The organism is Pampinifervens navoyensis (assembly GCF_046159715.1).
Lineage (GTDB): Bacteria > Aquificota > Aquificia > Aquificales > Aquificaceae > Pampinifervens.
This window is the reverse complement of the sequence record NZ_JBJXCT010000002.1, coordinates 1-209048: the sequence shown is the minus strand read 5'-3', so window position 1 is coordinate 209048 and position 209048 is coordinate 1. Positions and strand designations below refer to the sequence as shown.

Here is a 209048-nt window from a genome sequence, read left to right as displayed (position 1 = left end):
ATCTACATGGCGGTAATTTCTTACAATCTCCATAGGCTCTGGAGTGCAGGGATGCTATAACTTGCAACTTGCGTTATAATAGATAATACAATCATTGTGGCAAGGTATGGGGAATACCTTTACTTTTTTGACCAGCACCTCCTTTCAGAAAGGTGCAATTACGAGGTTCTCAAGATGGATTCTCATGAAGCCTGCAGGGCTTCTGTAAAGGCCGGAGACAGGCTTGATGAGGAAAAGGCAAGAGAACTCTTGAGGTTCTGGCTCTCCTTTGAAAACATGGAAGCATGCCCCCACGGCAGGCCCATATACTACAGAATTTATCTTGGAGAAATATACAAGAAGTTGCAGAGAGGTTGACATGCTTGCAAAGAGGATAATACCGTGTCTTGATGTGAATAAAGGAAGGGTGGTGAAGGGTGTAAGGTTCGTGGACCTTGTGGATGCGGGAGACCCGGTGGAGGTGGCTCTTGCCTACGAGGAACAGGGTGCAGATGAGCTGGTGTTCTTAGACATAACTGCATCTGCCGAAGATAGAAAGATAACCCTTGAAGTGGTAAGGGGAGTGGCAGAAAACGTTTTTATGCCTTTTACCGTTGGGGGGGGCATCTCAAGCCTTGAGGACATGAGAAAACTTTTAGAAGCGGGTGCAGACAAGGTTTCCATAAACACATCTGCGGTGAAAAATCCCCAGCTTGTCTATGAAGGCGCCAAAAGGTTTGGCTCCCAGTGCATAGTGGTGGCCATAGATGCGAAGAGAAAGGGAAATAGCTGGGAAGTTTATATACATGGAGGCAGAACCCCCACAGGGCTTGATGCAGTCCAGTGGGCAAAGAGGGTAGAAAGCCTGGGTGCAGGTGAGATACTACTTACCTCCATGGATAGAGACGGCACAAAGTCTGGCTACGATATAGAATTGACCAGGGCGGTATCTTCTGCAGTAAACATTCCGGTCATAGCCTCAGGTGGAGCTGGTTCAATGGAACACTTTTACGAAGGCTTTGTGGCTGGTGGGGCAGATGCATGCCTTGCGGCATCCCTCTTCCATTTTAAAGAGATAGCCATACCTGAGCTAAAAGCCTATCTGGCTTCAAGGGATGTGCCTGTAAGACCCTCGGCGTAGTGATTCTTCTCAAGACAGGCAAGGCTTCTGTTGGTAAGAAGACTCACCAGACCTCTTGCCCTTTCTTTTGCTATTCTCTCGTTTATATGAATGTTGCCCACAGAGTCTGCATAGCCCTTTACTCTTACCCTGTATTCTTCACCAGAAGGTAATAGACTTAAATCAGCCATCAGCCTCTCAACAACCAGACCATCCAGTCTCACCTTACCGATGGGGAAAGTAAAAGCTATACCTCCTGACAATCTTCTCACGAACTTCTTCACTTCTGACTACCGGGGAGATAAGGGATGGTCTGTATATAACTGAGGCTCTTACGCTGTATTCAAGCTGAAGCTGCTCACCGGCATGTATGGCCGGAACCCCTATGTAAAGGTTATCACCTTCCACCCTGTAAGGGGCGGTAATAAAGTCCTCCACTATCAGAGGATGTCTGGATAGTATGCGTCTTGCCCTTACAAGGCCTTCAAAGCTACCCTCAAGCTTCTGAGATATTACCACATCCTTTATGGTTTCAGCGCTTTTGTTATACACTTCCACTTTTACAGAGCCATCCGGACTAACAGATGCTTTGTAGGACAGTCTTTTGTCTGACAGCACAGTGCTCACCTTTTCTATTTTTACTACTTCCACATCCACCCTCCTGTACTCTTTACCCCTTTTGGATGAAACCTCATAGCTCCAGGAGATTCTGGGCAAACCCTCAGGACATGAAAAAGAAGGTGTAGCCACCATTAAGGAACCTAGAAAAAACCCTCCTAAGGACCTTCCTGCCCACCCCATGTTTAAATTTTACACCTCAGTCACCGCTATGTCAAGTTTTTAAATGGGGGGGCAATGCCCCCTCTTTTAAACTGCCACCTTTCTTGGTGGAGGCGGCAAGAAGGGTTCAAGCCCCTGTTCCTGAGCCCATTTCTGAGCAAGCTCGTAGGCTGCCTTTGCTGTGTTGAGGTTCTTCTCTATTAGCTCCAGCTTTTTCTTGAACTTTCTCTCAAGGGCGGAGTCAAGGGATGCAGTTCCTCCTGAAGCTACAAACTTCTTAAGAAACCTTGACTTTATACCCTCTTCTATGGCTTCAGTTCCAACAGCACCTATTGCACCAAATAGGGCACCTATCATGGCCATGTTGGTAGAGAGCTCTGTTCCCGCTATGTCTATGGCAAACTTGGTGGCAGGGAAGTTGAAGACCTTTACATCAAGAGACTCAAGCCTCTCTTTATCTTCTTCCGTAAGCAGGTCTTCCTCGGTGTTTATTATGATTAGTCCCCTTCTCTTTATGCCAGAGTAAAAGGGCATGGTGTAGGACTTACCCATGGTTATAACCTGTGGGTGGAAGACCATTATGACGTCTGGATAGACCACCTCTCCTCTGTCGTATATAGGTTCCATGCCTATGCGTGCATAGCTCTCAGCAGGTGCCATCCTCTTTTCTGCACCAAAGAAGGGATTGGAAACTGCATAGTAGCCCTCGTAGTCTGCCGCGGTGGCTATTATGTGTGCGGCAGTAACTGCACCTTGTCCACCGAGGGCTGGCATACGAATATTCACCCTTCTCCTTATCATAGCAGACCCTCCTCTTTCTTGCGTTCAATGACCTCTTTGGCAGGTTCAGACACATACTCAAAGAAGGCAAACCTTTCCTTGTCCCTCTGCCTCATCTCATCAAGGCCATCGTCAGAGTTAAGACCTATCTCAAGTATACAGGGGGTATACAGGTGCACATAGGTTGGTCCCACTTCCCTTGCCACATATATGGCCTTCTTTATGACCGTCTCCACCCTCTTGGGGGAAGAAACTGTAAGCCTTGCCACATAGTGGCATCCGGAGTCTATGGCAATCTGCCAGAAGGGCACCTTGTCCCACTGTTTGCCCTTGGGTGCCATCTTGAAAACATGACCTTTGACTGTAAGACCGCTCTCCTGACCACCTGTGTTGGCATACACCTCGTTGTCAAAGCATATGGTGGTTATCTTCTCCTGTCTGAAGAAGGACTGAAGGGTGCAGTCAAGCCCTATGTCAACGGTGGCACCATCGCCTGCAAGCACCACCACATCTTTTACCTTGTCGGGGAATCTCCATTCAAGAACCCTCTTTATGCCCGATGCAACCGCGTTCTGATTTCCAAAGAGGGAGTGAACCGTATGCAGGGCTATGTGGGGGAAGACAAGAGATGTGCATCCTGTAGAGTTTATTATTATGGTGTCCTCAGGGTTTGGAAGTGAAGCAAGTATGTATCTGAGAGCCATAGATTCTGGACATCCTGCGCAGAGGGAGTGCTCTTCTATAAGCTCCTTTGAGTAGGGGAGGTCCATAACGCCCCTCTTGGGGTTGCCCCAGGTGGCTCTAAACTGAAGGTCTCTTATCTCCTGAGGCATAACATCCAGAAGGTCTTCGTTTATCTCGTAAATCTTATATGACATGTTTGACCTCCTTTCCTGTTAGTTTGAGAACTTCTTTAACTATAACTTCTGCGGGCATGGTCATTCCTCCTGCCACCCTTGGTGCACCTATAACCTCAGCTTCTGAATGCCCATACAGGTATCTCCTTACCTCTCTTTCAAGCCAGCCCACCACGTTAAACTCTGGCACGAATATATACTTTGCACCCTTCACTGCCTGCTTTAGCTCCTCTATGGGGAACGGTCTTATGGTTTTTAGTTTGACAACTCTTGCCCTTATACCCTCTTCCTCGAGAAGCCTCACTGCCTCCTTTGCCTGGGCAGCTGCAGTTCCGCACGCAACGAACACCAGTTCGGCGGATGGGTCCCCAAACTCTTCTATAAGCCCTCTCAAATAGTGCTTTGCATAAGGTCTTGACCTTTCAATGGCAGACCTCACTTCCCACTGCCAGCTGGCATGGGTCGCATAAGATATGTAGTTGGACTTCATCACAAAGGGGTCTCTTAAAAACCTTCCGGGCGGAACCTCGGCATCAATTACAGGCATGGGTGCCTTGTAGGGGTTGTAGGGTGGAAGAGCTATGTCATCTGGGGGAAGCATTACCGCTTCTCTTGTGTGAGAGACAAAGAAGCCATCCACCACGGTTATAACAGGAACATGCACATCTGGCTGTTCTGCCACGGTAAAGCCTGCAAGAATCATATCAAAGAGGTCCTGTGCGTTCTCTGCATACCATATCATACAACCGGTGTCAAGCAGGAAGCCTACTTCAAGGTTATCGGGCTGTATAGAAAGCGGTGAATTGACACCTCTTGCCATAAGCACAAGCTGCACGGGTATCCTTGTTCCTGCCCACATGGGAAAGTTCTCAAAGGCCCTGAGCGTTCCTGGTCCTGAGGTTGTGGTAATTGTTCTTGCACCAGCCATGGCACATCCGGCTATCTCAGACATAACGCCAAACTCTGACTCACCCCTGAAGTATACGCCCACATATCCCTCAACCCACAGCTCACCTATAAGATGTGCAGCCTCAGACTGTGGTGTTATGGGATAGGAAACAGAGGCATCCACAGAGGCTCTTTTTACCGCTTCCTTTACCGCCTCTGAACCTGTCATGAAGTGTTTGGTTCTTGGTGCTTCAAAAAGCAGGTAGTCGGGTGAAACAATCCTCTGCCCCGCCTTGTTGTATATAACAGCCTCGGTAGCTGTTTGCATGACCTTACCTCCTGCAAAAGTTTGTTTTAAATTTATAAAAAACGCCTGCAAGGGAGCTGATTTTTATCACCGGAAGAGCTCCTCCAGCTCAATGCATAAGTCTTCAAGGAGCCTTGAGCATACCTTGCCACTTTCGCAGGCAAAAGAGTGAACCTCATACTTGCCGGACCTTAGCGTAAGCACTTCTATAATTTTCAGCTCAGGTATAACCAACCAGTATTCCTTTACTCCAGACTTAGCATACAGTTCTCTCTTTTCTTCTGTGTCTTTCTTGAAAGTTGAAGGTGAAATAACCTCCACCACAAGGTCTGGAGCACCAAATATGCCCCTATCCTGAATTATGGAGTAGTTTTCCTTTAGCACCACCACAAGGTCTGGCTGAAAAACATCCTTTTCAGAAAGCACGAGGTCAATAGGTGAGAAATAATAAAGACCTATACCTCTTTTTTCAACAGTCTCAAAGTGTCTGGCAAGCCTCTTTAAGATTTCCTGATGTCTCACACCTGGTGCCGGCATTTCCACAAGCTCTCCATCAATTATCTCATACCTCTTTTCACCTTCCAGCTTCAGATAATCCTCGTAATTCCAGAGCTTTTCTGCAGCTTTCATCTACAGAGCTCCCTTTTTACCTCTTCGGCTATTTTTATAAACTTCTCCATCTCTTCCACATGCTGGTCCCTGAGGGTTATCATGGCATCTTCGTGTCCTGCCATACCGCACATAGCTATGGTAAAGCAATCCGTCTCCGCCCTTATTATCTTCAGGGCCACATTGGCATAATGGCAGTGGACACCCACAAATATACAGGCTTTTATCTTGTTGTGCCATATGGTGAGGTTTGGATGGTTTGGGTTTATTTCAACCGCCGGGTTTATCTTGGGGTATTTTGGTCTGTAGTCATACATGGGAATTATCTTTGCACCAAGCACCTCTGCCATTCTTTTAACAAGCCTTGCTTTTTCCTTCGCCTCCTCATTCCATGCGTAGAGAACCTGCGGACCGGGGAATATGGTGGGGTTGGGTCTTGTAAGCATGGCTATGGCAGCCTCTCTCATGGCAAGCTCTTCATCCACCACCTCATTGAACATGAGAGCCTTACCCGGCGGTGGGTTCAGAACCTCTTCGTAAACGGCCACCGGATAAGGTGAAAAACCGCTCGGTCCAAGTGTTGCCATAATTTACCTCCTTAAAAGATTTCTTCTAAATCTAAGCAAAGGCCTTCCAGAATTTTTGAACACACCACGCCCTTCTCAGAAGACAGGGAATGAACCCTGTAGTCCCCTCCTTCCAGTGTAAGCACTTCAACTAGCTTTAGTTCTGGTAGAATCAACCAGTATTCCCTTACACCATGCTTTGCATAGAGATTTTTCTTTTCATGTGTGTCTTTTGTATATGATGCAGGTGAAACTATTTCCACAACCATATCTGGAACCCCTTCCACTGCCCTCTCCTTTACAATAGACAACCTATCTTCTGAAATATATATAAGGTCTGGCTGAACAACTTCCGTCTCAGACAGAACCACATCAACTGGAGCGAAGAGAAAAAGACCGCTTTTGGTTTTTGTATGATAGTCTCTAAAAAGACCAGTCAGATTCCACAGGACTTTTTGATGCCTTATACTGGGTGCTGGCATTTCCAGAAGCTCTCCCTCAATTATCTCATACCTCTTTTCATCCCCAAGCTGAAGATAGTCCTGATAGGTCCAGGGTTTTTCTTTTATAGCCATACCTTACTTCTCCGCATGCACCTCTGGCATCACCATGTGAATGGCGTTTCTCTTCAAAAGGTTTATACAAACATACACACACAGGGCACAGCCCTTGCATCTGTCCTGAATTACATAAGCATGATGTTCCTCATCTGTATACATGAGGGTATTGGGCTCTGGGCAGAAAAGGGTGCATTGCTTGCAGTTGTATTTGGTGCACTCTTCGTTGATCACCTCTGCCACATAGTACATGCCTTGCCTCCTAAGAAAATTAATCAGGTGTTTATAAGTTATAACACTTGAAGTTTTTGTCAACTGAATTATATTTCCTTAACTGAACTCATATGGGTGCACCCATCTTTTTGGTGCTTTTGCTCCTTCATATCTCCTTTGCAGGTGAAGACTGTCCAAAAGATGAGCTATTAAAAAGGATTGGCGTGCTCATGGAAAGGCACTATCTATGGTGGGACAGGATAAAGGATACTCAGTGGAAGAATGAACAGGAGCTAATAGAACAGATAAGAAAAATAGGAGACAGATGGACATCCATAACAAGGCAGGAAGAAGACAGGCTCTGGTATTCAAGCTCAAAGATGGTGGGTCTGGGTGTGCGGTGGGACGACAGGGGCTATGTGGTAAAGGTTTTTCCCGGATCTCCCGCTGAAAAGTATGGGGTCAGAGAAGGCGACCTGATAGTATCCATAAACGGTGTGAGCGATAAAAACCAGTGGAGAAGGGTTATAAGAGAGGCGGAGAAAGGTGAAGTTATAAGCCTTGAAATAATAAGGGATGGGCTTTTTATGGACATAAGAGCGGTAAAGGGTGAATTTTCAGTGCCCGTGATAGAAGAGATGGCCTTAGGGAGACATGGCGATAAGAATATAGGATACATTAAGCTCACCAATTTTACACAGCCCGCGGTAGAACAGTTCAGGGAGGCGATGGAAAAATTCAATGCCGGCAACATAGATATACTTATTCTTGACCTAAGGGATAATGGCGGTGGGCTAATATCTGTGGCAAAAGGCATAGTGGATATGCTGATAGGAGGGGAGGGCGTCATGTTCTATCTTGAAGGCAGGGGAAGAAACCTGGGAATTTATCAGTTTACAAACAGGGAGGGTTTTAATAAGCCCATTGTGGTGCTTGTTAACAGACAAACGGCATCCGCAGCAGAGCTGGTTGCCACTCTTCTCAAAAGGTATAAGGGGGCAGTCATAGTGGGAGAAAACACTGTGGGTAAGTATGTGGGGAGCAACATGTATCTTCTTGATTCCTGTGGTAATGTTCTCAGGCTAATCACCTTTGAGATGAAACTTCCAAGCGGTGAACCCGTGACCACTGAAAAGGGTATTAGTCCTGACTGCAAGCTGGAAGGGGGAAATCCTATAGAGCGTTCTCTTGAGTGTCTTTCCACTCACTCTGCAGGAGCATCTCCCGTAGGACAGCCCTGAGCTCTTCCCTGCTTCTTTCTGTGTTTATGGGTATGGCATAATGGGGTGGAACAAAGCTTTCTTTCTGCTTGAGGTATACCTCTATGTCTGCATCTGACACATCTTGCCTTTCTCTTAGCCTTTTTATTATTTCCTCCTCCTCAGCATAAGCAAGCAAAAATATGGCATCTGGAAAGTTCTCCTTTACCATTTGCCTCTGCCACTCCTGGAGAAAGGTGGCATCAAGAACCACATTTTTGCCCCTACTTGCCTCTTCCCCTGCCCTTTTTATCATTTCTTCGTAAACCCTTTGCGTCCATTTCTCCGAGTAAATCCCCTCGCCAAAACCCTCCTTTACCCTCTGGCGCGGGTCAATGCCTGCCAGCTCTTTTCTAATCAGGTCGCTTCTGAGCCATTCAAAGCCAAAATCCTCATGAAGTATGCTGGCGAGAAAGGATTTTCCAGAGCCGGAGAGCCCCATGACAACCACTATCATCTTATGCCAAGTTCCTGGAGCAGAGCCGGGCTATAGCCCTCTATGACCTTATAACTTCCCAATATTATGTTGTAAGGCGTTCCCTGAACGTTTAGCTTTTCTGCCACTTTTATGTGTTCATACACGAGGGGGCACTCTTTAACCCTTGGAGGTCTGCCGTCAAACTTCCCGGAGAGCACCTCATCAAGAGCCCTGACTCTATCCTTTGAACAGGCTATGTAGTAGGATTTGGCATGGCTCTCTGGAAAGCTTCTGAAAGGTAGCAGGAACACGTAGAGCTTGACCCTGTCCAGATGTGGCTTTAGAGCCTGCCACTCCTTTCTGCAGTGCCCACAGTCCGGGTTTATGAAGGTTATGAGCTCCCTCTTTCCCTTCCCCACGACTATGGCTTTGCTGAGGGGTATCTCTTTTACCTGAGACCTTATAAACTCTGTATACAGGTCCTGAGAAAAGCCATGACTTAACAGGATAAAGAGCAGAAAGAGCAGTTTCATATTCAAGATTATACAACCATGCTCCTTATGCTGTCCACCACCTGCCCTATTATCCAGTCGGGCGTTGAAGCTCCTGCAGTAATGCCCACCTTTTTTGCCCCTTCAAACCATTCTTCTTTGAGTTCTTCCGGTGTTTCTATGTGGTAGCTTTTGGGGTTCAGAGATTTCGCTATTTCGTAGAGCCTTCTTGTATTGCCGCTGTTCTTGCCACCCACTATCACCATAACATCCACATGAGGTGCCAGCGTGTAGACATCCTCCTGACGCTCTGAGGTGGCGTTGCATATGGTGTTTATCACTTTCACCTCTCTTGCCCAGAGGGCAATTTCTCCCACCACCTCTTTGAAAAACTGTTCGTTCTGAGTTGTCTGAGCCACTATACCGACCCTGTCTTTTCCAAGAACCTCCCTGAGGTCATCCCTGCTCTCCACCACCATGCCCCTTCCACCACACTCCCTGAGATACCCCAGCGTTCCCACCACTTCTGGATGGTCCTTTTCACCTACCAATACCACAAAGTAGCCTTCCTTACTGAGCTTTACAACAGCCTCATGAACAGCCTTCACAAAAGGACATGTGGCATCCACTATTTTCACACCTTTTGATATGAGCTCTTTCTCCTTCTGAGGCGGTATTCCGTGAGAACGAACTATTACGGTGCTTTTCTCATCCAGCTCCTCCTCGTGTTCTAAGAGCCTCAGACCCTTATCCTCAAGCCTTTTAACCTCCTGAGGGTTGTGTATGAGAGGACCCATGCTGAGCACCTTTCTTCCTGTTGCTGTATCCTTTACTGCCTCCTCTGCAAGGTTTATAGCTCTCCTGACTCCAAAGCAAAAGCCTGCGTGCTGAGCAACTATTATCTCTGCCATAGGTGGAATTATAACCTCTGTCCTTCTAAGTATCTGTGAGCTATCTCATGCAAAGCAGTGCATCCTCTGACAAGAAGCCATCAAACACCTTACATACACCCCCTTCAAGGAAAACCTCTCTGAAATCGTCGCTGAAGTCTATTCTCAGGAGCTCTCCACCGCTCGTAAGCACTTCAACTGGCTTTGCACTTACAAGCCCCTTCATGTAGGCAACAAGGGCAGAGGCAGTAGCCCCAGTTCCGCAGGCAAGGGTCTCGGACTCAACTCCTCTTTCATATGTCCTTATCTTCACTGCCCTTTCCGAAAGGGGTTTTATAAAGTTCACATTGGTTCCCCTTGGCTGGAATTCTGGATGAAACCTTATGGACCTGCCAACCTTCACCACATCCAGCCTTTCAAGCTCTACAACAACCGCCACAAAGTGAGGAACGCCCGTGTTTATAAAACTTCCTTCTATCCTTTCTCCATTAATGTCAAGCTTCACTTCCCTGTAATCTTTAGGCTCAGTAAGCTGAACCTTTACCCTTCTTCCACCTTCAATAACCCAGGCTTTTATAACTCCCGCAAGCGTCTCAAACCTTACCTCTTCTCCCACTATCCCCCTCTCGTATGCAAACCTTACCGCACATCTTGAACCATTACCGCACATCTCCGCCACAGAGCCATCAGCGTTGAAAAACTGCCACCTGAAGTGGTTGTCTGGGTTCTGTGGGTGCTCTATCAGAATAAGACCGTCAGCACCTATGCCAGTGTGTGGTTTGCAGAGGGATACCACAAAATCCTTCATATTCAGACCAAGCCTCTCTGTGAGCCTGTTTACCTTGCCATCCCTGTTGTCCATGAGGATAAAATCGTTTCCAGACCCTTGCAATTTCGTGAATTCCATGCTATATTATTATACCCAATCCCCCAGCAACCCCATGGCTCACCTCCTCCCTCACCCCCCATCCCGGGGGGTGAAAAATATGCTAAGATATTAAATCATGCTTCTTCTGAAAAGTCTCAGAGGTGAAAAAATCCCGCGCTTTCCTGTCTGGCTAATGCGTCAGGCGGGCCGGTATATGCCCCAGTATAGAGAACTCAGGGAAAGGGAAAGAGACTTTCTCAGCTTCTGCAAAAAGGTGGAGCTGGCGAGCAGAGCGAGCCTTCTACCGTTGGAGCTTCTTGGGGTAGATGCAGTCATAATCTTTTCGGACATACTTGTGCCTCTTGAGCCCATGGGCGTAAAGGTGGAGTTTCTTGAAGGTGAGGGTCCAAGGCTTGAGTGGGATGGAAGGGTGGAAGGCCTGAAGAGAATAAGTTTTTCTCATGTGGAGTTTGTGGGGGAGATAATAAAAGCTGTCAAGGCTCAGGTAAGGGATGTGCCGGTCATAGGCTTCAGTGGTGCCCCCTTCACACTCATGGCATACATGGTGGAGGGTGGTTCAAACAGAGACTTCAGAAGGGCAAAGCTCTTTATGTGGCGTTCAGAGGAGTATAAGAAGCTAATGCCCTTACTGGTTGAAAACCTCCTTGAATACTTGCTGGGTCAGGTCAGGGCTGGTGCAGATATTCTGCAGGTCTTTGACAGCTGGGCTATGCACCTTGCCTTTGAGGACTTTGAGGATTATGCACAGAACTATCTGAAGCCCCTTTTTGAGGGCCTGAAAAAGCAGACGGATGCACCTGTCATATACTTTTTCAGAGGCTCTGGCTCCTTTCTAAAAGCCCTTGAAAGCCTGCCTGTGGATGCCCTTTCCGTGGACTGGACGGTGGACATGCCCTCTGCCATGAAAAACAGCTCAAAAGCCTTTCAGGGAAACCTTGACCCCGCAGTGCTTTACTGCCATGAGGAAACCATAGAAAAAAGAGCCCTTGAGCTTCTGAGGTGCATTCCGAGAAAGACACGCTATGTTTTTAACCTGGGTCATGGGCTCATGCCCGACATGGAACTTGGTAAGGTAAAGCTTCTGGTGGATACCGTAAAGAGCTACAGCCTTTCATGATAAGAGAGGGAAGGGTATTCTTAGACCTTGAGCTTCCAGAGGTCATATCCTCAGAGATGGGCGTTTTCTACAACCCCCACATGAGGGAAAACAGGGACATAAGCCTTCTTATGCTTCTTTGCCTTCCACAGGAAGAACTCCTTGTCTGCGACCCCATGGGTGCAAGCGGTGTCAGGCTCATGAGATTTCTGCTGGAAACTGACAGAGTAAAGAAAGCCGTATACAACGACATAAGCCAGGAAGCGGTTAACTTCTTCAAAGGGATGCTCCAGAGGCACGCCATACCAGAAGAGCAGGTGGAGGTCCATCAGGAAGATGCCTGTCTTCTTCTGAGAAGGCTCAGGAACTGCCATTATGTGGATATTGACCCCTTTGGTTCCCCAGTGCCCTTTCTGGAAAGTGGTATACTTCCCGTTGCAAGGCATGGGATGCTTGCGGTGACTGCCACGGACACCTCCGTGCTTTCTGGAACCTATCCTGAGACATGTATGAGAAGATACGGTTCAAGACCGCTTCTTTCCGCAGAGTTCTACCACGAGGTGGGCGTGCGTATCCTGATAAAGAAGGTGCTGGAAGAGGGGGCAAAGATGGACTACGCCCTGAGACCTGTATTTTCTTATTCCTACAGGCACTACTTCAGGATATTCTTTATCAAGGACATAGGACCAAGAAGGACAGACAGTCTTTTCAGGAAAATAGGCTTTCTTCTATACTGCCCGAAGTGCCTCTACAGGGATGGGGCTGGGCTGGATAGTATAGGGCACCAGTGTCCCCACTGTGGGGGTTCGCTTCTCCTTGCCGGGCCACTGTGGCTTGGAGAGCTTTGGGACAGGGAGCTGGTGCACAGGCTATGGGAGATAAGGGGCAGGGTTGACATATCAGACAGCACAAACAGACTTTTAGACAGAATCAGAAGGGAGTGTGAGTGTGATACTCTTGGCTTTTACACCATATCCTCTCTCTGCAGAGCCTTTCGCATAGGTCAGTCTCCATCCATAGAGAGGTTTCTGGAAGTCTTTAAAGGAGTAAGGACTCATTTTACTCCAGAGGGCTTTAGAACAAGACTGAGCCACAGGGAGGTCCTTGAAAGAGTAAATGAGCTACTACAGAGAGCTTAAGGATTTCATACTCCAGCTGAAAGGAGGTGGGCACTTCCTGTCGCCCAGGGACGTCTGGTTTCTTAAGTTTCTTGAGGAGGAGGGCTATCCGCTTGAAGTGATAAGGGAAGGGATAAAGAAATTTTTTCTTTTCCATCCTCCAGAAAAAAGGTCAAAGTTGCCCCTTTTCATGAGCTTTAGAGAGATACAGAAGCTCAGAAGGCTTCATATGGGGAAAGCCTCGGGGAATGAAGACTGGAGGGAAAGGTTTCTGAGAAAGGTCAGGCTTGCAGAGGAGATTCTTAAGAGAGAGTTAAATGTGCATGTGCCTGAGGACTTGAAGGAGGCTGAAGACACACTGCAGAGACTTGAGGGTGAGATGGCGAAGAAAATCTGGGAAGGTCTCAGCAGGGAGGAGAAGGCAAGTATCCTGAGAAGGTTTTCTTCCTTCAAGGGGGACGAGGAGCTCTTCAAGTCCATGGTTAAAAGGGAACTTTTTAGAAGGAAAGGTTTAAAGGGTTTATCTCTCTTTGTGGACTGATTCTGCCATAGCAACCGCCTTCATGAGAGCCTTTGCCTTGTTAACCGTTTCCCACCATTCCTTCTCAGGGTCAGAGTCTGCCACTATTCCGGCACCTGCCTGAAGAAAGAGCTCATCTTCCAACAATAGGGCTGTTCTTATGGCTATAGCCATGTCCATGTTGCCCTCAAAGGATATATAACCCACCGCACCTGCGTATATGCCCCTCCTTTCCTTTTCAAGCTCCTCTATTATCTGCATGGCTCTTACCTTTGGAGCTCCGGAAACCGTGCCCGCAGGGAATAGAGCCTTCAGCACGTCCACTGCAGAAAGCCCCTCCTTCAGTTCACCCACCACATCACTCACTATATGCATCACATGCGAATACCTTTCAACCCTCATAAAACCCTCCACTCTCACGCTTCCGGGTTTGCTCACGCGCCCCACATCATTTCTGGCAAGGTCAACAAGCATGAGGTGCTCAGCCCTTTCCTTCTCATCATTTAGCAGGTCCCTCTCCAGAGCCATATCCTCCTCAGGGGTATTCCCTCTCTTCCTTGTGCCTGCTATGGGTCTTGTTTCTATCCTTTTCCCTTCAAGTCTGACCAGCACTTCTGGAGAAGAGCCTATGACCTTCAGGTCTCCAAGGTCCATGTAATACATGTAGGGCGATGGGTTTAGGTATCTCAGGGACCTGTATATGCTCTCAGCCTCACCATAGAAACTTTTTCTGAACCTCTGAGAGAGCACTACCTGAACCACATCCCCCTGAGATATATACTCCTTCGCCCTTTCCACCATTGTCATAAACTCTTCCTTGCTGTATGCTGAACGCCACTCTTCGAGCCTCACATCCTCCTGTGAGAAGTGCAAAGGATAGACACAGCTTTCAAATATCCTGCCCCTCAGGTCTTCTACGAGACTTCTGGCTCTCTCATACTCTCTTTGTATGCCTCTTTCTGTGAGCATGGGCACGATTATTTTTATGCTCCCGCTCAGGTTGTCATGGACCACCAGCGCATCGCTCAGCACAAAGAGGAGGTCAAAGACCTCAAGGGGGTCTGGTTTTTTATCTTCCACAGGCTCATAACGCTTTACCACATCATAGCCCACATAGCCCACATAACCACCCCAGAACCTGGGAAGGGAAGGGTCATGGTAAGGTCTGAGCGCTTTCAGCATTTCATCCAGTGGTCTGAGAGGGTCCCCTTCCTGAAGAAGGCTTACCTTTCCACCCCTGTAAAGGTAGGCTATGCCCCTCTTCCATGCATACTGAAAGCTTGAGGCAAGAATTACAAAGGAGTATCTTCCCCACTTTATCCCTCCCTCAGCGCTTTCAAGAAGCAGGCTGTATTTCCAGCCTTCCCTCAGTTTAAGATAGAGAGAAAGAGGCGTTTCAGTATCCGCCATAAACTCCGCGAAGAGAGGAATTACATTGTAATCCTTAGACAGCTCTTCTACCTGCTCCCGGCTGAGGTTCAGATACATGCCTATATATGGTAGCATAATAATTAGAGGAGGTGGCACATGGTTACAAAGACCTATCAGGAAGGCAAGGACATATGCGTGGTTAGCTTTTATGTGAAGAGGGATGATGCTCAGAGGGTGGAGCTGGTTGGTGAATGGAACAACTGGAAGCCTGAACCAATGAAGAGGAAAAAGGACGGCACCTTCTGGATAAGCAAGAGGCTGAAAACTGGAAGGAGCTACAGGTTCAAATACCTTATTGATGGACAGCACTGGGAGAATGAGCTGTCTGCAGACCAGCAGGTGCCCAACCCCTTTGGCACCACAGACAGCCTCCTAATTATCTGAGAATGTCTTTCTGCACCTCTTCTGGGGTCGGGAGGGTTTCCATCCTCTTGACCCTGCTGGCGTAATACATTACAGGTATCAGGACAAGGGTGAGAGTTGTGGAGCCTATGGTTCCAAATATAAGGGATATGGCAAGGCCGTTGAAGATAGGGTCAAAGATTATGACAAAGGCGCCCACTATGACTGCCACCGCAGTGAGCAGTATAGGTCTTGTCCTTATGACGCCCGCTTCCACCACGGCAAGATGGGGAGGAACTCCATCCTTGATTCTTTCCTCTGCAAAGTCTACAAGCAGTATAGAGTTTCTCACTATTATGCCCGCAAGGGCAATAAAGCCTATCATGGAAGTAGCGGTAAAGAAGGCGTTCATTATAAGATGTCCTGGTATTATACCCACGAGGGTAAGAGGTATGGGTGCCATTATTATGCCTGGGATTCTGAAGTCCTTAAACCAACCAAGGATAAGCACATACATTACAAAGAGGGCAACTCCAAAGGCAAGCCCCAGGTCTCTGAAGACCTCAAGGGTAATGTGCATCTCACCGTCCCACTTCACATAAAGGCCATCCTCCAGAAGGGGCAGGGACATCCAGAGCTCTTTAACACCTCCATAAGGGTTGGGCAGGCTATTTATCTGCGACCTCACATCAAGAATACCGTAGAAGGGCGCTTCCTCTCTTCCTGCTACATCGCCTATTACATACACCACGCGCCTGAGGTTTTTGCGGTAGATGGTAGGCGGTGCGGTGTCCTCTTTTAGCTCAACGAGCTCTGAAAGGGGCACTCTTTTACCATCCCTTGTGGTTACCTGAAGCATATGGAGCATGTCAAGGGTTCTGTATTTTTCGTCAAACCTCACTATTATGGGTGTGTGCTCTGTGTCCGTATTCTGCATTATGCCTGCCTGATAACCCCCAAGCAATGCCTGGACTGTGTGGACAATCTCCTGCTTTGAAAAACCTGCCAGCTTTGCCTTGTCTTCCTTTACTGCCAGTCTCAAGAGAGGTGCAGGGTCCTCCAGGTATATACCCTCATCTGTTATGCTCTTACTCTCCCTGAAAACTTTTAGCACCTCTCTGGCAAACTCCTGCTGAAGCCTGAGGTCTGGACCATACACCTCCGCCACTATAGGTGACAGGACTGGTGGCCCCGGTGGAACTTCCACTACTGCCACATACTTTGCTCCGTATTTCCTCCCTATCTCGTGAACCGCAGGTCTTATCCTCTTGGCAAAGTCATGAGATTGCTCCTGGCGCTTGTCCTTGTTTATAAGGTTTACCTGAATGTCTGCAAGGTTTGAGCCCTGACGCAGGTAGTAGTGTCTTACCAATCCATTGAAGTTAAAGGGTGAAGATGTTCCCACGTATATCTGATAATCGGTTACTATGGACTGCCTTGATATGTAGTCGCCTATGGCTCTTGTGGCCTCAAGGGTTTTCTCAAGAGGGGTTCCCTCGGGCATGTCTATAACTACCTGAAGCTCGCTCTTGTTATCGTAGGGTAGCATCTTGACAACCACTACCTTTGTGAGAAGAAGCCCCACAGACAGACCCATCAGGGCAAGAGTGAAGCCATAAAAGGCGTATCTTTTTGCTCTGCTTGTCAGGAGTGGGACCATAAGACGGGAATATATTTTCCAGAAGGCTGTTTCTCTTATGTTCACTTCATGCTTTTCATGCTCCTGGTCAAACTTTTTCCTCAGGAGCAGATAGCTCGCCCAGGGGGTTATGATAAAGGCAACCAGCAGTGAGAAAAACATGGCAACAGAAGCATTTATGGGTATGGGCCTCATGTAGGGACCCATAAGACCTGTCACAAAAGCCATGGGCATGAGGGCTGCTATGACGGTGAAGGTGGCAAGGATTGTGGGATTTCCCACCTCGTCTGTTGCCCTGACTATTGCCTCCCTGGGCGTCTTTGCCAGCTTGAGCTCAAACCACCTGTGCACATTCTCCACCACCACTATGGCGTCGTCCACGAGAATTCCTATGGCAAATATGAGGGCAAAGAGGGTAACCCTGTTCAGAGTAAAGCCAAAAACCTGACTGAGAAAGAGAGCTATGGCAAGGGTGACGGGCACCGCAATGCCTACTACTATGGCCTCTTTAAAGCCAAGGGCTACTGCAATCAGGAGTATGACGGAAAAAGTGGCTATTATTAGCTTCTTTATGAGGGTGTCTGCCTTTTCCTTCGCCGTCTCTCCGTAGTTTCTTGTTATGGTAACCTCAAGGTCTTTTGGTATTATCTTCCCTTTGAGATGGTCAACCAGCTCAAGAACCTCCTGAGCTACTTCCACCGCATTTGTTCCCACCCTCTTGGAAACAGCTATGGTAACGGCGGGGTAAAGTTCTCCAGGTTTTACACCCTGTATGCCCTTTTCCTCATGCCTTGGTCCAAAACCCATCAGGGTATAATCCCTCACCTCAGAGGGACCATCCACCACAGTGGCCACATCTTTCATATAAACTGGTTTTCCGTTGAAGACACCAACCACTATGTTTTCCACATCCTCCTTCGACCTTAGAAATTCCCCCGTTCTCACAAGATATTCCCTGCCACCCTGAACCACCTTACCGCTCAGAGACTGGGCGTTTGCAGCCTGAAGGAGGTGGGCTATATGAAGAGGGGATATACCATAGCCAGCCATTCTCTGCGGGTCAAGGATTATGCGCACCTGCCTTGGTCTTCCACCCACAAGAAAAACATCAGCCACATTCTGAACCTTCTTTATCTCGTTTTCAAGGGCTTCGGATATGCGTCTCAGGTCGTAGGGGTCGTAGTTTTTGCCCCAGAGTGTAAGGGTAAGTATGGGCACATCGTCTATGGATTTTGGCTTTACGAGGGGTGGCAGCATCACTCCCGGGGGTGCAAGGTCCATGGCAGACATCATCTTGGTGTTGAGGTCCACCAAGGCTTTTACCGGGTTCGTTCCCACATAAAATCTGGCGGTGACCACCGCCATGCCTTCCATACTTGCAGAGTAAATGTATTCAATGTCTTTGAGCTCCCAGAGCTTCTTTTCAAGGGGTGCCACAACCCTCCTTTCCACCTCCTCTGGGGTTGCACCTGGGTAGGAAATCATTATGTCTATCATGGGAACCACTATCTGTGGCTCCTCATCCTTTGGAGTGGTAATAACGGCAAAAAGACCAAGGGCAAGGGAAACCAGTATAATAACTGGAGTGAGCTTTGAGTCTATAAAGTAGTTGGCAAGCCTTCCAGCAAAGCCATACATGCTCAGCCTCCTACCCTGCAACCCTCACAGGCCTTCTCTATGCCCTGGATGACTATCCTCTCACCCTCCCTTAGACCTGACAGCACCTCCACCTTGTCTCCCCTCTTCTCACCCAGCCTGACAAACCTGAGCTCAAGGGTGTTGTCAGGCTTTACAACCCACACACCTGTAAAGTCAAAGCGTTTCACGATGGCAGCCTCTGGCACAAGAAACACTTCCACCCTTTCCGGTATAAGTATGCTGGCATACATACCGCTTCTTATACCCTGGGTATCCTCAAGCTTTACCTTAACCCTGAAGGTTCTGGTGATTGGGTCAAGGGCAGGAGATACCTCCACCACTCTGCCTCTGACTTTTTTGTTCAACCCCGATATGCTTACCTCATACTCCTGACCTGCCATGACCCTGCCTGCGAACCTTTCTGGCAGGAAGACTTCAAATAGATAGGGTGGTGATTCCAAGACAAGAAGTGGATGACCCGGCACTGCAAGGTCTCCAGCGTCAACTCCCTTCTGCACCACATAGCCGTTCACCGGCGAGGTTATACCCGCATACTTGAGATTGCTGACCACTGCCTGTTTCTGGCTCTGTGTTGCTTTTACACCCGCCCTTGCCTGTGCCACCTGAGCCTCTGCTGACTCAAACTGTGCCTTTATCTGGTCAAACTCCTGCTGCGTTATGGCACCCTCCTTTAGAAGGGCTGAATACCTTTCAAAGGTCTTTTTTACGGCCTCATAGTTTGCGGATGCTGACCTGAGTGCCTGCTCCGCCTGAGCTATCTGATGTTGCACTGCCTCCGCCTGAGCCCTTATGTCCTCCGCATCTATGCTCACAAGGAGCTGACCCATCCTTACACTGTCACCCTCCTTCACCAGAACATGCTTCACCCTTCCCATAATCCTTGTGGAAACTTCCACCCTTTTGTCCGCCACTATCTGACCTGTGTAGGGGCTAAGAACTTCAGAAAGCCTTTCCACATTGCCTGTGGTGATACCATGAACAACCTTTGCCTCCTGAGATACCTCGCCAGGTTTTTCTTTTTTTGTGAGAAACCCCCCGAGCCAGACCACCATGGCAAGGATTATAAGGACAAATACTGCATACTTTATCCAGCCCTTCATTTTTTCACCTCCTCTACGGAGCCTGCGTTATAGAGGATATCCATGTAAGCCTTGTGGCAGGCGTTTATTGCCTGAACCTTCTCCAGTCTTGCCCTGTCAAGCTCTGTCTGGGCATCAAGTATATCCACCATCCTGGCAAGTCCATTTCTGTATCGGACCTCCATGACCCTGAGAACCTCCTGACTTGCCCTTATCCTGTCTTCAGCGGACCTGAGCATATCCAGAGCGTTCTCATACTCGGCGTAAGACTTCTCAAGGTCAAAAACCGCAGAATCCCTCAGGAGCTTTAACTTCTCCTGAAGGCTTGCCTTTCTTTCAAGGTTTGCCTGAGCCTTTCTGAATGTGGTCAGTCCAGTGTCAAAGGTCCAGGAGATGCCTATTCCCGCAAGGTAGCCTTTTCCGTCAGCACCAAAAGGATATTCCTTAGAGTTTAGAAAATACTGGGCAAAGGCGTAAACCTGAGGAAGGTTGTCTGAAAGAGTGAGCCTGTAGGCTTCTTCCAGTGCCTTTAGCCTCTCCTCAAGGGCTCTTATATCCTTCCTGCCCAGAACTCTTTCTTTTAGAGCCTGGAGGTTTACCGCAGGGCAAGCGCTTTCATCCTGAACATCAAAGTCTCCAAGCTTTAAACCTATTGCTACTTCAAGCCCCTTCTTTGCAACCTGATAGCCCCTTATGGCCTTATCTAAGTTTTCCTCCGCCTTGGAGAGATACACCTTTGCCCTGAGCACATCAGAAAGCAGAGCTATGCCAACGCTGTGCATCTGCTCTGCAAGTCTGAGATGCTCTCTTGCATCCTCAACTGCCTGTCTGGCCACTTTTATAGCTTCCTTTGCAAGAACTGCCTCCATGTATGCATGGTATACCTGCCTTATAACCTCCTCCTCCCTTCTTCCAGCTTCAAAACCCACCGCTCTGTATTCATACTCCGCCATTTTCTGTGCAGACTGAATTTTACCACCCAGCCATATGGGCACCTCAAGGGTAAGCTTTGTCTCAAAGTTGTCTATGGATGAGGGGTTGTTTAACCTCCCTGGGTCAAAGTCTTGCTGTGTTATTCTTTCCTGATTGAGCCGGCTCATGAAGGCGTAGGCGGGCATGTCTGTTCTTGTGAAGGTTTCTTCCAGTTTAACCCTGGGGAAGAGGGCACCTCTTGCAGCCTTGAGTTCAAGCTCCTGAGCTCTCAAATCCCTCTGAGCAGACTTTATCAGAGGGCTGTTCTTGAGTGCCAGGTCCACCACCTCTTTCAGGGTAATATCCCTGGCAAAAGCCAGAGTTAGCAGTGTGAGCAATAAAATCAACACTCCCATGATTATCGCAATATAATTATATCATTATATTCTAATATGTCAAGCACCACTCAACAACCTCTTTATGGTGTTTATAACATATAGCCTTATCTTAGTGGAGCTGGCATCATCAATATCAACCTCAAAAGCAAGCTTTGAACTGTAGGGTCTTTCTTCCACTATACCCACAAGCCTTGCAGTGCCAGAGACTCCAGAAAGCTCTTCTCTGCCCGTAATCTTAAAATCCAGGCTCTTGTTCATCATTTCAGGCACGAGGGAAGAATCTGTTATCACAAGGGAGAAACCACCCTCCGATATGTCAACTGGCTCGAAGGTTCGGAAGATGCCACCAATCTTGAGGAGAACCATAAAGGCATGTTCCTTCTGAACCGGAACCCTAGGCTTGCTTCTGTCTCCGAGCCTTCCCTCGCCTGCATAAAAGATGTTTACTATAATATTTTCGTTTTTACCTACAACCCTTCCTGGAAGCACAAAGTTCATGTATCCCAGATTTATCACATCTCCAGTCAGTATCAGCCTTCTGGCGAGGGGGGTAGGGTTCAGGTATACCTTTCCCTCCTGATACTTGAGCTTTTCAAGCTTCGTATGAAACAGTATGCCCCCCTCAAGGTTCTTATAAACATCAATCAGCTCTGCCATTCAAAAAGCCCTCCACCAGCCTTTCCATGTTCATGCCTCTTGAACCTTTAAAAAGTATAACAGCTTTCCCACTGACATTCCTGAGAAGCCAGTCAAGAAGTTCCTCTGGTGCTTTAAAATGGTAGCACCTTCCTCCCAGCTCTTTGCATAACTCATAGGCATGCTTCATGTGCTCTCCCAGGAACAGGCATACATCTATGCCAAGCTCCGCACATAGCCTCCCTGTTTCTCTGTGGTAGTGCTCAGAGTCCTTTCCAAGCTCCAGCATGTCGCCAAGAACTGCGATTCTTCGAGTCCTGAACAGGCTGAGACTTTTCAGAGCCATCCTGACAGAAGGTGGATTGGCGTTGTAAGTATCATCTACCAGAACTACCTTTCCTTTTCTCAGTATACGAAAGCGTCCTTCCACGGGGTGAAAATCTGCAAGATAGTGGACGAGGTCTTTCCAGTCAATGTCCAGAGTCCTGAGTATGGCGAAGGCACAAAGGGAGTTTTCTATCAGAGCCAGGCTTGGCACTGGAATAAACACATCCACTCCATAGACCCTGAAGCTAATACCTTCCTCGGAAAGGTTTATATTCTCTGCCCTGAACTCCCCCTCTCCGAATACAAGCTTTTTATGTATGGAATAACAGTGGGATACGCTGGAAGGGCATACGCCCCAGTCTTCTTCCTCCATCTGGTGGAAAACCTCCCCGTTTCCCAGCACCACGTCATCAAGACACCCAAAGGTCTCAAGATGCTCCTCCCCTATGGCGGTTATTGCCCTTATGTGGGGTCTTACCAGCTCAACAAGCCTTCTCACATCACCTTTCTGACTTGCCCCTATCTCCACAACCCAGAAATGGCAACCTTCCCCAAAGTTTGCCACCGAAAGTGGAACCCCAACCTGAGAATTGTAGTTTCTGGGAGTCCTGCAGACCTTTCCCACTTTTGAGAGCAGATAGGCGGTAAGCTCCTTTGTGGTAGTCTTGCCTGCAGACCCGGCTATGGCAATGACCTTACCTCTGAAGTTTTCCCTTCTCCAGCGAGCAAAGCTTCTGAGGGCTTCCAGCGAATTCTCCACCAGTATCTGGGGAGCTCCAGTGGGTAGCTCAAGCCTTCTTTCACAGATTACACCCACTGCGCCCCTTTTCAGCGCATCCAGAGCAAAATCATGCCCGTCGTGGGTTTTGCCCCTTATGGCTACAAAAACTTGTCCTTTCTGCACGCTTCTGCTATCTATTGAAAAGCCACTGAAGGGTAAGGGTTTTCCAGAATGTTGAGCCCTGAGAAGCTCCGCCAGCTCCAGGGTTGTCATGAGGTTATATTATAGAGCCCAAGCAGCTTCCTTTTTGTAAAGTTAAATATCCTGTCAAGGGCCTCATCATAGCTGGAGAAAGTTGAAGGATAGGACATCTGTAAATAGTCTATATCAACTCCTATTTCCTTCATGCTCCTTACCACACCAAGAACCTTCTCCTGCGGAGGTATATATGGTGCAATAACTGCAAACTCGTCACCTCCTATGCGGAATATAACAGGGCTCATTATATCTATAACATCTTCCTTCATGAGCTTGAGTATAACATCCTTTATATCATGCATTGAGCAGCACTGAAGGTTTATAGCCCAGACGAGCCTCTTCAGGGCCTCGTTTCCTGCTTCCCAGCCTCTCTGGAGATTTATATGCGTGAGGTTCTTTATATCAAACACTGTAAGGCAGAAGCTGTCCTTCTGTTCCATAAAGGCCTTCAGAGCCGGAAGAAAAAGGTCACCCCTTATGGCACCTGTCGGGTCCATGTAATGGAAGCTCCATCTTATCTTTTCTATTTCCTGATTAACATGGGAGGGGTTTATGCTCACATACCTCAGACTATACAGGGTCTTTACTGCGTAAGACACAACATCTGGGTCAAAGTGTATTGAGGCGAGTTCTTCCATCTCCTGCATAGCCTGCTCCCAGCTTTTTGCTTTCTTGTATATTCTTCTTGAGGTCATGGCTTCAAAGGAATCCGCCACCGTGTATATCCTCGCGAGCAAGGGTATCTGTTCACCTCTGAAACCAAAGGGATAGCCACTTCCGTCATACTTTTCCTGATGATAGAGTAGCACATTGAGAGCTTCCCCGGGTATTTCTGAATCTTTTACCATCTCATAACCCAGGCTCACGTGCAATTTCATTATTTCAAACTCCTCTTTTGTCAGTCTCCCTGGCTTGAGGAGTATCACGTCGGGTATTGCTATTTTACCCACGTCGTGCACCATACCGCCAATCCGAATATACTCCAGCTCTTCACCAGAAAGCCCCATACTCTCCCCTATCTTCAGAGCGTAGAACACTCCCCTGTCTGTATGCCCTCTTGTATACACATCTCTGTATTCAAGCACTGTAAGGAGTATATTTGTGATGTTTTCTTTCATTGCGAGTAAATTTAACCAGCGCTTATTCCTTAGCAACTCCAAGCCTTGAATGAATTTTCAAACCGTTGAACCAGAGAAGGCCAGACACAAACCATATCAGCACAGCCAGAATTGCTATCACTGTCATATAGCTATATCCATGCTTTAGCACATAACCCCCCCACAGACCGCCCGCAAAGGCTCCGAGAAACTGGGTTGTGTTGAAAAAGCCAAGGGAAAGTCCCCTCAGGTCTCTGTGAGTCAATTTTGTCAGCAGTGAGGGGACAAGGGCCTCAAGCAGGTTAAAGCCCATAAAGAAGAAAAGAACCATAAGCACAATGCCCAGGAAGTTTCCAAGAAGCGCAAAAGATATAAAGGAAAGCCCAAGAAGTAGCACCCCGAGCATGAACACCTCCCTGAACCTGCCTCTCTTTTCTGCCAGAATCACCATCGGCACCATGAAGGCAAGGGCAAGAAGAATGGTGGGCAGGTAAATCTCCCAGTGTCTGAGCTTGGGAAAGTGGTAGAGGTAGACCAGTTCGTAGGGCACCACGGTAAATATGACCACCATGAAGGCATGGGTCAGGGCTATGGAGAGATTGAGGAAAAGCTGGTTTTTATCGGTAAGAAGCATGGTTATATTTTTCAGCGACGGATTTATCTCCCTCTCCTTTGACCTCTGGGAAGGCTCGGGAACCCTCAGCATAAGCACCGCTGTGGCAAGAAGGCTTAGAAATGCGGTGAGAAAAAAGAGAAATGGAACTCCAAACTTTCCTGCAAGAACCGGGGCTATTGTAAGACTGAGAGCAAAAGTAAGCCCTATGGAGGCACCTATATGGGCAAAAGCTCTTGTTCTGACCTCTTCTCTGGTAAGGTCCGCAGAAAGAGCTATCATGGCAGAAGAGACTGCACCAAAGCCCTGAAGGAAACGAGCAAACACCATACTCCATATGTTTGAAACAAGACCAGCCATTAGACTGCCAAGGGCGTAGGTGAGCATACCAACCAATATTACAGGCTTTCTTCCATGTCTGTCAGAGAGATAACCAAAGGGTATCTGAAGAATAGCCTGCGCAAGACCGTATATGCCTATGGCAAGACCTATAAGCTGTGGAGTTGCTCCTTCAAGGGTCTTCAGATAGGGTGATAGAACGGGAAGGAGCAAAAACAGACCAAGCATGCGCACCATAACTGCAAAAGTTATGCTGAGAACTACCTTCCTCTCCTGGGGCGTAAAGTCTTTCAGCATGGTTAAAATTGCTTGAGAAACCTTATATCGTTCTCAAAGAACAGCTTTATGTTGTCTACACCAAAATAGAGCATGGCAAGCCTTTCAACACCCATTCCAAAGGCAAAACCCTGATATTCTTCAGGGTCAATACCACAGTTCTGAAGGACCACAGGATGAACCATACCACAGCCCATAACCTCCAGCCAGCCGCTTTCTTTACAGACTCTGCAGCCCTCACCACCGCATATGACACAGCCTATATCCACTTCTGCAGAGGGCTCTGTGAAGGGAAAGTAAGAGGCTCTGAACCTGACGGGCATGTCTATCTTGAAGAACCCCCTGAGAAAGGTCTCAATGGTGTATTTCATATGTCCAAAGTTTATGTCCCTGTCTACAGCGAGACCCTCCACCTGATGAAACATGGGCGAATGGGTAGGGTCATCATCCCTTCTGTAAACTCTCCCCGGGGCCACTATGTATATGGGAGGTTTCTGTGATAGCATGGTTCTTATCTGAACAGGAGAGGTGTGGGTGCGCAGGAGATAACCTTCCCTGTTTACATAGAAGGTGTCTTGCATCTCTCTGGCTGGATGTTCCTTTGGTATGTTGAGCATATCAAAGTTATACTCTTCAAGTTCAAGCTCTGGACCTTCCATTACAGAAAAGCCCATACTCACGAATATGTCCTTTATCCTTCTCAGAGTCTGAGTAAGTGGGTGAAGGGTGCCGATGGCAGGCTCAAGGGGCACGGAAAGGTCAAGCCATTCTTTTGAGAGCTTTCTTTCAATCTCAAAAGCCCTTAGCTCCTCCTCCTTTTTCCTGAAAAGCTCTTCTGCAAACTCCTTTAGACTGTTTACCCTCGAGCCGTATTCCTTCCTCTCTTCCGGAGACACTTCCCTTATGTGTGCTATTGCCTGAGTTATGAACCCTTTTTTTCCAAGGTATCTTGCTTTGAGCTGTGAGAGCTCATTAAGGTCTTTTACTCTGTGTATTTCCTCCTCGAGCTCTCCCTGAAGCCTCTGAAAATCTATCATGCAGTCTGTGCCAGAGCTTCTTTCGCCCTGCTTACCACTTTAGAAAAACCTTCAGGGTCTCTAACTGCCATCTCTGCAAGCATTTTCCTGTTGAGGTTTATGCCAGCCCTTGAAAGTCCGTTCATAAACTTGCCGTAGGAAAGTCCATGGGCTCTGACCGCAGCATTAATACGGGCAATCCAGAGCCTTCTGAACTGCCTCTTTCTCTGCCTTCTGTCTCTATACTGATACTGTAAAGCCCTGAAAACATACTCCTTCGCCCTTCTGTATACATTCTTACGCTGACCTCTAAAACCCTTTGCCAGCTTCAGTATCTTCTTCTTGAACTTCCTTGAAGAAGGACCCTTTGCACGCATTTCAGCCTCCTAAGGTTTCCTAACAATCTTTTAATTATAGCATAATCCTGAGCGTGGCGGTAAAAATCCCCACCTTCCTGAGGACAGGAAAGAAAAAATGCACTACCGCCACTTGGAGAAAATTTGCTTGCTTTTGATGGCACCCCTATGCTATTATAGTAATTGTTGCTGAAGAGTTTTCGGCGAAATGCCACGACGGGTTTTAGCCGCCAAATGTGGGATTGAAAGATTTAGAGTGCAAGCTCTTCTGCGTGATAAGAAGACCTCGCTAGAGGCTTTGAAAGAACCTTTTCAAAGCCCATTTCCAGTGCTATCTCCTCAAGTTTTTTGAACTCCTCGTCAGAGTAGAATTTTTTGACGGGGTAGTGTTTTGGGCTTGGTCTTAGATACTGCCCAATCACAAGAGAGGACACACCAGCGCTTTTAAGGTCCCCCATGGTTTTTATTATCTCCTCCCACCTTTCACCAAGACCAAGCATTATGCCAGACTTTACAGGAGCGACTCCGCTCTCGGAATAGAACCTGAGAACCCTGAGGCTCCTCCTGTAATCACCCTGAGGTCTCACCTCTCTAAAGATTCTCTCCACCGTTTCTATGTTATGGGAAAGTATGTGGGGCTTTGCCTTTATGATTTCCTCAAGGACTTTCTCAGAACCCTGAAAGTCTGGAGTTAGCACCTCAACCCTTAGACTGCTGTCTCTTGACTTTAGAAACTCCACGCATCTCCTGAAGTGCCCCGCACCAAAGTCTGGAAGGTCGTCCCTGTCCACGGAGGTTATCACCACGTGCCTGAGCCCAAGCTCTTTAACTGCATGGTATAACCTGACTGGTTCTGAGGGGTCTGGTGGCTGTGGTCTTCCGCTGGATACATGACAGTATTTGCAGGCTCTTGTGCATACCATGCCCATTATCAGGAAGGTAGCTGTCCCTTTGGAAAAGCACTCTCCAATGTTTGGACAGAGGGATTCCTCACAGACGGTGTTGAGAGAATACTTTTTCAGTATACACAGGGTTTTTCCAACCAGTTCCATCTGAGGTGCCTTAGCTGAGAACATATTTAAGAAGCTCCTTCTTGCCCATACCCTCTTTTGCAGAAGTGGGCACTACCTCTGCGTGGGAAAATTCCCTTATCTTTTTGAGCGTTGAACTGAGTTCTCTCTGGCTCGCTCTATCACATTTTGTCAGGGCTATTATGTGGGGAAGATTCAGGCTCTGAAGCCAGTTAAGGCTCTCAATGTCCAGCTCTGTAGGACCCACAAGGCTGTCAATGAGCAAAAGGACAAGCTTTATGTCTTCCCAGCAGGCATGAAAGTATCCCTCTATCATTCTTTTCCACTCTTCCCTTACCTTTTTTGAAACTTTTGCGAAGCCATAGCCCGGAAGGTCAGCAAGATAAAGACCGTGGTCTTCAAGGAGAAAAAGGTTTATGGCTCTTGTTCTGCCGGGCTCTTTGCTTACCCGTGCTACATCTTTCCCCACCAGCATGTTTATGAGGGATGACTTTCCCACGTTTGACCTGCCCACAAATACCACATGCATGAGGTCGTCCATGGGAAAGCCTTTCACAAAACTACCCACAAACCTAACCTTCATACTACCTTTTCCCTCTCCAGTATCTCCCTTATCTCCCCTACAAGATATAAGGACCCAAGCACCAGCAGGTCCTCTTTGAGTTCAAGAAGCTGTTCTGAGCCATCAAGAACAATGACTTCTCTAAAGCCCACTTCTCTCGCCTTCTGATAGAGGGTCAGCATTTCTTCTCCTCTGTGATGCTTTACAGGAACAAGGTAAATTCTGTCTGAAAGCTCCCTCAGATGAAAAAGCGAAAGCTCCCACTCCTTGTCCTTCAGGGCTGTAAATACAGGGGTAAGCTTTCCCATATGCCTTTTCAACTCTTTCACAACCCTTGCCACCCCGTCAGGATTATGGGCTCCGTCCAGTATTAACAGGGGGCTTTTCCTGAGGATTTCCATCCTGCCCTCCCATCTGGTAGTTTTCAGAGCGTTCCTGAGTGCATCCTCTTTCAGGTCTATCAAAAGCCCAGTAGCCCTTATGGCAAGGCTTGCGTTGTCAACCTGATACCTGCCCCAGAGACCAAGCTCTGCTTTTTCAAGCCTGATATTTCCATCCTCGTAAAAATCCATAACCGTCTTTGCACCCTCAACCCTGCCAGAGCAGAAAAAGTCAATGCCGGCCACATAAAGGTCCCTTTCATCACACAGCTCCAGAGCCTTTGTGTATAGCGGAAACCTCATACTCCCGAGCACCAGAGGCTTTCCCCTTCTGTAGATGCCCAGCTTCTCCACCGCCCTGCTTTCGCAGTCCCTTCCAAGCCACCTGGTATGGTCTCTCTGTATGTTGGTTATTACGCAGACCTCTGGCTGGCAAACTTTTGTTGCATCCCACCTGCCGCCCATGCCTACCTCAAAAACCGCAAAGTCCACCTTCTCTTCCTCAAAGTATAGGAGTGCTATAAGTGTGCAGGCTTCAAAGTAGGTGAGTTCAAACCTCTCAAAAACAGGTCTCAGCTCCCCCACATGCTCTGAGAGTCTTTCCTCGGGTATCTTCTCACCGTTTATCCTCCACCTTTCCCTCTCATCAGAGAGATGGGGAGAAACAAACCAGCCAACTTTATAGCCATGATGTCTGAGGATGCTCTGAGCAAAGGCACAGGTAGAACCTTTTCCGTTGGTCCCACCTACCTGAAGTGAAATGTAAGAGGGTTTGAAGGATAGATAGCTTACGGCCTTTTCTATCCTTTCCAAGGTTGGAACAATGTGATAATCCCTGCCACGATACAGGTCGTAGAGTTGCATAAGGATTAATTATAGCCCCCCGGAGGGGGAAGGGGTCATGACAGGACTTTTACGTTCTTTGCTCTCAAACCCTTTGTATCCTGTTCTACTTCAAACTCAACCCTCTGACCTTGCTCAAGGGTTTTGAAGCCCCTCTGCTGTATGGCGGAGAAGTGAACGAACACATCCCCCTGATTGTCATCTCGGGTTATAAAGCCATAACCCTTTTCCTTGCTGAACCATTTGACTGTGCCTGTGAGTGACATGGAACAAAAACCTCCTTAAAAATTATTACTGAGTAAGTCCAGAAAGGTAGGCGCCCTCCCTTTCTTTACCCACTCCAGGATAATCATAAACTGTCCCCTTGTCTTTGTCAAGGGGCGGGCATATAATTATTAAGGACAAGGAGGTGAAAAGATGCATTTTCCATTGCCCTGGCAGATAGTCCTTATACTTCTCGTAATACTTGTCATATTTGGTGCCTCAAAGCTGCCCGAGTTTGGCAAGGGGCTGGGTGAAGGCATAAGGAACTTCAAAAAGGCTCTTGCCGGTGAGACAGAAGAGGAGAAAAAGCCCGAAAAGAAGGAACAGGCATGATACCACAGCTATCCTTTACGGAGATTCTTCTAATACTTCTTATAGTCCTGCTCATCTTTGGAGCGGGTAGACTCCCCGAAGTTGGCAGGTCCCTGGGCGAGGGCATAAGAAACTTCAAGAAGGCTTTTTCAGGTGAGGAGGAAAAGGTGAAGGAGGTAAAGGGCGAGGAGGTCAAGGAAGGGGAAAAGTCTTAGCCTTCACCCAACTTCTCCTTTACCACCCTTCCCAGTATACCGTTTATAAACTGTGCAGATTTTTTGCCTGCATACTTCTGTGCCAGCTTCACATAGTCATAGATGGTTAGTTTTGGATTTTTCACTCCCACATGAAGAAACTCAGCAAGAGCTATCCTGAGTATGTTCCTCTCTATATAACCCACCCTGTCAATGTCCCATCTTTCTGAAAGCTCAGCTATTAGCTTGTCAATGCTTGTGGAGTTTTCCATGTATGTCTTTACAAGTTTTCTCAAGTATCTTCTCTGGTCCTGCAGGCTTATACGGTTTGCTGTTATGTATTCTTCTACAAGTCCTTCAACTGGTTCGCCCTTCATATCCCATTGATAGAGGACTAAAAAGGCATCCCTTCTTGCCTGAGGTTTGTATATCATTCAAAACTTCTCAGAAGGTTGACCATCTCTATAACAGACAGCGCTGCCTCCCAGCCCTTGTTGCCCTGCTTGGTCCCTGCCCTCTCCACTGCCTGCTCCAAGGTATCCGCAGTTATAACTCCAAAGCCCACAGGTTTTCCAGTCTCAAGGCTTACCACGGCAAGACCCTTAGCCACTTCACTGGCTATGTATTCAAAGTGTGGTGTCTGTCCCCTTATAAGAACACCCAGGGCAACAACTCCATCCAGCCCCTTTCTGTTTATGAGCTCCTTTACTGCAAGGGGAATCTCCCATGAGCCAGGAACCCTTACAAGATGTATGTTTTCCTCAGCGCCTCCGTGCCTGATTATACAATCTGTAGCACCCTCTATCAGTCTGTCCACCAAAAGATGATTAAACCTGCTGGCCACTATACCAATGCTTATACCTTCTGCCTTCAGAAGACCCTCATACTTCTGCATCGCCTATCCTCCAGTTGTCTATGAGCCTCGTGTTTCCTACCCACACTGCAAGAAGTATTCTATCACCTACGCTTGCCTCCTGCACCGGCCTTAGGTCCTGGTCAGTTATCTCTACATAATCTATACCCTTTACATGGGGATGCCTCAGTATAAACTCCCTTATGGCCTCCTTGAGCAGCTCTGCCTGCCTGTTGCCGTTTTTAAAGAGTTTTTCTGCAAGAAGGAAGGACCTGTAGAGGGAAAGGGCTGATTCTCTCTCCTGAGGGGAGAGATATGAGTTTCTTGAACTCAGAGCTAGCCCATCCTCATCCCTGACTGTTGGAACCGGAACTATCTCCACGGGCAGGCTCAGGTCTTTGACTAGCCTCTGCACAATCTTAAGCTGCTGATAGTCCTTTTCTCCAAAGTAAGCCCTGTCAGGTTGTATTATGTTAAAGAGCTTGAGGACAACGGTGCATACACCACCGAAATGACCAGGTCTGAACTTACCTTCAAGCAAGTCTGTGAGACCCTTTATCTCTATGCTTACAAGGGGTTTTTCTGGATACATGTCTTCATCAGAGGGAGCAAAGACCACATCCACGCCCTCTTCCTCACATATACTCATGTCCCTCTCTATGTCCCTGGGATATTTTTCGTAGTCCTCTCCTACACCAAACTGCAGTGGGTTCACATAGATGCTTACCACAGTAATGTCGTTATGCAATTTTGATTCTCTTATAAGCCTTCTGTGTCCATCGTGAAGATAGCCCATTGTGGGAACAAAGCCGATACTCTGCCTGCTATCACACCTGACAGACTTCAGGTAATTCCTTATTTCTCTTGGCTTTTTAAAAAGCGTTGGCATGGCTCATCATTCAGAGGGCTATAATTATAGCACATGTCCGCAAAGGGTAGTTTCCTGATTCTCAGAAGGTTCAGGGCGGGTGACGAGGACATAATGCTGAAAGCCTACGGAACCTGCGGACCTGTAAAGGTCTTTGTGCCAGGTGGACTGAAAGTAGACAGGGGGCTATTGGGCTATTTAGAAGCTTTCAACCTAATAAGCTTCGTATACAGACAATCTGGGAGTCTGATAATCTTTGATGACCTCATTGAAGTGGAGTTTATATCCTATCTATGTCTTGGGAGCTATCAGAGGTTTGTGTGGATGAACTCTATTGCCCTCTTTGTAGAAAGATGGTTTCTGCAGTATGACCCTGAACTTTTTAACATGGCACTTTTCTACATCACTCTCAATCCACAGAACCATGGCTTATTCCTTTCAAAGTTCAAGCTAGATTTTCTCAGGCGCCTTGGACTTTACAAGGAGGAGGTTTTTGAAGAAAGACTCAGGGGGCTCGTAAGAAGACTAATGGAGGAAGAAGCTTTAAAGAGACTTGAAAGATTGAAAGTGAGCCAGGAACTTCTCTCAAGACTTGAAGATGCCATAGAGGCTCATCTTTCTTCCTCTCTGTAAAGCTCAACTATCCGGCGTATGATATCAGAGGTGGATATGTGAAACTCAAATTCTACCCTCTCCACCCTCCCACCGTAGGAAAGCACAAAGTCTGCCCCTACTATATCCTTTATATCCCAGTCTGCACCCTTTACAAGCACATGGGGCCTTATGGCTTTTATGAGCTCCAGAGGCGTGTCTTCTTCAAATATGACCACGAAATCCACGGATTTGAGGCTGTCAAGGAGGTAAGCCCTCATGTGCTGTGGAATTACAGGTCTTTTTGGACCCTTGATTCTCCTTACAGAGGAGTCGGAGTTTAGCCCCACCACAAGTATATCACCCAGGCTCTTTGCCTTTGCAAGGTAATTGGCATGCCCTGCATGAAGCAGGTCAAAACAGCCATTTGTAAAAACTATACTTTTTCTGTCTCTTACAGGTTCAAGAAGTTTTATGAGTTCCTCAAGACTAAGAACCATATCTTCTGAGCATTATAGCTGTGGAGTATATTCTCTCGTATTCTCTGGCGCTTTTTTCCCAGGAGAAATCCTTCTTCATACACCTTTTTATTATTTCATGCCATTCCTTTGAGTGGTCGCACATGTGCATGTCGTAGTATACCCTTGCCTTGAGAAGGGCATGCATGAGTTCTCTACTTGAGAATTCTTCAAAGGAAAAGCCGTTGCCCTCATGTGGGTTGTCCACAAAGTCTATCACCGTATCTCTGAGGCCGCCCGTTGACCTCACTACAGGGACTGTGCCATACCTCATGGCTATCATCTGGGATATGCCGCAGGGCTCAAAGAGAGAGGGCATGAGGAACATGTCCGCTCCGGCGAATATCTTGTGGGCAAGTTCCTCGTTGTATTCGATTCTGACCCTGACGCTATCCGGATGTTTCTTCATGAACTCTATGAGCATATCCTGATACTTTTCCTCCCCCGAGCCAAGGAAAACAAAGTCAAAACCCTCTCGGACTGCCTCGCAGAGTATTCCCTGAACAAGGTCAAGACCCTTCTGTGCTGTGAGCCTTGAAACCATTCCCACAAGGGGTCTTTCGTTTGGCGTCTTGAGCCCAAAGGTTTCCTTCAGATGTTTTTTGTTGCCAGCCTTGCCCCTGGGAAAGTTTTTTACGCCGTAATGGTGTTTTATCAGCCTGTCAGATTCAGGGTTCCACACATCGTAGTCTATGCCGTTCAATATACCAAAAAAGTATTTTTTTTCCCTTATAAGACCCTCAAGACCGTAGGCGTGGTGTCTTAGCTCCTCAGCATAGGAGGGGCTCACGGTGGTCAGAACATCACAAAAAGCTATCCCCGCCTTGAGGAAGTTTATTTTTCCATAAAACTCTATACCGTTAAAGGGATGGTAAACATCCCATGGGAGGTTGAGAAGTGGGATAAAGTGGTGGTCGTATATGCCCTGATGAAGGGCGTTGTGTATGGTGAATATGGTGGGAACATGATGAAGCTCTGAATAGTGTATCTTTTTGTAGAGGGGTAGAAGCCCCGTATGCCAGTCGTGCAGGTGAATCACATCGGGTTTAATCTGCAGGCTCTTTATCACCTCAAGGCTGGCCAGAGACAGAAAGCCGAACCTGAGGGGATTGTCTTCGTATTCTCCCTTAGGGGTCGCGTATATATAATCCCTCTGATAATACTGAGGAGAATCCAGAAAGTAATATTTCACATGTTCCTTTATATCCTCAAAGACCTTAAATTCTTGCCACTGGTTGCCGAAGAAGACTTTTCCGCCAGATACAGCCCTCATGTCTCCCCTTATCTTTGAGTATCTGGGCATTATCACATAAAGGGAGTGTCCAAGTCTTATAAGGGCTTTTGCAAGAGAATGAACCACATCCCCAAGCCCACCCGCCTTTATGTAGGCGGCGCTTTCTGAGGCAACGAACACTATTTTCATAGCTCCCCTTTAAAATTATAGCCTATGGTAGACAGCCTTTTGTTAAGATTTATTGAAGAGGACCTGGGAAGGGGGGATATAACAACAGAGGGCATGTTCAGAGGTGAAAGGGCGAGGGGAGTTATAAGGGCTAAGGAGGGAGGAGTCCTTGCCGGTGTAGAGTTTGCCCTGAGGGTATTCCGGCTTCTTGGAGAGGTAAAGCTCATAGGGAGTTTGAGGGATGGAGAAGAGTTTTTTGAGGGTGATGAGCTACTTTTAATTGAGGGTCCTGCGGATGTGCTGCTGATGGGTGAAAGGGTAGCTCTCAACCTTCTTCAGAGGCTCAGCGGAATTGCCACGCTCACGAGAAAATTTGTCAGGGCCCTTGAAGGAACTGATGTGAGGCTTCTTGACACAAGGAAAACAACCCCCGGCCTGAGATACTTTGAAAAGTATGCGGTTAGAGTGGGTGGAGGCGTAAACCACAGGTATGCCCTCTACGATATGGTGCTCATAAAGGACAACCACAAGGTGGTGGCTGGTAGCATTAAGGAAGCGGTAAAAAGGGTAAAGGAGAGGATAAGTCCAGTTTACAGAATTGAGGTGGAGGTGGAGAGCCTTCAGGAGCTCCAAGAAGCCCTTGAGTGTGGCGTTGACATGGTCCTTCTTGACAACTTCAGCACTGAAGGGGTGAGGGAGGCGGTGAAGCTCACAAAGGGGAAGGTCATGGTGGAAGTGTCGGGCAACATAACACTTCAGAACATAAGGGGTTATGCAATAGAAGGAGTTGATTTCATCTCAAGCGGTGCCATAACCCACTCAGCAAGGTGGCTTGACCTGAGCATGAGACTCTTTAGAATATAATTATCAGTTTAAGGAGGTAAGCATGTTTCAGGTGCCAGAGGTAGGACCGCAGGAAGCAAAGGAAATGCTTCAGAAGGACAATGTTGTTCTTCTTGATGTGAGAACACCGCAGGAACACGTGCAGCTAAGAATTCCCAACTCAACGCTCATACCCCTTGATGAGCTCAGATACGCCTTCAAAGACCTGCCAAAGGATAAAACATACATAGTCTACTGCAGAAGTGGTGAACGCAGTGCCTTTGCAACCTATTTTCTGAGGCACATGGGCTACGAGGCCTACAATCTGGCAGGTGGCATACTCATATGGCCCTACGAAAAGGAGTCTGGACCGCCTAAATGAAAAGATTCCTGCCGCTAGCTCTTTTACTGGCAGGCTGTGGCATAAAGGCAAATCCCCAAGTGCTCAAACCTCCGGAGGTTGAGATAAGAAGAATAGGGCAGAAGGTATACGTGAAGAGTCTTTCTGGAGACATAAAGGTAAAGGGATTCGAAAAACACGATGACTACTGGGTAAGGGAGGAAGGAAAAGCCTTCTGCCTTGTGGTAGAGAGACTGGGGGAAGGCTCCAGAAAGTTCTGCGTCCCTCAGGCTCTGGAGGAGAGGCCATCTGTCAGACTTCTGGAAGAAGACACCTCCGTAAAGGTCCTTCCTTCTGGTTTTGAAGCTTATAGACTCTATGTTCTCAGAGATGGCCTTATCCACCCTGAGACAGCAAAAACTTTCATGAGGGAAATACAGCTGGAGAAGGACTACTGGGAAAGATGCTACGCCCTTACTGGACTTAAAGGAGATGTGGAGAGCCAGCCCGTGGAATTCTGCGTAAAGCCCAAGCCTCCACCCCCAGTCCCGGAGGTTGAAGGGCTTGAGCTAAGAGCAAGCAAAAATAGTCTCTACCTTGTCTGGTTTTACCCGCACCCTTACAGGGAGTTTGTAGTCTACAGGGACGGGAAGGAGATAGAAAGGACCATGGGCTTTGCCCTTGAGGTAGAACCGCCGAAGACAAAGGCCACCTACACGGTGAAAGTGGTCGGCCCCCTTGGCTTTGAGAGCAGTGGGGTGTCCGTAGATTACAGTCCGTAGTAGGCCGCTATGGCAGCAGATATGGCAAGGGCCAGGGTTTCGGGGTCTTCCTCACCCTCTATCTCAAAATCGTAGTGGGGAAGTTTTTCCTCCAGGAACCTTATGCCAAAGTTGCCCGATATAAAGTCTGGGTCTCTTATTATCTCTCTATGAAGGGGTATGTTGGTGGGGACACCTCTGATTATAAACTCATCTATTGCCCTTCTTGCCCTCGCCAGCACCCTGTCCCATGTTAGAGCCCAGACGCTCATCTTGGCTATCATGGAGTCATAGTAGGGCGGAATCACGTAGTCCTTGTAAACACCCGCATCCATCCTTATGCCTGGACCGCCGGGAGAATAGTAGGCGGTTATTTTGCCAGGAGCTGGTGCAAAGCCCCTTCTGGGGTCTTCTGCGTTTATCCTGAACTCAATGGCATAGCCTCTGAAGGTCACATCACTCTGGGTGAAGGGGAGAGGCTCACCCGCAGCAACCCTTATCATTGTCTCCACTATGTCTATACCTGTCACCATCTCCGTAATGGTGTGCTCCACCTGAAGTCGCGTGTTCATCTCTATGAAGTAAAACTCTTTGCTTTTGAGGTCCACAAGAAACTCAAGAGTGCCTGCGCTGTAGTATCCCACCTGCATCATTGCCTTTACGCTCAGCCCGAGCATCTTCTGTCTGAGCTCCGTGGGAAGCACGGGGCACGGGGTAAGCTCTATGATTTTCTGATGTTTTCTCTGCACTGAGCAGTCCCTTTCACCCAGATGAACCACGTTGCCATACATGTCCCCGAGAACCTGAACCTCTATATGCTTGGGATTGTCTAAATACTTCTCCACAAAGAGGTCACCCCTTCCAAAGAAGGTCTCCGCCTCCCTGTAGCCAGACTCAAAAAGCCTTGGCAGTTCCTCAAGGCTTCGGACAACCCTCATCCCCCTCCCACCACCGCCATAGGCAGACTTTAGGATCACGGGGAGCCCTATTTCCCTCGCGTAGTGCAGGGCGTCCTCTGGATTTTTGAGAGGGTCTGGGGAACCGGGTATGGTGGGAATGCCCAGCTTCTGCATTGCCTGCTTTGCCTTTACCTTGTCCCCGAAGAGTTCAATATGCTCTGGGGAGGGTCCTATAAAGGTTATACGGTTGCTCTGACAGTAGCGGGCAAAGTCTGCGTTCTCCGCAAGAAAGCCATAACCTGGATGTATGGCATCAGCCCCTACTGATTTGGCAAGGTCTACGATTTTCACATAGTCAAGATAAGCCCGCACGGGGTCTCCGGGAATGAGATATGCCTCATCTGCCTTTTTCACATAGAGGGACCTTGTGTCTGCCTCTGAGTATATGGCCGCCGTCCTTATACCAAGCTCCTCGCAGGCCCTTATTATCCTGAGAGCAACCTCTCCTCTGTTTGCCACAAGAACTTTTCTAAACATGACAAAAATTTTAGCCTACTCCAGCTTCTCTATAAGAAAGCTCTGGTTTGTGTATATGCATATCTCACCTGCAATTTTCAGAGATTCTCTCACTATCTCCTCTGCAGACATGTCTGTGTTTCTGTAGAGGGCTAGAGCTGAAGACCTCGCGTAATCTCCTCCCGAGCCTATGGCAAGCACTGGCTCGTCGGGTTCTATCACATCACCGTTGCCAGAGAGAAGTAGCATGCGCTCTCTGTCCGCCACAAGCAGAAGTGCCTCAAGCCTTCTCAGGCTCCTGTCCATCCTCCAGTCCTTGGCAAGTTCCACGCATGCTCTGAGAAGGTTACCCCTGAACTCTTCCAGTTTTGCCTCAAGCCTTTCCATAAGGGCAAGCCCATCGGCCGCTGAACCGGCAAAGCCAACAAGCACACTGTCCCTGTATAGCTTTCTTATTTTCTTTGCAGAATGCTTTATCACGGAAGAGCCAAGAGTAACCTGACCATCGCCACCCATTACGGTGGTGCCCTTTCTCCTCACTGCAATTATGGTGGTTGATTTTATTACTACCATTGTTATAATATTTTACAGTCTGTGGTTAGGAAAAATCTTAGCTGTCTGGAACTCTATCGGCAAACGCTTGCGTCAAACATAGGTTGCCTTCTTGAATACGTGCAGAAATTAATCTACCTTTATGAAAGGAGGGGAGAAAGTCTTTCTGTAGTCCTTCTGGATGTGGACAACATGAAACAGATAAACAGAAAGGGTGGCTATGGATATGGTAACCATATTCTTTTGAAAATTGCCGAAATAATTTCTTCCAGCATAAGGAAAAGTGATATAGCTGGGAAATACAAAGGCAGTTCCTTTCTCATATTACTTCCAAACTCTGATACAAAGGGTGCAGAGAAAGTGGCAAGGAGGATAAGGAACAGGATAGAGGGTCTTGAACTGGAGTCAAGAATAAGTGTTACCATTGGTATTTACAGCTTCGTGCCGAAGGGAAACAGTGCAGAGGCTGTGCTTGAGCTTGTAGAAACCCGTGTAGCAGAGGCAAAGAGCAGAGGCGGAGATGATATTGTGCTTATCCAGGAAGAGCTTCCCAGAAAGTCCCTTGACCACCAGACCCTTCTGCAGGTTTTAAACAAAAGGTCTTTAGAACCTGCCTTTCAGCCCATATACAACCTTGAGAAGGGGCAGGTTGAGGGTTACGAGGTGCTCATGAGGCTGCTGATGGAGGATGGGAGGGTTGTGCCTGCAGGGTGTTTCATAGAGGACCTCTTAAAGACATCTTTCATAAGCCTGTTTGAAGAGATAGTGCTTCAGAAGGCCTTTTTAAGGTTCAAAGCAATTGGGTTAGAAGGAAGGATGTACATAAACTTCCCCTACAACTTTGTCAACTTTATAGCCAAGGGTAGGCTCAAGGTCTCCGACTTTCACAAGGAAGTAATCTCCTATGGACTTGAACCCTCCAGAGTGGTGCTAGAGCTTTCTGAGGGTAAGATGACAGGCAGCACTGAAGACCTGGTGGAGCTGGTAAAGGAAGTCAGAAGCTACGGTTTTGGGGTTGCAGTGGACGACTTTGGAGTTGAATATTCCTCGGTGGAAAGGCTGATAAAAACGAAACCGGATGTGGTAAAGCTTGATGGCTTTTTCCTGAGAGAAGCTCGTTCCATGCTTAAGTGGGTTGTTGTTGGTCTGAAGAGGCTGGGATTCAGTGTTCTTGCGGAGCAGGTAGAGAGGGAGGATGAGCTTCAGCTCGTGAAGAGCCTGAGAGTGGACATGGCACAGGGCTTTTATCTGGGTAAACCACAGATACTATGAGAGACTTTGTAATTCCTGCCATAGACATCAAAGGTGGTAAGCTGGTAAGGCTCCTGAGGGGAGACTTTGAGAAGGCAAAGGTATATTCAAACTCGCCGGAGGATATGGCAAGACTTTTTGAGGAGCTTGGTTTTAAGAGGCTTCACGTGGTGGACCTTGACGGAAGCCTCAAAGGTATCCCGGTAAACCTGCCCACCATAAAGCTCATAAGAAGGTCTTTCTCCGGCATAGTTCAGGTGGGTGGGGGTATAAGGAACCCGGAGAGCTGTAGGGTTTTGCTGGAGGAAGGTGTGGACCTTTTTGTTGTAGGCACTCTGGCTGTTAGGGAGCCCGAGACCTTTGAGCGCATACTGGAGCTTTTCCCCCAGAGGGTCATACTGGCGGTAGATTCAAAGGGAGGAAAGGTAGCGGTGGGTGGATGGAAAGAAGAAAGTTCTATAAGCCCGCAGGAGCTTGCCCTTGTCTATGAAGAAAAGCCCATATGGGGATACCTATACACCAACATAGACAGGGACGGCACTCTTGAGGGCGTGGACGCAGAGCCCTACAGAGAGTTCAGAAAATTTGTGAAAAAGCCCTTGCTTGCCTCTGGCGGAGTTGCCAGCCTTGAGGACATAAAAAGGCTCATGGGTGTAGTGGAAGGGGTTGTGGTTGGAAAGGCAATTTATGAGGGCAGAATAAACCTGAGAGAGCTGGTATGATTTTTCCATGACGGGAGTGGTTCTCTTTAACATGGGCGGTCCGGACAGCCTGTCTGCAATACAGCCCTTTCTGTATAACCTCTTTTCTGACCACGACATAATAAGAATTCCCAGACCCATACAGAAGCCAGTGGCATGGCTCATCTCAAGGCTGAGGGCAAAGAAGACAAGGCACTACTACGAGATAATGGGTGGCAGGTCTCCTCAGAGGGAGCAGACTCAGGCTCAGGCTCAGGCACTGCAGGAAGCTCTGGGAGAGGGCTTTAAGGTGGTGGTTGCCCTCAGATACTGGCACCCCTTCACAGAAGAAGCCCTGAGAGAGCTTCTAAAGCACCCCGTGGAAAGGCTTGTTCTTCTGCCTCTGTATCCCCAGTATAGCAGGACAACCACTGGCTCTTCCTTTAACGAGTTTGACAGAGTCTTTAGAAGACTTACAGGAAGGGGCAGGCATTTTGCACTGACCACGCTCAGGGGGCAGGAAAACCCCTACTTTTACCCCTCCTCAGTGCCTATACTCAGGATAAACTGCTATCACAACCACCCCACCTACATAAGGGCGATGGTGGAAAACATAAGAGAAAACCTGCCCAGATGGCAGGAATACTTTTTCCTCTTTACCGCCCACAGCCTCCCTGTGAACATCATAAAAGAGGGGGACCCCTACCAGAAACAGACTGAGGAGACAGTAAGGCTGATAATGGAGCACTTTCCTGGTGTAAGGCATGCTCTGGGCTATCAGAGCAAGGTGGGACCCACCAAGTGGCTTGAGCCTTTTACCGACAGGCTTTTAGAAGAGTTCATAAACTCAGGAGTGAAAAAGATAGCGGTTATCCCCGTGTCCTTTACCTGCGAGCACTCAGAGACCCTTTACGAGCTTGATTACCTTTACGGAAACATGGCAAGGGAGAGGGGTGTGGACTTTGTGAGAATACCCACGCTGAAAACACACCCCACCTACATACAGGCTCTTAAAGAGCTCGTGCTTCAGACTATCTCAAGCTGTGAGAATATAAAAGGTATCTCGTAGTCCGCAGACTCCCTTGAGTCTGAAGCGTGCACTGCATTCTTGCCCTTGTCGGTGCCAAAGAGAGCCCTTATGGAGTTGGGTGCTACTTTTCTTGCCTCGTTGCTGTCTGTTGGACCTATGATTTCCCTTACCCTCCTTATGGCATCCTCGCCCTCCAACACCATGGCAACCACCGGACCTGAGGTCATGAATTCCACAAGCTCACCGAAGAAAGGTCTTTCTCTGTGAACAGCGTAAAAACCCTCTGCCTGCTCTCTTGTAAATCTGAAGAGCTTGAGGGCTCTTATTTTAAAGCCCTCGGATATAAACCTGTCAATTATCCTGCCTGTGGCTCCCTTTTCAAAGGCGTCGGGCTTTACAATAACCAGCGTCCTCTCCATCTGTTACCTCCTCTATTCTCCTTCAAAGGATTGTAGCTCTTCCATAAGGGATTTGACCTGATGCATCACCGCACCCAGCAGGTTTTCCACAGAAGAGCTCCAGTAGGCTTCGTTGAAAACCAGCTCCTTCTGAGGACCTTCCTCATCACCCTCAAGGTAGGTTATGACCACCGTTGGATATTCCACATCGTCCCTTTCGGGCATGAGAAGCTCCACGTCCACCTCTGGAGGAATTGCCATAGACTTTAATCTTTTTGAAAGTTGTTCAAACTTTTCTCTGGGGTATTCCATGTCAGCCTCTCAGGATTCCTTCAAGCCCTCTCTTAACGGAGGCATCCAGCACAAAGCTTGATGTCTTGAGAAGAAAGCCCCCAATTAGCTCAGGGTCTTCTACCACCTCAAACTCGTAATCCCTTCCTGTGAACTCTCTTATGACTTCCTTTATCCTTTCCAGCTCCTGCTCGTTTACCCTCCTTGCCAGAACCAGCAAAGCCTTACTGAGCCTGAGGAGCTTTTCCACCTCGTAATCATAGACTCTTCTGACTTCCCCCAGTATGGGGACAGCGTTGACCTCAAGCAAATAGTCAAGAACTTCATCCACCCTCTGGTCTATACCCAGTCTTTCTCTGAGACTTCTCAGAAATTCAAGCTTTTTCTCCTTGGGTATAGTGGGGTTGAGCACAAAGCCCCTGAAGTCCTTTTCTGACCTGTATAGCCTGTAAAGAAGCTCCAGAAGCTGGGATAACTTCAGAAGCTCCTGCCTTTCCTTTGGAGACTTTTCCAGGAGCAGCTTGGCGATTTTTCTCACTATCTCCGGTCTTGCGGTCATCTTTCCGCCTCCAGTTTTTTGAGGGATTTCTCTATGTATGCCCTCTGGAGCTTTTCATCTTTAAACCTTTCCTTAAGAGCATCCACCGCAAGCTGGTATGCCCTCCCCGCACCGTAGCGAAGAAGCTCCTCCTTTGCCTTCTTTAGCTCTATGTCTATGACCTCCTTTGTCTTCTCCCTTATCCTGCCAGCTATTTCCTGCGCCTTTTTCTCCTCCTCCTCTCTAATGGTCTGTGCAGTCTGCTGGGATATCCTGAGTTGCTCCTGATACCTTCTCTGAGCGTCCTGAAGGCTATCCTTTGCTCTTCTTAGCTCTTCCTGAGCCTCCGTAAGCTCCCTTTCAGAGCCTATCAGCTTTTCAGTAAGGCTATGAAAGTATCTGTTAAAGGCTTCTGAGATGGGCTTTCTTCCAAAGTAGTAGACTATACCCAGAAAAGCCAGTATGTTGAGACCTTTCCACAGGAGCTCAAGGGTGTGGTTTCCTTCACTCATGCCGCCTCCTCCAGAACCTTGCTGGTGATGAGCTCTGCAATTTCCCTGACTCTTTCATCAAGCTTTCTTTTCTCCTCCTCAAGGCTCTTCCTTATATCTTCAACAGCCCTTGATATCTCTTCCTGAGTTTCCTGCTCCACCTTTGCAAGAATTTCAGCCCTGAGCCTTTCTGCCTCCCTTCTTGCCTGCTCCAGTATCTGGTTGGACTCCCTTCTTCCCTTTTCCAGTATGCTCTGGGCTTCCTGAAAATGCCTCTGAGCCTCTTCTCTGAGCCTTATGGCTTCCTCCGTGTTTTTCTGCGTGAGCCTCTCCCTCTCCTCTATAACCTGAGAGTAGGGCTTTACAAGGATGCTTCTCACTATGGCGGTGAAGACCAGAAAAAGTATCGCCTGAATAAAGAGGGTTATGTTGGGATACATGGCTTGCTGTATATCCATGACAGCCTCCTGTAGGTATTATAGCATATCCTCTATCTCTTTTATGAGCTTCACCCTTCTTTCGTGCCTGCCACCTTCAAAGTCTGCGGAAAGCCATGCCTCCACTATGGCAAGGGCAAGGTCATCTCCCAATATCCTGTCTCCGAGGCACAGCACATTTGCGTCGTTGTGCTTTCTGCTCATACGAGCCATGTATTCATTAAGACACAGAGCAGCCCTTATGCCCCTGAACTTGTTGGCTGTTATGGACATGCCTATACCAGTCCCGCAGACCAGAATCCCTCTCTGAGCCTCATCCCTCTGAACCGCAAGACATACATCCCTTGCAAAGAGAGGATAATCGGTGGAGTCTGTGGACTCCGTCCCAAAGTCAATTACCTTATAACCCTTTGAAAGGAGAAACTCCTTAATCTTCTCCTTGAGGGGAAATCCTGCATGGTCTGAGCCGATGGCTATGCTGAGCATGTTTTAATTATAAGCTATAATTTAATCGGTGAAAGCTCAAAAAAGCCTGATATTTAGAATTACCTTCTTATACCTACTGATAATCCTTCCGGTTTACGCTGTTATTTACATAATTGCCTCCCGTTATGTAAAATCCTTCACCCAGAACATGGCACATCAAACAGCCCATGGGATTTCAAATCAGGTTTTCAGCTCCATATATCAGGTTATGAAAAGGGGGTGGGAAAGAAAAGACCTTCTTGAATTTATGAAGGCTATTGAGGTCTCTTATCAGGGAACCCCGGTAAGCATAAACTTATACAGGTCGGATATTGTAAAGGAGATTTATGGAACTGTTCCTGAACCTGCAAAGACAGCCATGCATCTTATAGCCATGAGGGGCGAAGCTCAGAGCAAGTTTGAAAAAGGCGTTTATTTTTACATAAAACCCATCAAGGCAGAAAGTGAATGCCTCAGGTGCCACTGGAATGCAAAGGAGGGCAGTGTCCTCGGACTTGTGGAGACAAGCATAAATCTGAAAGCCTTTATTTCTGGCATTGAGAGCACTTTTAAATTCCTTACACTTACGCCTCTTTTGTTCTTTTCTGTGCTGTTTACATTTCTTATGTTCACATTCAGAAGTCTTATAAAATCCTTAAGTAATAGCATAAGTGAAAGTATTGAAAGCATAAAATCCGTTGAGGATGTGGAAAGTCTCCTCAGAAGAACTGAAATATCTTACAAAGAACTTAAGCCTATTTACGAATCACTCCAGCATCTTGGCACCAGAATAAAATTAATAGCCATAGATAGGGACATTTTAGATACGGAAGCCAAGCTTTTAGAAAGGTTCATAATAACTTCAAAGACCATAAAAAACTGGCACGATTATGTAAAAAACCTTATAAAGGAGATGAATTCCATAATCCCCATAGACATAGTCTTCTCACTCTTCCTTGAGCCGGATGTGCTCAAGATTGAAATATTCTGGTATAAAAGGGCAGATGAGGAGACAAAAAACTACATAGAATCCTTCATAAAATCAAAAGTAAGCCTTGAGCTTCCACTGTCTCTGCTCATGGGAAGACAGCTATACCTTTTTCACCATACGGTAAACGGTTCTGAAAGCTATAGCGAAGAGGACAGAGAAAAAATAAGACTGAGAACAAAAGCTGTTTTCTTTGATAAGCCGCAGGTTGGGGGAATCGTTGGCGTTGGAGTGGAATCTTGTGTGATGGAGGACCCTGCAAAGCAAGCGGTTATCAACAGCCTGCTTTCAACCCTCGTGAACGCCATAGGCTCTTCAAAGGCTATAAGTGATTACATAGAGCAGGTAGAGTTTTATGCCATGAGGGACCCGCTCACCACACTCTATAACCAGAGGACCTTCTGGGAGCTTTTGAACTATGAGATGGAAAGAGCAAAGCGGTTTGACAGGAAGCTTTCCCTGATAATCCTTGACCTCGATAATTTCAAATTCATAAACGACACCTATGGTCACCATGTGGGTGATACGCTTCTAAAAGAAGTTGCAAGGGCCATAGGTGAAAGAAAGAGAAAGGCAGACATAGCTGCAAGGTATGGAGGGGATGAATTTGCCATTATAGCTGTTGGGGCTGACCCACTTAACGCCTACAGCCTTGCATCATCTCTTAAAGAACACATAGAAAGCATCACACTGACCCTGCCTGACCAGAGCTCCGTATCACCGAGAGTTTCCGCTGGGATAGCAGTATATCCAGACCATGCGAACACACCAAAGGACCTTTTTCTCATAGCAGACAGCATGCTCAGAAACGCCAAAGAAGAGGGCAAGGACAGGATAAGGCTTCCAAGTCAAGAAGACCTTGTGCAATCATACAGAGAATACAGTAGTAAAGCTATAAGGGTTCTAACTTCTCTTGACAGAGGGGAGATTTATCCATTCTTTCAACCAATACAGGACCTAAGAACAGGAGAAGTGTTTGGTTATGAGGTTCTTATGAGAATAGGCGAGGGTCTCTTACCTGCGGGTGAGTTTATAGAGATGGCTGAGAGGCTCGGTGTTGTTTTAAGGATGGATGCCATGGTCTATGAAAAGGCTATCAGGAAAGCCGGCGAGGTCAACTACCGGGGTAAGCTTTTCCTCAATCTATCCCCAAGGGCTATGCTTATGAATGACTTTATTAAGAACATGAAAAGGCTTATACAATCCTATGACATAGAGCCTTCACAGCTTGTTTTTGAGCTTACTGAGAGGGAAAGTATAAGGAACATAAGCCTTCTTGAAAGGTTTATAAGATTGCTCAAGGCTGAAGGTTTTCTCTTTGCCATTGACGACTTCGGTTCTGGGTATTCCTCTTTCCATTACATAAAGAAACTGCCCGTTGATTTTGTAAAACTGGAAGGGGAGTTTGTAAAGGACCTGAAGGAGGACTGGAGAGACAGGATATTCATAGAGTCCGTGGTAACCCTCGCAAGGGGAATGGGTATGAAAACCATTGCGGAACACGTGGAAAGCGAAGAGGTCCTCAGAATACTGAAAGACATCGGAGTTGACTATGCTCAGGGTTATTACATTGGTAAGCCTTCAGAAAGGCTGGTTTGAAGCTCTATTCTTTAACCAAAGAAGACCATAAAAGACAAGAAAGAAGACAACAAAAAGGTAGGTAAGAAGTCTCAGAAGCTCAGGCTCTATTCTTATGTATATGAGCTTTTCAAGGTAATGGATTATGAAGGAGCTGTCGTATGCCTGTGCACCCGCCTTCTTTCTGAGCCATATCTCAAGGTATGTAAGGGGGCAGTGAAGTTTTGTGATGTTGAGGAAAAGGGCAAAGAGGACTCCGCCCATGTGGAGCCATCTTATTGCTCTGAATCTAAGGGAAAAGACCCAGCCCGTTAGCAGAAAGACTATCCAGAGAAAGTGGACAAAGACCACCACATGGGCAAGAAAGAGGTAGAGCTCCTTCATCCACCGGTCAGCATCTCTCTGAGGAGCCTGTTTACCACCTGTGGGTTTGCTTTGCCCTTTGCCTTTTTCATCACCTGACCCACAAGAAAGCCAAAGACCTTCTCTTCACCAGCCCTGAAACGTTCCACCTCTCTGCTGTTTTCTTTCACCACCTCTTCAATCATTGCCCTTATGGTGTCTTCATCACTTACCTGCCTGAGTCCCTTTTCCTCTACTATTTTTGAGGGCTCCTTGCCCGTGGAGACCATCTCTTTTAACACCTCTTTTGCCAGTCTGGAAGAAAGAACGCCTTCCCTTATGAGCTTTACGAGCTCCGCAAGGCTCTGGGGGCTTACCGTGGAGTTTTCTATATCTTTTCCAGCCTCAGAGAGGTTTCCAAGAAGGTCGTTTAGCAGCCAGTTGGCGGTCAGTTTAGGGTCTTCTGGATAAAACTTCAGAGACTCCTCAAAGAAGTCTCCCAGATCCTTGTTGTCGGTCAGAACCCTTGCGGAATACTCGTCAAGGGCATAATCTCTGATGAACCTCTCAAGCCTCTGCTCTGGAAGCTCTGGCATGCTCCTTCTTATACTTTCTATCCAGTCTGCAGGAATCACGAGGGGGAGAAGGTCCGGGTCTGGGAAGTATCGGTAGTCTTCTGCCTCTTCCTTTGTTCTCATGGGATGGGTGAGCCCCGTGGAGGGGTCAAAGGTCCGTGTTTCCTGAATCACCTTCTCACCGGACAGCACCAGCTTTATCTGACGCTCCATCTCCGCCTCTATGGCTTTCTGCACAAACCTGAAGGAGTTTACGTTCTTTATCTCCACCCTTGTGCCGAGCTCCTTTGAGCCCTTTGGTCTTATGGAGAGGTTTATATCACAGCGAAGCTGTCCCTTTTCCATGTCTGCACGGGACACGCCCGCATATCTCATTATGTTCCTGAGCCTTTCAAGAAACTCCCTCGCCATCTGGGGAGAGTCTATGTCCGGCTCTGTGACTATTTCCATGAGGGGCGTGCCCGCCCTGTTGAGGTCCACATAGGTCTTTGAGCCTTCGTGGATGTTTTTACCCGCATCCTCCTCCATATGAAGCCTTCTTATCCTTACCCTCTTGCCACCAACCTCAAGCCATCCGTTGACCGCAAGAGGCTCCTCATATTGAGAAATCTGATAGCCCTTTGGAAGGTCTGGATAGAAGTAGTTCTTTCTTGCAAAGACTGAGCGGGTGTTTATCTGACAGTTCAGGGCAAGCCCTGCCCTTATGGCAAACTCCACTGCCCTCCTGTTTATAACCGGCAAGCTGCCGGGAAGCCCAAGGCATACAGGACACACGTTGCTGTTGGGCTCTGCACCGAACTCCACCGGACAGGAGCAGAAGAGCTTTGTTCTTGTGTCCATCTGCACGTGTATCTCAAGACCTATAACTGGCTCAAATTCCATGCTCATGCTTATATTATAAACTTCTGAGCCTTTTGCTCCACATCCCCTTTTCCTTTCTCTCTTTAAAGGTGAGCTCCACACTGTGGAGGGAAAGCTCCTGCAAGACTTTTGCGTATTCCTTCTCCGCCCTTTCAAGCCTTTTCAGGGCATACTCAACGTAGTCCTGCGATATGTCTATACCTATGTAATCCTTTCCCAGTAGCTTGGCAGATACCAAGGTAGTTCCAGTCCCGCAGAAGGGGTCTATAACTATGCCTTTTCTGTCCTCAAAAATGGAATGAATGATTCTGGTGGGCAGTTCTATGGGGAAGACCGCAGGGTGACCTTTGTGTCCCTGTTCAGGTCTTATATCCCATACAGATGTGAGTTTTGCGTGTCTGGGATTTAGCTCTCTTGGCTTTCCTTTTACAAGCCAGTATATTCTCTCTTCAACCTGCCAGAACCTCCACCCTCTTATGTTGCCCGCTATCCTTCTGTTCCAGATTATCTCCTGCCACAAGGTCCACCTGCTTTTACCCAGCCATTCAAGGGGATGTATCATCCTGCCGTTTTCATACCTCACCTTGTGGTTATAAAAGAAACTGCCACCTTCCTTTACAACCCTGTATAGCTCGTCAAGCACATCCACCTGCCATATTTGATAGTCCTCTTCAGACATAACATCTTTGTATCCTCTGTAGACTACCTTCGAAACGAGCCAGCCTCCATGCTTCTCCTTTTTGTTATAGGGAGGTGAAGTTATGCCAAGGTCAACACTGTCTGAAGGCATTTCCCTCAGAACCTCTAGAGCATCACCACATATAACCCTGTTTATAAATTCTTCAATCCTGCGCATTTTTCCTTCTAAAGTCCTCTATGGCCTCTATAAGGTCTCTTGAGAGGAAGTCATAAAACCTTTCTATGTCCTTTCGTAAAAATACCGCTTTCAGGCTACTACAGTCCCTGTAATCCCTTATAGAGAAGCTGGCGGAACGCAGATACTCTCCCGGTCTACGAACTTTATCTGGAAAGCGTCTTTTTATCAGGTTGTAAAGCCTGTCCTTCAAGCACAAAAAGTCAAACTCAAAAAGGTATATCAGTTTGCCGTGCACGAACCCACAGGTCAAAACTTTAGGGTTTTCTTTCATATCCCTTTCAAATCTTTCTGGAGTATAATCATTAAAACTTCCGCCACCATTGAGTTTTTTGTCTCTGCTATCTGTATTCTTCGGTTTTACCTCGCAGTAAGTCACTATGCCTTTATCCACATGTTGCATATAGCCGTTGTATCCAAGCTTTTCTTCGGTGGGTTTATACCCGGCTATATATATTGCAGATAGCTCCCTAAGCCTTGAGGAATTTTTGTCATTGTAATACATGGTCATAAGGTCTATAAGGAGGGATTCCAATGTAGGTCTTGACAAACTTCTAAGAAATCTCTCAAGCTGTTCACTTTCATCGGTGGCGTAAAGAACTATGCTTTTTCTGAGGTTTTCGTTCATGCGATATAATTTTAGCATGCTCAGAAGGCTCCTCATTGCCACCACCAATCAGGGAAAAGTGAGAGAGATAAAAAGTCTCTTTGAAGGTTCAGATATTGAGCTTCTCATGCCAGACACAAGCCTGGAAGTGGAAGAGAGGGGCTGTAGCTTTCTGGAAAACGCCTACATCAAAGCCAGAGCATACTACGAGGTCTACAGAATTCCCGCCCTCGCTGAGGACTCGGGGCTTGTGATTCCTGCCCTTGAGGGCTATCCAGGTGTGTATTCCAGCAGGTTTTACCAGATTGATTGGGGTGGAAAAGAGCCGGTAAAGGAGAGCAAAGACAGAGCCAACATAGAAAAGGTGCTCAGGCTCATGAAGCATATGGAGGACAGAAGAGCCTACTACACTGCCTTTGTGGTAGTTTATGCAGAGGGGGGAGGTCTGTGGGCTGAAGGAAGATGCTACGGCACCATACTTACAGAGCCAAGGGGAGCTGGAGGCTTCGGATACGACCCCATATTCCAGCCGGAGGGCTTCCTCAAGAGCATGGCAGAGCTAAGCATGGGGGAGAAAAACCTCATATCCCACAGGGGCAAAGCCGCCAGAAAACTGATACAGATGCTAAAATAGCAATTCCATGAGGATAGCCTTCATATCCACAAGAAATGCAGTAAGGAGCATAATGGCTGAGGCTGTGGCAAGAAAACTTTCAAGGCTTGCACTTCTAACTCCGGATATATACTCTGCAGGTGTGGAGCCAGCAGGTAGTGTGCCGGAGGAAGTCATAAACCTCCTGAAAGAGAAGGGCTATGCCACAGACAACCTTCATCCAAAGGGAATGGAGAGCATACCCTATGACCAGATAGACCTGCTCATAACTCTTTCCCCGGAGGCAAGAGACATGTGTCCCTATTCGGAAAGACACATGAGAAGGGAGCACTGGGTGCTTGAGGAGCCAAAGACTCTGAAAAGAGAGGACCTATCAAGGCTTCTGGAACAGTTAGAGAATCTCATAAGGGCTCTCTTTAAGATAAGTTAGACTTATCCTTGCCATAAGAAGGATTTATATTAAAATTTTAAACTGTAATGATAGACATCAGCAAGCTCAAGACCTTTGTGGCGGTTGCAGACCTGGGAAGCTTTTCAAAGGCTTCTGAAATACTGTATATAACTCAGCCCGCCGTAACCCAGCAGATAAAAGCCCTTGAGAGGATAATAGGTGCAAAGCTTTTCCAGAGACAGGGTGGAAGGATAGTGCTTACCGACGAGGGCAAGAGGATATACCAGATAGCCAAGAGTCTCCTGGCAAGTTATGAGAACCTCATGGAGGAGATGGCAAAGATAAAAAAGGACTTTAAGGACACACTGCTTCTGGGCATAAGCACAACCCTGAGCGAATACAAGGTTCCCGAGCTTCTGGTGGAGTTCCACCAACAGCTTCCCAACATCTCCATAAGGGTCCTTGTGGACAATTCACAGCACATAGAAGAGGGTCTCTCCTCAGGCGTCCTCAACATAGGAGTGATAGAGAGAGAGCCCTCTGAAAGGTTCAGCTCCATCAAGTGGTTCATGGATGAGGTGGTCTTCTTTACACACCCTTCCCATCCCTTTGCCAAAAAGGGGGAAATAGAGCCTGAAGAGCTCTACGGAGCGGACCTCATATTCAGAGAGGTGAGTTCAGGCACAAGGAAGGTGGTCAAGGAGGAGCTGGAGAGGCTTGGCATAATCTTTGAAAGGCTGAACATAAGGATAGAGATAAACTGTGGAAGGTCTATCCTGAGCATGGTAAAGAAGGGCTACGGCTGTAGTTTTCTTTCTAAGGGCATCGTGGAAAAGGCAATAGAGGAAGGTAGTGTGGTTCCTGTAAAAATAAGGGGCTTCAATGCAGTCAGGTGGTATTACATAATCTATCCCGAGCACGAAAAGCTCACCTTCCTGGCAAGCAGGTTCATGAAGTTTCTCCTTTCAAAGGCAAGCTCCGAGCTGGTGGCGGGATGAAGAAGGGTGTTATCTTTGATGTGGACGGGGTCATAGTGGACGTAAGCCAGTCCTATCACTACGCCATAAAGCACACGGCAGAACACTTTCTCGGAAGGGAGGTTCCTATAGAAGATGTAAGAAGAATAAAGTTTTCCAGAGGCATTAACAACGACTGGCTTGCAACCCTTGAGGTCATAAGGGAATACGGGGGTGATGCAGACTTTGAAGAGATAAAGAGTTTATTCAACCGGCTTTATAGGACACTGAGAGAAAAGGAAAGGCTCATACTGGGAGGTGACTTTTTCGGGGAGCTGAAAGCCATGGGCTACCCACTTGGCATAGTCACAGGAAGACCCAGAGAAGACCTGCAGCATCTCTTTGAGAGGTCCGGGCTTTCACACTTCTTTGACTTCGTGGTGGATGAGGATACAATACAGGAAGAAGAACTGAGAAAGCCCCACCCTTACGCCCTGCATCTGTGTGTTGAAGGTCTTGGGATTGACGCTGGCGTTTATGTAGGCGACAGCCTTGCAGACTGGCGGATGCTGAGAGATTACAGAAAAATATACGCAAAGCCCCTTGAATACATTCATGTGGGAGAGAGGGTGGTGCCAGATAAAGTCAGGAATTCTCAGCCTGAGACTCTACTTCAAGCTCTTCAAGAGGTCTTGCAGAGTCTGTAAGGAGTATGGGAATGTCTTCTTCTACGGGGTAGTAAACCCTGCAGTTGGTGCATATGAGCACATTTCTCCTTTCGTCGTAAGTGAGGTCGCCCTTGCACCTTGGGCATGCGAGTATTTCAAGAAGTTCTCTGCTCAGCATCCTATTCCTCCTTTACGTATTCCCACAACTCTAACATGAACCTTTTGAACTCCTCTTTCTGAGCCTGTCCCAGCCTGTCAAGAAGGTTCTCCTCATCAAAAAGCAAATCACCGGATAGGGGAGAAAAGTCAAGATACTCAAGGTGTGCTATCTCAAGACCAAAGATACACATATACTGCTGTGCTTCTTCCTTAAACCTTACAAATTCCTCCTCGTAGGGCTGGGACTCTCTTGTGGTCCAGTGGTAAGCACCACCGAAGGGATTGAGCCAATATTGCTCATCAGACTCAAGACAGAAGCGTGCTCTCCTTACAGATACAAGGTCCGTCAGAAGCTCTCCATCGGGCATGCTCACCGCCCATACCCTGTTCTTAACAGGGTTTATCAGGAATTCCACCTGCCTGTGCTCTATCATACTCAACCCCCCACCTTGAACATCTCAAATCTCTTCGGGACTATCCCACTTCTGAGGAGCTCAAGCCTATGCTCTGAATACCTGTCAGACCTTCTGGTCCAGATACTTCTTACAAACTCCCTTATCTCCTCATCCTCCGCACCGCCTCTTATAAGGCTCTTTACATCATGACCATCATGAGCAAAGAGGCATGTGAGAAGTCTTCCATCTGCGGTAAGTCTTAGCCTGTTGCAATCTCCACAGAAGGGCTGGGTTACTGAGGATATGAAGCCCACCTCCAGACCGTCGTCCCTGTATCTGTATCTCTCCGCCACTTCTCCCCTGTAAGCCTTTTCCACCGGCTCAAGCTCAAAGTGTTTCTGAAGAAGTTCAAGCATCTCCCTTGTGGAATACACCCTTTCCAGAGACCAGCCATTTATATTTCCCACGTCCATAAACTCTATGAACCTGACCACTACGCCCATCCCTTTGAAAAAGCTGGCTATATCTATTATCTCATCATGGTTAACGCCCCTTATGACGCATACGTTCACCTTTACGGGGCTCAGTCCCACCCTTAGAGCCTCTTCTATACCCTCAAGTATTTTGGAAACCTTCACGTCTCTCCCTACAAGCTTTGAGAAAACCTCGTCCTTCAAAGAATGAAGGCTCACCGTCACCCTTTTGAGCCCTGCCTCTTTCAGAATTCTTGCCTTTTCTTTTAGCAGAAATCCGTTTGTGGTAAGGCTCATGTCCTCAAGGGGGAGTTCTGAAAGGTATTTAATAAGGTTTTCAAGACGCCTTCTGAGGAGGGGTTCTCCCCCCGTAAGTCTTACCTTCTTCACACCAAGCGGAATTACGGCCTTTACAAACCTTGCTATCTCCTCAAAGGAAAGTATCTCCTCACGTCTGAAGAACTCGTATTCCTCTCCCTCTGGCATACAGAAGGTGCATCTGAAGTTGCACCTGTCCGTTACCGATATCCTCAGGTCATGAAGCTCCCTTCCAAGGGCGTCCCTAATCATGCTCCGAGCACCCACTCACCCTTACCATCGCTGAAAACCTCCTTCTTCCATATGGGCACTCTCTTTTTCACCTCATCCACTGCATACCTGCATGCTCTGAAGGTTTCATCTCTGTGCCCACCGAAGACCACCACCATAAAGGAGGGCTCTCCCACCTTTACCACGCCCAGCCTGTGATGTATAAAGACCTCCCTTACCGGGAAATTCCTGAGCGTCTCTTCCCTTATCTCCTCCATAACCTTTATAGCCATCTCAGGAAAAGCTTCATAGTGAAGCTCCATCACATCCCCATCTTCAGGTGCAGACCTTGCTATGCCGAGGAACAGGAGACCTGCACCGCAATCCTCTGGTGGTTGATACTCCGAGAGAACACTCTCTGCACCTATCCACTCCACTCCAAGATAGACTTTGGGAACCATGTCTATAATTATAGGTTTTGTCCTGAACCCTTTGATGACTTATCTCAAAAAGTCTTAAACTATTATACATGCCGGAAGTCAGGAGTAAACTGAGCAAGGCTCAGAAGGCGGCCATACTGCTCATGGCCATGCCACCACAGGTGGCGGTGGAGGTAATGAAAGAACTCTCCGACGATGAGATTCAGGAAGTTCTACTTCATGCCACAAACATTGAAGGTATAACCCTGAAGGACATAGAAGAGGTGGCAAAGGAGTTTATAGAAGAATACAGGGCAACCTCCTTTATAACTCCAGACATAGATGCACTGCTTGAGTTTGCAAGAAAGGCTCTTCCACCAGACAAGTTTGCCAAGATATACGAGTTTCTGAGCAGTTCAAACCTCATAAAAAGCTTTCAGGAACTTGAGAGGGTTGACAGCAAAATACTTGCAAACATACTGATGGGTGAGCATCCCCAAACTATAGCGGTGGTTCTTTCTCAGCTAAACCCCAACAAATCTGCAGAGATACTAAAGCTGCTTCCGGACACTGTTGGAATAGAAGTGGTAAAGAGGCTTGCAACCCTTGAAAACATATCTCCCGAGTTCTTCGGTGAACTGATAGAGGTTCTTGCAGAAGAGATAAGAAGTATGGGGGTTAGCGGAATAATGCAGAAGATGGAGGGAATTACTCTAACCGCGGAGCTTCTCAATATGCTTGACAGAGATACCACCAACAGAATACTGGCAAAGCTGGACGAAGAGGACCCATACCTTTCAGAGAAGATAAAGGAAAAGATGTTCACCTTTGAAGACATCCGAAAGCTGGACAACAGGGCAATAGTGGAAATACTCAAGGCTGTAGAAAAAAGCACTCTCATAATAGCTCTTAAAGGGGCACCCGAGGACATAAGGGAAAAGTTCTTCTCCAACATGTCCAAAAAGGCTGCTGACATTATGAGGGAGGACATGGAGGCTCTTGGACCCTTAAGGGCTTCAGAGGTAGAAAAGGCGCAGAAACAGGTAATACAGGTTATAAAGAACCTGGCAGACCAGGGAGTAATAGACATAACAGGCGGGGAGACCTATGTCTAAGGGGGAGTTCAGACCACTTCACCATCTACATAACCTGGAGCACAAAGAAGAGATACAAACTCCGCAAGTCAAGGAAGATGCTGGAAAGCTTCAGCCTCCATGTGAAGAGTTGGAACTCCGATGGCAAGCGGAAAGGGAAAAGCTGAAGGAAGAAATCGGAACTCTCAAGTTCCAGCTGGAAAACCTTGAAAGGGAAAGGGCAAAGGTCCTTGAAGAGAGGGACATGGCTCTCAAAGAGTTAGAGGAGAAAAGGGCGGTTGAGAAGATTCTTGAGAATCTATCGGAAAGGCTCATAGAAGCCTTTAAGAACATAAGGGTAAACATGAAGGAAGAAGTAATTGAGCTTGTTTCCAAGCTTTTGAGAGAGCTTCTTGTCACTGACCTTATACCAAAGGAAGATGTTATCCTGAGAGCTCTTTCAAAAGTTCTTGAGTCGGGGGTTGAGCTCAAGGGCCAGGTGGTTCTCTACCTTAACCCCAAGGACTTTCACAGAATTTCCCACCATCTGGAAAGTCTGAAAGAAAGACTGGGAGATGGAGTGCAGATTAGCCCAGTAGTAAAGGGAGAACTGAAGGAAGGGGAGTTCCTCATAGAAACACCAAAGCTTTGGATAGAGAGGCGATACGATGAGGTGCTGCAGGACCTTCTTGAGGATATGAGAAATGAGGGGAGTGTCTAGAATATACCATAAGGTTTACAGGGCGAGCGGTGTTTACCTTGAAGCCTACAATACAGACGGGGCAGTAGGAGACCATGTGATAATATTCCCACACAGAAACAGGCCTGTTGAAGGGGAGATAATCGGCTTTAACGAGGACAGATGCATAATAATGCCCTTCAGCTATCCATCTGGAGTAAAGGCAGGTGATAAAGTATGGATAAAAAAAGAGCACATTTCCACCCTTGTGGGAAAAAATCTTCTCGGTGAACTGCTTGACCCCTTTGGAAGAAGGCTTTCAGATGGTTCACTCCCCGCTGGTGAAAGAAAGCCCATTCTCCTTGAAGACATAAACCCCCTGGAGAGGGAAAGGATAAGGGAAACCTTTGACTGCGGCATAAGGTCAATAAACGCACTCCTGACGCTGGGGAAGGGTCAGAAGGTGGGAATATTTGCGGGTGCTGGGGTGGGCAAGAGCACGCTTTTGGGTATGATAGTGAAAAACAGCAAAGTGGACGCGGTGGTTCTTGCTCTGATAGGTGAGAGGGGGAGGGAAGTGAGAGAGTTTGTGGAGGATGTGCTCGGGGAAGAAGGAAGGAAGAAAAGTGTAATAGTGGTAACCACCTCAGACCAGACCCCCATACTTAAAGTAAAGGGAGCACTGAGTGCTCTTGTCCACGCAAGATATCTTGCAGACATGGGGCTGCATGTGCTCCTCCTTATGGACTCCATCACGAGGCTTGCCATGGCTCAGAGGGAGGTAGGGCTGTCTGCGGGAGAGCCACCCACCATGAAAGGCTATACACCTTCGGTTTTCTATTTGCTTTCAAAGGTTGTGGAAAACTGCGGGAATTTTAAAAAGGGTAGTATAACAGGCATATTCAGCGTCCTTGTGGAGGGGGATGATATAAGCCTTGACCCTGTTGCAGACTCCCTCATGGGCGTTCTTGATGGGCATATAATCCTCTCAAGGAAGAGGGCAAACGCAGGCATACACCCTGCCATAGACCCTGTAAGGAGCCTCAGCAGGCTCATGCCTCAGGTGGTAAGTAAGGAGCACATGCACATGGCCATGTATATAAGAGAAGTGCTGAGCGCCTACGAGTCTATGGAAGATATGGTAAACCTCGGTCTTTACAATCCCGGGAGCAATCCTCTTGTGGACAGGGCAGTAAAGAACTATGAAGAAATCAGAGAGTTTTTCAAACAGGGTGTGGATGAGAAGGTAAGTTATGAAGAAAGTCTGGAAGCCCTGAAGAGGCTTTACGACAAACTGGTATAATTTTAATACCATGGTGGAAATCAAAAGTTATGCCGAGGAAAAGGTAGAGCTTGCCCGCTCTACGCTGAGAAGGCTTATGTCTGTTACAACGCACATAAAGAACAGAGCCCTCCTAAGGGCCGCAGAGCTACTGCAGGAGAAAAGAGATTTTATAAAAGGAGAGAACCAGAAGGATATAGATTATGCAAAATCTCAGGGACTTCCTCCAGCCCTCATAGACAGACTGCTCCTCAACGACAAACGCATAGAGGGTATGGTAAAGGTTCTCAGAGATGTGGCAGGGCTTCCAGACCCTGTGGGAGAGATAACGCGCATGTGGACTCTGCCCAACGGTCTTCAGGTGGGCAGGATGAGGGTTCCCCTCGGGGTAATCTTCATAGTATACGAAGCAAGACCCAACGTGACCATAGAGGCCGCCTCTCTGTGCATGAAGTCTTCAAATGCGGTTATACTGAGGGGTGGAAAAGAGGCTATAAACTCCAACAGAGCCCTTGTGGAGATACTCCGTCAGGCATGCAGAGAAACAGGCTTTCCGGAGGAGGCAGTGCAGTTCATAGACAGACCTGAGAGGGAAATAGTATGGGAAATCCTTGGAATGGAGGGCAAGGTAGATGTGGCGATTCCAAGGGGCGGTGAAAGTCTCATAAGGGCCGTGGCGGAGAAGGCAAAGGTGCCTGTAATAAAGCACTACAAGGGGGTCTGCAACATATACGTGGACGAGGAGGCAGACCTCATAAAGGCCTATCACATAGTATACAACGCCAAGGTTCAGAGGCCATCTGTCTGCAACGCCGTGGAGAACCTCATAATCCACAGAAGCCTTTTAAACAGCTTCTGGCCAAGGATGGCTGATATACTGGGAAGGGCTGGCGTAGAGCTAAGGTGCGACCAGGAAAGCCTTCAGGCAATAAGGTCAAGACCGGAGCTGTCCCATGTGAAGGCAGTGCCTGCAACGGAGGAGGACTACTATGAGGAGTTCCTTGACCTTATACTGGCGGTAAAGACTGTGGGTAGCCTTGAGGAGGCAATGGACTTCATAGAAAAATACGGCTCAAAGCACTCAGACGCCATCATAACGGAAAACTACACAAAAGCCATGAAGTTCATAAAAGAAGTGGACTCAGCAGCCGTATATGTGAACGCCTCCACACGATTTACAGATGGGAACGAGTTTGGTCTTGGTGCGGAGATGGGTATTTCTACAGATAAGATACATGCAAGGGGTCCAATGGCTCTTGAAGAGCTCACAATCCAGAAGTTTGTAATACTGGGTAATGGACATTTGAGAGACAACGTAGGGGTTCCGCCTGAATGGATGCCATAGATACGCAGGACCTTATAGATTTTCTGACAAAGGGAGAGAGGTCAGAAAGGCTGGAAAACTACTTTAGAGAGGTTGAAAGAAAGAAGGGCAAAGTCTTTCTCTCCAACTACACGCTCCTTGAGCTGGCATACCTTCTTGAGTTTAACTTTGGAATCAGCAAAGACCTGATAGCAAGGAGTCTGAGAACAATGATTGAAGACAGGCTATTTAGAGTGGAGGGCAAAAGGGACCTTGAAGAAGCTCTGAAGCTTTATTCAGAGGGTATGGACTTGCTTGAAGCCCTGAAAGAAGTTCAGCTAAAAAGATTCAATGCAGAGAGGATAAGGCTATGAAGATAAACATAACCCTTGACCTTGCACCCTTTATGCCCTGGCTGAAGAGCTACGATAGGGATAAATTCACAAGGGACCTGATAGCTGGCCTTACAGTGGCTGCGGTGCTGGTTCCCCAGTCCATGGCTTACGCACTTCTTGCAGGCATGCCCCCCATATACGGGCTATACGCCTCCTTCCTGCCGGTTATGGTGGCTGCATTATTTGGAAGTTCAAGGTTTCTGGCAACGGGACCAGTGGCCATGACTGCACTGCTTACCGGGTCTGCCCTTTATGGGCTGGCGGAGCCCGGCAGTGAAAGGTGGGTCATGCTTGCAGCAGTGCTGGCACTCATGGTGGGCTTTATAAGGCTAACTGTGGGTATTTTTAAGCTCGCCTTTGTGGTAGAGCTCATATCTAACAGTGTGATAGTTGGTTTTACCAGCGCCGGTGCACTGGTTATAGCCCTCAGTCAGGCCGGGCATCTTCTTGGCTTTAAGATAACTCAGAGCACCCACATATACGAGGTTCTTGCGGACATAATAAGCAAGCTTTCCCAGACAAATCCATACACGCTTATTGTGGGTGTTGTCGCCTACGCCATAATATGGTTCTCAAAGAGGATAAGCCCTCTCCTTCCTGGTGCGCTCCTTGCGGTTTTCATAACCTCTATAGCCTCATATTTTCTGGGCCTCCAGAATTTTGGTGTCTCCCTGGTGGGAAATGTGCCAAGTGGTCTACCTCCCCTTGAGATTCCGTCGGTGGACTACAGAACCTTTTCCCAGCTCTGGGTGGGTGCAATCGTAATATCTGCCTTTGGTCTTATGGAGGCTGTGGCCATAGCCAAGCAGCTTGCCATAAGAGCGGGGGACAGATGGGACCCAAATCAGGAGCTTGTAGGTCAGGGGCTTGCCAATGTGGTGGCAGGTCTTTTCAAAGGCTTTCCAGTGGGTGGCTCCTTTTCGAGGTCAGCCCTCAACTTTCAGCTTGGTGCAAAGACGCCCATCGCCAGCGTTATAACAGGTGCCGTTATCGGTCTTACCCTGCTCTTTCTTGCGCCCTTTTTCTACTACCTTCCGAAGGCAACGCTTTCCGCCATAGTGCTCTCTGCGGTTATAAGTCTTATAAGACCTCAGGAAATACTCAGGCTCTACAGGATAAACCCAGTAGATGGCATTGTGGCGGGAGTGACCTTTGCCACCGTCTTTTTCATGGACCTGTGGGTTGCCATAACTCTTGGAACTCTCATAGCCTTTGGAAGCTTTGTATACAAGACCATGTATCCCAGGATTGTGGTGCTCACGAGGAACCCGGGGTCTTCCACCTTTGTGAACGCAGAGAGGGAAAAACTCCCTGAGTGTCCCCAGATACTGTACATAAGACCCAACATGTCCATATACTTCGGCAACGCCGAATATGTGTATGAGTATGTGCTTCAGAGGGTGGAGGAGAGGAAAAAGGCCCTCAAGTTTGTGCTTCTTGACCTGGAGGCGGTTAACTACATGGATGCATCGGGGAGCCTGATGCTGGTAAGGCTTCTTGACAGAATAAGGGCTATGGGTGCGGAGCCTGCTCTTGCCAACATAGGATGCACCGTATACCCACTTCTTGAAAATGTGGAGCTTGACAAACATATGGACATAGACTACGTGTTTGACTCAAAGGGTCAGTCCATAGTGGAGCTTTTCAAAAAACTTGACCACGAATACTGCAGAAAGAGATGTCCCTACGCTGTCTTCAAAGAATGCTGGAGTGTAAAGGAGCAGGGCTTCAAGCCTGTGGAAAAGGTGGCGTGAGCCTCTTTCAGCCATGAACAGGCGGTTGGTTGGCTCTATTACCGCAAAGGGTGGTTTTGCCAGTGAGCGAGCCATAGCTCAGAAGTTTAACAACTACAGGAAAGATAGCGAGGCGCAGGCATGGTTAAGGTATATGGGATACGAACCAGATAAGATAAGTGAGCTACACGCCGAAGTCGTGCCAGTGAAAATATCTAAGGAAATGGCTGTAAAATACGGGCTTGATATCAATAAACTTAAGCATGATATTCTATATAAGAAGAGCGATGTGCAAGTAAGAATATATTTGATTTACGATAATACACTTTTTGTTGAAAATGTATCAGTTAAAAAAGCGAACAGTGATGCAGACTATAATCAGGTTGATAAGCGAAGAGTGGATAACTACAGAGAAATGTGGGGCTTTGATGAAGAGATTGCTCTGTGGCTTAAATACTTTACGGGTGAGGTAAAACCACCAGAAGGCTACGCTCGCAGAGACCATAGAAGGCTTTTCTTTGACGAGATGCCCGAAATGATAAGGGAAAAGATAGTTGATTTTTTCAGAAAAAACAAAATGTTGGTGGTTTGCGATGTTCTAAAAGGTAGAGGTGCCCTATCGGCAGACTGGCTTATAGTTGCGAGATATGTAAAGGAAAAGGATATTACAGATTTTGCAATATCAGATATAAACATTGCAATAAACTTTTTCGGAAGAGGAGATGTCCGCATATCTCCGATGGGCAACCTTTACATAGGCAGGATAACAATGCAGAGAAAAGGTGGAACACCAGACCCTACAAAGCTACAGTTTAAAATAAAACCCTGCCAGATATTTGAACTTAGAGGGTAGTTATGGAGCTAAACAAGGTATACTTGGGAGATTGCATAGAGATAATGAGAGAGTTCCCTAATGAATGCATAGACCTGATTTTTGCAGACCCACCCTTTAATATAGGCATAAGGTATGACAAATGGAAGGATAGTCTGGAGTATGAGGAGTATCTGCAATGGTCAGAAGATTGGTTGAGGGAAGCCTATAGAGTTCTAAAAAAAACCGGCTCAATATATGTAGCTATAGGTGATGAGTTTGCTGCGGAACTTGTGATAATCATGAAAAGGCTTGGTCTATACATGAGAAACTGGATAATATGGTATTATACCTTTGGACAACACCAAAAAAAGAAGTTTACACGCTCGCACACACACATTCTGTATTTCACGAAGGATAAGGAAAGATTTACCTTTAACTCAGATGAGATAAGGGTTCCCTCTGCAAGACAGCTTGTATATCGGGATAGAAGAGCAAACCCAAAGGGTAGAATTCCCGATGACGTGTGGACCTTCCCGAGGGTATGTGGCACTTTTAAAGAGAGAGTTGGAAGACACCCCTGTCAGATGCCGGAAGCTCTCCTTGAGAGGGTTATTCTCGCCAGCTCAAATCCAGGGGATATTGTGCTTGACCCTTTTGGAGGAACTGGCACAACTGCAGTTGTAGCCAAAAGACTTGGAAGAAATTTCATAACCATTGAGCTCTCTGAAACATACTACAGTGTAATTATAGAAAGATTGCGAAAGGAGGAGATTCAGGGTAAACTGTTTGAAGTATATAAACCCCTTGCCAGTATGTAATCCTCAACCTTCTCCGGCACCATCCACCTTATACTCCTTCCGTTTTTCAACCTTTCCCTTATCTCCGTGGAAGATATGTCTATGCGCCTTACGGATAAAAGGTAAAAATCCTCTCCCTCTCTGAGCTTTGGGAAGTTTTCTTTTATGTATCTTTTCAACCTCTCCCATTTGCCTTCCCTGTCCACCACCACAAAGCGTGCAAGAGATATGAGCTCATGGGGCTCTCTCCAGAGGTGAAGGCTCAGAAAGCTGTCTGCACCCACAAGGAAAAAGGGTCTTTCTCTCTGACCTGCATAGAGCTCTCTTGCGGTGTCCACCGTGTAGGATATGCCACCCCTTTCTACCTCCATACTGCTCACCTCAAAGCCTTCAAGACCTTCAACAGAGAGTTTAAGCATTTCAAGCCTGTCCTCCGGACTTGCCATGTGGGGCTCCTTCAGGGGTGCCTGATGGGCAGGCACAAAGACCACACTTTCAAAGTCCATAGCTTCTCTCACATCCCTTGCCACGAGGAGATGACCAAGATGAACAGGGTCAAAGCTGCCGCCAAAGAAGAGCTTCATGCTGTGTTAAAATCTTAGCATGTTCTGCGTAGATTTATCGGGTAAAAGAGCCCTTGTAACAGGGTCCACAAGGGGCATTGGAAGGTCAATAGCTGAGTTTCTTGCAAGGGCGGGTGCAAAGGTAGTTATAACTGGAAGGGATGAGCTGAGGGCTGAAGAAGTGGCAAGGCAGATAGGAGAAAGCAACGGTGTTGAGGCTTTTGGAATTGCCATGAACATGGCAGATGAAACTTCAGTAAGAGAAGCTTATGCAAGAGTTGAGGAAAGGTGGGGAGGTGTGGACATACTGGTGAACAACGCAGGCATAACCAGGGATAAGCTTTTTCTGAGAATGTCCCTCAAGGACTGGGAAGAGGTAATAAGGACAAACCTTACCGGCACTTTTCTGATAACATCCCTCGCCACAAAGGCTATGTTAAAAAACCGCTGGGGAAGGGTCATAAACATATCCTCCGTTGTGGGCTTTACGGGCAATCCAGGACAGGTAAACTACGCCTCTACAAAATCTGCCCTACTTGGCTTTACCAAAAGCCTTGCCAAAGAGCTGGCAAGTAGAAACATTACAGTTAACGCAGTGGCACCGGGCTTTATTGAAACAGACATGACCGCCGTGCTCTCAGAAGATATAAGGAAGAACTATTTAAAAAACATACCTCTGGGAAGGTTTGGAAAGCCAGAGGATGTGGCGGGTGTGGTCCTATTCCTGTGCTCGGAGCATGCCGGCTACATAACGGGTGAAGTGCTCCATGTAAACGGTGGAATGTATTAACCTTTTTCCATGCCCGTGTGCTACATAGCCTTTGGCAGCAATGTGGAGGACAGGCTCTCTTACATCCTGAAAGCCCTTGAGCTTTTGAAGGACTATGGCTCTATCCTGAAAGTCTCCACCCTATACATAAGCAAACCCTGGGGCAAGACAGACCAGCCTGAGTTTATAAACGGCGTCCTTGAGTTTGAAACTAAGCTGGAACCTATAGGCCTCCTTAAAGTTTTGAAGGAAATTGAGCAGAAGACTGGCAGGAAGCCAAGGGAAAGATGGGGACCGAGGGAGATAGACCTTGACATACTGCTGTATGAAAACCACATCCTGATGCTCAGCTTTCTGAGAGTTCCGCATCTTTACCTGACAGAGAGGGATTTTTTCCTTTTCCCACTTCTTGAGCTGAACCCAAACCTACTTCACCCTCTCAGGAGAGATAGGCTTCAGACTTATGCAGAAAAGCTCGAAAACAATCTGAAGCCCTTTGCCTGTCTTCTACCACTTTAGTTCGCTTCTTTTGGCATAGGTCTGTGGCTTTGCCTGGAAGAAGTCGGTTTTTGTGTCGTTTATCGTTCTGAACTGGTCTATCCATTTCATTGGGTTGTCTGTAACCTCCGGATAGAGTGGTTTGTAGCCAAGCTGCGTGAGCCTGAGGTTGGAAAGATACTTTATATACCTGTCTATCAGGTAATCGTTCAGCCCAAGTATCTGGTTCTGGGTCACGTATTTGCCCCACTCTATCTCCTTTTCCGTGGCAAACCTGAAAAATTCATAGACCCATTTTTCAAGCTCTGGCGTAAAAAGTTCTGGCTGTTCTTCCCTGAGGGTAAGGATGATGTTTCTAAAGAGGGTCACATGCGTAAGTTCATCCCTGTTGATATACTTTATCTGCTGAACCGTATTCCTCATCTTCCCCTGCCTTCCCAGGGTATAGAAGAAGGCAAAGCCAGAGTAAAAATACAGACTCTCGAGCACATAGTTCCCGAAGACTGCCTTTATGAAGTTTTCTTCTGTTGGTTTTCTTATGAACTCGTTGTATAGCTCTGCGATGACCCTGTTGCGTTCCATAAGAACCTGGTCCTGCCTCCAGTAGTTGTATATCTCGTCCGCAATCCTGGGGTCCACAACGCTCTCAAGCACAAACTGGTAAGAATAGCTGTGAAGTGCTTCCTGAAACTCCTGGGAAGTGAGAGCCATAACAAGCTCAGGTGCTGTAATGTAGCGTGCAAACTCTTTAAGCATGTTCACCTGATAGGAGTCAAGGGCTATAAGGAAGGAGAGAACCATCTCATAGGCTCTTTTCTCATACTGGGATAGCTCCTTCTCATACTGTTTTCTGTCCTCATTCATAGGTATCTCTTCGGGAATCCAGAAGTTGGTAAAGCCCATTGTCTTGTAGAGGTCAAAAGCCCACTGATACTTGACGCTGTTCAGCTCCATTATGTTGGTGGGATTGCCAAAGGCTATCCTTCGCTTTGAGGGTTCTCTGTCGCCTCCTGGATTGAAGATTATAGTCCTTTCCATCTTCTACCTCCTCATGTGGAGCAGCTTTCACATTCTTCAATGTCTGTCATGGACTTGCTCCTTGTATAGTAAACTGTTTTGAGTCCAAGTTCCCAGGCAAGTTCGTAAAGTCTTGAAAGCCTTGGACCATCTATCTGCTCGGGGTCTATGAAGAGGTTAAGGGACTGCGCCTGGTCTATCCACTTCTGCCTTGCAGCCGCCGCTCTTATGACCCATTCCTGGTCTATACTGTAGGCGCTCTTGTAGTGCCAGAAGTATCTATCAATCTCTGGAGGCACCTGAGGCAGGATGCCAGACATGTTTTCCTCTTTGTAAAACTTGGCAAAAATTGGGTCTATGGAAGGTGTGGCACCCACTATGAGGGAGGTGGAGCCCGTGGGCATAACTGCCAGCAGATAGGCGTTTCTCATGCCGTTCTTTTTGACCTCTTCCGCAAGGGATACCCAGTCAAAACCGTTCTTTGAAATCCTCCTGTTTTCCTCCGCAGACCTTCCAAAGAATACACCCCTGCTCCAGTCTGAACCTTCAAAGAGGGGATATGCTCCCCTTTCCTTTGCCAGCTCCATGGAACCCTTTATAGCGTAGAAGGCTATTCTTTCAAAAAGCTCCTTTGTAAACTCAAGGTGCTCCTCTGACTCCCACTGGATACCCTTTTTTACAAGGCAGTAGTGGTAGTTGCTCACGCCTATACCTATGGACCTGTATCTGCGATTTGTCCACTCTGCCTCCTTTATTGCATAGAAGTTTATGCTTATCACATTGTCCAGCATCCTTACAAGAAGCGGCACCACCCTTTCCATATCCTCCTTTGAGTAGACTTTTCCAAGGTTTATAGACCCCAGATTGCAGACCACTACATCACCGGCTCTTTTCCTGTGGACTATGGTGCCATCCTCCTGCAGGGTATCCTCTATGTGCGTGGTTGCAGACATGTTCTGCACTATTTCATGGCATAAATTAGAGCTGTATACCATTCCGCAGTGTTTGTTGGGGTTAAGTCTGTTTGCGGTATCCCTGAAAAAGATATAGGGCTCCCCCGTTTCAAAGACAACGGTCAGAAGCCTCTTCCAGAGCTCAAAGGCGTCCACTTCCTTCTTTGCGTTGGATGGAACCTCCCTTTCCAGCCTCTCGTATAGCTCCTCAAACTCTTCTCCGTAGAGGTCCTCAAGGTTTTTGCCATCCTTTACATTCTTGCAGTAGTAGGGGTCAATAAGGGTCCACTTCTGCCTTGCCTTAAGCCTTTTCATAAATAGGTCGGGTATGGCTATAGCCGGATGTATGTCGTGAGCCTTTTTCCTCTCATCGCCCACGTTGGTCTTTACTTCAAGAAATTCCAGTATGTCCTTGTGCCATATGTCAAGGGTTATACTTGCAGAACCCTTTCTCATCCCGAGCTGGTCCACATATATCATCACATCGTTGAGAATTTTGACCACCGGAAGGACGCCAGAGCTTGCCCCCTTGAACTTCCTTATGGGAGCGCCCGTTGCCCTTATCTTTCCAAGGTATATGCCAAGACCACCTGCAAACTTGGAAATCTGACCAGCCTTCTGCACGTTGTCAAAAATGTCATACAAGTCGTCATCCACCGTAAGCACAAAGCAGGAGCTCAGCTGTGTGTGGGTTCTTCTGGCGTTCATCAGAGTAGGGGTGGCAAGAGATACTTCATGTCTGCTCATAAGGTCATAGAAGAGTTTTGCATAGCCGAGTCTATCTTCCCTTTTCTCGGGAAGAGCGAGGGTCATGGCTATTAGCATATACATCTCCTGAGGAAGCTCTATTATGTTTCCATCCTCATCCCTCACCAGATACCTGTCTGCAAGCACCTTTATTCCTGTGTAGGTAAAAAGCAGGTCCCTGTCTGGGTCTATATATCTGGCGAGCTGGTTAAAGTCCTCTTCTGTGTATTCCCTGATAAGATAATCTCCATATATTCCCCTTTCCGCGTAGGTTTTTACAAGCCTGTAGAAACTCTCCGGGTTGTAAGGTTTGTATTTACCGTTTATCTTGTCCTTTACCTTATAACCCCTGAGATGCCCCACATCCTTGTAAAGGTCGTAAAGAAGGAGCCTTGCCGCCACATACTGCCACTGAGGAGTCTGAGGTGAAACCTTTTCTGCTGCTGTCCTTATAAGGAGCTGCTGTATCTCCTTTGTGCTTATGCCGTCCCTGAACTGTATCTGAGCATCCAGCTCCAGCTCCATAGGGTCCACGTCTATACCTGCACACGCAAAATCTATGACTATACGAATCTTGGAAATGTCCAGAGACTCCTTCTTTCCGCTCCTTTTGAGGACGTGCATGGGTTTACCTCCTTTTTTTATACTCTTCTGATAGTAAGAATTTTAGTTTATGACCATACACAGCAGGTGGCAAGTTCAGAGATACTTGAAAAATCCAGACTTCTGTCAAGTATCCTTAGTACGGGTTCTTCCATGAAAACCCTTCTGAGGTGCATTACTCCAGCCTCAGATGAGCTATTGCTTCAATATGATAGGTATTGGGAAAGTTATCAACCATCCTCAGGCTCGTCAGTCTGTATCCACCCTTTACCAGAACCTTCAGGTCTCTAGCGAGGGTTGTGGGCTCACATGAGACATATACAATTTCTCGGGGACTGTTCTTAAGAATAAGCTTTGTCTCGCCATCGGAAAGTCCTGACCGCGGTGGGTCAAGGAAAAGAAGGTCTATGGCTTCTCCTGCATGTCTTTTGAGGGCTTCCATACTGCTTTCCTGCTGAAAGCTCACATTGCTAACAGAGTTGATTCTGGCGTTATACTCTGCATCTCTTATGGCAGACCTGCTTGTGTCGTAGGAGAGGACAAAGTCGGACCTGCCAGCAAGGAAAAGGCTAAAAAAGCCTATTCCACAGTGTAGCTCAAGCACCCTGTCGAACCTCTCTCCGGGAAGGGCAGAATTCACAAAGGCTTCCCAGAGAAGATGGTTCACCTGAAGGAAGGAGTCCATACTTACCCTGTATCTGTAGGGACCAATCCTTACAAAGGTAAAATCTCTGCCGATGGTATGCAACCTGTGTTCTCTGTAAAGACAAACGCCAACAACTTTCTTGGGAAGCGTGGTTTCTGTAAGCTTTTTAAGCCTTTCTCTTGGAAAGCTTTTCTCTGAAAGGAGCTTGAGGAGGGCCTCTCCCTCCTGCGGGGAGTAAAGCACATGTATTTCCTTAAGACCATCAAGCCTGACCGCAAGCTCCTTCAGGGACGGAATAAGCTCGTTGATAGCAGGATGCGCCACAAGGCACTTCTCTATCTCCACAAGTCTGTAGCTCCTTCTCTCAAAGAATCCCAGCTTTCCACCGGAAACTTTGAACTGGACCCTGACCCTGTATGCAAACTCTTCAGAAAAGAGGGAAGGTTCAAGCTTACTTACCTTCAGCTTTCCAATCCTACTCAGTGTTTCAAGAAGTATCTCTTCCTTTGACTTTATCTGAGCTGAATATTCCATATGCTGGAGCTGACAGCCTCCGCAGGTCCCAAAATAAGGGCATGGTGGTTCTCTCCTGGCAGAGGAGGGCATTATCACCTTCTTCACCCTTGCAAGAGAATAGTCCTTCTTTTCCTGAAGGCTCTGAACATCCACTATCTCTCCAGGAAGGGCATAGTCCACGAGAACATTTTTGCCCTCCTTCTGTGCAAGACCATAACCACCGTAGACGAGCTTTTTTATGTATAGACCTTCCTGAGAGTTCATGTAAGTTTCATCAGGGCTTCAAAGTCTTCCTCAGACATCACATCTATATGCCAGCCCGTAAGTCTGTTTGCCAGTTTGACATTTACACCATACTTACCTATGGCAAGGGACAGCTTTTCTTTAGGCACCGCTACCTCCGCCCTTTTGTTCTTTCTGTCAAGCCTTATCCTTGACACAGGAGCGGGGGATATGCTTCTCTTTATAAGTTCCTCCTCATCGGAGGTCCATCTTATTATGTCTATCTTTTCACCAGAAAGCTCCTCAGATATGGGGGCTATTCTTGAACCTCTTATACCCACTATAACACCCACGGGGTCAATCTTGGGGTCTTCGGAGTGCACGAGCACCTTTGCCCTCTCTCCCGGCTCTCTAACTATGGCTTTTATGACCACATCACCTCTGGCAACCTCCGGCACCTCATGTTCTATGAGCTTTTTGAGAAATCTGGGATGCGTCCTTGACAGTATAATTTCGTACCTTCCCTTTTTTTCTCTCACGCTGAGAAGCAGGGCTTTGAGTCTGCTCCCCTGCTTGTATTCCTCTTTCCTTATCTGTTCCCTTGGTGGAAGTATCCCCACCACCTTACCCAGGTCCACTATAACCTCTCCTTCATCCGTTACCCTCCTCACTATGCCAAACACTATCTCTCCCTCTCTTTCAAGGTATTCAAGGTATCCCCTCTCCTCCTCCGCCTTTTCCAGCTCTTTCAGAAACTCCTCTTTTGCTGCGTGGGCGGCAATTCTGTTCACATCCTCTGTTGATATGTCCAGAGGAAACTTTGCCAGCTCACCGTTTTTCCTTCTCACTATGCATACCTTTATCTGGTCATCCTCAAGGTGCACTTCAAGCTCTTCCTTTATCCTCCTGTCCCTTTTTATGGCGAGTGCTATGGCGTTCTTAAGAGACTTCTCTACAACCCATTCAGGAAGGTTCTTATCCTTTGCCACCTGTTCTATGAGCTTCTTGAGGTTTTTTACCATCTTTCAAGCTCCAGGTTGGCTCTGGCGATGATGGAGAGGGGAATGTGGTATTCTTTACCCGTATCCTTTTCCTTGAGCCGAAGGATGCCTTCTCTAATCTCCTCTATGTATCCCCTGAACTCTCTCTTTCCTTCCACAGGTTCTCTGAGAACCACCCTTATGAGCCTTCCCTGAAAGAACTCAAAGTGTGAAGGTTTTGTTAGCTCTCTTGTCAGCCCGGGTGAGGATACCTCAAGCACATAGGAAACAGGTATTATATCCTCCACATCCAGCAGGGCGCTTATTCTTTTGCTTACCTCCTCGCAGTCCCCAAGGGTTATGCCTCCTTCCTTATCAAGTATTATTCTGAGCACCCATCCCCTCTCAGACCTGAACTCCACATCGAAAAGTCTGTAACCCATGTTTCTCACTATTGGCTCCACAAGCTCCTTCACTCTTTCCGCTATCAACTTTTCCTGCAAATGCATGGTTTTACAATTATAGCACTGTATAATGTTCTGAGTATGGAACTTGAAACAGTTGTATCAGAAATAAAGAGGGTGCTGAAGGGGAAGGACGAGGTAGTGAACTACTCCCTCATATGCCTCCTTTCTGGAGGGCATCTTCTTTTGGAGGATGTGCCAGGTGTGGGGAAAACAACCCTTGCCCTTTCAATGGCAAGAGTTCTGGGTCTTTCCTTTGCAAGGATTCAGTTCACAAGCGACCTTCTTCCTTCAGACATACTTGGAGTGAGTCTCTACGATCAGTCAAAAAAGTCCTTTGTTTTCAAGAAAGGGCCCATATTCAACAACCTCATACTTGCAGATGAGATAAACAGGGCTACACCCAAAACCCAGAGTGCCCTTTTGGAAGCCATGGCAGAGGGGAAGGTCTCCGTGGATGGCGTAACCCACGAGCTTCCACAGCCCTTCTTCGTTATAGCAACCCAGAACCCTGTGGAACAGCACGGCACTTATCCTCTTCCAGAATCCCAGCTTGACAGGTTCAGCATGAGGCTGAGCCTCGGATACCCAGACATGGAAACGGAGGCCCAGATATTGAGGGGAGAAAATCCCCTTGAAAAAGTTGAAAGGTTAAAACCGGTGGTAAAGCTTCAGGACCTAGCCTCTGTCATGGAAAGTATAAGAAAGTTCTACGTTTCTCCAGAAGTTGCCCACCTTGCGGTGGAAATAGCCCATGCCACCAGGCAGCACCCTGGGATACTGCTCGGTGTATCCACGAGGGGTCTCATGCACCTCATAAACTGCGCCAAGGCGATGGCCTTCACAAGGGACAGAGATTTCGTTGTTCCAGAGGACATTCTTGAACTTGCCCCACTATGCCTTTCTCACAGGATAATAACACGAGAGGGGGAGCAGGCGGACGAAATCATGAGGAGTATAGTTGAAAAACTCAGAGCTTCCTTTAAAACTTAACAATTTTTTCATAAAGAGCGATGTATAATATATACAAGTCAAGGAAAGGAGGTGGAAACATGAGAAAGGCAGTTCTTGCTGTAGCTCTTTTCTCCGGAGTTGTATTTGCCCAACAGAAGCCCATGGACCCCTGCGGAAGTCCTCAAGAGGTTTTCTCTAAATACATGTTGGACAAGTGCTACAAGGGATATTTTGATGCAATAGTTGAGAGCAAGAAGCTGGCAGAAGAGGCAAACAAAAAGGCAGAAGAGGCAAACAGGAAGGTTGGAGACCTTGAAGGAAGGGTTAAGAAGCTGGAGGGTGTGGCTGAAGACCACGAAAAAAGGATAAGGGCTCTTGAACAGAGGCCAGCACCTGCACCCAAAAGAGAAGATGGAGTTGGTCCCTACAGATGGCAGCTGGAGGAAGTAGGAGTGGTTTTCTTTGATTTTGACAGGTTCAACATAAAGAAGTCTGAAGCCAAAAAACTTGACGATATGGTGGAAAAGCTAAGAGGCGATAGCAGAGAGGTGCTTATAGTAGGTTTTGCAGACACAAGGGGAAGCAGCAGGTATAACTTCAACCTATCCATGTGGAGGGCGCAGATGGTTGCCAGCTATCTTGCAAAGAAGGGAGTAGACATTGGAAGAATGAGAATAGCCTCTTACGGTAAGGAGGTGGCAGACCTTCTGGGTCCAAAACATGCGCAGCAGAGGGCTGTGAGAATCTATCTCATAAAGTAATCCCTTATCCTTCTGGCACCCTCTCTGAGGGTGCCTCCATCCTTTGCAAAGGATATCCTTATGTATCTATCTGTGTTGTTGGTTCCAAAATCTATACCCGGCGTAACTGCAACCCTTGCCTTTCTCAAAAGCTCCTGCGACAGGCTGTAGCCATCAAGTCCATACTTTTCTACGCTCGCCCAGATGTAGAAGGCACCATCGGGATATGCATCAATATCAAGTAAATCCCTTAAATCCGCGTAAAGAAAATCCCTTCTCTCCCTGTAAACATCCCTGACCCTTCTCAGATAGTCATAGTCAAAAGCTTCCAGGGCAGCATACTGGCTCAGAACTGGGGCAGATATGTAGAGGTTCTGTATAACCAGCTCTGCCCTTCTTACCATATCTTCATCAGGGAGTATCATCCAGCCAAGCCTGAAGCCAGGCATGCAGAAAGCCTTTGAAAACCCATTTATAACTATAGCCTTCTGGCTGAATTCAAGGGCGGTTTTTTCCTTTCTATCATAAACAAGACCATGGTATATCTCATCCGATATGAAGTATTTACCCCTCTCCTCACAGTATTCTACAAGTGCCTTCAGATTATCCTCCTCATAGAGTGTGCCAGTGGGGTTTGCAGGAGAGGATATATGGACAGCAGTAAAGTCCTGGAGGTCTTTTAACTGGTCGGGGACTATCTGATACCTTGTGCTTCTGTCTACCCTTACAAAAAGGGGCTCTATGTCCAGCACATGAGCAAAGTTCTTGTAGCAGGGGTAGGAAGGGTCAGAAAGCACAACCTTTTCTCCTGCGTTCATAAGTATGGCATAGGCCACAAGAAAGGCTCCTGATGTGCCCGTTGTTATGATAACTCTTGATGGGGATACGTCAACATGATAGTATTCGTAATAGTGCCGGGCTACGCGTTCCCTGAGTTCCCATAGGCCGAGGCTTGGTGTGTAGAAGTATCTCTTTTCCCTCACAGCCCTCTCAAGAGCCTCTACTGCACCGGGTGGAGGTTCAAGGTCTGGCTCGCCTATTTCCATATGGACTACATCCCCTATGTTCTGAGCCTCCTTTTCCAGAATCCCAGCTTGACAGGTTCAGCATGAGGCTGAGCCTCGGATACCCAGACATGGAAACGGAGGCCCAGATATTGAGGGGAGAAAATCCCCTTGAAAAAGTTGAAAGGTTAAAACCGGTGGTAAAGCTTCAGGACCTAGCCTCTGTCATGGAAAGTATAAGAAAGTTCTACGTTTCTCCAGAAGTTGCCCACCTTGCGGTGGAAATAGCCCATGCCACCAGGCAGCACCCTGGGATACTGCTCGGTGTATCCACGAGGGGTCTCATGCACCTCATAAACTGCGCCAAGGCGATGGCCTTCACAAGGGACAGAGATTTCGTTGTTCCAGAGGACATTCTTGAACTTGCCCCACTATGCCTTTCTCACAGGATAATAACACGAGAGGGGGAGCAGGCGGACGAAATCATGAGGAGTATAGTTGAAAAACTCAGAGCTTCCTTTAAAACTTAACAATTTTTTCATAAAGAGCGATGTATAATATATACAAGTCAAGGAAAGGAGGTGGAAACATGAGAAAGGCAGTTCTTGCTGTAGCTCTTTTCTCCGGAGTTGTATTTGCCCAACAGAAGCCCATGGACCCCTGCGGAAGTCCTCAAGAGGTTTTCTCTAAATACATGTTGGACAAGTGCTACAAGGGATATTTTGATGCAATAGTTGAGAGCAAGAAGCTGGCAGAAGAGGCAAACAAAAAGGCAGAAGAGGCAAACAGGAAGGTTGGAGACCTTGAAGGAAGGGTTAAGAAGCTGGAGGGTGTGGCTGAAGACCACGAAAAAAGGATAAGGGCTCTTGAACAGAGGCCAGCACCTGCACCCAAAAGAGAAGATGGAGTTGGTCCCTACAGATGGCAGCTGGAGGAAGTAGGAGTGGTTTTCTTTGATTTTGACAGGTTCAACATAAAGAAGTCTGAAGCCAAAAAACTTGACGATATGGTGGAAAAGCTAAGAGGCGATAGCAGAGAGGTGCTTATAGTAGGTTTTGCAGACACAAGGGGAAGCAGCAGGTATAACTTCAACCTATCCATGTGGAGGGCGCAGATGGTTGCCAGCTATCTTGCAAAGAAGGGAGTAGACATTGGAAGAATGAGAATAGCCTCTTACGGTAAGGAGGTGGCAGACCTTCTGGGTCCAAAACATGCGCAGCAGAGGGCTGTGAGAATCTATCTCATAAAGTAATCCCTTATCCTTCTGGCACCCTCTCTGAGGGTGCCTCCATCCTTTGCAAAGGATATCCTTATGTATCTATCTGTGTTGTTGGTTCCAAAATCTATACCCGGCGTAACTGCAACCCTTGCCTTTCTCAAAAGCTCCTGCGACAGGCTGTAGCCATCAAGTCCATACTTTTCTACGCTCGCCCAGATGTAGAAGGCACCATCGGGATATGCATCAATATCAAGTAAATCCCTTAAATCCGCGTAAAGAAAATCCCTTCTCTCCCTGTAAACATCCCTGACCCTTCTCAGATAGTCATAGTCAAAAGCTTCCAGGGCAGCATACTGGCTCAGAACTGGGGCAGATATGTAGAGGTTCTGTATAACCAGCTCTGCCCTTCTTACCATATCTTCATCAGGGAGTATCATCCAGCCAAGCCTGAAGCCAGGCATGCAGAAAGCCTTTGAAAACCCATTTATAACTATAGCCTTCTGGCTGAATTCAAGGGCGGTTTTTTCCTTTCTATCATAAACAAGACCATGGTATATCTCATCCGATATGAAGTATTTACCCCTCTCCTCACAGTATTCTACAAGTGCCTTCAGATTATCCTCCTCATAGAGTGTGCCAGTGGGGTTTGCAGGAGAGGATATATGGACAGCAGTAAAGTCCTGGAGGTCTTTTAACTGGTCGGGGACTATCTGATACCTTGTGCTTCTGTCTACCCTTACAAAAAGGGGCTCTATGTCCAGCACATGAGCAAAGTTCTTGTAGCAGGGGTAGGAAGGGTCAGAAAGCACAACCTTTTCTCCTGCGTTCATAAGTATGGCATAGGCCACAAGAAAGGCTCCTGATGTGCCCGTTGTTATGATAACTCTTGATGGGGATACGTCAACATGATAGTATTCGTAATAGTGCCGGGCTACGCGTTCCCTGAGTTCCCATAGGCCGAGGCTTGGTGTGTAGAAGTATCTCTTTTCCCTCACAGCCCTCTCAAGAGCCTCTACTGCACCGGGTGGAGGTTCAAGGTCTGGCTCGCCTATTTCCATATGGACTACATCCCCTATGTTCTGAGCCTCCTTGAGGATGTCCATAACTATAAAAGGACTTACCCTGTCAAGTCTTCCCATCTTTAATGTTCTCTAGTATGAACCTTGCTATACCAATTCCTCCCGCCTCCGCCAGCTTTTTACTGAGATTTTCAAGGAAGGTATCGTAGTATAGCCTGGTGTCAAAAGACTTACTCTCAAGAATTGGCTTGAAGGCTGCCTTCAGAATCTCCTTGAGAAGTATGGATTCAAACTCAATAGCAACTTCTTTCTCGTCCTTTTTCTGAATATCCGCATAACCCAGGCCGGGGTTTGAAAAGAGCACCTTTCTGCTGAGGTCCATTGCTAAAATTATAATATGCTCCCTTTTCTTCTTCTCCTCCTTTTTCCCATGAGCCTCTTTGCTCAGGTTTTTATCATATCCAATTACCCACTCAGGAAAAGCAATCTGGAGAGGACTGTAAACCAGCAGAATTACAGGGAAATGATTGATATTATCAGGAAAATAGAGGATGTGAAGGATGTTTACCTCATGGAGGATGGAGAAAGTATATACATATATGTGGAGAGGTTTCCAATAATTAGGTCTATACATATAAGGGGAAACGTGGCACTTCTGAGGGAGGAGATACTTTCATACCTTGGCTTTTATGAGGGTATGCCTGTGCGGGGTCCTGAGTTCAGAGAGGGAGATGTAGAAGAAAGGATAAAAAGGCTTTACATGGACAGAGGTTTTCTTGACACCTCAGTAGGCGTGACGCTGATAAAAGACGAAGAAGGTTACATAGACCTCTACATAGGAATAGATGAGGGACCAGTATATTTTACAGAGGGAGGAGTATACAGAGGTTCAAGCTACCCACCCTCCATCCTGGACCAGGCAATAGGGCTTGTAAGAGGTAGAGTGGTAAAGGAAAGCCTTTTCAGAGATAGCGTGTTTCAGCTCCAGGACTTTTACATAGGGGAAGGGTTCTGGGATAGCTTTGTCTACTACGAGGGTCTGGAAAAGCTAAGACTAAAAAGACCCTTCTACGAGGTTCTTATGCCAAGAGAAATGGAGGTGAAAAGGAAACCCTTAAGAATACTCGGCTCAATATCTGAAGGCATATCAAACCTTTTCAGCCATCCCCTTGCCACCCTGGGTGCCATAACAGGAAGAGGCTTCGTTGCCAGACCCATCTTTCAGATAATTGAAGGAAAAAGATACAGAGTGCACGCAGAAGGTGCTTCCTTTTTCACAGAAAAGGAGCTCGCAGTAATAAGCGGTCTGGAAAGAAAGGGGGTTGACCCCTTCTCTCTTGAGGAGGCAAAGGAAAACATCATAAGGGCTTACCACAGAAAGGGTTTTTTTGATGTGAGGGTTGACTACGAAGTAAAAGGAGAGAGCATAAACTTCAGAGTCCAAGAGGGGGAAAGATACAGGATGGTTGGAGAAGGCTTTGAGGGACAGCTCTACGACGAGGACACACTGGAAGCGCTCCTGAATTCTCAACTTGAAAAGCTCCGCAAGGATGGTTACACTCTTGCGACTGGCAGGTTAGACAAGGATATTCTCAGAGATGAAAAGAGCGTGAAAGTGCGCATAGAAATTATTCAGGGTAAAAAACAGGTTTTGAAAGACTTGAAATACGAAGGAGAAAATAAAAAAATAGAAAACCTATTCAAAAAACACAGAGAAAAACTTCCAGCCATATTCAACACAGACTTTATTGAAGCTCTGAACCTTGACCTTCAAAACTATTTCCTCAAAAAGGGACTTATGGAGGGTGAATATGATATAGATGTAAAGATTGAAGAGGATGAAAAAACAACCTTTTACATATACATATACAGAGTGAAGGAAGGACCAGTATACAAAACAGGCGAAACAGTTTATTACGGCTATAATAAAACTTCACTCCGTGAACTCTCCTACATGACGGAGAAGTCAGAAGATTACTCGGAAATGTTAAACGACATGACCTTGCACAACATGCTGAGCAGTGGAATTTTCAGCGGTGTGTCCATAGATACTTTTGTTGACCGAGAGAAAAAGCTTGTGCACCGTCTGATTCAGGTATCTGAAGACAAAAGAGGAATCTTTGACCTTTCCCTTGGATACAACACGGAAGAAAATATCTCCCTTGAGAGCTTTCTTGGTTTGAAAAACCTCTTTGGACTGGGCATTTCCTCTGGATTTAGATACAGAAGGACTGGCAAGAGAGAGCTGTATGACCTGAGCATTTCAGACAATTTTTTCTTTTCAAGCAGATACTGGTTTAAATCAAACATGTTTAAAAGCTATGAGGAGCACAAAAGCTACACGCTTGACTCTTATGGTTCTAACCTTCAGCTGGGATACAGGATAACAAGGGACACATCCATAGGTCCTGTTTTCAGCATTTTGAAAAATAAGGTGGACGGACAGGTATTTCATATCAGAAAATATGGGACCTTTCTCATAAGAGAGTTCAAGGACGACATTTTCTCACCCAGCAGGATACACTACGATAGCATAAGTTTCAGCCTTGTAGAGGGAGATGCGCGTTACGCCAGATTTGACCTCTCCACCTTTTATCTGATACCCATGCAAAGAGGTCTTAAACTCAGCTTTAAGGTAGCAAGTGGCGCGGTGTGGGGGGATGCACCCATATTTGACAGGTTTTTCCTGGGAGGTCTTAGGGACCTGAGGGGCTACTCCTTTGAGGAGGTAGGTCAGCCTGATGGCGGCAAGTATTACACCTTTGGAAGGCTTGAATTCATACTTCCACTGAGAGAGCCCTTTGTGGGAGTTGTTTTTGGAGATGCCGGAAGCGTTGCCAACAAGCCCAGAGACCTTTTCAGGGATGTTAAAGCAGACGCAGGTGGAGCATTGGGTGTGAACACACCAATAGGACCCATAAGGCTGGACATAGCCTTCCCCTTTGAAAAGGAATGGTTCAGAAAGTTTAAAGTGTATCTATCTGTGGGCTACTACTACTGAGGCCTTCGCTTTTCTATCTTGTTTTTGTATTCCTGTATTTTCTCCCTTCTGTGCTCAGGGTTTGCAAAGTAAAGAACACTTAGAAAGAAAGAAAGAGCAACAAGTAACAGAAGTATTATGAGTGCAAGCTTCTTTCTCATATTTAAAGGGGGCGCGCAGGCCCCGTCAGCTTATTGCTTCCTGTGCTGTTTTTCAAGCCACTCGTAGTTGTATGGGTCCCAGTCCTCTGGCATATGAGGTGTCTTATCGAAGTTATGAGGTGGTGGTGGAGAGGGTATGAGCCACTCAAGGGATGGAGACTGCCAGGGGTTGTCTTCCGCCTTTTTGCCAAGCTTTGTGGAGAGAAGAAGGTTTAAAATGGCTATGAGCACGCCAAAACCGAGTATCATTGCACCCACGGTCTGAAGTTCATGGAGCCTTATCCAGCTCTCTATAGCCGGGTAGTCTGCATACCTTCTGGGCATTCCCTCAAGACCTACTATGAACTGGAGGAAATAGAAAAGGTTGGAGCCTATCATAATTACCACAAGTCCTATCTTAGCCCACAGCTCGCTATACATCCTGCCTGTGAATTTTGGATACCAGTAGTGGAAGCCACCAAAGGCTGCAAGGGTCAGAGCCATGCCCAGCACGTAGTGGAAGTGAGCAACCACGAAGTGGGAGTCGTGAACCGCGATGTCAAAGGCCGGAAGTCCTAGGGGTATACCCGTAAGACCACCTATAAGGAACATGAATATGGAGCTCAGTGTGTAAAGCATGGGCGCAGTAAACCTCACAGAGCCCTTGTAGAGGGTAAATATCCAGTTGAATATCTTTATACCCGTGGGAACACCTATGAGGACTGTTGTGTAGGAGAAAAGTATCCTTATCCAGTCTGGCACACCGCTGGTAAACATGTGGTGTATCCAGACCATAAAGCCAAGTATGGCTATACCCCATATGGCTATTATCATTGAGGTCCTGCCAAAAATCTCCCTCCTTGAGAAGGTGGCTATCATCTCAGATATTAGACCAAAGGCTGGAAGTATCATAACGTAAACAACGGGGTGAGAGTAGAACCAGAAGAGGTTCTGATAGAGAAGTGGGTCTCCACCCCTCGTAGGGTCAAAGAAGGCGGTATGGAAATACCTGTCCATAAGGAGCATAGTCACTGCACCCGCAAGGGCAGGAACACCAAGAATCTGAATAACGTTCATGGCAAGGAAAGAGTGCAGAAAGAGGTTCATCTTCTTGAGGGTTATGCCAGGTGCCCTCATGGTGAGGTTTGTTACTACCAGATTTATTGCACTTGCAAGAGATGAAGCACCCAGCATATGTATTATAAGGGCGTAAAAGGCTACGGGTCCTGCGTTTTCGTTAAGAGAAAAGGGAGGGTAACCCGTCCACATCATCCTTATGTGGTTGCCCGGGAGAAGGGTTATGAGGGCAAGCACGCTCGCGGCGAAGAAAAACCAGTAGCTCAGGGCGTTGAGCCTTGGGAATGCAACATCTCTTGCTCCTATCATCAGGGGCAGAAGATAGTTACCAAAAGAGCTCCATATGGCAACAGCCCACCAGAACTGCATGAGAACTCCATGCACCGTGAGAGCCTGATTGTAAGTATCCTCCCCCATATACTGCAGACCAGGTTGATAGAGCTCCATCCTTATGGCAAGGGCAGATAGACCAGCTATGAGAAAGAAAACAAGGCTGGTTACCCCGTACATGATACCTATCTTCTTGTGGTCCGTGGTAAATATCCACTCTTTAAGACCCGCACTGAAATAGGGCCTGTAGCTCACTGCAGCCATGGTGATGCACCTCCTTTAAAGGTTTTGTTTATCTGAAGCATTGCTTGTTTGCATACCTTCGTTCAGCCATCTATTAAACTCTTCCTTAGGAACAACCTTGAGCACAGCTGCCATCTTTGAATGCTGGGTTCCGCAGTATTCCCTGCAAAAGACCCAGTATTCCCCAGGTTTGTTTATCTGAAACCACATGTGGGTTATCCTTCCAGGTACAGCATCCTCCGTCACCTTGGCAGGATGAACATAGAAGGAGTGAATCACGTCCCTTGAAGTGAGAAGCACTTTTACAGGGGTTTCTGCGGGTATGTATGCCTTGAACATATCGTTAACCTCTTCTGGCTTAAGGTAGGTGTTTGTTTCAGGGTTTACCACGCTGTTGAAAAAGGAAAAGACCTTCTTACCATTAGGATAATCAAACTCCCAGCCCCACATGAAGGCAGTAACCTTAATTTCCATGGCACCTTCTGGAGCATTTCTCTGAACCCTGTAGAAGGCAAAGCTATGCGTTGCCAGGTATATGACCACTATGGTGGGGATTATGGTCCAGAGTATTTCAAGGGCCTTGCTCTCATGCACATGCTGAGCTTTTTCATTTACACCCTTCCTATAACGATACTTGATGAGGAAATAGGCTCCGGGGATGAATACGACGAGATAAATCACCACCGCTATAAAGAGCCATATCTCGTACATGGTCTGCCAGTAATTGGCAGGATAGGCAAGAATCTCCTTCATGGGTGCACCTCCTTTCTATTTCTGCTGTAAAGGTATGCAAGGGAAAAGGTTCCAAAGAGTCCCAGCAGGCCAAGACCTGCAAATATAAGAGTAGGGTCTATCACATACCTGCTCCTTGCGTGGTCATACCTGTAACAGGCGAGTATGGCAAGGTCAACGATGTTGTTTACCGAGGGTTTCTCCCTCTGAGCATCAACAAAGGCAAGGCTTATGTCCCTGTCTCTCAGGAATGCACCGTATAGATACCTCATTATCCTTCCCTCTGGAGACAGGAATATGGTTACGTTGGGATGTATAAATATCCTGTCCCTGTCTATGAAGTAGAACTTGTAGCCCAAAGACTGGGTCAGCTTCCTTATGTCCTCTTTTGAAAGAAGCCCCACGAGCCAGTTATCTGGCAGGTCTGTGGTGCCAAAGTTTCTGAGCATAAACTGTTTCATAGTTTCAATGTTATCCCTCTCGTCAAAGGATAGGACCAGGTATCTGTAGTCTCTGGGAAGATTTTTTGAGACTTTGTAGAGGTTTTCTGCAGTAATCGGGCAGACTGTATCACAGGTGTAGTAGGCAAAGAGAAGGGCTGTAGGCTTTCCGGATATGAACTCTCTCAAACTTACCTCTCCCTTTATGGTCTTTACGCTCACGTCTGGGACCTGTTTGCCTATGAAGAGGTCCTCCTGTATCTTTACAACGCTCACATCCTGCTCTCCATAGTAGCTTGTGTATCTGCCATATTCGTATGGCTCTCTGGCAAAGGTGAGGGATAAGAGCATGGCTAACAGAAGCAGAGGTTTCATGCCAGGCTACCTATCAGGTAGGCACTGCTTGCCACGAGAAGCCACATAATGTCCACAAAGTGCCAGTACATGGTTATTGCCTTGATGTAGGTGTGTCCCTTGTGCTCACCTGCCTTTCCCGTCAAAAGAAGGAACATGGCAACCAGCATGGTAAGAAGACCAACCACTATGTGAGAGGTGTGTATACCTGTGAGCATGTAAAAGCCAGTGCCATACATGTTGGAGCTGAGGGTAAAGCCTTCGTGCCAGAGATGAAGCCACTCCATAACGTGAATAACCATGAAGGCAGAGCCAAGGGCTATAGTAAGAAGAACAAAGAAGGCAGAAAGCCCATTCCTGCCTCTTTCAAAGAGCTTCTCCGCTATGGCTATGGTGGCACTTGATGCCCACAGGATAAAGGTAAGTATGACAGGTATGGTCAGGTTCATGCCCTTTGGGACCCACTGAGCCCACACATCTGCATGCGTTGCCCTTGCCATGTAAAAGCCGGCAAACATGGTTCCGAATATTACCACCTCAGACACTATAAAGAACATCATAGCGGGCATACCAAGCCCCTCTTCATGCCCCTTTGAGAAGAACTCGTTTATCCAACCCACTATACCCAGAACAAAGAGGACGAGACTCACGCCCCCAAAGATGAGAGCAAGCATGGGCTTCTGCCACACCATAAGGGCTATGAAGGTGAGCGGGATTAAGAGAACTGCAAGACCTACGGGCAGGGGCCAGTAGCTGTACTCGTGCTCTCCAAGGTGGTGGTGCACCTCGTGCTGTGCCATATTTTACCTCCTCTTAGCCTTGTAGGAGTAAAAATATTAATAAGTCCTGTCGCATACAATCAATCCACATTTGCTTATAGCATTATAAGAAAAACTTATACTACCTGACTTTGACCTCCTTTATCTTCTCCCTCTCTTCCTTCCAGCTCAGCTTCCTCTGCACGCTGACACTCAGGCTCTCCACCTCCTGCCATGGAAGGTCAATGTAGGTGGGGACACCATACACAAGGGCGTTTTTTGCCTGATAGGAAAGGACTCTTACCACCCTTGCAGACTCTCCTGTGGGAAGGGTTGCGTTCACTATTATGTAGAGCTTTGGGTCCCCCTGGTCTGCGGTGGGCAGGTTGTGGGGAACACCCAGGTTGGTTACCTTAAGCCTCAGAGTTTCTCCCCTTTCCAGCTCAAGGAGCACATCCTCTGGCTTTGCCTTACCAGCAGGAAAGCTGTGGTCATGTCTTGGCTTTTTGCTGTGGAAGTATTCAAAGGGAAACTTCTGAACGAGCCTTTTTTCTCCCATGGAGGGCATGTGGCAGTCTTGACAGGACTTCTGAACCTTTGTTAAATGCCATTCCCTGTATGTTTCCTGATGGCATCCTGCACAGAAGAAGGACTTTGTGTAGTTAAGGTCCTGCCGTGATGGATGAGGTGGAGACCATACTTTGTGGGGTCCGTGCATAGCCTTTGTCTGCTCTTTGAAATGGCAGGCAACGCAGGAAACCCCATCCTCTTTGAACTCAACCCTCAGGACGGGTTTTATCTCCGGGTCAACCTGATGGGGTGCGTGGCAGGAAAGACACTTGGTCTTTGTGTAATCCTCGCTTTCAAGCCTGAACTTTTCGCTCTTCCATGCCATGGCATGCCTGCTCTTTTCCCACTCTCTGAATATCTCCGCATGACAGTCAGAACATCTCTTTGACTGAGGTCTCTGAAGGAGGTCCTTCTCCACAAAAACATCACCGCAGGAGGTGAGAAGAAAAAAGAGCACAAAAAGGGCTGTCATTTTTCCCTCCTTGGATATATAATATTAACTTCACAGGCCCGGTAGCTCAGTTGGTAGAGCACCCGGCTGAAAACCGGGGTGTCGGCGGTTCAAGTCCGCCCTGGGCCATTTTCAGAAGTTCCACCCTTATCCTGTAGTCAAGGAGTATATCCAGAGGCTCACTTTTCATTTCGGGGTCAAGGAAGGGTATGGCATAAGGGGAAAGACAGAGCTTTCTTTTCTCATCCTTTTTGAGCCTTTCTTCACAGCCAAAACACGCTCCCGTTCCTCCCCTCTTCCTGCCCACGCCCTCCGTAGAAAAGAGGCTAAAGCCCAGCTCCTTCAGGGCCTTTCTCACAGGCAGGGAAGAGGTGTAAGAAACCCACACACCATCAGCAACCATAAGTCTCCTTACCTGAGCGAGAAACTGAAGGCTCCACAGCTCTGGATTTCTGTAAGGTGAAAAGCCATCATGAAAAACCGCATGGGCTTCAAAGTCTTTTATCTTCTTTATACTTTCCCTTGCATCCCCAAGGTAAAGCTTAAAACTTACACCATCTTCCTCAAAGCTGGGAAGCTTTTCCAAAATATTTTTGTGGATGCTTCTAAACTCTTTTGGCATTGGTGGAACTTGAGCAGGCACTTCCTTCTCAAGGGATATTATTTCAATCTCTATAAGTGGGTTTATCTCTTTTAACTTTTTGATGGCTACAGCCACATTATAGCCAAGTCCAAAGCCAATATCTAAGATGTTTATCCTTTTGAGGCTTTGTACCTTCTCCAAAAGTCCAGAAGGGTTAAAAAACTTTTCAAGACATTCCCTTATGGCACCGGCAGATAGGCTATGGTACGGTTCTCCGTAATGGGAATGCATAAGAGTAAAATCACCTTCCTGTGTTTTTATAATGCCAGACCCTTCAAGGGAAGGCTTTAACCAAGATTTTAGTTCTAAAACTATACTGCTTAATCTCTCTTCGGGTATATCTATGCCTTCTCTTGTTAAATAGACTTTTATAACCCTTTCAACCTTCATAATTCAATTATTTTAGACCTTGTAATATTTCCTTCTTAGTTCATCTATTACATTTTTATCAACAATGCCTTCTGCTACGATCTTTCCATTTATAACAAGGGTTGGCACGCATCTAATTCCATAGTTTTCAGCCAATTTACAGCAACTCCCATCTATACATTCACTTGCCCTATGAACCTCTAAATTCACCAAGGGGAAGCTCTCTCTTATCATGTTTTCCATCTTGTCGCAGAGTTTGCAATCCGCCCTAAAAAGCTCCCATTTCATAGCTTTATCATCTCTCTGTTTATGTAATATAGCAACCTTAGAATTTTGTCAAGGGAATTGCCCTGCGGGGGCTGTTTATAAACTGACCTTGTGAAAACAAATATAATTAAAATTTAACTAAGGCATGAAAAATTTTGAGTGGACGCCACATAGAATATTGCTGACTTCCTACTTAGTAGTAATACTCATAGGCTCCGTCCTTATATATCTTTCCACCACAAGACCTATAAGCTACTTGGACGCCCTTTTTACCGCCACCTCTGCCACAACGGTAACAGGCCTTGTGGTGCTTGACACGGAAAAAGACCTAAACTTCTTTGGAAAGGTTGTGGTATTGGCCCTTATTCAAATAGGTGGCCTTGGATATATGACCCTTACCACTTACTTTTTTATATCCCTTAGGAAGAGGCTAGGTTTGAGAGATAGGCTTATGCTGGCAGAGTCTTTTAACTATCCCGGTATGCATGGGCTTGTAAGGTTTATAAAAAGGATTATACCCATTGTTTTCTTTATTGAGTTCCTTGGCATGCTTGCCCTCTTTCCGCCTTTTCTGTTTAAACTAAGGGACCCAGCAAATGCCTTTTTTGCCAGCCTATTTCATTCTGTTTCCGCCTTCAACAACGCCGGCTTTTCCACCTTTTCTGATAACCTTATGGGTTTTAGGGGAAATGTATGGGTAAACTTGGTTATAAGCCTTTTGATAATCCTTGGTGGGTTGGGCTTTTATGTTATATACGAGCTAATACTCTACAAAAGGGGTGAGATAAGGAGGATTTCTACACATACAAAGCTTGTCTTTTTGTCTTCTTCCTTTCTTATTCTTATAGGCTTTATTTTCCTTCTTTTTGACCTGTGGCGCTTCAAAGATATGTCTTTGGGAGAAAAGGTGCTTGCAAGCTTCTTTCATAGCGTTTCTGCCAGAACGGCCGGCTTTAACACCATAGATATTGCAAAGCTTTCTGAGGCATCCCAGTTTTTGATAATAAACCTTATGTTTGTGGGAGCTTCTCCCGGTGGCACTGGTGGGGGCATAAAAACCATAACGGCTGTGGTGGTCTTTTTGGCTGTGCTTTCTTATATAAAGGGTAGGCAAGATGTGGTAGTCTTTGGAAGGAGGCTCATAGAAGTTCAAGTGCATAGGGCTATGGTTATACTTAGCTTGGCCTTTGCCTACAACACTATTGTGGCCATGCTTCTGGCAGAGATTGAAAACATAAAACTATTGCCCGCTCTCTTTGAGACGGTATCGGCCTTTGCTACTGTGGGGCTTTCTTTGGGCAATCCTAAGGGCCTTAGCCTCTCTGCAGACTTTTCTCCCTTGGGTAAAGGCCTTATAATTCTAAGCATGCTCATAGGAAGGGTGGGCCTGCTTGGCTTTATGCTTGCCCTTGTGGGTAAAGAAAAACCAACTCATGTAAAACTTCCTGAGGCGAGGCTTTTGATATGAAGAAGGTTTTTGGAGTTATTGGACTTGGAAGGTTCGGTTTTAACGTGGCAAAGACCTTGGCCGAAGGCGGTGCGGAGGTTATAGCCTGTGATGTGGATGAGGAGAAGGTAAAGGCCATAGCGGAGCTTGTATCTCAAGCCTTCATACTTGATGCCACCAATGAAAAGGCCCTAAAGGAGTCTGGCATAGCCAATGCGGATGTGGTGATAGTGAGCATAGGGGAAAACATTGAGGCAAGCATACTCGTGGTGGTTCAGCTCATGGAGCTTGGAGTGAAAGAGATAATAGCCAAGGCGGTCAACCCACTTCATGGAAGAATTCTTGAAAGGCTTGGGGTGAGCAGGGTAATACATCCTGAAAGGGATATGGCCATAAGGCTTGCCCATTCTCTTCTCATGGGTGGCTTTATAGAGGAGATACCCATAGCGGAAAACTACAGCATATTTGAAATGAAGCCACCGCAGAGACTTCACAACAGAACCCTCAGGGAGCTTGACCTCAGAAGAAAATACGATGTGACAGTGCTTGCCATAAAGAGGGGCGAAAGGTTCATAGTTAACCCATCAGCTGAGGAGGTAATACTTCCAGATGACATTCTGGTGGTATTAGGTAACAGGGAAAGGATAGGGGTTCTGTGATAATATAACAGAGATGCGCAGGCTCCTCCTGGCTCTTCCCTTAATCTTTATTGCGCTCCTTGTGCTTTTGCTCGCAGTAAGAGGAAACAGGGAAAACTACGCAGTGGCAAAGGAGGAAGAGGTAAAGATACTGGTTTACGGCTCCGGTTTTGCAAAGGCGAGCCAGTATGTGGTGGTAAGGGCTGAAGTTTCCGGACATGTGAAGGAAGTTTATGTGAAGGAGGGGGACTTTGTAAGAAAGGGGCAGGTGCTTGCCCTGATGGATGCAGGACCCCTGGAGGCGGGCATAAGGGAGGCATCAGAGAGGCTCAATCTTGTGCGTGAGAGGCTGAAGGAAGGCTCACCCTATCTGAGAAGCCTTGAAAATGCCGTTGAATCTTCACGCGTAAGTATGGAAAACAGCAGGAGGCTTTTTGAGAGAAGGGAAAGGCTCTTTTCACAGGGTCTTATACCGAGAGAAACCTATGAGCAGAGCAGAACTCAGTATGAACTGGCCTCAAAAGAGCATGAAAGGGCAAAAAGTAGCTACGAGGATGCCATAAACTCTCTCAGGTCTGAGGAAAGGGTGCTTCTGGCGGAGAGGGAAAGGCTCATAAGAGAAAAGGAAAAATACACCATAAAAAGCCCCATAGAGGGGTATGTGCTGAAAAAGTTTGTAAACCCCGGTGATTACATAAACCACATAAGTCAGGAAAACAGACTCTTTTCAGTGGGTTCAGGAGGATGGGAGGTATGGCTTGAAGTGGATGAGGAGTATGCCAGTATGCTGAAGGAGGGACAGAGGGTTCTTCTAAGGGTGGATGCATACCCTGAAAGAAGTTTTGAGGGAAGGGTCTTTCAGGTAGTAAGGGAAGTGGACAGAAGCAGAAAGCTCATAACGGTAAAGGTAAGTGCAGAACTGCCAGAAGACCTTCCCAACGGCTCAACGGTGGACGGTCAGATAGAGGTGGAGAGGAAGAGAGCTCTTCTCATACCGGCGGTGGCTTACAGAGAAGGGCATGTGCTTCTTTACGACGGGGTGAGAAGGGTAAAGACTCCCGTAAAGGTTGGGAGGAGATACGGAGAGTATTTTGAGGTATTAGAGGGACTCAGGCCGGGTGACAGAGTAATACTGCCATGAGACATGTGCTCTTTGTTGCCTTCAAACTTCTCCTTGAAAGGAAAAGACAGACGCTTGTTTCTGTGGTTGGCGTTTCCATAGGAGTTTCCGCCTTCATAGTGATGAGCTCCCTTATGCTTGGTTTTCAGAACTACTTTATACAGCAGGTCATAGACCTAGAGCCACATATAAGGATAAAGCCGAGGGAAGAGCATCAGCAGGTGGAGGCTACAGCCCTTCTTCTTGGTGAAAAACCCAGGGAAAAGGACAGAATACTGGGATGGCAGGATTTGGTGCAGAGGCTTGAGGACAACTCGGAAGTTCTGGGTGTGGCACCCAGGCTCGTAAGCAGAGGAATCCTCAAGTATGGAGTAAAAGACAAGCCAGTAACTCTTCTGGGTATAGACCCACAGAGAGAGCCAAAGGCCTCCGTAATAGAAAGATTTCTGGTTCACAAAAACCTGCGAAGGCTTGAGACAAACAGAACCGGTGTCATAGTTGGTGCATTGGTGGCGAAGAGTCTGGGCATTGAAGAGCTGGGTAAAAAACTCCTTCTTGTGGCACCTAACGGGCAGACTATTCTTGTGACTGTAGAGGACTTTTTTGAATCTGGCATTACAAACATTGACGATACCAGGGTTTACATAAACATAAAGACCCTTCAGGGACTACTCGAGAAGGAAGGTGAGGTAAACGAGATTGTGCTGAAAATAAGGGACGTTAACCTGGCTGAGAGGCTGTCAAGGAAACTTCAGAGCTCTATAACTTACGAGGTAGAAAGCTGGCAGAAGGCATACAGAAACTTTCTTGGTATCTTCAGAATCCAGAATATCATAACCTACATGATTGTCTTTGCCATACTCACCGTGTCCGCCTTTGGAATCTTCAACATAATAATGATGACAGTCCTTGAGAAAAAGAAAGACATAGCCATACTCATGGCTATGGGCTTTACAAGAAAGGATGTTCTGCTCATCTTTATGCTTGAAGGTTTCGTAGTGGGAGTGCTTGGAGCCCTTCTGGGCTCGGTGCTTGGCTTTGGACTTCAGGAATACTTGGAATCTGTAAGGCTTGACGTGGAAGGGCTTATAAGAACAAGGGGCTTTGTGCTTGACAGAAGTCCTATCTTCTACTTCTACGCACTTATTTTTTCCCTCTTCTTCTCCCTTCTTGCCAGCCTTTATCCCTCCTACAGGGCAAGCAGACTCAACCCGGTGGATATATTCAGAAGCCAATGAAGGTGTTGGAGCTCAAAGGTGTAAAAAAATCCATAGGTCAGGAGCAGATTCTAAAGGGTATAGACCTGAGCATTCTGAAAGGGGAGTTTGTTGCCATAATTGGAGCCAGCGGTTCTGGGAAGAGCTCCATGCTCTACATCATGGGTTTGCTTGACAGACCAACAGAGGGCCATGTTTTTTTTGAAGAAGAAAAGATTGACTTTTCAAATGAGAAAAGGCTCTCAGAGATAAGAAACAGGAAGATAGGCTTTGTATTTCAGTTTCATTACTTAATACCTGAGTTCACCCTTCTTGAGAACGTGATGCTTCCGGCGGTGAAGATGGGTATGCATAGGAAAGAGGCAGGGGAAAGGGCTTACGAGCTCCTGAAGAGGCTTGGTCTTGAAGGAAAGGAGAGAAGAAAGATTTATCAGATATCTGGAGGGGAAATGCAAAGGGTCGCCATAGCAAGGGCACTCATAAACAGGCCCTCTGTAATACTTGCTGACGAGCCAACTGGAAATCTTGACAGCAAAAACACCCAGAAGGTGATGGAGATATTCAGAGAGATAAACTCGGAAGGGACTACCATAGTCATGGTAACCCACGAGCTGGAGCTTGCCGAGCTCTCCCAGAGGATAGTGGAGATGAAAGATGGTGCAATTTTAAGATAAAAATATAAGAATATTAATACTTGACATATGATATGGAATGGCTTATGATTATAAGTATGATTTTAATCAACAGGAGGTGAAGCCATGGGAGACCTCACTCGTAGAGACCTTATAAAGGCTGGTGCTCTGAGCCTGAGCGCTCTTTCCAGCCCTGCCTTCTCTGCCATAAGGGTCTTTGAACCGGTTGTAAAGGTGGAAAATCCACTCTCCTACTATCCAAACAGAGACTGGGAGAGATTTTACAGGGACATATACCGTTCTGAATCATCTTTTGTCTTTCTCTGTGCCCCCAACGACACACACAACTGTCTGCTGACAGCCCATGTGAAGAACGGAGTAATAACAAGGATAGAGCCCACTTATAAGTTTGGTGAGGCAACGGACATATACGGGCTTAGAGCTTCCCACCGGTGGGATCCGAGGTGCTGTAACAAGGGCATAGCCCTTATGAGAAGGTTTTACGGGGACAGAAGGGTAAAGGGTGCAATGGTGAGAAAGGGTTTCTACGAGTGGTATAAGGCTGGTTTTCCAAGAGACCCCAAGACAGGAAAGCCCCCAGAGAAATACTTCCAGAGAGGAAAGGATAAGTTCATAAAAGTCACATGGGATGAAGTGGCAGACATAATCGCAAAGACGCTCATAAACATAGCAACCACCTACTCTGGGGAGGAGGGAAGAAGAAAACTTGAAGCACAGGGACATTATCCTAAGCCGATGATTGACGCAATGGAGGGTGCGGGCACCAGAGTTCTCAAGTTCAGGGGTTCAATGCCCTTCCTCGCAGTTGTAAGGTATACATCTCCTTACAGGATGGCAAACATGTTGGCTCTTCTTGACAGTCACATAAGGGGTGTCGGACCAGATAAAGCTCTTGGTGGAAGGGGGTGGGACAACTACGCCTTCCATACAGACCTCGCACCCGGGCATCCCATGGTTTCTGGGCAGCAGAACGTAGAGTTTGACCTATGCATGTTTGAACATTCAAAGCTCCTCATACTATGGGGCATGAACCCCTTTACCACAAAGATGCCTGACTGTCACTGGCTAACAGAGGCAAGGATAAAAGGTTCCAAGGTTATAGTCATATCCAACGACTATTCACCCACGGCAAGGTCTGCAGATGAGCTTATTGTGGTTAGGACTGGAACGGACACAGCGCTTGCCCTGTCAATAGCCTACGTGATAATGAAGGAAAAACTCTATCAGGAAAGGTATGTGAAAAGCTTTACCGATATGCCCCTACTCGTCAGGATGGATAATGGAAAGGTTTTGAGGGCAATGGACATTATACCCAACTATCAACCCAAACCACTTAAAAAGGCTGTTACCTTTAAGCCCGGTGAACCCCTCCCGCCCTTCTACAAGCAGGACAAGCAGTACATACCAGAGTCAATAAGGCATAATGATATGAACGACTTTGTGGTCTGGGACACAAAGACAAATTCTCCAAAGGTTATAACAAGGGATGATGTGGGTGAGGACTTCTGGAAACTTGGTATAGACCCTGCCCTGACCGGAAGCTATAAGGTTAAGACAGTTGATGGTAAAGAAATTGAAGTAAAGCCCCTCTTTCAGGTTTACCTTGAGTTCTTTGAAAGCAATTACACGCCCAGGCAAGCTGAAATGATAACTGGCGTTCCAGCAAAGAAGATAGAGTCCCTTGCAAGGGAGATAGCAAAGCATCCAAGAAACATGAAGCTGGCTCAGGGTATGGGTGTAAACCAGTATCAGCATGCAGACCTGAAGGACAGGGCTATGTATATGATATGTGCCCTGACCGACAACATCGGTCATGAAACTGGAAACATAGGTTCATATGCAGGAAACTTCAGGCTCGCTCTGTTTAACGGGGCACCACAATATCTTGCAGAGGACCCATTCAATGTAGAACTTGACCCCAAAAAGCCTGCAAGGGTTAAGTTTTACTGGAAGCCAGAATCCGCCCACTACTACTCCCACGATGACCACCCCCAGTATATGGGTGAACATCTCATCACCGGTAAAACACACATGCCAACGCCCACAAAATTCATATGGTTTGTTGATGCTAACTCAGCCCTTGGAAACGCCAAGTGGAAATACAACATAATAATGAACACTCTTCCAAAGATTGAGTGCATAGTTACCAACGAATGGTGGTGGTCTCTTACCTGTGAATACTCGGACATAGTCCTTGGTGTGGATGCATGGAATGAGAACAAATACTGGGATATAGCAGGCTCTGTTACAAATCCCTTTGTGTACGTATGGCCTAAGACAGGGCACAGGAGGTTCTTTGACACAAAGAACGATGCAGAAACCTTTGCCCTCGTTGCCAACAGGCTGACAGAACTTACAGGTGATGAAAGGTTCAGAAACTACTGGAAGTTTGTCTTAGAAGGAAAGCAGGATGTGGTTTATGTTCAGAGAGTTATAGACGCTTCATCAAACTTGAGGGGATACAGGCTTGAGGATATAGCCAAGAAAGCCCATGAAGGCATACCATCCCTGATAATGACGAGAAGTTATCCCAAGTATGTGGGTGAAGACCAGACAAAAGAAAATATGCCATGGTATACCAAGAGCGGAAGGCTTGAGTTTTACAGAGAAGAAGATGAGTTTATAAATGCTGGAGAGAACCTTCCAGTATACAGAGAACCCATTGATTCAACCCATCACGAACCCAACGTAATCGTGGCAAAACCATATCCACTTTTGAAACCCAAGAAACCAGAAGATTATGGAGTAAGCAGCAAGGATGCCCTACTGAGCACAGAGTGGAGGCAGGCGAGAAATGTGCTTGTAGAACCGGAAAAGCTACCTGGAACAAAGCATCCTCTCATAGTAACTGTAGGAGCAACCCACATAGTTCACACGCCCAAATACAGGCATGCAGCACATACAACAACGGGGGACACGGATGTAACCACTCTTCTTTTTGGACCCTTCGGAGACATTTACAGACACGATAAGAGAATGCCCTTTATCTCCGAAGCATACATAGATATAAACCCTAAGGACCTTCAGAAAATGGGCATACAGGATGGCGACTATGTTTACGTGGATGCAGACCCTCAGGATAGACCCTTTGAAGGCTGGCAAAAGAGAAAAGAGGATTATGAGGTTGGTAGACTTCTTTTAAGGGCACGGGCTTCCAACAACACACCGCCAGGCTGTGCCAAGATATGGTTCAACATGTATGGCTCTTCCCATGGAACTGTAAGAGGAACAAGGGTAAGAAGGGACGGTATGGCAAAGAACCCGGATACAAACTACCAGTCACTATACAGGTGTGGAAGCCATCAGTCCGTTACAAGGGGATGGTTTAAGCCCACATACCAGACCGATACTCTTATAAGAAAGAATCTTATGGGTCAGATAATAGGAAAGGGCTTTGAGCTTGATGTGCACGGACTTATAGGAGCTCCAAGAGAGGGCTTCTGCAGGATAAGCAAGGCGGAGGACGGTGGCATAGGTGGAAAGGGTATGTGGAGACCTGTAAAACTTGGCTTTAGACCTACAACAGCTTCAGAAGCCCTCAAGAAATACCTGCAAGGTAAGTTTGTTTGAAAGGAGGTGAGCCATGGCGCACAAAGCCTACAACTGGCAACTTAACAGGGAAGTTAACTATCCCTACGAGCCCAAGAGACCAAAGAAACAGTTCGCGATGGTTATGGACCTCAACAAATGCATAGCCTGTCAGACATGCACAGTAGCCTGCAAGACCACATGGACACCCGGAAGAGGTCAGGAGTATATGCTCTGGAACAATGTGGAGACAAAACCTTGGGGCTTTTATCCTCTCGGCTGGGATATAAAGCTTCTTGAACTTCTTGACGGTAGCAAGAAAACTGTCTTTGATGCACCAGAAGGAGAAATAGTTCTCGGATGGAAGCCTGATGAGCTTGACTGGATGTATCCAAACGTGGGTGAGGACGAGGTCAACGAGCCAGTAGATGTGGGGACTGTCCTTGAAAACCTACCCCATCCAATATGGATGTTCTACCTTCCAAGAATATGCAATCACTGCACCTATCCTGCATGCCTCGCCGCCTGTCCAAGACAGGCAATATACAAGAGGGAAGAGGATGGAATAGTACTCATAGACCCAGAAAGGTGTGAGGGTTATCAAGAATGCATAAAGGCCTGTCCTTACAAGAAAACACATTTCAATTTTGTGGCAAGAATCTCTCAGAAGTGTATCGGATGCTTCCCAAGGGTTGAAGATGGCTACCAGCCTCAGTGCGTCATAACCTGTATAGGTAAAATAAGGCTCATGGGCTTTATAAGCCCACCTGAAAAGGCAAGACCTGAAAACCCTATAGACTTTCTGGTTCATGTAAAAAAAGTTGCACTGCCAATATATCCTCAAAGTGGGCTTGAGCCTAATGTTTATTACATACCGCCCATAAATGTTCCTGTTAGCTTTCTAAAACAGATGTTTGGGCCTGGTGCAGAACATGCAGTGAAGACATACATGGCTATGAGAGAAGGTAAAGAGCCGGAACTTCAAGCACTTCTGCACCTCTTTGGCTCAACCCCCAGAATACCTCATACCTTCAAGGTAGATAAGAAAGAGGTCGTGGCATACGATGAAGCAGGAAAGGAGATAGTCAGAGTTCCAATGGTTGAGCCTGTTCAATTCAGACCTCACAAAGATGAAAAGCTTGATGTGGTGAGACAGGATATACCTTAAGGAGGTGAGCCATGAGATACACGAAAGCCTTAATCTTAGGGCTTATTTTTTCGGGTGTTACCTTTTCTCAGGAGATGGTATGTAAAAGGGTAAAAAGCCTACCCCTGGACCCATTTGATAAGGTTTGGGCAAGCGTCAAGCCTTTAGATGTTTCTCTCAGTGGTCAGGCTGTAACTGTTCCGATGGAACTTAAACCTTCAGTAACAAGCATTGCTGTAAGATGTCTCAACGATGGGAAAAGTATAGCCTTTCATATGACCTGGTCTGATAAAACTGAAGACAGGTTTCACCTCATCGGTAAATTCTCTGATGCTGTGGCGGTTCAGATTCCTTATAAGCCTTCTGCAGATGTTCCGGTAACCATGGGAGACAAAAGTCAGAGAGTTCTAATACTACACTGGAGTGCCTTCAGACAAGAGAATATAGAAAAAGGTTATTCCGACACTGCGAAGATATATCCTAATTATGCCTATGACTGGTACCCACACGCAGATCCACCTTATAGGTATCCTGAGAATTGGGCAAACCAGTATGCTTTGAATTACATAGGCGGTGAGAAGGTCTTCAGAAAGAACACCTTTAACACACCAGTAAGGGAAGTGATTGCAGAGGGGTATGGTTCTTCCACATGGAAAGATATACAGGGGGCAGAGGGCAAAGGTGTTTACAGGAATGGAAAATGGCATGTGGTTATAAAGAGGGTTTTTGTAGAAGAGAGCACTTCAAACCCTGAATGGGGACCTGGCAAGGAAACCTTCGCCAGCTTTGCAGTGTGGGATGGAGCCAACGGAGAAGTGGGGGCAAGGAAGTCTCTAAGCTATTCATGGATAAGGCTAAAGGTGGAGTGAGATGGAACTTTATAAAGCCTTCCTTTACAAGTTTATATCGCTGGCTTTTGAATATCCAGGGGAGGACTCCCTGAAGGCTTTAAAAGAAAGTCTTGAGGACCTCTCCCTGAGCCTTAGAAACCTTGGCATTGATTTTGATGTAGAAGCTCTGAAAGCATGTCTGCAGGAGTACGAGGGAGAAGAAAGGCTTTTGGACCTCCAGTGCGACTGGAATTCCCTTTTTGCCACATCTCTGAAGGCGCCCAGCTGGGAGACTGCTTACGAGCTTGAAAAGGCAGGAAGGAAAGCTCAAGAGCTTGCGGACATAGAAGGTTTTTACAGAGCCTTTGGTCTTGAAGTAAGGCAGGGATACGAGCCGGATGGATTAATTCCTCAGCTGGAATTTTTGAGCCTTTTGCTCCTGAAAAAGGTCCATGCGGACGAGGCAGAAAAGGCGGAGATAGCCAGCAAGGGCTACGAGTATTTCTTTAGAGACCACCTCGGAAGGTGGTACAGACTCTTCTGCCAGCTAGTTGAAGAGGAAACTCAGGAGGAGTACTACAGGCTCATGTCAAAGCTGATGCGTTCTTTCCTTGACAGAGAAAGGCAAGAGATAGGAGTTGTGCTTGACCTTATAGAGTACAGAAAGGAAATGCTTGAGGGTTCCACATGGGAGTGCGGTATAGAAGGCAAGACACCGCAGATGTTTATCAATCAAAAAGCTCCACCGCCCTCCTGAGAACTTCCTCGAGCTCATCCTTGCTGGGCATCTCTGCGTAAACTCTTATGAGGGGCTCAGTGCCGGAGGCTCTGAATAGCACCCACCCGTCGTTTTCAAAGACCAGCTTGAGACCATCAAGGGTTATGACCTTTGAGACCTTCATGTTCCCGAGCCTCTCCGGTGGGTTCTTTATGAGTTCCCTGAGCTTCTGCTTTTTGTCCTCCTCCGCATGAAAGTCAACTCTTTTGAAGTGTGCTTCCCCGTAGTTTTTGAATATCTCCTCTATCACTTCAGAGAGAGGTTTGTCCTTGAGCATAAGGAGCTCAAGTATGTTAAGTCCAGTGAAAAGCCCATCCCTCTCTGGAAGAAAGTCCACAATGCCGTAACCACCGCTTTCTTCTCCCCCGAATATGACCCTTTCTTTCAGGATTACCTCGTTTATGTTTTTAAAGCCCACAGCCACTTCTTTCAGCTCCACACCTTCAGTCCTGCATATTCTGTCCGCAAGGTATGTGGTGGAGACGGTCTTTACTACAACACCATTCCTCATACCCTTGTTTCTGAGAAGATGATAAAGAAGCAGAACGTATATCAGCTGGGCGTTCACAAAGCTTCCCTTATCATCCACAAGGGCTATCCTGTCCCCATCCCCGTCGTTGGCTATGCCAAGGTGAGCTTTCAGAGCCTTCACTTTGAGCATAAGAGGTTCAAGGTGCTTCTCCACCGGCTCTGGCGCATGCCCTCCAAAGAGGGGGTCCCTGTAGCTCCTTATCTGATGCACCCCTATCCTCGTGCCGGAAAGCACATGGGAGTATGTTCCCAGAGCAGAGCCATACATGGCGTCGTGCACAAGAAGCATGTCCTTCTGTGAGAAAAGTTCCATGTTTACCCTGCTCTTTACCTCCCTTGTGTATTCGCCCCAGACGTTTACATACTCGGGCTGGAACTTTTCAGGCTTTACAACTTCTGCAAACTTCAGCTCTTCCTCCACCTGCGCTATAAACTCCGGCGTGGCGGAGCCACCAAAGGAGTCCTTTATCTTGTATCCGTTATACTCTGGAGGGTTATGGGAGGCAGTTATCACAACCCCATTGTCAAAGCCCATATACTTGACAGCAAAAGAGACCATGGGCGTGGTGCAGGCTTTGTTGGTAAGAAAGCACTCAAAGCCAAGCGCTCTGAAAACCCTGTAGACCTCGAGGGCGAAGTGCTCGGACATAAAGCGGTTGTCATAGCCCACTACCACCTTCTTCTTTCCCTGTTTCTGAAGAACTCTTGCATGGGCATGGGCAACTTTCCTTACATTTTCAAAGGTAAAGGAATCACCTATTATGGCTCTCCAGCCGTCGGTGCCGAATTTAATCATTTTTGACCTCCCTGCGGTATGTTTATAATGGGTGTCATTCTGGTATCGTAGGGCAGAAGTATTATGGTGTTATTCTGACTTCTGGCATACTCTTGGATGTTCTCTATGAACTTCCACATAAGGTATTCCCTCGTAAGAGAACCTGCTATTATTCTGTTCGCCTCTGCTATACCCTGTGCTTCCACTTTTTTCCTTTCGGCCTCAAGTTTTTCTTTCTCTAAGAGAAACTGCATCCTCTGAGCTTCTTCGTAGGCCTTCCTTTTTTCTTCTATAGCTTTGACCACACTCTCTGGAAGTCTTATATCTCTTATGAGCACATCCTCAAGAAGCAAATATCTTCTCGCAAGCTGTCCGGCCACTTCTCTCTTTATTCTCTCCTGCAGTTTCTGTCTTTCCTGATAGACTATAGAACTTTCCATTTCAGCTATGGCGTCTCTTACTGCTGTTCTCACTATCTGTTTTATTACCTTTTCTTCATAGTCTGGTCCGTATTCTCTTATAAGCTCCGGAGCTTTTTGGGCATCAACCCTGTAAAGCACCGCTACATCCATGTTTACAGGCAACCCATCCCTTGAGAGAGTGCTTATAGGGTTCTGTTTTTCTCGGGTGAACTCTACAGCCCTTGTTCTTATCTCAACCTTTTCAACTGTCTGCAGAAGTGGAATCCTCAAGTGCAGTCCTTCCACTAATGGGGTCGGGTCAATCTTACCAAGTGTTCTCTTAACCCCTACAAAGCCAGACTGAACTATTACAAGAGGGTTACCCGCAAGGACAAGAAAAAGTATTAGTAATATAAAGACTACAAAGTATCCCACAGACTTAAAGCCATCAAAAGCAGAGCCTTTCACGCTTAACTTCTCCTCAAAAGAAATTATAATTTAGACCTGTATATGATAGCGCAGGATACATTGAAGGAAGCTCTCAAAAGGAACAGGCTGAAAAGCGAGTCCTTTGGAGATTTTGAATACCTCCGTTTTACCGATGACTTTAAAGACATTCCAAGGGGGACAGTCCTTTTCAAAGACACCGTCATTTGGGGCTATCCCCACATAGGGAGGATATTCCAGCTCTCCACGGGCATTCCCGAGCAGTTTGAAGCCCCCTTCTGGGTGGAGGAGAAGGTGGATGGCTACAACGTGAGGGTTTTTATGCACGATGGTGAGGTCTATGCCCTTACGAGGGGTGGGTATGTGTGTGCCTTCAGCACCGACAGGGTTCTTGACTTTGTGGACAGGAGGTTCTTCGAAGATAATCCTGACCTTGTGCTCTGTATGGAGGTGGCAGGTCCTGAAAATCCCTACGTGGAGGAAAGCCCACCTTACATAAAGGAGGACATCAGATTTTTCCTCTTTGACATCATGCGTAAGAATTCTCAGGGGTTTCTGCCCTACAGAGAAAAGCTAAGGCTCATCGAAAAATACGGTCTTCCCAGCGTGGAAAGGTATGGTCTGTACACCCCCGAGCAGGTTGAAGACCTTAAGGAGCTTCTCAGAAGGCTAAACGAAGAAGGGAGGGAAGGCGTTGTTATGAAAGAGGACTCAGAGAGGGATAAGAGGGTCAAATACATAACAAGCTACGCAAACCTGAACGATATAAGGATAACCTCGCTCAACATGCTCGGTCTTCCTGCGGATTACTACACCAACAGGCTTCTCAGGCTTGCCCTCTTCATAGAAGAGGAGGGGCTTAAGAAGGATGAGGAGCTGTATAGAGAACTGGGGGAGGCTTTTCTCACAGGTCTCTTTGAGGCATGCAAGATGGCAAGAGAAGAGGGAAAGGTGCGCAGGGTTTTCAGATGCAGGTTTAGAAAAAGGGAGAATGCGCTCGTATTTCTGGAGCAGATAAAACATGCATCCGTTCACATACAGGTAAACCAGTTAGCCCTGAGACAGGAAGGAGAATTCTGGCTTCTTGAGTTTGAAAAGGTCTTTCTTAACATGACTGGGCTTCTGGGGCATTTACTGAAGGGCGGCTCCCTGATAGATTAAGTTCTTACGGTCTGGCTTTCAAGTATAAACCTGAAGCCTCTGGGGTCTATGAGCTTTATTCCCACCTTGTCCGCCCAGCTTCTGAGCCCCTCATCACCGGAGACTAATATACCATCAAGTTCGTAGGCAAGCAGCAACACATCAAGGTCCTCCTTACTGTCTATTATGCCTGTCCTCAGAGCCTCTCTGTATTTGTCTCTCAGCTTGTTTATTAACTTTCCCACATCTTCCTGTGAGAGCTTTCCTGCCTCCTTTGTGTGCTCTTCCGCTATGCGTAGCCCCTTGTTTATCCTGTATCTTACCTCTTCTATAAACTCGTAGAGAAACTCTGCGGGCACCATCAGGTTGAATCTGCGGGGGGAACGAATCCTGACTGCCAGTTCAAACTTTGGCTTCAGGCTCCCGAGTTCCACCATCTTGTTGAACTCCTCATACACGGAGGTGGGCATGTAGAACTGTGCCCTGCTGTGAGAAGCAAGCGTAATAAAGTTTTCTATGGCTCCAAGCTGGTCTTTTTCGAACTGAGAGTAGACATCTGGATTGGTAAAGACGCTGGTGTCAAGCACAAAGATGTCCATTGTTTTTAATTATATTACCCTCTGTATTCCTCAACAGCTTTTCTGACCACCTCGTAGGGCACTTCCAGCCCGGTCCATATTTTAAAGCTTTCCATGCCCTGATAGAGAAGCATGTCAAGTCCGTCCTGAAAGGGACAGCCCTTTTCCATGGCAGCCTTCAGAAGGGGCGTCTGACTGTATATTATGTCCATCACTCTGTGCTCCGGTCTGAGAAGACCGTAATCAAAGATGGGAGGGTCGTCGCCTCTGAGACCAGAGGAGGTGGTATTTACAATAAGCTCTACTTCCTCAAGCACCCTTTCCACGCTCTCTACAACCCTGCATCCAAAGTGCTCGCAGAGACTTTCTGCTCTCTCCCTTGTCCTGTTCCACAGGAAAACCTCCGCCCCTTCAGCCCTGAGAGCATAAACTATTGCCCTCGCAGAACCCCCAGCACCCAGCACGAGGGCTTTTATTCCAGAGAGCTCGGGAGTCAATTTTCTGACAGACTTCAGAAATCCTATCCAGTCGGTGTTGTAGGCGTATATTCCCTCCTCTGTAACCTTCAAAGTGTTGGCAGAGCCTATGGCTTCAGCATGCCTGTCTTTGAAGTCTGCAAGCTCAAGGGCTCTTTCCTTGTGGGGGAGTGTGATGTTGACACCTCTTATGCCAAGGGCTTTTAGACCACTCAGGGCAGGCTCAAAGTCTTCAGGTTTTACCTCAAAGGGGACATAAACAGCATTGATTGAAAAGTGCTCAAAGGCTCTGTTCTGAAAGACTGGAGAAAGGGAGTGCTTTACGGGGTAGCCCAGTATACCATGTACCTGCGTCCTTCCATCAAGGGTCATCCAATCTGATACTTGGGTTGAAGAATTTCCACCTTTTTGACCCAGCTGAGATTACCCTTTATTGCCATGTCCACCACGTTTTTCACGCTTACGTCCGCTATTGGACAGTCGGTGCAGCCGCCCTCAAACTGAAGGTAAACCTCACCTTCCCTTATGTCTACCACCTTTAGGTCTCCGTGGTGCTCCTTAAGGGCTGGTCTTATTCTTTCCAGTATCTCTTCCACCTCTCTTAGCTCATTCTCCTTCATGATTAATCCTCCAGCTGTCTGTATAAATCTTGTATCTCCTGCCAGAGATTTCCCTGAGCTTCATCATCCAGGTCCATCAATCTGCAAAAACCCTTAAGGGTCAGCTTATCAGCCACCACATCCTCAATATCCTCCTCCTCAAGGGTGCGATAGCCATACCTCATGAGGATTTCCCTTGCCTGGGGAAAGTTTTTGAGAAGCTCCATAAGGTTGGTGTCCAACGTGATTCTTTCCTTCATGTTTCCTTTACCTTTTTCACAAAGAGATGATACTCGCCATCTTCCTCATAAAGCCCGAGAAACTCCTGACCTGTAGCCTTGCACCATGCAGGTATGTCTTCCACCACACCCGGGTCATCTGCCACAAGCTCAAGCACCTGACCAACCTGCATGGTCTTTATGACCTTTGCAGTCTCCGCAACGGGGACTGGACAGAAGGTCCCCACCACATCATGAACCACGTCCGGTTCTATGTTTTCAATTCCCATGCTTTGCTCCCTGTCTGTTATATATTTTAAGAGATTCCACAATTTCTTCCTGGGCTGGTTTTCCCCGGAGGGTTTCCTCCTTAGAATTGAAGTTTATAACCACTTCACAAGGTTCATTTTTTGAATATCTTGCCACAATATCTGCCACCAGCTTTTTCTCCTCATCCCTGAGCTCCCCCTTTATGAGGGCAAAGGTGCCCTTCAGGTCCTTTCTGTAGGCGTGGCTGTAGCGGTTTCTGAAGCCCATGAGAAACCTGACTTCCCCCTCGTTCCTTGCAGTTATAAGCCTTGCACCCGAGGGTAGCCTGAAGTGCCTCCCCACAGAAAAAAGCACAAGGTCATCTCTGGTAATGGTGCCTTCCATCTCAAAGGCTTCGCGAAACCTGTAGGCGTAGTTTTCATCTGTAAGATAACAACAGCCTCCAGCTGGCTGCTGGTATTCAAGACTGTATTTCTTGGCAAGGGCTATCTGTTTTTTTCTTCCTCTTCCGCTGATGCCGAGCAGTCTTTCCCTGTCAACCCAGCCTAACCTTTCGGGTATGGTCTCAGGAAGGAGCTTTGCAGAGAGGGGTCTGAGGATGTAGCCCTCAAGCCCGGCTTCCTTCTCTATGAGCATGAGCCTTTCAAAGGTCTGGCTCATGGGCCTCTGTCCCAGCACCTCGCCGGTGACCACAAAGTGGTAGTCCTCTTTCTCCATTATTTCTTTTGTCTTCCTGAGCATGAATATGCGGCAGTCCACGCAGGGGTTTACATTTTTTCCGTAGCCATACTTTGGGTTGAGAATCACATCAAAGTATTCCTGCGACACATCCACCATTTCAATGGGAACATGAAGCTGGGCTGCTGCCCTGAGTGCAGGGTTGACATACTGCGACCCGTCTTCTCTCTTCAGGCCAAGGCGTCTCTTGTGCTCTGTGATGCAAAAGCCAGTGTAGAAGTGAAGGGCCTTAACCTCAATGCCTTGGTCCTGAAGGAGGCGGACCGCTAAACTGCTGTCCAGCCCTCCAGAAAAAAGAGCAACAGCCCTTACTTTCATGTGGAAAGAAATTCAAACTCTCTGCTTTCTTCCTCTTCCTCCTCGTAGCAGTCAGGTATCCTCATGGCTTCTTCAATTCTGCCCTGCTTGAGGAGGTAGTCCTTTATGGCAACGTGCAGTGTCTCAAGCCCCAGGTTTGTGCAGTGTATCTTTTGTGGAGGGAGGCCACCAAGCTCGTCAAATATGTCCTTGTAGGTCAGGTTAAGGGCGTAGGTGAGTGGCTTGCCCTTTATCATCTCTGTCAGCTGTGAGGAGACCGCTATGGCTGAGCCGCAGCCAAAGGTCTTGAACCTCACGTCCTCTATAACATCGTTCTCAGGGTTTACCTTGAGGGTGAAAAGCATGGCATCACCACAGGCTGGATTGCCACACTGACCTATGGCATTGGCATCCTCAAGCACACCCACATTCCGTGGGTTTAGAAAATGGTCAAGCACCTTCTCGCTGTATTCAAACATCTTAACACCTCCTTAACATTGTTCAATTAGAATATGATAGTTTTGTCCAGACTTGCTATGACCTTTATCAAAGATATGGCTTACATAAATTTCTTCACCAGAGACCCGAAAGTGCTACTTAGCCTGTGGTCATCCTCAAGCTCAAGAAACTCCTTGACTTTAACCTTTCTGGTAAATAGCCTTGAGTGTTCCACCGGAACCATACTGTCCTGTCTGCCATGAAAGACATAAATCTCGTAGGGAAGTTCTGAAGGAAAATCCACCTCACCATCCCTGATTATCTCATAGCCCTTCTGAATTATGTCTACAGCAAACTCCCTGTTTATGGTTATTTCAAGTCCCGTTTCACATTCCTCAAAACTTAAATCCTCCTTGCCTTCAAGCCAGCTTCTGCACTTTTCCTCCCCTACTTCCCTTACGGTAAGCCCGAGGGTTGAGTAAGAGGGGGCAAAGAGAAAGACCTTGCTCACCTTTTCTGGTCTGTAGAACCTGAGATAGTTGAGGGACACATAACCACCGTGTGAACTTCCCGAGAGCCATACAGTGGAAAATTTCCGGGAAAAGCCCTGCACAAGGACATCAAGCACCTCAAGGACTCTGCTGGTGGTAGTGGTCTGGTAGTCCATATCCATGGCAAATAGGGAAAATCTACCCTGAAGGCTCCTTTCTCTCAGGACCTCCAGCTTGCTACCCTTTACGTTGCTGGCAAAGCCGTGAAGGTGTATTAAAATAACCTCAGGGTTTGTGAGCTCGTAGATGAACATAGGGGAAATTATAGAGGATTTGGAAACAAGAAGAAAGGTTTTTCACCTTTTTGCCCTGCTTTTATGGTTGGTTCCGCTGGGCTTTTTTCCCGCATGGCTAAGCTTTTTGCTGTTCCTTGGCGTATTGGGGGTCAACCTTCTTACTGTGATGAAGGCCTGGAAAGACAGGTTCAGGCTATACTACCAGCTTGTTTACAGGCTTGAAAGGGAGAAAAACCTATCAAAGCCAGGCATTCAGGCTCTGTGGGCAAACCTGGGCATATTCCTGGTTTTCATCCTCTTTGGAAGAGAGCCTGCCATAGTCTCTGTGGTGGTTCTTGCAGTGGGGGATGCTTTTGCCAGCATAGTGGGGATTAGGTATGGAAGAAGGAGGATTGGAGAGAGAAGCCTTGAGGGGACGCTTGCCTTTTTCCTTTCAAGTTTTCTGGTGCTTCTGCCCTTTGTGGAGATGTGGAAGGCTCTCGTAGTCTCTTTTCTTTCTGCAGTTGTTGAGGCTCTGCCTGTAGGGATTGACGACAACTTCACAGTGCCCTTGACTGCAGGCTTTGTATACTGGATAATGCTTTAAGCATGTTGATAAGAGAAAGGGTTGGGCTTTCATCCTATACTACCATAGGAGTTGGCGGTAAGGCAAAATACTTCGCCCAGCCAGACAGAGAAGAGGATTTAAGATACTTACTTTTTTTTGCACAGGATAAAGGTCTTGAAGTCTTTATCCTCGGCAGGGGTGCTAACACCATATTTGGAGATTTTGATGGTCTCGTTATAGGCATGAGGAGTTTCAAGGCTCTGAGGGTAAAAGGGGAAGGCGATAGCCTTTACATAGAAGCTCAGGCGGGGGTGCCTCTTTCGGAGCTTGTAAACCTTTCCCTGAGGGAAAATCTTGAGGGTTTTTACAGGCTTGGGGGCTTTCCTGCGACGGTTGGGGGCGCGGTAGCTATGAACGCGGGAGCCTTTGGTTATGATATAAGCGCGCACCTTGTGGAGGTGAGCTTTATGGACTGGGAGGGGAGGGTTCACAGGGCAAAGAAGGAGGAGCTAAATTTTACTTACAGAGGCTCTCCCTTTCCGGAGCTTGGTATGGTGTTTCTTGCCAGCTTCAGGGTGCCACTCAGCAGGGCAGATGTGAGAAAAGAGTATGAGCTTATAAGAGAGAGAAGAAAACGGACACAGCCCATAAACATGCTAACGAGCGGGTCCACCTTCAAAAATCCTCCGGGCGATTATGCGGGAAGGCTTTTAGAAAAGGTAGGTATGAAGGGCTTCAGGGTTGGAAGCATTGCCTTCTCAGAGCTTCACGCCAACTTTCTTGTAAACTTGGGCGGAGGGAACTACGAGGAGGTGGTTAGAATAATAGAAGAGGCCAAAAGAAGGGTCTTTGAAGAGTTTGGTATAAACCTTGAGGAGGAGGTAAGGCTCGTTGAAAGTGGTAGTGCTTATGGGAGGAAGGTCTGCAGAGCGTGAGATTTCTCTAAAAAGCGGTCAGGCGGTGCTCAGAGCCCTTCAGGAGCTGGGGCACGAGGCTATACCCCTGGACCTGACTGACGACCTCTGCGAGAGACTGAAGAATATAAAGCCTGACAAGGTTTTTATTGCCCTTCACGGTCCCTACGGGGAGGATGGTAGGGTTCAGGGGCTTCTTGACATACTTGGAATTCCCTACGTGGGCTCTGGAGTTCTCGGAAGCAGTATAGCCATGGACAAGGATATTACAAAAAAGGTGCTCTCCTTTCATGGTATCAGAGTGCCACGCTGGGTCTGCATAAGGTCCGAAGAGGAAGAGCTCAGATGGCATATATACCCTGCAATCGTAAAGCCTGCTGACCAGGGCTCAAGCTTTGGACTTTTCCTCGTGAGGGATGAAGTTGAGGCGAGAGAGGCTATAAAAAAGTGTCTTGAACTTTCAAAAAAGGTCATGGTGGAAGAGTATATAGAGGGCAGAGATGTAACCGTGGGGATTCTGAAAGAAAAAGCACTGCCGCCGGTGGAAATAAGGCCAAAGAGGGGAATATACGACTATGAAAGTAAGTATACTAAAGGCATGACAGAATACCTTTTCGTGGAGGATAGAGACCTTGCTGAAAGACTTCAGGAAACTGCACTTCTTGCCCACAGATTACTTGAACTCAAAGACCTTTCAAGGGTCGATTTCAGGATAAGCGAAGACAACAGGCTCTACCTTCTGGAGGTAAACACCCTACCGGGTCTGACAGAACTGAGTCTTTTCCCCATGGCTTGCAAAAAGGCAGGACTTGATTTTAGAGAGTTGATAGATATGTTATTATTTTAATCATGAAAAAGGATGGGAGACGGGGAAGATGGCTGGGTTATATTCTTTCAGCGCTCTGGCTCTTCTCAATGGGTCTTTCTGGATTCTTTGTTCCCTACTTTACGGATAACATAGACTTTTTCAAGATTAAAGCTCTTTACGTAGAAGGTATTGAAACCATACCTCCTGAGGTTGTTGCCGATGAGGTAAAAAAATTCAAAAATAACTGGTTATTCATAAACAGTGCCGCTCTTTTAAACAATCTAAACGCCAGAACCAGGAACTCTGTTAACAGCGTCAAGATAGATAGAGTCTTTAGTAGTAAGGGTGTAGAATTAAAGATATTTATTGAAGAGAAAAAGCCAGTAATCGCCGTAATTAAGAATGATGTTGTATATTTCTTTGACAAAAATGGAACAGTATTTCAATCACAATACATAAAAATCGTCAGGCCAGTGGCATATACCCATGATGTTGAATTTATAAAAAGGAACTTTAATAATTTAAAAACACTTGTTGATTTAATGGGAAATAAGCTGGGAGAAATCTATGTTACAAATCTGAATACTGTAGCCTATACCTGGGACGGGTTGAAGATAACCATGCCCCCACTCTTTCTCCTGGATAGAGGGGTTGTGGAGAATGTGGTGAATGTCTTTAAAGTTTATAATATTGATATGAACACAAAGGAGTTAGATGTAAACATGGAGGGTTTAGCGATAATAAGAGGTGAAAAGGTAAAATGAAGCTAATAACAGCCCTTGACATAGGCACCAGTAAGGTGGTAGCCCTTGTGGGTGAGATAGATAGCTACGGTGATGTTCATGTCATAGGCATAGGGGAGAGCCCCTCAAAGGGTATAGACAGGGGTTATGTTACGCGTCTTGACCTTGCAGTAAACTCAGTCCTTAGTGCTATGAAAGAGGCTCAGGAAATGTCTGGTGTAAAGCTCTCAACGGTTGTGCTTGGCATCTCCGGTCCAACTCTAAAAAGTCAGAATGAGAGGGATACGGTAAGCATATCCTCCCAGCCAGTAGAGATAGACTACACTCACATAGAAAGGCTGATAGACAGAGCCATCATGCGCTCAAGGGAAGAGGGTTATGAAATACTGAGCGCCATACCCAGAAGGTTCGTGCTGGACGAGCAGGAGGGTGTAATAGACCCCGTTGGACTTCTTGGGTCAAAGATGTCTGCAGAGGTGCATGTGGTAAAGATAGGAGCAAGCCTTCTCAAGAACACGGAGAAGGTGGTCATGAACGCAGGCATGGACATAGCCGGGAAGTTTCTTTCTCCTCTTGCCTCTGCAGAGGCAGTGCTTACCTACGAGGAGAAGGAAGAGGGGGTGCTTATGATGGACATGGGTGCCGGACTTACAAACTTTGTGGTTTTCTCTGAAGGTTCCATACTGGTCACGGGATGTGTTCCCATGGGAGGGATTAACATAACTAAGGATATAGCCCATTTTATGAAAATAAACGTGGAACAGGCAGAGAGGATAAAGATAGAGAATGGTTACGCACTGGCGGATGCGGTAAACGAGACAGAGAGGATAAAGATAAAACCCAGGGGTGAAGAGAAGGAAGTGACCGTTGGCAGAAAACAGCTCGCTGAAGTTATACAGATAAGGCTTGAGGAAATCATGGAAAAGGTGGCGGACTACCTGAACGCTCAGGGGGTGAACCTGGACTCGCTCCATGCAGGTGTGGTTATAACGGGCGGGTCTGCAAAGCTGGCCGGTATGAGGGAATTTCTTGAGAGATACTTTGACCTTCCAGTAAGGATGGGCTACCCCATGGGTGTAATAGGGCTCAAAGAAAAGGTTCAGGACCCAGCCTATGCTACAGCTGTGGGGCTTGTTAAACTGGCCTACAGAGAGCTAACCCTGGAAAAAAGGGGAGTATCACAGAAGGGAAAAGAAAAAGTTTCAGAAAATACCTTTAACCTTTCAAGTCTTATAACGAGGTTCAAGTCTTTTTTTAAGGATATAATGTGAACTAAGGAGGAAGGATATGGAAGGTCTGAACCCCACGAGGATAAAGGTATTTGGAGTCGGAGGTGGTGGCTCCAACGCAGTAAACAGGATGTATCTTGAGGGTATTGAGGGTGTAGAGCTTTTTGTGATAAACACCGATGTCCAGCATCTTGCGTCCCTCTCAGTTCCCAACAAGATACAGATAGGAGAGAAGGTCACGAAAGGTCTGGGAGCGGGTGCAAAGCCTGAGGTGGGAGAGCAGGCAGCCCTTGAGGATGCGGACAAGATAAGGGAGGTTTTGAGAAACACCGACATGCTCTTCATAGCCAGTGGACTTGGCGGAGGAACCGGAACCGGTGCAGCACCCATAATAGCGGAGATAGCAAAGGATATGGGCATACTCACCGTATCTGTGGTTACTAAGCCTTTCAACTTTGAAGGACCAAAAAGAATGCAGGTAGCAAGCGAGGGGCTGGAAAAACTCAGAGATGTGGTGGACACTTACATAGTGGTCAACAACCAGAAGCTGGTGGAGATGGCAGACAGAAACTTCAGCATAAAGGATGCCTTCAAGATGGTGGACGATGTGCTTGCAAAGGCGGTTATGGGAATTACCAGCATAGTGGTCACTCCAGCCCTTATAAACGTGGACTTTGCGGACGTAAAGACGGTGATGGAAAAGGGAGGGCTTGCCCTTATAGGAATAGGTGAGGGCAAGGGAGACGGAAGAAGGGACTATGCCATTGAACAGGCAATTAGCAGCCCACTCCTTGAGGGCAACAGCATACAGGGAGCAAGGAGATTGCTTGTGACCCTCTGGGTGAGCGAGGATGTGCCCTTCAGAGAAGTTGAGGAAACTATAGGCAGGATAAGGGAGACTGCCCACGAAGATGCCCTGATAATCTTTGGTGCCATGCTTGAAAACAGCAGGGAGAACTTCATGAGAGTGGCTGTGGTTGCCACGGACTTTGAAAATGCCCAGAGTCTTGGGCAGCTGAAGGTGGTCAAAAAGCCAGAATTCAAGGAGCCTCTGAAAAAGGCAGTTCCGGAAACAACCATAGAACCAGTCCAGCCGGAGATTGAGGATATACCTGCCTACCTCAGGAGGAAGAAGAAGATATAAGAATGCAGAGGATAGAAACAAGAAGTGATAAGTCCATAGCCTTCATCCTGGGGCTCGTTTACGGATACAGGAACGCACAGTTTGAGCTTAAGGTCCTGAGCCTTGAAGAGTTTCGTGAGGAAAACCACCTTGAGGACAGGGTCTATTACATAAACAGACAAAAGGGGGAGGTTTATGAGTGCTACAGGGAAGGCACCAGCCATATATGTGTCATAAGAGAGGATAAAATTAACGGTAAAGTTTGGCTTTTTGTATACAAAAATAAAGTGAAATAAAAGCCTTGAAATAAAAAGCTCTGAAGCCTATAATAGTCACATGCACTTAATGATACTCATTCTCTTTATCTTTTCCTTTTCAGGCGCAGGGGAGCTTGAAGTGCTCATAAAATACGCCCTTGACAATTCACCGGCTCTCAAAACCTACCAGCATATGAAAAAATCTGCTGAATACAGAGAAAGATATTCAAAAAGCCTTCCAAATCCCTCAGCATACCTTGGTCTCAACAACCTTCCTCTCAACAGACCATACCCAAGCAAGTATGAGAGTATGAGCAGTCTTTCTGTAGGCTTTAGCCAGATGTATGTGCTTCCGACAAAAAGAGAAAGGGAAGCCCTTACTGCAAGGGTAGAGGGTGAGATTTTCCGGCTTCAGGAGGAGGTGGCAAAAAGGGAACTTATAAGAGAGATAAAGCTAAGATACCTTGAGTGGCTTTACACCTACAAAAGAGAAGAGCTCTATAGAAACATACTCTCCGAGATAAGGTCTCTTGAAAAGCTCACAGAGGAAAACTACAGGCTCGGTAGAGCAAACCTTTCTGAACTTCTTTCCCTGAAGGCTGAGGCTCTGAAGGTTGAGAGGGACATGAGAAACCTTCTTGAAGACCGAAGAATTCTAAAGGTTGAATTGGACAGCCTTGTGGGAAAGAGCTTTGAACTGAGAGGGGAAGAGCCAGCAATTCAGGAAGTTGACCTGGAGGCTTTAAATGCGGAAAAAAGCCCTTACTTAAAGGTGGTGTCCGAAGAGATAGAAAAGCTCAAGGCTGAGGTGGAAAGACGAAGGGTGGAGTATCTGCCGGATGCAGAGTTTATGGCGGAGTATATGATAAGACCCGGGCTTGAAAACATGTTTAGCCTCAGAGTAAGCGTCAGCCTTCCACTCAGAAGGTCTGTAAGGGAAGAACTCATGGTGCTTGAAAAACTGGAGGAGCTCAGGGCTAAGGAATTGGAGCGTGAAAGGCTAAGGCTTCAGCTAAGAAAGGAAATTCAGGCTCTCAAAGTGGAGGAAGTGAGGGTAGAAGGTTTAAGAAATCTCACCCAAAGGCTGGTGGAGGAAAAGGAAAATGAGCTCAAGGCTCTCCAGATTGCATACACCTTTGGAAAGGCAGACTTCAGGGACATACTGAGGCTCTACAGGGAGCTGTGGGAACTCAGGATGAACCTTCTTGAGCTTGAGCTTGAGAGGAAAAGAATAAAAGTAAGGGCGGAGGTGTATCTATGAAGAGATGGCTCTTTTTGGGCATTTCTGTCCTGATTGCAAGTCTTACGGCTTTCTTTCTCTATCTTTCCTGGAAGTCTAAGAAGGCAGAAGATATAGCGCCTAAGGGATACCTCCTGACTTTAAGCCTTGAAGGAGAGGGTGTAGTGCTGAAGCTTTATACGAGGGATGGAAGCCTGAGGGTGGGGAAGAATACTGTCTTTGTGGAGATAAAGCCAGAAAAGAGGCTTCAGAGCCTCTACTTTTACATGCCTCCCATGCCCGGGATGGGGGAGATGAGGGAGGATGCAGGGCTTAAAGAGTTGAAAAGTGGAAGATACGAGGGCACTGTGGACATAAGCATGGCGGGCTCGTGGCAGGTAATCGCACAGGTTGAAGGGAAGATTCTCAAAAGGGACATATCCATTCCCTTTACCCCAGGGCAGGGCGAGCAGAAGAGAGAAGAGGGAATCAGCGTAAGCCCGGAAAAGCTCCAGCTTCTTGGAGTGCAGACGGAGGAGGTAAAAAGGGTTGAGCTCCTGCAGAGCTTTAGCACCGTTGGATACGTTTCCTATGACCTTTCAAGAACCTACGAGATTACTGTGAGGTCTGATGGATGGGTGCTTGATACCTTTGGCAGGTTTGAGGGAGAGCTGATAAACAAGGGCACCCCACTTATGAGGATAATGAGCCCGGAAGGGGAAATAGCACAGGCGGAGCTCAGGCTCGCAAGGGATATGGGAAGAAAAGAGCTTGAGAAGCTGGTGCTTGAAAGGCTCTCTTACCTCAAAGCCGGTGATGTGGTCACTTCCCCATACTCGGGGGTTGTGCTTGAGAGAAGGGTTTCTCCCGGAGGTTTTCTGAAGGCTGGAGATGTTGCTTACAGGATTGCGGACATATCAAGGGTGTGGGTAATCGCAGAAGTGCCACAGGAGTATGCAGGAAGTGTGAAAAGGGGGATGAAGGTTTTGGTGAGCCCGGTGGGAGGAGAGTCGGTCTCGGGCAGAGTTGACTACATATTCCCGGAGGCTAACAGGGATGCAAGGACTGTAAGAGTTAGAATAGACCTGCCGGGGAAAGGTCTGAAGATAAACCAGCTCGTGGAGGTTTACTTTGAAAGACCTCTGGGGGAGGCTCTTGCAGTGCCGGAGTCAGCGGTGGTGGATACAGGAAAAAGGCAGATAGTCTTTGTGGAAAAAGAGCCAGGGCTATACGAGCCAAGAAGGGTAAGGGTTGGAAGAAGAGCAGAAGGATACTATGAGGTGCTTGAGGGTCTCAGAGAAGGGGAGAGGGTAGTGGTCAGGGGAACATTCCTTCTGGACTCAGAGGCACAGCTCAGAGGCGTCTATGGACAGGAGGTGAAGGGTCATGAACATCATCATTGAGCTACCTTCTGCTCATAAATCTACCATAGAGGTGAAGAAGGTAGAGCAGAGCAAGGCTGAAGACAATAAGCCCAAGAAAGTAGAGAAGAAGGTCCATGAAAAAAATTATAGGAGACGCTGAGCATGGAAAGAGAAGAGTTTTCAGAGCTCCTTAAGTTTACATTAACTGGATACATACTCGGGCTTTCTCTCGGAGTCTTTCTTGATGGTCTTGACATAAAACAGAATCCTTTTGGGGAATGGGCTGTAAGAACGCTCTCTGGGGAAGGTGAAAGCCTCTTTGAAGGCATCTACGCCCTTAAGAGCAGACTGGTTGGGGCGGAAGTTTCTATGGCGGAAGCCTATGGATGGGGAAAGCTTATGGGTATGGTCTTCCCGTGGGTCGTTGACCTTTTCTCACGCCTGCTCGGAGTTAACGTATACGGTGTGGAAGGCTTTTATATTCCTTATTTCTATGCCCTTAGCGACCAGATAGGGGCGAACATATCAGGCTTTCTATTTCTCCTCAGAAGGAGTAAAAGCCTTAAGGTTGCCCTTAGGGACTACATAAAAAACCCTGTGATGCTGACAAGCCTCGGGGTTGTGCTCTTTGTTCCTCTCGGGCTCTTAGTGGTGAGGTTCGTAAGCTTCAGCCCCACTACTAACCTCTATGTGGCACTTGAAACTATAGCAGCAAATCTTTGCTGGCTACCACCCTTGGTCGGATGGCTTTATGAAAGAAAGGAGGTGAAAGGATGAAAACTCTTGCCTTTTTACTAAGCCTGCTTGCCTTTCAGGCACTCGCTGGTGAGCTAACTGCTTATTACAGCCCCAGCTGTGGGTGTTGTAGTAAGTATTTCTCAAGGCTGGAAAGGGATGGGTTTAATGTAAAGAGGGTTGAAGTGAGCCCAGAAAGGCTTATGGAGATAAAGAGCCAGCTTGGCGTACCTCCACAGCTCAGGTCGTGCCATACCATGGTCTACGAAGGAAGGTTCATAGAAGGGCATGTGCTTCCAGAAGGTGTAAGAAGGGTTATAAAGGACAGGAGTATAAGGGGTGTGGCTTCAAGCCACGGAAAGAAGAGCGCCTATGGAAGCTACGAGGAAAGCTATCAAATAGTTGAAAGGAGGTAGTATCATGAGAAAACTTGTTATGTCATCGATTCTTCTGGTCATGTCCGTTCCAAGCCCTTACACCCGAGAGGCTCATACGCAAGGCTCAGGTGATTACAGGAGCTCACAGGGTATGATGATGCATATGATGGATGACCCTGAGATGCAGAGGATGATGATGGAACACATGCATAGATGCAGTGAGCAGATGATGGAAATGATGATGAAAAGCCCAAGCTCTATGGAAAGGATGATGAAGATGATGCTCCAGCACAGGGAAACCATGAGAAAGGTCTTCGAGAATAACCCTGATATGAAGAGACGCATGGAAGAGTTTCTAAAGTAGGAGGTGGAACTATGAAAGCCCTTATTCTTATCCTTTCAACATTATTCATAGTCCTGTTTGCCTTTTCACAGCCAAAGGAGCCACCAAGGGGTGAAAGGTGCGTTGTTTGCGGTATGGATGTGAACATGGAACCAAGGCTCACAGCTCAGGTAAAACTAAAGGATGGCTCATACAAATATGCAGAGTCTCCAAAGCACATTCTCAAGTATTACCTTGAGAACAGAGAAAAGGTGGCTGAGCTATGGGTGAAGGATTTTAAAAGCGGTAGGTGGATAGACGGCACAAAAGCCTTCTATGTTTCCATAAAAGAAGGACCCATGGGCTACGACCTTGTTCCTTTCAGAAGCAGGCTTGACGCTCAGGAGTTTGCAAAAAGCCCAAAGTCCGCAAAGGACAGGGTATATCAGCTTAAGGAAATAGACAAGGTCTTTCTTGAGCACCTTGATATGGGGCATGTTCATTAAAAGGAGGTGATTGATATGATGTGGATGTGGGATATGCATGGAATGGGCTGGGGTATGGGGCTTATTTATATCCTTGTGCTCCTCTTTCTTATCCTCGGCATAATGGCTTTCATAAAGTATCTGATTAAAGGGTGAGATGGGGGGTGTTTAAGTGAAGGCATTGACCGAATTTCTTCTGAGATACAGGTTTATAACCCTTATCCTCATGGCTTTTCTTGTGCTTTATGGTCTTGAATCTTTGAGAAAAACTCCCATAGACGCTCTCCCAGACCTCACAGACACACAGGTTATCCTATACTCTGAGTGGATGGGGCAGGCTCCTCAGGTTATAGAAAACCAGCTCACATACCCCCTCAGCTCTGCCATGCTGGGACTTCCCAGAGTAAAGGCGGTAAGGGGCTACTCCATGCCCAACTATTCTCTGGTGTATGTGATATTTGAGGATGGGACTGACCTCTACTGGGCACGCTCAAGGGTTCTGGAAAAGCTCTCCTCCATAAGAAGCCAACTGCCCCAGCAGGCAAGGGTGGAGATAGGTCCCGACGCCACGGGACTTGGCTGGGTCTATCAGTATGCCCTCTATTCGGAGAGGAGAAGCCTTGATGAGCTCTGGAGCTTTCAGAACTTTTACATAAGGTATGCCCTGCTGTCTGTGCCTGATGTGGCGGAAGTGGCAAGTGTGGGGGGCTTTGAAAAAGAATACAGGGTGGTGTTAAAGCCTGAGCTTCTCTCCCTTTACGGGGTCTCCCTTGAGGAGGTCGCCAGAGCAGTAAAAGGCTCAAACATAGAAGCGGGTGGAAAGTATGTGGAGTTTGGTGGCAGAGAGTTTACGGTAAGGCTAAGAGGTTATGTGGGGAGCAAAGAGGATATAGAAAAGGCGGTTGTAAAAGATGTGAGAGGAATACCCATAAGGGTGGGTGACATAGGTAAGGTGGTGGAAACTCCAGCTCTGAGGATGGGCACCGCAGACCTTAACGGTCTTGGAAACACGGTGGGGGGAATAGTGGTGATGCGATACGGTGCGGACGCCTACAAGACCATAAGGGAGGTAAAGAGGAAGCTGGAAGAGGTCAGGGCAGGACTGCCTGAGGATGTGAAAATTGTGCCCGTATACGACAGGTCTGACCTTATAGAGAGGGCAATAAGGCACCTGTGGAGGGTATTGCTGGAAGAGTCTGTGGTGGTTGTGGTGGTTGTGGGCATATTCTTGCTCAGCCTGACTCTTAGCCTTTCTATCGTTGTATTTCTCCTGCTTTCTCTGTTTGGCACCTTTATTCTCATGAACCACCTTGGCATAAACTCCAACATCATGTCCCTTGGTGGCATAGCCATAGCCATAGGAACTATGGTGGATGCGGGCATTGTGCTGGTGGAAGCCTTTTCAAGGAAAAGGGAGGAGGGAAAGGATATAGAGACTGCCATAGTGGAGTCTGTCTCCGAGGTGGGAAAGCCCATATTCTTTGCCCTTCTTGTGGTGGCAGTGTCCTTCGTTCCCATGCTTGCCCTCAAGGGACAGGCAGGAAGACTTTTTGAACCCCTTGTGCTTACCAAAACCTTCGCCATGCTGGTGGCGTCCCTTCTCAGTATCCTTCTCTTTCCCTCCCTTCTCTACTACCTTGGAAGGGGAAGACAACTTCCCGAGGAGAAAAACCCCATCGTAAAGGGACTTATAAGCCTCTACTCCCCCCTCTTTTACCTTTCTCTGAGGCTCAGATATCTTTTCCTCGCGTTTGCCCTTCTTTCCATACCCCTCACATACCTTCTCTACAGAAACCTTGGAAGGGAGTTTATGCCAGACCTGAGGGAAGGCACGCTCCTTTACATGCCCATCACAGCCCCGGGTATTTCCATTCAGGAAGCCCAGAGGCTCATAACCCTTCAGGACAGAATCATAAAGAGCTTTCCTGAGGTAGAAAGCGTCTTTGGAAAGGCAGGAAGGGCAAACACCCCCACAGACCCCGCACCCCTCTCCATGATAGAAACTACCATAGTGCTAAAGCCTGAGAGCCAGTGGAGGGAAGGTATGACCTACGAAAGGCTAATCGCAGAGCTGGACAGAGCCCTTCAGCTTCCGGGGCTTGTAAACAGCTGGACTATGCCCATAAAGGGAAGGATAGACATGATTACCACTGGCATAAGGACTCCCCTTGGCATAAAGGTTTACGGCAGAGATGTAGAAGAGCTCTCAAGGCTTGTGCTTGAGTTTGAAAGGGTCCTTCAGGGTATAGAGGGTGTGATGAGCCTTTACGCAGAGAGAGTAGGGGGTGCCACATACCTTGAGATAAAGCCAGACAGGGACAGGCTGTTGCTCTACGGACTGAACCTTGAGGACATAGCCTCTGCGGTGGAAACCCTTCTTGCCAACAGTCCAGTCTCCGTTTACCTAAGCGACAGAGAAAGGTATTCCATAACCTTAGGAATTCCAAGAGATTACAGAGAAGACCTTGAGAGGCTCATGCTGCCCCTTGGAGACAGGCTGGTCCCCCTCAGTGCGGTAGCAGAGATAAAGAGGTTAGAAAGCCCTGCCGAGATAAAGTCAGAGAACGGTATGCTGGTTGCCTATGTTTACATAACCCCTGAGCCGGGCGCCGACCTAGGAAGGATATTGGAAGAGGGAGAAAAAAGGATAAAGGAGGGTATAAACTTGCCATCGGGCTATTTTTATGAGTGGAGCGGTCAGTTTGAATACTGGAAGAGAGCTATGGAAGACCTGAGGGTTATAGTTCCCCTCGTGCTCCTTACCATAGTCCTTCTCGTGTATCTGAGCCTTGGGAGGCTCTTTGAAACTCTGCTTGTCCTATTTACTCTGCCCTCTTCCCTTTTTGGAGGCTTCTTCCTTATGTGGCTCTTTGACTACAAACTTTCCATAGCGTCAATAGCAGGCTTTCTTGCCCTTCTTGGTATCGCCGCAGAGATGGGTATAGTGATGGTTGTTTACATAATGAAAGCCCTCGAACGGCGTGGGGAGAAGAGTTTTGAAGAGGCCGTATACGAGGGTGCCGTCAAGAGGATAAGACCCAAGAGCATGACCATGCTTACGGTGGTAGCCGGGCTTGTGCCAGCGGTTTACCTTCAGGGAACGGGCGCGGAGGTCATATCCCGCATAGCTCTGCCCATGCTGGGGGGAGTTGTCTCCTCCTTTCTTACAGCCCTGTTTGTTTTGCCTGCACTGTATACTTTTAAGAGATGAAGGGTAAAGACTTTCTTGCCCTGACGGTAGGCTTTAACCTGCTGGGTGGCATAATAGCAGGGCTGTTGGTGGGATATGCCTTTGACCGGTGGCTGATGGAAGGGCTTTTTGGGCTCAGAATCTTTCCCTTTGGAATGCTCTTTTTCTTTTTTATAGGCATCATCTCTGGTTTTCTGAATGCCTACAGAGACCTGAAAAAGATTGGATAAGTCTCTCCTTTACCTCCGATGGTATGGACACTATTCTGCCTTCTTTTACGACGCAGTGCTTCGTGTTTCCTCTGGCTCTCAGAAGCTCTGAAGACCTGAGAAGATACTGGAAGGAAAAGGTAAAGCGGTCTATGTGAGAAAGGCTCAACTCAATCGTAAACTCCTCATCATAATAAAGTGGCTTTAAAAACTCACAGCTGGCAGATATGAGCACTACCTCAAAGCCATCTTTTCTGAGTTGTGAGTATGGGTATCCTAAGGAGCGGAGGAGCTCCCCCCTTGCCTCCTCAAAGTATCTGAAGTAGTTAGAGTGATGCACTATACCCTGAGCATCAGTCTCGTAGAACTGCACACGCCTGCGGTAGTGGAACACAGAGATATTTTATCCAAACCTTCCTGTGATGTAGTCTTCTGTGAGCTTCTTCTCGGGCTTTGTGAATATCTTCTCCGTGGGTCCAAACTCTACAAGCTCTCCAAGATACATGAAGGCGGTGTAATCCGATATCCTTGCCGCCTGTTGCATGTTATGGGTAACGATTACTATGGTAATCCTGTGCTTTAGCTCCACTATGAGGTCCTCTATCTTGGCGGTAGATATGGGGTCAAGGGCAGAGGTAGGCTCGTCAAAGAGAAGCACCTCAGGCTCTACAGCTATTGCCCTTGCAATGCACAGCCTCTGCTGCTGACCACCGGAAAGGGAGTAGGCGTTCACATGGAGCCTATCCTTTACCTCGTCCCAGAGGGCTGCACCCACAAGGGCCTTTTCTACTGCCTCGTCCAGAAGCTTTTTGTTCTTTATACCCCTTATTTTCAGCCCATATGCCACATTTTCGTATATGCTTTTTGGGAAGGGGTTGGGTTTCTGGAAGACCATGCCTATGCGCATGCGCACCCTGAGGGGGTCTGTTTTTCCATCTATAAGGTTTATACCGTCTGGATACATAACTATCTCCCCCTGGTAGCGGGCACCGGGATAGAGGTCGTGCATGCGGTTGAAGGCTCTCAGAAGAGTGGTCTTTCCACAGCCAGAGGGGCCTATTATGGCGGTTACCCTTTTCTCGTGAATGGGAAAGTTTATGTTCTTCAGGGCGTGAAAGTTCCCATAATGGAAGTTAAAATTCCTTACTTCAAGTTTTACATTGATTGGACCAGTGCTCTGCACCACTTTCCTCTCTTCTAACATTTTAGCAGGGTTTACCATTGGTATTTCCTCCTTACTTTAAACCTCAGATAGAAGGCGATGGAGTTCATAAGAAGGGCTATAACTAGAAGTATAAAGCCAGCCGCTGCCGCGTTTGTATGAAAGGCCTCCTGAGGCCTTGAAACCCAGTTGTACATCTGTATGGGAAGAACTGTAAAGGGGGACTTGAGCATACCCAAAAAGTCCTCCCAAGGCGCTGGAGGTAGGAAGGCTATAAAGGTGAGAGCTCCTATGGTTATAAGAGGTGCGGTTTCCCCGATTGCCCTTGAAGCTGCGATTATGAGACCGGTGAATATTCCTCCAAGCGAGTAGGGTAGTATGTGATGGAAAAGGGTTTCCCACCTTGTGGCTCCAAGGGCATAGGCGGCCTCCCTAATGGACCTGGGTATCCTCCTTATGGATTCTCTTGTAGCAACCACAACAACCGGAAGCATCAGAAGCCCAAGGGTAAGCCCTGCTGTCAGGACACTCTCACCAAACTCAAACCTGTAAACAAACACGCCAAGAGCTAAAAGACCGTACACTATAGATGGAACAGCAGCAAGATTAGAAATGTTTGCCTCTATTATTCTTGCTATCTTCCCCTTACCACCATACTCTTCAAGGTATATGCCTGCAGGAATTCCAAGCACCACAGCCCAGAATATGGCTCCGAGCATCACATAGACCGTTCCTACCCAGGAGGAAAGTATGCCTGCCTGCTCGGGAAACCTTGAGGGGTAAGAGGTGTAGAAACCTGGGTCCTTTATCCTCACCCATCCATCAATTAGGAGGTCTACGGCTATTGCAAACAGAAAAAGAAGCACAAGAAAAGTGGCTATCATACCCACAGCTTCAAAAATTCTGTCTCTTTTCCTTACACCCTTTATGTAGGCTTCTATATCAAAATCCTTCAGCCTCGTTTCCAGCTCTCCTTTGACTTCAATACTCTGTTCCATCTTAATACCCCACTGCTTTAGATTTCAGATAAACCGCTATGGAATTTAGAAGGAGCGTAATAGCAAAGAGTGTAAAACCCGCAGCAAATATGGAAAGATACTCAAAGGAGCCAAAGGGCAGGTCTCCAAGGGCCACTTGAACGATGTATCCAGTTATGGTCTGTATGGGCTGGAGGGGATTGGCAGTAATCTGGGGATACATGCCAGCGGCCACAGCCACCACCATAGTTTCACCTATTGCCCTTGAAAAGCCAAGAAGATATGCTGAAAGCACCCCTGACTTTGCAGCGGGAAGGACTACAAGAAGGGCAGTCCTGAGCTTCGAAGCCCCAAGTGAATAAGATGCCTCCCTGAGATACTGGGGGACTCCTTTGAAAGAATCCTCTATCATGGAGGCGGTGTAGGGAAGTATCATTATTCCTATGACTACTCCAGGAGACAGGGCGTTCATACCTTCCATGGCTATACCAAAGAGGGAAAAGAATTTCTGAAGAACAGGTGTAACCAGCAGGAGGGCAAAGTAGCCATAAACAACTGTAGGAACAGCCTCAAGAAAATCAAGCCAAGGCTTTACTGTTTCTCTCACCTTCCAGCTTGCATACTCACTCAAATAAACTGCAACCGCTATTCCAAGGGGAACAGCCACTATCATGGATATAAGAGCTATCAAAAAGGTGCCATTGACAAGCGGCCATATGCCTATCTGTTTGTTGTAAAAGGTGGGCGTCCACTGTGTTTCCGTAAAAAACCTTATAAGGGAGGTGGGGAAGCCACCCCCTTCGGGGTGGGTGAAGAACTTTATCGTGTCTCCAACGAGAACCCATACTATGGCAAAGGTTACAAAGACCGACACCGCCCCCATCACCATAAGGAAGGCATACAGGGCGATGTCTATTGCCTTTTTTGCACCAAGAGAAAGGGTCATTGCTTGGCTTCCCTCTTGAGGAGCTCATCTATTGTCAAACCCACCTCGGGCTCACCGCCAAAGACGGTGCCAAGCACTCTCTTGTTGAACCTTTCCTCGGCAAGTTTATAAGCTCTGTCGGGTAGTGCTATGTAGCCCACTTGCTTGGATATCTTTCCAGCATTTTTAAGATAGAACTCCACAAACTCTCTGACTTCAGGTCTTTCCTGAACTGCCTTTGCGTTCACGTATATGAAGAGAGGCCTAGAAAGGGGCTGATAGGTACCCTTCTGAACTGTATCATAAGTGGGTGCCACACACTGACCCGTCTTGGGGTTCTTAATCTGAATTGCCTTCACCTTACCCTTGTTCTCTTCCACATAGGCAAGTCCAAAGTAGCATATGGCTCCCCTTTCCCTCTGGGCAAACTGCACCAGCACATTGTCATCTTCGGAGGCAAGGTAATCACCCCTTGAAGCCTTTGCTTTACCCACTATTGCCTCCGTAAAGTAGTCAAAGGTTCCAGAGTCAGAGCCAGGACCGCAGAGCTTTATCTCTTCTCTGGGCCATTTGGGGTCAAGGTCTGACCACATGAACTTTTTGCCCTGAGACTCGGGCTTCCAGATTTCCTTCAGCTGTTCCACCGTCATGCATGTTGCCCAGTTGTTTCTGGGGTTTACCACCACGGCAAGACCGTCGTAGGCCACTGGGAGCTCAATATACTGAACGCCGTTCTTCCTGCACTCCTCCATCTCCTTTGCAAGGATGGGCCTTGAGGCGTTGGATATGTCTGTTTCAGCTCTGCAGAACTTCTTGAAGCCACCACCTGTTCCGGAGATACCCACAGTGACCTTTACCGCACCCTTCTTAGCCTTCTGGAACTCCTCTGCCACGCCCTCCGTTATGGGATAGACGGTGGAAGAGCCGTCAATCTTGATTACCTGCTGTGCCTTGGCAGGCACTGACATGAGAGCTATAGCTCCCATTGAAAGGACAGCCGTCTTGAGCATCCTCTTTCTCATTTTAGCACCTCCTTAAGGATTTTGCTATAAGTTTACAGGTCAATTGTTAAGATTTCGTTAAGACCCTCCACCACAAGCACACTGCCTCTTACAGACTTTGCTTTCTTCTTGAGCTGAGCAGACCTTCTGGATATGTCCAGTGGGTCAGGAGAGCCCTTCACGAGCACCATGGAAACATCCGCCAGGGGAAACTCTCTTATTTCCTCCTCCCTGCTCCTTGCCATAAAGTAGCCTCTCTGTATGTCTTCAGGACTGTAAAACTCAAGGAGGTTCGCCTTCAGGTTCTTTAATAGCTCAAATAGTTTGCCTTTTACATCCTCCAGGGCAGTATCCCAGAGTATAAGGACAAAGTCATCTCCTCCTACATGCCCTACAAAGACCCTGCCAACGTTCTCGCTCTCAAAGTTTTTGAGCAGAAAGCCCACCTTTTTTATCATCTGGTCCCCCGCATAAAAACCGTAGGCGTCGTTAAAGGCTTTAAAGTTGTCTATGTCAAGATAACAGACATAGAAGTCATAGCCAGAATTTCCCAGTCTTTTTATGGTCTCCTCTATAGACCTGTTTCCTGGCAGTTGGGTTAGGGGGTTGCTCTCAAGAAGTTCCTTTGTGAGCTTCATGTGAAGGTAGTCTATAAGGTTATGCTTTTCAATCACCCTCAGAGCACCATTCCCCTTTCCAAGGACAAAAACCTCCCAGTCTGAGGAGGTAACCAGGTCAAAGAGGTTCCTTAAGTTAGAATTGCTCGTGTCTACCTCTGGTAGGTTTTCAACGCTCACAAAGACCTCCTTCATAAGACCTGTAGCTTCTCTGATGTTCCTGTAGTAATAAAGGTTCCTTTTTATGTGGTTAAGCTGGCTTTTTAACTTCCACAGGTCAAGAAGGTATAAGTTTCCATCCATATCCAGAAGAGTATACCTGTCCTGAAACTCTTCTACTCTTTCCAGAAATGAGCCAAACTTCTCCTCACCTTTAACATGGAGGATACGCAAGTCTACGCCGTGCAGACCCTTATCCTGAGAACACAGACACAGTCTCGCCTCCAGCTTGAAGTTTCTCAAATCTTCTGGAGAAAGGGGTAATGAGAAGTAGAAACCCTGAAAGAGGTGGGCGTCAAAGTCCTGACAGAGCACAAGAAGGTCTTCTTGCTTTTCGAGCCCCTCGTATATGGGCCTTGCACCTATACTGAGGGACACCTCCGTAAGAACCTTTATAAGACTATGTCTTATTTTGCTTCTTGAAACGCCATTTATAAGCTCCCTCGGAAGCTTTACGTAGTCTAGTAGCCCCTCAAGGTTTAAGAGGTGTTCAAGGGAGTTAAAGCCCGTGCCTATGTCGTCTATGCCAACATGAAAGCCCATATCCTTGTAGTGGCTTAGGGCACCCTTTAAAAGCCTCATATCCTGCACCTTTTCTGCTTCTGTGAGTTCTAGGACTACGCTGCGGGGATTAAAGCCAGACTCAAGCACATAGCTCATGGTGTGCCCCTTCCCCATGTATTCAGACACAAGATAGGATGGGTATACATTCAGGAAGAGTTTGCCCTTCAGGTCCCTTGGAAAGTTTTCAAGGGCAACTTTCCTGCACATAAGGTCAAGCTCCGATGCTGCGTCAATATCCTTAGCCATGCTGAAGATTTTCAATGGACTAAAGTTCTTCCCATCCAGCTCAAACCTGCTCAGTGCCTCGTAGCCGTGTATGTCTCCCGAACTCAAGTCTACTATGGGCTGATAATGGGGCTTTATCTTTATTCTTTCAAGAAACTCCCTTTTTACAAGGGATTTTAACCCAGTGTTATACATCGCTGATTCTCTTCTGAAGGTGCATGATAGCCCTTGAACGCACCACAGGGTAGCGGTGCTGCGCCAGTTTTCTCAGGAGGTTTGTGGCTTCTGGCGAGCTCATCCTCGAAAGAGCGTCCGCAATCTCCATAAGTATTATGGGGTCTGTTTCCCTGTTTACCATCAGCTCAAAGTGAGGCAGGGCAAGCTCTAAGTCTTTTCTTCCCACTGTGTATATAACGTTCTTTTTCATGTCCTTCACTGGATGTTCAAGGGCCATTATGAGCTTGTATTCGTATGGAAGCTGATGGAACTCTGTAAGGTCATATCCGCAGTTAGGACACACTTTATCGTCCTTTGAAACGGTGCTCCAGCAGGCTGGGCAGAAGTAGAGTATGGGATGTTCTGGGTCATACTTTACTATCCTTAAACTTCTGTCATCGGGAATAAATTCAAGAGGGTTCATGGGTTCCACGGATGCCACAACTCCTGAAGGTAGCAAAAGCTCATAAAAGGGTGCGTCTTCTTCAAAGCCTTCGCTGAAAACCTCCTCACCCTGAGAGAAAATAAGGTATCCATACTTTTCAGGCGATACGCTTACCACAATAGCAGTTCCAGAAAGGCTTTTGAAAGGCACGTCTTCAAAGCTCTGATACAGACCGGCAAGTTCACAGTCAAGTAAGAGAAAGGAAAGTAGCTCCTCGGGTATCTCATACACCTTCATGGAGCACATGTCTTTGCCGAGGTCCTCAATAATCTTTACGAGAGCGTTCCTGCCACTTTCTTCTGCGTAATGGGCTCCCACCACCAAGCCTTTCTGCAAAAGCAGTGTTCCCCTTATGAGCTTTACCCTGTTGTCCACCAGCATAAAGCCTGTGACCTCAAAATCTTGAAGTTTTTTAAAAAACTCCCTTATGTTGAAGTTTATGCTCTCTAAGTTCACCCAGAGGGGTCTGTCGCTGTAAAGTGGAAGACGATACTTCTCGTAAAGTTCAAAAGCATGCACAACGAAGTTTTCAAGTGTGGAGTAAAAGCTAATAAGCTCAAATTCTTCTGACAGAGCACCTTTTAACCTTCCTTCAAGCACTGGAACGAACTCAAGTCCTTCCAGACTCTGAAGCATAAAGTAGCCTGACCTGAGAGAACTGCTAACCGTTTCCGTGAGCCATGAGACGTTCACCATGTCCCTGTGAAAGGGTCCATAAAGAGGCCTGAGCTTGAGGCTTAGCTCAGCCAGCATGAGCCTTTGCATGGAGAACCTCCCTGATAATTGCCCTGAAAGTCTCTGCAACACCCAGCCCATCCTTCGCAATCGCTTCCAGCACTTTAAGGCCGTCAAAGGCCCTTGATATTTCTTCCATAGGAATGGGGTTGTCTGCATCCCGCTTGTTCGCCTGAACCACTACCGGCAGGGAAGTAAGTCCGTATTCTTCCAGCTCCTGGTAAGCCTTGAGATTCTCCTCAAGACTTCTGGAGGAATCTAACACCATCACAAGCCCATCCACATGTCCAAATATCCACTTTCTGAGAATTTTGAACCTTTCCTGTCCTGGAGTGGTGAAAAGGCTCACCTCTACCTCTTCATTACCTGTCTTTGTTTTGAGGTTAAGAGCGAGTATGTCAAGGTAAACGGTCCTGCCTTCGGTGGTCTGCTGATGAAGCCTGTCATTTACAAAGGAGGCATATATTTCCCTGAGCTTTTCAAGGTTTGTGGTTTTGCCCGCCATACCAAGTCCGTGGTAAAGTATGCGCAGGTTCATATAGCAAGGTCCTCAAACCTTACCACCTTTTTCTGGTTTCTGCTTCTCGCCCTTTTAAGTATTTCCCCTATCTCTCTTGACAGTCTTTCTTTCATGAGCTTGACGCTTCCGAGAGGAACCTTATGATTAAAGACCGATGCAAGCAGAAACTTTTGGTCTATCACGTGCACATACATGTTCTTGTCTACTCCAGAGAAATACATGTTTCTCTTGGAAGATATCACATGCTCAAGCTGGTCCACCGCACCCACAACCGCCGCACCTACGATGGCGACCCGCTGAACCATGGGTTTTAGAGTATCCACGTAGGGTGCATAGCTCACAAGCCTCCCCCCATCGTCCATAAGCACCACAAGCTCAAGAAAAAGGGAGTTTTTAAAATCCTGAAGCCTATTAGTTATTTCCTCCAGCTCTTGCTGGCTCAGGCTGTAGTCCAGCAGGTCCATTTTCTTCACCTCCAAAGAAAAACTGGCATACGCCCTCCCTGTGAACTACCTCCCTGAGATTGCCAAGGTTTATCCTTTCTGCAGTCCCCTGCATGTAACCTTTGCAGAGAGAGCACAGCATTCCTCTCGTGGGCTCTATACCATTGTTTTTCAAAGTGTCAATTATGGGATATTTCAGTTCCATGCTGAGCCTGTAGTCATTGGTAGGAAGCCCGAAGAAGTTGTGAAGAGCCTGAGATTCAAGGGCAACCCTCCTGCCTATATGTCCCATAAGCACGCTTCCAGCCCGGTCAAAGATGTATGAGATGCTTCTCTCTATGGCTACGAGCGGGTCTGTCCCATTGAGCTCTTCCACAAGCCTGCGGAAGGTTTTTCCGGCCATCTCCCCACCGATAAGACCCACCTGCTCCGTCACAATTTCCAGAAGTCCCTGAGGATTTTTGAAAAGCTCCATGGCTTTCCTCCTTTGTCTATGAGTTTACCCCCAGAGTGTTAAGTTTTCGTTAAGAAGAAGACTGCATATATTTAAGTCCCATGGATGTCCTCTTTGAGAAGGGCATAAAACACACAGCCCACGGGCTCAACTTTTACATGACTTACTTTGACGATATTGCAAGGGTTCTTCCAAGGGAAGCACTCTGTTTTATAGTGGGTGGGTGGGTTAGAGACAGGCTTCTGGGAGAGTCTGTGGGATACCATATAGATGTGGACCTTCTTGTGACCTGCGACCCCAGAGAGACCGCAAAAAGGCTGGCGGAGAGAATAGGCGGTTCTTACTTTGAGTTTGAGAAGAAGGGGCTCTTCATAAAGAGACCCACCATAGCGACTGTGGTTCTCAGGCTTGGTCCCTACAAATACAGGTTTGACTTTGCCCAGATAAAGGGTAGAGATGTGGAGAAGGCTCTGGTGGAAGACCTGCTCTCGAGGGACTTTACCGCCAACGCCATGGCAGTGAGTATTGACGATGTGCTCAGCATTGGAGCAAAGCAAACTCTGATTTACGACCCCGCCCATGGCGTGGAGGACCTGGAGCGAGGGCTTTTGAGACCCGTATTTCTGAAAAACCTCGAAGAAGACCCGGTCAGGATCCTCAGGGGCTTTCGCCTTGCGGTAGAAAAAGGGCTGGAGCTCACGGAGGATTTTTACCGCTTTGTGAGGGAAAAGGGGCATCTGCTCAGGAGGGCTCCGGCGGAGAGGATTACCCTTGAGCTCTTTAAGGTTCTGAGAGCTTCCGGCAGCTACAGAGTTCTCAGGGAGCTATACGCGCACGGCGTCCTGCAGACGCTTTTTCCAGACACAGCCCGCTGGAAGGAGGTAAAGGACCAGGGTGAGCATCATGTTTATCCCCTTGAGGAGCATGTCTTTAAGGTGCTGGAGTTCTTGGAGAGGGTTATAGAAGAACGGGACAGGTATCTGCCTGCAGAGCTTCTTGAGGACTTTGGAAGGATGGAGGTGCTCGGTGAGTTTTCTGACCTTGAGCTTCTCAAGCTTTCAGCCCTCTTTCATGACCTTGCAAAGCCCCATACCTTTGAGGTGAGAGAGGGCAAGGTCACCTTCTACAACCACGATAAGCTGGGTGCGGACATGGTAAGAGAATACGGGAAAACCTACAGGTGGGGGGAACATGCCACAGAGTTTGTAGCAAAGCTTGTAAGGGAACACCTCAGACCCTTCTACCTAAGAGAGTCTCTCTTTAAGGGTCAGCTCACCGATAGAGGAAGGGCAAACTTCTGGAGAGAGTGTGGAGATATAGCACCCCACCTTTTCCTTCACGCCATTGCGGACGCCCTCGGGAGCGGTGATGAGGAGGTGGAAATAAAGAGACTTCTTGAGACAATCCATGACCTTGTAAGCTTCAGAAGAGTCAGACTCTCAAGGATGCCAGTAAAAGCTCTCCTTGACGGCAGGGAGATAATGGAGCTTCTGGGCATTGAGCCGGGACCACAGGTCGGGAGGATAAAGAAGGCTCTCGAGGAGGCACAGCTGGATGGGAGGGTAAGGACAAAGGAGGAGGCTATAGAGTTTGTAAAGGGCTATAGAGAAGAAGCATAGCCCTGTGAATGAGAAGGGGGTCGTAAACGCCCACTTCCTCAAAAAGCCAGCCATCGCCACCCGTTATCACCAGCCTGAGGCTTCTGCCATAAAGCTCCTGCCATTCGCTGAGGCATCCCCTCAAAAAGTGCATGCTCTGCTTTATGAAGCCTCCAAGGATGGCGCTTTCCGTATCCGTGCCTATGTCTGGGTGAACCCTTTTGAAGGTCAGAGGTGGTATTAGCTCTGCCCTTTGGGACAGGCACTCAAGCCCAGAGCCAATCCCGAGGGTTATAAAGCCACCCTGAAAGACGCCATCCACCGCAAGGTCAACCACAAGAGCAGTCCCAAGGCTGGCGACCACCACGTTTTCACCGTATAGCCTTACAGCACCAAAGAGGTTGAGAAGCCTGTCAACGCCCACCCTTTCCTTTCCCTCAAAGGCAGTCCTGACGGGCACATGCTCCGCCTTTATGAACTTTGCCTCCGGATAGACTTCTTTCACAAGGGCATTGGCAGAAGGTCTGACAGAGGACACGAGCACCATGTCCGCTTCAACTCTGGGAAGGTCTGTATGTCTAAACTTTCCAAGGTAGGAGAGAGTGCCCTCAAAAAGGCAGGCGTCCACCGATGTGTTCCCCACATCAAGGGTCAGGATTTTCAACCCTTACACCCTCCCGAGATGAAGAGAGCACCATGTATGTTGAGCTTATTCCCCTTTCTCTGAAGGCTTCCACCATAGCTTTTCCCACCCCATCGCAGTTTTTAAGACATAGACCCGCTATGGAGGGTCCTGCACCGCTCAGGAAAAGGGCCACCGCACCTGCAGAATAGGCACTTTCCATGACTTTCCAGAACCCGGGTATGAGCTCAGCCCTGTGGGGTTGATGAAGCCTGTCTTTTACCGCTTCCCTCAGGAGGTCAAACCTGCCAGAAAGCAACGCCCCCACAAAGAGGGCAGACCTCTGAAGGTTAAAGACTGCATCTTTCAGAGAAACCTCCCTCTTTAACACCTCCCTTGCCTTCTGAGTGGAGAGCTCAAAATGGGGAATGCAGACCACAACCTTTAGCTCCTCAGGAAAGTCAAGCCTGAGAAACTTCACCCCTTCCTCAGAGCCTGCACACACCACGAAGCCCCCAAGAAGAGCAGGAAGCAGGTTATCAGGATGAGGCTCAAACTCAAAGGCAATCCTGAGTTTATCCTCAAGGCTTAACTTTACATGGTGGAGAACTTCAAAGGCAGAAATGCCTCCTACTATGGCGGTGGCTGATGAACCAAGACCCCTTGCGGTGGGCACCCTGTTTAACTGTTTGAGCCTTATGGGTTTTTCTGGTATTCCTGACAGCTGACATGCCCTTGCGTATGCCTTTATAAAGAGATTGTTTCTGTCCCTCGGCAGATGGCCACCTTCGCTCTCAATTTCAACCGAGTATTCCTCTGAAAATTCCACCATGAAGTCGTTATAGAGGCTTAGTGCAAGCCCAAAGGTATCAAAGCCAGAGCCAAAGTTGCTGGTGCTGGCGGGAACTACGATTTTAAACATGCAGAAAATTTTAACACTGCTTGTTTGTTATAATTTAATGCGGGCTGGAGCGAGCACTGTGATAGATGTGAGGTTTTATCTGGCACAGCATGAGCTTTATCTGAAGAGGCTTAAGAGGGCCATAGAAAATAGAAAAGACTTTAACCATAAGGAGTGTTGCAGGGATACAAAAGAGAACTGCTGTGCCTTTGGGCAGACCTTCTACAGAGACGTAATGCCTAGAATAGATGAATTTCCCCAACATATAAGGGATGTGCTGCTTCAGATAGAAGAGGTTCACTGCAGGTTTCACGAGATAGGGAAGAACATAAACACGAAGGAACCCGATGAAAACCTTGTAAAGCAGATGCAGGATACATCCCTGACCCTTTATCATCTCCTGATGAAACTGGAGCGTATGCTAAAAGGTCTCGAAGAGGTCCGCTATCCTTAACCAAATCTTAACAATCCTACTTTATAATCTTCCCTAATGATAGAATATGTGTCCCTCAGAAGAGGTGAAGCAAGGCTTTACTTCTCAAGTGTTGCAGAGAGGGACCTGTTTCTGCGTGGCATGAACGGGGTGGAGGGGGTTGAGGGGGTTGAATACAAAGAAAACACAAGAACGCTTCTTGTGAAGTTCAGAGAAGGGAGTTTTTTCCACTACATCATTGAAAACCTCAAGGGTGGCAGAGCACCCCAGAAGCTGGAAAGGGAAGACCTGCATTTTTATATTCAGCCCTTTTTGAAACATCCTGCAGTAAAGCTGGGCTTTAGCATGGCTCTTCTTGGGTGGAATGTGGGGCTTATTTCCTTTGCAGTCTGCAGTATGTTTCTTATACCATATTTAAAGAATAAGCTATAAGGAGGTAAGGCATGTTTAACGTCAGCATTCCAAGCACCATAGGTGGGTGCCTTTCAACCAACATGATGCTTTATGGCTTTGGTGCCATTGCAGGGCTTGTGGTCCTCAGTAGGCTCATGAGAGACGCAAGACCTTTCCTTGTATCCACCACCAAGGAGGTCATAGCCTTCCAGCAGTGGCTCACGGGAAATCTTGAGGAAGGAAAGGAGTTCTGGGAAGATGTGGTATCTGAAGCTAAGCACCTCTACAGGCTTGAGGTGGAGAAAAAGCTTGAAGTTCTCCAGAAACAGCAAGAAATTCTGCAGAGAATAAAGGAAAGACTGTGAGGAGGTGAAAACATGAACAACATAACTTCACTACTTGGAAAGGCAGTATGTTCAGGTCCTTTCAGTTTTGCCCTTGGCTTTGGTCTTGGGGTGCTTGCCTTCTACATGCTTGACAGGGCAAAGGAAAAGAGAAGGCTGGAAGAGACCCAGAGAGAGATTGAGGCAATGGTGAAAGCCCTTGAGCTCAAGCTTCAGCAGGAGAGCAAAACAGAATGACCTACAGGGTAGAAAGGCTCTCTCCTGGAAGGCTCAGGCTCACATCATACCTCTTTCAGTATTTACACCATCCAGATGAAACGCTCAAGTCTTATTTTTCAAGGTTTGGGGGCGTAAGGAAGGTAAGCTACTCAAGAACTTCAGGAAGACTAATTCTTGAATATGACCCTCAGAGCTTTGACCTCATAGAGTTTCTCAGCCACATTGAGAACACACCAAGGGATGTTTTCCTTGAAGACCTCTCAAGGGAAAGGGCGAGTGTTCACAAGAAAGATACGGGGACATCTCGCTGGCTAATGCTGAGCACCGCTGGTTTTCTGCCATACCTCCTGAGGGGCGTAATTCCCGGTCCACTTCTCGCAGGCATGACCCTGCTCCTCTCAAAGCCCATATTTGAAAAGGCTATAAGCTCCCTCAGAGGAAGAAAGCTTGATGTTCACTTTCTTGATTCCTCAGCCATAGTGCTGGCAAGCCTCACAGGGAACCCACTTTCTGCACATACCATGGTATTCCTGCTGGCTCTTGGCGATTACCTCTCCGAAAGGGTAGAGAAAAAGGCTTATGAAAAGATTGAAAAGCTCTTCTCCTACAAGGAGGATACTGCATGGCTCCTTATAGGCAATGGTCAGGTTATAAAGATAAAGGCCCTTGACCTTAAAAAGGGCGACCTGATAGCTGTCTACGCCGGGGAAAAGATTCCTGCAGACGGTGTAGTGGAGGAAGGGGATGCTCTCGTAAACCAGGCATCCCTGACGGGAGAGTCAAACCCGGTTCACAAAAAGGTGGGCGATAAGGTTTTTGCGGGCACCTTCGTTGAAGATGGTAAACTTTACGTAAGGGTAGAAGAGGTGGGAGAAGAAACGGTGGTGGCAAAAATCGCAAAAATCGTGGAGGAGAGCATAAAAGAGCCCATAAACATACAGAAGATGGCAGAAGAGACCGCCAACAGGCTTGTGATGCCGACCGTTGGCCTTGGCACGCTGTCTTACCTTCTCAGCGGTCAGGTGGGAAGGCTCACCTCCACACTTATCATAGACTACCACACGGGTATTCATCTTACAACGCCTCTTACGGTGCTATCCAGTGTGGCACAGGCCTCCACTTACGGCATACTCATAAAGAGCGGTGGAAAGCTGGAAGCCCTCTCAAGGGTTGACACCTTTGTCATGGACAAGACGGGAACACTAACGGTGGGGCATCCAGTGGTTGAGGATGTGGTGGGGCTTGAGATTTCTGAAGAAGAAACCCTCAGATACGCCGCCTCCCTTGAACAGAGGATAACCCATCCGGTGGCAAGGGCGATAGTGAAGCTGGCAGAGGATAGGGGGCTGGAACTTGTCCCAAGAGAAAACTCCCAGTATCACATAGGACTGGGTATAGAGGGTGAGCTGAATGGAACAAAGTTCATGCTGGGAAGCACCCGTTTTATGCAAAGGAAGAGGATAAGGATAAGTCAGGAAGTTAGAGACCTTGTGGATAAGTTTCACTCCGAGGCGAAGTCCGTTCTCTATCTTGTGAGGGAAAGGAAAATAGTTGGTCTTCTCACCTTCAGAGACCCACTCAGAGAAGAGGCAAAGGATGTGGTTGCTGAGCTCAGAAAGAGGGGTAAGAAGGTCATACTTTGCACTGGGGACAACGAAGGTATAGCCAGATATATGGCAAAGGAGCTTGGTCTGGAAGAATTTTACGCAAGGGTTTTCCCTGCAGAGAAGGCAAAGGTTGTGGAAAAGCTTAAAAAACAGGGAAGGGTGGTGGCCTTTGTTGGTGATGGTGTAAACGATTCACCAGCCCTTTCCTCCTCAGACGTGGGCATTTCCCTCAGGAGCGGAACCGACATAGCCATAGAGGTGGCGGACATCGTCATCGGGGATAGCCTCTGGCACCTGGTGGATGTGGTGGACATTGCGGAGCACACCGTAAAGAAGCTCAAAACCACATACAGGCTTAACGGCCTTATAAATACTATAGGTCTGATAGGCTCAGCCCTGGGGCTTATCGGGCCATCTGTTTCAACCCTCATAAACAACGGCACTACCGTGCTGTTGGGTATATATTCATTACAAAAACCCCAAAGGAGGTGAAAAGCCATGGAAGAAAAGAGGGACCTTGCTCAGGAGCTTGAGAGAATCAAGGCAGAGCTTGAAGAGCTCAAGAAGAAAATGGGAGTGGCAGAGGAAGAAAAGAGCCTCAAAGACCTTCCTGCTGAAGCTCTATCAAAGGTTATGGATATCAGCAAGGAAATAGTCAAAACCACGGCGGAGATAGGAGAAAAGGCTCTCAAGGTTGTGAGGTATTCCGTTGAGGGTGCCGTGGAAGGAGCCAAAAAAGCCCTAAAAGAAGAGGAGAAAAAAGAGGAAGGATGAACTTTATAAGGACAAGAAGTGGAAGGTATCTGAACACCCTCCATGTCATTTCCCTTTCGGTGGAGGAGGCAAAGATAGAGATAGAGGGTAAGAAGAGGCTGGTTTACAAGGTGGTTGCTTACATGAGCCAGCCTCTCCTCCCCGCCGTTCTTGGCATATACTCCACAGAGGAAAGGGCTTTTGACATTCTTGAGGATATCATCAGGAGGCTCTCTCAGGATGAAAGGGTCATACACATTGAAAGCGAATACTGAGGATTATGTAAGGGAGCTCAAGCTCCTTGCCCATCATATTCAAGAAACACACGGGGAATTTTTAAAAAACATACAGGAGCCACTCTTACTTGAAGTTGAGCTCCCAGAAGCGGGAAAGGCTAACTTTCTGATAAGCTCTGAGGGCATACGTTATAGCTCTGGAATATCAGAGGCAAGACATGTGATAAGCATTAGCTACAGAGACCTGCTCAGGCTCGTGGAAAAACCCTCAAGAATATTACGCTACATCTTTGAAGGTAGAGTGAGGATAAGGGGGGACTATCAGAAGGTTCTGTCCACTCTTCAGAGGCTCCTCTAAAAGAGTCTGTTTACTGCCTTTGTTATAAGGTTTTCCAGAAGCCCACCCACCACAAAGGACTCTATCAGTATGGTTCTATCCTTTTCGGTGAGGAAGGTGTCTCTTTCTCGCTTCCTGAGCCTCTCCCCTTTCCTCAGAAACCTTCTGTAGCAGTCCTTCTCCCTCTCAATCTCCTGAATGAGGCTATCAATCCTCTCCTTCATGCTGAATAGTTTAACCGAGAATTGTTAAGATTCTGTTAAGGGTTTTTGTATTTCCTGCCTTGTCTCTGAAGAGGGGGAAAATTTGACTACCACTATCCTCAGAAGAGCCAGAATGAACATTATGATACCTATCGATATGGACATATGAATATCAAGCTTTCCTGAGTATACCGTTATGATAAGCTCTCTGAGCATGAAGGATATGGAGGCATCCACAAGGAAAGTAAGTTTTACCCTGTGATACTCAAATATGCCGAGCACTGCCCTGAATATTTCATAAAGAATGACGAGTTCAAGAATCCTTATTGTGAGTTTCTTGACAAGATTTTCAAAGCTGAGCTCCATGGAGAAGATTTCCACAAGAAGCAGAAAAAGCCCGAGGAATATAACACCGTATGTGAGAACTCTTATGCTGTAGTAGAGCACAAGTGAGGGGTTGACTATCTGGCTATACCTGAGCAAGGACTCCACGGTAAACCCCGAGAAGCCTGTCAAAGGTGGATTCCCATGAAAAGTGCCTCTGAACATAGGAGCTTAGCCTTTCTCTGTTGGAAAGGCTTAAGGCATTGCATGCATGAATTATTGCGTCGTAAAAGGCTTCCAGGGTCGGCTCTCTCACAAGAAACTCTTTGAAGGGCTGGGTTTCAAGACCCATATCAAAGGCAACCAGAAGACAGCCACATGCCTGAGCCTCAAGGAAGGCAAGTCCATAGGTTTCACCGCAGGATGTGCTCACAAAAACATCACAGCTCGCATATACCCTGGCAAGTTCCTCCTCCCTGTGAAGGTATCCCAAGTAAGTGAGGTTAGGAAGCTTCTGGGTGAGTTTTTCCACCTTTTTTCTTGCAGGACCATCCCCCGCCACAACAAGGTGGAAAAGTGTAGGGTCAAGGTGCTGGAAAACTTCAAGAAGAAGGTCTACGTTTTTGTCCGGTGAAAGCCTCCCAGAGTATAGTAGTTTAAACTTGCCCGCACCTATGCCCAGAGCTCTGTCAAAGTATGGGTCTCTCTTTGACGGGTTGAACACATCCGTGTCCACTCCAAGGTTTACCGTAACCACATTTTCAAGCCCCGAAGCCTTAAGAAACTCTTCCTGCACTCTTGAGGGTGTAATTATCATATCTGCCCTGGAGAGCTTCTTCTTTATGGTATGTTCCAGAAGGGCTTTTCTGAGCCTTTCCGGAGCAGGGAGCAGGGACAGGTCAGTCCTTATGTCAGAGTGATAGAAAACGCTCAGCAGGTATCTTTCAGACTTGAGATGGTTTACTGGCTGGTAGGTTCCGCCCAGCTCCACCACATCAGGCTCCTCCCTCTGCAGTATCTCCCTTATCTCTGAGAAAGAGGAGAAGAACCTGTAACCTCCAGTGAGGGGGAGGGGGAAGGAGGGAAGTTCGTAAACTCTCGTAGCATTTATGCAGTATGTTCTTCTCTCCCTGCCGGGAACTATGAGCACATGCTCCACACCCCTTTGCTGCAGATATTTTGTTTTTTCAAGCAGATACCTCCTTATGCCTCCGCTCCTGCTGTGAAAATAAGGTGTTATATCAACAAGCTTCATGGACAAGCCTCCCGAGACCTGCTATGGCTAACATGTAATCTATGTAGGTTTTTCTCATGTCAAGGCTTTTTGCATAGTAGAGGGCTTCCTGCGACATGTTTCTTCTCATTTCTTCTTTGGATATGAGAAGGGAGAGCTTTTCCACGAATTCTTCTGTCCTTGTGGCTATAAAACCGTTCACTCCTTCCTGCACATGCTCGTGAGAAGCACCTCTTGAGCTAACTATTACTGGAAGTCCGCTTGCCATCGCTTCCAGAACCACCTGTCCATAGGTCTCCGTCTCAGAGGGGAAGAGAAAGACATGAGAGCTTGCGTAGGCTTTTGCAAGCTCTTCCCCCACCATATAGCCCACCAGGTGCATGTTTTTTGGCTTTTTGTTTTCGAGCTCCTTCCTGTAGGGACCATCTCCCACCACCACAAAAACATCCTCAGGGAAGCATCTTGCTGCGTAAAGGAATTTGTCCAGACCCTTTTCCTTTGAGACTCTTCCTACATAGAGGATAACTTTCTGATGCCTTTTGACTCCAAGCCTTTCGGTCCAGAAGTCGTCGCTTTTCTTGTCAGGGGAGAATAACTCAGTATCAACGCCACGCCTGAAGGTGCTTATCTTGCCGTAGTTTAGCCCCCTGCTTACAAAAATCTTTCTGTAGTGTTCTGAGGGAACAAAGAACCTGTCGGATATGTTGCCGAGGAAAAGGAAGGCTTTCCAGAGCATTTCTTCCAACTCTGAGTCTCCTGTGTAGGTTTTTGCGTAAGATGGTATGTCCGTATGGAAGGCAAAGGTTACTCTTAGACCAAGAAGCTTACCCAGAAGAAGGCCCATAAGACCCAGAGGTCCGGGTGTGGCTATGTGAACCTGAGTAAAGCCCTCCCTCTCAAGAAAGTCCATGAACTCTATGAGGTTGGGCACTCCCATCCTTAACTCTTCATAGAAGGGCGTGGGCAGTTCAAAAAGGGGCTGGAGGTTTACCAGGTTCTCCTCCTCCATAACCTGCGAGCTGGATATAACCACAGTAAAGGGCAGTTCTTCTTCAAGAGCTATCTCTCTTATTAGCTTATTGCTTCTTGCAACGCCGTTTATGTGGTGGTATGTATCTGTAAGGTAGGCAACCTTTGGTGTTTTTCCGTTGACTATTCCAAACTCCTTTCCAAGAGCCTTTATCTTCTGCTCTTCTTTTCTCTGGGCGTATTTTAAAAAGGCGGGGAAGCCATGAGCCATGAGGGACAGGCACAGCTCCCCGATGGTTTGCGGTGAGGGGCTTTTCAAAAATCTCTCTAAGGTAAAAGAGGGCAGCTTTTTTGCTATCTCCCTCAGGAGGTCCACCCTTTCTGCCTTTATACTTAAAAAATTCCTCAGAAGCATACCTACCACTGGATTGTCTGAATGCATAAAAAGGTAGTCGGTAATAGGCTTTACTTCAGAGGGTATATGGTTTTTGCTCCTCAGAAAGTCATAACCAACTCTACACACCATATTTAGAAGCCTCTTATCGCCAAGTTCTTCTGTGCCCACCTGCGTTCTACCCTCCCATAGGCCTTTCAGGAAATCTTCTCTGGTGGTTGCCCCCTCAACCCCTGTCCATGTTCTGCCCACATCCATACCACCGTGGTCGTCAGAGCCTGCGGTAAAGGCTATTCTTTCTCTTGTCCTCTGAGGTTCAATTCTGTGCCTTTCGGCCAGATAGTGTATTCTGTCCCATCCATCGTAAGCACGGGCTATGGTCTCCTCTATGTATCTGACTCCGTCACCCCTTGTTCCGTTTATCACCTCCCAGTTATCAAAGAGAAGCACAAGCTTTTCCACAAGACTCCTGCTCACCCTTGTGCCCTGAACAGAGTAGAGGGGATGGGCAAGTGAATGGGCTATTCTATAAGACTTGAGATAAGGGACAAAGTCGTAGATGTTTTCTCTGAGCCTGAGAAGGTCCTGATGCTGTGATTCTGTAATGCCATACACCAGCACGTGCACCTTACCCCTTTCTTCAGGTATCTCCACCGTATATTCGCAACTTATGAAAACCTCGGGCATGTGAGCTATCTCAAGAACTCCGCTTACGGTATTGTGGTCCGTTATGGTTACAAAGCTCATGCCTCTCTCTTTTAGCCTTCTGTATATCTCAAGAGGCTCTGTAAAGCTCTCTGGGCATCCTACGAGCCTGCTAAACCAGCCCCCCGGCAGGTTGGAGGCCTTTGAGTGAAGGTGAAGGTCCGCCTTTGCCAAGTATTTCCCCATAGCTGGTTAACCTCCTGCTGTTTTTTATCCTGCAGAGTATATCCCTCCACAGTCTTACCTTTCTTTCATCTCTAAAATCTGCCATATGGAGTGCAAGCCTGAGAAGGTCATGATTGCTGTAAATCTTTTCAATGTTTGGGACAACCTTCAGGCTGAGCCAGGAAAAAAGGTGCCTGTTGCTGAAGGTGAGGACCGGGGACCTTATGGCCCTTTCTGCCTTCAGGTCTTTTATGTGCCAGCGGTAAGCCACACCCATAAAGCCAAGAGAATAGAGCACGTCCTCAAGATATGGGTTTCCTATCCAAGCGGGCGGAACGAAAAACCTTGTCTTTAGCCCAAAGTGTTCCATAAGTTCCAGGCCTGCATGAACCCTCTCATAGGTTTCTGACAGTCCCAGCCCTCCAAACTCTCCCTCCCCGTCCGTCCAGAGCATGTGCTGAAGCCTCTTTCTGCCCCTGTGCGTATAGCCATGAAGCAAAAGCTCTGCATCAAGACCTTTGAGAAGGCTTAAAAAGCCCATATCCCCTCCCAGAGGTGCACATTCCCAGAAGTAGGGCACCACCAGGAGGGAAAATCTATGCAATCCCACCTCCTCCAGAAGCTCAAGAGAGGCTAAAAACTCAGCCCTGTAGTAGGGGCTCACATCGTGCAGTTCCACTATGGCGAGCTTCATGGGTAAAAGGATAGGGCAGAAAGGTTAAGATTTCTTTAAGGTTTGGTTAAGATTTGGTTAAGAGGGGGCAAAGCCCCCAGGGATTTTATGGAGCGAGCCAGTTTTCAAGCTGCAGAGCTTCTTCCATCTTGGAGGAGACGTTCTGGGATATCTTGTAGGCGCAGAACTCTGGTCCGCACATGGAGCAGAACTTGGCAGTCTTGTAGCCCTCCTGAGGAAGGGTCTCGTCGTGGTAGGCTCTTGCGGTATCTGGGTCAAGGGCGAGCTCAAACTGCCTGTTCCAGTCAAAGGCAAAGCGAGCCTTTGACATCTCAAGGTCCCACTCCCTTGCACCGGGCCAGTTTTTGGCAACGTCTGCGGCATGAGCGGCAATCTTGTAGGCTATGACCCCTTGTTTCACATCCTCAAGGTTTGGAAGCCCAAGGTGCTCTTTGGGAGTCACGTAGCAGAGCATGGCTGCGCCATACCAGCCTGCCATGGCGGCGCCTATCGCTGACGCAATGTGGTCGTATCCTGGTGCCACGTCTATCACCAGAGGCCCCAGCACATAAAAGGGTGCCTCGTGGCAGACTTTCTGCTGAATCTTCATGTTGAACTCTATTTGGTCCATGGGCACATGTCCTGGACCTTCCACCATAACCTGCACATCGTGTCTCCACGCTCTTTCGGTGAGCTCCCCGAGGACTTTAAGCTCAGAAAGCTGAGCCTCGTCGCTGGCATCTGCAATGGCACCTGGTCTGAGACCATCTCCCAGTGAGAAGCTCACATCGTATTTCTTGAATATCTCACATATTTTGTCAAAGTGCTCGTAGAGGGGGTTCTGCTTTCCGTGCTCCACCATCCACTGGGCCATAATGGCACCACCGCGAGAGACTATGCCCATAACCCTGTGCTGAACGAGGGGCAGAAACTCCCTCAGCACCCCTGCGTGTATGGTCATGTAGGAGACTCCTTGCTGAGCCTGTTCTTCTATAACGTCCAGTATGAGGTCCACCGTCATGTTCTTCACATTGCCCTTTGCCCTTCTCAGGGCTTCGTATATGGGGACAGTTCCTACCGGAACGGTGCTTACACCTATTATGGCCTCCCTTGTTTCCCTTATGGCTTCACCGGTGGAGAGGTCCATTATGGTGTCTGCACCGTATTTTATGGCAACCTTTGCCTTTTCAATCTCTGTGGGTATGTCGCTGGCAAGCCCGGAGTTGCCTATGTTGGCGTTTACCTTTACCTTTGAATTTATACCAATACACATGGGCTCAAGGTGAAGGTGGTTTATGTTGGCAGGTATTATCATCCTGCCCCTGGCAACCTCCTGACGGACAAACTCAGGATGAAGCCCTTCTCTCTTTGCCACATAACGCATTTCTTCTGTTATGATGCCCTGACGGGCAAGGTGCATCTGGGTTTTATTCTTATAGCTTTTTCTGCTCTCTATCCACTCCGCTCTGAGCATGAGATACCTCCTTATAAGATTGGTGTTAAAAAGATATTCCAGAAAAGGACTATTTCAATATGAGATTTTGCAGGGTCAGGGTTGTTTTTGGATGGAAGGGGGCAAAGCCCCCAGTTTTCAGTCCTCCAGCGTTGAGACGTCCCCCACTGGAAGCCCGAGTTCCTGAGCCTTGAGAACCCTCCTCATGATTTTCCCGCTCCTCGTCTTTGGCAGCTTTTCCACAAACTCTATCTCGTCAGGAACTGCTATGGCGCCCAGAATCTGCCTCACGTGCTGTTTTATTTCCTCTTTTAGGTGGTCTGAAGGCTCCACGCCCTTTTTCAGAATGACAAAGGCCTTTATGGACTCACCCTTTATCTCATGCGGCTTTCCTATTACTGCAGCCTCTGCCACAGAGGGGTGGTCCACGAGGGCACTTTCTACTTCCATAGTTCCTATCCTGTGTCCCGCCACGTTGAGAACATCATCCGCACGACCCAGTATCATCACATAACCCTCTTCATCATAAGTGGCAAGGTCTCCTGCCAGATAGTAGCCGGGTATGGTGTTCCAGTATTTCTCATACCTCTCTGGCTCTCCCCAGCAGGTTCTCAGCATGGAGGGCCATGGGGTCTTTATTACAAGGTTTCCGACTGTGTTCGGAGGGAGCTCATTACCCTGGCTGTCCACCACGGCCACTTCTATGCCAAAGTAGGGCTTTCCAGCCTTTCCGGGCTTTGCAGGATATGAGGGTATGGTGGTTATCATGTGCATTCCAGTCTCGGTCTGCCACCAGGTGTCCACTATGGCACAGTTTTCCCTGCCTATGTGCTTGTAATACCAGTGCCACGCCTCTGGGTTTATGGGTTCTCCCACAGAGCCAAGAATTCTCAGAGAGGAAAGGTCATACTTTGCCGGCCACTGCTCTCCGTATCTCATAAACATCCTTATGGCGGTGGGAGCCGTGTAGAAGATGTTCACTCTGTATTTTTCCACATAGCTCCACCACCTTCCCGGGTCAGGGTAGTCGGGTGCACCCTCTGTAATAACAGACGTAGCTCCGCATGCAAGAGGACCGTAGACTATGTAGCTGTGTCCTGTTATCCAGCCTATGTCTGCAGTGCACCAGTAAATGTCATCGTAATGAAGGTCAAAGGTAATCTTGGTGGTGAAGTAGGTTCCCACCATGTAGCCACCCGTTGTGTGAAGGACACCCTTGGGCTTTCCTGTAGTTCCAGAGGTGTAGAGAATAAAGAGGGGGTCCTCTGCGTCCATCTGCACGGGCTCACAATCGGGTGCGCCGTTTTTGACAAGCTCATCAAAGCTGACAAAGAGACCACCAGAGCCGTTAAGCACATCTCCATCCCTGTCCCACACTACAACCCTGTCCACGAACCCAAGACCGTCTATTGCCCTCTGGACGGTGGCAAAGAGGTCTATCTTTTTGCCTCTTCTTTTCGTGTAGCTTGCGGTCAGGACCACCTTTGCCTTGGCATCCTCAATCCTGAGCCTGAGAGCCCCCTCACTGAAGCCAGCAAAGACCACACTGTGTATGGCCCCAATTCTGGCGCAGGCAAGCATGCAGGCTATGGCCTCTATGGTGTTGGGCATGTAGATGGAGACCCTGTCTCCCTTTTTAACCCCAAGAGACTTTAGACCATTCGCTATGCGGTTCACAAGCTCAAGGAGTTCACCGTATGTAATCTTCTTTTCTCTGCCGTCCTCGTCCACGAAGATGTATGCCACCTTGTTTCTCTTTCCATTCTGCACATGTCTGTCAAGACAGTTGTAGGTTATGTTGGTCTTCCCGCCTACGAACCACTTGGCATAGGGGTAGTTCCACTCAAGGACCCTGTCCCACTTTTTGAACCAGTGGAGTTCTTCAGCCATCTTTGCCCAGAAGCCTTCCCTGTCCCTGATAGATTCCTGATAGAGGCCTTCGTAGTCTTTTACCCATGCCTTCTCAACCACATGGGCTGGTGGGCTGTATTTCTCCTCTACCTTCAGGTGAACCTCTTCTCTTACTTCCATGTTAAAACCTCCTCGGCTGATTTGTTTAAAAAAGTATAACCCAGATTGTATTACGGAAAACATGGATTTAAAACCTGCACTTGTAGTTTAAATTATTTATCAATCCGGTCAAAATCTTACGACTTTTATCATATGTTTTTGAAAAAGAGACATAAATATATGCTAAAAACACCATACTCTTGACACAAAATAAAAAACTTGTAAAATAAATCACAAACTTTTGGAAGGAGGTAAAACCATGCTGTCAAAAGAGCAGCTGGAAAGCTACTGGCGGGAGAATCGAAACCTTATGATTCTGGTTCTCCTCATATGGGCTCTTGTCTCTTACGGTGCTGCCCTGATATCGGGCTGGCTCAACAAGGTGGTTATCTTTGGCTTTCCACTGGGCTATTACATGGGTTCTCAGGGTGCACTCATCGTTTTTCTTCTTCTTATCATTTTTTATGCAAAAAGCATGGATAAGGTGGACAGAAAATACGGAGTAGAGGAGGAGTAAGATGGTGGACAGGAGCTTTGCAGAGAGGTTGAGAAAAGTCTACGCCATTTATACGGGCGGTCTTATAGCTCTCCTTATTCTCCTCTACATAGGAGAAAAGACCCTTGGACTTTCTCCTACCTTCATAGGTTATGTGTTCCTTTTTGGAACCATAGCGGTCTATGCGGCCATCGGAATCATATCAAGAACGGGACAGGTGGCCGAATACTACGTAGCAGGAAGGAGGGTTCCTGCGATCTTTAACGGAATGGCAACGGCGGCCGACTGGATGTCCGCAGCATCCTTTATAGGCATGGCCGGTGCTCTTGCCCTTCAGGGTTATAACGGACTTGCCTTCATAATGGGATGGACGGGTGGTTATGTGCTCCTCGGGGTTCTCATCGCACCTTATTTGAGAAAGTTCGGTGCCTACACCATACCAGACTTTCTTGATGCCAGATATGGTGGGAAGTTTCCAAGGTTTGTAGGGATAGTGGCAACCCTAATAGTGTCCTTTACATACCTTGTGGCTCAGATAACGGGCGTGGGTATAATAGCCAGCAGGCTTCTTGGACTTCCCTTTGAAGTAGGCGTCTTTGTGGGTCTTGCGGGCATACTGGTATGTTCTTTCCTGGGAGGTATGAAGGCGGTAACCTGGACGCAGGTTGCTCAGTATATAGTGCTCATAATCGCATACCTTATACCCGTTACAGTGCTCTCTTACAAATACACGGGCAATCCCATATCTCAGGTCTCTTACGGCTTTGCCCTTCAGGGCATAGAGCAGAGGTTTGCACAGCTCAAGGATGACCCAAAAGAGCAGGAAGTAAGGGATATACACAAAAAGAGGGCAGAAGACCTAAAGGCAAAGATAGCGGCACTGCCTCAGAGCTGGGAGCAGGGTAAAAAGGAGCTTGAGGAAAAGCTGAAAGCCATGCCGGCGGATGACCCCAAGAGGGCTGAAGTAGAGAAACAGCTCAAAGAATACCCCAAGTCCCCAGAGGAAGCAAAGGAAAAGTGGACCGATGCCATGAAAAAGGCTCAGGAAGCCTCCAAGCCTCCCAAATCCTATGTGGCACCCCCCTCTGACGCCAAGGGCATGGCAAACTTCCTCGCACTCACCCTTATGCTCATGCTTGGAACCGCAGGACTTCCCCACGTCATAATGAGGTTCTACACTACACCCACCGTGAGGGAGGCGAGAACATCTGCAGGATGGGCGCTCTTTTTCATACTTCTTCTCTATATAACCGCACCTGCCTATGCAGCCTTTGGAAGGTATGAGATACTGAACCTTGTGGGCAAAGCCTTCAGCGAGCTTCCCGACTGGGTGCAGAAATGGGCAAAGGTAAACCTTATAACCATAAAGGACCTAAACGGTGATGGTATCGTTCAGTTTGCGGAGATTTCCATACACCCAGACATGGTGGTGCTCGCCACTCCCGAGATAGCCGGACTTCCCTATGTGATAGCGGGCTTTGTGGCAGCGGGTGGTCTTGCGGCAGCCCTGTCCACCGCCGACGGACTGCTTATCACCATCTCCAACGCCATATCCCACGACCTTTATTACAAGATGATAAACCCCAACCTTTCACCCTCCACGAGGGTCAAAATAGGGAAAGCTCTTCTTCTCGTGGTAGCTCTAATAGGTGCCTATGTGGCCAGCTTCAGGCTTGCTATAATCGTTGAGCTTGTGGCATGGGCTTTCTCCCTTGCGGCCGCATCCCTATTCCCCGCCCTCGTGCTCGGCATATGGGACAAAAGAATGAACAAGCAGGGGGCCATAGCTGGCATGATTGTGGGTCTTATAGTGACCATAATCTATCTTTATCTTAGCAGGTTCAAGGGCTTTGAGATTTATGGCATAAAGCCCATAGCCTCGGGTATCTTTGGCATGCCCCTTAACTTCCTTGTTGCCCTTGTGGTTTCAAGGCTCACGCCACCGCCACCCCAAAAACTTCAGGAGTTTGTGGACAGCATACGCTATCCAAAGGGTGCGGTCAAGGCTGGCGCTGAGGAATGATAGAGAGCTTTCTAAATTACAGCCTTGCCTTTTACATGTGGCTCGTCCTGGGGCGGGCCGCCCTTTCCTTCTTTACCACTGACAGAAAAAACTTTTTCTACAACATGCTATACCTTCCTACCGAGCCAGCCTATAGGCTATACAGAAGGTTTCTGCCTTGCTGTCATACGCTTGCGATAGTTCTGACTCTATTTATTCTCAGGTATGCGGTCGTAAAATTATTCTGATGCTGGATGCGGAGAGATTTCTGTCAGAGGTAGAACCCTTTAATCTTCTGAGTGAAAAGCAAATAAGAACCGTTGCCCACAACCTGCTGGTAGAGTATTTTAGAAAGGGTGAAGTTATCTTTGAGGAGGGCTCAAAACCTCTTGAATTTCTCCACATACTAAGGAGCGGCAGCGTGCTTCTTGAAAGAGAAGGACAGCCAGTGGAATACCTGCATGAGGGGGAAACCTTTGGCTACATATCACTTATGAGCAAATCACCGCCAAGTTCTACTGCAAAGGCTGTAGAAGACAGCGTGGTATTCTTGCTGAATAGAAAACTCTTCAACTCTCTCATGGGGGACCATGAAGGTTTCAGAGAATACTTTACTCAGAAGCTGGCAAAAAGACTACTGACCAGTTCAAAAAAGGCTACTTCCACCGTAGAGAGGCACATGGAGGTGCGACTTGAGGATATAAATCTCAGACCACTGCTGGTGCTTGATGGCTCCCTGACCGTTGAAGATGCGGTAAAGGAAATGGTTGCGAGGGACAGCACCTGTGTCCTGGTAAGGCTGCCTGAGGCTTTTGGTATTCTGACCGAAAGGGATGTGCTCAAAAGGGTTCTGGCTAAGGGACTAAGACCTGAGGAGGTAAAACTCAGGGATGTGGCCACCTTTCCTGTGATTTCTTTAGAGAGCAACAAAACCCTTTATGATGCTATGGTGCTTATGGCAAGGCACGGCATAAGGAAGCTGCTCATAACGAGAGAAAACAAGCCTGTAGGGCTTCTTGAAGACAGGGACATAATAGCCTACGAAAGCAAGAACGCAGTTCTTCTGATAAAGGAGATAGACAAGGCAAAGACGGTAGAAGACCTCAGATACCTTTATGGTCTCGTAAAGGAACAGGTGCTGGAGCTTGTATTTCATGGCACTGACCCTGAAAGACTGGGGGAATACATATCGGAGATAAACGACCGCTTTATGAAAAGGGCAGTTTATGTAGCCCTGAGCAGACTGGGTGAAGAGCCTGTGGTGCCCTTCAGCATAATGGTTCTGGGAAGTGAAGGAAGAAGAGAGCAAAGCCTCAAGACAGACCAGGATAACGCCCTCATTTACCAGGATTATCCTCTTCTTGACTTTGAGCCAAAGGTATACTTTGAAAGATTTTCAAAGGAATACATAAAGGTGCTTCTTGAAATAGGTTTTCCTCCCTGTCCTGGCAACGTTATGGTCTCAAACCCCTTCTGGAGAAGGTCTTCAAAGGAGTGGGAACAGGCTGTGTCAGACTGGATTGAAAAACCAAAGCCAGAAAACATACTTAACATAGCCATTTTCTTTGACTTCAGGAACGTCTTTGGAGACCAGACACTGGTTCAGAAGCTCTGGGAGCATGTAAGAAAGAGCATAGAGAAAAACCCGGGCTTTATTCCCTTTCTTGCCGTGGATGCGGTAAGGTTCAAGCCACCTATAGGCTTTTTCAGGGACTTTGTGGTGGAAAGAAGTGGTGAACACAGGGGAGAAATAGACATAAAAAAGGGTGGCATATTCCCCATAACTCAGGGAGTTAGAGCCCTTGCCCTTGAAAAGGGAATAGCTCAGCAGAACACCTTTGAACGCATAGAAGAGCTGAGTAAGGCAGGAGCAATCTCAGAGGACTATGCAAAAGACCTAAAAGAAGCCTACAGGTTCTTGCTTGCCCTCAGGTTCAGGTCTCAGGCACAGAAGATGAAGGAAGGTAAAGACCCGGACAACTACATAAATCCAGACAGACTTTCAAAGGCCGAAAAAGGAACTCTGAAGGATGTATTCAGAATAATAAAGGAATTTCAGGAGTTCCTGTACGAAAGATACAGCCTGAGGTATTTTGAATGATTAGGTGGCTCATAGATGGACTCTCAGAAAAAATAAGGCGAGAAGAGCTGGGCTGGCATATAGACAAAGAGGCTAAGCCTGAAAACACATGTTTTGCGGTTTTTGATACAGAAACCACTGGTCTTGACCTGAGAAAGGATGAGGCAATAAGCCTTGGTGCTGTGAAGATAGAGAATCTCAAAATTGACCTGAGCAGGAGCTTTTATGCCCTTTTGAAACCCACAAGGGAATATGAGGACTCAATAAGGGTGCATGGCATAACGCCGGATAGCCTGAGCAAGGCAAGGGAAAGGAGAGAAGTGTGTATGGAATTTCTGGAATATGCCAGAGGCTGTGTCCTGGCGGGGTACTTTGTAAATATTGATATGGCCATGCTCAAAAAGCTGGTCAGAGAAGAATGCAAAGCCTCCCTGAAAGTCTATGCCCTTGACCTGCTGGACATGGTGGAACACAGAGGCAAGGTGCCGAGCCTTGAGGAGCTCCTCAGAGAATACAGATTGCCCCTATCAACCCAGCACAATGCCCTTGAAGATGCCTACATGACAGCCCTTGTCCTGCTCAGACTCCTCAAGGAGAAAAGGGACAAAAGACTTAAAGACTTTCCCCTAAGACAGTTTTAACTTGCGGGGGGAGGATTTGAACCTCCGACCTTCGGGTTATGAGCCCGACGAGCTACCAAGCTGCTCCACCCCGCGTAGCAGATGTATAATTATAACTTTACAATTCCACTAAGTCAAGGGAGATTTTTGAAAGGGGTTCTCCCACACCTCTGTTGACTACCACTATGTTTTCAAGTCTGACTCCAAATCTTCCGGGAAGGTATATACCTGGCTCTATGGTGAATACCATACCTTCTTTTATTGTTACATCCTTATCCTTGCCTTTATAGTAAACTCTGGGAAACTCATGTATTTCTACACCCACACCATGACCAAGCGAATGGTTGAAAAACTTACCAAAACCCTTCTTTCTTATGTATTCTCTTGCGACTCTATCAACCTCACCCAGCTTCTTCCCTACCCTTACTTTATCAAGGGCAAAAAGGTGAGCATCTCGCACGATCTGATAAACTCTTCTGAATTCACTGTTTGCCTTTCCCAGGAAAACAGTTCTGGTAAAATCAGTGCAATAGCCTTTCCACACGAGGCCCATATCTATCAGAAGAGGTTCACCGTATTTTATAGACCTCTGAGATGTCTCATAGTGAGGTATGGCTGAGCCTTCTCCGCTCGCTACTATGGCAGGAAAGCTTTCACCACTGGCACCTTCCCTGAAAAACTGCTCCACAAGATAAGACCTGAGCTCAAGCTCAGTCATGCCTTCCTGTATATTCTCAAGAAGCCTTTTATAAACCCTGTCGCTTATCCTCACACCCTCTCTCATGGTGCTCAGCTCCTCCTCATCCTTTATCATCCTCAAATCTTTCAGAAAGCTGGCGATTCCAACCCATGCAAAGCTACCCTTCAGGCTCTTTCTGAATTCACAGCTTACCCTGTCCTCTTCATAGCCAACTCTGAAGACACCAAGCTTTTTCAGAAAGCCCTTTATGACTTTTATGGCATTTTCTCTTATGAGCACCACATCCCAGCCCTTCAGAGCAGACCTGGCCTTTTCATAGTATCTTCCATCAGTAAGAAGATGGTGGGAGTCTCTCGTGACTATTATGTAGGCGTGGCTGGACCTGAAGCCAGACAGATAAAAGACGCTGGGCTGTGAGCTAAAGAGAAAGGCGTCAAGCCTGTATTTTTTGAGGAGCTCCTGAACCCTCTGTATTCTCTTCATGCTTTTCCCTCAAGCATTCTTCTGTATTTGTTTACTGTCCTTCTTGCTATCTTTATGCCCCGCTCTCTGAGGATTTTTGACAATTCTTCATCAGAAAGATGGCTTTTTTCAGACTGCAGAATTTCTTTGAGTGCCCTGAGTATCTCTTCCCTGCTCAGACCTTCCTTCGTTTCCCTGAGGAAAAAGGACCTTAAGGGAAATATGCCCACGGGTGTTCTTGCATATTTTCTGCTTACAACCCTGCTCACCGTTGACAGGCTCACCTCTGCCTTGCCGGCCACCTCGCTCAGGGTAAGACTTTTTAGTGGCTCCTTACCCAGCATGAAGCCTGCCTGCCTTTCCAGAATAAGCTCGCCTGCTGTGCGAAGCACCCTTCTTCTAACCTCCAGTATAAAGGCCAAAGGCTTCAGGCTCCCCGTTGCCTCCACGTCCCAGAAATCCTCCATAAGGAAAACATACCACTGGCTTCCATCATGCTCAAATACTACATCTACGCTACCACCTCTGTATACAGCCTCACCACCCTCAAAGGGACTCAGTTTCAGCCTGGACAGCACCTCCCTTGCTCTTGTATCTTTGCTCCCTCCCCTGAAAACCTGTATAACTTCCCTGTGAAGACTGTCTTCGCCAGGATACAGCTCTTCAAGCTGCAACAGAATAAACTCCTCAAGATTCTTGCTGGCAACTCCCAGAGGCTCTATTTCTCTCATGATGAACTCTCTTATATCCTCCACATAATCAGGGCTCACGCCATAGAACCCGGCTATTTCCTCAATCTTTCCGGAGAAAAAGCCCTTGTGGTTCAAACCAGACAGTATCTCAAGGGCTATCTCAAGGTCAGTGCCGTCAAACTCGTATCGGACCTGCTGCTCAACCCTGCTTATTTCACTCTGGGTAAGAGTGGGCTGGGGCTCCGTGTATTCCCTGTAGAACCATCTTGGCTTTGTTCTGAGGGTGAGCTTTATGTGGGGCAACTCTTCCTGCTTTAACTCCAGCTCCTGCAGAAGCTCCTCTGACGTCTTTAAAAGCAGGTCAAGGCTGTTTTCTATCTTCAGAAGCAGGCTTGTCTTTGGCTGGGTTATGACCCTGATAGCCTTTTCCTTCACGATTTTTCCTCCGCCTTTGCCGTAATAAAAAGGCTCAGTATCCTGTTGCCCTCCATTTTATCCACAACAAACTTGAAACCATCGTGAAAGAACTGGTCTCCTTCCTCAGGCACCTTTGAAAGCCTTGCCATCACAAAACCACCTATTGTATCGTATTCGTAATCTTCTGGAAGGCTAAAGCCTATCCTTCTCGCAGCTGTCTCCACATCAACCCAACCGCTTACTATGTAAGTATCCTTTGAAACCCTGACTATGTCTTCCTCCCAGCTCTCTGGCACATCACCAAAAAGGTATTTCATGATATCGTAGACGCTCACAAGACCGGAGATTTCTCCGTGCTCTCCCACCACCAGGGCGGTCTGCGTTCCCTGACTTCTCATCTCTTTTATCAGGTCTGTTATGCTGAGTATCTCCGGCACAAAGAGAGCATCCCTTTTAAAATCCCCGAGAGGCCTCTTAAGATTTTTAGACAGGGGCACTATGTCTTTAATGTATAGTATTCCCACCATATTATCAGGGCTCTTTGAGAAAAGGGGTATTTTGCTGTGTTTTTTCTGAATTATTTCATCAAGAACCTCCTCCAGGGTAACTTCTTCAGGCAGCATGAATATATCTGGTTTGGGCGTCATTATTTCTTTTACTGTAGTGTCTTTGAGGCTCATCGCTCTTTCCACTGTTTCCACGTCCTTTTTATCAAAATAGCCAAGGGAAACCCCAGTTTCAAGTATTTCCATAAAAATCTCCCCTGCCTCCTTGCTTTTCTCTTCCACATCAAAAAGCCCCGTAAGCCTGCTCACTGGTCCTGTAAAAGCCATACGAACTGGCCGCATCAGTCCGTGGATTAAAACAAAGGGTATGTAATAGAAGGGTGCGAGCCTTGTGGTGAAGGGAAGAACTGTGTTTTTTGGAATCACCTCACCAAACACGAATATGAGCAGGCTCGAAAAGACAACGGCAAATCCTGCACCCTTGGGACCCATGAAATCCACAAAGAGCTTTGTCCCGTAAGAAGAGATAAGTATGTTCACAAGCTCGTTCCCCAGCAGTATGGTAAGCAGGACTTCTCTGGGCTTTGAAAGCAGCCTGAGAAGAGCCCTGTATATTCTCCTCCTTTCCCTCAATTTGAGCAGGTATCTGTTTGCCCCAAAGAAAACAACCTCGGAAGAGCTGAAAAAACCTGACATTAAGAGCAAAGACAGGAATATGAGAATTTCAGTATAGATTGCAGGAGACGATGCGTCCATTCAGGCTTACCTCCTTGACCCCATCCTCACACTCCTTTAACCTGTGCCTGCACTGAGGAAAGAAAGGGCACAGTGCTTCAAAATCATCAGAGGAAAGGTCCTCAGTTTTCTCCCTTCTCTCAGAGGGATGTCTAACAGGCATGGTGCTTATAAGGTATTGCGTATAGGGGTGTAGAGGAGCTTTGAGAACTTCTCTTGAGGGACCAACCTCCATCAGCTTTCCCTTGTAAAGAACACCAACCCTGTCGGATACTGCCTCAACTGCCCTTATGTCGTGGGTTATGAGCAGTGTGCTTATCCCTTCTTCTCTTAGCCTGAGGAAGAGCTCCAGTATGCCTGCCCTGTAGCTCATATCAAGGGATGAAGTGGGCTCATCTGCAACAATTAATCTGGGTTTGAGGACTATTGCCCTTGCTATGGCAACCCTCTGCCTCTGACCCCCGGAGAGCTCCTCAGGCTTTCTATTCATAAAACCCTCCTCAAGCCCTGCCATCCTCAGAGCCTCCAGGACCCTTTCCTTTCTGTCCCTTTCGCCATGCACCAGCAGAGGTTCTTCTACAATGTCTCTGACCTTCATGCGTGGGTTAAGAGAGCTTCTCGGGTCCTGAAATACCACGGATACAAACCTTGTGTATTTCTTACCCATACTAAAGGGGTCCTGACCTTCAAAGAGGACTCTTCCAGAGCTTGGCTTTTCCAACCTTAGGATTATCTTACCTATGGTGCTCTTGCCAGAACCAGATTCTCCCACAAGGGAAAATATCTCCCCTGCCTTCACATAGAAGCTCACCTCTCTCACAGCCCATACAGACCTCCTGGAAAAAAGGCCAGTGGTAAAGGCTTTTGAAACTCTCTCTACGCTAAGAAGCTCACCCCTCATATGGTTCTTGAAAATCTCTGCTCCTTCTTTGCCTTCACATACTGGTCAAAGACCATGGCTATGTTCCTTATGAGAAGTCTGCCCTCTGGCAGAACTTTTATATTTCTGTCTTCTACCTTTAGAAGACCATCTCTCTCCATGTCCTGCAGCTCCTCAAGCTCTGAGGAGAAGTGCTGTTCAAAGTCTATGCCAAAGATGGACTCTATCCTTTCAAAACTGCACTGGAAGTTGCACATAAGGTCCATTATAACCTCACGCCTTATCATATCCTCCTGAGTGAGAAGGCAGCCCCTCATGATGGGAAGTTTTTCAGCATCAAGGGCAAGGTAGTATTCCCTTATGGTCTTGTAATTCTGGAAATAACCCTCGTGAAGCATGCCTATAGAGGTGGCACCTATGCCTATAAGGTCCACACCCTTTTTTGTGGTATAGCCCTGAAAGTTTCTCCAGAGGCTTCCTTCTCTCTGAGCCTGAGCAAGCTCGTCCTCTGGCTTGGCAAAGTGGTCCATACCTATGAAGACATAGCCCGCCCTCTGAAACATATCTATGGTCATCTCCAGTATGGTGAGCTTGTCCTCCGGTGGGGGGAGGGTTGATGGGTCAATTTTCCTCTGAAGAGGCTTGAGCCATGGCACGTAGGCAAAGTTAAAGACTGCAACCCTGTCAGGGTCAAGGGCTATGGTCTGTTCTATGGTTTTTCTGAACTTTTCTGGGGTCTGATAGGGAAGCCCGTATATGAGGTCTATGTTGATGCTCTTGAAGCCAAGGCTTCTGAGGTCTCTCATTACCCTTTCCATGAGTTCGTAAGGCTGTATGCGGTTTATGGCTTTCTGAACATCAGGGTCAAGGTCCTGAAGGCCCATGCTTATGCGGTTAAATCCTACATCTCTCAGAGTCTCCAGCTGACCATGGGAGAGGTATCTGGGGTCTATTTCCACGCTTATTTCTGCATCTACAGATATGTTAAAAACTTCCCTTATCTTTCCAAAAAACTCCCTTATCTCTTCGTTGCTCAGAAAGTTTGGAGTCCCTCCGCCCCAGTGAAGCTGAACTACCGGCCTTGAGGAGTCAAGATAACCCTTAAGCATGTCCATTTCTCTGTAGAGATAATCCAGATACCTTCTGGTCACATCCTTTCTGTGGGATATTATCACGTTGCATCCACAGAACCAGCAGGCGCTTTCACAGAAGGGTATGTGAAAGTAGAGGGACAGAGGTCTTTTAGAAAGATTGCTTTGCAGGAGCATTCTCCTGTAGTCTTCTTCAGTGACTCCCTCGTGAAATTCGGTGGCAGGTGGATAGCTTGTGTATCTTGGACCGGGTCTGTCATACTTCCTTATGAGAGCTTCGTTAAAGATGGTTTTCATAGAAGATAAATATAGTCTGTTTTCAGAAGGGGGCGTAGCCCCCAGAGGAGATTACTTCACGTATTCAGTAGCCGCTCTTCCCACTTCCTTTGCAAGCTCTGTCATGCCGCCTCTGAACTGAAAGGCTTTGTCAAAGCCAAGGGCTCTCAGAGCGGTAACAACCGCTGCAGCCCTGTCTCCGGTGTGGCACACCACCACTATCTTTTTGTCTTTTGGAAGCCTGTTGAGGTTCTCTTCCTTGAAGAGTTCATGCATTGGTATGTAGAGGGTATTTTTCCAAGTTGGACCAACGACCGCCATCTCCGCAGGCGTCCTCACGTCAAGAATCACAAAGTCTTCACCTTTCTGTATCATCTGGAGGAGTTGCTGTGTGGTTATCTGGCAGGGTCTCTGCTTTATAACTTCTGGAGTCATCTGAGAAAACATACCGTTAAAGCGTCTGGCAAGCTCCTTGTCGTAGGAAAATACCGTTCCACCAAATGTGAGAGCACCAATTGCAAGGGCAAGCACCGCCTTTTTCATGATTCACCTCCTTTGATGATTTTTATCATATATTCAATTATAAGCATATTCTAATAGTCTGTCAAGACTATACCGCAAGAAGACTGCAGTAAAGGTCTGTGTTATACTTTCTCTATTCAGAACTTCCCAAGGAGGTAACAGGTGGCAAACATAGTGATAACACCCATGACTTTTAAACCCGTTTATGAGCTTGATGCAGAAATAGTGGAGCGTAAGGGCACCGGACACCCTGATACCATATGCGACTACCTTGCAGAGAATCTCTCAAGAGAGCTCTGTCTGTGGTATATGAAGGAATACGGTGCTGTCATGCATCACAACGTGGACAAGGCTCTTCTCGTGGGTGGAGTGGCGAAGGCGGAGTTTGGCGGTGGTGAGGTTATAGAGCCCATAGAAATATACCTTGTGGGAAGAGCCATACTGGAAAAGGACAGCAAAAGGCTTGATGCCCACGAGCTTGCGGTTGAGAGTGCAAAAAAGTGGCTGAGTGAAAATATAAAGAACCTTGATGTGGAAAGGCATGTGGTAATCCATACCAAGATAAAGCCTGGAAGCAAGGACCTGGTGGAGCTCTTTGAAAGGTTTCAGAAAAGGGGTGAGGTGCCTCTGGCAAACGACACATCCTTTGGTGTAGGCTATGCACCCCTTGACAGCCTCGAGAAGGCAGTCTTTGAGGCAGAGAGGTTTCTCAACTCTGAAGAAATCAAAAGGGAACATCCAGAAATAGGGGAAGACATAAAGGTTATGGGCGTGCGCATAAGGAACAAGTTCAGACTCACCATAGCCCTTGCCTTTGTAGGAAAGTATATAAAGGATATAGAGGATTACTTTCAGAAGAAAGAAGAAGTGCACAGAAAGGTCAAGAAAAGGGTGGAGGAAGCCGTGGGTAAAGAAGTTGAAGTTTTTATAAACACTGCAGACAGCAGGGAGAATAGCTCCGTATACATTACCGTTACAGGCACATCTGCAGAACAGGGGGATGATGGTCAGGTGGGTCGTGGCAACAGGGTGAACGGTCTCATAACTCCCTACAGACCCATGAGCCTCGAAGCAGCAGCAGGCAAAAACCCCATATCCCACATAGGAAAGATATACAACAGGGTGGCAAACCTCATAGCCCAGAGGGTGGTAAAGGAGATAGAGGAGGTTGAAGAATCATACTGCTACATAGTTTCACAGATAGGAAAGCCCATAAACGAGCCTCAAGTGCTGGATGTGAGCGTAAGGAGCAAGAAAGACCTGAGCATGCTGGAGCCGCTGGTGAAGAAGATAGCACAGGAGGAGCTGGAAAGGATGCCCGATGTATGGAAGGGCTTTGTAGAGGGGCTATATCCGGTAGCCTGAGATAGCTCATAAACTTTTGAAATTATGTAGCAAAGGTGGTAGAATTAAAGCCATGGAATACTTAGGTATTCTTCTCTTTTTCCTGATCGCAGTATTTGTTGGCCTTGCCTTTAGCTTCCTCAATGACCTTCTGGGTCCAAAGACTAAGGAAAAGATGGAGGACTATCCTTACGAATGCGGTGTGCCTCTGTATGACCCCGAGGCGAGGGGCGTCTTCAAGCAGGGCTACTACCTTCTGGGTATATCCCTAATACTCTTTGACATTGAAGTGGCATTTCTCTTTCCATGGGTAGTTGTCTTTGAAGAGGTTGGACTTTATGGACTTGTGGGAGCTCTCCTTTTTATCTTTATCCTCACACTTGGTCTTGCCTACGAATGGAGAAAGGGAGCCTTCAAGTGGCAGTTCTGAAAGCAGGGCATATAATTTAAGAAGCCATGGCAGTCCCGCCCTATGAAGTTTACAAAACTCTTGAAGAGGAACTGGGAAAGGAGAAGGCGGAGAAGATTGGCAGAGTTATTGAAGAGACGCTCACCGCCATAGAGAGAAGAGCCTATGAACAAAAGCCTATCTTGAAGGCTGAGTTGAGAGATGAACTGACCAAAGAACTCGTAACGAAGGCGGACATCGCAGAAGTAAGGGCAGAAATCGCAGGGGTTATGGCCGAGGTAGAGAAAGTAAGGGCGGAGGTCAAGGTGCTGCAGGCAAAGTTTACTGAGGAGTTTAAGCTCATCAGGGTGTGGCTCATAATTCTGACATTACTGGTGGCGGTCTTTAACAGGGATGCACTGGGAATTATCTTAGAAATAGTTTTAAACTTTTAAGGTAAGGAGGTTTTACCATGGCTATGCTCAATTCTAACGGCTTTGTGCTTACCACTGTGGATGAGCTTTTGAGCTGGGGCAGGCGTAACGCTCTGTGGCCGCTTACCATAGGGCTTGCCTGTTGTGCTATAGAGATGATGCACGCTGCAGCATCAAGGTTTGACCTTGACAGGCTGGGGGTTATCTTCAGGGCCTCTCCCAGACAGGCAGACCTTCTCATAGTGGCAGGCACGGTGGTCAACAAGGTCGCTCCCATGCTCAAGCTTCTATGGGAACAGATGCCAGACCCCAAGTGGTGCATTACCATGGGAGGTTGTGCCTCGGCGGGTGGTCCTTTCCCTACCTACTCAACCCTTCAGGGCATGGATAGGATAATACCCGTTGACGTATACATTCCCGGTTGCCCACCACACCCTCAGGGACTTCTGTATGGCATACTCCAGCTTCAGAAAAAAATAAAGGAAAAGGGTGTTAAAAAATACGACAGGGCCTTAGAGGAGTTTAAGAAAGATATAGAGCGTCAGGGACTCATTCCAAGAGAAATAACCGTATGAGGTGAAACATGCCCTGGATGAACAGAGCTGCTGCAGACAGAGTCAAGTTTGAGTTCAAGGATGTGGAGCTGGAGTTTACAAAGCACACCACAAACCTGCATGTCCGGCAGGAAAGACTTTTAGAACTGCTAAGACACTTGAGAGAAAAAGAGGGCTACAGGCTCTTTATAGACCACACATGTATAGACTTCCCCGATAGAAGAGAAAGATTTCAGGGCATATACATACTTTACAACCCGGACACCAACGAAAGGGTAATAGTAAAGACATGGGCAAAGGAGGGAAAACTTCCCTCTCTTGAAAGGCTCTGGCCCTGTGCAAGGTGGGCAGAGAGGGAAGCCTACGACATGTTTGGCGTAGTCTACGAGGGGCATGAGAATCTCAGAAGGATGTTCATGTGGGAAGGCTATCCATATTATCCCCTCAGAAAAGATTTCCCAATGGAGGGTATTCCAGAGGTTGAGCTTCCATCGTTGACGGAGCTCTATGCTGGCAGGACTGACCCACCCAGTCATGACTATGAGCTTATGCACACGAGGGTTGCAACCCTTGAAGACCTGGAAAGGACTGAAAAATCAAGGCTTCAGAAAAAGGCTCAGCTTGTGCTCAACTGGGGACCACTCCACCCGGGAACTCACGGCACCATATGGTTTCTCTTTGACCTTGATGGGGAGAGGGTTGTTCAGTCAGATGTTATACTGGGACAACTTCACAGGGGCATGGAAAAGATTGCAGAGAATGTTTACTACTTCCAGTTCCTGCCTTACACAGACCGTATGGACTACATATCCGCCATATGCAACGAGCTATCTTACGTGACCGCAGTTGAAAAGCTCCTTGGGGTGGAAGTGCCAGAAAAGGCAAGATACATAAGGACCATGTTTGCAGAGCTTCAGAGGATAAACTCCCACCTTCTGTGGCTTGGCACGGGTGCCCTTGACCTTGGGGCTCTTACTGTGTTTCTGTATGCCTTTAGAGAAAGGGAAAAGATAATGGACATCATAGAGGGCAACGCAGGCTTCAGGCTCACCTCTGCCTTTTTAAGAATTGGAGGAGTGCATTACGACCTTGCGGAAGGCACTCTTGACGTGGTAAAGGCCTTTGTAAAGGACTTTCCCAACAGGCTCAAAGAATACCACAACCTCCTTACCAGAAACCGCATATGGCTCAGAAGGACAAAGGATATAGGAGTTATCAGCAGGGAGGATGTTTTCAACTACGGCCTTACTGGACCCGTTGCCAGAGGCTCTGGAGTGCCTTACGACATGAGAAAACTTGAGCCCTATGCAGCTTACGACGAGGTGGACTTTGACATCCCCGTTGGAGAGGTAGGAGATGTTTACGACCGCTATCTGGTGCGTATGGAGGAGATGGTGCAGAGCCTCAGAATCATAGAGCAGTGTGTAGCAAGGCTGGAAAAAATGCCGAAGTCCGCACCTTATGTAAACAAGGAACATCCTGCAGTGATGGCACCAAAGGAAGATGTTTTCATGGACCTTGAGGATATGGTAAAGAACTTCCGCATAGTGGTTCACGGGGAGTCCGCACCCCCAGGGGAAGTCTACGCCAGCGGAGAAAACCCCAGAGGCGAGCTGGGCTTTTACATATATTCGGTCGGTGGCTCCAAACCTTATAGGCTCAGAATAAGGTCAGGGGCTCTTTATAATCTTTCCATCTTCCCAAAGCTCATACAGGACGGCACGATTGCTGACGCCATAGCCCTTCTTGGAAGCCTTGACCCAGTGGTGGGAGAAACGGACAGATGACTGTAAAGGAATTGCTAACCTACGAGGATATACCTCTACTGCCTAAGGAGGGCAGGTATGAAGTTGTAGAAGGGAGGCTCGTAGAGATGTCCCCAGCAGGTGGATGGCATGGGTATGCGGTGGCGGAGATAAGTGCAGTGCTCAGAGAAAAGTTGAGAGGCAGGGGCTATGTGCTTTCTGGGGAGGTGGGACTTGTGATAAACAGAGAGCCTCTTACACTCAGGGCATCTGATATAGCCTTTTACTCAAAGGAAAGGCTCAGAGAGATTCCCAGAGGGCTTCTGCACGAGCCACCTGACCTTGTGGTGGAAGTTATCGCAGAGGAGACCTCAATGGAATACTTTGAAGAAAAGTTGAGAGACTACATGAGCTTTGGGGTAGGCAGGATAGTGTTTGTGGACCTTCTCAAAAGGCTTGTGCTGGTGGTGGATGAGGAAAGAAGGATTGCAGTTTACACTTTTGAGGAGGAGGTGGAGTTCTTTGGGGGAGTGAGATGGAAAGTTTCTCAAATAGTGGAGGGCATGTGATGGAGCTCTGGCTTTCTATTGTGATAACTCTTGTTAAAATCCTCGTAGTCCTTGGTGTATTCCTTGGTATAGGTGCCTATCTCACATGGTTTGAGAGGAAGCTGGCGGGGCACATTCAGGCAAGGATGGGTCCAAAGCTGGTGGGTCCCTTTGGACTGCTCCAGCCTCTGGCGGACGGAATAAAGCTCCTTACAAAGGAGTCTATTATTCCCCAGAATGCGGACAAGGTGGTTTACTACCTTGCGGTAGTTATGGCAGTGGCTCCCGCCATTCTCTTGTTTTCTGTAATACCCTTTGGTCCGGGCTTTACGCTCTTTGGCTACGAGATAAAGCCCATAATTGCGGACGTAAACATCGCTCTACTTCTGGTCTTTGCCTTTGGCTCTCTGGCGGTGTATGGCACCATATTTTCCGGATGGGCTTCTAACTCCAAGTATGCCTTTATAGGCTCTCTCAGGAAGGCGGCGGTCATAATCTCTTACGAGGTGGTGCTTGGCTTTTCGGTGCTTGGGGTTATTCTGCTTGCGGGCACTATGAGCACCACGGGCATCGTTCAGGCACAGATAGAGAGGGGTGTGTGGTTTATAGTGTATCAGCCTGTTGCTTTCATACTCTACCTTTTCTGTATGCTGGCAGAGTCTGGAAGGGTGCCTTTTGACATTCAGGAGGCTGAGGCAGAGCTGGTTACTGGCTATAACGTGGAGTATGGAGGTATGAGGTTTGGGGTCTTTCCTCTGGCTGAGTGGTATCTCAATGTGATGGCTCTTTCTGCCATTGCGGTGGTGCTCTTCTTTGGGGGATGGTCTGGTCCGCACATATTCGGTCCTCTCTCTCCCTATCTGTGGTTTCTTATAAAGATGTTTGCCCTTGTTTTCTTTGTTCTCTGGCTTCACTGGACGCTTCCCAGGTTTCAGGCAAAGGATATTACCGAAATAGGTTGGAAGATAATGCTACCCATATCCATAGTTAACGTAGTATTCACTGCAGTCCTTGCCTATATTCTACAGTAATGGAAAGGGTTGAAGAGAGGGTAGACAGGCTGGAGAGAAAGTTTGAGTGGTTTATAGAGGAAATGGCTGACTTTAAAAAGTGGGTCATGAGATATTCTGCAGATACTGATAGAAAGATAGAAGAATATAGAGCTGACACGGATCGCAAGATCGCCGAATACAGGGCAGAGACAGACCGCAGGATAGAAGAAAACAGAAGAGAAAATAACAAACGCTGGGGTGAGATAGCCAACAAGCTGGGGACTGTGGTTGAGGATATTGTGTTTCCTGCACTCAGGCCAGTGATAAGAAAATACTTCAATTGTGAACCAGAAAAGACAGCCCTCAGGCTTGAATACACAGACAGGAAAAGGGGTATATACGAGGAGTTTGACGCCATAGCGGTCTGTCAGGACAGGGTCTTTCTCCTTGAGGTCAAGTCCACGCCAAGGGAGAAGCACATAGAGGAGTTCAAAGAAAAGGCAAGAAGGTTTTTACAATACTTTCCAGAGTATGCAGACAAAAGGCTGACCCTAATCATGGGAAGTTTGAACTTAAACGAGGATTTTGTAAAGCTACTGTCTAAGGCCGGCATATACGCCATGGCTTACAGAGAGTGGGAATACATGGACATACTGAACTTTGAGGAGGTGCAAAATGCTCAGGAGCGACAGAGTTAAGAAGGGCATAGAGAGGTCTCCACACAGGGCATTACTGAGAGCCTGCGGGCTAAAAGATGAGGATTTTGACAAGCCCCTCATAGGCATTGCCAACTCATACATAGACATAATCCCCGGACATGTGCATCTCAGGGAGTTTGTTCAGCCCATAAAGGACGAGGTGCGAAAGGCTGGCGGTGTTCCCATAGAGTTCAACGTCATCGGCGTGGATGACGGCATAGCCATGGGGCACTATGGCATGCATTACTCCCTGCCCTCAAGGGAGCTCATTGCAGACTCCATAGAGACGGTGGTGGAAGCCCACCAGCTGGACGCCCTCATATGCATACCCAACTGCGACAAGATAGTGCCCGGTATGCTCATGGCTACCGCAAGGCTAAACATTCCCACGATTTTTATAAGCGGTGGTCCAATGCTTGCGGGGGAGGTAAACGGCAGAAAGGTGGACCTCATAAGTGTCTTTGAAGGAATAGGTCAGCTTCAGGCTGGGAAAATCACAGAAAGAGAGCTAAAGGTCATAGAAGAGCATGCCTGCCCCACCTGTGGGAGTTGTTCTGGTATGTTTACTGCCAACTCCATGAACTGTATCACCGAGGTGCTTGGTCTTGGTCTGCCGGGCAACGGCACTATACCTGCAGTGGACCCCAGAAGAGAGCTCCTTGCCCGCAGGGCAGCAAGGCAGATAATGGAGCTTATAAGAAGAAACATAAGACCCAGAGACATTCTCACACAGGAAACCTTTGACAATGCCTTTGCGGTAGACATTGCCATGGGAGGTTCTTCCAACACGATTCTTCATCTCCTTGCCATAGCCCGTGAGGCAGGTGTGGAATACGACCTTGCCAGGATAAATGACATATCAAAAAGAACGCCCAACATATGCAAGATTTCCCCCGCTTCCCACTACCACATACAGGACCTTGACAACGTAGGTGGCATGCCTGCCATAGTAAAAGAACTTATAAAGGGCGGATACCTGCCTCATCCAGACAGACTAACAGTCAGCCTGAAAACCCTCAGAGAAATCGCAGAAGAAGCCCCAGATGCGGATGGAGAGGTCATAAGAAGAGTAGAAGAGCCATATTCTAAAGAAGGAGGCATAGCCATACTCTTTGGAAACCTTGCACCAGAAGGCTCTGTGGTAAAGACCGCAGGTGTGGACCCCAGAATGCTTGTCTTCAGAGGAAAGGCCATATGCTTTGATTCAGAAGAGGAGGCCATAGAGGGTATTCTTGGAGGGAAGGTAAAGTCCGGGCATGTGGTGGTAATACGCTATGAGGGACCAAAGGGCGGTCCGGGTATGAGGGAGATGCTCTCGCCTACCTCTGCCATAATGGGTATGGGTCTGGGAGATAAGGTGGCTCTCATCACAGACGGAAGGTTCTCTGGGGGCACGAGGGGTGCCTGCGTAGGACACATAGCCCCAGAGGCGGCCGCAGGGGGACCCATAGGCATAGTGCAGGATGGAGACGAAATACTCGTAGACATTCCTGGCAGGAGGCTTGAGCTTCTCATACCGGAGGAGGAGTTCAGAAGAAGGATGGAAAACTTTATTCCAAAGCAGAAGGATATAAGAAGCCCATGGCTGAGGAGGTATGTAAGGTTCGTGGCCTCTGCATCAAGAGGTGCGGTGCTGGAGGCATGATATAATTTAGCCCATGAAGCCCATACTTGACCTTCTGCCCTTTTTGCTTTTTGTCCTCGTGGTGCTTGCCAGCATAGCGGGAGGAGACATACTTAAATTCATAGGAGGATTAGCCATGGGTTTTTCACCCCTTATAGTGATAGCTATAGCGGTAGTTATCTTTATTGCGGTTGCGGTAAAGATAGTTCCAGAGTATCAGAGGGCTGTTATCTTCAGGCTTGGAAGGGTAATTGGTGCAAAGGGACCGGGACTCTTCATCCTTATCCCCGTAATTGACAGAATGGTTAAGGTGGACCTGAGAACGGTCACCCTTGATGTGCCAACTCAGGACATAATAACCAGAGACAACGTGTCCGTGAGCGTGGATGCGGTGGTTTACTTCAGGGTAGTTGACCCTGTCAGGGCTATAGTTCAGGTAGAAAACTATCTCTATGCCACATCCCAGATAGCCCAGACAACCCTCAGGAGCGTATGCGGTGCTGCAGAGCTTGACGAGCTGCTTTCAGAGAGGGAAAAGCTAAACTTGCAATTACAGGAGATAATTGACCGACAGACAGACCCCTGGGGAGTAAAGGTGGTGGCCGTTGAGCTGAAAAGAATAGACCTGCCAGAAGAGCTTCGTAGAGCAATGGCAAGACAGGCAGAAGCCGAAAGGGAAAGAAGAGCAAAGATAATAACCGCAGAGGCCGAATATCAGGCAGCTCAGAAGCTGGCAGAAGCGGCACAGATACTGGCAACCCAGCCCATAGCCATACAGCTCAGATATCTTGAGACCATTCAGAACGTGGCCAACAAGCCCGGAAACACCGTTCTTGTTCCTATACCCACGGAGCTTTTCAGGGTATTCTTTGGTGAAGGTAAGATACAGGGTCAGGGTTAACAGAGCTGGTCTAATATTTATTGGTATAACTATATTCCTTGGGGTGGCGGCGGTAAACACCGCCAACAATCTGCTATACCTCGTGGTCTCTTACATGCTGTCTTTTATGCTACTTTCCGGGATTATCTCTCTCTATAACCTGAGAGGGCTTGAAGTGGTCCTTATCCCTCCAGATGAAGTCTATGCAGGCTCAAGGGCATCCTTCAAGGTTGTGGTCAAAAACAGAAAAAGATTACCCTCCTTTCTCATAGTAATAAGAAAAGAAGGAAGTGATTGCGTATTTCCCCTTGTCCAGGGGGAGGTTGAAGGCAACCTGCCCGTAGTTTTTGAAAAAAGAGGGCTACATCCTATCCTTGACATTGAGGTGAGCTCTACTTTCCCGGTGGGCCTTTTTGAAAGGTTCTACAGGCTTGAAATTCCCCTGAACCTTATAGTGTTCCCGCATCCAGTCCCTGCAAGGGAAAAGTTTCTGAGCGTCCCTCTAAGAGAAAGAGGGCATTCAAACCTCCAGAGCAGAAAACGGGGTTATGAAGAACTGCATGGGGTAAGAGAGTATTCCAGCGAACCCATCAAGCTCATACACTGGAAGCTCTCTGCCAAAACTGGAAATCTGTATGTGAAGGAGATGGTAGAGGAGTCAGCACCACCGGTCATGCTCAGTCTGGATATAGTAGATGGCAGTCTGGAAGAGCGTATCTCAAAGCTCACCCATTTAATAATAAAGCTTACCTCAGAGGGGAAGGCTGTAGGACTCAGGCTTGCCAACAGAACAATAGAGCCTTCAACGGGCAATTCTCACAGGAAAAGGCTCCTTACCGAACTAGCCCTCCTGTAGAAGAGCTTTTGGGTATGAACCAAGAACCTTGACCAGCTGGGCTCTTTCCTTTAGTAGCTCCAGAGCACCTCTCACACTCTCTTCTTCTGCATGACCCTCCAGGTCCACAAAAAACACATAGTCCCATAGCTTTTTTCTTGAAGGTCTTGAAACTATCTTGGTAAGGTTCACACCATATCTGTAGAAGCTCTCAAGGGCTCTGTAGAGAGCTCCAGCTTCATCCTTTATGGCGAATATGAGGCTCGTTTTATCCTTGCCAGTGGGCTTCATGCCCCTTTTACCTATGACCAGAAACCTCGTATAGTTGTTGAGATTGTCCTGTATGCTCTCTGCCAGTATGTTCAGATGGTATGTGTAGGCAGCCACCTCGCTTGCTATTGCTCCAGCATCTTCAAGCTCCATTACAAGCTCACAGGCTTTGGCAGTGCTTTCAGTTTCCATGAGGTTTGCCTCAGGAAGATGTCTCCTAAGCCATTCTTTGCATTGGGCAAGGGCATGCCTGTGGGAGTATATGGTTTTTATGTCCTCTAAACTGCTGGCAGTGGAAAGCAGGTTGAGCCTTATGGGTATCACTATCTCCCCCACAATTTTGAGGTCAGACTCTAGAAACATGTCAAGAGTATAGTTGACCACCCCTTCTGTTGTGTTCTCTACGGGAACCACGCCATAATCAACCCTGCCCACTTCCGCCTCCCTGAAGACATCCCCTATGGTGCTCACTGGCACGTAATGGGCCGAAAAGCCGAAGTATTCAAGGGCAGCCTGATGGGTAAAGGTTGCCTTTGGACCGAGGTAAGCAATCCTGAGTTCCTTCTCAAGAGAAAGACAGGCGGAGATTATTTCCCTGTATATGTGCACTACCGCCTCTGCCGGAAATTCTTCTCCGTAAAGTTCCCTGTTGAGCATTATTATCCGGTTTATTATCTCCCTTTCCCTCTCTGGTGCGTGAACCTCAAGCCCCATTCTCTTCTTTATTTCACCGGCTTTCTTTGCAAGTTTTGCCCTTTCATTAAGCAAGCGTAAAATCTCTTCGTCAATGCTATCTATCTTTTTTCTTAAATTCTTTAGGTCATCCATTATTTACGGGCAAAGTGCAAACCTTCAAGCGCCTCACTGGTTGAATGCCTTACAGAATAAAGACCCTTCTCCTTTACTTTCCAGTATTTCCTTCTTTTCCTGTAAACCTCTCTCAGATATTCCCTGAGCATAAGGCTGGGATATCTTCCCTTTGCTATCTTGTGAAGGTGCCACCACCACTTCTGTATGGGCTGGCTGTCGTCATCCTGCATGGGCTCATCAGAACCCTCAAGAAGTTCAAGAAACCTGTGCACATTCTGAAAGAGCTTTCTGTCCGCTTTTTTCACATACACACTGTCTTCCAGACCCTCCTGGTAAACCTTCTCCCTTAGCTTGATTATAAGGTCGGGATAACCCACCCCGTAGTTAAAAAGCAATTCAACTTCCGCAAAGTAAACATAATCTGTATCAAGTTTTCTTTTAAGTTCACCCATAATAGGTAAATTATATACCATGAGAAAAATCATCGTGGTTGGAAGTGGCGTGATAGGTCTTAGCTCTGCCCTCCTTCTTGCCCTTGAGGGACACAAGGTTCAGGTCATAACAAGAAACCCAGAGGAGGCAGCCTCCTGGGTGGCAGGTGGCATGCTGGCACCTTTTTCTGAAGGATTGCGGGGAGACCTCTTTGATTTCTCTTACGGTAGTCTGAAGGAATATCCCGAGTTCCTCAGGCTCGTGAAGGAAGTCTCAGGACAAAGTGTAGACTTCTGGCAGGAAGGTATATACAGAGTTGTGCTGAAGGGTGAAGAGGGACTTCTGGAGTTAGCTGAAGGATACAGGGAAGCAGGCTATGGAGTTGAGTTTGTAGAGCCTTCTGAAGCCAGCCAACTCTCCACAGAGGTTATTACTCTTATTAATTACACTGAGGAGGCTTGGGTAGATGCGGAGATGTTGATGGATGCCCTCCTCTCTGCCATGGGAAGGCTTGGGGTTGATTTTGTTATAGATGAAATTACAGAAGTTATAAAAGAGGGGGGAGAAGTTAAAAGGCTCAGGGGTCTTAAATCCGATTACACGGGAGACTTCTACGTGTTCTCCACGGGTGCCTGGACAAGAGAGCTTTTTGACCTTCCAGTCTATCCCATAAAGGGGCAGGGAATGAAACTGAAAAGTTCAGGGCTGCCAAAAGTCCTCTACTCCTCCATATCCTACCTCATTCCCAGGAAAAGATACCTCTATGTGGGCGCCACCTCAGAGGATGTGGGCTTTCTGGGTGGAAACACGCTTGAGGGCTTAAACAGACTTTCCGAAGGTGCTGTGCGTGTGGCACCTTCCCTCTCACAGGCACAGATTATGAACATGCACTATGGCTACAGACCAGCAACACCAGATGAAAAGCCAATATTTGAAGCTGGAGAGAGCTATTTCGTAGCCACAGGGCACCACAGGAACGGCATACTTCATGCACCTCTGACTGCAAACATCGTCAAGGAATACATAGGAGGCAGGGTTTTACATTTCACAGGTGTGTTTTCACCAAATAGATTCTCTTAACAAAATCTTAACAGAACCTTAAAGGTTTTTTAACAATTCTTCCCTAATCTATTTATTCAAAAGTATCCGGAGGTATTGAGATGAGTGAATACTTTGGTGATGTGCTTTCAAGAGCAATGAGCAGAAGGGACCTTTTGAAAGGTGCCCTTTATGGTAGTGCCGGCATTGCCCTACTCTCCTGTGGCGGAGGTAGTGGAGATACCCAACCTCTCACCTTTAGAACTATTCAGCCTAATACCGAAGACAGAATAACTCTCCCTGAGGACTTCAACCATAATGTGGTTATAAGATGGGGAGATGCCCTGGATAGCGGGCCAAATCTTGACTGGAACAGGATAAGACAGAGTGGACCAACTGCACAGGACGTGGAGCGTCAGAGAAATTGTTTTGGCTATAACTGCGACTTTGTTGGCTATTTGAAAACCCAAGATGGAAGGCACATACTTGTGGTAAATCATGAATACTGCAATCCAGAACTCATGTTTCCCGAACCCTTCATAACCAACAACGCACCCTCTGCAGGAAGACCTACCAGAGAGGAATCAAACCTTATGCTGGAAGCCCACGGGCTGTCGGTTGTGGAGATAAGAAGGAAAAGCGATGGCAGCTGGGAGTATGTAAAGGGTTCCCCCTACAACAGAAGAATAACTGGTTCTACAAGGTGCGATATATCCGGACCCGCCAGAGGACACAGGTTGATGAGAACTTCTTATGACAGCCAGGGAACCTTCGTCCTCGGAACCCTGAACAACTGCGCCGCAGGTAAAACTCCCTGGGGAACGGTGCTGACCTGTGAAGAAAACTTTCACAGCTATTTTGGAGGAAATAGAGACAACATAACTGGCGAGGATGCAGACCTCATAAAGAGCATACATAGGAGATATGGTGTTCCATCCACCTTCGCGGATTACTACGGCTTTTATAAGAATGGACATGAAAGGTTCAACATAGAAAGAGAACCCAGGGAGGCCTTCAGGTTCGGATGGGTTGTAGAAGTTGACCCCTTTAATCCTAATAGAGCACCGATAAAAAGAACAGCCCTGGGCAGGATGAAACACGAAGCCGCTACTTACGCTATTGCACCTGATGGTAGGGTGGTTTTTTACATGGGTGATGATGAACGCTTTGAGTATATATACAAGTTCATAACAAAGGGTGCTTTTAACCCAAACAACAGGGAAGCAAACTTTGGATTACTTGATGAAGGAGATTTATATGCGGCAAAATTCAACGACGACCTGAGCGGGCAGTGGCTTCTCATAGCCAGAGTGGAAAGAAATGCTGACGGGAGCTTTAGAATAACTCCAAATTCAAGCCTGCCGGACGCTTTCAAAAATGACCCAGTTCTGTGTTTCATAAATACAAGAGCAGCTGCAGATGCCCTTGGAGCTACGAAAATGGACAGGCCAGAAGACATAGAATGGAATCCAGTGACCAGAAGTGCATGGGTAGCGCTCACATACAACGAAAGGAGAGGAGCAAGCGGGCAACCAGGGGTTGATAGGGCAAACCCCAGAGCCAACAACGTAATGGGACACATACTGGAAATAAGGGAAGCAAACGGCAATCCTGCCTCGGTCACCTTTACATGGAATATACCAGTTCTGTGTGGTGACCCCAACGCCTCCGACCAGAACAACAGGCTTGTGATATACGGTCAGCCTGCAAGCTCCTCAACACCTGCAATATCTGCACCAGACAACTTTGTTATAGATAGACTTGGCAATGTATGGATTGCCACAGATGGAAACCCAAGCTCAGTGAGGCTAAGGAAAAACGATGGCGTTTACGTGCTTAATCCTATAAACAAGGAATTTAAGATGTTCCTCTCAGGGGTTCCGGGCTGTGAAATATGTGGTCCAGAGTTTTCCGATGACTGGAAGACCTTCTTCTGTGCAATACAGCATCCGGGAGAGGCGGAGGGTGGCAGTAATCCCAACCAGCCTTCCTCTAGATGGCCTTACGGGGACAATGTGCAGGTTCCAAGGCCTTCTGTCATAGCAGTTTGGAGGAAGGACGGAAGGGACATTTTTGCCTGAAAGGTCCACGCATACATCCACCGCCCCCGGCAGGGGGCTCTTTATTTTTTTATGACCAAAACCACCACTTTTTGAAAAATTTGCTTATAATTTTTACCCACTATTTTCAGGAGGCAGGCATGAAGGTGAAGGTGGTTCAGAAGGAGGATTTTCACTTTGTGGGCACGGGCGAGTCTGGCAGGGAAGTGCCCATAGACGCAGCGGGTTACGTGGGTGGTAAGGGCAGGGGTATAAGACCTCCTGAGCTTCTTTTCCACTCCATAGCGGGCTGTGTGGGCATACACCTTTACGAAGCCCTTCACAAGGAGGGCAAGCATACTGAACACATAGAGATAGAAACGGATGCCGAGAGAATCACCGAGGGCTACCCAAAGGTTTTCACAAAGATATACCTTTTTGTAAAAGTTAAAGGTGAAGTTTCTGAAGAGGACGTGAGGAAGGCTCTTGATAAGACCATATACAACCCCGGCACATGCTCCATAGCTTACATGATAAACAGGGTAGCACCCATTGAATACAGGATAGAGCTTCTTTAGGAGGCAGGGCATGTTTAATAAGGTTCTTATCGCCAACAGGGGTGAGATAGCCTGCAGGGTCATAAGAGCCTGCAAGGAGCTGGGTATACGCACCGTCGCCATATACAACGAAATAGAGTCTACCGCAAGGCATGTGAAGATGGCGGACGAAGCCTACATGATAGGGGTCAACCCGCTGGACACCTACCTGAACGCAGAGCGTATCGTGGACCTTGCCCTTGAAGTGGGTGCGGACGCCATCCACCCCGGATACGGCTTTCTTGCAGAGAATGAAAACTTTGCAAGGCTCTGCGAGGAGAAGGGCATAAACTTCATAGGTCCTCACTGGAAGGTCATAGAGCTTATGGGAGACAAGGCAAGGTCAAAGGAAATAGCCAAAAAGGCCGGGCTTCCCACTGTGCCGGGGAGCGATGGAATACTCAAAGATGAACAGGAGGCAAGGCACATCGCCAGGGAGATAGGCTATCCCGTGCTTCTGAAGGCCTCTGCAGGTGGAGGTGGAAGAGGTATAAGGATATGCAGGAATGAAGAAGAGCTTCTGAAAAACTACGAAAGTGCTTACAACGAAGCTCTGAAGGCCTTTGGAAGGGGAGACCTTCTTCTTGAAAAATACATAGAAAACCCACACCACATAGAGTTTCAGGTGCTGGGAGACAAATATGGAAATGTGATACACCTTGGAGAAAGGGACTGCTCTATACAGAGGAGGAACCAGAAGCTGGTGGAAATCGCACCCTCGCTCCTCTTAACACCCGGCAAGAGGGCTTATTACGGTGAGCTTGTGGCACAGGCGGCAAAAGAGATTGGTTATTACAGCGCCGGCACTATGGAGTTTGTGGCGGATGAGAAGGGCAACATATACTTTATTGAGATGAACACCCGTATTCAGGTGGAGCATCCTGTCTCCGAGATGATAACAGGAGTGGACATAGTTAAGTGGCAGCTCAGGATTGCAGCGGGTGAGCCACTTAGATACCGACAGGAGGATATAAAGTTCAACGGTTACTCCATAGAGGTCAGGATAAACGCAGAAGACCCCAAGAAGAACTTTGCCCCCAGCATAGGGACCATAGAGAGATACTATGCTCCCGGTGGCTTTGGCATAAGAGTAGAGCACGCCGCATCAAGGGGATATGAGATTTCACCCTATTATGATTCCATGATAGCCAAGCTCATAGTCTGGGCACCCCAGTGGGAAGTTGCCATAGACAGAATGAAGGCGGCCCTTGAGACCTATGAGATAACGGGCATAAAAACCACCATACCACTTCTCATAGAAATCATGAAAGACCCAGATTTCAGGGCAGGCAGATTTAACACAAAATATCTTGAAACACATCCTCATCTCTTTGAGTATGAGGAGGTGAGAAACAAGGAAGATTTTGTAGCCTTTATATCTGCGGCTATAGCCGCATACCATGGACTCTAAAGGAGGTAAGGCATGCAGGCTGTGGAGATAATGGAAGAGATTCAGGCACAGCTCAAGGAGCTGGAAAGGTCTGGCTTCAAGAAAAAGATACTTATCACAGACCTCACACCAAGAGACGGACAGCAGTGCAAGCTGGCAACGCGCGTGCGAACCGATGACCTTCTTCCCCTGTGTGAAAAGCTGGACAAGGTGGGCTTCTATGCGGTTGAGGTGTGGGGCGGTGCCACTTATGACGTTTGCCTGAGATACCTGAAAGAGGACCCATGGGAAAGGCTCAGGCGCATAAAGGAGGTCATGCCAAACACTAAACTGCAGATGCTTTTCAGGGGTCAGAATATCGTGGGATACAGGCCCAAGTCTGACAAACTGGTCTACAAGTTTGTGGAAAGGTCTATTGCCAACGGTATAACCGTCTTCAGGGTCTTTGATGCCCTCAACGACAACAGAAATATACAGACTGCAGTGAGGGCAATAAAGGAGCTGGGCGGGGAAGCCCACGCAGAGATAAGCTACACAAGGAGCCCAGTTCATACCATAGAAAAGTGGGTGGAGTATGCCCTCGAGATTGCGGAGATGGGTGCGGACTGGCTGTCTTTTAAGGATGCAACGGGCATAATCATGCCCCTTGAGACCTACACCATCATAAAGAGGATAAAAGAAGCTACTGGTGGAAGGCTCCCAGTTCTTCTTCACAACCACGACATGAGCGGAACAGCCATAGTAAACCACATGATGGCCATACTGGCTGGCGTGGACATGGTGGACACAGTCCTTTCACCCCTCGCCTTTGGTTCATCCCACCCCGCAACGGAGTCCGTTGTTGCCATGCTGGAGGGCACACCCTTTGACACGGGACTGGACCTAAAGAAAATAGAAGAATGTGCCGAGATTACGAAGCAGATACGCAAAAAATACAAAAAGTATGAGACGGAATACGCAGGCGTGAACGCCAAGGTGCTTATACACAAGATACCGGGTGGAATGATATCCAACATGGTAGCTCAGCTCATAGAAGCAAACGCCATAGATAAGATAGAGGAGGCTCTTGAAGAGGTTCCAAACGTGGAAAGAGACCTTGGATATCCGCCGCTGCTGACTCCCTCTTCTCAGATAGTGGGTGTTCAGGCAGTTCTGAATGTAATATCCGGTGAAAGATACAAGGTAATAACCAAGGAAGTCAGAGACTACGTGGAGGGCAAATACGGAAAGCCACCGGGTCCAATTTCCAGAGAACTGGCTGAGAAAATACTGGGACCAGGAAAAGAGCCAGACTTTTCCATAAGGGCTGCAGACCTTGCAGACCCCACTGACTGGGACAGGGCCTACGAGGAGACAAGGGCCCTTCTTGGAAAGGAGCCCACAGATGAAGAGGTGCTTCTGTATGCCCTTTTCCCCATGCAGGCAAAGGACTTTCTTGCGGCAAGGGAGAAGGGAGAACTGGTGGCAGAGCCTATGGAAGAGCTTGCAGAAGCCACAGAGGTAAAACCCGGCACTGTCCCCGGCGCAGCCCCTGTGGAGTTTGAGGTTATATACCATGGTGAGAAGTTCAAAGTTAAAGTTGAGGGCGTGAGCGCCCACGCTGAACCAGGAAAACCAAGAAAATACTATGTGAGGGTTGACGGAAGACTGGAGGAAGTCCAGCTAACTCCTCAGCTTGAAGCCATACCCTCTGGAGGTGTGCCTCAGGCTGTGGCTCAGGCGGAGGAAAAGGGCATACCAAAAGCAACCCAGCCCGGAGACGCCACTGCACCCATGCCCGGAAGGGTGGTCAGGGTTCTCGTGCAGGAAGGTCAGCCAGTTTCTGAAGGACAGACGGTAGCCATAGTGGAAGCCATGAAGATGGAAAATGAAATACATGCTCCCATAACGGGCGTGGTCAAGAAGATATTCGTAAAGCCCGGGGACAATGTAACTCCCGATGATGCTCTCCTGAGGATAGAGGCAGTTAAACCCGAAGGTGACACATACGGATGAGAATGGTGGGGGCAGGTCCCCCCACCTGTCGTATAATATTAGCATGCTGAAAGAAGGAGACCTTGCTCCAGAGTTCTGTCTTGAAGGAATAGATGAAGAAGGAAGGGAAGGAAGGTTTTGCCTTAAAGACCTTCTTTCTTCGCCACTCATACTTTACTTTTACCCAAAGGATGACACTCCGGGTTGCACTCAGGAGGCATGTGATTTCAGAGATAACCTCAACAGCCTGAAGTCAAAAGGTTTCAGGGTGGTAGGTATAAGCCCAGACAGTGTTCAGTCCCATAGAAAGTTCAGGGAAAAATACGGACTGAACTTTACCCTTCTCAGCGACCCTAAAAAAGAGGTCTTGAGGGCTTATGGAGCTTATGGCAAAAAGAAGATGTATGGGAAGGAAACAGAGGGTGTTATCAGGAGCACTTTTGTGATAGCTCCAGAGGGTAAGATATTAAAGGCTCTCTACAATGTAAAGGCAAAGGGGCACGTAGGGTCCCTTCTCAAGGAACTTGACAGTCTAACTTGACAGGCTGTATAATGTTAGCTTATATAACCTATAAAGGAGGTAGCTAAAATGAGGAAGTTCATAGCACTCGGAGTTGCAAGCCTTGCACTCCTGGCAGCATCCTGCCAGCAAAAGCCTGCTGAACAGCCTGCACAGCCAGCTCAGCCTGCACAGGAGCAGCCTGCACAGCCAGCTCAGCCTGCACAGCCTGCGGAGCAACAGCAGCAACAGCAGCAACCTGCAGAGCAGAAGCCTGCAGAACAGCAGCAGCCCGCAGGAGAGCAGAAGAAATAAAAACCTGGGGGCATTGCCCCCCTTGCGTTTTTTTAGCTTTTTCTTTCGGAGAGGTAGGATGTACGCAATTATAGAAACAGGTGGAAAACAGTATAAGGTTGAAAAGGGTCTGAAATTGAGGGTAGAGAGGTTGCCCTACGATGCTGGCTCAACCATCGAGTTAACCCCCATACTTTTGAGAAAAGAAGACGGCTCTGTAGAGCTTGGTAAGGGTAGGGTTGTGGCTGAGGTTCTTTCCCACGACAGACAAAGGAAAGTCACCGTCTTCAAGTTCAGGGCAAAAAAGAACTACAAACGCTGGAGAGGACACAGACAGCCTTACACAGAGATACTGATAAAGGATATAAAGGAGGTCTGATATGGCATCCAAGGCAAGTGGAGGTTCAACAAGAAACGGAAGGGACAGTCATTCCAAAAGGCTTGGCGTAAAGAGGCATGATGGTCAGCTTGTCAGGGCAGGAAATATTCTCATAAGACAGAGAGGGACAAAGGTTTATCCCGGCGTAAATGTGGGTATGGGTTCGGACTTCACCCTCTTTGCTCTGGTTGATGGCGTTGTTAAGTTTGAAAGCAGAAGAAATAAAAAGGTAGTAAGCGTCCTTCCTCTGGAGGCTGCTACAGTCTGAGGCTTTTATCGCTTCCTCTGTAACCCACGAGCTCCTTTATAGCCATTGCAAACTCTCTTATCTCCTTCTGCGCACCCTCATGGGTTCTCAGGCTTATAAAGTTGTCAAGAGATACTCTGGGAACGGTCCAGTAAAACCTTGTCTTCATAAACTGGGGCAGTATGCCCCTTGCCAGCTCCCTTGCAATTCCCTTTTCTGTCATTGCCCTGTATAGCTCTTGAAGGTCCTGTATATACCACCTTATCTTTTTGAGGAAAAGGGAGTTCCATGGCTCCTCCACAGGTTCTTCAAGGGAAGCCTGTTTGTTGCTCTTTGCCTGTTTTCTCAGATACTCAGGAACGTAAAATTCAGGCTCGTAGCTCACATACCTTCTGCTAACCTCGTTGTAGGAGCCAAACCTGTGCCTGTGCCACTGGCGGGCAACAAAGAGGGGACACTCCACCACAAAGGCATAGTAGTCCATATCCGTCCCCAGCTCAAGGCTGTCCACAAGACCTACCCAGCCGGAGGAGGTTTCTCTTCTTTCCTTCATGTAGGCTGTATCTGTGGAGTAGCCATCCGGTTCTTTACCCCTCATGATTGCAGTTGTTGCCGGCAATCTTTCGCAGAGGAGACCTTCAACCTCTGGCGGGAATAGCTCCACAGCATTTATGTAGTTTCTGAGGTTTACCCACAGGTATCCTCCAGAATAATAAACCTGCACCGCAGGGCTTGGAAGTTTATTGAGTATGCTGAGCCATAGTTCCCTGCTGCCCTCAAAGGCAATAACCACATGTTCAAAGGGCGAAGCATGCCTGTGCTGAAGAAGGTATTTTATGAGCCTTGTGTCTCTTTCCCTGTCAACCTCTTCATCTTTACCAAAAGAAACACGTGCACACCTAACAATCCTTTGGTCAGAACCCATCAGGTGAATCTTCATAAGACCTCCAGAAGTTTTTTTACGCCTGTGCTGGCTGGCTCTCTAATTATAACATCCGCTATGGAAGAAAGGGGCGTGCTTTCTGGGTTTATTTCTATGACCTTTGCGCCATACCTCTTGGCTATGAAGGGAAGCTCTGCCGCGGGATATACCACTGCAGATGTGCCTATGGATACAAATACCTGGCATGATTGAGCCCACAGGTAAGCGGTGCTGAGAGCATTCTCTGGGAGGCTTTCTCCAAACCAGACCACGTGAGGACGGATAAGACCACCACATCCTCTGCACTTGGGTGGAAGGTCCTCATAAGAGGTTCTGTAATCGTAATACACAAGCCCGCAGGCAAGACATCTGACTTTCCATATGTTTCCATGCAGTTCCACAATCCTCTGTGAGCCCGCCTTTTGATGAAGCCCATCCACATTCTGGGTTATGAGCAAAAAGCCATCGCCAAGCCTTCTTTCAAGCTCTACAAGGACCATGTGTCCTTCATTTGGCTCCGCTTTTGCGATTATACTCCTTCTCCAAAGATACCACTCCCACACAAGCACAGGATTTCTTGCAAAAGCCTCCGGAGTTGCCAGTTCCTCAGGTCTGAAATTTCTCCAGAGACCATCTTTTCCTCTGAAGGTGGGAATACCGCTTTCTGCAGATATGCCTGCACCAGTGAGGACAGCAAGTTTCATATGTGAGATAATTATATCTCTGCCATGAGAAGGTTTTTTTCCCATGTTCCCGAGGAGCTCTGGCATAGCTACCACTGGCAGGTGCAAAACAGGATAAGGACAAAGGAGGAGTTAAGAAGATACATAGATTTAACACCAGAAGAGGAAGAGGGCATAGACCGCACTGAAGGGCTCTATCCCATGGCTATAACGCCCTATTACCTTTCTCTTATAAACCCAAGCGACCCAAGCGACCCGATAAGGCTTCAGGCAATTCCAAGGGTGGTGGAGGTGGAGGAAAGGGTTCAGAGCATGGGAGAGCCGGACCCCTTCAGGGAAGAGGGAGACATCCCGGGGCTTACGCACAGATACCCTGACAGGGTGCTTTTTACCCTCACCACCTTCTGCGCAGTCTACTGCAGGCACTGCATGAGAAAGAGGATTTTTCAGGAGGGTGAAAGGTCAAGGACAAGGGAGGAAATTGACAAGTTTATAGAGTATGTGAGGGCTAACCAAGAGGTAAGGGAAGTGCTCCTCTCCGGCGGTGAGCCTCTTTCGGTGAGCAACGAAAAGCTGAGCTATGTGCTCTCAAAAATAAGAGAAATTCCCCATGTGGAAGTCATAAGGATTGGCACAAGGCTTCCCGTGCTTGCACCCCAGAGGTTTTTTGATAAAGAACTTCTGAAGCTTCTTGAAAGGCACTCTCCTGTATGGATAAACACACACTTCAACCATCCTGCAGAGATTACAGAAGAGTCCGCAGAGGCTGTTGAGAACCTTCTGAAACACGGAGTGCCAGTTAACAATCAGACAGTTCTTTTAAAGGGTGTGAATGATAAGCCTGAGGTTATGCTTGAGCTAATGAGAAAGCTTCTGAGAATAAAGGTGCGTCCAGTGTATCTCTTTCACTGTGACCCTGTCAAGGGGGCTGTGCACTTCAGAACGAGCCTTGAGAAGGGTCTTGAAATAATGGAGTTTCTCAGAGGCAGAATATCGGGCATGGGAATACCCACCTATGCGGTAGACCTCCCCGGCGGTAAGGGAAAGGTTCCCATAAGCCCCAGCTACATACTGCACAGGGAGGGAAACACCTACACCTTCAAAAGCCCAATTAACGGTTACGTGAAATACACCATAGAAGATGCGAAGGTTTTTTAGGGCTCTCCTTTTCTCCCTCCTGGATTCCTTCAGAGAAAACCTTGGCTATCACAGTGCCTCGCTCACCTATCAATTTCTTACCGTTGTGGGCTCTGTGATAATGCTTCTTGGCTTTGTGTCCATGTATCTGCCTCTTCTTGAACCTGTAAGGGTTTATGAGTATGCGAAGGGTCTTTTCCCTTCTCATGCGGAGCTGGTCTTTGACAAGCTCCTGCCCATTTACGAAAAAAGAGCCTCTGGTTCGCTTCTGTCCCTTGCTCTTGCATATTACTTTTCCCTCTCTTTTGCCAAGACTCTCAACATATCCTTTGGCTTTGTTTACCGGAAAAAGCCCTTAGAGAGTGAGGTCTTCTTCTGGGTATACATGCCTTTTCTGCTTGTTCTCTACACAGCAGTCCTATCCCTTGCAGTAGCCCTGCTTGCCCTGAGCAAGTCATACCTTGGCAGCCTATATCAGAGGCTTACAGAGCTACTCAACTTTATGCTTCTTTTCTCCATACTCGGCATGCTTTACTCTTCATACTTTCGCCCCAGAAGGCAAGTTTTCCTTGCTTCTGCCTTTGTTGCCTTTTTGCTTTTGCTTCTGAATAAACTCTTTTCACTTATCGTGGTAAAACTGCTAAGTGCAAGCCCTCTTTATAGCGTTATAGGCTCACCACTTCTTTTTCTTGTGTGGCTTTATTACTCCTTTTTCTGCCTTCTTCTGGGTGTATGCTTTATCAGGAGATTAGACGAGCCTCTCTAAGAGGTTGTTGGCTCCGTTGAGCTTCTGGTAGGCGGAGGATAGAACGTAGTATATCTGTTCGCCCTCCGCTATGGAAAGGTCGTAGAGTGTGATATTCAGGTCTCTCAGCACCTGATAGAGGGTTGTGTAGAGGCTCTCTTCAAGCTTTTTCTCGGGGTTTGGAATCTCCCTGTAGGTCTGCATTATGTAGTCGCACATACCCTTTATGCTTTTGGCAATGTTGAGAATTTCCGGGTCGTGGGCATAGAGCTGGACCACCTCCTCATATCTTTCTTCTATCTCCTGAGCGGTGCTTTTAAAGAGCAGGTCTTCAAGAAAGAATAGTTCCTGGTCCATCTTTCAACCCTCCACTATAAATATGGTCTGTTGAGAGGAATTTTCAACTGAGGAGTCTGTCAAGAAAAAGGAGGATTTCCTCAAGGTGCTCCGCCTGAATTATTCCTTCAACTCGGTGAGTTCTGCAGCCTATTATGGGCTTTCCAAGTATCAGGGCGTAGGCAATCTCAGAGAGGGTTCCCCAGTTTCCTCCTATGGCGACAACCACATCCCCACTGGCAACCACAAGAGGATTTCTGTTCCAGTTCATGCCAGTTCTTATCTTTATGTCCACATAAGGGTTCGCCTCCTCGCCGGTGTAGGAGGGCAGTATCCCTACTGTAAGACCTCCTTCTTCCTTAGCTCCTCTGCATACCGCCTCCATCACGCCCCCACGCCCCCCGCAGACCACTATCAAGCCTCTCTTAGCTATCTCTCTTCCGAGCTGGTATGCCAGCTGGTATTCTTCGCTTTCAGGCTCCGCCGTGGATGAGCCAATAACTGCAACCTGCCTCATTTCAGACCAAAGATGGTTTTTACAAACTCCACAAAGACAGGATTAAGCAAGGTAAGCCCAAGCACCACAAGACCTATGAGGATTTTCAGGTAAAGCTCAAGCCTGTCAATTCTTCCTTCCAGCTTAGCCTCAAGGACGTCAATTCTCCTTTCCAGTTCCAGCTTGACTATCTGAAGCTCCTCCTTGGTCACAAGTTCCTTTGTTAATTCCTCTTTTATTTCAGCTTTGAGAATGGGCTTTTGCTCCCTTGCCTTCTCCTCTATGACCTTCAGGCTCTCCTCCAGCACTTTTGCCACTCTATCTGCCTTTTCTTTACCCAGCTCCTCTTCAAGCATTCTCTATACTTCATAGTTCAACATCACGTTTTAAATTATAAGCCTGTCTTCAAGCCTTAACACCCTGTAGCACCTTTTTCAGATAATATCCAGTGTAAGAGTGTGGGTTTTCCGCCACCTCTTCCGGAGTGCCCACAGCCACCAGATAACCTCCCCTGTCCCCTCCCTCTGGTCCCAGGTCTATAACCCAGTCTGCACACTTGACTACATCAAGGTTGTGCTCTATGACCACCACCGTGTTGCCTTTCTCCACAAGCCTCTGTAGTATGTCTATGAGCCTTTTCACATCATCCATGTGGAGCCCTGTGGTGGGTTCATCCAGCAGATACAGGGTTCTGCCAGCTTCCTTTTTAGATAGCTCCCTTGAGAGCTTTATCCTCTGGGCTTCACCCCCGGAGAGGGTGGTTGCTGGCTGTCCCAGCCTTATGTAGCCAAGCCCTATATCTCTAAGAAGCTGTAGCTTTCTCCTCACTGGGGGAATGTTTTCAAAAAACTCGTAGGCCTCGTCCACCGTCATGTCCAGCACATCGGCTATACTCTTGCCCTTGTATAGGATGTCAAGGGTCTCTCTGTTGTATCTTTTGCCCTTACACACATCGCAGGGCACATACACGGGGGGCAGGAAGTGCATCTCCACTTTTATGACTCCCTCTCCCTGACAGGCTTCGCACCTTCCACCTTTGACATTAAAAGAGAACCTTCCTGCGTTGTAGCCCCTTGCCCTTGCCTCCGGTGTCTGGGCAAAGAGCTCCCTTATGTGGTCAAAGACTTTGGTGTAGGTGGCAGGGTTTGACCTTGGCGTTCTGCCAATGGGGGACTGGTCTATGTTTATGACCCTGTCAAAGTGCTCAAGTCCCTCTATGCGGTCAAAGCCCTCCAGCTGCGGCGTGCCACCGTAAAAGACCGCTCTCGCATACTCCCACAGGATATCGTATATTAGCGTGGATTTACCACTTCCAGAAACTCCAGTGATACACACCAGAAGACCCACGGGTATTTCCACGGTAATGTTCTTGAGGTTATGCTTTCTTGCTCCCGCTATCCTGAGCCATCTGCCATTTGGCTTTCGCCTCACAGAGGGCACTTCTATGGAGAGCCTGCCAGAGAGATATGCCCCCGTAAGAGACCTTTCGTCATAGAACATCTCCTCCACCCTTCCCTGAAAGACCACCTCACCCCCCTTCTTTCCAGCCCCCGGACCCATGTCTATGACCCAGTCAGCACTGAGGATGGTCTCTGGGTCATGCTCCACTACTATGACCGTGTTTCCAAGGTCTCTGAGGTCTTTGAGGGTGTTTATGAGCTTGTCTGTATCTCTGGGATGTAGTCCTATGGAAGGCTCGTCCAACACATACAGAACGCCAGTGAGCTTTGAGCCTATCTGGGTGGCAAGTCTTATGCGTTGCATCTCTCCACCAGAGAGGGTGGTGGCACTGCGCGCCAGGTCAAGATAATCCAGCCCCACATTGAGCAGAAAGCCGAGCCTGTCCGATATCTCTTTTATGAGTCTTTCCGCCACCAGGAGGTCCTTACCACCGAGCCTGTATATAAGGTTATCAAAGAATTCCCTTGCCTCCCTTATGGGCATCCGCACCAAATCCCATATACTTTTGCCCTCTATCAGCACAGAAAGGGCTTCGGGTTTAAGTCTGGCACCACCACACTCGGGACATGGCTTTTCTCTTATGAACTCTGCAATCTCTTCTCTGAGCCTCTCAGACTCCTCCTCAAGAAACCTCCTCTCAAGGTGCTTGACAATACCCTCAAAACTTCCACCCTCCACAGAGCCCCCATACAGAAGAAGGCTCCTTACGCTCTGAGGGAGTTCCTTGAAGGGTATCCTCGGGTCGTAGCCCAGCTTTCTCAGAAGGTTCATCACAGGATATCTCAGGTAGTCAAAGAAGGAAGAGTCCGTTATTCTGAAGGCATCCACCGCCGGCTCTTTCTCATCTACAAGTAGCCTTACATCCACCTCCCACTTTACGCCCAGTCCCTTGCAGGCAGGGCAGGCACCGTATGGAGAGTTGAAGGAAAAGAGCCTTGGAGATAGCTCCTGTATGGAAAAGCCATGGTCCGGACAGGTGAGGCGCTCACTGAAGACCTCCTCCCTCTGGCTTTCCACATCTTCCACCTTCAGGAGTCCCTTTGAGAGCTCCAGAGCTCTTTCCATTGCGGTCAGAAGCCTTGCTCTTTCCTCTTCTTCAAGGGTCAGCCTGTCTACCACAAGGTCTATGTGGTGCTTTCTATTTTTGTCAAGAGGTGGCACTTCCAGAATACGCATGTATTCACCGTCCACCTTTACCCTTGAAAAGCCCATGCGGTCAAGCTCTTTAAAGAGCTCCCTGAACTCTCCCTTCTTACCCCTCACAAGTGGGGAAAGCACAGCTATGCGTCTTCCCCTGTATCTTTCCCAGACCTTTTCCAGAATCTCGTGGGCAGAAAGCCCTTCAAGGAGCCTCCCGCACTCAGGACAGTGGGGCTTTCCCACGTTTGCCCAGAGCACCCTCATGTAGTCGTAAATCTCTGTGACCGTTCCCACCGTGGAGCGTGGGTTTCTGGAGGTGGTCTTCTGGTCTATGGCAATGGCGGGAGACAGACCCTCTATTATGTCCACTTCGGGCTTTTCCATCACTCCAAGAAACTGCCTTGCGTAAGAGGAAAGGGACTCCACATACCTCCTCTGCCCTTCTGCGTATATAGTATCAAAGGCGAGAGAGGATTTGCCAGAACCTGAGGGGCCTGTTATAACTACAAGCCTGTTTTTTGGTATATCAAGGTTTATGTTTTTGAGGTTGTGCTGGCGGGCACCGCGGATGAGTATGTGGTCAAACATCCCTTGCAGAATAGTATAAAATATAAACCTTAATGCCCAGACGCACCGACATAAAAAAGATACTCATCATAGGCTCGGGGCCCATAGTAATAGGTCAGGCGGCAGAGTTTGATTACTCGGGCACTCAGGCGTGCAAGGCTCTAATTTCAGAAGGCTACGAGGTGGTGCTGGTTAATTCAAACCCTGCCACCATTATGACAGACCCTCAGTTTGCCCACAGGACATACATTGAGCCCCTCACGGTGGAGGTGCTGGAAGAAATCATAAGGGTTGAGAGACCCGACGCCCTTCTGCCAACCCTTGGGGGGCAGACAGCCCTCAACCTCGCGGTAAAACTCTACGAGGAGGGAATTCTTGAAAGATACGGTGTCAGGCTCATAGGTGCCAATTATGAAGCCATAAAAAAAGGAGAGGATAGAGACCTATTCAGAAAGTCTATGGAGAAGATAGGTCTGAAGGTCCCCCCAAGCGTGGTGGTATCTTCCCTTCAGGAGGCCCTTGAAAGGGTGAGAGAGGTCGGCTTTCCAGCAATCCTGAGACCTGCCTTCACCCTTGGAGGCACAGGGGGCTCTATTGCCTATAACATGGAGGAGTTTAAAGAGAAAGTAGAAGTAGCCCTCAAAACTTCCCCCATAGGTCAGGTGCTAATAGACAGGTCTCTTATTGGATGGAAGGAGTTTGAGTTTGAAGTGATAAGGGATTCAAAGGACAACGTGATAATAGTCTGCAGCATTGAGAACTTTGACCCTATGGGTGTCCATACGGGAGACTCCATCACTGTAGCACCGGCACAGACTTTGACAGACAAGGAGTATCAAATCTTGAGGGATGCCTGCATTGAGGTTATGAGGGAGATAGGGGTGGACACGGGTGGCTCCAACATACAGTTTGCAGTGAGCCCGGAGAACGGAGACTTTTATGTGATAGAGATGAACCCCAGGGTTTCTCGCTCCTCCGCCCTCGCTTCAAAGGCAACGGGCTTTCCCATAGCAAAGGTTGCTGCGAAGCTGGCGGTGGGCTACACTCTTGATGAGCTCAAGAACGACATAACAAAGCATACGCCTGCTTCCTTTGAACCCTCCATAGACTATGTGGTGGTAAAAATACCACGCTTTGACTTCGCCAAGTTTCCAAGAACGGAGAGAACCCTCGGCACCATGATGAAGTCTGTGGGTGAGGTTATGGCAATAGGCAGAACCTTCAAGGAGGCTCTTGGCAAAGCCATAAGAAGCCTTGAGCAGGATGTTTACGGTCTTGCCTTTCCAGACTACTCAGACCTTGAGGAGGAGGAACTCAGAAGAGGGCTCAGAGTGCCAAATCCCGACAGACTATGGTATATATCTGCTGCCTTCAGAAGGGGCTACAGGGTGCAAGAGGTATACGAGCTTTCAAAGATTGACCCATGGTTCTTAGAAAACATGAAACAGATTGTGGACTTTGAAAGGGTTTTGAGAGAGCAGGAGCTTACTCTGGACCTTCTTAGGCTTGCCAAAGAGATGGGATACTCTGACAGAGAGATATCAAGACTGCGAGGGGTCTCAGAAGAGGAGGTAAGAAGCCTCAGGGTGAGGTGGAACGTCTTCCCTGCCTTCAAGGGCGTGGACACATGCGCCGGCGAGTTTATTGCATATACTCCCTACTACTACTCAAGCTACGAAAGACCCTACTACACGCTGGAAGACGGAGAGCTTCTGGACGAAGACTAATTCTGGAGATCCTCCGGGTAGGGCTGAAGGTAGGTCTGAGTCATAAGATACTGGTTTTCAAACCTGTAGGCGTAGCTCCTTAGAAACTCCAAAAGTATCTTCCTGTCTATCTTTCCTCCCCTGTTGTTTTCTACAAGCCTCATAAAGTGGGCCTTTTCCTGTGGGTTGAAGTTTTTTGAGAGATGTCCGAAGATGTGGATTATGGTGTTCACATGCTGACCCACCGAGGGCCTTCTCTTGAGAGCTTCTATGAAAAGCCTTCTGTATTCCTCCAGAGTTTCTCTGAAGTTTTCCATTTTCGCGTTAGCCACCAGCCTCCCCATAGCCTTTAACTTCACCTGAGAGTGGGCCATTAAGAGATACTTGTATCTCTGATGAAACTCCATAAGCTCACTTACCTCCTGCATTCTCCCTGTGCTTTCTCTCAGGTCCGCAAGGGCAAAAAGCCTTGTTAGAAAATGCTCTCTGAGCTCTGGGCTCTTTAGCCTGCCTTCATCCTCTACGGGAAGGTCTTGAAAGTTTTCCAGCACCCTCATGGCAAAAAACCCCTTTCCCTTTGAGTAAAACTCCTTCCCCTCTGGGTTTCTGTATACCTTTGTGTTGGAAACACCGCAGGATGGGGATTTGCTCTTGAGTATAAAGCCATCAATATCTCTGAGACTCCTGAGAAACTCCCCCGTAAAGCTTTCCATCTTGTCGGTGAGCTCAAGCCCCGTTGATGGCTGAGAGAGACCAAAACCCTCATCCTTTTTATAAACTATTATCCTGTCCCTTGGAACGCCAAGACCTATGGAAACCTCAGGACAGACCTCTATCACTTCGCAGTATGGAAGAAGCCTGAGCACAAACTCGTCTCTGACCTCCTGACCGTTATACCTGACGGGCTTGAGGTTAAGGCATGCACTGACTACTACCCTTGGTCTCGGAAAGGCTCTCACATAGAGCATTTTATATGAGAGCCCCCGAAGGGGCAAGTGGCTCACCTGGGCATTATGACCGTATCTATGACATGAATGACGCCGTTGGAGGCTTCTATGTCTGGCTTTACTATGTTGGCATTGTCAATCTTTGGACCGCCCTTAAGGCTTATGGTTGCCTGCTGACCCTGAAGGGTCTTTACCTTCTGTCCGTCTTTGAGGTCTTTCGAGTAGACCTTGCCTTCAACTACATGATAGAGAAGGACCTTTTTGAGAGCTTCCTTGTCTTTGAGAAGGGCGTCCAGTTTGTCCTTTGGCACCTTAGCAAAGGCTTCGTCGGTGGGTGCAAAGACGGTAAAACAGCACTTGGTTGCCAGAGTTTCCTCAAGACCGGCCTCTTTGAGGGCTGTGAGCAAGGTCTTGAACTGACCTGCCTGCTGGGCAGTCTGGACTATGTTAGGCTTTGCCGCTGCCTTTTGACCGCCCTTTTCGTGCATACCGGCTACAGCCAGCCCAAGGGCAAAGGAAAAAACTGCAGTGCCAAGAAGGGCCTTTTTGAAGAAAACAGTTCTTAGCATGACTACACCTCCTGATGGTTTTAATTAAAAAAATCTTCATGAATACCACAGGTCTTTGAAAGTGTTCATTTCTATGTTTCAATCAGTAATTTTTACGCTTTGTATTTTTTAGAATTGATATGTGACATCGCAGCCCTGCCCTTTTTACGACTGGATGTTGCGGGGCATATAAAAACTCTTCTGATGATACCTTCCACATCCCCTCTGTGTAACTTCACCCTAACCTGAACTATCATAGCCCACCTCCTTTTAAGCCAATATGGGTGTTAATTGTTAAAAATTCGTTAAACCATCGGTAGACTTCTGGTTGTATAATAGAGCGTATGCTCACAACCTTTGTAACCATACTGAGTATGCTCACCATATCCATAAGCGGGTTGGCGATAGTTCTGGGTGTATTCCTTATCAGGGCAGGGAAAAGGGAAGCCCACAAAAAGGCCATGATAACCGCCTCCGTGTTTGCGCTCATCTTCGTTTTCCTCTACATTTTGAGGAACGTCCTTCAGGCTCAGGGGCTTGTGCCGGTGGGGAAGTATGAAGGACCCTATAGGGGGCTTTTTCTTTTCATTCTCTGGTCGCATACCGCCCTTGCCATAGTGAACTTCCCCCTTGCGGTCATAACTCTCAGGTATGCCCTCAAAGGCCTTTTTGAAAAGCACAGAAAAATAGCACCCATAACCGCCTTCGTCTGGATTTATGTGGCCGTAACCGGCTGGCTTATCTTTTACTTCATGCAGTTTCTCAACAGATGAACATAAGAATAGGGCTTGGCTTTGACTCCCACGGGTTTGAGGAGGGTAAACCTCTAAAACTGGGTGGTGTGCGTATAGAATTTCCAAAGGGGCTCAAAGGACATTCTGACGGAGATGTGCTTCTTCATGCCATAACTGACGCCATACTGGGAGCCCTTGGGGAGCCAGACATAGGACAGCTTTTCCCCGACACGGACCCCAGGTGGAAGGATGCAGACTCGGTGCTCTTCCTTCAGGAAGCCCTGCGCAGGATGAAGGCAAGGGGCTACAGGATAGTCAACCTTGACTGCCTTTTCATCGCAGACCAACCCAGAATAGCACCCTACAAGGGTCTTATAGAGAAAAAACTCTCGGAGCTCCTTGAGACAGCCCAGGAAAACATCTCAATAAAGGGAAAGAGCAGAGAAGGCTTTTGCACAGAAGAAGGCATTGCCTGTTTTTGCACTATCCTTTTAATGCATGAAGGTTAACCTTGCCCTCTCAGGTGGAGCATCCCGTGGCATAGCCCATATAGGCGTCATAAAAGCTCTTGAGGAGCTGGGTTTTGAGATATCAGCTGTCAGTGGTGTAAGTGCAGGGGCTCTTGTTGGAGCCTTTTACTGCGACGGCTACAGTCCGGAGGAGATGCTCAGAGTGGTAAAGTCAAGGGACTGGCTCAGGTATCTCAGACCCACTGTGCCGAGGCTTGGGCTTGTGTCCCTGAAAGGTGCAGAAGTTTACCTCAGAGGCATGCTATCTGTGGACAGGATAGAGGAGTTAAAGAAAAGGCTTTTCATAGGTGCGGTGGACCTGAAAAGCGGCAAGACCCATTACTTTGACAGTGGAAGTCTTTTCCCCATCCTTTTAGGTAGCTGTGCCCTGCCGGGCATATTTGAACCTGTAAGATACAGAAGCCATCTCCTGATGGATGGAGGAATAACCAACAACTTACCCGTTGAACCTCTAATAGACATGGAAGGCCTTCTCGTAGGTGTGGATGTAAACCCGAACGCACCAATAGAAAAAGTTGGGAATATATTTCAGATACTTGTGAGAAGTTTTCTGCTGGCGGTCCGGTCCAACGTGGAAAAGAGAAAAGAGCTCTGCCATGTGGTCATAGAGCCAGAGCTATACGCCTATTCGCCCCTCAGTCTCCTCAAAGCGGAAGAAATATACAGACTTGGCTATGAGAAAACCATGCAGGTAATGAGGTCCTATGCCCGATAACAGAATTCTCATAGACCCCTCAGAGGGAAAACTGAGGGTTGCCAGAAGAGTCCTTAAGCTGGCACTTCCCATAATCCTTTCAAACCTGCTCTACACAATAGAAAGTGCCTTTTCCATAATCCTTGTCTCAGGGCTTTCTGCCTCTGCGGTGGCGGCGGTGGGATACTCTGCCAGTATGCTCTGGTTTATATACTCCCTGATGGCACTTGCCTACACGGGCACTTCCGTGCTCGTCGCTCAGAGGGTGGGTGCGGGTAAAGACCCATCTCCTGCACTTCTGTGGGGAATTGCCCTTTCCTTCCTGATAGCCCTTCCACTCACCTTCTGGGGCGAGGAGCTCGTGTCATACCTTATGCTGACCTTTGGTGCTTCCCAGAAGGTGGTTAGCCTTGCGAGAGAATATTTAGAGCCCGTTTTTCTCTTCATAACAGTGGGCTTTGCCACAAACGCCCTATATGCAGCATACAACGGATATGGAGATACAAAAACTCCCTTCAAAGTTGCCCTTCTCATGAACGTGGTCAACATAGGCTCTGCCTATCTTCTCATATACGGAAAGTTTGGCTTTCCAAGGCTTGAGGTGGCAGGAGCAGGCTGGGGCATAGCCCTCTCAGAGCTTGTGGGGCTTGTATTCTACGCATACCTGTATGCAAGACACAGAAAGCCCTTCCCCGTCAGGATGAGCCTGAGAGGGGACATCCTGCTCCAGATGCTCCGCATTGGAACGCCCACAGCTGTAGAGAGGGCCTTTACGAGCCTTTCCTTCAACATCTTCGTGGGACTTGTAGCCCAGTTTGGAGACAAGGCACTGGCGGCCCATCAGGTGGGACTGAGGGTGGAGAGCCTTTCCTTCATGATAGGCTTTGGCATGATGATTGCCTCAACCACCCTTGCAGGTCAGAACTACGGTGCAAGGAACTTCAGAGGGCTTGACTATGGGGTGAGGGTAAGTGCCCATACCACAGCACTGGTAATGGGTTTTATAGGGCTCTTAATAGCCCTTTTTCCACAGTATTTTTCCCTTATATTCACACGAGATAGAGAAGTGATAGAGTATGCGGTTTACTATCTTGTAATAGTTGCCCTGTCTCAGCCTCAGATGGCTTACGCCAGTATCTTCTCAGGTTCTCTGAAGGGTATGGGGAAAACCCACATACCCCTTGTGGTTAACCTTTCATCCTTCTGGCTGTTCAGGATTATCCCCTCCCTGCTGGTGTTAAAGGTGTTGCCCAACCCCATAGTCCCCTGGGTCTTCATGAGCCTTGAAACTACCCTGAGGGCTCTCATCTTCTACTGGGCATACAGGAGAGAAATAAGGAAAAACCTATAAAGCCCTGTTTTTCTTTTGCTGATACATGAGCTCATCAGCCTCTTTTATCATATCTTCCAGGCTGGAGAACCTGTCCTCAGACTCTACCACACCGTAGCTGAAGGAGAGTCTAATCTTCTGCCCTTCAACTATTATCTCAAGGTCTTCAACGGCTTTTCTCAGCCTTTCAGCCACATTTATTGCCTGTTCTTTCCTTGTCCCCGGCATCAGCACTGCAAACTCGTCACCCCCCCATCTTGCCAGTATATCCTTGGCCCTCAGACTCTGTCTGAACAGATGTGCTATACGCCTTAGAACCAAATCCCCCGCAGAATGACCATATAGGTCGTTTATCTTTTTGAAGCCATCAAGGTCAATAAGGACAAGAGAGAAGAGAGCATATCTTTTCTTATACTCATCAAAGGCTTCCTTGAGCGCCCTTTCAAAGGACCGCCTGTTGAAGGTATTGGTAAGATAGTCTATGTTTGCCTCTGCCTCTGCCTGCTCCAGCCTCTCCCTGAGCTCCTCTATCATATGCTGTTGCTCTTCTATTCTCTTGAGGAACCTCTCGTTCTGAGCCTTTATGTCCCTTAAGTGCATGAGAAGCTCCAGTATGAGTGGGGTCAGCTCACTTTCAATCGCCTTTTTCTCTATACTTGATAGCTCTTCTTCCTTTTTATCGGCGTATTCTCTGTGCTCTTTTATGAGTCTGTGGAACTCTTCCACCAGCTTGCTCAGCACCTCAAGAGTCATCTCCACATCAAACTTAACATCGCTTATCTTCTCACCGTTATACATACTCTGGTATATCTCCACCAGCTCTGCATCTGAAGGCAGCCTTCCCTTCTCAAGAAGGTGGCAAAATACCAGAAACCACTTCTCATAGTTTCTTGGCGTGGGCAGTATGTTGTTCCTCACAAGAAACTTTAGCTCCTCTCTTATTATCTCTCCGAGCAATTTAACCTCCTCGTCCTTGAGAGGCAACCCCCTCGTTATTTTTAAATAAAGTTCGCACCTGTTCATTTCTTCCCCTTGAAAATATATTTTATACTCATGGGCATATTTATTGAAGACCTTTTGAATTTTGGAAACCTCATAGACGCAGAGCTTGAAATTAGGCTAACTCCGGAGGAGCTTCGCAGGGCATATCCTGGTATTGACTTTGAGATAGGGGATGGAATATTCAGGATAATACGGAAGAAGAAAGTGCTTTTTCTGAGTAAAACTCAGGAGATAAGGCTTTCGGATGCAGACGGCAGGGTAAGGAAGGACAGGGAAAACTCAAAGCAGTGGGCCCTCTTCAGATTGCTTTCAAGGGATGGGCTTGAGGATATAAAGGGGCTCAGTGGTTTCATGCTAGAGGGCGAATATCTTGGCATGGATATGATGCCAGCTGTTGTTCTCACCGATACCTACGAAAAGATACCAAAACAGTTCAGGGATAAGCTCCTCATAAACAGATACAAGATAGGCAGAGATTACATCTCTGTATTTTTCAAGTTTGAAAAGTAGTGTATAATTCCTTAAAAGCTCTGGAGGATAAGGATGGCAAAGGTTTATTACGACCAAGATGCAAGTCTTGAACCCCTGATTGGCAAGACTGTTGCCATACTGGGCTATGGAAGTCAGGGGCATGCACACGCACTTAACCTGAGAGACAGTGGTGTGAGGGTCCTTATCGGTCTTTATGAGGGTAGCAGGTCAAAGGCGAAGGCTATTGCAGATGGTTTTCCTGTTCTCCAGCCAGAGAGAGCAACTCAGGAAGCAGACATAATAATGTTTCTGACACCAGACACGGTCCAGCCACAGCTCTACAGAGAGAGCGTTGAGCCTTTTCTTGACAGCTCAAAAAGCCTGGCCTTTGCCCACGGCTTTAACATACACTTCAGACAGATAGTGCCACCAAGGGATGTGGACGTTTTTATGGTGGCGCCGAAGGGTCCAGGACATCTCGTGCGATGGATGTATGAAGAGGGAAAGGGCGTTCCAGCCCTCCTTGCCATATATCAGGATGCCTCGGGCACATGCAGAGACAAGGCCCTTGCCTATGCAAAGGCTCTGGGTGCCACAAGGGCAGGCGTGATAGAGACCACCTTCAGAGAGGAGACAGAAACTGACCTCTTTGGAGAGCAGTCCGTGCTGTGTGGTGGTGTTACTGCGCTCATAAAGGCAGGCTTTGAGACCCTTGTGGAGGCGGGGTATCAGCCGGAGGTTGCCTACTTTGAGTGCCTTCATGAACTCAAGCTCATAGTAGACCTGATATACCAGTATGGGATAGCAGGCATGAGGTATTCCATATCGGACACCGCCAAGTATGGGGATGTGACAAGGGGAGATAGGATTTACAGGGCCGTCAAGCCCCTTATGAAGGGTATACTGGAGGAAATACAGAGAGCTGAGTTTGCCCGTGAATGGATACTGGAAAATCAGGCAGGAAGACCTGTCTTTAACGCCCTTCTTGAAAGAGACAGACATCATCTCATAGAAAGGGTGGGTGAAGAGCTCAGGCGTATGATGCCGTGGATTACAGGTAAGGAGCTTAAATGAACCTTACAAAGAGAAGAGAAGCCCTAAAGAAGGTTTATACCCCTGTGGGGGTTGCGCTCTACAGACTTCATCTGCCTCCAAATCTGATAACCCTCCTCTCGGTTGCCCTCGGAATGGCCTCTGCCTATGCCTTTTACCACGGAAAGTTTCTTACTGCCGCAAGCCTGCTTTTTCTTTCTGGGCTCTTTGACCTTGCGGATGGTATGGTGGCAAGGCTTTCAGAAAAAGCCTCCAAGTTCGGCGCAGTTTTTGACTGGCTTGCAGACAAATGGGTGGACGGTTTTGTGCTGGGCACAGTGGGATACTTTTATGCAGGACCACTCACCGCCATAACTGTAGTGACCGCCTCCATGCTCCACTCTTTTATAAAACCCGTGGTGTATGCGGAGATAGGCTACGAGGAAAGAACAAAGGGCAAGATAAAGGACCCACTTGAAGGGGTGGGCTTTTTTGGAAGGCCAGAAACCCACATAACGCTTATAATCTTTACCCTTTTTGAGAGGTTCCACGCCCCTCTGGGCCTTGAGTTTGGAATAAAGCTTATAGCAGTGCTTACCATGGCTTCGCTTCTTCTGAGGATACTTTACCTGTATAAACATTACGGGAGAGAATACGAATGAGACCCTATGTGATAATAGTTTCTGAGGTAAGTGTGGATGGAAAGCTTACACTTTACAGGGGGGCCTCCAGCAAGGAGCTCATGACCCTCATGGACCAGGAAGCATACCGGTATCTTCATGAGATAAGGGCCAAGGTGGAAGGCATAATGGTTGGGTGTGAAACGGTAAGGACGGACAACCCCAGTCTCACTGTAAGATATGTGGAGGGCAAAAACCCCACCAGAATCATACCCTGCTCCACCGCCAACGTGCCGCTGGATGCCAACATCTTTTCAAAGGATGCACCCACCATAATAGTCACCACAAGCAGGGCACCAGAGGAGAGGGTGCAGAAAATAAGGTCATTGGGGGCTGAAGTGCTGGTGGTGGGTGAGGACCTTGTGGACTTTGAGAGGCTCATGCCTATCCTCTATGAAAGGGGGATAAGAAGCCTCATGGTGGAGGGTGGTGCCTCCATAAACTGGGAGTTTATAAGAAGGGGCTTTGTGGACGAGATAAGGCTCATACATCTGCCCGTTATAGTGGGCGGAGAAAACGTGCCAACGCTGGTGGGGGGTGAAGGCTTCAAAAGCCTGAAGAATTTGCTCCATCTCAGACTCAGGTCCCATTTCAAAAGAGGGAGCCATCTTATCACCGAGTGGGAAGTGGTGAGATAATTAACGCTCTTCAATAATCAGAAGAAGCTCTGGGCTCAGCGTGCCGTTCACAAAGAGCCCTTCTCTGACCAAGAGCTTCTTTACCACGCCTCTAACAGGAGACTTTATTGTGCAGTATTCTATGAGCTTTTCAGTCCTCTCAAGCTGAGCTCTCAGGGCTTCATAGTTTGCAAGCTCCTTTTCATACTTGCTCTTCCAGTCCTCATATTCGCTCCTTGAGAGAAGTCCCCTGTTGAAGAGCTCCTCATGCCTTCTGAAGTCCCTCTCCACCTTCTCAAGGCTAACCTTCTGAGAGCTGAGCTGAGCCTGCAGACCCTTCTTCTGAGTTGTGTAAAGAACTGGGTCTATCTGCACAAGCATGTCTCCTCTCTCCACCCTCTGACCATCCTTTACAAAAACCCTCTCCACCCTGCCCTGCACTATGGCAGAAACCCTGACCTCCTGAGCCATCAACAAGTTTATGAAAAGAAGGAATAAGGGTAAAAATCTCATAGTTGCACCTTCTCTCTAAAGGCTTTTTCAAAGGCCTGTGGGTCCTTGCAGACTACAAAGATTTCCTGAACGGAGGTGCCAATTTTGTAGAGGAGCTTGTAGCCGGAGTTTGTCCTGTATTTTAAAAAAAGTCCCCTTGAACCCCTTCCCCCATTTTGCCTTGATATCCTGCCCGGTATTATTGAACTGACAGAATCCAGACCAGAGAGTTTTTCCAGATATTCTTCCAGACCTTCCAGAAGGTGATGCTCAAGTTTTACCTTGGCTTTTCTGTGTTTTGCCATGGTTTAAAATTATAAAATGGTCTTTGCAGACAGAAAAGAGGCGGGTAGAATCCTTGGAGAGCATCTTAAGGACATGGGCTTTCAGGCTGACCTCGTTCTTGGGATTCCAAGGGGTGGTGTGGTGGTGGCAAAGGAAGTCTCAAAAGCCCTCGGCGTTCCCCTCAGCCTACTTATAGTGAGAAAGCTGGGTGTTCCTTCAAACCCTGAACTGGCCTTCGGAGCCATAGACCCCGATGGACGCATATACACAGACAGATGGACGGTAGAGTATTTCAGGCTCTCTCAGGAGGACATTGACAGGGTTGCACAGGAGGAACTGAAAAAGATAAGGGAAAGGGAAAAAAAATTTTTAGGTGGTAAACAGCCAGAAGTTAAAGACAGGAGAGTTCTCGTGGTGGACGACGGCATTGCCACGGGTCAGACGGTAATTGCCGGAGTTGAATACCTTAGAAGAAAGGGGGCGAAGAAGGTTATTGTGGCTGTGCCAGTCTGCCCTGCAGAGAGCGCAGAAAGGTTGAAGAAGCACGCTGATGAGGTTTACTGCCTGCATACCTCTGAGGGTGGCAGCTTTGCGGTGGGCATGTTTTACAGGGACTTCAGACAGATTGAGGACTCAGAAGTAGAGGAGATTCTGAAAGATGGAGTTTTTTGAGGTTCTGAAAAAGAGACATTCCATAAGAAGCTATCAGAAAAGACCTGTTGAAGAAGAAAAGCTGAGGAAAATAATGGAGGCGGTAAGAAGCGCTCCTTCTGCGGGAAACCTTCAGGCATATGAGGTTGTTCTGGTTCTTGATGAAGATAAAAGAATGGAGGTGGCACGCTGGGCTTTGAGTCAGTGGTTCATAGCGGAAGCCCCTGCAGTTTTTGTCTTCTTTGCAAACCCCTCAAGGAGTGCTTTAAAGTATGGCAAGAGGGGGGCGGAACTATACTCTGTGCAGGATGCCACCATAGCCTGTGCTTACGCCCAGCTTTCTGCTGTAGCCCTTGGGCTTGGAACTTGCTGGGTCGGAGCCTTTGAAGAGGCTGGCCTGAAGTCCTGTCTTTTTGCTCCCAGAGAGTGGAAGCCTGTGGCAATACTCACTGTGGGATACCCTGCAGAAGAACCAGCACCTACACCGCGAAGGAGCCTTGAGGATATGTTTACTATAATTTGAGTTGCCAGAGAGGGTATGCCTGAGTATATTTTAGAAAGTTATGGAGTTGGGATTGAAAAGCACGGGTAAAGAGAAGGAATTATACAACAACCCCTATCTTAGCAGACATCAGATATCTGAGAACCTGTGGCACAGAGGGATGGATTTTACTGGCATAAATCTTCATAAAGGAGGTTTTGCATGATTTACAAGCAGCTCATGAAGAAGCTTATTGATATCAGTGAAAAGGGGTATGTGACCTACGACGAGATTAACGACCTTCTTGGACCTGAGCTTGTGGACACGGAGCTTTACGAAGAAATAATGGACTTCCTTCAGGAGAGGGGCGTAAAGATAGTGGAAACAGAGGAGGCTGTAGAAGAGCTGGAAAAGGATGAGGCATTTACTGTTTCCACTGAGAGCCTTCTTCTTACAGGTAAGGATGGAGACCCGGTGAGGCTGTATCTCAAAGATATGGGCAAGATACCCCTTCTCAAGAGGGAAGAGGAGATAATGTATGCAAGGCAGATAGAGATTGGAAGAAAGGTAATGAGAAGGGGACTTTTGAGAACCTCTTTTCTGATAGACAGGGTTCTGAAAGACTGGGGGGAGGTATGCAACGGCAAGCTAAAAGCCAGTGACCTCATGGACACAGTGGATGAGAGCAAGACCCTTGAGGAATATGAAGAAAGCCATGAACATTTAGAGAGATACTTCATAGAAAAGGGCTTTGAGCTGGCAAAGGCATACAAAGAGGCTCTTTACTGGAGAGACTCTTACCTTTTTTACGCGACACCAGAATACAAGAAGGAATATCTGAGAAGACACGCCAGAATGAACAGGATACTGAAAGATATGAAGCTCAAGCATTCCAAGTTTGAACGCATTGCGGACGAGCTTCTGAACCTCTACAACAGATACACAAGAAAGCTCAAAGAGTTTGAAGTCAGAAAAAAGAAGCTGGAGAGCATACATCCGGACATAGAGGAACTCATACAGAAATACGATGAAGACCCCCTCTTGCAAAAAAAGGCTGAAAGGGCAGGTTATGGCTTTGCAAGGTTTCATATGTTAAGGGATGAATACCTTACTCTCAGGAGGGAGATAGAGGAACTGAGGCGTGAGATGGGAATCCTTCCCGAGGAGCTTCAGAGGGTCATACACATAATAAGAGAGGGGAGGACAAGGGTAACTCAGGCAAAACAGGTTATGGTAAAGTGCAACCTGAGGCTTGTGGTCTCAATAGCCAAAAAGTATGTAAACAGAGGGCTTCACTTCCTTGACCTCATACAGGAAGGAAACATTGGTCTTATGAAGGCTGTGGACAAATACGATTACAGAAAGGGCTACAAGTTCTCCACCTACGCCACATGGTGGATTCGTCAGGCGATAACAAGGGCAATAGCGGACCAGGCAAGGACCATACGCATACCCGTCCACATGATAGAGACCATAAACGACATAACAAAGGCACACAAAAAGCTCTTTCAGGAGCTGGGCAGGGAGCCCACCGCCGAGGAAATTGCCAAGTATCTGGGCATATCACCGGAAAAGGCGAGAAAGGTAATGAGAGTTTCTCAGGAGCCTGTCTCCCTTGAGACCCCTATAGGCGACGATGAGGAAACCCACCTGAGGGACTTTATAGAGGATAAGAGCGTGCCATCCCCCGAAGAACAGGTTTCAAGAAGACTTCTCAGGGAACAGCTCATAAAGGTGCTCAGCACCCTTGGAGAAAAGGAGAAGGAGATACTCATGTATAGATACGGTCTTGTGGATGGCATAGAGTATACCCTTGAACAGATAGGTAAGATGTTTAACGTGACAAGGGAAAGGATAAGACAGCTCGAGACAAAGGCCATAAGAAAGCTCAGGCACCCTGCAAGGGCTAAGTATCTGAAGGATTTTGAGCTCTGAGCCTTCTGTAGAGCTCCACGAGGACTGAAAAGTCCTCACCCCCCATTCCCAGATATTTAGCGAGGGCGTAGGCGTTCTTTACATTCTGCACGCTGAAACTAAAGGCTCCGAGGTCCTTTATCATGTCCTCTGCATAGTGGAGGTCCTTGTGTATGAGGTCCACTGAGAAGTGAACCGAATAGTCCTTTTCAAGGAGTTTCTTTTTCTTAACCTCAAGAAGGTAGGATTTTCCTGCACCGCTCTCAAGTATGTTTATAAGTAGTTCCCTGCTAAAGCCAGCCAGCTCCCCGAGGGCTATTGCCTCAGAGAGAACCTGCATGAAGCCTCCCAGGACTATGTTGTTTATGAGTTTGAGTTTGCTGGCATTGCCAGCGGTTCCCACGTAGAATATGTTTTTGCAGAACTTTTCAAAGATGTGCCTGTTTTCCTCAAACCTTTCCCTGTCCCCGCCTACAAGCACCGTGAGCTCACCCTTCTGGGCAGGTATAACGCTTCCAAGTATGGGTGCATCAAGGTAGAAGGCACCCAGTTTACTGAGCTCTTCGTAGGCGGTTCGGGCGTAGGCATAGTGGTTTGTGGTCATATCCACTATGGTTTTGCCCTTAACTCCACCTTCAACCAGCCCTCCCTTTCCAAATATTACCTCCTCAGAAGCCTGAGAGTCAAAGACTATGATAAAAACCCTGTCCACCTGCCTTATGAGGTCCGCAGGACTTTCCACAACTGGAAGACCAAGCTCAAGTGCCTTCTCCCTTGTCCTGTTCCAGAGTAGCACATCAACACCCTGCTCCACAAGCCTCTTTACTATTGCCCTTCCAAGGCTTCCAAGTCCTATAAAACCCAGTCTCATAGTAGGCTCATTATAACAGGACTTGCAGATTCCCAGTCCTCGTAAGAGAGGCTCACATAAGCCCTCTCAGAGTCTGACATTACATCCTCAGGCGCACCCCCTATGCTTTCCACCAGCTTCTGGAGCCTGCCAGCCTTTTCTCTGGGAACGCTTATGGTGTAGGTCCTGCCAGCCCAACCCTCAGAGGTTTTTTCCATATAGACATCTATCCATATGTCTCCAAATTCGTAAGAAAGCATAAAACCCATGGGCTCTGCAAGACCGAGGATTCTTGCCACTTCTGATATGTGAAATTCCAGCTCATCCATATTAAAATCTTAGCATGAAGTTTTTTATCCTCTCCATATTTGGTAAGGACAGACCCGGCATAGTTGCAGGTGTTTCAAAGGCTCTTTATAGGATGGGTCTGAACCTTGAGGACTCTTCCATGACCAGGCTCAACGGTGAATTTACCATAATGCTCATAGTTGCCTCTGAAAGAGATACAACCGCAGAAGATATACTTCAGAGTCTTCAGGAAGTTGGACAGAATTACGAGCTTTTTATGGTGTGCAGGGAACTGGAGGAGGTAGTCTATCCTCAGACGGAGGCAATTTACAGGATAATCGTCTTCGGTTCTGACAGGCCGGGGATAGTCTACAGAGTTACATCTACGCTTGCAGACCTTGGGCTAAACATCAGCGACCTTAGGACAGAAAAGAGGGGAAATCTCTATGTGATGGTCATAGAGGCTGAGGGGAAGGAAGATATGGAGGAGGTTCTCAGGCCTGAGCTTGAAAGATTAAGGGAATCAATGGGCGTAGACATAAGCATAGAGAGGGAAGAGGAAGAAAAGCTGTGAGGAGACTTCCCATAATAACCTATCCCGATGAAAGGTTAAAGGTGCCTTCCCTTGAGGTGGTATCCTTTGACAAGAAACTGCAAGACTTTGTTGAGGACCTCATCTACACCATGAAAACATCTCCAAGTTGTGTGGGTATAGCGTCCCCACAGGTGGGCGTCCACAAGAGGATAATAGTAGTGGACACTTCTGGCTCAAAACATAAGGAAAACAAACTTAGCCATGGACTTATGGTGCTCATAAACCCCCAGATAGTCCAGCAGGATGGTGAACTGGTAGTAAGGGAAGGCTGTCTGAGCGTTCCAGACTATACGGGAAATGTAAAGAGACATTACTGGATAAGGGTAAGGGCACTTGACCAGAGAGGAGAACCTGTGGAGTTTGAAACGGAGGGCTTTGAGGCTGTGGTAATTCAACATGAACTGGACCACCTTGAGGGCAGGGTTTTTCTTGAAAGGCTTATATCCCCCAAAGACCTTTTCAGAAGAAAGGTCTATAAGTAACTCTTGACTCTTCTTTTAAACCTTGACAGAGGTCATATTGTGCATTACAATGTTAATTAAACATTAAATTGGAGGTAAAATCATGAGAATCAGAACACTGCTTGTGGCAGGTATCCTGGGTGTAATGCCCGCCCTTTCACAGCAAAGCCTGGCACACTCCCACCAACAGCATCAGCAACAGCAGGCTCAGGATAACATCAAGGTGGTGGTAAACCTTACAAGGGACAAAGCACCTTCAGCCCTCATGGCTATAAGGTTCGCCACCATATCCCTTCAGAGGGGCAATGAAACAGTTCTCTGGCTCAACTCGGAAGGTGTAAGACTTGCAGATGCCAAGGCAAAACACGCTCAGACAGGGAAGATGCTCAGAGACTTCATATCAAAGGGCGGGAAAGTCTATGTATGTCCTCACTGTGCTCAGATGCTGGGAGTCAGGGAGCTCATAGAGGGCGCAGAATTTGGAAAGCCAGATACCATCTTTGGTCTCCTTTCAGAAGACAGAGTGAGGGTCATATCCTGGTGAGGAGGTATAGAAATGAAGAGAGCACTTCTGCTTGGTGCAATTCTTAGCTTTCCAGCCTTTTCTCAGGAGCTTTTACTCAAAGAAGTTGAGGTCAAGGGCAAGAAAGAAACCTTCAAGGACAGTCTTGAGATAAGGGAGGTTAGAGAGTCCTTTGCCAAGGATGTGGGAGAGGCTCTCCAGAAGCTGGATGGAATCCACAAGGTGAGAAAAGCAGGAATAGCCAACGATGTGGTCATAAGAGCCTTCCAGAGAGACAACATAAACGTGCTCATTGATGAATCTGAAGTTCACGGTGCATGCCCCAACAGAATGGACCCGCCAGCCTTCCATGTGGACTTCTCTGAAGTGGAAACGATTGAGGTGATAAAGGGTCCCTTTGACATAAGGCATCAGGGCTCCCTTGGGGGTCTTGTGAACATAGTGACCAGAAAGCCAGAAATGGGCTTTAGACTGAGGCTGAACGCCACGCTGGGCTCCTTTGACTTCAGGAGCTTTTCTCCTGTGGTTTCTTACAGGGACGAGAGGTTTTACGGTCTTGCAGGATATTCCTACAGGTATTCAAAGCCCTACAAGGATGGGGATGGCAAGAGAATCACAGAGTATGCCAACTACAGACCTCAGTATATAAACTCCAAAGCCTTTGAGATAAATACATACTGGACAAAGTTCGGTTTTAAGCCCCTGGAAAACCACGAGGTTGAACTTGGCTACACAAGGCAGGATGCCAGACATGTGCTGTATCCAGCTCTCATGATGGACGCCATATACGACAAAACTGACAGGTTCAATTTTAAATATAGCATAGGAAAGGTATCCGACCTTCTAAAATCCCTTGAATTCCAGTTTTACTACACAAAAGTAGACCACTGGATGGACAATAGATACAGAACTTTTATGGGAACTCCTTCTGGTCCCTACTCTATGGCTACCGATGCAAAGACAAAAACCTATGGAGGGAGGCTGGAGGCAAAGGTTGCTGACTTTACCCTTGGAATGGAAGCCTATAGGAGAAACTGGGATGCAGTTAATTACATGTGGAACCAGATGGCTGGAAACTACGGGCGTCAGTTTATCATTCCTGATGCTGACATAACAAACTTTGGAGTTTATGGAGAATACAGAAAGTCCTTCTCTCCAAAGCTCAGAGTCATTGCTGGTTTAAGGATTGACAGCACCAAAAGCGAGGCAGACTCTTCAAAGGCGAATACAAACCTTTACTACGCCTACCACAACACAAGAAGCACCTCAAAGACGGACACATATCCCTCAGGAAACCTTCAGCTCTTTTACAACCTTACGCCGGAGCTTGAGCTTTTCACTGGCCTTGGCTATGCAGTAAGAGTGCCAGACCAGCAGGAAAGATACTTTGCCCTCAACAGGGCCATGATGTGCAATCCACCTCAGAATACATACTGTGCATGGGTAGGTAATCCTGAGCTAAAACCCTCAAAAAATCTCGAGCTTGATGTGGGTCTCAAGCACCAGACCCAGAGGTCTCTGACAAAAGCCACAATCTTTGTAAGTTATGTGCAGGACTATATAACTGTAAACAACAAACCTGTGGTAAATCCAATACCCATGGTTGCACCCGCAGGCGGTAGGGCAATGACTTACGCCAATACAGACGCACGTTTCTGGGGATTTGAGCTCAGCTCCACATACAACCTCTGGAACAACCTTTTCCTTCTCGGAGGTGCCAGTTATGTAGAGGGAAGAAAGGACAGAAAACCTGCTATTGGTATAACGGACAGAGATGTGGCGGAAGTGCCACCTCTCAGGGGCAGGCTCGGGCTAAGGTATGACACTGGCATGTGGTATGTGGAGGGTGAGGCTGTGGCCTCTGCCACACAGAACAGGGTAGATTCAGACCTCAGAGAGCAGAAAACCTCCGGATGGGCTATAGTGAACCTCAAGGCTGGTTTAAGCTACAGAGGGCTTACATTAAACGCCGGAGTTGAAAACCTCTTTGACAAAAAATACTACAGCTACCTTTCATATGTAAGAAATCCCTTTGCCACAGGAGTGAAGGTTCCAGAGCCCGGAAGGAGCTTTTACGTAAGTGCAAGCTATCACTTTTAAAGCCCCGCATGGCTATACCCAAGGCTCTTCTCCCGTGGGGGAGCCCTCCTTTTATATGAAATGTAAAAAACTGGTTGCAAAATGCACAGAAAGGGATGGAATATACAATACATGAGAGCTGTTATAGTTGAAGATGAGCCCCTTGCGGTTCATAGGCTCAGGAGAATGATAAAAAGCGACGGCAGGCTGGATGTGGTGGGAGAGGCTGGCACCTACGAAGAGGCTATAAAGGTGGTAGAGGAAAAGAAGCCCGATGTGCTTTTTCTTGACATAAGACTGCCCGACGGAACTGGTATAGACCTTGCAAAGGAGCTGCTGTCTATGGGGCTAAGACCATACATCATCTTCACCACCGCATACGGCGAATATGCCCTTGAAGCCTTCAGAGTTTCTGCGGTGGATTATCTTCTCAAGCCCTTTTCTCAGGAAGACCTCAGCAAAGCCATAGACAGAGTGCTGGAAAAGAAAAACAACACCCAGCAGGTGATAAACCTTATAAGAAACGAACGCCCCATAATACCAGCAAGGATTGGCAACAAGGTCATATTCCTGAGCCCTGAGGACATATACTACGTGCAGGCGGAGATGGGAGAGGTAAGCGTCAGAACCAGGGAAGGGCTTTTGCCCCTTAGCAAGAAACTCTACGAGATAGAAGAACAGCTCAGGCCCTACAACTTCTTCAGGGTCCACAGGTCCTATCTTGTAAACCTCAACAAGGTAAAAGAGCTAAAAAGCGTAGAGCAGAGTAAGTATGTGATAGTCTTTAAGGAGATAAACGAAACCCTCAAGACCAGCAGGGAGGGTGCCAAAGCCCTCAGGGAATACCTGAACATTTAGCCTTTTTGCCCGTAGGCTTCCTTTGCCAGCTTTATCCTCTCGTAGTAGTTTACAATGGGTCTGTGGTAGGGAAGTCTGTGGCTCAGGGGGTCGTGGAGCATATGGCAGGGCACTTTTGAAAGCTCCGGTAAATATGTCTTTATGTACGCACAGTCGGGGTCATACCTCTGAGCCTGAAGTATGGGATTAAAGAGCCTGAAGGGTTTTGGGTCTGCACCTACGGAGGCGGTCCACTGCCAGTTTCCCGTGTTTACCACCTCGTCGTAGTCCAGAAGATGCTCCATGAAGAACTTTTCCCCAATCCTCCAGTCTACGAGCAGAACCTTTGTGAGAAAACTGCCCACTATCATTCTCATCCTGTTGTGAAGCCATTTTTCTTCTACCAGCTGCCTTATGCCTGCGTCCACTATGGGATAGCCAGTTCTTGCCTCAAAGAAGGCCCGTATGTGCTCTTTTCTGTTTTCCCACTTTATGTTTCTCCTTTTTACCTGAAACTCAAGATCTCTGGACTGGGGAAAGTTAAGGGCTATGTGATACCAGAACTCTCTCCAGGCAAGCTCCTTGATAAACTGCTCACTTCTGAGGTGAGCCCTTTTATAGATTTCTCTCAGAGAAAGCACCCCAAACCTTATACAGGGGGAAAGCCTTGAAGAGCCATCAACCGCAGGGTAGTTTCTGAGCTCTTCGTATTTTTCAAAAGGAAAGGTGCTGAGCCTTTTCTCGCAGTCTTCTGGGTAGAAGGGATAAGGGTCGCTGTAGTCAAGGTTGAGGTCCTTCAAAGCAGGAAGGGGTAGTTGGGGAACGGTAAAGTTTTCTGGGGATGTCTCAGAGAGGTCAACCTTCTTTGTCCACTCTGTATAAAAAGGGGTGTATACCTTCCTCTGCGGAATTGCCTCGGGCACTGCAAGAAAGTTGTCAAAGACCTCCACATATTCCACACCGTATTCCCTGCAGAGCTTCCGTATTTCCCTGTTTCTTTCCACACCGCTCCAGCTGTAAGAGACTGTGGTGTAAAGATGGGTGGGCTTTGCGACTCTGAAGACCTCTCTCAGGGCTTCTTCTGTGCTTGCTTGCAGGCAGTAGAGCCTTATCTGGGAGGAAAGTAGGGCGACAGCCCTCACCAGATATCCCAGCCTCTTGTAATCAACCTTAAGGGTGGTAAGTATGTCCCTGTCAAAGATAAACACAGGCACTATTTCTCTGTGATTTTTTGACGCAAGGGCTAGCCCTCTGTTGTCCTTTACTCTGAGGTCTCTTTTAAAGAGGTAGACTGCCCTCATGGTTTTACTACTGCGAGGTAGATGACCGCAAGAGACACCACTATGAGGGGAAGGGCAACCACATAGTTAAAAAGGTCATATTTCTCGTAGGCCTTCATCCTGTCCTTTGAGCGTGGAATGTAGAAGTTTACAAACCAGAAGTTGAGAACTTCAAGGGGCAAAAGCACACCGAGCACCAGCGGTAGCTTGTAGTTTAGCCAGCTTATATCAAACCTGTATTTCAGCAAATGTATCATATAAAGACCCATAACCAGAGCGAGGACAAAGCCCAGTATCTCAAGGTTTGTCATCCAGCGGTAGAAACTCCTGAGTACGTGCTGGTCACAGCCTGTAGGTCTTCTCATAGAATAGAGCATGAAAAGCCCCAGAGAAGACGATGCACCTGCCCAGAGGAATATGCCGATTAAATGGATAAACTTTGCGGTCGTGTATTCCATCTTCTGAGGTATTTTACAGACTTCCTGATGTATGGGTATATCCTTTCACCTATAAAAGGCAACTTTTTGAGCCTCACTATGTCCCTTTTGGATGCTCTGGAAAGCATTATTATGGCAAGCAGATACAGGGGGACTGTGGGTAAGATGGGAAGGAATATGCCAAGAGTGCCGAGCCCGAAGAAAGAAAAGCCAAAAAGTCTGTAAACACCTCTTTTCATCACTTATAAATATAAGCCTTTGAGTTTCTTGAGAAATAAGCCTTGCCCATGTGAAGGGGATATTTAACCTTTTCAGGCTTCAGCCTGCCTTTTCTGTAGTGTATGAGCTCCACCCTTCCTATAAGAAGGCTGTGGTCGGGGAGCTCCATAACCCTCTCCTGGGTGCACTCATACAAAAGAAGGGATTGTTCTATGGCAAGGGCTTTAACTTTCAGGGCTCTGAAGGGTCTGAGCCTCTTAAAAAGTTTCCACTTGTCCGTCTGGTCTCCATGGTGTCTCCCTGCAGTCAGAATATCCTCAAGGTAGTCTTCTGGCAGGAAGTTTACCGTAAAGTCCACGCCCTCTACGATTAGCCTGTGGCTGTAGTTTTCTCTTGCTATGGCCGCTGCATACAGAAAGGGCTCTTTGTTTGCGGGCATGTGCCAGGCGACCGCCAGTGGGTTTTCTCCAACGCACACCACTGCAACCGGTCTTGGCACATAACCCAAAAAGTAGGCATCCTGTAGAGTCTTAAAATTTTTCTGAAGGGCGGGGGAGGTCCCTTCAGGAGGAGGCAAGGCATGGGCGTAGTGGCTGTTTTTCAGGCTGTCCATCTGCCGAGCAGAAACACAAGGGTTATTCCAATTATGTGAACTATCCACCAGCCTATTCTCATGAACCTGAAAGCCTCTGGTAGTTGCATGGCTTACACCTCCTTACAAGTTTTTCCTATTCATGAGAATATACCCTGCACCCTTCCTCTGACAGATTTCTATTCCACCTTCCAGAGGTTAATTTTTACTCTTCACTGAACTCCATTCTGAAAAAAGTCAATTCCTTATCCCTACGGTAGCTGAGTCTGCCCCCGCACAGCTCAAGCCTTTTCCTCAGGTTGGACAGTCCAGTCCCTTCTCTTATATGTTCAAAGCCTACGCCGTTGTCCACAACCTCAACTATCTTCCTGTTGCCTTCGGTGTAAGCCCTTACCTCAACCCTGCCATGCCTTAGCTTGAGTCCATGCTTGAGAGCATTCTCAACAAGCACCTGAAGGGAAAACTTGGGCACCTTGAGGCTAAGAAGACCTTCATCTACTTTCACAACAAGGTCAATCTTCCCCACAAACCTCAGGCTTATAACCTTCCAGTAGTCTCTGAGCAGGTTAAGCTCGTCCTCCAGACTTATAAGAGGCTCAAAGTGGAGACTTCTTCTCAAAAGCCTTGCCAGAGCCAGTATGGCCTCTTCCGCCTTGCCCGGGTCCTGATGAACCAGCTCTGCCAGTGCGTTGAGGGTGTTGAACATAAAATGAGGACTTATCTGGCTCTCCAAGTTCCTTATGTGTTCCTCCAGCAAAAGTCTCTTGCTCTCTTCTTCTCTTCTCTGCAGAGAGACCAGCTTGTAGAGGAGATAACCCAGAGATGCGGTCATGAGCCCCAAAAACACTGAAAGGCTGAGGGCTTTGCCCATGGGCAGGTGCAAGTCTACTATTCCAAGGGCTTCGTTGGTGAGGTATCCACCCATGGCACCCAGAAAACCGGAAACCAGTGCAAGAAAAAGACTGAAAGGCGTTCTGAGAAAATCTGGAAGCATCCTCACAAGCCAGCGGTTGTTTATCTCTGTGGTAATGAAGGAAAGCACAAATATGTAGAGCGAGGTTATAAGCCCGAGGAACATAACAGGCATTAGCCTCTGGCCATGAAGTGATGCCACAAAGCCCGATATGGAAAAGCCAAGAAGGGAAGCAAGCAGGAGTATGTAAAGCCACTCTCTGAGCCTTATCTTCAACATAGCTTGAAGTCCTTCTCTATGAGCTTAAGAAGGTTTATGACACCCATGCTGACCCCTGGCCATCCCTGACCCGGGAAGACAGTATCACCCACCAGATAGATACCCTCCACCGGTGTAACGGGTGAGGGGTAGGAGAAGGGGAAGTTTTCTTTTGTGAGGGGCACACCGCCTACCGAACCTCTGTATCTGCCCGTGTAAACTTCAAAGGTTCTGGGAGTGCCTGCAAATACATAAACCTTCTTTAAGCTCCTGAGCTGAGGAAGATACTGGTATATGGTCTCAAGGCAGTATTCAAGAGCCCTCTCTTTCCTGTCTTCATACTCCTCTCTGGAAAGACCTTCCCACAGCTCAAGCATTGTATGGGTAGATACGGTGATGCTTCTTGTTCCCTCCTTGCTGAGCACAGGGTCGTCCCTCTCTGATATGGACACGAACAGAGACCTGCTTCCCGTATAGGGTATGGGCTCTCTCAGAAGTATAAAGTGGTGGTGGGCAAAATCCTCCGGGAGCTCTCCCTCTACCGTCATGTATATAGTAAAGGCACCCCACAACTTCCAGAACCTTTTTTTTGCAATCTCAGAGAATTCCCTCAGCTCTTCCACAAGGTCTCCCGCCTTCCATATGGTGGTGTTGAGCACCACCCGCTTTGCCTCGCAGTTTCCCCTGTTGGTCTCTATGAGAAAGCCCCAGGGTTTTCTTTTTATGGCTTTTACCCTGGTCTTCATGCTTATGTTTTTTACACTGCTGGCAAAGGCATCAAGCAGTTTTCCCATACCTCCCACTGCGTAGTAGTTGGTAAGATTAGGGTATGTGAGCCCGAGAGATGCCACGGAAAAGGGCACTTCCTCCAGAAAGCCCTGAGCGGTTATAAGAGTGTGGTGTGTGAGAAAAAGCTCGTAGTCGGAGTTGAATTTGCCAAGGTAGACGCCAGCTACACTTCTTGCACTGAAGAAGTTGCACAACAGGGTGGAAAAAAAGTCCAGAGGATGCCTTGAAAGACTTCTGAGGGGAGATGTAAGGCTTGGATAGGGCAGGCTGTCGCACCACATGCTCCACATGGCATCACTTACCCTGTAGACTCTCCTCCAGAAGGAGGTGTGCTCAAGCCCTGGAAAGGCCCTTTTTATCTCTTCAAGGGACTGGTCTCTGTCCTTCCACCTTCTTATAACCCTATCACCAAGGTATATTACCATAGCCGGGTCTATTGGCTTTATGGGAAGCTCTACTTTGAGAAAATTTGCTATCTTACCAACTGGAAGGTTCTCCTCTGCCCCTACAAAGGTGGCAGCACCCACATTGTAATAAAAACCCTTTCTGCGGAAGGTGCCCGCACAGCCTCCGAGGTAGTCAAGGGCTTCAAAAAGGATAACATCCTTTCCTATGTGTGAAAGAAGGGCGGAGGCGAGAACTCCACCTATACCACCGCCAACTACTGCATAGTCAAACATAGGAATAAATATTTCCAGAGAAAGGAGCCAGGTTGAAGTATACACCTTATTTTTTCAGGAGCCTGTTCTTCCAGTTAATATCCTGATACCCCTCAGACCTATATCCCTCCTGTAGTGCATGCCTTCAAACCTTATCTTCTCAACTGCCCCGTAAGCCCTTTCCCTCGCTTCGTATAGGTCCGCTCCCCATGCACACACATTGAGAACTCTTCCTCCCTTTGTGTATACCTTTCCGTCCCTCCTTTCTGTCCCCGCATGAAAGACAACCACATCCTCCATATTCTCAACTTCCTCAATCCCGATAATCTCCTTACCATCCTCCGGCTTTTCCGGATAGCCTTTGCTTGCAAGCACAACGCAGAGTGCGTTTCTCTGGTCTATCTCAATGTGTATTTCCCTTCCCTCATAAAAGTCAAGAAGTATCCGAAGCAGATCTCCCTTTGTTCTCACGAGAAGCGGTTGAGCTTCCGGGTCTCCAAGCCTTGCGTTGAACTCAAGCACCTTCGGTCCCTTGCCTGTGAGCATAAGACCCACATAAAGAAAGCCTCTGTAATAAATCCCCTCCTCCTTCAGCCCTCTTATTACCCTTTCCACTATGTGTTCCTTTATGAGCTTTTCCATAGCTTCGTCAACGAAAGGATTCGGTGAATATGCCCCCATACCGCCCGTATTGGGACCCATATCACCGTCAAGAAGTCTCTTGTGGTCCTGAGAGGTGGGAAGGGGCACATATCTATCGCCGTTGAGCATCACTATATAGGAAGCCTCCTCACCTTCTAAATATTCCTCCACCACCACCCTTGAGCCTGCATCTCCGAGACTTTTCCTTACCATGAGCCTGTCTATAGCCTGAAAGGCTTCCTCATAGTTTTTACAGACAATCACCCCCTTACCACTGGCGAGACCATCCACCTTTATAACCACAGGCACTCCAAAGTCCCTTACAAAGCTCTTTGCCCTCTGAGGGTCTTCAAATATGTGAAACTCTGCGGTGGGAATGCCATACTTCTGCATAAACTCCTTGGCAAAGGCCTTGCTTCCCTCAAGCATGGAAGCCCTACTATCTGGTCCAAAGATTCTAAGACCCCTCCTCTCAAACTCATCAACAATACCAGCCACCAGCGGGGCCTCAGGTCCAACCACCGTAAAGTCAATACCTTCCCTCTGGGCGAAGTCTGCAAGGGCTTTTATATCAGTTGGCTCTACAGGGATATTCTGAGCTATTCTTGATGTTCCTGCATTTCCCCTTGCACAGTAGAGGGCTTTCACAAGAGGACTCTGAGAGAGCTTCCATGCTATGGCATGCTCCCTGCCGCCGTTTCCGACTACGAGAACCTTCACATGTTTATTATACCAGAACTCTTTCCCTTGCTATCCTCAGGAAGTTTTCAAGAAGCTTCATACCTTCTTCTGAAAGCACAGACTCCGGATGGAACTGAACCCCAAAGAGGGGATATGCAATATGCTGAATGCCCATTATCTCACCGTCCTCAGACCATGCGGTAATTTTCAAAAAGTCCGGAAGAGTATTTCTGTCAATTACCAGAGAGTGGTATCGCACTGCAGTAAATGGGTTCTTCAGCCCTTCAAAGATACCCTCTCCCGTATGGGATATCTGGGATGTTTTGCCGTGCATGAGCTTTTTTGCCCTTACAATACTGGCACCGAAGGCATACCCTATGGACTGATGGCCAAGGCACACACCCAGTATGGGTATTTCCTTGTAAAACCTCTTTATAACATCCACCGATATGCCAGCCTCTTTTGGAGTGCAAGGCCCGGGAGATATAACTATGGCATCTGGTTTTGCCCTTTCTATGTCCTCAAGGCTTATCTCATCATTCCTGCGAACGGCCACATCTGCGGAAAGCATCTGAAGATAATGCACAAGGTTATAGGTAAAAGAATCGTAGTTATCTATCATCAAAACTCTCATAGGGATTAAAATATAACTTTAAGGTATGTATAGGTCAATCTTTTATGGCATAATCTTAACTCTCTTGTTTGTGTTGGGTTCTTTAGTTTACATTGTTAAAAAAACACTTACTAAGGACTTTCTGGGAGTCTTTGCCCATATAGACAAAAGGTATCTTATCCTATCGCTTCTTTTTATGTTCTTGTATCATACCTTTGATAACCTTAGGCTTTTTGTGCTTTCAAGAGCTATGAATTTAAAGTATTCTTTTTTTTATGGCTATATCATATCCTTTATAAACACCTTTGGGGCTACCATAACTCCAGCACACATGGGTGGCGAATTTATGTCTGTATATACTCTTTCCAGGAAAGGTGGTAGGCTCCATAAAGTAATAAGCATAGTCACCATGAAAACTATAACAGGCATGGTCTTCTTCATACTGGCTTTTCCCTATGCTATGTCCTATCTCTATAAAAACCCAAAACAATCTTTGAGAATTTTAGGTTTATTTTTCTTTTTTCTTGTTTTGTTTTCATTTTTATACCTTCTTTTAAAAGCTATTTCAAAAAGAAATTTTGGTGAAAACAAAAAATTTATCCAAAAGATAAAATACACATTCAAAAGGTACCTTGTAGTATCAAGAATATTCCTAAGGGACAAAAAACTAAGCATACTTTTGGCATCTATAAGCAGTGTGTTTCTCTATCTTTCCTTTTTATCCTCCGGCGCCTTTTTGGTCAAAAGCTTCAATCCAGAATATAACCTTTTTACCTTGATAGAACACCAAATTATGCTACTTTATGCCATATTCCTTAGTCCTACGCCGGGTGGTAGCGGGGTAGGAGAGGTAGGTGCCTTGTATGTCTTTGATGCCTTCCTTGAGGCAAGCTTACTTGGTGGTTTTTCCATACTTTGGCGGTTCATAACCCAGTATATGAGCGCCCTTCTGGGCGGTATATTCCTTCTGTTCCTTGTTATAAAAGACTCAAGAAGATTTACCCATGCTTGACCTAATAAACCCTTATGCCTATGCGGTAAGAATAAGAAACTGGCTTTATGACAAAAACTTCATAAAACCATGTAAGCTTCCTGTGCCTGTTCTATCCGTGGGCAATCTCTCTGTGGGCGGCTCTGGTAAAAGCTCCTTGGTGAGATATATGGGAGGGCTTTTAAAGGACCTTCATGTATGCATACTTTCAAGGGGCTATGGCAGAAGGACAAAAGGGACCATTTTGGCATCCGAGAGGGGAAGGCTTTTAGTAAGTTGGGAAGATGCTGGGGATGAGCCTTATATGCTGGCAAAGCTTTTGCCTTGGGCAAGCGTGGTGGTGGACGAGAACCGATGCAGGGGAGCTTTCTTTGCTCTTGAAAGGCTAAAGCCAGATATATTTATACTTGATGATGGCTTTCAACACAGGAGAATACATAGAGACTTAAATATCTTGCTTCTCAAAAAAAAGGACCTTTCAGACAGGCTTTTTCCCTTTGGAAGGCTAAGGGAGCCTTTAAGTGGTATGGAAAGGGCTGACATAATAATTCTGTCTTATGCAGATATTGAAAATTTTGACTGGAGGCATCCTACAAAGCCTACACTTAAGATGGTAAGGGAAAACTGGAGAGTGGTAAGGAGTTCGGACGGTAAAGTTTTTGAAAATTTTAAGGAAACAAGCTTTATAGCCTTTGCTGGGCTTGGAGACAACAGCCAGTTTTTCAAAAGCCTTGAAAGGCTTGGAATAAAAACAAAAGAAAAGATTAGTCTTCCAGACCATTACTCTTACAAGGATTTTAAGTTAAAGGAGGATGAATTCTACATAACCACTTTAAAGGATGCCATAAAGCTAAAACCATCAGAAAACCTTTTTTACCTTGATTTTGATGTAAGGGTGGATGGTTTGGAAGAAATACTGTTGAGTAAAATAAGAAATTAAAAAAGTAGGAACGTGGTTATGATGGTATAGTAATTTTGTCAATTCTTCACGTAATCTTCACGAAAGGCTATTTATAGCTAAGTTATAATAACGCAAGTTGCAAGTTATAGCATCCCTGCACTCCAGAGCCTATGGAGATTGTAAGAAATTACCGCCATGTAGAT

Annotated in this window: 240 protein-coding genes, 2 tRNA genes and 1 pseudogene; 118 read left to right on the top strand and 125 right to left on the bottom strand. The window is 47.5% G+C overall.

The genetic code is table 11. The annotated features are described in order from the left end of the window. Positions 1–96: 96 nt before the first annotated feature. On the top strand, positions 97–357 hold the full coding sequence (locus ACKRDP_RS02760) for a hypothetical protein (RefSeq protein WP_409153223.1): 261 nt from the start codon (positions 97–99) through the stop codon (positions 355–357). Position 358: 1 nt separating this feature from the next. Next, complete coding sequence (gene hisF / locus ACKRDP_RS02755) at positions 359–1120, top strand: imidazole glycerol phosphate synthase subunit HisF (RefSeq protein ID WP_409153222.1); 762 nt, start codon at positions 359–361, stop codon at positions 1118–1120. Here the strand turns inward: hisF and ACKRDP_RS02750 are convergent. From ACKRDP_RS02750 to ACKRDP_RS02710, 9 genes are all read right to left on the bottom strand, one after another. Beyond that, complete coding sequence (locus ACKRDP_RS02750; protein WP_409153221.1) at positions 1078–1290, bottom strand: hypothetical protein; 213 nt, start codon at positions 1288–1290, stop codon at positions 1078–1080. The two genes, hisF and ACKRDP_RS02750, sit on opposite strands and share 43 nt — an antisense overlap. Positions 1291–1324: 34 nt before the next feature. Next, positions 1325–1750 (bottom strand): hypothetical protein, encoded by a 426-nt coding sequence (locus tag ACKRDP_RS02745; RefSeq protein ID WP_409153220.1) that lies wholly within the window; start codon positions 1748–1750, stop codon positions 1325–1327. A gap of 216 nt (positions 1751–1966) precedes the next feature. After that, positions 1967–2680, bottom strand: a complete 714-nt coding sequence (locus tag ACKRDP_RS02740) for a 2-oxoacid:ferredoxin oxidoreductase subunit gamma family protein (protein WP_409153219.1) — start codon at positions 2678–2680, stop codon at positions 1967–1969. Further along, positions 2677–3537, bottom strand: a complete 861-nt coding sequence (locus ACKRDP_RS02735; RefSeq protein ID WP_409153218.1) for a thiamine pyrophosphate-dependent enzyme — start codon at positions 3535–3537, stop codon at positions 2677–2679. The genes ACKRDP_RS02740 and ACKRDP_RS02735 overlap by 4 nt, the downstream gene beginning before the upstream one ends. After that, on the bottom strand, positions 3527–4732 hold the full coding sequence (locus tag ACKRDP_RS02730) for a transketolase C-terminal domain-containing protein (protein ID WP_409153217.1): 1206 nt from the start codon (positions 4730–4732) through the stop codon (positions 3527–3529). The genes ACKRDP_RS02735 and ACKRDP_RS02730 overlap by 11 nt, the downstream gene beginning before the upstream one ends. Before the next feature lie 66 nt (positions 4733–4798). Further along, on the bottom strand, positions 4799–5341 hold the full coding sequence (locus ACKRDP_RS02725) for a Uma2 family endonuclease (protein WP_409153216.1): 543 nt from the start codon (positions 5339–5341) through the stop codon (positions 4799–4801). Further along, positions 5338–5907 carry a carbon monoxide dehydrogenase beta subunit family protein gene (locus ACKRDP_RS02720; protein WP_409153215.1) on the bottom strand — a complete coding sequence of 190 codons (570 nt, stop codon included), beginning with the start codon at positions 5905–5907 and terminating at the stop codon, positions 5338–5340. Before ACKRDP_RS02720 ends, ACKRDP_RS02725 begins: the two co-directional genes overlap by 4 nt. Before the next feature lie 11 nt (positions 5908–5918). Then, on the bottom strand, positions 5919–6461 hold the full coding sequence (locus ACKRDP_RS02715; protein ID WP_409153214.1) for a Uma2 family endonuclease: 543 nt from the start codon (positions 6459–6461) through the stop codon (positions 5919–5921). Between the two features lie 3 nt (positions 6462–6464). Next, complete coding sequence (locus ACKRDP_RS02710; RefSeq protein WP_409153213.1) at positions 6465–6695, bottom strand: 4Fe-4S dicluster domain-containing protein; 231 nt, start codon at positions 6693–6695, stop codon at positions 6465–6467. 92 nt (positions 6696–6787) lie between these two features. Between ACKRDP_RS02710 and ACKRDP_RS02705 the strand changes: the two genes are divergently transcribed. Beyond that, positions 6788–7897, top strand: a complete 1110-nt coding sequence (locus ACKRDP_RS02705; RefSeq protein WP_409153212.1) for a S41 family peptidase — start codon at positions 6788–6790, stop codon at positions 7895–7897. Here the strand turns inward: ACKRDP_RS02705 and ACKRDP_RS02700 are convergent. The 4 genes from ACKRDP_RS02700 to dapF are packed head-to-tail and all read right to left on the bottom strand — an operon-like array spanning position 7830 to position 10621. Then, positions 7830–8372 carry a P-loop nucleotide/nucleoside kinase family protein gene (locus tag ACKRDP_RS02700; RefSeq protein WP_409153211.1) on the bottom strand — a complete coding sequence of 181 codons (543 nt, stop codon included), beginning with the start codon at positions 8370–8372 and terminating at the stop codon, positions 7830–7832. The two genes, ACKRDP_RS02705 and ACKRDP_RS02700, sit on opposite strands and share 68 nt — an antisense overlap. Continuing rightward, complete coding sequence (locus ACKRDP_RS02695; RefSeq protein WP_409153210.1) at positions 8369–8866, bottom strand: DsbC family protein; 498 nt, start codon at positions 8864–8866, stop codon at positions 8369–8371. The genes ACKRDP_RS02700 and ACKRDP_RS02695 overlap by 4 nt, the downstream gene beginning before the upstream one ends. Positions 8867–8874: 8 nt before the next feature. Next, positions 8875–9735, bottom strand: a complete 861-nt coding sequence (gene ispH, locus ACKRDP_RS02690) for a 4-hydroxy-3-methylbut-2-enyl diphosphate reductase (RefSeq protein ID WP_409153209.1) — start codon at positions 9733–9735, stop codon at positions 8875–8877. Between the two features lie 40 nt (positions 9736–9775). Next, complete coding sequence (gene dapF / locus ACKRDP_RS02685; RefSeq protein ID WP_409153208.1) at positions 9776–10621, bottom strand: diaminopimelate epimerase; 846 nt, start codon at positions 10619–10621, stop codon at positions 9776–9778. A 97-nt stretch (positions 10622–10718) separates the two neighbouring features. On the opposite strand from dapF, the gene hemE reads away from it, so the two are divergent. From hemE to ACKRDP_RS02670, 3 genes are read left to right on the top strand one after another with little or no spacing between them, the layout of a single operon-like run. Further along, positions 10719–11720 carry a uroporphyrinogen decarboxylase gene (hemE, locus tag ACKRDP_RS02680; RefSeq protein WP_409153207.1) on the top strand — a complete coding sequence of 334 codons (1002 nt, stop codon included), beginning with the start codon at positions 10719–10721 and terminating at the stop codon, positions 11718–11720. Continuing rightward, positions 11717–12838, top strand: a complete 1122-nt coding sequence (locus ACKRDP_RS02675) for a tRNA (guanine(26)-N(2))-dimethyltransferase (protein WP_409153206.1) — start codon at positions 11717–11719, stop codon at positions 12836–12838. The genes hemE and ACKRDP_RS02675 overlap by 4 nt, the downstream gene beginning before the upstream one ends. Continuing rightward, positions 12816–13358 (top strand): hypothetical protein, encoded by a 543-nt coding sequence (locus tag ACKRDP_RS02670; protein ID WP_409153205.1) that lies wholly within the window; start codon positions 12816–12818, stop codon positions 13356–13358. Before ACKRDP_RS02675 ends, ACKRDP_RS02670 begins: the two co-directional genes overlap by 23 nt. On the opposite strand, the gene trpE is transcribed toward ACKRDP_RS02670, so the two are convergent. Then, positions 13338–14843 carry an anthranilate synthase component I gene (gene trpE, locus ACKRDP_RS02665; RefSeq protein WP_409153204.1) on the bottom strand — a complete coding sequence of 502 codons (1506 nt, stop codon included), beginning with the start codon at positions 14841–14843 and terminating at the stop codon, positions 13338–13340. The two genes, ACKRDP_RS02670 and trpE, sit on opposite strands and share 21 nt — an antisense overlap. A gap of 21 nt (positions 14844–14864) precedes the next feature. Here trpE and ACKRDP_RS02660 point away from each other — a divergent pair, with 21 nt between their 5' ends. Next, positions 14865–15152 carry an isoamylase early set domain-containing protein gene (locus tag ACKRDP_RS02660; RefSeq protein WP_409153203.1) on the top strand — a complete coding sequence of 96 codons (288 nt, stop codon included), beginning with the start codon at positions 14865–14867 and terminating at the stop codon, positions 15150–15152. On the opposite strand, the gene ACKRDP_RS02655 is transcribed toward ACKRDP_RS02660, so the two are convergent. From ACKRDP_RS02655 to ACKRDP_RS02595, 13 genes are all read right to left on the bottom strand, one after another. Then, entirely contained in the window at positions 15145–18387 is a 3243-nt protein-coding gene (locus ACKRDP_RS02655) for an efflux RND transporter permease subunit (RefSeq protein ID WP_409153202.1), read from the bottom strand. The two genes, ACKRDP_RS02660 and ACKRDP_RS02655, sit on opposite strands and share 8 nt — an antisense overlap. A 2-nt stretch (positions 18388–18389) precedes the next feature. Further along, on the bottom strand, positions 18390–19508 hold the full coding sequence (locus ACKRDP_RS02650) for an efflux RND transporter periplasmic adaptor subunit (RefSeq protein WP_409153201.1): 1119 nt from the start codon (positions 19506–19508) through the stop codon (positions 18390–18392). Further along, positions 19505–20815: a TolC family protein gene (locus ACKRDP_RS02645; protein ID WP_409153200.1), complete on the bottom strand. Its 1311-nt coding sequence runs from the start codon at positions 20813–20815 to the stop codon at positions 19505–19507. The genes ACKRDP_RS02650 and ACKRDP_RS02645 overlap by 4 nt, the downstream gene beginning before the upstream one ends. 39 nt (positions 20816–20854) lie before the next feature. Next, positions 20855–21454, bottom strand: a complete 600-nt coding sequence (locus ACKRDP_RS02640) for a DUF8089 domain-containing protein (protein ID WP_409153199.1) — start codon at positions 21452–21454, stop codon at positions 20855–20857. Then, positions 21438–22754, bottom strand: coding sequence for a UDP-N-acetylmuramoyl-tripeptide--D-alanyl-D-alanine ligase (locus ACKRDP_RS02635; RefSeq protein ID WP_409153198.1), 1317 nt, complete (start codon positions 22752–22754; stop codon positions 21438–21440). The genes ACKRDP_RS02640 and ACKRDP_RS02635 overlap by 17 nt, the downstream gene beginning before the upstream one ends. Continuing rightward, positions 22751–23857, bottom strand: coding sequence for an HD domain-containing phosphohydrolase (locus ACKRDP_RS02630; protein ID WP_409153197.1), 1107 nt, complete (start codon positions 23855–23857; stop codon positions 22751–22753). The genes ACKRDP_RS02635 and ACKRDP_RS02630 overlap by 4 nt, the downstream gene beginning before the upstream one ends. Positions 23858–23879: 22 nt before the next feature. Next, the gene (locus ACKRDP_RS02625) at positions 23880–25085 is read right to left on the bottom strand and encodes an MFS transporter (protein ID WP_409153196.1); all 1206 of its coding nucleotides are present in this window, start codon (positions 25083–25085) and stop codon (positions 23880–23882) included. Positions 25086–25087: 2 nt separating this feature from the next. After that, on the bottom strand, positions 25088–26101 hold the full coding sequence (locus ACKRDP_RS02620) for a phenylalanine--tRNA ligase subunit alpha (protein WP_409153195.1): 1014 nt from the start codon (positions 26099–26101) through the stop codon (positions 25088–25090). Next, entirely contained in the window at positions 26098–26457 is a 360-nt protein-coding gene (gene rplT / locus ACKRDP_RS02615) for a 50S ribosomal protein L20 (RefSeq protein ID WP_409153194.1), read from the bottom strand. The genes ACKRDP_RS02620 and rplT overlap by 4 nt, the downstream gene beginning before the upstream one ends. A gap of 230 nt (positions 26458–26687) precedes the next feature. Further along, a complete protein-coding gene (lipA, locus tag ACKRDP_RS02610) occupies positions 26688–27488 on the bottom strand; it encodes a lipoyl synthase (protein ID WP_409153193.1) in 801 nt (266 codons plus the stop codon). A gap of 10 nt (positions 27489–27498) precedes the next feature. Beyond that, positions 27499–28050, bottom strand: a complete 552-nt coding sequence (yihA, locus tag ACKRDP_RS02605; protein WP_409153192.1) for a ribosome biogenesis GTP-binding protein YihA/YsxC — start codon at positions 28048–28050, stop codon at positions 27499–27501. Next, entirely contained in the window at positions 28047–29273 is a 1227-nt protein-coding gene (locus tag ACKRDP_RS02600; protein ID WP_409153191.1) for a bifunctional folylpolyglutamate synthase/dihydrofolate synthase, read from the bottom strand. The genes yihA and ACKRDP_RS02600 overlap by 4 nt, the downstream gene beginning before the upstream one ends. Positions 29274–29308: 35 nt before the next feature. Beyond that, positions 29309–29518 (bottom strand): cold-shock protein, encoded by a 210-nt coding sequence (locus ACKRDP_RS02595; protein WP_409153190.1) that lies wholly within the window; start codon positions 29516–29518, stop codon positions 29309–29311. A gap of 151 nt (positions 29519–29669) precedes the next feature. On the opposite strand from ACKRDP_RS02595, the gene tatA (ACKRDP_RS02590) reads away from it, so the two are divergent. Both tatA (ACKRDP_RS02590) and tatA (ACKRDP_RS02585) read left to right on the top strand, forming a co-directional pair. Continuing rightward, complete coding sequence (tatA, locus tag ACKRDP_RS02590; RefSeq protein WP_409153189.1) at positions 29670–29849, top strand: twin-arginine translocase TatA/TatE family subunit; 180 nt, start codon at positions 29670–29672, stop codon at positions 29847–29849. Then, complete coding sequence (gene tatA, locus ACKRDP_RS02585; RefSeq protein WP_489685575.1) at positions 29846–30043, top strand: twin-arginine translocase TatA/TatE family subunit; 198 nt, start codon at positions 29846–29848, stop codon at positions 30041–30043. Before tatA (ACKRDP_RS02590) ends, tatA (ACKRDP_RS02585) begins: the two co-directional genes overlap by 4 nt. Here tatA (ACKRDP_RS02585) and nusB read toward each other — a convergent pair. Genes nusB through panC form a run of 3 tightly spaced genes read right to left on the bottom strand, consistent with a single transcriptional unit; the run spans position 30040 to position 31764 of the window. Further along, positions 30040–30456 (bottom strand): transcription antitermination factor NusB, encoded by a 417-nt coding sequence (gene nusB / locus ACKRDP_RS02580; RefSeq protein WP_409153188.1) that lies wholly within the window; start codon positions 30454–30456, stop codon positions 30040–30042. The two genes, tatA (ACKRDP_RS02585) and nusB, sit on opposite strands and share 4 nt — an antisense overlap. Then, on the bottom strand, positions 30453–30917 hold the full coding sequence (ribH, locus tag ACKRDP_RS02575; protein ID WP_409153187.1) for a 6,7-dimethyl-8-ribityllumazine synthase: 465 nt from the start codon (positions 30915–30917) through the stop codon (positions 30453–30455). The genes nusB and ribH overlap by 4 nt, the downstream gene beginning before the upstream one ends. Beyond that, on the bottom strand, positions 30904–31764 hold the full coding sequence (gene panC, locus ACKRDP_RS02570; RefSeq protein WP_409153186.1) for a pantoate--beta-alanine ligase: 861 nt from the start codon (positions 31762–31764) through the stop codon (positions 30904–30906). Before panC ends, ribH begins: the two co-directional genes overlap by 14 nt. A gap of 33 nt (positions 31765–31797) precedes the next feature. Here panC and ACKRDP_RS02565 point away from each other — a divergent pair, with 33 nt between their 5' ends. Then, positions 31798–32376 (top strand): hypothetical protein, encoded by a 579-nt coding sequence (locus ACKRDP_RS02565; RefSeq protein WP_409153185.1) that lies wholly within the window; start codon positions 31798–31800, stop codon positions 32374–32376. On the opposite strand, the gene rfaE2 is transcribed toward ACKRDP_RS02565, so the two are convergent. Continuing rightward, positions 32355–32834, bottom strand: coding sequence for a D-glycero-beta-D-manno-heptose 1-phosphate adenylyltransferase (gene rfaE2 / locus ACKRDP_RS02560; protein WP_409153184.1), 480 nt, complete (start codon positions 32832–32834; stop codon positions 32355–32357). The two genes, ACKRDP_RS02565 and rfaE2, sit on opposite strands and share 22 nt — an antisense overlap. After that, complete coding sequence (locus ACKRDP_RS02555) at positions 32824–34275, bottom strand: glycogen synthase (RefSeq protein WP_409153183.1); 1452 nt, start codon at positions 34273–34275, stop codon at positions 32824–32826. Before ACKRDP_RS02555 ends, rfaE2 begins: the two co-directional genes overlap by 11 nt. A 24-nt stretch (positions 34276–34299) precedes the next feature. On the opposite strand from ACKRDP_RS02555, the gene nadC reads away from it, so the two are divergent. The 3 genes from nadC to ACKRDP_RS02540 are packed head-to-tail and all read left to right on the top strand — an operon-like array spanning position 34300 to position 36198. Continuing rightward, a complete protein-coding gene (nadC, locus tag ACKRDP_RS02550) occupies positions 34300–35118 on the top strand; it encodes a carboxylating nicotinate-nucleotide diphosphorylase (RefSeq protein WP_409153182.1) in 819 nt (272 codons plus the stop codon). 22 nt (positions 35119–35140) lie between these two features. Then, positions 35141–35458: a rhodanese-like domain-containing protein gene (locus ACKRDP_RS02545; protein WP_409153181.1), complete on the top strand. Its 318-nt coding sequence runs from the start codon at positions 35141–35143 to the stop codon at positions 35456–35458. Continuing rightward, positions 35455–36198, top strand: coding sequence for a hypothetical protein (locus ACKRDP_RS02540; protein ID WP_409153180.1), 744 nt, complete (start codon positions 35455–35457; stop codon positions 36196–36198). The genes ACKRDP_RS02545 and ACKRDP_RS02540 overlap by 4 nt, the downstream gene beginning before the upstream one ends. Here the strand turns inward: ACKRDP_RS02540 and ACKRDP_RS02535 are convergent. Beyond that, positions 36186–37613: an acetyl-CoA carboxylase biotin carboxylase subunit gene (locus tag ACKRDP_RS02535; RefSeq protein ID WP_409153179.1), complete on the bottom strand. Its 1428-nt coding sequence runs from the start codon at positions 37611–37613 to the stop codon at positions 36186–36188. The two genes, ACKRDP_RS02540 and ACKRDP_RS02535, sit on opposite strands and share 13 nt — an antisense overlap. Positions 37614–37628: 15 nt before the next feature. Further along, positions 37629–38165, bottom strand: coding sequence for an ATP-dependent protease subunit HslV (gene hslV, locus ACKRDP_RS02530; RefSeq protein WP_409153178.1), 537 nt, complete (start codon positions 38163–38165; stop codon positions 37629–37631). A gap of 21 nt (positions 38166–38186) precedes the next feature. On the opposite strand from hslV, the gene ACKRDP_RS02525 reads away from it, so the two are divergent. Genes ACKRDP_RS02525 through hemH form a run of 3 tightly spaced genes read left to right on the top strand, consistent with a single transcriptional unit; the run spans position 38187 to position 41144 of the window. After that, entirely contained in the window at positions 38187–39416 is a 1230-nt protein-coding gene (locus tag ACKRDP_RS02525; protein WP_409153177.1) for an EAL domain-containing protein, read from the top strand. Continuing rightward, a complete protein-coding gene (gene hisA, locus ACKRDP_RS02520) occupies positions 39413–40117 on the top strand; it encodes a 1-(5-phosphoribosyl)-5-[(5-phosphoribosylamino)methylideneamino]imidazole-4-carboxamide isomerase (protein ID WP_409153176.1) in 705 nt (234 codons plus the stop codon). Before ACKRDP_RS02525 ends, hisA begins: the two co-directional genes overlap by 4 nt. A 7-nt stretch (positions 40118–40124) precedes the next feature. Next, entirely contained in the window at positions 40125–41144 is a 1020-nt protein-coding gene (gene hemH / locus ACKRDP_RS02515; protein ID WP_409153175.1) for a ferrochelatase, read from the top strand. Here hemH and ndk read toward each other — a convergent pair. The 6 genes from ndk to rpiB are packed head-to-tail and all read right to left on the bottom strand — an operon-like array spanning position 41102 to position 43746. Then, positions 41102–41524 carry a nucleoside-diphosphate kinase gene (gene ndk, locus ACKRDP_RS02510; protein WP_409153174.1) on the bottom strand — a complete coding sequence of 141 codons (423 nt, stop codon included), beginning with the start codon at positions 41522–41524 and terminating at the stop codon, positions 41102–41104. The genes hemH and ndk overlap by 43 nt on opposite strands. Before the next feature lie 12 nt (positions 41525–41536). After that, positions 41537–41815, bottom strand: a complete 279-nt coding sequence (locus ACKRDP_RS02505) for a hypothetical protein (protein ID WP_409153173.1) — start codon at positions 41813–41815, stop codon at positions 41537–41539. 1 nt (position 41816) lies between these two features. Beyond that, positions 41817–42353, bottom strand: coding sequence for a F0F1 ATP synthase subunit delta (locus tag ACKRDP_RS02500; RefSeq protein ID WP_409153172.1), 537 nt, complete (start codon positions 42351–42353; stop codon positions 41817–41819). Then, positions 42350–42844 (bottom strand): F0F1 ATP synthase subunit B, encoded by a 495-nt coding sequence (locus ACKRDP_RS02495; protein WP_409153171.1) that lies wholly within the window; start codon positions 42842–42844, stop codon positions 42350–42352. Before ACKRDP_RS02495 ends, ACKRDP_RS02500 begins: the two co-directional genes overlap by 4 nt. Further along, positions 42841–43281 (bottom strand): F0F1 ATP synthase subunit B, encoded by a 441-nt coding sequence (locus tag ACKRDP_RS02490; protein ID WP_409153170.1) that lies wholly within the window; start codon positions 43279–43281, stop codon positions 42841–42843. Before ACKRDP_RS02490 ends, ACKRDP_RS02495 begins: the two co-directional genes overlap by 4 nt. An 18-nt stretch (positions 43282–43299) precedes the next feature. After that, a complete protein-coding gene (gene rpiB / locus ACKRDP_RS02485) occupies positions 43300–43746 on the bottom strand; it encodes a ribose 5-phosphate isomerase B (protein ID WP_409153169.1) in 447 nt (148 codons plus the stop codon). Between the two features lie 208 nt (positions 43747–43954). Between rpiB and ACKRDP_RS02480 the strand changes: the two genes are divergently transcribed. After that, positions 43955–46312, top strand: coding sequence for a putative bifunctional diguanylate cyclase/phosphodiesterase (locus tag ACKRDP_RS02480; RefSeq protein ID WP_409153168.1), 2358 nt, complete (start codon positions 43955–43957; stop codon positions 46310–46312). Here the strand turns inward: ACKRDP_RS02480 and ACKRDP_RS02475 are convergent. The 4 genes from ACKRDP_RS02475 to ACKRDP_RS02460 are packed head-to-tail and all read right to left on the bottom strand — an operon-like array spanning position 46295 to position 49571. Further along, on the bottom strand, positions 46295–46675 hold the full coding sequence (locus ACKRDP_RS02475; RefSeq protein WP_409153167.1) for a DUF2784 domain-containing protein: 381 nt from the start codon (positions 46673–46675) through the stop codon (positions 46295–46297). The genes ACKRDP_RS02480 and ACKRDP_RS02475 overlap by 18 nt on opposite strands. Beyond that, entirely contained in the window at positions 46672–48090 is a 1419-nt protein-coding gene (gene gatB / locus ACKRDP_RS02470) for an Asp-tRNA(Asn)/Glu-tRNA(Gln) amidotransferase subunit GatB (RefSeq protein ID WP_409153228.1), read from the bottom strand. The genes ACKRDP_RS02475 and gatB overlap by 4 nt, the downstream gene beginning before the upstream one ends. Before the next feature lie 13 nt (positions 48091–48103). After that, positions 48104–48925, bottom strand: coding sequence for a DNA-methyltransferase (locus tag ACKRDP_RS02465; RefSeq protein WP_409153166.1), 822 nt, complete (start codon positions 48923–48925; stop codon positions 48104–48106). Beyond that, the gene (locus ACKRDP_RS02460; RefSeq protein ID WP_409153165.1) at positions 48912–49571 is read right to left on the bottom strand and encodes a hypothetical protein; all 660 of its coding nucleotides are present in this window, start codon (positions 49569–49571) and stop codon (positions 48912–48914) included. The genes ACKRDP_RS02465 and ACKRDP_RS02460 overlap by 14 nt, the downstream gene beginning before the upstream one ends. Positions 49572–49587: 16 nt before the next feature. Here ACKRDP_RS02460 and rdgB point away from each other — a divergent pair, with 16 nt between their 5' ends. Genes rdgB through ACKRDP_RS02440 form a run of 4 tightly spaced genes read left to right on the top strand, consistent with a single transcriptional unit; the run spans position 49588 to position 52217 of the window. Next, positions 49588–50184: an RdgB/HAM1 family non-canonical purine NTP pyrophosphatase gene (gene rdgB, locus ACKRDP_RS02455; protein WP_409153164.1), complete on the top strand. Its 597-nt coding sequence runs from the start codon at positions 49588–49590 to the stop codon at positions 50182–50184. Between the two features lie 7 nt (positions 50185–50191). Then, positions 50192–50593, top strand: a complete 402-nt coding sequence (locus ACKRDP_RS02450; protein ID WP_409153163.1) for an arsenate-mycothiol transferase ArsC — start codon at positions 50192–50194, stop codon at positions 50591–50593. 47 nt (positions 50594–50640) lie between these two features. After that, a complete protein-coding gene (locus ACKRDP_RS02445; RefSeq protein WP_409153162.1) occupies positions 50641–51552 on the top strand; it encodes a LysR substrate-binding domain-containing protein in 912 nt (303 codons plus the stop codon). After that, positions 51549–52217 (top strand): HAD family hydrolase, encoded by a 669-nt coding sequence (locus ACKRDP_RS02440; RefSeq protein ID WP_409153161.1) that lies wholly within the window; start codon positions 51549–51551, stop codon positions 52215–52217. The genes ACKRDP_RS02445 and ACKRDP_RS02440 overlap by 4 nt, the downstream gene beginning before the upstream one ends. On the opposite strand, the gene ACKRDP_RS02435 is transcribed toward ACKRDP_RS02440, so the two are convergent. The 4 genes from ACKRDP_RS02435 to ACKRDP_RS02420 are packed head-to-tail and all read right to left on the bottom strand — an operon-like array spanning position 52156 to position 54194. Then, complete coding sequence (locus ACKRDP_RS02435) at positions 52156–52356, bottom strand: Trm112 family protein (RefSeq protein WP_409153160.1); 201 nt, start codon at positions 52354–52356, stop codon at positions 52156–52158. The two genes, ACKRDP_RS02440 and ACKRDP_RS02435, sit on opposite strands and share 62 nt — an antisense overlap. 1 nt (position 52357) lies before the next feature. Continuing rightward, positions 52358–52771, bottom strand: a complete 414-nt coding sequence (locus ACKRDP_RS02430; RefSeq protein ID WP_409153159.1) for a hypothetical protein — start codon at positions 52769–52771, stop codon at positions 52358–52360. A 2-nt stretch (positions 52772–52773) separates the two neighbouring features. Continuing rightward, positions 52774–53775: a GTP 3',8-cyclase MoaA gene (moaA, locus tag ACKRDP_RS02425; RefSeq protein ID WP_409153158.1), complete on the bottom strand. Its 1002-nt coding sequence runs from the start codon at positions 53773–53775 to the stop codon at positions 52774–52776. Then, positions 53772–54194 (bottom strand): molybdenum cofactor biosynthesis protein MoaE, encoded by a 423-nt coding sequence (locus ACKRDP_RS02420; RefSeq protein ID WP_409153157.1) that lies wholly within the window; start codon positions 54192–54194, stop codon positions 53772–53774. The genes moaA and ACKRDP_RS02420 overlap by 4 nt, the downstream gene beginning before the upstream one ends. Positions 54195–54262: 68 nt before the next feature. On the opposite strand from ACKRDP_RS02420, the gene fliG reads away from it, so the two are divergent. Genes fliG through ACKRDP_RS02380 form a run of 8 tightly spaced genes read left to right on the top strand, consistent with a single transcriptional unit; the run spans position 54263 to position 62249 of the window. Next, on the top strand, positions 54263–55267 hold the full coding sequence (gene fliG / locus ACKRDP_RS02415; RefSeq protein WP_409153156.1) for a flagellar motor switch protein FliG: 1005 nt from the start codon (positions 54263–54265) through the stop codon (positions 55265–55267). Then, positions 55260–55946 (top strand): FliH/SctL family protein, encoded by a 687-nt coding sequence (locus ACKRDP_RS02410; protein ID WP_409153155.1) that lies wholly within the window; start codon positions 55260–55262, stop codon positions 55944–55946. Before fliG ends, ACKRDP_RS02410 begins: the two co-directional genes overlap by 8 nt. Further along, positions 55930–57207: a FliI/YscN family ATPase gene (locus tag ACKRDP_RS02405; RefSeq protein ID WP_409153154.1), complete on the top strand. Its 1278-nt coding sequence runs from the start codon at positions 55930–55932 to the stop codon at positions 57205–57207. Before ACKRDP_RS02410 ends, ACKRDP_RS02405 begins: the two co-directional genes overlap by 17 nt. 19 nt (positions 57208–57226) lie before the next feature. Further along, complete coding sequence (locus tag ACKRDP_RS02400) at positions 57227–58531, top strand: glutamate-5-semialdehyde dehydrogenase (RefSeq protein WP_409153227.1); 1305 nt, start codon at positions 57227–57229, stop codon at positions 58529–58531. Further along, a complete protein-coding gene (locus ACKRDP_RS02395; RefSeq protein WP_409153153.1) occupies positions 58519–58863 on the top strand; it encodes a hypothetical protein in 345 nt (114 codons plus the stop codon). The genes ACKRDP_RS02400 and ACKRDP_RS02395 overlap by 13 nt, the downstream gene beginning before the upstream one ends. Continuing rightward, the gene (locus ACKRDP_RS02390; protein ID WP_409153152.1) at positions 58860–60638 is read left to right on the top strand and encodes a SulP family inorganic anion transporter; all 1779 of its coding nucleotides are present in this window, start codon (positions 58860–58862) and stop codon (positions 60636–60638) included. The genes ACKRDP_RS02395 and ACKRDP_RS02390 overlap by 4 nt, the downstream gene beginning before the upstream one ends. Positions 60639–60651: 13 nt before the next feature. Beyond that, positions 60652–61470 carry a PDDEXK family nuclease gene (locus tag ACKRDP_RS02385; RefSeq protein WP_409153151.1) on the top strand — a complete coding sequence of 273 codons (819 nt, stop codon included), beginning with the start codon at positions 60652–60654 and terminating at the stop codon, positions 61468–61470. A 2-nt stretch (positions 61471–61472) separates the two neighbouring features. Further along, on the top strand, positions 61473–62249 hold the full coding sequence (locus tag ACKRDP_RS02380) for a DNA-methyltransferase (protein WP_409153150.1): 777 nt from the start codon (positions 61473–61475) through the stop codon (positions 62247–62249). On the opposite strand, the gene nadD is transcribed toward ACKRDP_RS02380, so the two are convergent. After that, positions 62204–62812 (bottom strand): nicotinate-nucleotide adenylyltransferase, encoded by a 609-nt coding sequence (nadD, locus tag ACKRDP_RS02375; RefSeq protein WP_409153149.1) that lies wholly within the window; start codon positions 62810–62812, stop codon positions 62204–62206. The two genes, ACKRDP_RS02380 and nadD, sit on opposite strands and share 46 nt — an antisense overlap. 19 nt (positions 62813–62831) lie before the next feature. Here nadD and fabG point away from each other — a divergent pair, with 19 nt between their 5' ends. Both fabG and folK read left to right on the top strand, forming a co-directional pair. Next, positions 62832–63581, top strand: coding sequence for a 3-oxoacyl-[acyl-carrier-protein] reductase (fabG, locus tag ACKRDP_RS02370; RefSeq protein ID WP_409153148.1), 750 nt, complete (start codon positions 62832–62834; stop codon positions 63579–63581). 9 nt (positions 63582–63590) lie between these two features. Next, positions 63591–64079 (top strand): 2-amino-4-hydroxy-6-hydroxymethyldihydropteridine diphosphokinase, encoded by a 489-nt coding sequence (gene folK / locus ACKRDP_RS02365; RefSeq protein ID WP_409153147.1) that lies wholly within the window; start codon positions 63591–63593, stop codon positions 64077–64079. Here folK and ACKRDP_RS02360 read toward each other — a convergent pair. From ACKRDP_RS02360 to rimP, 5 genes are all read right to left on the bottom strand, one after another. Further along, positions 64068–65096: a ribonucleotide-diphosphate reductase subunit beta gene (locus ACKRDP_RS02360; protein ID WP_409153146.1), complete on the bottom strand. Its 1029-nt coding sequence runs from the start codon at positions 65094–65096 to the stop codon at positions 64068–64070. The two genes, folK and ACKRDP_RS02360, sit on opposite strands and share 12 nt — an antisense overlap. A gap of 11 nt (positions 65097–65107) precedes the next feature. Further along, entirely contained in the window at positions 65108–67399 is a 2292-nt protein-coding gene (locus ACKRDP_RS02355) for a ribonucleoside-diphosphate reductase subunit alpha (RefSeq protein ID WP_409153145.1), read from the bottom strand. Positions 67400–67553: 154 nt separating this feature from the next. After that, positions 67554–68804: a class I SAM-dependent RNA methyltransferase gene (locus tag ACKRDP_RS02350; protein ID WP_409153144.1), complete on the bottom strand. Its 1251-nt coding sequence runs from the start codon at positions 68802–68804 to the stop codon at positions 67554–67556. Then, positions 68801–69784 carry a transcription termination factor NusA gene (gene nusA, locus ACKRDP_RS02345; RefSeq protein WP_409153143.1) on the bottom strand — a complete coding sequence of 328 codons (984 nt, stop codon included), beginning with the start codon at positions 69782–69784 and terminating at the stop codon, positions 68801–68803. Before nusA ends, ACKRDP_RS02350 begins: the two co-directional genes overlap by 4 nt. After that, on the bottom strand, positions 69778–70251 hold the full coding sequence (gene rimP, locus ACKRDP_RS02340) for a ribosome maturation factor RimP (protein WP_409153142.1): 474 nt from the start codon (positions 70249–70251) through the stop codon (positions 69778–69780). Before rimP ends, nusA begins: the two co-directional genes overlap by 7 nt. 36 nt (positions 70252–70287) lie before the next feature. Between rimP and ACKRDP_RS02335 the strand changes: the two genes are divergently transcribed. Both ACKRDP_RS02335 and ACKRDP_RS02330 read left to right on the top strand, forming a co-directional pair. Next, positions 70288–71199: an AAA family ATPase gene (locus ACKRDP_RS02335; protein WP_409153141.1), complete on the top strand. Its 912-nt coding sequence runs from the start codon at positions 70288–70290 to the stop codon at positions 71197–71199. Positions 71200–71258: 59 nt separating this feature from the next. Then, on the top strand, positions 71259–71921 hold the full coding sequence (locus ACKRDP_RS02330) for an OmpA family protein (RefSeq protein WP_409153138.1): 663 nt from the start codon (positions 71259–71261) through the stop codon (positions 71919–71921). On the opposite strand, the gene ACKRDP_RS02325 is transcribed toward ACKRDP_RS02330, so the two are convergent. After that, positions 71906–72946, bottom strand: a complete 1041-nt coding sequence (locus ACKRDP_RS02325) for a pyridoxal phosphate-dependent aminotransferase (protein ID WP_409153140.1) — start codon at positions 72944–72946, stop codon at positions 71906–71908. The two genes, ACKRDP_RS02330 and ACKRDP_RS02325, sit on opposite strands and share 16 nt — an antisense overlap. A 62-nt stretch (positions 72947–73008) precedes the next feature. On the opposite strand from ACKRDP_RS02325, the gene ACKRDP_RS02320 reads away from it, so the two are divergent. Further along, complete coding sequence (locus tag ACKRDP_RS02320) at positions 73009–73434, top strand: AAA family ATPase (RefSeq protein ID WP_409153139.1); 426 nt, start codon at positions 73009–73011, stop codon at positions 73432–73434. A 59-nt stretch (positions 73435–73493) separates the two neighbouring features. Then, positions 73494–74156, top strand: a complete 663-nt coding sequence (locus tag ACKRDP_RS02315; RefSeq protein WP_409153138.1) for an OmpA family protein — start codon at positions 73494–73496, stop codon at positions 74154–74156. Here the strand turns inward: ACKRDP_RS02315 and ACKRDP_RS02310 are convergent. Both ACKRDP_RS02310 and ACKRDP_RS02305 read right to left on the bottom strand, forming a co-directional pair. Further along, a complete protein-coding gene (locus tag ACKRDP_RS02310) occupies positions 74141–75262 on the bottom strand; it encodes a pyridoxal phosphate-dependent aminotransferase (RefSeq protein WP_409153137.1) in 1122 nt (373 codons plus the stop codon). The two genes, ACKRDP_RS02315 and ACKRDP_RS02310, sit on opposite strands and share 16 nt — an antisense overlap. Then, positions 75249–75524: a hypothetical protein gene (locus tag ACKRDP_RS02305; RefSeq protein ID WP_409153136.1), complete on the bottom strand. Its 276-nt coding sequence runs from the start codon at positions 75522–75524 to the stop codon at positions 75249–75251. The genes ACKRDP_RS02310 and ACKRDP_RS02305 overlap by 14 nt, the downstream gene beginning before the upstream one ends. Positions 75525–75539: 15 nt before the next feature. On the opposite strand from ACKRDP_RS02305, the gene ACKRDP_RS02300 reads away from it, so the two are divergent. Next, positions 75540–78143, top strand: coding sequence for a BamA/TamA family outer membrane protein (locus ACKRDP_RS02300; RefSeq protein ID WP_409153135.1), 2604 nt, complete (start codon positions 75540–75542; stop codon positions 78141–78143). On the opposite strand, the gene ACKRDP_RS02295 is transcribed toward ACKRDP_RS02300, so the two are convergent. The 6 genes from ACKRDP_RS02295 to ACKRDP_RS02270 form a co-directional block, all read right to left on the bottom strand. Continuing rightward, entirely contained in the window at positions 78137–78283 is a 147-nt protein-coding gene (locus ACKRDP_RS02295; RefSeq protein WP_409153134.1) for a hypothetical protein, read from the bottom strand. The two genes, ACKRDP_RS02300 and ACKRDP_RS02295, sit on opposite strands and share 7 nt — an antisense overlap. A 30-nt stretch (positions 78284–78313) precedes the next feature. Next, on the bottom strand, positions 78314–79933 hold the full coding sequence (locus tag ACKRDP_RS02290) for a cytochrome c oxidase subunit I (protein ID WP_409153133.1): 1620 nt from the start codon (positions 79931–79933) through the stop codon (positions 78314–78316). Positions 79934–79948: 15 nt separating this feature from the next. Next, on the bottom strand, positions 79949–80665 hold the full coding sequence (gene coxB / locus ACKRDP_RS02285) for a cytochrome c oxidase subunit II (protein ID WP_409153132.1): 717 nt from the start codon (positions 80663–80665) through the stop codon (positions 79949–79951). Further along, the gene (locus ACKRDP_RS02280) at positions 80662–81459 is read right to left on the bottom strand and encodes an SCO family protein (RefSeq protein WP_409153131.1); all 798 of its coding nucleotides are present in this window, start codon (positions 81457–81459) and stop codon (positions 80662–80664) included. The genes coxB and ACKRDP_RS02280 overlap by 4 nt, the downstream gene beginning before the upstream one ends. Further along, positions 81456–82238: a cytochrome c oxidase subunit 3 gene (locus ACKRDP_RS02275; RefSeq protein ID WP_409153130.1), complete on the bottom strand. Its 783-nt coding sequence runs from the start codon at positions 82236–82238 to the stop codon at positions 81456–81458. Before ACKRDP_RS02275 ends, ACKRDP_RS02280 begins: the two co-directional genes overlap by 4 nt. A 100-nt stretch (positions 82239–82338) precedes the next feature. Next, on the bottom strand, positions 82339–83238 hold the full coding sequence (locus ACKRDP_RS02270; RefSeq protein ID WP_409153129.1) for a multiheme c-type cytochrome: 900 nt from the start codon (positions 83236–83238) through the stop codon (positions 82339–82341). Positions 83239–83273: 35 nt separating this feature from the next. Here ACKRDP_RS02270 and ACKRDP_RS02265 point away from each other — a divergent pair. Further along, positions 83274–83346 (top strand) — tRNA-Phe (locus ACKRDP_RS02265). Positions 83347–83506: 160 nt separating this feature from the next. On the opposite strand, the pseudogene ACKRDP_RS02260 reads toward ACKRDP_RS02265, so the two are convergent. After that, a pseudogene (locus tag ACKRDP_RS02260) lies at positions 83507–83839 on the bottom strand (MnmC family methyltransferase); the annotation flags it as partial. Between the two features lie 423 nt (positions 83840–84262). Continuing rightward, entirely contained in the window at positions 84263–84517 is a 255-nt protein-coding gene (locus tag ACKRDP_RS02255) for a thioredoxin family protein (RefSeq protein ID WP_409153128.1), read from the bottom strand. A gap of 124 nt (positions 84518–84641) precedes the next feature. Between ACKRDP_RS02255 and ACKRDP_RS02250 the strand changes: the two genes are divergently transcribed. The 9 genes from ACKRDP_RS02250 (at position 84642) to ACKRDP_RS02210 (ending at position 95833) form a co-directional block, all read left to right on the top strand. Beyond that, complete coding sequence (locus tag ACKRDP_RS02250) at positions 84642–85964, top strand: TrkH family potassium uptake protein (protein ID WP_409153127.1); 1323 nt, start codon at positions 84642–84644, stop codon at positions 85962–85964. Beyond that, positions 85961–86602 (top strand): potassium channel family protein, encoded by a 642-nt coding sequence (locus tag ACKRDP_RS02245; protein WP_409153126.1) that lies wholly within the window; start codon positions 85961–85963, stop codon positions 86600–86602. The genes ACKRDP_RS02250 and ACKRDP_RS02245 overlap by 4 nt, the downstream gene beginning before the upstream one ends. A 13-nt stretch (positions 86603–86615) precedes the next feature. Beyond that, entirely contained in the window at positions 86616–87722 is a 1107-nt protein-coding gene (locus ACKRDP_RS02240) for an efflux RND transporter periplasmic adaptor subunit (protein WP_409153125.1), read from the top strand. After that, entirely contained in the window at positions 87719–88939 is a 1221-nt protein-coding gene (locus ACKRDP_RS02235; protein ID WP_409153124.1) for an ABC transporter permease, read from the top strand. The genes ACKRDP_RS02240 and ACKRDP_RS02235 overlap by 4 nt, the downstream gene beginning before the upstream one ends. Beyond that, positions 88936–89592, top strand: a complete 657-nt coding sequence (locus tag ACKRDP_RS02230) for an ABC transporter ATP-binding protein (protein WP_409153123.1) — start codon at positions 88936–88938, stop codon at positions 89590–89592. The genes ACKRDP_RS02235 and ACKRDP_RS02230 overlap by 4 nt, the downstream gene beginning before the upstream one ends. Positions 89593–89676: 84 nt before the next feature. Further along, entirely contained in the window at positions 89677–93141 is a 3465-nt protein-coding gene (gene narG / locus ACKRDP_RS02225; RefSeq protein WP_409153122.1) for a dissimilatory nitrate reductase subunit NarH, read from the top strand. A 13-nt stretch (positions 93142–93154) separates the two neighbouring features. After that, positions 93155–94267 (top strand): dissimilatory nitrate reductase subunit NarG, encoded by a 1113-nt coding sequence (gene narH / locus ACKRDP_RS02220; protein ID WP_409153121.1) that lies wholly within the window; start codon positions 93155–93157, stop codon positions 94265–94267. Between the two features lie 11 nt (positions 94268–94278). After that, positions 94279–95115 (top strand): ethylbenzene dehydrogenase-related protein, encoded by an 837-nt coding sequence (locus tag ACKRDP_RS02215; RefSeq protein WP_409153120.1) that lies wholly within the window; start codon positions 94279–94281, stop codon positions 95113–95115. Position 95116: 1 nt separating this feature from the next. Next, entirely contained in the window at positions 95117–95833 is a 717-nt protein-coding gene (locus ACKRDP_RS02210) for a TorD/DmsD family molecular chaperone (RefSeq protein ID WP_409153119.1), read from the top strand. On the opposite strand, the gene ACKRDP_RS02205 is transcribed toward ACKRDP_RS02210, so the two are convergent. Both ACKRDP_RS02205 and ACKRDP_RS02200 read right to left on the bottom strand, forming a co-directional pair. Then, the gene (locus tag ACKRDP_RS02205) at positions 95805–97181 is read right to left on the bottom strand and encodes a phosphoglucomutase/phosphomannomutase family protein (RefSeq protein WP_409153118.1); all 1377 of its coding nucleotides are present in this window, start codon (positions 97179–97181) and stop codon (positions 95805–95807) included. The genes ACKRDP_RS02210 and ACKRDP_RS02205 overlap by 29 nt on opposite strands. Further along, a complete protein-coding gene (locus tag ACKRDP_RS02200; RefSeq protein ID WP_409153117.1) occupies positions 97178–98029 on the bottom strand; it encodes a prohibitin family protein in 852 nt (283 codons plus the stop codon). The genes ACKRDP_RS02205 and ACKRDP_RS02200 overlap by 4 nt, the downstream gene beginning before the upstream one ends. 42 nt (positions 98030–98071) lie before the next feature. On the opposite strand from ACKRDP_RS02200, the gene ACKRDP_RS02195 reads away from it, so the two are divergent. Continuing rightward, a complete protein-coding gene (locus tag ACKRDP_RS02195) occupies positions 98072–99169 on the top strand; it encodes an RNA ligase (protein ID WP_409153116.1) in 1098 nt (365 codons plus the stop codon). On the opposite strand, the gene ACKRDP_RS02190 is transcribed toward ACKRDP_RS02195, so the two are convergent. The 8 genes from ACKRDP_RS02190 to ACKRDP_RS02155 all read right to left on the bottom strand — a co-directional run bounded on the left by ACKRDP_RS02190 (position 99166) and on the right by ACKRDP_RS02155 (position 103567). Next, on the bottom strand, positions 99166–99747 hold the full coding sequence (locus ACKRDP_RS02190; protein WP_409153115.1) for an RNA ligase partner protein: 582 nt from the start codon (positions 99745–99747) through the stop codon (positions 99166–99168). The genes ACKRDP_RS02195 and ACKRDP_RS02190 overlap by 4 nt on opposite strands. 14 nt (positions 99748–99761) lie before the next feature. Continuing rightward, on the bottom strand, positions 99762–100574 hold the full coding sequence (aroE, locus tag ACKRDP_RS02185) for a shikimate dehydrogenase (RefSeq protein WP_409153114.1): 813 nt from the start codon (positions 100572–100574) through the stop codon (positions 99762–99764). After that, the gene (locus ACKRDP_RS02180; protein ID WP_409153113.1) at positions 100571–100822 is read right to left on the bottom strand and encodes a NifU family protein; all 252 of its coding nucleotides are present in this window, start codon (positions 100820–100822) and stop codon (positions 100571–100573) included. The genes aroE and ACKRDP_RS02180 overlap by 4 nt, the downstream gene beginning before the upstream one ends. A gap of 2 nt (positions 100823–100824) precedes the next feature. Then, the gene (locus ACKRDP_RS02175) at positions 100825–101061 is read right to left on the bottom strand and encodes a DUF1858 domain-containing protein (protein WP_409153112.1); all 237 of its coding nucleotides are present in this window, start codon (positions 101059–101061) and stop codon (positions 100825–100827) included. Further along, the gene (locus ACKRDP_RS02170; protein ID WP_409153111.1) at positions 101058–101309 is read right to left on the bottom strand and encodes a sulfurtransferase TusA family protein; all 252 of its coding nucleotides are present in this window, start codon (positions 101307–101309) and stop codon (positions 101058–101060) included. Before ACKRDP_RS02170 ends, ACKRDP_RS02175 begins: the two co-directional genes overlap by 4 nt. Continuing rightward, positions 101299–102345: a hypothetical protein gene (locus tag ACKRDP_RS02165; RefSeq protein ID WP_409153110.1), complete on the bottom strand. Its 1047-nt coding sequence runs from the start codon at positions 102343–102345 to the stop codon at positions 101299–101301. The genes ACKRDP_RS02170 and ACKRDP_RS02165 overlap by 11 nt, the downstream gene beginning before the upstream one ends. Continuing rightward, the gene (locus ACKRDP_RS02160; RefSeq protein ID WP_409153109.1) at positions 102342–102803 is read right to left on the bottom strand and encodes an iron-sulfur cluster assembly scaffold protein; all 462 of its coding nucleotides are present in this window, start codon (positions 102801–102803) and stop codon (positions 102342–102344) included. The genes ACKRDP_RS02165 and ACKRDP_RS02160 overlap by 4 nt, the downstream gene beginning before the upstream one ends. An 80-nt stretch (positions 102804–102883) precedes the next feature. Continuing rightward, a complete protein-coding gene (locus tag ACKRDP_RS02155) occupies positions 102884–103567 on the bottom strand; it encodes a YqiA/YcfP family alpha/beta fold hydrolase (protein WP_409153108.1) in 684 nt (227 codons plus the stop codon). Between ACKRDP_RS02155 and ACKRDP_RS02150 the strand changes: the two genes are divergently transcribed. The 15 genes from ACKRDP_RS02150 to ACKRDP_RS02080 all read left to right on the top strand — a co-directional run bounded on the left by ACKRDP_RS02150 (position 103560) and on the right by ACKRDP_RS02080 (position 117092). After that, positions 103560–104135 (top strand): diacylglycerol/polyprenol kinase family protein, encoded by a 576-nt coding sequence (locus ACKRDP_RS02150; protein ID WP_409153107.1) that lies wholly within the window; start codon positions 103560–103562, stop codon positions 104133–104135. The genes ACKRDP_RS02155 and ACKRDP_RS02150 overlap by 8 nt on opposite strands. Before the next feature lie 2 nt (positions 104136–104137). Next, positions 104138–105031: a UDP-N-acetylmuramate dehydrogenase gene (murB, locus tag ACKRDP_RS02145; RefSeq protein WP_409153106.1), complete on the top strand. Its 894-nt coding sequence runs from the start codon at positions 104138–104140 to the stop codon at positions 105029–105031. Beyond that, positions 104994–105857, top strand: a complete 864-nt coding sequence (locus ACKRDP_RS02140) for a D-alanine--D-alanine ligase family protein (RefSeq protein ID WP_409153105.1) — start codon at positions 104994–104996, stop codon at positions 105855–105857. The genes murB and ACKRDP_RS02140 overlap by 38 nt, the downstream gene beginning before the upstream one ends. Before the next feature lie 2 nt (positions 105858–105859). Continuing rightward, positions 105860–106582 carry a cell division protein FtsQ/DivIB gene (locus tag ACKRDP_RS02135; RefSeq protein ID WP_409153104.1) on the top strand — a complete coding sequence of 241 codons (723 nt, stop codon included), beginning with the start codon at positions 105860–105862 and terminating at the stop codon, positions 106580–106582. After that, positions 106579–107832, top strand: coding sequence for a cell division protein FtsA (gene ftsA, locus ACKRDP_RS02130; protein WP_409153103.1), 1254 nt, complete (start codon positions 106579–106581; stop codon positions 107830–107832). Before ACKRDP_RS02135 ends, ftsA begins: the two co-directional genes overlap by 4 nt. A 16-nt stretch (positions 107833–107848) precedes the next feature. Continuing rightward, positions 107849–108934, top strand: a complete 1086-nt coding sequence (ftsZ, locus tag ACKRDP_RS02125) for a cell division protein FtsZ (protein ID WP_409153102.1) — start codon at positions 107849–107851, stop codon at positions 108932–108934. Positions 108935–108936: 2 nt separating this feature from the next. Next, positions 108937–109209, top strand: a complete 273-nt coding sequence (locus tag ACKRDP_RS02120; protein ID WP_409153101.1) for a hypothetical protein — start codon at positions 108937–108939, stop codon at positions 109207–109209. 49 nt (positions 109210–109258) lie between these two features. Further along, positions 109259–110431 (top strand): TolC family protein, encoded by a 1173-nt coding sequence (locus tag ACKRDP_RS02115; RefSeq protein ID WP_409153100.1) that lies wholly within the window; start codon positions 109259–109261, stop codon positions 110429–110431. Continuing rightward, entirely contained in the window at positions 110428–111792 is a 1365-nt protein-coding gene (locus ACKRDP_RS02110) for an efflux RND transporter periplasmic adaptor subunit (protein ID WP_409153099.1), read from the top strand. The genes ACKRDP_RS02115 and ACKRDP_RS02110 overlap by 4 nt, the downstream gene beginning before the upstream one ends. Before the next feature lie 123 nt (positions 111793–111915). Further along, entirely contained in the window at positions 111916–112530 is a 615-nt protein-coding gene (locus ACKRDP_RS02105; RefSeq protein WP_409153098.1) for a hypothetical protein, read from the top strand. After that, positions 112527–112904, top strand: coding sequence for a DUF411 domain-containing protein (locus ACKRDP_RS02100; RefSeq protein ID WP_409153097.1), 378 nt, complete (start codon positions 112527–112529; stop codon positions 112902–112904). Before ACKRDP_RS02105 ends, ACKRDP_RS02100 begins: the two co-directional genes overlap by 4 nt. 4 nt (positions 112905–112908) lie before the next feature. Beyond that, complete coding sequence (locus ACKRDP_RS02095) at positions 112909–113229, top strand: hypothetical protein (protein ID WP_409153096.1); 321 nt, start codon at positions 112909–112911, stop codon at positions 113227–113229. 11 nt (positions 113230–113240) lie between these two features. Beyond that, entirely contained in the window at positions 113241–113693 is a 453-nt protein-coding gene (locus tag ACKRDP_RS02090; RefSeq protein WP_409153095.1) for a nitrous oxide reductase accessory protein NosL, read from the top strand. A 151-nt stretch (positions 113694–113844) separates the two neighbouring features. After that, complete coding sequence (locus ACKRDP_RS02085; protein WP_409153094.1) at positions 113845–116883, top strand: efflux RND transporter permease subunit; 3039 nt, start codon at positions 113845–113847, stop codon at positions 116881–116883. Continuing rightward, on the top strand, positions 116880–117092 hold the full coding sequence (locus ACKRDP_RS02080) for an AtpZ/AtpI family protein (RefSeq protein ID WP_409153093.1): 213 nt from the start codon (positions 116880–116882) through the stop codon (positions 117090–117092). The genes ACKRDP_RS02085 and ACKRDP_RS02080 overlap by 4 nt, the downstream gene beginning before the upstream one ends. On the opposite strand, the gene ACKRDP_RS02075 is transcribed toward ACKRDP_RS02080, so the two are convergent. Genes ACKRDP_RS02075 through ACKRDP_RS02030 form a run of 10 tightly spaced genes read right to left on the bottom strand, consistent with a single transcriptional unit; the run spans position 117043 to position 125595 of the window. Further along, positions 117043–117444: an acyl-CoA thioesterase gene (locus tag ACKRDP_RS02075; protein WP_409153092.1), complete on the bottom strand. Its 402-nt coding sequence runs from the start codon at positions 117442–117444 to the stop codon at positions 117043–117045. The genes ACKRDP_RS02080 and ACKRDP_RS02075 overlap by 50 nt on opposite strands. A 30-nt stretch (positions 117445–117474) precedes the next feature. After that, positions 117475–118275, bottom strand: coding sequence for a phosphate ABC transporter ATP-binding protein PstB (pstB, locus tag ACKRDP_RS02070; RefSeq protein ID WP_409153226.1), 801 nt, complete (start codon positions 118273–118275; stop codon positions 117475–117477). 11 nt (positions 118276–118286) lie between these two features. Continuing rightward, entirely contained in the window at positions 118287–119231 is a 945-nt protein-coding gene (pstA, locus tag ACKRDP_RS02065) for a phosphate ABC transporter permease PstA (protein ID WP_409153091.1), read from the bottom strand. Position 119232: 1 nt separating this feature from the next. Next, positions 119233–120156: a phosphate ABC transporter permease subunit PstC gene (gene pstC / locus ACKRDP_RS02060; RefSeq protein WP_409153090.1), complete on the bottom strand. Its 924-nt coding sequence runs from the start codon at positions 120154–120156 to the stop codon at positions 119233–119235. Continuing rightward, on the bottom strand, positions 120153–121157 hold the full coding sequence (locus ACKRDP_RS02055) for a PstS family phosphate ABC transporter substrate-binding protein (RefSeq protein WP_409153089.1): 1005 nt from the start codon (positions 121155–121157) through the stop codon (positions 120153–120155). The genes pstC and ACKRDP_RS02055 overlap by 4 nt, the downstream gene beginning before the upstream one ends. Before the next feature lie 32 nt (positions 121158–121189). Beyond that, positions 121190–122956, bottom strand: coding sequence for a GGDEF domain-containing protein (locus ACKRDP_RS02050; RefSeq protein WP_409153088.1), 1767 nt, complete (start codon positions 122954–122956; stop codon positions 121190–121192). Then, positions 122949–124187: a HEAT repeat domain-containing protein gene (locus tag ACKRDP_RS02045; protein WP_409153087.1), complete on the bottom strand. Its 1239-nt coding sequence runs from the start codon at positions 124185–124187 to the stop codon at positions 122949–122951. The genes ACKRDP_RS02050 and ACKRDP_RS02045 overlap by 8 nt, the downstream gene beginning before the upstream one ends. Continuing rightward, complete coding sequence (locus ACKRDP_RS02040) at positions 124165–124695, bottom strand: GTP-binding protein (RefSeq protein ID WP_409153086.1); 531 nt, start codon at positions 124693–124695, stop codon at positions 124165–124167. The genes ACKRDP_RS02045 and ACKRDP_RS02040 overlap by 23 nt, the downstream gene beginning before the upstream one ends. Continuing rightward, complete coding sequence (locus ACKRDP_RS02035) at positions 124692–125141, bottom strand: hypothetical protein (RefSeq protein WP_409153085.1); 450 nt, start codon at positions 125139–125141, stop codon at positions 124692–124694. The genes ACKRDP_RS02040 and ACKRDP_RS02035 overlap by 4 nt, the downstream gene beginning before the upstream one ends. After that, entirely contained in the window at positions 125089–125595 is a 507-nt protein-coding gene (locus ACKRDP_RS02030; RefSeq protein WP_409153084.1) for a hypothetical protein, read from the bottom strand. Before ACKRDP_RS02030 ends, ACKRDP_RS02035 begins: the two co-directional genes overlap by 53 nt. Before the next feature lie 80 nt (positions 125596–125675). On the opposite strand from ACKRDP_RS02030, the gene ACKRDP_RS02025 reads away from it, so the two are divergent. Continuing rightward, on the top strand, positions 125676–127193 hold the full coding sequence (locus tag ACKRDP_RS02025) for an HDIG domain-containing metalloprotein (protein ID WP_409153083.1): 1518 nt from the start codon (positions 125676–125678) through the stop codon (positions 127191–127193). On the opposite strand, the gene ACKRDP_RS02020 is transcribed toward ACKRDP_RS02025, so the two are convergent. Continuing rightward, positions 127156–127836, bottom strand: a complete 681-nt coding sequence (locus ACKRDP_RS02020; RefSeq protein ID WP_409153082.1) for a type III pantothenate kinase — start codon at positions 127834–127836, stop codon at positions 127156–127158. The two genes, ACKRDP_RS02025 and ACKRDP_RS02020, sit on opposite strands and share 38 nt — an antisense overlap. Continuing rightward, a complete protein-coding gene (gene thrB, locus ACKRDP_RS02015; RefSeq protein WP_409153081.1) occupies positions 127817–128716 on the bottom strand; it encodes a homoserine kinase in 900 nt (299 codons plus the stop codon). The genes ACKRDP_RS02020 and thrB overlap by 20 nt, the downstream gene beginning before the upstream one ends. 58 nt (positions 128717–128774) lie before the next feature. Between thrB and ACKRDP_RS02010 the strand changes: the two genes are divergently transcribed. The 8 genes from ACKRDP_RS02010 to ACKRDP_RS01975 are packed head-to-tail and all read left to right on the top strand — an operon-like array spanning position 128775 to position 133038. Next, positions 128775–129149, top strand: a complete 375-nt coding sequence (locus tag ACKRDP_RS02010) for a CZB domain-containing protein (protein ID WP_409153080.1) — start codon at positions 128775–128777, stop codon at positions 129147–129149. 36 nt (positions 129150–129185) lie between these two features. Then, positions 129186–129560, top strand: coding sequence for a hypothetical protein (locus tag ACKRDP_RS02005; protein WP_409153079.1), 375 nt, complete (start codon positions 129186–129188; stop codon positions 129558–129560). Positions 129561–129571: 11 nt separating this feature from the next. Further along, the gene (locus ACKRDP_RS02000) at positions 129572–129886 is read left to right on the top strand and encodes a hypothetical protein (protein ID WP_409153078.1); all 315 of its coding nucleotides are present in this window, start codon (positions 129572–129574) and stop codon (positions 129884–129886) included. 12 nt (positions 129887–129898) lie between these two features. Then, positions 129899–130102: a hypothetical protein gene (locus ACKRDP_RS01995; protein WP_409153077.1), complete on the top strand. Its 204-nt coding sequence runs from the start codon at positions 129899–129901 to the stop codon at positions 130100–130102. Then, positions 130099–132183: a heavy metal translocating P-type ATPase gene (locus tag ACKRDP_RS01990; RefSeq protein ID WP_409153076.1), complete on the top strand. Its 2085-nt coding sequence runs from the start codon at positions 130099–130101 to the stop codon at positions 132181–132183. The genes ACKRDP_RS01995 and ACKRDP_RS01990 overlap by 4 nt, the downstream gene beginning before the upstream one ends. 6 nt (positions 132184–132189) lie before the next feature. Continuing rightward, positions 132190–132465 (top strand): hypothetical protein, encoded by a 276-nt coding sequence (locus tag ACKRDP_RS01985; RefSeq protein ID WP_409153075.1) that lies wholly within the window; start codon positions 132190–132192, stop codon positions 132463–132465. Next, positions 132462–132719 (top strand): hypothetical protein, encoded by a 258-nt coding sequence (locus tag ACKRDP_RS01980; RefSeq protein ID WP_409153074.1) that lies wholly within the window; start codon positions 132462–132464, stop codon positions 132717–132719. The genes ACKRDP_RS01985 and ACKRDP_RS01980 overlap by 4 nt, the downstream gene beginning before the upstream one ends. Further along, on the top strand, positions 132703–133038 hold the full coding sequence (locus tag ACKRDP_RS01975; RefSeq protein ID WP_409153073.1) for an SCP2 sterol-binding domain-containing protein: 336 nt from the start codon (positions 132703–132705) through the stop codon (positions 133036–133038). Before ACKRDP_RS01980 ends, ACKRDP_RS01975 begins: the two co-directional genes overlap by 17 nt. Here the strand turns inward: ACKRDP_RS01975 and ACKRDP_RS01970 are convergent. The 7 genes from ACKRDP_RS01970 to acs all read right to left on the bottom strand — a co-directional run bounded on the left by ACKRDP_RS01970 (position 133035) and on the right by acs (position 141168). Beyond that, on the bottom strand, positions 133035–133241 hold the full coding sequence (locus ACKRDP_RS01970) for a hypothetical protein (protein ID WP_409153072.1): 207 nt from the start codon (positions 133239–133241) through the stop codon (positions 133035–133037). The genes ACKRDP_RS01975 and ACKRDP_RS01970 overlap by 4 nt on opposite strands. A gap of 24 nt (positions 133242–133265) precedes the next feature. Further along, positions 133266–133712, bottom strand: coding sequence for a phosphate-starvation-inducible PsiE family protein (locus ACKRDP_RS01965; protein ID WP_409153071.1), 447 nt, complete (start codon positions 133710–133712; stop codon positions 133266–133268). Further along, positions 133690–134799 (bottom strand): glycosyltransferase, encoded by a 1110-nt coding sequence (locus tag ACKRDP_RS01960; RefSeq protein ID WP_409153070.1) that lies wholly within the window; start codon positions 134797–134799, stop codon positions 133690–133692. Before ACKRDP_RS01960 ends, ACKRDP_RS01965 begins: the two co-directional genes overlap by 23 nt. After that, positions 134786–137032 carry a glycosyltransferase gene (locus ACKRDP_RS01955; protein WP_409153069.1) on the bottom strand — a complete coding sequence of 749 codons (2247 nt, stop codon included), beginning with the start codon at positions 137030–137032 and terminating at the stop codon, positions 134786–134788. The genes ACKRDP_RS01960 and ACKRDP_RS01955 overlap by 14 nt, the downstream gene beginning before the upstream one ends. Beyond that, positions 136959–137705 (bottom strand): DUF2334 domain-containing protein, encoded by a 747-nt coding sequence (locus ACKRDP_RS01950; RefSeq protein ID WP_409153068.1) that lies wholly within the window; start codon positions 137703–137705, stop codon positions 136959–136961. The genes ACKRDP_RS01955 and ACKRDP_RS01950 overlap by 74 nt, the downstream gene beginning before the upstream one ends. 85 nt (positions 137706–137790) lie before the next feature. Then, on the bottom strand, positions 137791–139158 hold the full coding sequence (gene thiC / locus ACKRDP_RS01945) for a phosphomethylpyrimidine synthase ThiC (protein ID WP_409153067.1): 1368 nt from the start codon (positions 139156–139158) through the stop codon (positions 137791–137793). A gap of 117 nt (positions 139159–139275) precedes the next feature. After that, on the bottom strand, positions 139276–141168 hold the full coding sequence (acs, locus tag ACKRDP_RS01940; protein ID WP_409153066.1) for an acetate--CoA ligase: 1893 nt from the start codon (positions 141166–141168) through the stop codon (positions 139276–139278). Positions 141169–141406: 238 nt separating this feature from the next. Between acs and ACKRDP_RS01935 the strand changes: the two genes are divergently transcribed. Genes ACKRDP_RS01935 through ACKRDP_RS01915 form a run of 5 tightly spaced genes read left to right on the top strand, consistent with a single transcriptional unit; the run spans position 141407 to position 146366 of the window. Continuing rightward, complete coding sequence (locus ACKRDP_RS01935) at positions 141407–141664, top strand: DUF4212 domain-containing protein (RefSeq protein WP_409153065.1); 258 nt, start codon at positions 141407–141409, stop codon at positions 141662–141664. Position 141665: 1 nt separating this feature from the next. Beyond that, entirely contained in the window at positions 141666–143666 is a 2001-nt protein-coding gene (locus tag ACKRDP_RS01930; RefSeq protein WP_409153064.1) for a sodium:solute symporter family protein, read from the top strand. Continuing rightward, a complete protein-coding gene (locus tag ACKRDP_RS01925) occupies positions 143663–143893 on the top strand; it encodes a YggT family protein (RefSeq protein WP_409153063.1) in 231 nt (76 codons plus the stop codon). The genes ACKRDP_RS01930 and ACKRDP_RS01925 overlap by 4 nt, the downstream gene beginning before the upstream one ends. Then, positions 143893–145746 carry a putative nucleotidyltransferase substrate binding domain-containing protein gene (locus tag ACKRDP_RS01920; RefSeq protein WP_409153062.1) on the top strand — a complete coding sequence of 618 codons (1854 nt, stop codon included), beginning with the start codon at positions 143893–143895 and terminating at the stop codon, positions 145744–145746. Before ACKRDP_RS01925 ends, ACKRDP_RS01920 begins: the two co-directional genes overlap by 1 nt. Continuing rightward, positions 145743–146366 carry a 3'-5' exonuclease gene (locus ACKRDP_RS01915; RefSeq protein WP_409153061.1) on the top strand — a complete coding sequence of 208 codons (624 nt, stop codon included), beginning with the start codon at positions 145743–145745 and terminating at the stop codon, positions 146364–146366. Before ACKRDP_RS01920 ends, ACKRDP_RS01915 begins: the two co-directional genes overlap by 4 nt. 1 nt (position 146367) lies before the next feature. Here the strand turns inward: ACKRDP_RS01915 and ACKRDP_RS01910 are convergent. The 7 genes from ACKRDP_RS01910 to ACKRDP_RS01880 form a co-directional block, all read right to left on the bottom strand. Beyond that, positions 146368–146441, bottom strand: a tRNA-Met gene (locus tag ACKRDP_RS01910). 22 nt (positions 146442–146463) lie between these two features. Next, positions 146464–147528 (bottom strand): M24 family metallopeptidase, encoded by a 1065-nt coding sequence (locus ACKRDP_RS01905; RefSeq protein WP_409153060.1) that lies wholly within the window; start codon positions 147526–147528, stop codon positions 146464–146466. Further along, positions 147525–148634 carry an RNA polymerase factor sigma-54 gene (locus ACKRDP_RS01900; protein ID WP_409153059.1) on the bottom strand — a complete coding sequence of 370 codons (1110 nt, stop codon included), beginning with the start codon at positions 148632–148634 and terminating at the stop codon, positions 147525–147527. Before ACKRDP_RS01900 ends, ACKRDP_RS01905 begins: the two co-directional genes overlap by 4 nt. Then, positions 148631–149878, bottom strand: a complete 1248-nt coding sequence (locus tag ACKRDP_RS01895; protein ID WP_409153058.1) for a hemolysin family protein — start codon at positions 149876–149878, stop codon at positions 148631–148633. Before ACKRDP_RS01895 ends, ACKRDP_RS01900 begins: the two co-directional genes overlap by 4 nt. Next, positions 149847–150758 (bottom strand): ATP-binding cassette domain-containing protein, encoded by a 912-nt coding sequence (locus ACKRDP_RS01890; protein WP_409153057.1) that lies wholly within the window; start codon positions 150756–150758, stop codon positions 149847–149849. The genes ACKRDP_RS01895 and ACKRDP_RS01890 overlap by 32 nt, the downstream gene beginning before the upstream one ends. After that, positions 150755–152125, bottom strand: coding sequence for an oxygen-independent coproporphyrinogen III oxidase (gene hemN / locus ACKRDP_RS01885; RefSeq protein WP_409153056.1), 1371 nt, complete (start codon positions 152123–152125; stop codon positions 150755–150757). Before hemN ends, ACKRDP_RS01890 begins: the two co-directional genes overlap by 4 nt. Before the next feature lie 51 nt (positions 152126–152176). Beyond that, entirely contained in the window at positions 152177–152647 is a 471-nt protein-coding gene (locus tag ACKRDP_RS01880) for a rhodanese-like domain-containing protein (RefSeq protein ID WP_409153055.1), read from the bottom strand. A 141-nt stretch (positions 152648–152788) separates the two neighbouring features. On the opposite strand from ACKRDP_RS01880, the gene ACKRDP_RS01875 reads away from it, so the two are divergent. The 11 genes from ACKRDP_RS01875 to ACKRDP_RS01825 are packed head-to-tail and all read left to right on the top strand — an operon-like array spanning position 152789 to position 162689. Beyond that, the gene (locus ACKRDP_RS01875) at positions 152789–153991 is read left to right on the top strand and encodes a methionine adenosyltransferase (protein WP_409153054.1); all 1203 of its coding nucleotides are present in this window, start codon (positions 152789–152791) and stop codon (positions 153989–153991) included. A 52-nt stretch (positions 153992–154043) separates the two neighbouring features. After that, entirely contained in the window at positions 154044–154400 is a 357-nt protein-coding gene (locus ACKRDP_RS01870; protein ID WP_409153053.1) for an NADH-quinone oxidoreductase subunit A, read from the top strand. A gap of 26 nt (positions 154401–154426) precedes the next feature. Beyond that, positions 154427–154813 carry a hypothetical protein gene (locus tag ACKRDP_RS01865; protein ID WP_409153052.1) on the top strand — a complete coding sequence of 129 codons (387 nt, stop codon included), beginning with the start codon at positions 154427–154429 and terminating at the stop codon, positions 154811–154813. Positions 154814–154830: 17 nt separating this feature from the next. Continuing rightward, positions 154831–155367 carry a NuoB/complex I 20 kDa subunit family protein gene (locus ACKRDP_RS01860; protein ID WP_409153051.1) on the top strand — a complete coding sequence of 179 codons (537 nt, stop codon included), beginning with the start codon at positions 154831–154833 and terminating at the stop codon, positions 155365–155367. An 8-nt stretch (positions 155368–155375) separates the two neighbouring features. Then, on the top strand, positions 155376–157133 hold the full coding sequence (gene nuoD / locus ACKRDP_RS01855; RefSeq protein ID WP_409153050.1) for an NADH dehydrogenase (quinone) subunit D: 1758 nt from the start codon (positions 155376–155378) through the stop codon (positions 157131–157133). After that, positions 157130–157660 carry a Uma2 family endonuclease gene (locus ACKRDP_RS01850; RefSeq protein WP_409153049.1) on the top strand — a complete coding sequence of 177 codons (531 nt, stop codon included), beginning with the start codon at positions 157130–157132 and terminating at the stop codon, positions 157658–157660. Before nuoD ends, ACKRDP_RS01850 begins: the two co-directional genes overlap by 4 nt. Further along, the gene (gene nuoH, locus ACKRDP_RS01845) at positions 157660–158670 is read left to right on the top strand and encodes an NADH-quinone oxidoreductase subunit NuoH (RefSeq protein ID WP_409153048.1); all 1011 of its coding nucleotides are present in this window, start codon (positions 157660–157662) and stop codon (positions 158668–158670) included. The genes ACKRDP_RS01850 and nuoH overlap by 1 nt, the downstream gene beginning before the upstream one ends. Further along, positions 158670–159329, top strand: a complete 660-nt coding sequence (locus tag ACKRDP_RS01840; protein WP_409153047.1) for a hypothetical protein — start codon at positions 158670–158672, stop codon at positions 159327–159329. The genes nuoH and ACKRDP_RS01840 overlap by 1 nt, the downstream gene beginning before the upstream one ends. Further along, entirely contained in the window at positions 159307–160974 is a 1668-nt protein-coding gene (ilvD, locus tag ACKRDP_RS01835) for a dihydroxy-acid dehydratase (protein WP_409153046.1), read from the top strand. Before ACKRDP_RS01840 ends, ilvD begins: the two co-directional genes overlap by 23 nt. Before the next feature lie 13 nt (positions 160975–160987). Further along, entirely contained in the window at positions 160988–161854 is an 867-nt protein-coding gene (locus tag ACKRDP_RS01830) for a slipin family protein (protein ID WP_409153045.1), read from the top strand. Continuing rightward, on the top strand, positions 161826–162689 hold the full coding sequence (locus ACKRDP_RS01825) for a DUF58 domain-containing protein (RefSeq protein WP_409153225.1): 864 nt from the start codon (positions 161826–161828) through the stop codon (positions 162687–162689). The genes ACKRDP_RS01830 and ACKRDP_RS01825 overlap by 29 nt, the downstream gene beginning before the upstream one ends. Here the strand turns inward: ACKRDP_RS01825 and pheA are convergent. Next, positions 162675–163766, bottom strand: coding sequence for a prephenate dehydratase (pheA, locus tag ACKRDP_RS01820; RefSeq protein ID WP_409153044.1), 1092 nt, complete (start codon positions 163764–163766; stop codon positions 162675–162677). The two genes, ACKRDP_RS01825 and pheA, sit on opposite strands and share 15 nt — an antisense overlap. Next, complete coding sequence (locus tag ACKRDP_RS01815; RefSeq protein ID WP_409153043.1) at positions 163766–164200, bottom strand: hypothetical protein; 435 nt, start codon at positions 164198–164200, stop codon at positions 163766–163768. The genes pheA and ACKRDP_RS01815 overlap by 1 nt, the downstream gene beginning before the upstream one ends. Positions 164201–164219: 19 nt before the next feature. Between ACKRDP_RS01815 and ACKRDP_RS01810 the strand changes: the two genes are divergently transcribed. The 9 genes from ACKRDP_RS01810 (at position 164220) to rpmA (ending at position 172657) form a co-directional block, all read left to right on the top strand. Next, the gene (locus ACKRDP_RS01810) at positions 164220–165260 is read left to right on the top strand and encodes an FAD-dependent oxidoreductase (RefSeq protein ID WP_409153042.1); all 1041 of its coding nucleotides are present in this window, start codon (positions 164220–164222) and stop codon (positions 165258–165260) included. An 80-nt stretch (positions 165261–165340) separates the two neighbouring features. Then, positions 165341–167299, top strand: coding sequence for a PhoX family protein (locus ACKRDP_RS01805; RefSeq protein WP_409153041.1), 1959 nt, complete (start codon positions 165341–165343; stop codon positions 167297–167299). Positions 167300–167418: 119 nt separating this feature from the next. Further along, positions 167419–167835 carry an OsmC family protein gene (locus tag ACKRDP_RS01800; RefSeq protein WP_409153040.1) on the top strand — a complete coding sequence of 139 codons (417 nt, stop codon included), beginning with the start codon at positions 167419–167421 and terminating at the stop codon, positions 167833–167835. Positions 167836–167845: 10 nt separating this feature from the next. Beyond that, positions 167846–169264: an acetyl-CoA carboxylase biotin carboxylase subunit gene (gene accC / locus ACKRDP_RS01795; protein ID WP_409153039.1), complete on the top strand. Its 1419-nt coding sequence runs from the start codon at positions 167846–167848 to the stop codon at positions 169262–169264. 12 nt (positions 169265–169276) lie between these two features. Next, positions 169277–171238 (top strand): 2-oxoglutarate carboxylase large subunit, encoded by a 1962-nt coding sequence (cfiA, locus tag ACKRDP_RS01790; protein WP_409153038.1) that lies wholly within the window; start codon positions 169277–169279, stop codon positions 171236–171238. Between the two features lie 43 nt (positions 171239–171281). Further along, entirely contained in the window at positions 171282–171758 is a 477-nt protein-coding gene (locus tag ACKRDP_RS01785; protein ID WP_409153037.1) for a peroxiredoxin, read from the top strand. 48 nt (positions 171759–171806) lie between these two features. Then, positions 171807–172031, top strand: coding sequence for an alpha-fetoprotein enhancer-binding protein (locus ACKRDP_RS01780; RefSeq protein WP_409153036.1), 225 nt, complete (start codon positions 171807–171809; stop codon positions 172029–172031). A 58-nt stretch (positions 172032–172089) separates the two neighbouring features. Beyond that, positions 172090–172389: a 50S ribosomal protein L21 gene (rplU, locus tag ACKRDP_RS01775; RefSeq protein ID WP_409153035.1), complete on the top strand. Its 300-nt coding sequence runs from the start codon at positions 172090–172092 to the stop codon at positions 172387–172389. Position 172390: 1 nt separating this feature from the next. Continuing rightward, complete coding sequence (gene rpmA / locus ACKRDP_RS01770) at positions 172391–172657, top strand: 50S ribosomal protein L27 (protein WP_409153034.1); 267 nt, start codon at positions 172391–172393, stop codon at positions 172655–172657. Here rpmA and thyX read toward each other — a convergent pair. Both thyX and ACKRDP_RS01760 read right to left on the bottom strand, forming a co-directional pair. Next, entirely contained in the window at positions 172647–173576 is a 930-nt protein-coding gene (thyX, locus tag ACKRDP_RS01765; RefSeq protein ID WP_409153033.1) for an FAD-dependent thymidylate synthase, read from the bottom strand. The genes rpmA and thyX overlap by 11 nt on opposite strands. Then, positions 173573–174307 (bottom strand): SIR2 family NAD-dependent protein deacylase, encoded by a 735-nt coding sequence (locus tag ACKRDP_RS01760; RefSeq protein ID WP_409153224.1) that lies wholly within the window; start codon positions 174305–174307, stop codon positions 173573–173575. Before ACKRDP_RS01760 ends, thyX begins: the two co-directional genes overlap by 4 nt. Between ACKRDP_RS01760 and ACKRDP_RS01755 the strand changes: the two genes are divergently transcribed. Beyond that, complete coding sequence (locus tag ACKRDP_RS01755) at positions 174287–175399, top strand: KamA family radical SAM protein (RefSeq protein WP_409153032.1); 1113 nt, start codon at positions 174287–174289, stop codon at positions 175397–175399. The two genes, ACKRDP_RS01760 and ACKRDP_RS01755, sit on opposite strands and share 21 nt — an antisense overlap. Next, the gene (locus tag ACKRDP_RS01750; protein ID WP_409153031.1) at positions 175383–176144 is read left to right on the top strand and encodes a YhjD/YihY/BrkB family envelope integrity protein; all 762 of its coding nucleotides are present in this window, start codon (positions 175383–175385) and stop codon (positions 176142–176144) included. Before ACKRDP_RS01755 ends, ACKRDP_RS01750 begins: the two co-directional genes overlap by 17 nt. Here ACKRDP_RS01750 and ACKRDP_RS01745 read toward each other — a convergent pair. Genes ACKRDP_RS01745 through uvrA form a run of 4 tightly spaced genes read right to left on the bottom strand, consistent with a single transcriptional unit; the run spans position 176127 to position 180144 of the window. After that, on the bottom strand, positions 176127–176480 hold the full coding sequence (locus ACKRDP_RS01745; RefSeq protein WP_409153030.1) for a hypothetical protein: 354 nt from the start codon (positions 176478–176480) through the stop codon (positions 176127–176129). The genes ACKRDP_RS01750 and ACKRDP_RS01745 overlap by 18 nt on opposite strands. 43 nt (positions 176481–176523) lie before the next feature. Beyond that, a complete protein-coding gene (locus tag ACKRDP_RS01740; RefSeq protein WP_409153029.1) occupies positions 176524–176976 on the bottom strand; it encodes a TIGR00725 family protein in 453 nt (150 codons plus the stop codon). After that, the gene (locus ACKRDP_RS01735; RefSeq protein WP_409153028.1) at positions 176973–177311 is read right to left on the bottom strand and encodes a hypothetical protein; all 339 of its coding nucleotides are present in this window, start codon (positions 177309–177311) and stop codon (positions 176973–176975) included. The genes ACKRDP_RS01740 and ACKRDP_RS01735 overlap by 4 nt, the downstream gene beginning before the upstream one ends. A 49-nt stretch (positions 177312–177360) precedes the next feature. Continuing rightward, positions 177361–180144 carry an excinuclease ABC subunit UvrA gene (uvrA, locus tag ACKRDP_RS01730; RefSeq protein ID WP_409153027.1) on the bottom strand — a complete coding sequence of 928 codons (2784 nt, stop codon included), beginning with the start codon at positions 180142–180144 and terminating at the stop codon, positions 177361–177363. A 32-nt stretch (positions 180145–180176) separates the two neighbouring features. Between uvrA and carB the strand changes: the two genes are divergently transcribed. Further along, positions 180177–181850, top strand: coding sequence for a carbamoyl-phosphate synthase large subunit (carB, locus tag ACKRDP_RS01725; RefSeq protein WP_409153026.1), 1674 nt, complete (start codon positions 180177–180179; stop codon positions 181848–181850). Here carB and ACKRDP_RS01720 read toward each other — a convergent pair. From ACKRDP_RS01720 to ACKRDP_RS01710, 3 genes are all read right to left on the bottom strand, one after another. Next, positions 181847–182797, bottom strand: a complete 951-nt coding sequence (locus ACKRDP_RS01720) for a YbgA family protein (protein WP_409153025.1) — start codon at positions 182795–182797, stop codon at positions 181847–181849. The genes carB and ACKRDP_RS01720 overlap by 4 nt on opposite strands. A gap of 32 nt (positions 182798–182829) precedes the next feature. Then, a complete protein-coding gene (locus tag ACKRDP_RS01715; protein WP_409153024.1) occupies positions 182830–183345 on the bottom strand; it encodes a fasciclin domain-containing protein in 516 nt (171 codons plus the stop codon). A 92-nt stretch (positions 183346–183437) separates the two neighbouring features. Then, positions 183438–183581 carry a hypothetical protein gene (locus tag ACKRDP_RS01710; RefSeq protein WP_409153023.1) on the bottom strand — a complete coding sequence of 48 codons (144 nt, stop codon included), beginning with the start codon at positions 183579–183581 and terminating at the stop codon, positions 183438–183440. A gap of 87 nt (positions 183582–183668) precedes the next feature. On the opposite strand from ACKRDP_RS01710, the gene ACKRDP_RS01705 reads away from it, so the two are divergent. Genes ACKRDP_RS01705 through ACKRDP_RS01690 form a run of 4 tightly spaced genes read left to right on the top strand, consistent with a single transcriptional unit; the run spans position 183669 to position 186633 of the window. Further along, a complete protein-coding gene (locus ACKRDP_RS01705) occupies positions 183669–184097 on the top strand; it encodes a DUF420 domain-containing protein (protein ID WP_409153022.1) in 429 nt (142 codons plus the stop codon). Continuing rightward, complete coding sequence (ispF, locus tag ACKRDP_RS01700) at positions 184094–184567, top strand: 2-C-methyl-D-erythritol 2,4-cyclodiphosphate synthase (protein WP_409153021.1); 474 nt, start codon at positions 184094–184096, stop codon at positions 184565–184567. Before ACKRDP_RS01705 ends, ispF begins: the two co-directional genes overlap by 4 nt. Further along, a complete protein-coding gene (locus ACKRDP_RS01695) occupies positions 184557–185303 on the top strand; it encodes a patatin-like phospholipase family protein (protein ID WP_409153020.1) in 747 nt (248 codons plus the stop codon). Before ispF ends, ACKRDP_RS01695 begins: the two co-directional genes overlap by 11 nt. Next, positions 185293–186633, top strand: a complete 1341-nt coding sequence (locus tag ACKRDP_RS01690) for an MATE family efflux transporter (protein ID WP_409153019.1) — start codon at positions 185293–185295, stop codon at positions 186631–186633. The genes ACKRDP_RS01695 and ACKRDP_RS01690 overlap by 11 nt, the downstream gene beginning before the upstream one ends. Here the strand turns inward: ACKRDP_RS01690 and ACKRDP_RS01685 are convergent. Then, positions 186628–187635: a GGDEF domain-containing protein gene (locus tag ACKRDP_RS01685; protein ID WP_409153018.1), complete on the bottom strand. Its 1008-nt coding sequence runs from the start codon at positions 187633–187635 to the stop codon at positions 186628–186630. The genes ACKRDP_RS01690 and ACKRDP_RS01685 overlap by 6 nt on opposite strands. A gap of 9 nt (positions 187636–187644) precedes the next feature. Here ACKRDP_RS01685 and ACKRDP_RS01680 point away from each other — a divergent pair, with 9 nt between their 5' ends. The 4 genes from ACKRDP_RS01680 to ACKRDP_RS01665 are packed head-to-tail and all read left to right on the top strand — an operon-like array spanning position 187645 to position 190435. Beyond that, positions 187645–188124 (top strand): hypothetical protein, encoded by a 480-nt coding sequence (locus ACKRDP_RS01680; RefSeq protein ID WP_409153017.1) that lies wholly within the window; start codon positions 187645–187647, stop codon positions 188122–188124. Between the two features lie 33 nt (positions 188125–188157). Further along, positions 188158–189159, top strand: a complete 1002-nt coding sequence (gene ilvC / locus ACKRDP_RS01675) for a ketol-acid reductoisomerase (RefSeq protein ID WP_409153016.1) — start codon at positions 188158–188160, stop codon at positions 189157–189159. Beyond that, the gene (locus ACKRDP_RS01670) at positions 189156–189779 is read left to right on the top strand and encodes a CDP-alcohol phosphatidyltransferase family protein (protein WP_409153015.1); all 624 of its coding nucleotides are present in this window, start codon (positions 189156–189158) and stop codon (positions 189777–189779) included. Before ilvC ends, ACKRDP_RS01670 begins: the two co-directional genes overlap by 4 nt. Next, positions 189776–190435, top strand: a complete 660-nt coding sequence (locus ACKRDP_RS01665; RefSeq protein ID WP_409153014.1) for a 2,5-diamino-6-(ribosylamino)-4(3H)-pyrimidinone 5'-phosphate reductase — start codon at positions 189776–189778, stop codon at positions 190433–190435. Before ACKRDP_RS01670 ends, ACKRDP_RS01665 begins: the two co-directional genes overlap by 4 nt. Here the strand turns inward: ACKRDP_RS01665 and ACKRDP_RS01660 are convergent, their stop codons facing one another. Next, a complete protein-coding gene (locus ACKRDP_RS01660) occupies positions 190436–190927 on the bottom strand; it encodes an efflux RND transporter periplasmic adaptor subunit (RefSeq protein ID WP_409153013.1) in 492 nt (163 codons plus the stop codon). Further along, positions 190924–191211 carry a DUF2103 domain-containing protein gene (locus tag ACKRDP_RS01655; protein WP_409153012.1) on the bottom strand — a complete coding sequence of 96 codons (288 nt, stop codon included), beginning with the start codon at positions 191209–191211 and terminating at the stop codon, positions 190924–190926. The genes ACKRDP_RS01660 and ACKRDP_RS01655 overlap by 4 nt, the downstream gene beginning before the upstream one ends. Positions 191212–191227: 16 nt before the next feature. On the opposite strand from ACKRDP_RS01655, the gene ACKRDP_RS01650 reads away from it, so the two are divergent. Genes ACKRDP_RS01650 through rpoD form a run of 4 tightly spaced genes read left to right on the top strand, consistent with a single transcriptional unit; the run spans position 191228 to position 194258 of the window. Continuing rightward, entirely contained in the window at positions 191228–191863 is a 636-nt protein-coding gene (locus ACKRDP_RS01650; protein WP_409153011.1) for a phosphoribosyltransferase, read from the top strand. Next, on the top strand, positions 191850–192365 hold the full coding sequence (locus ACKRDP_RS01645) for a nitroreductase family protein (RefSeq protein ID WP_409153010.1): 516 nt from the start codon (positions 191850–191852) through the stop codon (positions 192363–192365). Before ACKRDP_RS01650 ends, ACKRDP_RS01645 begins: the two co-directional genes overlap by 14 nt. Before the next feature lie 40 nt (positions 192366–192405). Next, entirely contained in the window at positions 192406–192549 is a 144-nt protein-coding gene (locus ACKRDP_RS01640) for a hypothetical protein (RefSeq protein WP_409153009.1), read from the top strand. Continuing rightward, a complete protein-coding gene (gene rpoD / locus ACKRDP_RS01635) occupies positions 192546–194258 on the top strand; it encodes an RNA polymerase sigma factor RpoD (protein WP_409153008.1) in 1713 nt (570 codons plus the stop codon). Before ACKRDP_RS01640 ends, rpoD begins: the two co-directional genes overlap by 4 nt. Here the strand turns inward: rpoD and ACKRDP_RS01630 are convergent. Further along, entirely contained in the window at positions 194230–195108 is an 879-nt protein-coding gene (locus ACKRDP_RS01630) for an NAD(P)-dependent oxidoreductase (RefSeq protein WP_409153007.1), read from the bottom strand. The genes rpoD and ACKRDP_RS01630 overlap by 29 nt on opposite strands. Next, a complete protein-coding gene (locus ACKRDP_RS01625; protein ID WP_409153006.1) occupies positions 195105–195416 on the bottom strand; it encodes a hypothetical protein in 312 nt (103 codons plus the stop codon). Before ACKRDP_RS01625 ends, ACKRDP_RS01630 begins: the two co-directional genes overlap by 4 nt. A gap of 14 nt (positions 195417–195430) precedes the next feature. On the opposite strand from ACKRDP_RS01625, the gene ACKRDP_RS01620 reads away from it, so the two are divergent. The 5 genes from ACKRDP_RS01620 to ACKRDP_RS01600 all read left to right on the top strand — a co-directional run bounded on the left by ACKRDP_RS01620 (position 195431) and on the right by ACKRDP_RS01600 (position 199891). Then, positions 195431–195949, top strand: a complete 519-nt coding sequence (locus tag ACKRDP_RS01620; RefSeq protein WP_409153005.1) for a glycine cleavage system transcriptional repressor — start codon at positions 195431–195433, stop codon at positions 195947–195949. Continuing rightward, positions 195946–196452, top strand: a complete 507-nt coding sequence (gene def / locus ACKRDP_RS01615) for a peptide deformylase (protein WP_409153004.1) — start codon at positions 195946–195948, stop codon at positions 196450–196452. The genes ACKRDP_RS01620 and def overlap by 4 nt, the downstream gene beginning before the upstream one ends. A gap of 82 nt (positions 196453–196534) precedes the next feature. Then, entirely contained in the window at positions 196535–196975 is a 441-nt protein-coding gene (locus tag ACKRDP_RS01610; protein WP_409153003.1) for a DsrE family protein, read from the top strand. 12 nt (positions 196976–196987) lie between these two features. Continuing rightward, complete coding sequence (locus tag ACKRDP_RS01605; protein ID WP_409153002.1) at positions 196988–199054, top strand: TonB-dependent receptor domain-containing protein; 2067 nt, start codon at positions 196988–196990, stop codon at positions 199052–199054. Between the two features lie 111 nt (positions 199055–199165). After that, entirely contained in the window at positions 199166–199891 is a 726-nt protein-coding gene (locus ACKRDP_RS01600) for a LytR/AlgR family response regulator transcription factor (RefSeq protein WP_409153001.1), read from the top strand. On the opposite strand, the gene ACKRDP_RS01595 is transcribed toward ACKRDP_RS01600, so the two are convergent. The 8 genes from ACKRDP_RS01595 to ACKRDP_RS01560 all read right to left on the bottom strand — a co-directional run bounded on the left by ACKRDP_RS01595 (position 199888) and on the right by ACKRDP_RS01560 (position 206974). Further along, a complete protein-coding gene (locus tag ACKRDP_RS01595; RefSeq protein WP_409153000.1) occupies positions 199888–201171 on the bottom strand; it encodes a cryptochrome/photolyase family protein in 1284 nt (427 codons plus the stop codon). The genes ACKRDP_RS01600 and ACKRDP_RS01595 overlap by 4 nt on opposite strands. Beyond that, positions 201168–201608: a hypothetical protein gene (locus ACKRDP_RS01590; RefSeq protein WP_409152999.1), complete on the bottom strand. Its 441-nt coding sequence runs from the start codon at positions 201606–201608 to the stop codon at positions 201168–201170. Before ACKRDP_RS01590 ends, ACKRDP_RS01595 begins: the two co-directional genes overlap by 4 nt. Continuing rightward, positions 201575–201826: a DUF454 family protein gene (locus tag ACKRDP_RS01585; RefSeq protein WP_409152998.1), complete on the bottom strand. Its 252-nt coding sequence runs from the start codon at positions 201824–201826 to the stop codon at positions 201575–201577. The genes ACKRDP_RS01590 and ACKRDP_RS01585 overlap by 34 nt, the downstream gene beginning before the upstream one ends. Further along, positions 201826–202419 carry a flavin reductase family protein gene (locus ACKRDP_RS01580; protein ID WP_409152997.1) on the bottom strand — a complete coding sequence of 198 codons (594 nt, stop codon included), beginning with the start codon at positions 202417–202419 and terminating at the stop codon, positions 201826–201828. Before ACKRDP_RS01580 ends, ACKRDP_RS01585 begins: the two co-directional genes overlap by 1 nt. Positions 202420–202603: 184 nt before the next feature. Then, a complete protein-coding gene (locus ACKRDP_RS01575; protein ID WP_409152996.1) occupies positions 202604–203590 on the bottom strand; it encodes a sensor histidine kinase in 987 nt (328 codons plus the stop codon). Further along, positions 203584–205038, bottom strand: coding sequence for a phytoene desaturase family protein (locus tag ACKRDP_RS01570; RefSeq protein ID WP_409152995.1), 1455 nt, complete (start codon positions 205036–205038; stop codon positions 203584–203586). Before ACKRDP_RS01570 ends, ACKRDP_RS01575 begins: the two co-directional genes overlap by 7 nt. A 54-nt stretch (positions 205039–205092) precedes the next feature. Next, positions 205093–206379 carry a phosphoribosylamine--glycine ligase gene (gene purD, locus ACKRDP_RS01565; RefSeq protein ID WP_409152994.1) on the bottom strand — a complete coding sequence of 429 codons (1287 nt, stop codon included), beginning with the start codon at positions 206377–206379 and terminating at the stop codon, positions 205093–205095. A gap of 7 nt (positions 206380–206386) precedes the next feature. After that, positions 206387–206974, bottom strand: a complete 588-nt coding sequence (locus tag ACKRDP_RS01560; RefSeq protein WP_409152993.1) for an anthranilate synthase component II — start codon at positions 206972–206974, stop codon at positions 206387–206389. A 25-nt stretch (positions 206975–206999) separates the two neighbouring features. On the opposite strand from ACKRDP_RS01560, the gene ACKRDP_RS01555 reads away from it, so the two are divergent. Continuing rightward, positions 207000–207965 carry a flippase-like domain-containing protein gene (locus ACKRDP_RS01555; RefSeq protein WP_339946006.1) on the top strand — a complete coding sequence of 322 codons (966 nt, stop codon included), beginning with the start codon at positions 207000–207002 and terminating at the stop codon, positions 207963–207965. After that, the gene (gene lpxK / locus ACKRDP_RS01550) at positions 207958–208884 is read left to right on the top strand and encodes a tetraacyldisaccharide 4'-kinase (protein WP_339946008.1); all 927 of its coding nucleotides are present in this window, start codon (positions 207958–207960) and stop codon (positions 208882–208884) included. The genes ACKRDP_RS01555 and lpxK overlap by 8 nt, the downstream gene beginning before the upstream one ends. The last annotated feature ends 164 nt before the right edge of the window (positions 208885–209048 follow it).

What these genes read in the sequence shown, in the direction of transcription:
- hisF (WP_409153222.1), top strand. Translation starts at nt 359, where the DNA reads ATGCTTGCAAAGAGGATAATACCGTGTCTTGATGTGAATAAAGGAAGG.
- ACKRDP_RS02750 (WP_409153221.1), bottom strand. Translation starts at nt 1,290, where the DNA reads ATGGCTGATTTAAGTCTATTACCTTCTGGTGAAGAATACAGGGTAAGA.
- ACKRDP_RS02740 (WP_409153219.1), bottom strand. Translation starts at nt 2,680, where the DNA reads ATGATAAGGAGAAGGGTGAATATTCGTATGCCAGCCCTCGGTGGACAA.
- ACKRDP_RS02735 (WP_409153218.1), bottom strand. Translation starts at nt 3,537, where the DNA reads ATGTCATATAAGATTTACGAGATAAACGAAGACCTTCTGGATGTTATG.
- ACKRDP_RS02730 (WP_409153217.1), bottom strand. Translation starts at nt 4,732, where the DNA reads ATGCAAACAGCTACCGAGGCTGTTATATACAACAAGGCGGGGCAGAGG.
- ACKRDP_RS02725 (WP_409153216.1), bottom strand. Translation starts at nt 5,341, where the DNA reads ATGAAAGCTGCAGAAAAGCTCTGGAATTACGAGGATTATCTGAAGCTG.
- ACKRDP_RS02720 (WP_409153215.1), bottom strand. Translation starts at nt 5,907, where the DNA reads ATGGCAACACTTGGACCGAGCGGTTTTTCACCTTATCCGGTGGCCGTT.
- ACKRDP_RS02715 (WP_409153214.1), bottom strand. Translation starts at nt 6,461, where the DNA reads ATGGCTATAAAAGAAAAACCCTGGACCTATCAGGACTATCTTCAGCTT.
- ACKRDP_RS02710 (WP_409153213.1), bottom strand. Translation starts at nt 6,695, where the DNA reads ATGTACTATGTGGCAGAGGTGATCAACGAAGAGTGCACCAAATACAAC.
- ACKRDP_RS02705 (WP_409153212.1), top strand. Translation starts at nt 6,788, where the DNA reads ATGGGTGCACCCATCTTTTTGGTGCTTTTGCTCCTTCATATCTCCTTT.
- ACKRDP_RS02700 (WP_409153211.1), bottom strand. Translation starts at nt 8,372, where the DNA reads ATGATAGTGGTTGTCATGGGGCTCTCCGGCTCTGGAAAATCCTTTCTC.
- ACKRDP_RS02695 (WP_409153210.1), bottom strand. Translation starts at nt 8,866, where the DNA reads ATGAAACTGCTCTTTCTGCTCTTTATCCTGTTAAGTCATGGCTTTTCT.
- ispH (WP_409153209.1), bottom strand. Translation starts at nt 9,735, where the DNA reads ATGGCAGAGATAATAGTTGCTCAGCACGCAGGCTTTTGCTTTGGAGTC.
- dapF (WP_409153208.1), bottom strand. Translation starts at nt 10,621, where the DNA reads ATGGAATTCACGAAATTGCAAGGGTCTGGAAACGATTTTATCCTCATG.
- hemE (WP_409153207.1), top strand. Translation starts at nt 10,719, where the DNA reads ATGCTTCTTCTGAAAAGTCTCAGAGGTGAAAAAATCCCGCGCTTTCCT.
- ACKRDP_RS02675 (WP_409153206.1), top strand. Translation starts at nt 11,717, where the DNA reads ATGATAAGAGAGGGAAGGGTATTCTTAGACCTTGAGCTTCCAGAGGTC.
- ACKRDP_RS02670 (WP_409153205.1), top strand. Translation starts at nt 12,816, where the DNA reads ATGAGCTACTACAGAGAGCTTAAGGATTTCATACTCCAGCTGAAAGGA.
- trpE (WP_409153204.1), bottom strand. Translation starts at nt 14,843, where the DNA reads ATGCTACCATATATAGGCATGTATCTGAACCTCAGCCGGGAGCAGGTA.
- ACKRDP_RS02660 (WP_409153203.1), top strand. Translation starts at nt 14,865, where the DNA reads ATGGTTACAAAGACCTATCAGGAAGGCAAGGACATATGCGTGGTTAGC.
- ACKRDP_RS02655 (WP_409153202.1), bottom strand. Translation starts at nt 18,387, where the DNA reads ATGTATGGCTTTGCTGGAAGGCTTGCCAACTACTTTATAGACTCAAAG.
- ACKRDP_RS02650 (WP_409153201.1), bottom strand. Translation starts at nt 19,508, where the DNA reads ATGAAGGGCTGGATAAAGTATGCAGTATTTGTCCTTATAATCCTTGCC.
- ACKRDP_RS02645 (WP_409153200.1), bottom strand. Translation starts at nt 20,815, where the DNA reads ATGGGAGTGTTGATTTTATTGCTCACACTGCTAACTCTGGCTTTTGCC.
- ACKRDP_RS02640 (WP_409153199.1), bottom strand. Translation starts at nt 21,454, where the DNA reads ATGGCAGAGCTGATTGATGTTTATAAGAACCTTGAGGGGGGCATACTG.
- ACKRDP_RS02635 (WP_409153198.1), bottom strand. Translation starts at nt 22,754, where the DNA reads ATGACAACCCTGGAGCTGGCGGAGCTTCTCAGGGCTCAACATTCTGGA.
- ACKRDP_RS02630 (WP_409153197.1), bottom strand. Translation starts at nt 23,857, where the DNA reads ATGAAAGAAAACATCACAAATATACTCCTTACAGTGCTTGAATACAGA.
- ACKRDP_RS02625 (WP_409153196.1), bottom strand. Translation starts at nt 25,085, where the DNA reads ATGCTGAAAGACTTTACGCCCCAGGAGAGGAAGGTAGTTCTCAGCATA.
- ACKRDP_RS02620 (WP_409153195.1), bottom strand. Translation starts at nt 26,101, where the DNA reads ATGATAGATTTTCAGAGGCTTCAGGGAGAGCTCGAGGAGGAAATACAC.
- rplT (WP_409153194.1), bottom strand. Translation starts at nt 26,457, where the DNA reads ATGCGTGCAAAGGGTCCTTCTTCAAGGAAGTTCAAGAAGAAGATACTG.
- lipA (WP_409153193.1), bottom strand. Translation starts at nt 27,488, where the DNA reads ATGGAACTGGTTGGAAAAACCCTGTGTATACTGAAAAAGTATTCTCTC.
- yihA (WP_409153192.1), bottom strand. Translation starts at nt 28,050, where the DNA reads ATGAAGGTTAGGTTTGTGGGTAGTTTTGTGAAAGGCTTTCCCATGGAC.
- ACKRDP_RS02600 (WP_409153191.1), bottom strand. Translation starts at nt 29,273, where the DNA reads ATGCAACTCTACGACCTGTATCGTGGCAGGGATTATCACATTGTTCCA.
- ACKRDP_RS02595 (WP_409153190.1), bottom strand. Translation starts at nt 29,518, where the DNA reads ATGTCACTCACAGGCACAGTCAAATGGTTCAGCAAGGAAAAGGGTTAT.
- tatA (WP_409153189.1), top strand. Translation starts at nt 29,670, where the DNA reads ATGCATTTTCCATTGCCCTGGCAGATAGTCCTTATACTTCTCGTAATA.
- tatA (WP_489685575.1), top strand. Translation starts at nt 29,846, where the DNA reads ATGATACCACAGCTATCCTTTACGGAGATTCTTCTAATACTTCTTATA.
- nusB (WP_409153188.1), bottom strand. Translation starts at nt 30,456, where the DNA reads ATGATATACAAACCTCAGGCAAGAAGGGATGCCTTTTTAGTCCTCTAT.
- ribH (WP_409153187.1), bottom strand. Translation starts at nt 30,917, where the DNA reads ATGCAGAAGTATGAGGGTCTTCTGAAGGCAGAAGGTATAAGCATTGGT.
- panC (WP_409153186.1), bottom strand. Translation starts at nt 31,764, where the DNA reads ATGCCAACGCTTTTTAAAAAGCCAAGAGAAATAAGGAATTACCTGAAG.
- ACKRDP_RS02565 (WP_409153185.1), top strand. Translation starts at nt 31,798, where the DNA reads ATGTCCGCAAAGGGTAGTTTCCTGATTCTCAGAAGGTTCAGGGCGGGT.
- rfaE2 (WP_409153184.1), bottom strand. Translation starts at nt 32,834, where the DNA reads ATGGTTCTTAGTCTTGAGGAACTCATAAAACTTCTTGAACCTGTAAGA.
- ACKRDP_RS02555 (WP_409153183.1), bottom strand. Translation starts at nt 34,275, where the DNA reads ATGAAAATAGTGTTCGTTGCCTCAGAAAGCGCCGCCTACATAAAGGCG.
- nadC (WP_409153182.1), top strand. Translation starts at nt 34,300, where the DNA reads ATGGTAGACAGCCTTTTGTTAAGATTTATTGAAGAGGACCTGGGAAGG.
- ACKRDP_RS02545 (WP_409153181.1), top strand. Translation starts at nt 35,141, where the DNA reads ATGTTTCAGGTGCCAGAGGTAGGACCGCAGGAAGCAAAGGAAATGCTT.
- ACKRDP_RS02540 (WP_409153180.1), top strand. Translation starts at nt 35,455, where the DNA reads ATGAAAAGATTCCTGCCGCTAGCTCTTTTACTGGCAGGCTGTGGCATA.
- ACKRDP_RS02535 (WP_409153179.1), bottom strand. Translation starts at nt 37,613, where the DNA reads ATGTTTAGAAAAGTTCTTGTGGCAAACAGAGGAGAGGTTGCTCTCAGG.
- hslV (WP_409153178.1), bottom strand. Translation starts at nt 38,165, where the DNA reads ATGGTAGTAATAAAATCAACCACCATAATTGCAGTGAGGAGAAAGGGC.
- hisA (WP_409153176.1), top strand. Translation starts at nt 39,413, where the DNA reads ATGAGAGACTTTGTAATTCCTGCCATAGACATCAAAGGTGGTAAGCTG.
- hemH (WP_409153175.1), top strand. Translation starts at nt 40,125, where the DNA reads ATGACGGGAGTGGTTCTCTTTAACATGGGCGGTCCGGACAGCCTGTCT.
- ndk (WP_409153174.1), bottom strand. Translation starts at nt 41,524, where the DNA reads ATGGAGAGGACGCTGGTTATTGTAAAGCCCGACGCCTTTGAAAAGGGA.
- ACKRDP_RS02505 (WP_409153173.1), bottom strand. Translation starts at nt 41,815, where the DNA reads ATGGAATACCCCAGAGAAAAGTTTGAACAACTTTCAAAAAGATTAAAG.
- ACKRDP_RS02500 (WP_409153172.1), bottom strand. Translation starts at nt 42,353, where the DNA reads ATGACCGCAAGACCGGAGATAGTGAGAAAAATCGCCAAGCTGCTCCTG.
- ACKRDP_RS02495 (WP_409153171.1), bottom strand. Translation starts at nt 42,844, where the DNA reads ATGAGTGAAGGAAACCACACCCTTGAGCTCCTGTGGAAAGGTCTCAAC.
- ACKRDP_RS02490 (WP_409153170.1), bottom strand. Translation starts at nt 43,281, where the DNA reads ATGGATATACAGCAAGCCATGTATCCCAACATAACCCTCTTTATTCAG.
- rpiB (WP_409153169.1), bottom strand. Translation starts at nt 43,746, where the DNA reads ATGCTCAGCATAGCCATCGGCTCAGACCATGCAGGATTTCCCCTCAAG.
- ACKRDP_RS02480 (WP_409153168.1), top strand. Translation starts at nt 43,955, where the DNA reads ATGAAAAGGGGGTGGGAAAGAAAAGACCTTCTTGAATTTATGAAGGCT.
- ACKRDP_RS02475 (WP_409153167.1), bottom strand. Translation starts at nt 46,675, where the DNA reads ATGAAGGAGCTCTACCTCTTTCTTGCCCATGTGGTGGTCTTTGTCCAC.
- gatB (WP_409153228.1), bottom strand. Translation starts at nt 48,090, where the DNA reads ATGGAATTTGAGCCAGTTATAGGTCTTGAGATACACGTGCAGATGGAC.
- ACKRDP_RS02465 (WP_409153166.1), bottom strand. Translation starts at nt 48,925, where the DNA reads ATGCGCAGGATTGAAGAATTTATAAACAGGGTTATATGTGGTGATGCT.
- ACKRDP_RS02460 (WP_409153165.1), bottom strand. Translation starts at nt 49,571, where the DNA reads ATGAACGAAAACCTCAGAAAAAGCATAGTTCTTTACGCCACCGATGAA.
- rdgB (WP_409153164.1), top strand. Translation starts at nt 49,588, where the DNA reads ATGCTCAGAAGGCTCCTCATTGCCACCACCAATCAGGGAAAAGTGAGA.
- ACKRDP_RS02450 (WP_409153163.1), top strand. Translation starts at nt 50,192, where the DNA reads ATGAGGATAGCCTTCATATCCACAAGAAATGCAGTAAGGAGCATAATG.
- ACKRDP_RS02445 (WP_409153162.1), top strand. Translation starts at nt 50,641, where the DNA reads ATGATAGACATCAGCAAGCTCAAGACCTTTGTGGCGGTTGCAGACCTG.
- ACKRDP_RS02440 (WP_409153161.1), top strand. Translation starts at nt 51,549, where the DNA reads ATGAAGAAGGGTGTTATCTTTGATGTGGACGGGGTCATAGTGGACGTA.
- ACKRDP_RS02435 (WP_409153160.1), bottom strand. Translation starts at nt 52,356, where the DNA reads ATGCTGAGCAGAGAACTTCTTGAAATACTCGCATGCCCAAGGTGCAAG.
- ACKRDP_RS02430 (WP_409153159.1), bottom strand. Translation starts at nt 52,771, where the DNA reads ATGATAGAGCACAGGCAGGTGGAATTCCTGATAAACCCTGTTAAGAAC.
- moaA (WP_409153158.1), bottom strand. Translation starts at nt 53,775, where the DNA reads ATGATTAGGGACGCCCTTGGAAGGGAGCTTCATGACCTGAGGATATCG.
- ACKRDP_RS02420 (WP_409153157.1), bottom strand. Translation starts at nt 54,194, where the DNA reads ATGGTTCCCAAAGTCTATCTTGGAGTGGAGTGGATAGGTGCAGAGAGT.
- fliG (WP_409153156.1), top strand. Translation starts at nt 54,263, where the DNA reads ATGCCGGAAGTCAGGAGTAAACTGAGCAAGGCTCAGAAGGCGGCCATA.
- ACKRDP_RS02410 (WP_409153155.1), top strand. Translation starts at nt 55,260, where the DNA reads ATGTCTAAGGGGGAGTTCAGACCACTTCACCATCTACATAACCTGGAG.
- ACKRDP_RS02405 (WP_409153154.1), top strand. Translation starts at nt 55,930, where the DNA reads ATGAGGGGAGTGTCTAGAATATACCATAAGGTTTACAGGGCGAGCGGT.
- ACKRDP_RS02395 (WP_409153153.1), top strand. Translation starts at nt 58,519, where the DNA reads ATGGATGCCATAGATACGCAGGACCTTATAGATTTTCTGACAAAGGGA.
- ACKRDP_RS02390 (WP_409153152.1), top strand. Translation starts at nt 58,860, where the DNA reads ATGAAGATAAACATAACCCTTGACCTTGCACCCTTTATGCCCTGGCTG.
- ACKRDP_RS02385 (WP_409153151.1), top strand. Translation starts at nt 60,652, where the DNA reads ATGAACAGGCGGTTGGTTGGCTCTATTACCGCAAAGGGTGGTTTTGCC.
- ACKRDP_RS02380 (WP_409153150.1), top strand. Translation starts at nt 61,473, where the DNA reads ATGGAGCTAAACAAGGTATACTTGGGAGATTGCATAGAGATAATGAGA.
- nadD (WP_409153149.1), bottom strand. Translation starts at nt 62,812, where the DNA reads ATGAAGCTCTTCTTTGGCGGCAGCTTTGACCCTGTTCATCTTGGTCAT.
- fabG (WP_409153148.1), top strand. Translation starts at nt 62,832, where the DNA reads ATGTTCTGCGTAGATTTATCGGGTAAAAGAGCCCTTGTAACAGGGTCC.
- folK (WP_409153147.1), top strand. Translation starts at nt 63,591, where the DNA reads ATGCCCGTGTGCTACATAGCCTTTGGCAGCAATGTGGAGGACAGGCTC.
- ACKRDP_RS02360 (WP_409153146.1), bottom strand. Translation starts at nt 65,096, where the DNA reads ATGGAAAGGACTATAATCTTCAATCCAGGAGGCGACAGAGAACCCTCA.
- ACKRDP_RS02355 (WP_409153145.1), bottom strand. Translation starts at nt 67,399, where the DNA reads ATGCACGTCCTCAAAAGGAGCGGAAAGAAGGAGTCTCTGGACATTTCC.
- ACKRDP_RS02350 (WP_409153144.1), bottom strand. Translation starts at nt 68,804, where the DNA reads ATGAACTCTCAGGAAGGTCTATACATAAAAAAGCTCGTCTACGGTGGT.
- nusA (WP_409153143.1), bottom strand. Translation starts at nt 69,784, where the DNA reads ATGGTAAAAAACCTCAAGAAGCTCATAGAACAGGTGGCAAAGGATAAG.
- rimP (WP_409153142.1), bottom strand. Translation starts at nt 70,251, where the DNA reads ATGCATTTGCAGGAAAAGTTGATAGCGGAAAGAGTGAAGGAGCTTGTG.
- ACKRDP_RS02335 (WP_409153141.1), top strand. Translation starts at nt 70,288, where the DNA reads ATGGAACTTGAAACAGTTGTATCAGAAATAAAGAGGGTGCTGAAGGGG.
- ACKRDP_RS02330 (WP_409153138.1), top strand. Translation starts at nt 71,259, where the DNA reads ATGAGAAAGGCAGTTCTTGCTGTAGCTCTTTTCTCCGGAGTTGTATTT.
- ACKRDP_RS02325 (WP_409153140.1), bottom strand. Translation starts at nt 72,946, where the DNA reads ATGGAAATAGGCGAGCCAGACCTTGAACCTCCACCCGGTGCAGTAGAG.
- ACKRDP_RS02320 (WP_409153139.1), top strand. Translation starts at nt 73,009, where the DNA reads ATGAGGCTGAGCCTCGGATACCCAGACATGGAAACGGAGGCCCAGATA.
- ACKRDP_RS02315 (WP_409153138.1), top strand. Translation starts at nt 73,494, where the DNA reads ATGAGAAAGGCAGTTCTTGCTGTAGCTCTTTTCTCCGGAGTTGTATTT.
- ACKRDP_RS02310 (WP_409153137.1), bottom strand. Translation starts at nt 75,262, where the DNA reads ATGGGAAGACTTGACAGGGTAAGTCCTTTTATAGTTATGGACATCCTC.
- ACKRDP_RS02305 (WP_409153136.1), bottom strand. Translation starts at nt 75,524, where the DNA reads ATGGACCTCAGCAGAAAGGTGCTCTTTTCAAACCCCGGCCTGGGTTAT.
- ACKRDP_RS02300 (WP_409153135.1), top strand. Translation starts at nt 75,540, where the DNA reads ATGCTCCCTTTTCTTCTTCTCCTCCTTTTTCCCATGAGCCTCTTTGCT.
- ACKRDP_RS02295 (WP_409153134.1), bottom strand. Translation starts at nt 78,283, where the DNA reads ATGAGAAAGAAGCTTGCACTCATAATACTTCTGTTACTTGTTGCTCTT.
- ACKRDP_RS02290 (WP_409153133.1), bottom strand. Translation starts at nt 79,933, where the DNA reads ATGGCTGCAGTGAGCTACAGGCCCTATTTCAGTGCGGGTCTTAAAGAG.
- coxB (WP_409153132.1), bottom strand. Translation starts at nt 80,665, where the DNA reads ATGAAGGAGATTCTTGCCTATCCTGCCAATTACTGGCAGACCATGTAC.
- ACKRDP_RS02280 (WP_409153131.1), bottom strand. Translation starts at nt 81,459, where the DNA reads ATGAAACCTCTGCTTCTGTTAGCCATGCTCTTATCCCTCACCTTTGCC.
- ACKRDP_RS02275 (WP_409153130.1), bottom strand. Translation starts at nt 82,238, where the DNA reads ATGGCACAGCACGAGGTGCACCACCACCTTGGAGAGCACGAGTACAGC.
- ACKRDP_RS02270 (WP_409153129.1), bottom strand. Translation starts at nt 83,238, where the DNA reads ATGACAGCCCTTTTTGTGCTCTTTTTTCTTCTCACCTCCTGCGGTGAT.
- ACKRDP_RS02255 (WP_409153128.1), bottom strand. Translation starts at nt 84,517, where the DNA reads ATGAAATGGGAGCTTTTTAGGGCGGATTGCAAACTCTGCGACAAGATG.
- ACKRDP_RS02250 (WP_409153127.1), top strand. Translation starts at nt 84,642, where the DNA reads ATGAAAAATTTTGAGTGGACGCCACATAGAATATTGCTGACTTCCTAC.
- ACKRDP_RS02245 (WP_409153126.1), top strand. Translation starts at nt 85,961, where the DNA reads ATGAAGAAGGTTTTTGGAGTTATTGGACTTGGAAGGTTCGGTTTTAAC.
- ACKRDP_RS02240 (WP_409153125.1), top strand. Translation starts at nt 86,616, where the DNA reads ATGCGCAGGCTCCTCCTGGCTCTTCCCTTAATCTTTATTGCGCTCCTT.
- ACKRDP_RS02235 (WP_409153124.1), top strand. Translation starts at nt 87,719, where the DNA reads ATGAGACATGTGCTCTTTGTTGCCTTCAAACTTCTCCTTGAAAGGAAA.
- ACKRDP_RS02230 (WP_409153123.1), top strand. Translation starts at nt 88,936, where the DNA reads ATGAAGGTGTTGGAGCTCAAAGGTGTAAAAAAATCCATAGGTCAGGAG.
- narG (WP_409153122.1), top strand. Translation starts at nt 89,677, where the DNA reads ATGGGAGACCTCACTCGTAGAGACCTTATAAAGGCTGGTGCTCTGAGC.
- narH (WP_409153121.1), top strand. Translation starts at nt 93,155, where the DNA reads ATGGCGCACAAAGCCTACAACTGGCAACTTAACAGGGAAGTTAACTAT.
- ACKRDP_RS02215 (WP_409153120.1), top strand. Translation starts at nt 94,279, where the DNA reads ATGAGATACACGAAAGCCTTAATCTTAGGGCTTATTTTTTCGGGTGTT.
- ACKRDP_RS02210 (WP_409153119.1), top strand. Translation starts at nt 95,117, where the DNA reads ATGGAACTTTATAAAGCCTTCCTTTACAAGTTTATATCGCTGGCTTTT.
- ACKRDP_RS02205 (WP_409153118.1), bottom strand. Translation starts at nt 97,181, where the DNA reads ATGATTAAATTCGGCACCGACGGCTGGAGAGCCATAATAGGTGATTCC.
- ACKRDP_RS02195 (WP_409153116.1), top strand. Translation starts at nt 98,072, where the DNA reads ATGATAGCGCAGGATACATTGAAGGAAGCTCTCAAAAGGAACAGGCTG.
- ACKRDP_RS02190 (WP_409153115.1), bottom strand. Translation starts at nt 99,747, where the DNA reads ATGGACATCTTTGTGCTTGACACCAGCGTCTTTACCAATCCAGATGTC.
- aroE (WP_409153114.1), bottom strand. Translation starts at nt 100,574, where the DNA reads ATGACCCTTGATGGAAGGACGCAGGTACATGGTATACTGGGCTACCCC.
- ACKRDP_RS02180 (WP_409153113.1), bottom strand. Translation starts at nt 100,822, where the DNA reads ATGAAGGAGAATGAGCTAAGAGAGGTGGAAGAGATACTGGAAAGAATA.
- ACKRDP_RS02175 (WP_409153112.1), bottom strand. Translation starts at nt 101,061, where the DNA reads ATGAAGGAAAGAATCACGTTGGACACCAACCTTATGGAGCTTCTCAAA.
- ACKRDP_RS02170 (WP_409153111.1), bottom strand. Translation starts at nt 101,309, where the DNA reads ATGGGAATTGAAAACATAGAACCGGACGTGGTTCATGATGTGGTGGGG.
- ACKRDP_RS02165 (WP_409153110.1), bottom strand. Translation starts at nt 102,345, where the DNA reads ATGAAAGTAAGGGCTGTTGCTCTTTTTTCTGGAGGGCTGGACAGCAGT.
- ACKRDP_RS02160 (WP_409153109.1), bottom strand. Translation starts at nt 102,803, where the DNA reads ATGTTTGAATACAGCGAGAAGGTGCTTGACCATTTTCTAAACCCACGG.
- ACKRDP_RS02150 (WP_409153107.1), top strand. Translation starts at nt 103,560, where the DNA reads ATGAACATAGGGGAAATTATAGAGGATTTGGAAACAAGAAGAAAGGTT.
- ACKRDP_RS02155 (WP_409153108.1), bottom strand. Translation starts at nt 103,567, where the DNA reads ATGTTCATCTACGAGCTCACAAACCCTGAGGTTATTTTAATACACCTT.
- murB (WP_409153106.1), top strand. Translation starts at nt 104,138, where the DNA reads ATGTTGATAAGAGAAAGGGTTGGGCTTTCATCCTATACTACCATAGGA.
- ACKRDP_RS02135 (WP_409153104.1), top strand. Translation starts at nt 105,860, where the DNA reads ATGAAAAAGGATGGGAGACGGGGAAGATGGCTGGGTTATATTCTTTCA.
- ftsA (WP_409153103.1), top strand. Translation starts at nt 106,579, where the DNA reads ATGAAGCTAATAACAGCCCTTGACATAGGCACCAGTAAGGTGGTAGCC.
- ftsZ (WP_409153102.1), top strand. Translation starts at nt 107,849, where the DNA reads ATGGAAGGTCTGAACCCCACGAGGATAAAGGTATTTGGAGTCGGAGGT.
- ACKRDP_RS02120 (WP_409153101.1), top strand. Translation starts at nt 108,937, where the DNA reads ATGCAGAGGATAGAAACAAGAAGTGATAAGTCCATAGCCTTCATCCTG.
- ACKRDP_RS02115 (WP_409153100.1), top strand. Translation starts at nt 109,259, where the DNA reads ATGATACTCATTCTCTTTATCTTTTCCTTTTCAGGCGCAGGGGAGCTT.
- ACKRDP_RS02110 (WP_409153099.1), top strand. Translation starts at nt 110,428, where the DNA reads ATGAAGAGATGGCTCTTTTTGGGCATTTCTGTCCTGATTGCAAGTCTT.
- ACKRDP_RS02105 (WP_409153098.1), top strand. Translation starts at nt 111,916, where the DNA reads ATGGAAAGAGAAGAGTTTTCAGAGCTCCTTAAGTTTACATTAACTGGA.
- ACKRDP_RS02100 (WP_409153097.1), top strand. Translation starts at nt 112,527, where the DNA reads ATGAAAACTCTTGCCTTTTTACTAAGCCTGCTTGCCTTTCAGGCACTC.
- ACKRDP_RS02095 (WP_409153096.1), top strand. Translation starts at nt 112,909, where the DNA reads ATGAGAAAACTTGTTATGTCATCGATTCTTCTGGTCATGTCCGTTCCA.
- ACKRDP_RS02090 (WP_409153095.1), top strand. Translation starts at nt 113,241, where the DNA reads ATGAAAGCCCTTATTCTTATCCTTTCAACATTATTCATAGTCCTGTTT.
- ACKRDP_RS02080 (WP_409153093.1), top strand. Translation starts at nt 116,880, where the DNA reads ATGAAGGGTAAAGACTTTCTTGCCCTGACGGTAGGCTTTAACCTGCTG.
- pstB (WP_409153226.1), bottom strand. Translation starts at nt 118,275, where the DNA reads ATGTTAGAAGAGAGGAAAGTGGTGCAGAGCACTGGTCCAATCAATGTA.
- pstA (WP_409153091.1), bottom strand. Translation starts at nt 119,231, where the DNA reads ATGGAACAGAGTATTGAAGTCAAAGGAGAGCTGGAAACGAGGCTGAAG.
- pstC (WP_409153090.1), bottom strand. Translation starts at nt 120,156, where the DNA reads ATGACCCTTTCTCTTGGTGCAAAAAAGGCAATAGACATCGCCCTGTAT.
- ACKRDP_RS02055 (WP_409153089.1), bottom strand. Translation starts at nt 121,157, where the DNA reads ATGAGAAAGAGGATGCTCAAGACGGCTGTCCTTTCAATGGGAGCTATA.
- ACKRDP_RS02050 (WP_409153088.1), bottom strand. Translation starts at nt 122,956, where the DNA reads ATGTATAACACTGGGTTAAAATCCCTTGTAAAAAGGGAGTTTCTTGAA.
- ACKRDP_RS02045 (WP_409153087.1), bottom strand. Translation starts at nt 124,187, where the DNA reads ATGCAAAGGCTCATGCTGGCTGAGCTAAGCCTCAAGCTCAGGCCTCTT.
- ACKRDP_RS02040 (WP_409153086.1), bottom strand. Translation starts at nt 124,695, where the DNA reads ATGAACCTGCGCATACTTTACCACGGACTTGGTATGGCGGGCAAAACC.
- ACKRDP_RS02035 (WP_409153085.1), bottom strand. Translation starts at nt 125,141, where the DNA reads ATGGACCTGCTGGACTACAGCCTGAGCCAGCAAGAGCTGGAGGAAATA.
- ACKRDP_RS02030 (WP_409153084.1), bottom strand. Translation starts at nt 125,595, where the DNA reads ATGGAGCTTTTCAAAAATCCTCAGGGACTTCTGGAAATTGTGACGGAG.
- ACKRDP_RS02025 (WP_409153083.1), top strand. Translation starts at nt 125,676, where the DNA reads ATGGATGTCCTCTTTGAGAAGGGCATAAAACACACAGCCCACGGGCTC.
- thrB (WP_409153081.1), bottom strand. Translation starts at nt 128,716, where the DNA reads ATGTTTAAAATCGTAGTTCCCGCCAGCACCAGCAACTTTGGCTCTGGC.
- ACKRDP_RS02005 (WP_409153079.1), top strand. Translation starts at nt 129,186, where the DNA reads ATGATAGAATATGTGTCCCTCAGAAGAGGTGAAGCAAGGCTTTACTTC.
- ACKRDP_RS02000 (WP_409153078.1), top strand. Translation starts at nt 129,572, where the DNA reads ATGTTTAACGTCAGCATTCCAAGCACCATAGGTGGGTGCCTTTCAACC.
- ACKRDP_RS01995 (WP_409153077.1), top strand. Translation starts at nt 129,899, where the DNA reads ATGAACAACATAACTTCACTACTTGGAAAGGCAGTATGTTCAGGTCCT.
- ACKRDP_RS01990 (WP_409153076.1), top strand. Translation starts at nt 130,099, where the DNA reads ATGACCTACAGGGTAGAAAGGCTCTCTCCTGGAAGGCTCAGGCTCACA.
- ACKRDP_RS01985 (WP_409153075.1), top strand. Translation starts at nt 132,190, where the DNA reads ATGGAAGAAAAGAGGGACCTTGCTCAGGAGCTTGAGAGAATCAAGGCA.
- ACKRDP_RS01980 (WP_409153074.1), top strand. Translation starts at nt 132,462, where the DNA reads ATGAACTTTATAAGGACAAGAAGTGGAAGGTATCTGAACACCCTCCAT.
- ACKRDP_RS01970 (WP_409153072.1), bottom strand. Translation starts at nt 133,241, where the DNA reads ATGAAGGAGAGGATTGATAGCCTCATTCAGGAGATTGAGAGGGAGAAG.
- ACKRDP_RS01960 (WP_409153070.1), bottom strand. Translation starts at nt 134,799, where the DNA reads ATGAAGCTTGTTGATATAACACCTTATTTTCACAGCAGGAGCGGAGGC.
- ACKRDP_RS01955 (WP_409153069.1), bottom strand. Translation starts at nt 137,032, where the DNA reads ATGGGGAAATACTTGGCAAAGGCGGACCTTCACCTTCACTCAAAGGCC.
- ACKRDP_RS01950 (WP_409153068.1), bottom strand. Translation starts at nt 137,705, where the DNA reads ATGAAGCTCGCCATAGTGGAACTGCACGATGTGAGCCCCTACTACAGG.
- thiC (WP_409153067.1), bottom strand. Translation starts at nt 139,158, where the DNA reads ATGCTCAGAGCGGAGTGGATAGAGAGCAGAAAAAGCTATAAGAATAAA.
- acs (WP_409153066.1), bottom strand. Translation starts at nt 141,168, where the DNA reads ATGGAAGTAAGAGAAGAGGTTCACCTGAAGGTAGAGGAGAAATACAGC.
- ACKRDP_RS01935 (WP_409153065.1), top strand. Translation starts at nt 141,407, where the DNA reads ATGCTGTCAAAAGAGCAGCTGGAAAGCTACTGGCGGGAGAATCGAAAC.
- ACKRDP_RS01930 (WP_409153064.1), top strand. Translation starts at nt 141,666, where the DNA reads ATGGTGGACAGGAGCTTTGCAGAGAGGTTGAGAAAAGTCTACGCCATT.
- ACKRDP_RS01925 (WP_409153063.1), top strand. Translation starts at nt 143,663, where the DNA reads ATGATAGAGAGCTTTCTAAATTACAGCCTTGCCTTTTACATGTGGCTC.
- ACKRDP_RS01920 (WP_409153062.1), top strand. Translation starts at nt 143,893, where the DNA reads ATGCTGGATGCGGAGAGATTTCTGTCAGAGGTAGAACCCTTTAATCTT.
- ACKRDP_RS01915 (WP_409153061.1), top strand. Translation starts at nt 145,743, where the DNA reads ATGATTAGGTGGCTCATAGATGGACTCTCAGAAAAAATAAGGCGAGAA.
- ACKRDP_RS01905 (WP_409153060.1), bottom strand. Translation starts at nt 147,528, where the DNA reads ATGAAGAGAATACAGAGGGTTCAGGAGCTCCTCAAAAAATACAGGCTT.
- ACKRDP_RS01895 (WP_409153058.1), bottom strand. Translation starts at nt 149,878, where the DNA reads ATGGACGCATCGTCTCCTGCAATCTATACTGAAATTCTCATATTCCTG.
- ACKRDP_RS01890 (WP_409153057.1), bottom strand. Translation starts at nt 150,758, where the DNA reads ATGAGGGGTGAGCTTCTTAGCGTAGAGAGAGTTTCAAAAGCCTTTACC.
- hemN (WP_409153056.1), bottom strand. Translation starts at nt 152,125, where the DNA reads ATGAAAACCATCTTTAACGAAGCTCTCATAAGGAAGTATGACAGACCC.
- ACKRDP_RS01880 (WP_409153055.1), bottom strand. Translation starts at nt 152,647, where the DNA reads ATGAAAAAGGCGGTGCTTGCCCTTGCAATTGGTGCTCTCACATTTGGT.
- ACKRDP_RS01870 (WP_409153053.1), top strand. Translation starts at nt 154,044, where the DNA reads ATGGAATACTTAGGTATTCTTCTCTTTTTCCTGATCGCAGTATTTGTT.
- ACKRDP_RS01865 (WP_409153052.1), top strand. Translation starts at nt 154,427, where the DNA reads ATGGCAGTCCCGCCCTATGAAGTTTACAAAACTCTTGAAGAGGAACTG.
- ACKRDP_RS01860 (WP_409153051.1), top strand. Translation starts at nt 154,831, where the DNA reads ATGGCTATGCTCAATTCTAACGGCTTTGTGCTTACCACTGTGGATGAG.
- nuoD (WP_409153050.1), top strand. Translation starts at nt 155,376, where the DNA reads ATGCCCTGGATGAACAGAGCTGCTGCAGACAGAGTCAAGTTTGAGTTC.
- ACKRDP_RS01850 (WP_409153049.1), top strand. Translation starts at nt 157,130, where the DNA reads ATGACTGTAAAGGAATTGCTAACCTACGAGGATATACCTCTACTGCCT.
- nuoH (WP_409153048.1), top strand. Translation starts at nt 157,660, where the DNA reads ATGGAGCTCTGGCTTTCTATTGTGATAACTCTTGTTAAAATCCTCGTA.
- ACKRDP_RS01840 (WP_409153047.1), top strand. Translation starts at nt 158,670, where the DNA reads ATGGAAAGGGTTGAAGAGAGGGTAGACAGGCTGGAGAGAAAGTTTGAG.
- ilvD (WP_409153046.1), top strand. Translation starts at nt 159,307, where the DNA reads ATGCTCAGGAGCGACAGAGTTAAGAAGGGCATAGAGAGGTCTCCACAC.
- ACKRDP_RS01830 (WP_409153045.1), top strand. Translation starts at nt 160,988, where the DNA reads ATGAAGCCCATACTTGACCTTCTGCCCTTTTTGCTTTTTGTCCTCGTG.
- pheA (WP_409153044.1), bottom strand. Translation starts at nt 163,766, where the DNA reads ATGGATGACCTAAAGAATTTAAGAAAAAAGATAGATAGCATTGACGAA.
- ACKRDP_RS01815 (WP_409153043.1), bottom strand. Translation starts at nt 164,200, where the DNA reads ATGGGTGAACTTAAAAGAAAACTTGATACAGATTATGTTTACTTTGCG.
- ACKRDP_RS01810 (WP_409153042.1), top strand. Translation starts at nt 164,220, where the DNA reads ATGAGAAAAATCATCGTGGTTGGAAGTGGCGTGATAGGTCTTAGCTCT.
- ACKRDP_RS01805 (WP_409153041.1), top strand. Translation starts at nt 165,341, where the DNA reads ATGAGTGAATACTTTGGTGATGTGCTTTCAAGAGCAATGAGCAGAAGG.
- ACKRDP_RS01800 (WP_409153040.1), top strand. Translation starts at nt 167,419, where the DNA reads ATGAAGGTGAAGGTGGTTCAGAAGGAGGATTTTCACTTTGTGGGCACG.
- accC (WP_409153039.1), top strand. Translation starts at nt 167,846, where the DNA reads ATGTTTAATAAGGTTCTTATCGCCAACAGGGGTGAGATAGCCTGCAGG.
- cfiA (WP_409153038.1), top strand. Translation starts at nt 169,277, where the DNA reads ATGCAGGCTGTGGAGATAATGGAAGAGATTCAGGCACAGCTCAAGGAG.
- ACKRDP_RS01785 (WP_409153037.1), top strand. Translation starts at nt 171,282, where the DNA reads ATGCTGAAAGAAGGAGACCTTGCTCCAGAGTTCTGTCTTGAAGGAATA.
- ACKRDP_RS01780 (WP_409153036.1), top strand. Translation starts at nt 171,807, where the DNA reads ATGAGGAAGTTCATAGCACTCGGAGTTGCAAGCCTTGCACTCCTGGCA.
- rplU (WP_409153035.1), top strand. Translation starts at nt 172,090, where the DNA reads ATGTACGCAATTATAGAAACAGGTGGAAAACAGTATAAGGTTGAAAAG.
- rpmA (WP_409153034.1), top strand. Translation starts at nt 172,391, where the DNA reads ATGGCATCCAAGGCAAGTGGAGGTTCAACAAGAAACGGAAGGGACAGT.
- thyX (WP_409153033.1), bottom strand. Translation starts at nt 173,576, where the DNA reads ATGAAGATTCACCTGATGGGTTCTGACCAAAGGATTGTTAGGTGTGCA.
- ACKRDP_RS01755 (WP_409153032.1), top strand. Translation starts at nt 174,287, where the DNA reads ATGAGAAGGTTTTTTTCCCATGTTCCCGAGGAGCTCTGGCATAGCTAC.
- ACKRDP_RS01760 (WP_409153224.1), bottom strand. Translation starts at nt 174,307, where the DNA reads ATGGGAAAAAAACCTTCTCATGGCAGAGATATAATTATCTCACATATG.
- ACKRDP_RS01750 (WP_409153031.1), top strand. Translation starts at nt 175,383, where the DNA reads ATGCGAAGGTTTTTTAGGGCTCTCCTTTTCTCCCTCCTGGATTCCTTC.
- ACKRDP_RS01745 (WP_409153030.1), bottom strand. Translation starts at nt 176,480, where the DNA reads ATGGACCAGGAACTATTCTTTCTTGAAGACCTGCTCTTTAAAAGCACC.
- ACKRDP_RS01740 (WP_409153029.1), bottom strand. Translation starts at nt 176,976, where the DNA reads ATGAGGCAGGTTGCAGTTATTGGCTCATCCACGGCGGAGCCTGAAAGC.
- ACKRDP_RS01735 (WP_409153028.1), bottom strand. Translation starts at nt 177,311, where the DNA reads ATGCTTGAAGAGGAGCTGGGTAAAGAAAAGGCAGATAGAGTGGCAAAA.
- uvrA (WP_409153027.1), bottom strand. Translation starts at nt 180,144, where the DNA reads ATGTTTGACCACATACTCATCCGCGGTGCCCGCCAGCACAACCTCAAA.
- carB (WP_409153026.1), top strand. Translation starts at nt 180,177, where the DNA reads ATGCCCAGACGCACCGACATAAAAAAGATACTCATCATAGGCTCGGGG.
- ACKRDP_RS01720 (WP_409153025.1), bottom strand. Translation starts at nt 182,797, where the DNA reads ATGCTCTATGTGAGAGCCTTTCCGAGACCAAGGGTAGTAGTCAGTGCA.
- ACKRDP_RS01715 (WP_409153024.1), bottom strand. Translation starts at nt 183,345, where the DNA reads ATGCTAAGAACTGTTTTCTTCAAAAAGGCCCTTCTTGGCACTGCAGTT.
- ACKRDP_RS01710 (WP_409153023.1), bottom strand. Translation starts at nt 183,581, where the DNA reads ATGATAGTTCAGGTTAGGGTGAAGTTACACAGAGGGGATGTGGAAGGT.
- ACKRDP_RS01705 (WP_409153022.1), top strand. Translation starts at nt 183,669, where the DNA reads ATGCTCACAACCTTTGTAACCATACTGAGTATGCTCACCATATCCATA.
- ispF (WP_409153021.1), top strand. Translation starts at nt 184,094, where the DNA reads ATGAACATAAGAATAGGGCTTGGCTTTGACTCCCACGGGTTTGAGGAG.
- ACKRDP_RS01695 (WP_409153020.1), top strand. Translation starts at nt 184,557, where the DNA reads ATGAAGGTTAACCTTGCCCTCTCAGGTGGAGCATCCCGTGGCATAGCC.
- ACKRDP_RS01690 (WP_409153019.1), top strand. Translation starts at nt 185,293, where the DNA reads ATGCCCGATAACAGAATTCTCATAGACCCCTCAGAGGGAAAACTGAGG.
- ACKRDP_RS01685 (WP_409153018.1), bottom strand. Translation starts at nt 187,635, where the DNA reads ATGAACAGGTGCGAACTTTATTTAAAAATAACGAGGGGGTTGCCTCTC.
- ilvC (WP_409153016.1), top strand. Translation starts at nt 188,158, where the DNA reads ATGGCAAAGGTTTATTACGACCAAGATGCAAGTCTTGAACCCCTGATT.
- ACKRDP_RS01670 (WP_409153015.1), top strand. Translation starts at nt 189,156, where the DNA reads ATGAACCTTACAAAGAGAAGAGAAGCCCTAAAGAAGGTTTATACCCCT.
- ACKRDP_RS01665 (WP_409153014.1), top strand. Translation starts at nt 189,776, where the DNA reads ATGAGACCCTATGTGATAATAGTTTCTGAGGTAAGTGTGGATGGAAAG.
- ACKRDP_RS01660 (WP_409153013.1), bottom strand. Translation starts at nt 190,927, where the DNA reads ATGAGATTTTTACCCTTATTCCTTCTTTTCATAAACTTGTTGATGGCT.
- ACKRDP_RS01655 (WP_409153012.1), bottom strand. Translation starts at nt 191,211, where the DNA reads ATGGCAAAACACAGAAAAGCCAAGGTAAAACTTGAGCATCACCTTCTG.
- ACKRDP_RS01650 (WP_409153011.1), top strand. Translation starts at nt 191,228, where the DNA reads ATGGTCTTTGCAGACAGAAAAGAGGCGGGTAGAATCCTTGGAGAGCAT.
- ACKRDP_RS01645 (WP_409153010.1), top strand. Translation starts at nt 191,850, where the DNA reads ATGGAGTTTTTTGAGGTTCTGAAAAAGAGACATTCCATAAGAAGCTAT.
- ACKRDP_RS01640 (WP_409153009.1), top strand. Translation starts at nt 192,406, where the DNA reads ATGGAGTTGGGATTGAAAAGCACGGGTAAAGAGAAGGAATTATACAAC.
- rpoD (WP_409153008.1), top strand. Translation starts at nt 192,546, where the DNA reads ATGATTTACAAGCAGCTCATGAAGAAGCTTATTGATATCAGTGAAAAG.
- ACKRDP_RS01630 (WP_409153007.1), bottom strand. Translation starts at nt 195,108, where the DNA reads ATGAGACTGGGTTTTATAGGACTTGGAAGCCTTGGAAGGGCAATAGTA.
- ACKRDP_RS01625 (WP_409153006.1), bottom strand. Translation starts at nt 195,416, where the DNA reads ATGGATGAGCTGGAATTTCACATATCAGAAGTGGCAAGAATCCTCGGT.
- ACKRDP_RS01620 (WP_409153005.1), top strand. Translation starts at nt 195,431, where the DNA reads ATGAAGTTTTTTATCCTCTCCATATTTGGTAAGGACAGACCCGGCATA.
- ACKRDP_RS01610 (WP_409153003.1), top strand. Translation starts at nt 196,535, where the DNA reads ATGAGAATCAGAACACTGCTTGTGGCAGGTATCCTGGGTGTAATGCCC.
- ACKRDP_RS01605 (WP_409153002.1), top strand. Translation starts at nt 196,988, where the DNA reads ATGAAGAGAGCACTTCTGCTTGGTGCAATTCTTAGCTTTCCAGCCTTT.
- ACKRDP_RS01600 (WP_409153001.1), top strand. Translation starts at nt 199,166, where the DNA reads ATGAGAGCTGTTATAGTTGAAGATGAGCCCCTTGCGGTTCATAGGCTC.
- ACKRDP_RS01595 (WP_409153000.1), bottom strand. Translation starts at nt 201,171, where the DNA reads ATGAGGGCAGTCTACCTCTTTAAAAGAGACCTCAGAGTAAAGGACAAC.
- ACKRDP_RS01590 (WP_409152999.1), bottom strand. Translation starts at nt 201,608, where the DNA reads ATGGAATACACGACCGCAAAGTTTATCCATTTAATCGGCATATTCCTC.
- ACKRDP_RS01585 (WP_409152998.1), bottom strand. Translation starts at nt 201,826, where the DNA reads ATGAAAAGAGGTGTTTACAGACTTTTTGGCTTTTCTTTCTTCGGGCTC.
- ACKRDP_RS01580 (WP_409152997.1), bottom strand. Translation starts at nt 202,419, where the DNA reads ATGGACAGCCTGAAAAACAGCCACTACGCCCATGCCTTGCCTCCTCCT.
- ACKRDP_RS01575 (WP_409152996.1), bottom strand. Translation starts at nt 203,590, where the DNA reads ATGTTGAAGATAAGGCTCAGAGAGTGGCTTTACATACTCCTGCTTGCT.
- ACKRDP_RS01570 (WP_409152995.1), bottom strand. Translation starts at nt 205,038, where the DNA reads ATGTTTGACTATGCAGTAGTTGGCGGTGGTATAGGTGGAGTTCTCGCC.
- ACKRDP_RS01560 (WP_409152993.1), bottom strand. Translation starts at nt 206,974, where the DNA reads ATGAGAGTTTTGATGATAGATAACTACGATTCTTTTACCTATAACCTT.
- ACKRDP_RS01555 (WP_339946006.1), top strand. Translation starts at nt 207,000, where the DNA reads ATGTATAGGTCAATCTTTTATGGCATAATCTTAACTCTCTTGTTTGTG.
- lpxK (WP_339946008.1), top strand. Translation starts at nt 207,958, where the DNA reads ATGCTTGACCTAATAAACCCTTATGCCTATGCGGTAAGAATAAGAAAC.